We start from the raw sequence: 230,686 nt of genomic DNA, 5'->3' as shown, positions 1-230,686 counted from the left end.
GCGCAGGCTTTCTTCCACCGCGCGGCGGATCAGCTCGACCGCCTTGTCGACGTCGAACGGCTTCGCGAGGTATTCGAACGCGCCGCCCTGGAACGCCGCGACGGCGCTGTCGAGATCGGAGAACGCCGTCATGATGATGACGGGCAGGCCCGGCAGCCGCTCGTGCATCGCCTGCAGCAACTCGAGGCCCGAGCCGCCCGGCATCCGGATGTCGGACACGAGCACCTGCGGCGTCTCGTGGTCGAGCGCGGCCAGCGCATCGCGCACGTTCGCGAAGCTCTTCGTCGCGAAGCTGTCCCGGGCGAGTGCCTTTTCAAGCACCCAGCGGATCGATTGGTCGTCGTCTACTATCCAGATCGGCTTCATAGGTCGGTCAGGTATGGGTGAATCGCAATGCTGCCGCTCAATGGTCGAGCGGCAGCAGAATCTGAAATTCGGTACGTCCGGGCCGGCTTTCGACCTCGATCATCCCGTCGTGCTGCTGCACGAACGTCTGTGCGAGCGTGAGGCCGAGGCCGCTGCCGTCGTCGCGTCCGGATACGAGCGGATAGAAGATCCGGTCGCGGATCTCTTCCGGAATGCCGGGCCCGTTGTCGACCACGTGCAAGTCCAGTGCCAGCTTGTACAGGCGCTTCGCGATCGTGATCTTGCGCGCGATGCGCGTGCGCAGCTCGATCTTCGCGTCGCCCTGCGCGATCCGCTCGCGCAGCGCCTGCGCGGCGTTGCGCACGATGTTGAGCAGCGCCTGGATCAACTGCTCCTTGTCGCCGCGCAGGTCCGGCACGCTCACGTCGTAATCGCGCTCGATCGTGAGCCCGCGCGGGAACTCCGCGAGCATCACCGCGCGCACGCGTTCGCACACTTCATGAATGTTCACGTCGCCGACGATGTGCGGATGCCGGTGCGGCTCCAGCAACCGGTCGACGAGCGTCTGCAGGCGATCGGACTCCTTGATGATCACCTGCGTGTATTCGCGCAACTCGCCGCGCTCGCGCTCGCCCAGTTCGAATTCGAGCAGCTGGGCTGCGCCGCGAATGCCGCCGAGCGGGTTCTTGATCTCGTGCGCGAGGTTGCGGATCAGTTGCTTGTTGACCGCGGTCAGGTCGTGGATGCGCTCTTCCCGATCGGTGCGCGACTGCCGTTCGTTCTCGAACAGCTCGACGAGCACGAAATCGGGCGCGCTCTCGAGGAAGCCGACGATCGCATGCACATGCAGCGGCTCGCGGCCGGGCCGGTCGAGCACCGTATCGAGGTGCGTCGCGTGAAAGCGTTCCTGGCCGATCGCGGTGATCGTCGATGCGAGTTCGTTCGCGTTCGGGAAAATCTCGCCCCACGGCCGCTGTGCGAGCTGCCGCCGCGAGATGTCGAGCATCGCCTCCGCGGACGGGTTCGCGAACGCGACCCGCAGCGTCTTGCGGTCGAGCACGATCACGACCGTCGGCAGCGCTTCGAGCCCCGCCAGCAGACCCGAGCGTGCGAGCCGCTCGTCGTCCGTCAGTCGTTCGGGTTGCCCCGTTTTCGCCTTGATCAGATTCTTCAGAACCATCTGCGTGCTTGTCGCGCCTCACCGGGCCAGAAAATGAAAATCGTCGGAACAAAAAAGGGACGGCCGGACGCCGTCCCCTTTCAGACTCCGCCGTTCCCGCCGCCAGCCGCGCGACGGGAACGAACCGGCATGACGGCGCTGAATCGAAGCGCCATCGCCGATTAGAGCGAGTAGTACATCTCGAACTCGATCGGGTGCGTCGTCATGCGGAACTTCGCCAGCTCCTGCTCCTTCAGCGCGAGGTACGCGTCGAGCATGCTGTCCGTGAACACGCCGCCACGGGTCAGGAACTCGCGATCCTTGTCGAGCGCTTCCAGTGCCTGGTCGAGGCCTGCGCAGACGGTCGGGATCTTTGCATCCTCTTCCGGCGGCAGGTCGTACAGGTTCTTGTCGGCTGCTTCGCCCGGATGGATCTTGTTCTGGATCCCGTCGAGGCCGGCCATCATCAGCGCCGAGAACAACAGGTACGGGTTCGCCATCGGGTCCGGGAAGCGCGTTTCGATACGGCGGCCCTTCGGGTTCGACACGTGCGGAATGCGGATCGATGCCGAACGGTTGCGTGCCGAGTAGGCGAGCTTGACCGGTGCTTCGAAGTGCGGGACCAGACGCTTGTACGAGTTCGTCGTCGGGTTCGTGATCGCGTTCAGCGCACGGGCGTGCTTGATGATGCCGCCGATGTAGAACAGCGCCAGTTCCGACAGGCCGGCGTAGCCGTTGCCCGCGAACAGGTTCTGGCCGTCCTTCCAGATCGACTGGTGAACGTGCATGCCCGAACCGTTGTCGCCGACGACCGGCTTCGGCATGAACGTCGCCGTCTTGCCGTACGAGTGCGCGACGTTATGGATGATGTACTTCGACCATTGCGTCCAGTCGGCGCGCTGCACCAGCGTCGAGAACTTCGTGCCGATTTCGTTCTGGCCCTGGCCCGCCACTTCGTGGTGGTGCACTTCGACCGGGATGCCGAGCTGTTCGAGCAGCAGGCACATTTCCGAACGCATGTCCTGGAACGTGTCGACCGGCGCGACCGGGAAGTAGCCGCCCTTCGTGCCCGGACGGTGGCCGGTGTTGCCGCCTTCGAATTCCTTGCCGGCCGACCACGGTGCTTCTTCCGAGTTGATCTTCACGAAGCAGCCCGACATGTCCGTGTTCCACTGGACCGAGTCGAAAATGAAGAATTCCGGTTCCGGACCGAAGTACGCCGTGTCGCCGATACCCGTGCTCTTCAGGTAGGCTTCCGCGCGCTTCGCGAGCGAACGCGGGTCGCGCTCGTAGCCCTTGCCGTCGGCCGGCTCGACCACGTCGCAGGTCAGCACGAGGGTCGACTCTTCGTAGAACGGGTCGACGAAGGCAGCGGTCGGGTCCGGCATGAGCAGCATGTCCGACGCCTCGATGCCCTTCCAGCCCGCGATCGACGAACCGTCGAATGCATGACCGCTTTCGAACTTGTCTTCGTCAAACGCCGAAACCGGCACCGACACGTGCTGTTCCTTGCCGCGCGTATCCGTGAAGCGGAAATCGACAAACTTGACGTCCTCGTCCTTCACGAGCTGCATGACGTCGGCGACGGTTTTACTCATAACCTCTTCTCCTGATTGAACAATTCCGGCGGACTGGGAAACCGCCTCGTTTATCGAGCTGATCGGGGTCTTGCTTTGGCGCAGCGCGCCCCGATTCGACCGAATTCTATATAGCAGCTTCCGTGCCACCTTCATGCAGGATCGGCGCGAATCGCGTCAGGGCTCGCCACGACAGGGCTGCGCTGCGCGATTCCGGGGCTTTACCCGCCATCGGTCCCGCCCCTAAAGCACCGACGTGGTGCAATCATCGAGCCCTGTCGCTTCGAACGAGTCACTTTGGTGCATTCGCGCCATTCTGCACTCTTTTGGTGAGTGCGTGTACGGCCCATGCACCGTGTCGCAGGCGGACGTCCGTGCCGCGACGTCGCGCTAGAATGATCGTTTGACCGATACGGAGACCCCCTGCCATGAGTACGCTGGACCAGCTTTACGCGAAGGCCGACGAACGCCGCGCACAAGGCGCGCTCAACTATGCCGGCGCGCTGCTGCCGGTCGAAGCATTCGAACTGCTGCAGCTCGACCCGTCGGCGCGCCTCGTCGACGTGCGCACACGCGCCGAGCTCGACTGGATCGGCCGCCCGCTCGTCGGCGACGGCCAGTACCTGCACCTCGAGTGGACGCGTTATCCGGGCGGCGTGCCGAACGCCGAATTCGTCAACGAACTGAAGGCGGCCCTCCCGGCCGATACGCCCATCCTGTTCCTGTGCCGCAGCGCCGCGCGCTCGAAGCTCGCCGCGGTCGCGTCCGCGCAGGCCGGCTTCACGAAGGCGTTCGACCTGCTCGAAGGCTTCGAAGGCGCGAAGGACGCCGAAGGCCACCGCAAGACGGTCGACGGCTGGTGCTTCCGCAAACTGCCGTGGATCGGCGCCTGAGCGCGCGCCGCTCACGCCGGCTGCGACGACCTCATCGTCGAGCCGGGCGATGACATGCCGATGACGGGCCGCGTTGCGCGGCCCGTTGCTTTTGACAAGGCGACGTGGCAGGCCGCTCAGGCGCGCGGCGTATCGGGCTCGACGACGTCGCCGCCGAGCAGGTGCACGCCTTCGCGCAGCTTCACGAACGCGGCCGCGACCGCTTCCGGCTCGCCCTTCACGCCGAGATCGATGTGACGGCGCGCATAGATGCCGCCGCGCTCCGCGTCGCCGACGCTCGGCAGGCTGAACACGCGCACGCCGGGGAAATCGCGCTCGATCTTCTCCATCAGCGGCGTGAGCGTCGATTCCGGCAGCTCGAACACGTACAGCGAGCGCTCGGCATGCGGCGTCGCGTGATGCAGGTGCGCGTACTTCGTATCGAGCACCCATTCGATCATCGGCCACGCCATCACCGGGAAGCCCGGCACGAAATGCAGATCGCCGACCGAGAAGCCGGGAATCCGGTTGTAGCCGTTCGGGATGATCGTCGCGCCCGCCGGGAACACGCCCATGTTGAAGCGATGCTGGTTCTCCGGCGACTCGAAGTCGACCGGCGTGGCCGGATCGGTGTGCGTCTCGCGAATGCGCTCCGAAATCAACGCCTTCGCCTCCGGATGCAGCTCGAGCGGCACGCCGAGCGCGGCGGCCGCGCACTGGCGCGTATGGTCGTCCGGCGTCGCGCCGATGCCGCCCGTCGAGAACACGATGTCGCCCGACGCGATCGCGCGCGCGAGCGTCGCAGTGATGCGCGCCGGATCGTCGCCGACGTATTCGGCCCAGTCGAGCGCGAGGCCGCGCGCGCCGAGCAGCTCGATGACCTTCGCCAGATGCTTGTCCTGCCGGCGGCCCGAAAGGATTTCGTCGCCGATGATGATGATGCCGATGCTCATGCCTGCCCCATGTCGATTGCGGTGGCGCGCGCACTGGCGCGCAGGTCTTCCAGCGCGCGCAGGCAGTAGTGCCCGAACCACAGCGCCGAGAAGACGAGGATGAAAGCGTAAACCCAGATCATGGCGGCCGCGACGAACGGAAACAGCACCATCATCCAGACCGACGAGACCCACACGAAGGTCGGCACGGTGCCGAGCAGCCCGGTCGCGACGCCGATGCCGATCAGCGGCCAACGGTGCCGGCGTACCAGCGCGCGGCGCTCGTCGCGGCTCGCGTGCAGCGCGAGCGCGTCGTAGGTCATCACGCGGTACGTGAGCCAGCCCCAGATCACCGGCGGCAGCAGCGCGAAGAACGGCGGAATCAGCCACAGCGGGATCGTGACGACGAGCAGCACGACGCCGACGATCGCCGCGCCGAGCGAATTGACCACGCTGCCGAAGAAGGTGCCGCCCCGCTTCGCCTCGAGCGCCGCGAACTGGCGATTCGACAGGTGCTTGATCACGACCGGCATCGAGATCGTCGCGATCAGCAGCAGCACGGTCAGCACGATCAGCGGGATCGCGAGCGACACGACCACGAACGGCGCGACGACCGCATGCAGCTGCGACATGCCGATCGCGTCGAATGCGCGATACAGCATGGCCGTCAGCACGAAGCCGTCGAGCGCGCCGCGCGCGAGGTCCAGCAGTGTCTGCCACGAGAACCACAGCACGGCGCCCCACAGCAGCGCCGACACGACGAACGGCATCAGGGTGAGCCACAGCATGCGCGGGTGCAGCGCGCTGGCGAGCGCCCGGACGAAGGAACGCAGCAAGTCGTTCATGCGAGCCTATGGAATCTGGATTGACGGAGAAAAACGGGGAAAGGATAAACCACGCGGCCCGCATGCGCCAAAGCGCATGCGGGCCGCGTGGAAGGGTCGTTCAACGGGAGAACAGCCGGATCGGGATCAGGCCGACGCCGCGCCGCGCTTGGCGGGGAACAGGCGCCGGAAGATCCGCACGAACGCCAGGCCGTGCTGCGACCAGAAGCCGTCGCCATAGGACACGCCCTCGACCTGCTCGCGGATGCCGGTCGGCTCGACCGTGCGGCTCCACGACGCGGTGCCGAACATCATGTCCCACCACGGGAACAGCACGCCGAAGTTGCAGCCGTACTTGGTGCCTTCGTGGCCGTAGCCGACCGCATGGTGGCGGCGGTGGAAGATCGGGCTGACGAGCAGGCGCTCGCCGAGCCAGCCGAACGACAGCCGCGCATTCGTATGCTGGATGCTCTGCACGAAGTTCGTGACCGCGGTGAGCACGACGAACTGCGACGGCGTCACGCCGATCACGAGCGCGATCGCCGCGAAGAAGCACGACTGCAGCACGTCGTCGAGCAGGTGGTTGCGGTCGTCGCACCACAGCGACATCTGGCGCTGGCTGTGATGGACCGCGTGCAGCTCCCACCAGACGCCGAACTTGTGTTGCCAGCGGTGATACCAGTAGCCGGCGAAATCGAGCACGACGAGGTAGATCGCGAACGCGACGATCGGCTGCGAGGTCACGCCCGGCCACAGATAGTCGAGGTTGACGTTCGCGACGCCGTGCAGGCGCAGCCACGCCTGGAAGTTGTCGAACACCGGCTGCAGCGCGAAGAAGAAGAACAGCGTGTAGATGCCGAGCTTCGAGATCGCCGTGTAGATCACGTCGACCCGCACCGCGCGGCGGTTCTTCCAGCGCTCGACCGGCAGCAGCGCCTCGAGCGGGCGCAGCAGCGCGAACATCAGCACCATCTGCAGCGCGCCGATGATCACCCAGTACAGCGCGTCGTAGGTGTCCTCGTCATAGTCCATCAGGTTGAACTTGAAGAGGAGCGGCTGCACGACATCGACGTACAGCCAGGTCTGGATGTCCGACACGAACGCATCGATCAGGTGCAGCATCGTTCGCCTCCGCCCGTCACGCGCCGTTCGCCGCTCTCCACGGCGCGCGGTCGTAGAAGTAGATGCCGTGCGGCGAGCGGCCGACGGCGATCGTCTGCACCAGCTTGCGCGAGGCCAGGTCGATGATCCCGACCTTCTTCGCGAAACGGAACGTCACCCACAGCGTCTTCTTGTCGGCGGACAGCTCCATGTCGTCGGGGCCCGGCAACAGGCCCGTGATGTCGCCGACGTTGGTGAGCGTGTTCTCGTCGATGATGCTGATCGTGTTCGCGACGCGGTTCGTCACCGCGACGTGCGTGCCGTCGGCGAGCGAGCGGAAGTTGTGCGCGCCCTTGCCCGTGTAGATCTGCTTGACGACCTTCTGGTTGCGCCAGTCGACGACCGCGACGTAATCCGCGCCGGTCATCCCGACGAGCAGGAACTTGTCGTCCGGCGTAAGCCACAGGCCGGCCGGCACCTTGCCGACCTTCATCTTCCATTTGACCGTCTGCGTCGGCAGGTCGATCGCCGCGATCTCGCCGGACACCTGCAGCGACACGAGCAGCGTCTTGCTGTCCTTCGTGAACGCGAGGTGGCTCGGCATCACCGCGAGCGGCACGCGCTTCACGAGCTTCAGGTCGCGGCCGTCGTAGCCGTAGATGTCGACTCGGTCGAGCCGCAGGCCGGCCGCCGCGAACCACTTGCGATCGGGCGAGAAACCGAGCTGGTAAGGATCGTCGATCCCTTCGACGGTGCGCTGCAGCTTGCCCGTCTTCGGATCGAGGAACATCAGGCTGTTCGAGACCGAATTTGCGACGATCAGCGACGCATTGTCGGGCGTCGCCATCAAATGGTGCGGTTCCTTGCCGGTCGGCATCGTGGAAACGACTTCGCGGGTCTGCTGGTCGATCAGGGAAAGCGTCGCTTCGGCCGAATTGAGGACGATCACGTTATTCGCGTGGGCGGCGGGCGCCAGGACGGCGGCGGCCAGCGCGAGCGTGCGGCCGAGGGAAAGGAAAGTGCGCATGAAGACTCACGTCGTGGAACAGCAGTCATTGTAGAACGTTCGGCGGGCCCCGCCGGTTGACCCATGCCGGCATTGCGCTGCTTCGACGCACGCCCCGCCTGCCGGACGAGCCGCCGCGGCAGGCGCCGTGCGGCCGACCGGGGCCGGCCGCCGAGGCCAGCCCGGCCAATCGAAGTTGCGCTAGCGCTGCATCGACTCCCAGACCTTGTGCAGACGCTTGACAGAGACCGGCATCGGCGTGCGCAGTTCCTGCGCGAACAGCGAAATCCGCAGTTCCTCGAGCAGCCAGCGGAATTCCGCGAGCCGCGCATCGGCGACGCCGCCGCGCTGCGACACCGCGCGCTGGTACTGCTGGGCGAGCGGCAGCAGGTCGGCCGACTGCTTCGCGTCGCGCGCCGGATCGGCCTTCAGCTTGTCGATCCGCAGCGCGATGCCCTTCAGGTAGCGCGGGAAGTGCGCAAGCTGCGCGTAAGGCGTGTCGATCACGAAACGCTTGCCGACCAGCGCGCCCAGTTGCTGCTGCAGATCCGCATGGGCCTGCGCGAACGGCTTCGCCTGCGCGAGCTTCTTCGCGAGGCCCGCGTATTCGGCCAGGATCTGCCCGACGAGCCGCGCGATTTCCTGCGCGAGCAGGTTCAGGCGGCTGCGGCCCTCGTCGCGGCGCGCGTGGAAGCTCGCGTCGTCGTCGGGCAGCGGGTCCTGCAGGCATGCGCGGTCGAGCGCCGTGTCGATCAGCTGGTCGCGCAGCTCGTCCTGCGTGCCGAGCGACATGTACTGCATCGCCATCTCGCGCAGGCCCGGCAGGTTCTTTTCGAGGAACTTGATCGGCTCCTTCAGCTGCAGCGCGAACAGCCGCCGCAAGCCGGCCCGGTGGATGCGCGCGGCCTCCTCCGGCGAATCGAACACCTCGACGTCGCAATGCGTGCCGCGGTCGACGAGCGCCGGATAGCCATACAGCGTCTGGCCGCGCCGGCGGATTTCCAGCAGCTCGGGCAGCTTGCCGAAATTCCACGTCGTCAGGTTCTCGTACAGCGCGGTCGCGCCGGTTTCCGCCGCGGCGGCCGTCTGCGGCGCCGCGCCCTTGCCCGGCTTGCCGCCCTTCGCCACCGAACCCGGCGCGGCAGCGGGCGCCGGCGTGTCGCTTGCATCGCCCGCGCCGGCATCGGCGCCGCCGGTCGCGATCGTCGACGCCGCCGCGATCTTCTGGAACTGCTGCTGCGCCTGCGCGCCCAGTTCCTGGCGAAGCTGCGCGAGATTGCGTCCCATCGCGAGCTGGCGGCCGTGCTCGTCGATCACCTTGAAGTTCATGAACAGGTGCGCGGGCAACGTCTCGAGCTTGAAGTCGGCCGTTTTCATCGCGACCTGGGTCTCGCCGCGCACGTCGGCGATCAGCGCCTCGACGAGCCCGCCCGCACCGAAGCGCTCGCGGCCCATCCGCTCGACGAAGCCGGCCGCGTACTCGGGCAGCGGCACGCAGTGCCGGCGCAGCTTCTGCGGCAGCGACTTCAGGAGCAACTGCACCTTTTCCTTCAGCATTCCCGGCACGAGCCATTCGCAGCGGCGCGCGTCGACCTGGTTCAGCGCGAAGAGCGGCACCGCGAGCGTCACGCCGTCGCGCGGCGTGCCCGGCTCGAAGTGATACGTGAGCGCCATCTCGACGCCGGCCATCGTCGCGCGCTTCGGAAACAGGTCGGTCGTCACGCCGGCCGCCTCGTGGCGCATCAGATCGTCGCGCGACAGGTACAGCAGCCGCTGCTTGTCGTCCGCCTGGCCGCCCTTCTTCACCTCGTCGCGATACCAGCGCTCGAACGCGGCGCCCGTGTGGATGCCTTCCGGAATCGCCTGGTCGTAGTACGCGTAGATCAGTTCGTCGTCGACCAGCACGTCCTGGCGGCGCGACTTGTGCTCGAGCTGCTCGATGTCGGCGAGCAGCTTGCGGTTGTGCGCGAAGAACGGCAGCTTCGTGTCGAATTCGCCTTCGACCAGCGCGCCGCGGATGAACAGCTCGCGGGCGCGCGCCGGGTCCTGCTTGCCGAACGCGACGCGCCGCCGGTGGTAGATCGGCAGCCCGTACAGCGTCGCGCGCTCGAATGCGCTGACCTGCGCCGGACGCTTCTCCCAGTGCGGCTCCGACAACGATTTCTTCAGCAGGTGCGCGCCGATCTTCTCGACCCACTCGGGCTCGATCTTCGCGAGGCAGCGCGCGTACAGCCGGCTCGTCTCGACGAGCTCGGCCGCCATCACCCAGCGGCCGGCCTTCTTCGCGAGCGCGGAGCCCGGCCACAGGTAGAACTTGATGCCACGCGCGCCGAGGTAATGCGGATCGTCGTCGGCCTTCATCCCGAGGTTGCCGAGCAGGCCCGTCAACAGGGCCAGATGAATCTGCTCGTAAGTGGCCGCGACTTCGTTGAGTCGCCAGCCGTGCTCGCGCACGACCGTCAGCAACTGCGAATGGACGTCGCGCCATTCGCGCAGCCGCAGGTGCGACAGGAAGTTCTGCCGGCACGCGTCGATCAGCTGGCGATTCGATTTCTTGTGCGCGACGGCCTCTTCGAACCACGCCCAGATCTTCAGCCACTGCAGGAATTCGGAGCGCTCGTCGGCGAACCGGCGGTGCGCCTGGTCGGCCTGCTCCTGCGCCTCGATCGGGCGGTCGCGCGGGTCCTGCACGGACAGCGCGCTCGCGATGATCAGCACCTCGCGCAGCGACTGCTGGTCGCGCGCGGCGAGAATCATCCGGCCGACGCGCGGATCGAGCGGCAGCCGCGCCAACTCGCGGCCGAGCGGCGTCAGCGCGTTGTCGTCGTCGACCGCGCCGAGTTCGTTGAGCAACTGGTAGCCGTCCGCGATCGCGCGGCCGGGCGGCGGTTCGAGGAACGGGAACGATTCGATCGCCGTCAGGTGCAGCGACTTCATCCGCAGGATCACCGACGCGAGCGACGAGCGCAGGATTTCCGGGTCGGTGAAGCGCGCGCGCGCCTGGTAGTCGCTTTCCTCGTACAAGCGGATGCAGACGCCATCGGCCACCCGGCCGCAGCGGCCCGCACGCTGGTTCGCGGCGGCCTGCGAGATCGACTCGACCTGCAGCTGCTCGACCTTGTTCCGGTACGAATAGCGCTTCACACGCGCGAGGCCGGTGTCGACCACGTAGCGGATGCCCGGCACCGTCAGCGAGGTTTCGGCCACGTTGGTCGCGAGCACGATCCGGCGCGCGTTCGACGCCTTGAACACCTTGTCCTGGTCGGCTGCCGAGAGCCGCGCGAACAGCGGCAGGATCTCGGTGTGCGGCGGATGATGCTTGCGCAGCGCCTCGGCCGCCTCGCGGATCTCGCGCTCGCCGGGCAGGAACACCAGCACGTCGCCGGGGCCTTCGCGGCACAGCTCGTCGACCGCGTCGACGATCGCGTCCATCAGGTCGCGCTCGGCTTCGCGCGCGGTCTTCACGCGATCGCGGCCGCCGGTGCCTTCGGCGTTCTTCACCGCCGGGCGATCCTCGGCCACCGGGCGGTAGCGCATCTCGACCGGATACAGCCGCCCGCTCACCTCGATCACGGGCGCAGGACGTTCGTCGGTGCCGAAATGGCGCGCGAAACGGTCGGCATCGATCGTCGCGGACGTGACGATCAGTTTCAGGTCCGGCCGCCGCGGCAGGATTTCCTTCAAATAGCCGAGCAGGAAGTCGATGTTCAGGCTGCGCTCGTGCGCCTCGTCGATGATCAGCGTGTCGTACGCCTTCAGCAGCGGATCGGTCTGCGTCTCGGCGAGCAGGATGCCGTCCGTCATCAGCTTGACGGATGCGCCCGGCGCGAGGTTGTCGGTGAAGCGCACCTTGTAGCCGACCACTTCGCCGAACGGCGTGCCGAGTTCCTCGGCGATGCGGCGGCCGGTCGACGATGCGGCCAGGCGCCGCGGCTGCGTATGGCCGATCAGGCCCGTGCCGCCGGCGCCGAGGCCGCGGCCGAGATCGAGACAGATCTTCGGCAACTGCGTGGTCTTGCCCGAGCCGGTTTCGCCGCAGACGATGACGACCTGATGACCGGCGATCGCGCGCGCGATTTCGTCGCGCTTGCCCGACACGGGCAGGCTTTCGGGGTACGTGATCGGCGGGACGGGATTCGGTGCCACGGCGGCACGCGGCGCACGCTCGCGGCGCGGAGCGCGCTCGCCGGTTGCCGGCGGCGCGCCCTTCGCGGCCGGCTGGCGCGCGTCGCCGCGCCGTTCGTCATTGCGCGGCCCGCGCGGTGCGGGTGCCGGCTTGCCCGCCGGCGTGCCCTGCTGCTGGCGCGGCGGCTGGCCCTGCTGCTCGCGCGCATCGGCCGCACCATCCGGGTGCTTCGCCGACGGCGTATTGGCCCGCGTCGGCGCGGGACTTTTAGAAACATTCGACATGGGGGCGCATTATAATCCCGCCCATGAATTCCCAAACCGACCTCCCTCCCGCCCAGACCGGCGCCGCGACGCCGCCGGCCGCCGACGATTCGGCCGCCAGCCACGCGCAGTTCGTCGACTGGATGCGCTCCGTCGCGCCCTATATCCACAAGTTCCGCAACAGCACGTTCGTCGTGGGGTTCGGCGGCGAGGTGGTGCAGCAGGGTCTGCTGAACGCGCTCGTCTCCGACATCGCGCTGTTGCAGGCGATGGGCATCCAGATCGTGCTGGTGCACGGCTCGCGCCCGCAGGTCGAGGAGCAGCTGAGCCTGCACGGTGTCGAATCCGAGTTTTCGCACGGGCTGCGCATCACCGATGCGCGCGCGCTCGAATCCGCGAAGGAAGCGGCCGGCGAAGTGCGTCTCGACATCGAGGCCGCGATCAGCCAGGGTCTGCCGAACTCGCCGATGGCGCACGCGCACATCAGCGTCGTGTCCGGCAACTTCGTGACCGCGCGGCCGGTGGGGATTCTCGACGGGGTCGATTTCGCGCACACGGGCATCGTGCGCAAGATCGACGCCGAATCGATCCGTCATTCGCTCGCGAGCCGCAAGCTCGTGCTGCTGTCGCCGCTCGGTTTCTCGCCGACCGGCGAGGCCTTCAACCTGTCGATGGAAGACGTGGCGTCGGCGGCCGCGATCGCGCTGCGCGCCGACAAGATCATCTTCCTGACCGACGGGCCCGGCATCGTCGACGACGAAGGCGAGCTGGTGCGCGAAATGTCGCTCGACGCGGCGGCCGAGCTGCTCGATTCCGGCAACATCCAGGGCGACGACGCGTTCTTCCTGAAGCACTCGATCCGCGCGTGCCGCGGCGGCGTGACCCGGGCGCACCTGATCCCGCAGTCGCTCGACGGCAGCATGCTGCTCGAACTGTTCCTGCACGACGGCGTCGGCACGATGATCTCGTACGAGAACCTCGAAAGCCTGCGCGAGGCGACGCCGGACGACGTCGGCGGCATCCTGTCGCTGATCGAGCCGCTCGAGTCCGACGGCACGCTGGTGCGGCGCGGCCGCCACCAGATCGAACGCGACATCGACCACTTCTCGGTGATCGAGCACGATGGCGTGCTGTTCGGCTGCGCGGCGCTGTACCCGTACCAGCAGGAGAAGATCGGCGAGATGGCGTGCCTGACGGTCGCGCCGGAAGCGCAGGGCTCGGGCGACGGCGAACGCCTGCTCAAGCGCATCGAGCAGCGCGCCCGCGCGCGCGGCCTCACGCACATCTTCGTGCTCACGACGCGCACCGAGCACTGGTTCCTCAAGCGCGGCTTCGTCAAGGTCAGCGTCGACGACCTGCCGGAAGACCGCCGCAAACTCTATAACTGGCAGCGCAAGTCGCTCGTGCTGATGAAGCAGCTCTGAGCGCAGGCACGACTGCCCTTCCCCCCAGACACCGATTACAGGAGAAGTACACGATGGCTCGAATGATCCAATGCGCGAAGCTCGGCAAGGAAGCCGAAGGCCTCGATTTCCCGCCGCTGCCGGGCGAACTCGGCAAGCGCATTTACGAGAGCGTCTCGAAGGAAGCGTGGCAAGGCTGGCTCAAGCAGCAAACGATGCTGATCAACGAAAACCGCCTGAACATGGCCGACCCGCGCGCGCGCCAGTACCTGATGAAGCAGACGGAGAAGTACTTCTTCGGCGACGGCGCGGACCAGGCGTCCGGCTACGTGCCGCCGACGGAAGGCTGAAGCGACGCTCGACTCGCGACGGCCGGCAGCGCCGATCTCGTCGTGACTTGAAGCAAACGCCGGAGCAAACGGCACCGTGGATCGCACGGTGCCGTTTGCTTTTGGGACGCGTGATCCGTTGCGAGCCGACGCCGCGCGACGCACGCTCAGTCCGGCGCGCGAGGCCGCCGGAGTGCCGAATTACCGCGCGACCGCGCCGGCGAATTGCCGCCTCACCGAATCGCCGCCTCGCCAGCGTGCCGAATCACGCCGGGCCTCCCCGGCTCACCCCGCCGGTTTCAACGTGCCGCGATCGTCCGGCTGCGCCGGCTCGCCGACCGGACGATCGTCGCTCGCGCCTTCAGTGCCCCACTCGGCCGCATCGCTGCGCTCGGCGCTCGACAGTTCGTCGGCGCGATATCCGGTGCGATTGAGCAGCGCCAGCATGCACGCCAGCGACACGAGCGCGTACAGCCCCGACGCGATCGCGACGCCGACGATGCTGCCGGTCGCATTGAGAATCGCCTGCGCGAGCACCGGCGTGCCGCCGCCGACGACCAGCGCGCTTAACTGATATGCGAGCGACAGGCCCGTATAGCGGATGTTGGCGGGGAACACGCGGGCGAGCACGCCGCCGACCGCGCCGTAGAACATCGCCGACGGAACCGTCGAGATGCACATGCCCGCGACGGCGACCCAGTACGAACGCGTCGCGAGCGCATGGAACATCACGGGCATCAGCACGATTTCCGGAATTAGGATCCAGCACATCGCGCGCCGCATGTCGACCTTCGACACGAACCACGCGCCGACCGGCTGCATCAGGAACTGCACGACGAGCGAGATCGACAGGATGCCGAGGAACGTGCCCTGCGCGTAGCCGAGCGTCTTCGTCGCCCACGACAAAGCGAACGTGCTGCGGAAATACGTGACGTTGATCACCGGCAGCGTGCCGGCCGCGAGCAGCACGACGACCCAGTGATCGCGCACGACGTCGCGCAGCGGCAGCTTCACCGTGCGCTTGCGCGCGAGCACGCGCTGCATGTCGACCGACTCCTCGAGCCTCAGCCGGATCACCATGCCGATGATCACGAGCACGGCCGACAGCAGGAACGGAATACGCCAGCCCCACATCAGGAACGACGGGGTCGGCAGCGCGCTCAGCACGAAGAACGCGGCCGTGGCCAGCAGGTTGCCGGTGGGCGAGCCTTGCTGCGCGAACGCCGCATACAGGATGCTGCGATGCTTCGGCGCATTCTCGCTCGCGATCAGCACCGCGCCGCCCCACTCGCCGCCGACCGCGATGCCCTGCAGCACGCGCAGCACGACGAGGCCCGCCGGCGCCCACACGCCGATCGACGCGTAACCGGGCAGCAGGCCGATGCCGGTCGTCGCGAGCCCCATCATCACCAGCGTGATCACGAGCGCGGTCTTGCGGCCGACGCGATCACCGAGATGGCCGAACACGATGCCGCCGAGCGGCCGCGCGGCGAAGCCGGCCCAGAACGTGACGAACGCGAGCAGCGTCGCGACGCCGGGGTCCATCGTGCTCGAAAAGAACACCTTGCCGAACACGAGCGCCGCGGCCGTGCCGTAGATGTAGAAGTCGTACCACTCGATCGTGGTGCCGACGAACGCCGCGAGGGCGGCGCGGCCGGGCCGCGGTTGTGCTGCGGGCGGGGATTGCGGACGGCTCATCGATGTCTCCATATTGTGATGATCGGGGGCGCGACTCGCGCGCGCCTTTCCCGGGTGGCCGGCATCACGCCGCCGGCCGGCGGCGTCGTGTCAGTCGGGCGGCGACTCGCCGGCGGCCGTCTTCAGCACGCCGGCATCGAGCAGTTGCTGCTGAAGCGCGCGATCGACGCCGAGCCGGTCGAGCACCGCGCGCGTGTCGCGGCCGAGCGCGGGCGGCGCCGACCGGTAGGTGGCCGGCGTGCGCGACAGCTTCACCGGCGACGCGGTGCCGTGATACGCGCCGATCTCGACGAACAGGTTGCGATGCAGCGCATGCGGATCGTGCGCGACGTCCGCCACCGTGCGCACCGGCCCGCACGGCACGCCGGCCGCCATCAGGTCGCGCGCGAGCGGCTCGCACGCGTGCGCGGCGAGCCGCGCTTCCAGTTCGGCCTTCAGCTCAGGGCGATGCGCACAGCGGCTGCGGTTGTCGACGAAGCGCGGATCGTCGGCGAGCGCCGGCGCGCCGAGATGCGCGACCAACCGCGCGAACTGCCGGTCGTTGCCGACTGCGAGGAAGATCGGCACGGTCGCCGTGCGGTAGCTGTCGTACGGCGCGATGTTCGGATGCGCGTTGCCGCTGCGTTCCGGCACGCGGCCCGAGCCGAAGAAGTTCGGCAGGTGCGGATGCAGCAGCGACACGCCGCAGTCGTACAGCGCGACGTCGATCGACTGCCCGCGCCCGCTCTTCTCGCGCTCCGCGAGCGCCAGCAGGATGCCGGCGAGCGCGTTGAGCCCCGTGACCATGTCGACGATCGGCAGGCCGATGCGCGTCGCGTCGCCGTCGCGTTCGCCGTTCACGCTCATCAGCCCGGCCATCGCCTGGATCACCGCGTCGTAGCCCGGCAGCCCGCCGAGCGGACCGTCCGCGCCGAAGCCCGTCACCGCGCAGTGGATCAGGCGCGGCAAGCGCGGCTGCAGGTCGCGTGCGTAGTCCATCCCCCAGCGCGCGAGCGTGCCGGGCTTGAAATTCTCGACGAGCACGTCGGCTTCTTCGAGCAGGCGCCACAGGATCGCGCGCCCTTCGTCGTGCGACAGGTCGAGCGCGAGCCCTTCCTTGTTGCGGTTCACGCCCATGAAGTACCACGCCGTGTCGCCGAGGAACGGCGGCCCCCAGCCACGCGTCTCGTCGCCGGCGGGCGGCTCGATCTTGACCACCGTCGCGCCGTGGTCGGCGAGCGCCTGCGTGCAGTACGGGCCGCCGAGCACCCGGCTCAGGTCGACGACCTTCAGGCCGTCCAGTGCGCCACGCGTCGGGTTCATCGTTCGACCTCCGGCAGCAGGTCGAGCGCCATGTCGAGCGCGACCGGCAGGCCGCGCAGCAGCGCGTCGGACGCGGCCGATTCGTCGTCGCGCGGGGCCGGCGCGAGCGGATCGACCGGCAGCAGCTTGTGCCGCACGATCAGGTGCGCGAGCGCGAGGCGCCGGAAATCCGGCGCGAGCCGGGCGCCCTCGCAGGCCATCAGCACGGCCGCGCTCGCGTAGTACAGCGCGGACGCGGCCTGCCGCACGCGCGCGTCGTCGCCTTCCCCGGCCACCCTCGCAAGTGCGTCGCATGCCCGCGCGAGGATGCGCCGCAACGCCGTGCGGCTCGCCTCGGGCAGCGGCGCCGCGCCCAGACGATCGCCGAGGAACGTGCGCAGCGCGTCGAGCGCATGCTCGCGCTGCGCGGCACGCGCGACGTCGAGCGCGACGATGTTGCTCGTGCCTTCCCAGATCGAACCGAGATGCGCGTCGCGCACGAGCCGCGCATCGCTCCATTCCTCGATATAGCCGGTGCCGCCGCGCACTTCCATCGCGTCGCCCGTCACGCGGCGCGCGTCGCGGCAGGCGCGGAACTTGATCAGCGGCGTCAGGATCCGCACGCAGCGCGCGGCCTGCTCGTCGCCCGCGTCGGCCTGCGGTAGCAGCAGCGCGATCTGCATGAACATCGCGCGCGCGGCCTCGGCCGGCAGCAGCATCTTCATCAACTGGCGCTGCATCAGCGGCATCTCGATCAGCTTGCGGCCGAATGCCTCGCGATACGCGGCGACGTGCAGCGCTTCGTTCAGCGCGCGCCGCATCAGCCCCGCCGCGCGCACGCCGTTCGACAGCCGCGACATGTTGATCATGTCGGCCATCTGGTGAAAGCCGCGGCCGATCTCGCCGATCAGGTACGCCTGCGCACCTTCGAGCGCGATCTCGCCGCTGGCCATCGAACGGCTGCCGAGCTTGTCCTTCAGGCGCACGATCCGGTAGCGGTTGCGCGTGCCGTCCGGCAGCGTCTTCGGCAGCAGGAACAGCGCGAGGCCCTTGATGCCGTCCGGCGCGCCGTCGGGCCGTGCGAGCACCATCGCGAGATCGGCGTCCGCGTTCGAGCAGAACCACTTGTCGCCGGTCAGCCGCCAGACGGTCTCGCCGTGCGCGTCGGTTTCGCAGGTCGCGCGCGTCGCGATACGGCCGACGTCGGAGCCGGCCGCCTGCTCGGTCATGAACATCGCGCCCTGGTACAGCGTGTCGAAGTCGCGCGATGCGAGCCGCGGCAGGTAGCGCGCGACGAGCGCGGGATCGCCGAAGCGGCGCAGCGTGCGCGTCAGCGAATCGGTCATGCTGACCGGGCAGCACAGCCCGAATTCCGCCTGCACGAACAGGAACGTCAGCGCGTACTTGACGAGCGGCGGCACGGTTTCGGCGCCATGGCTCAGTGATGCGAGCCCGAGCTCCGCATACGCGACGCGTTCGAGCGCGACGTACGCCGGGTCCTTGTCGATCCGCTGCACGGCCTCGCCGCGCCGGTTGCGATGCTCGAGCACGGGCGGATGCTTGTCCGCGCGCGACGCCCACTCGTCGAGTTCGCCCGACACGCGCGCGCCGAGCGCGTGCAACCGCGGCTCGAGTTCGGCATAGTGCGCGTCGCCGAGATGCAGCTTCAGCAACGCGCCGAGATCGGGATCGAGGGTGAAGAAATTGATGCCCCGGGTATCGGGAATATTGGATGCGCCGGTGTCCGGCGTGCGAGCGGTGTCGTTCATGCGTGCGTCTCCTGGGTTGCCTGTGCAGCGACCGGGCCATGCGCCGCAGCGCCCGGCCGGTCCTGCGTCAAGCCTCCCGCAGAGCGTAGGCGTGCGATCGATAAGCGTCCAATACAGGATTTGTCCGGTACGATAGAGATCGCTTATCGATGCCGACGCCGGGAGGAGACACCGTGGAACTGAGGCAGTTGCGCTACTTCGTGGCGGTCGCCGAGGAGCTGCATTTCGGGCGCGCGGCGAAGCGCCTGTTCATCTCGCAGCCGGCGCTGAGTTTCGACATCCGCAAGTTCGAGGACGCGCTCGGCGTGCAGTTGTTCTCGCGCACCAACAAGACGGTCGCGCTGACCAACGCGGGCGAGGTGCTGCTCGGCGAAGCGCGCCGGCTGCTGTTGCAGGCAGACGAAGCCGAGCGCCTGACGGTGCGCTCCGCGTCGGGGCTCGCCGGCCGGCTGCGCATTGGCTTCGTCCATTCGATGCTGTATCGCGGGCTGCCCGACGCCGTGCGGCGCTTCGAGGCCGACTATCCGGGCGTCGAGGTCGTGCTGAGCGAGATGAACACGCACGCGCAGGTGCAGGCGATCCAGCGCGGCCAGATCGATCTCGGCTATGCGCACTGGGGCCACTTCCCGCCCGACGTCGAATCGGTGCCCGTCTATGCGGAGCCGTTCGTGTGCTGCCTGCCGGTCGCGCATCCGCTCGCGCGGCGCAGGCAGGTCGCGCTCGCCACGCTCGCGACGGAACCGTTCATCCTGTTTCCGCGCGACGCCGCGCCGCACTATCACGACCTGATCATCGCGCAGTGCGTGAACGCGGGATTCAGTCCGCTGATCCGCCACGAGGCGCGGCTGTGGCAGACGATCCTGTCGATGATCGAGTTCGGGATGGGCATCGCGCTGGTGCCGCGCGTGCTGCAGCAGGCGAAAAGCGATCGGCTCGCGTTCCTGCCGCTGAAGGATGCGTCGCTCGAATCGCGCACGCTCGCGCTGAAACGCAGCGGCACCGCCGAACCGGTGGCGCTGCGCTTTGCCGGCTACGTGCGTGCGTCGATCGACGCGCTGCCTGAGCTGGCGGGCTGAGCGCGCGGCTCGCGATCCGGTGCTTGCGGCTATTTGAAAAAATTTGCAGAAAGGGCTTTACGAGCCCCAAAATCTCTGACATAATTTGATTCTTCTTTGGGCGGTTAGCTCAGCGGTAGAGCACTGCCTTCACACGGCAGGGGTCACTGGTTCGATCCCAGTACCGCCCACCAAAGAATTCAAGGGCCTGCGTCTCACGACGCAGGCCCTTTTCGTTTTGGCGTCGCGCGTGCCCTGCGCGACGCGGGCGCCGCGTCATTCGACGCTCGCGTCCGCACGCAGGAACCGGCTTACCGTGCGCGCCCCACCCGCTCCGCCGTCGCGTCGAACGCACGCTTCGCCTTGTCGACGATCTCGTCGACCTCCGCCTCGCGAATCACGAGCGGCGGCGACAGCAGCATCCGGTCGCCGGTCGCGCGCATGATCAGGTTACCGTTGAAGCAGAAGTCGCGGCAGATCGTGCCGACGTCAACGTCCGCGCCGAAGCGCTCGCGCCGCCCCCGGTCGCGCGCCAGTTGAACGCCGGCGACCAGCCCCGCTCCCGCAATCTCCCCGACGATCGGATGGTCGCCCAGCACGTCACGCAGCCGGCGCTGGAAATACGGCCCGATATCGGTCTTCACCCGCTCGACGATCCCCTCGTCGCGCAGCAGCTTCAGGTTCGCGACCGCGACGGCCGCCGCCACCGGGTGACCCGAGTACGTGAGGCCGTGATTGAATTCGCCGTTGTCGATGATCGGGCGCGCGACGCGTTCGTGAATGCCCACGGCGCCCATCGGCACGTAGCCCGACGTCAGGCCCTTGGCCATCGTGATCAGGTCCGGCTCGAAGCCGAAGTGCTGGTGCGCGAACCATTCGCCGGTACGGCCGAAGCCGCCGATCACTTCGTCGGCGACCAGCAGGATGTCGTACTTGCGGCAGATCCGCTCGATTTCCGGCCAGTACGTCGACGGCGGGAAGATCACGCCGCCCGCGCCCTGGAACGGCTCGCCGATGAACGCCGCGACGTTCTCCGCGCCGAGTTCGAGAATCTTCGCTTCGAGCTGCTGCGCGCGGGCGAGGCCGAACGCTTCGGGCGTCTCGCCCGGTTGCGCTTCGCCGAAGAAATACGGCTGGTCGATGTGCACGATGTGCTCGACCTTCGACGGCATCTGCTCGTGCATGTAGCCCATCCCGCCGAGCGTGCCGCCCGCTATCGTCGAGCCGTGATAGCCGTTCTTGCGCGAGATCACGTATTTCTTCTGCAGCTTGCCTTGCACGCGCCAGTATTGATGCACGAGTCGCAGCACGGTGTCGTTGCCTTCCGAGCCGCTGTTGCAATAGAAGAAGTGGTTGAAGCCGGCGGGCGTCACCTCCGCGAGCATCGCGGAAAGCTCGATCACCGGCGGGTGCGTGGTCTTGAAGAACGTGTTGTAGAACGGCAGTTCCTGGATCTGGCGATACGCGGCGTCGGCGAGCTCCTTGCGGCCGTAGCCGACGTTCACGCACCACAGGCCGGCCATCCCGTCGATCACCTTGTTGCCGTCCGAGTCCCACAGGTAGACGCCGTCGGCCTTCACGATCACGCGGCTGCCGGCGCGGTTGAGCGCGCCCATGTCGGAGAACGGGTGGATGTGGTGGGCGGCATCGAGCGCGCGAAAATCGGCGGTCGAGCGCGGCGGAAAAGCTTCGTTTCTATCGGTCATGGTTTCTCCGTCAAACAGCGCCGCACGCTTACACGTGCAGCAGCAGGTGCCTGCGTTCCCACGAGCTGATCACGCGGAAGAACGCTTCGTATTCGGTTTCCTTCAACGCCAGGTAGGCCTTCACGAACTTGTCGCCGAGGATGCCGGCGAGCGGCTCGCACGCGGCCATCAGCGAGATGCCTTCCTCGAGATTGCGCGGCAGCTGGTACGGCAGGTCGTAGCCGTCCGATGCGATCGGCTCGGTCGGCGCGAGCTGTTGCGTCATGCCGAGATAGCCGGCGGCGAGCGTCGCCGCGAACGCGAGGTACGGGTTGCAGTCGACGCCCGGAATCCGGTTCTCGATGCGTCGCGCGACGGGGCTCGACTGCGGAATGCGAAAGCCCACCGTGCGGTTGTCGTAGCCCCACTGCACGTTGATCGGCGCGGCCATGAAACGCGACAGGCGGCGGTACGAATTGATGTACGGCGCGAAGATCGGCATCAGCGCCGGCGTGTACTTCTGCAACCCGGCCAGATAGCTGCGGAACAGCGGCGACACGGCGCCGTTTTCGTCGGCGAACAGATTGCGCCCGGTGCGCATGTCCGCAAGGCTCTGATGAATGTGCATCGCGGAGCCCGGCTCGTTTTCCATCGGCTTGGCCATGAAGGTCGCGTACATGTTGTGACGCAGCGCGGCCTCGCGCACCGTGCGCTTGAACAGGAACACCTGGTCGGCCAGCGGCAGCGCGTCGCCATGCACGAAGTTGATCTCCATCTGCGCGGCGCCGACTTCGTGAATCAGCGTCTCGATATCGAGCCCCTGCATTTCGCAGTACTCGTAGATGTCCTCGAACAGCGGATCGAACTCGTTGACGGCCTCGATCGAATACGACTGGCGGCCCGTTTCCGCCCGCCCCGTACGGCCGACGGGCGGCCGCAGCGGCAGGTCGGGGTCGGCGTTCATGTCGACCAGATAAAACTCGAGCTCGGGTGCGACCACGGGTTTCCAGCCCTTCGCCTCGTACAGGTCGAGCACGCGGCGCAGCACGTAGCGCGGCGAGATCTCGACCGGCGAGCCGTCGAAATGCACGCAATCGTGGATCACCTGCGCGGTCGGATCAACCGCCCACGGGATCAGGCAGATCGTCGACGGATCGGGCACGCACACCATGTCGGGATCGGTCACGCCGGTCAGCGTGCCGTCCTCCGGATAGTCGCCGGTGACGGTCTGCACCATCACGGCCTGCGGCAGGCGCATCGATTCGCCGGATTCGAACTTGTTGCGCGGAATGATCTTGCCGCGCGCGATGCCGGCCATGTCGGGAATGATCGCCTCGACTTCGGTGATGCGGTGCTGTCGCAGGAATTCGCTCAGTTCGGGTTGCATGATCGGCCTCGTTGGTCGATGTCGATGTCGGATGCGGCCGGCGACGGTATCGCGCCGCCGGCCGCATGCATGCGGTGCGTCATGCGCGCGCGGCACGCCGCGCCGAATGCCGCGAAGATGTCGCGCGACAGCGGCTGCTCCGCGTAGCGCCATTCGGGATGCCACTGCACGCCCAGCGCGAATGCACGCGCGCCGCGCACGCTGACGGCCTCGACCAGCCCGTCGGGCGCGCTCGCTTCGACGGCGAGCCCGGCGCCCAGCCGCGCGATGCCCTGGTCGTGCAGGGAATTGACCGTCGCCTCGTGTGCGCCGCGCGCGACCCGCTGCAGCAGGCCGCCTGGCGCGAGCTGCACGACGTGCGCGGGACCGTACTGCCGTTCGAGCGGGTCGGCCGGCCGTTCGCGATGATCGTCGAAACCGGTCGTCGCATGCAGCCGCTGATGCAGCGTGCCGCCGTACGCGACGTTCAGCTCCTGCATGCCGCGGCAGATCGCGAGCACCGGCACGCCCGCGTCGATCGCCGCGCGGATCAGCGGCAACGCGGTCGCATCGCGCGCCGGATCGTGCAGCGTGCCGGGCGCGCTGGCGGCGCCGCCGTAATGATGCGGCTCGACGTTCGAATAGCTGCCGGTCAACAGCAGCCCGTCGATTGCCGCGACGATTGCGTCGGCCGGCTGCCGCGCGCCGAGCGCGGGCAGCACGAACGCCAGCGCGCCGGCGCCGTCGACAACGGCGGCGAGGTACTTCTCACCCGCCGTGTGGTTCGGATGGGCGCCGCGCAGGATGCGGTCGGCGGTGACGGCTACGATCGGTCGTGCGCGCATCGGCGTCTCTCCGGTGATGGCGCGCGACACGCTCGCGCGCGCAACGATGCAGGTTCGCGGGTACGCCGCACACGCGGACAATCGCGCAGCGCCAACGCCGGCGCAGGCGTGATCCTGCCGCGCGAATGCCGCGGCAACCGGCGGTACGGCCCCGGACGGAAGCGGAAAGGGGCGCTAGGGCAACAACGATGCGCTGCCGTCGCACTGCACCGCGCTGCACAGGTGCGCGGTCACGAGATTGAAGCGGCGCGGGCCGCGATGGGAAATGGCGAAGAAGCGAGGCTCGCGTAACGGGGCGGCGCGCGTGCCGCGATCAGCATGCCGGTTCGGCCCGGCCTGAGGCGGCGCGCCCGCCGACGGACTTCGCGTCCGGCGTATCGAAGGGCTGGCGGCTTTCACGATCGTACTCGACTGACTGATGGAGGCAGGACACGTGTCGCAATGCCGCGTGGCGACACGTCAGCAAGATGTCTCGCAGCGAATTCCGGCGCAGTCCGGCCATCGTCGATGGCCTCGCCGCCGGCGCGCGCGTGACGACTTCCTGACATTCAGCTTATATCACTTAAAAATTGCGTCAAATTTTCAGGGGTCGATGACGACATCGGTCAGACGAAAAAAACGGCATCGATCGCGCCGGATCGATGCCGTTTTGTGCATTGCGTCGGCTTGCCTGCTACGTGCCGACGGGGCGGAGCGCACTGCCCCGCCGCGCTGCCGCATGAAGGCATGCCCGCACTCAACGATGCGCGAGCGCGGTTTCGACGAGCGTCTGCAGCAGCGGCACGATCCGCGCTGCACGCGCTTCGTCGTAGGCGTACGGACGCGTCTCTTCCATGTAGGTGATCTGCGACAGTTCGAGCTGGACGGCCTCGACACCGGTCGAGGGCACGCCATAGTGACGCGTGATGTAGCCGCCCTTGAAACGCCCGTTCGCGACGGCCGTATAGCCGCCGTGTGCGAGCACACGCGCGGCCAGCGCTTCCGCGAGACCAGGCGCTGCACTCGCACCGCTCGACGTGCCGAAGTTGAAGTCCGGCAGGCGGCCGTCGAAGAAACGCGGCACGTGCGAGCGGATCGAATGCGCTTCCCATACGAGCACGCGGCCGTGTTCGCCCTTCAGGCGCGCGATCTCGCGTTGCAGCGCGTCGTGATACGGCAGCCAGTAGCGATCGCGGCGACGCATGATCTCGTCGTTGCCGGGCAGCGCGTTGGCCGGATACAGCGGCGCCTTGTCGAACGTATCGACCGGCACGAGCCCCGTCGTGTCCTGCCCCGGATACAGGTTCTCGTTGTCGGGCGGACGGTTCAGGTCGACGACGTAACGCGCATGCGACGGCACGAGGATCGATGCGCCGAGATCGGCCGCGAACCCGTACAGCCGCTCGAGATGCCAGTCGCAATCGTCGACGAAGCGCGCGTCGGGCGTCATCGTCGCGGCGATGTCGTCGGGGATGTGCGTGCCTGCGTGCGGAATCGAGATCAGCAGCGGCAGCGTGCCCTGCTTCAGCGTGAATACAGCCGGTTGTTCAGTCATGTCGCCTCACCGTAAGAGTCGGCCGGCGCACGCATGCCGCGTGCGCCGGTTGCCGCGCGTTCAGCGCAGCAGTTGCGCCAGCGCGGCGCGGTAGTCGGCATACGCGGCGGCTTCGTCGCGATGGCGGCGGCCGCTCACGACGCGCTCGCCGCCCGTGTAGACGTCGAGCACCGGCGTCTCGCCGTGCTCGGCGAACACGATGCCCGACAGCCATGCGGCGCTGTCGTGTTCGGCGATCGCCGGATGATCGGGATCGAGCACGAGCCAGTCGGCGCGGCAACCCGCGCGCAGCGCACCGATGCGCCGCCCGCTCGCCTGCGCGCCGCCCGCGAGCGACGCATCGAACAGGCGATCGGCGACGTGCGCCTGCGTGTCGCTCGCCAGCACGTTGCGCGCGCGGTGCACGAGCCGCTGCCCGTATTCGAGCAGGCGCAGCTCCGAGCGCCAGTCGACCGACGCGTGGCTGTCCGAGCCGACGCCGATCACGCCGCCCTGCGCGAGATAGTCGACGGCCGGAAATACGCCGTCGCCGAGGTTCGCTTCGGTCGTCAGGCACAGGCCCGCGACCGCGCGGCGCTTCGCGAGCGCCGCCGTCTCGGCCGCGTCGACGTGCGTCGCATGCACGAGGCACCAGCGCGCATCGACGTCGAAGCGATCGAGCAGCCATTGCACGGGGCGTGCGCCATAGGCGCGCACGCAGTCGTCGACTTCGGCCGTCTGCTCGGCGATGTGGATATGCACCGGCGCATCGCCGGGCAACCCTTCGAGCAGCACACGCAGCCCGTTCTCGGACACCGCGCGCAGCGAGTGCGGCGCGACGCCATAGCGCAACCCGCCATGTTCCGGCGCCACGCGACGCATCGCGTCGAGCAGTTCGAGCACGCCGTCGGGCGTGTTGATGAAGCGGCGCTGGTCGTCGCGCGGCGGCTTGTCGCCGAAGCCGGCGAACTGGTACGACACGGGCAGCATCGTGATGCCGATGCCGGCCGCGCGCGCGGCGTCGATCACGCGCGTGCCGAGCTCCGCGATCTGCGGATAGCGCGAACCGTCCTGCGCGTGATGCACGTAATGGAATTCGCACACCGACGTGTAACCGCACTTGAGCATCTCGACATACAGCCAGCGCGCGATCGCCGCGAGCGCGTCGGGCGTGATCTTCAGCGCGAAGCGGTACATCAGGTCGCGCCAGCTCCAGAAGCTGTCGGCGGGATTCGCGCGGTATTCGGTGAGCCCCGCCATCGCGCGCTGGAACGCGTGCGAATGCAGGTTCGGCATGCCGGGCAGCACCGGCCCGGCCGCGCGCGCGACGCCTGCCGGCGCATCGGTGTCGGGTGTCACGTCGGTCAGCGTGCCGGCGGCGTCCCAGCGCAGCAGCACGTTGCGGCGCCAGCCATCGGGCAGATAGGCATGGTCCGCGAACAACAGGGTGTCGGTCATTGCGTGTCCTCATCGACCGGATCGAGCGCTTGAGCAATCCCGTCCGGCCCGGTGCCGCAGCCGGCAGGCGCGAGCGCGTCGCGCCAGCGCCGGCCTCGCGGCGATCGACCGGAGTGCGCCCGTTGCGCACCGGCTCCGGTCCCCTGCAAAGCGTCGGCCGGGCTCGGTACGTCACGTACCGAGCCCGGTCCGTCGTCAAACTTATCCGTTCATCCGGCGAAACACGGTCGTGCCGCCGCGTACGACCTGCTCGCACAGCGGCCGGCCGATCCAGTACGCCAGCTCGGCCAGCGAGCCGACCGACCACGCGGCGAAGTCGGCCTGGCGACCGACCTCGAGCGCACCGTGGCGATCCGCGCGGCCCAGCGCCGCGGCCGCATGGCGCGTGACGCCCTGCAGCACCTCGGGCACCGTCATGCGGAACAGCGTACAGCCCATGTTCAGCGTCAGCAGCAGCGATTCGAGCGGCGACGTGCCGGGGTTGTGATCGGTCGCGAGCGCGATCGGCACGCCGTGCTTGCGCAGCAGCTCGATCGGCGGCAGCTGCGTTTCGCGGATGAAGTAGTACGCACCGGGCAGCAGCACCGCGACCGTGCCGGCCGCCTTCATTGCCTCGATGCCCGCTTCGTCGAGAAATTCGAGGTGGTCGGCGGACAGCGCGCGGTAACGCGCGGCGAGCGCCGTCCCGCCCGCATTCGACAGTTGCTCCGCATGCAGCTTCACGGGTAGCCCCCGGCGCGTCGCGGCCTCGAACACGCGCTCGGTCTGCGCGAGCGAGAAGCCGATGCGTTCGCAGAACACGTCGACCGCGTCGACGAGCCCTTCGTCGGCCAGCGTCGGCAGCATGCGGTCGCACACTTCGTCGATGTATTCGTCCGCGCGGCCCGCGTATTCCGGCGGCAGCGCATGCGCGCCGAGGAAGGTCGTATAGACGGTGACCGGGAAGCGCTCGCCGAGCTGGCGCGCGACGCGCAGCATCTTGCGCTCGCTCGCGAGGTCGAGCCCGTAGCCCGACTTGATCTCGATCGCGGTCACGCCTTCGGCGAGCAGCGGCTGCAGGCGCGCGGCGGCCTGCACGAACAGCGTCGTCTCGTCGGCCGCGCGCGTCGCGCGCACCGTCGACACGATCCCGCCGCCCTGCCGCGCGATTTCCTCGTAGCTGACGCCCGCGAGGCGCTGCGCGAACTCGTCGGCGCGCGTGCCGCCGTACACGAGGTGCGTATGGCAATCGACGAGCCCCGGCGTCACCCACGCGCCGTGCAGGTCCTCGCGCTGCCAGTGCGCGTAACCGTGCGGCAGCGCGGACAACGCGCCGAGCCACGCGATCGTGCCGGTTTCGTCGACGGCGATCGCCACGTCGTCGATCGTCTCGTCGGGATGGCCGTGCGGACACAGCTTCAGGTGATGCCAGACAGTCGGTTTCATGCGTTCAGTCTCGTTCGCCGACGGCGAGCGAGACGGCCAGCAGTGCGCCGCCTCCGCTCACGACGACGTCAAACGCACGCCGCGGCCCGTCGAGCCGCAACGTGTCCATGTCTTCCAGTGCGTAGTGCGTGCCGCCGAGATCGACGCTCACCGCACCGGCCGCGCAAAACAGCAGCACGGTATCGGCCGGCGCGACGCGGTGCATGCCCGCGCGCCACACGTCGAGCGCGCCACGCGCGGCCGAACGGCGCGTCATCAGGTTGAAGTCGCGCGTCGCGCCGTCGTGCAGCGTCGCGTCGATCACCGTCTCGCCCGCGAAATCCGCGCGGGCGAGCGGCGCATCGAGCACGTGGCGCGTGCCGCCCTCCTCGGCGAGCGTCATGCCCGCGCCGGACAGCAGCACCAGCGTGCGGTCGATACCGTCGAAACGCGAGAACGGCCCGGCCGTGCCCACGTCGGCGACGCTCACGCGCCACGCGAACGTATCGAGTGCCGCGCCGGGCGGGAACGCGCCGATTTCACGCGTCACGCCGCCGCCGTTCTTCCACGGCGACGCGACGAGATCCGCCGCGCGGATCAGCGCGACGGCCAGCGTCGCATTCCCCGGCGCGTGGTCGAGCGCCGTCATGCTCAGCGGCCGAGCATCGGCAGCTTCAGGCCGGCTTCGCGGGCCGTCTGCTGCGCGAGTTCGTAGCCGGCATCCGCATGGCGCATCACGCCCGTGGCCGGATCGTTCAGCAGCACGCGACCAAGACGCTCGTGCGCGTCAGCCGTGCCGTCGGCGACGATCACAACGCCCGAGTGCTGCGAGAAGCCCATGCCGACGCCGCCGCCATGGTGCAGCGACACCCACGATGCGCCGCCCGCGGTGTTCAGCAGCGCGTTCAGCAGCGGCCAGTCGCTCACGGCGTCCGAGCCGTCCTTCATCGATTCCGTCTCGCGGTTCGGGCTCGCGACCGAACCCGTGTCGAGGTGATCGCGACCGATTACGATCGGCGCCTTCAGCTCGCCGTTCTTCACCATCTCGTTGAATGCCTGGCCGAGGCGATAGCGATCCTTCACGCCGACCCAGCAGATCCGCGCCGGCAGGCCCTGGAACGCGATGCGCTCACGCGCCATGTCGAGCCAGTTGTGCAGGTGCGGATCGTCGGGGATCAGCTCCTTCACCTTCTGGTCGGTCTTGTAGATGTCTTCCGGATCGCCGGACAGCGCGACCCAGCGGAACGGGCCCTTGCCTTCGCAGAACAGCGGGCGGATGTACGCCGGCACGAAGCCCGGGAAGTCGAAGGCGTTCTCGACGCCCATTTCCAGCGCCATCTGGCGGATGTTGTTGCCGTAGTCGAGCGTCGCCGCGCCGCGTTCCTGCAGCGCGAGCATCGCACGCACCTGGACGGCCATCGACTGCTTCGCGACCTTCACGATGCTCTGCGGGTCGACCTTCTGCGCTTCGCGCCATTGCGCGACGGTCCAGCCTTGCGGCAGGTAGCCGTTGATCGGGTCGTGCGCGCTCGTCTGGTCGGTCACGCAGTCCGGCGTGATGCCGCGCGTGACGAGTTCCGCGAACACGTCGGCCGCGTTGCCGAGCAGGCCGATCGACACCGGCTTGCCGGTGCGCTTCGCTTCGTCGATCATGCCGAGCGCTTCGTCGAGCGTCGTCGCCTTCTTGTCGACGTAGCGCGTCTTCAGGCGGAAGTCGATGCGCGTCTCGTCGCATTCGACCGCGATCATCGAGAAGCCGGCCATCGTCGCGGCCAGCGGCTGCGCGCCGCCCATCCCGCCCAGGCCGCCCGTCAGGATCCAGCGGCCCGACGGATCGCCGTTGAAGTGCTGGTTCGCGACCGAGAAGAAGGTTTCGTAGGTGCCCTGCACGATGCCCTGGCTGCCGATGTAGATCCAGCTGCCGGCCGTCATCTGGCCGTACATCATCAGGCCCTTGCGGTCGAGTTCGTGGAAGTGATCCCAGTTCGCCCAGTGCGGCACCAGGTTCGAGTTCGCGAGCAGCACGCGCGGCGCATCCTTGTGCGTGCGGAACACGCCGACCGGCTTGCCCGACTGGATCAGCAGCGTTTCGTTTTCCTCGAGATCCTTCAGCGACGCGAGGATCTGGTCATAGCATTCCCAGTTGCGCGCCGCACGGCCGATACCGCCGTACACGACGAGCGCATGCGGATGCTCGGCAACTTCCGGGTCGAGGTTGTTCTGGATCATCCGGTAGGCCGCCTCGGCCAGCCAGGTCTTGCAGGTCTTTTCGCTGCCGCGCGGCGCGCGGATCGTGCGCGTCGGATCGAGACGGGGATCGATGTGTTTCGGATGGTTCATGACGACTGCTCCCGAAGGAAATTGAGGATCAAATAGGAATCAGAAATGCCCGGTGAAGCGATAACGGCTGCCGGGATGCCACAGATTCGCCACCGAGGCGACGACGCCCTGCGACCAGGTGCGCCGATGTAAAACCAGACACGGCTCGACACCGTCCATCCGCAGCTGCTCGCGCCGCTCCGGCGCCGGGGCCGCCGCTTCGATCCGGTACTCGACGCGCTGCAGCGGCGCCGCGCGCATCAGGTACTGGTTCGGCGTCGTGTTCGTGAAATCCTGCTCGGCGTAATCCGGCGCGACCGCCGGATTCACCCACCGTTCTTCGAGCTGCACCGGCTCGTCGTTCTCGAAGTGCAGCACCTGCGAATGAAACAGCTTCGTGCGCACGGCCACCTGCATCTCGTCGGCGAGGGCCTCGTCGGCGCGGATCGTGTCGAGCCCGAGCACGCTCGCGCGGTACGCATGCCCGCGCGCGCCGACTTCCTCGGAGATACTGCGGATCGCCACCAGCGTCGACTCGTACTTCGGCCGCGCGACATAGGTGCCCGCGCCCTTCATGCGCGTGAGCACCTGCTCGGCCGTCAGCTCGCGCAGCGCGCGGTTGACGGTCATGCGCGCCACCTTGAACTCGCGCGCCAGCTCGTTCTCGGACGGCACCTGGTCGCCCTCCTCCCACTCGCCGGCATGGATGCGGGCCAGGATGAAATCCTTGATCTCCTGGTAGACCGGCGCACTCATCGGCTTACTGTTCCGACGCGAACGAGAACGGCGCGACCTTCGCGAACGCGCGCTCGCCGACCAGCTTCGCGATCACCGCGATGTCCGGTGCGAAGTAGTGGTCGAGTTCGTAGTGCGCGACCTTGCCGCGGATCGTCTCCATCACCGGCGCGAGCTTCGGGCTCGTGTGGTACGGCGCGCGCAGGTCGACGCCTTGCGCGGCGGCCAGCAGTTCGATCGCGAGGATGTGCTTGGTGTTGTCCGCGATGTCGGCGAGCTTGCGCGCGGCGAACGTCGCCATCGACACGTGGTCTTCCTGGTTGGCCGAGGTCGGCAGCGAGTCGACCGATGCCGGGTGCGCGAGCGTCTTGTTTTCCGATGCCAGCGCGGCGGCCGTCACGTGCGCGATCATGAAGCCGGAGTTCACGCCGCCGTCCTTCACGAGGAACGGAGGCAGGCCCGACAGCGTCGCGTCGATCAGCAGCGCGATGCGGCGTTCGGCCAGCGCGCCGATTTCCGCAGCAGCCAGCGCGAGATTGTCGGCCGCGAACGCGACGGGCTCCGCGTGGAAGTTGCCGCCCGACAGCACTTCGCCGGTGTCCGGGAAGATCAGCGGGTTGTCCGACACGGCGTTCGCTTCGACCAGCAGCACGTCGGCCGCATGGCGCATCTGGTCCAGGCACGCGCCCATCACCTGCGGCTGGCAGCGCAGGCTGTACGGGTCCTGCACCTTGTCGCAGTCGCGGTGCGACTGGTTGATCGGCGAGCCTTCGAGCAGTTCGCGGTACGACGCGGCCGCGTCGATCTGGCCTTGATGGCCGCGCAGTTCGTGGATGCGCGCGTCGAACGGCTTCACCGAACCGGCTGCCGCGTCGACCGACAGCGCGCCGGCGACGAGCGCGGTGCGGTACAGGTCCTCGATCGCGAACATGTTGTCGAGCGCCAGCGCGGTCGACGCCTGCGTGCCGTTCAGGAGCGCGAGGCCTTCCTTCGCCTGCAGCGTCAGCGGCGCGAGGCCCGCGACGCGCAGGCCGTCCAGCGCACTCGCGCGCTCGCCGCGGATGAACACTTCGCCGACGCCGAGCAGCACGGCCGACATGTGCGCGAGCGGCGCGAGGTCGCCCGATGCGCCGACCGAACCCTTCACCGGGATCAGCGGCAGCACGTCGGCGTTGAACAGCGTGATCAGCGCATCCATCACTTCACGGCGGATGCCCGAGTGGCCGCGGCCGAGGCTCGACAGCTTCAGCGCCATCAGCAGGCGCACCGACGAACGCGCCATCGGCTCGCCCACGCCGACCGCGTGCGACAGCACGAGGTTCTTCTGCAGCAGTTCGAGCTGGTCGTGCGGGATGTGGGTGCTGGCCAGACGGCCGAAACCCGTGTTGATGCCGTAGGCCGGCTCACCCTTCGCGGCGATGTCGGCGACGGCCTTCGCGCCCGCGTCGATCTTCGCGAAGCTGGCCGGGTCGAGCTTCAGTTGCACGGGTTCGCGGGCGATCCGGCGCAGTTGCGGGAGAGTCAGGTGGCCGGGGGTCAACGTAATCATGTGAGCAATCCTGTCTAGACAAGTTCGGAATGGATTGAAGTGTAGCCATCGGAACTTGTCTAGACAACCCGTTTTTCAATATTCCGGCCTCAGGAGTTTCCCTGATGCCGGCGCGGCCCGGCAGGCCGGTCGGCGCGATCCGGCGCTTAACATGTGTTGCAATTATTTTGTCTTTGGCAACATACGAATCATCACTCGCCACGGAGACCGTCATGCCCTTCCCGTCCCGATTCGCCGCCCGCCTCGGCCGCCCCCTGCTCGTCGCCGCATGCGCGCTCGCGTGCGGCGTATCCGTCGCCGCCGAGCCGCTGTCCGGCACGCTGGAGAAGATCCGGCAATCCAACCTGATTTCGATCGGTCATCGCGAAACGTCGGTGCCGTTCTCCTATGTCGACGCGGGCGGCAAGGTCATCGGCTTCTCGCAGGACCTGTGCGACCGCGTGATCGCCGCGGTGAAGGCGCGCACCGGCAAGCCCGACCTGCAGGTGCGCTTCATTCCGGTCACGTCGCAGAACCGCATTCCGCTCGTGCAGAACGGCACCGTCGATCTCGAATGCGGCGTGACGACCAACCTCGCCGCGCGCCATGCGCAGGTCGCGTTCTCGACCACCTTCTTCGTCGCGACGACGCGCCTGCTCACGCGCACCACGTCGGGCATCCGAGACTTCCCCGATCTCGCCGGCAAGACGGTCGTGACGAACCAGGGCACGACGTCCGAACGCCTGCTGCGCAAGATGAACGAGGAAAAGAAGATGAACATGCAGATCATCAGCGCGAAGGACTACGGCGAAGGACGCCTCACGCTCGAATCGGGCCGCGCGGCCGCATACATGATGGACGACGTGCTGCTCGCGGGCGTGCGCCAGCTCGCCGCGAAGCCGGCCGACTGGCAGCTCGTCGGCACGCCGCAATCGTCGGAAGCCTACGGGTTCATGCTGCGCAAGGACGATCCGCAGTTCAAGGCGCTCGTCGACGGCGTGCTCGTGCAACTGATGAAAAGCGGCGAGATCAACGCGCTGTACGACAAATGGTTCATGAAGCCGGTGCCGCCGAAGGGCCTGTCGTTCGACTTTCCGATGAGCGACGTGATCAAGGCGCGTTACGCGGCGCCGAACGACGCGCCGCTCGAGTAAGCGCCGCGCGTCAACTGCGGCTTATGCGCGCGTCCACGCGACGCACGCCGCGTAGCCGGGCGCCGCGTCGAGCCATGCCGCGTCGAACGCGGCGACGCCGGCAGCGGGCGCGGTGGGCTCGACGATCGTCGTCGCGGGCGTCGCCGCGTCGCGCGGCGGCACGACCGCGAACGCGCGCAACCCGCCGACGATGCCGGTGCCGAGCGCCTTGAGCAGCGCCTCCTTCGCGGACCACACCCGCATGAATTCGCGCTCGCGCGCGCCGGGCGGCAGACCGTCGAGATACGCGACCTCGGTGGGCGCGCACACTTCGCGTGTCAGCGCGCGCCAGTCAGCCGCGCGGTGGCAGCCCTCGATATCGACGCCGACGCGGCCCGCCGGCGCCCACGCGATCAATGCATGATCGCCCGCGTGCGACACGTTGAAGTCGAGCGACGCACGATGCGCGCGGTCCAGCGACGGCCGCCCCGCCGCGTCGACGACGATCTCGACCGCGTGCGGCGCGATGCCGAGCGTCGCGCCGAGCACGTCGCGCAGCGCGGCGCGCGTCGCGGCGCTGCGTACCGCATCCTCGTGCCGCAGGAAGCGCGCGGCGCGTGCGCGCTCGTCGTCGTTCAGCGCCGCGTACGCGGGCGACACGAGCGGCACGCGCCAGTCGAAATCGACGCGCGCGATCCGCACGCCGGCCCGCGCCGCGGCAGGCGGCACGTCGAGTGCGTGCACGCGCCATGCGCGCGGCGTTTCAACGGGAGAAGCGGAATCGGACGGAATGGACATCGGCGCGCGGCAGCCTGTGTTCTGGAACGAAACGTCCGATGTTAATCGATCGCGCCGGCCGGCGGCCGGCGACTGCAGCAGGCTCGTGACACGAACGAGGCTGCGCGTCATGCTCGCATACGCTGGATCACCCGTTCGCGGCGATGCCCGGCACGCCGCTCCCCGTCACCCGCCCGCGCGACGCCGGATGCAGCGCGTGCACGACGCCCGGCGCATCGGCCGGCAACACGCCGTGTTGCAGCCAGTACAGCGCGACGGGCCACAACGTGTCGGTGAAGCGGCTGTGGAAAAACGCGAAATGACCGATCGCGTCGACGCCGATGTCGGCCGGCGCGATCCGCAGATGCGTGACGTTGCTGCCCGTGTAGTAGCCGACCAGCCGCTCGATCGCATCGACCGTGCCGAACGCGTCGTCGTCGATGCCGACCGCGAGCATCGGCGCCGACAGCCCCGCAAAGCGCGCCGGCAACGCGGCGCGGCTCGCGCCGCTGTCGTCCAGCACGCGACCGACGTAGCCCTCCTCGAAACGCGGCTGCGAACGCGCCCACGACAGCGCGATACCGCGCGGCGTGTCCTCCATCCAGCCGAGCCGCTTCGCGGGCACGTAGCCGAACACGGCCGCGAGCGCCGGCATCGCGACATGCCACTTCCACCACATGCGGCGCCGCTCGGCCGGCAGATAGTCGCGCCAGTACGCGTACTGCGCGCCGACGGTCACCGCATGCCGCACGTGCACGTTCGATGCGGCGAGGCCGAGCACGCAGCCGCCGATGCTGTGCGCGACCACATCGAGCGGCTGGCCCGGAAACGCATCGCGCGCGTAGTGCAGCGCGGCCTCGCAATCGAGCCGCCCCCAGTCGAGCCAGTTCGCGCTGAGCTTCGCAAGCCGCGCCGGACGCGACCCGCCGATGCCGCGATAGTCGTAGACGAGCACGTCGCGCCCCTGCGCGAACAGCCAGGCCGCGAAACGAAAGTAGTAGTCGCAGCGCACCGACGTCGCGCAATTGACGACCGTCACGGGCCGCACGGCGCCGCCGCCGCGATGGCGCCAGACATGGCCGCGCAGTTCGTAGCCGTCGGCTGCGTGCAGCGTCACGGGCTCGGGCGGCAACGCGCCCGCCGCGCGACTGCCCTGCGCCGCGTCGCTTTCCTCGTTCGAAATCGTCATCGTGTCTCCTGTCGATCCCCAGTTAGCGCTTTAGCGCTTACTGGGGTCCCATGCATCGCTGTCGGTCCGAGTTGGCGCTTTAGCGCTTACTTGGACCCCATGCATCGCTGTCGGTCGGAGTTAGCGCTTCAGCGCCTACTCGGCCCCGTCCTCCGCGATCACCCAGCCTCCATTGAACTTGACGCGTGCCGCGTTCTCAACCAATCTTGCTGCTCCGTTCGCATGAGTCACGCGCATGTCAACGCCACTCGTCCGTCTCCCGTCGCTCGACCTCGTCCGCGGTTTCGTCGCCGTCGGCCGCCGCATGAGCATCACGCTCGCCGCGCAGGATCTGTGCGTCACGCAGTCGGCGGTCAGCCGCCAGGTCCATGCGCTCGAAGCGCATCTCGGCGTGACGTTGCTGCAGCGCGGCTACCGGAAGATCGCGTTCACGCCGGAAGGCGAACGGCTGTTCCGCGTCGCCGATGCGGCGCTGCTCGGCCTGCAGGACACCGTCGCGTCGCTCGCCGTGGCGCGCGAGCGCCAGCCCGTGACGATCACCGCCAGCATCGGCGTGATCGCGCTGTGGCTGCTGCCGCGGCTCGGGCGGCTGCAGGCGCGGCTGCCCGGGATCGACCTGCGCGTCGCCGCGAACGACAAGGTACTCGATTTGCGCGCCGAAGGCATCGACCTCGGCATCCGCTACTGCCCGCGCGAGCGCGCGCCGGCCGGCGCGCTGCGCCTGTTCGACGAGATCGTCGTGCCGGTCGCGCACCCGGCGCTCGCCGCGCGACCGGTCACGAACGCGGCCGCGCTCGCCGATCACGTGCTGCTCGAATTCGACGGGCCACCGCAACCGCAGCTACAGTGGCACGCGCACCTGCACGCGGCCGGGCTCGGCGACGCGCGCCCGAAAGGCGTGCTGCGCTTCAACCAGTACGACCAGGTGATCCAGGCCGCGATCGCGGGCCAGGGCATCGCGCTCGGCCGGCTCGCGCTCGTCGCGCCGATGCTCGCCGACGGCCGGCTCGCGGTGCTCGGGCCGCACACGCAGACGCTGTCGCAGACGTACGGCTACTGGCTGTTCCAGCACGATCCGGCCCCGCGCCGCGAAGTCGCCGACGTGCGCGACTGGATGCTCGCCGAAGCAGCCGAATGCGATGCGGCGATGCGTGCGCACGATACGACGTCGGCCTGAGCCGGCGCGGCGGATGCGCGTGACCACCGGCAACCGCCATCGCCCCTTCACATTCCCGTGACGCATGCCAACCTGACCGAATGATCGCTTGAGCGACGGCCGCCCTGCTCGTCTAATCGGATCGAGCGCGGCCGTTTCGTCGCACCTTCATCCGGAGACACGCATGACCCCGATCGAGCAGGAAGTCCGGCGCCGCTGGCTGCCCGTGCTGGCAGGCGGCCTGATCATGGGCGCCGCGCTCGGCATCCGCCACGTGCAGGGCCTGTTCCTCGCGCCCGTGTCGCTCGACCACGGCTGGTCGCGCGAAGCGTTCGGGCTCGCGCTGGCGCTGCAGAACCTGATCTGGGGCGTCGCGCAGCCGTTCACCGGAATGGTCGCCGACCGCTTCGGCTCGGTGCGCGTAATCGTCGCCGGCATGCTGCTGTATGCGGCCGGGCTCGTCACGATGGCGCAGGCGGCCACGACCGGCCTGTTCACGGTCGGCGCCGGGCTCGTGATCGGCGTCGCGCTGTCGGGCTCCGCGTTCGCGTCGATCTACGGCGCGCTGAGCCGCCTGTTTCCGCCCGACCGCCGCGGCTGGGCGCTCGGGGTCGCCGGCGCGATCGGTGGGCTCGGCCAGTTCTGCATGGTGCCCGTCGCACAGGAATTGATCGGCGGCATCGGCTGGCGGCACGCGTTCATCGCGCTGGCGCTCGTCGCCGCGCTGCTCGCGCCGCTCGCCGTGCTGCTGCGCGACCGGCCCGCGCAGGCGGCCGGCGCCGCTGCCGGCACCGACCAGTCGATCGGCGAAGCCGCGCGCGAGGCATTCGCGCATCGCGGCTTCTGGCTGCTGAACGCGGGCTTCTTCGCGTGCGGCTTCCAGCTCGCGTTCATCGCGACGCACCTGCCCGCGTACCTGCTCGACCACGGGTTGCCGGCGCGCCACGCGAGCGTCGCGCTCGCGCTGATCGCGCTGACCAACGTGGCCGGCACTTACGCGTGCGGCCATCTCGGCGGGCTGCTGCGGCGCAAGTACGTGCTGTCGGTGCTGTACCTCGTGCGCGCGCTCGCGATGGCCGCGTTCGTCGCCGCGCCGCTGTCGCCCGCGAGCGTCTACGTGTTCGCGGCCGTGATGGGGTTCACGTGGCTCGGCACGGTGCCGCTGACGAACGGCGTGATCTCGCAGGTGTTCGGCGTGCGCTACATCGCGACGCTGTTCGGCTTCGTGTTCTTCGGGCACCAGCTCGGCAGCTTCTTCGGCGTGTGGCTCGGCGCACTCGTGTACGACGCGACGCACTCGTATATGCCGCTGTGGATCGGCTCGATCGCGCTCGGCGTGCTCGCGGCGCTGCTGCATCTGCCGATCGACGACGCGCGCGTCGCGCGCCCGGCATCGGGCCGCGCGGCATGGGCATGATCCGCGCGGCGCTGGCCGCCGGCACGCTCGCGTTCGTCACGTGGTGCGGCGCGGCCTACTTCGATTCGGGCGTCGCGTACGCGCTGCTCGAGCACGTCGCGTTCTGCAATTGATGCGGCAAACCGGCGCGTGCGCTCAGCGGCGCTTCGGCAACGCGGCCAGCGCATCGAGCGCACGGGCGCGCGCGGCCGCATGCTCGACCAGCGGCGCCGGATAGTCGACGCCGAGCCGTACGCCGGCCGCCTCGAGCGCCAGCGGCGACGCTTCCCACGGCGCATGGATCGACGCGTCGTCGAGACCGGCGAGCTCGGGCACCCAGCGCCGCACGTACGCGCCGTCCGGGTCGAACTTCTGCCCCTGCGCGACCGGATTGAAGATGCGGAAATACGGTGCGGCGTCGGCGCCGCAGCCGGCCACCCATTGCCAGCTCGCCGCGTTGTTCGCGGGATCGGCATCGACCAGCGTGTCGCGGAACCACGCTTCGCCCGCGCGCCAGTCGATCAGCAGATGCTTGATCAGGAACGACGCGACGACCATCCGCACGCGGTTGTGCATCCAGCCGGTCGTCCACAGCTCGCGCAGGCCCGCATCGACGAGCGGATAGCCGGTGCGGCCGCGCTGCCACGCACGTAACGCGGCGGGATCGTCGCGCCACGGCATTGCATCGAATTGCGCACGGAAGTTGTCGGTCGCGAGCGCCGGGAAGTGATACAGCAGCGTGTAGCTGAATTCGCGCCAGCCGAGTTCGCTGAGGAACTTGTCGGCGTGCGCCGCGTATGCCGCGCCGCCTGCGCTCGCGGCGCCCTGCACCGCATGCCACACCTGTCGCGGCGACACGTTGCCGAAACGCAGGAACGGCGACAGCCGGCTCGTTGCAGGGCGGTCGGGACGGTCGCGCGCATCCGCATAGCCGGCGAGCGAGGTCGTCAGAAACGTGTCGAGTCGCGCGAGCGCGCCGGCTTCGTCCGGCGCCGGCCACGCATCGCGCAGGCCGCCGGCCCAGTCCGGCGCACGCGGACGCAACGCGAGTGCGTCGAGCGCCAGCGCGCGGTCGCGCACGGCTTGCGGCCACGGATGAAACGCGATCCGCTCGGGTGCCGGCAACGGCGCGGCGACCGTGCGATCGCGGCGCGCCGCGCGCCAGTATGCGGTGAACACCTGGTACGGACCGCCGCTGCCCGTCAGCACCTCCCACGGCTCGTTCAGCAGGCTGCCGTTGCTGCTCTCGACCGTCACGCCGCGCGCCTTGAGCGACGCCTTCAGCGCCGCGTCCGCGTCGCGCTGCGGCTGCGCATAGCGGCGGTTCCAGTACACGGCTGCCGCGCCCGTGTCACCGACGACGCGCTCGATCTCCCGCTGCGCGTCGCCGCGCAACAGCAGCAGGCGCCCGCCATGACGCGTGAGCGCGGCGTCGAGCCCGGCCAGCGACCCGTGCAGCCACCAGCGCGCCGCGCCGCCGAGCGCGGGCCCGGCGCCGGCGCCCGTGTCGTCGACGAACACGCAGACGAGCGGCCGGCCGGATTCGACCGCGCGCATCAGCGCGGGCTGATCGGTCACGCGCAGATCATCGCGGAACCAGACGATCGCGGGAGCAACGGACGGCTTGGCAGACACGGGCAGGCACCTCGATGGCGAAAGCAAAAGGAGACGCGTATTGTCGCGGCTGCGCTGCGCGGTGTCGACGCCGGCCGTCATGGCCGGCACGCCACGAGCGACACCGCGCTCGACCACACGATCCGCTTCAATCCGATAGAAGTCGCGCTACCGACCGGCGGCACGCACGGAAGGTTTCTCGGTCCGGGATACGGCGACCGGCTCGTGCACACCGCACGGCCGACGCAACGCCGAACGCACCGAGTCACGCCACGGCCGCTCGACGGGCCGACCGTGCTCGCCGGTGCGGCCGGCTGATCCGGTCGACGATGCGTCGCGTCAATCGAGCCGGAACGCGGCCTCGAAGCGCTCGGCGAATGCGTCGAACTCGTCTTCCGGCAGATGGTTGATGCCGCCTGCGCGCTTGCGCCCGCCGCCGGTCGCGAAGCCGCGGCAGAACTCGTCGGCGCCGATCGGCCGGCCGTCGGGCACGCGCACGCTGACGACCAGCCCGCCGCCCGCGCGCGGCGACAGCACCGCGAGCGCTGCATGCGGTGCGTTGCGCATCCGCTCGTTCGCGAGCATGCCGGTCGCGCGCCGCGCCCACGGATGATCGGGCATCCGGACCAGCGTCGCGCCCGGCACCTCGCGCAGCGGCGCGAGCGCGCACGCGCGCGCCATGTCGTCGCGGTAACCGTCGCGCAATGCGGCGAACACCGCCGTGTCGTGCACGAAATCGAGCGGATCGACGCACGGCAGCATCGCGTCCGCGAGCGTCGCCGGATCGAAATGCAGATCGCCGACGCACTCGCCGTATGCGTTGTAGTTCAGATAGCGCCCGAGTTCGGCGAGCATGCAGCGCTCGGCTTCGTCGACGCCATGCTCGCGCGCCAGCGCATCGCCGAGCGCCGGCAGTTCGTCGCCATAGGCGGCGACGATCGCCCAGCGCACGTACCGGCCGCCGAGATAGCCGTTCACGATCGCGCTCGTACAGACGTCGGCCGCCATGTCGATATGCGCGTCGAAGTGCGGATGGTCGGGCAGTTCCCCGGCAAAGTGATGGTCGAAGTAACGAACCGTCGCGCCGTCGCGCAGCAACCGCGCGCACGCGTCGCGGTTCTGGTCGTGCGACACGTCGAGCACGGTGACGATGTCGCCCGCACCCGCGTCGATGCGCTCGAGCAGCCGGATGTCGCGCTTCACGCCGGTCACGAGCGTGCCGTGCACGCGTTCGGCGAGCCGCAGTTGCTGAAGCGCGCACAGGCCGTCCGCGTCGCCATTGAACGCGAAGACGTGCCGCGCGTACTGGTTGTCCTGCATGATCCGTTGCTCCATCGTCAAGGCATGAAATCGCCGCCGTTTGCATCGCGTGGCGTGCACGGCGAGTTCGCGTGCCCGGTATTTTGCCGTAACCGCGAGCGCGTTCTTCAACTCAATTGAGCGGAGCCGCCCTCCCCCGCAAACGGCTTGTGGGGTGCCTCCGTGTCGTTCATAACGATCGCGGTGCCGCCGCTCCATGTGCGGCACGCCTTCATGCGCACCAGCGTGTGAAACACACGGGTATCGAGCGCCGCCCCGTCGAGGTCAGTTTTCTCCACCGGCTCCGGAAATCGACCACGCACGAATGAATGCGGCGCCTCGACCACGGATTTCACGCCGCCCCCAAGGACCGCCGACGGACGCAGCATCGCTCCATGTCATACGTCATCAGATGTGAAAACGTTCGCTTCCTCTCCCGAGATTTATTCAGAATGCGGGATATTTCCGGGTAAACCCGTGACGTCATCCTCGGTCCATCGGCGTACCATGTCATACGACGACGTACTACATTGAATCGGCATCCAGACGCCAACGCGGGCCGCCGCCCCGTCCGCCGTCGCCCGACCGGAGACATCCTTGAACCCGCCCTCGTCCGCCCTGCCCGGCCGCGACCCGCTCGCGTCCGCCGTCTCGAAAGTGAAATGGCACGTGCTGCCGCTCGTGCTGATCATGTTCATCGCGAACTACATCGACCGCGTGAACGTCGGCTTCGTCGATCGCCATCTCGAAGCGTCGATCGGCATCGGCGCGGCCGCGTACGGGCTCGGCGCCGGGCTGTTCTTCGTCGGCTACGCGCTGTTCGAAGTGCCGTCGAACCTGCTGATGCAGCGCTACGGCGCGCGCATCTGGCTCGCGCGGATCATGGCGACGTGGGGCATCGTCGCGGCCGCGATGGCGTTCGTGTGGAACGACACGTCGTTCTACGCGCTGCGCTTCCTGCTCGGCGCGGCAGAGGCCGGCTTCTTCCCCGGCGTCGTGCTGTACCTGTCGCAATGGCTGCCGCCGCAGGAACGCGGCAAGGCGATGGCGATCTTCCTCGGCGGCTCCGCGTTCGCGTCGGTGCTGTCCGGGCCCGTCACCGGCGCGCTGCTGTCGATCCGCGGCTTCGGCCTCGAAGGCTGGCAATGGATGTTCCTGATCGAAGGGCTATTCTCGGTCGCGCTGTGCGGCGCGAGCTGGCTGCTGCTGAAATCGCATATCCGCGATGCGACGTGGCTCACCGCCGAAGAACGCACGGCGCTGCAGAACGCGCTCGACGAGGAGCGCGCGACGCGCGACGTCCGCTCGAACGTGCCGGTGCGCGCCACCACGCTGCTGCGCGATCCGCAGATCATGCTGTTCTGCTTCCTGTACTTCTCGATCCAGTTGACGATCTACGCGGCCACGTTCTGGCTGCCGACCATCATCCGCAAGATGGGTGGCCTCACCGATTTCCAGGTCGGCCTGTACAACACGATTCCGTGGATGATCGCGATCGGCGCGATGTACGGCTTCGCGGTGCTGTCGTCGAAGTGGAAGCATCCGCAGCGCTGGCTGGCGTGCGCGCTCGTGCTGGCCGCGTGCGGGCTGTTCGCGTCGACGTCGCATGATCCGGTCTGGTCGTTCGCGTCGATCTGCTTCGCCGCGCTCGGCTTCAAGGCCGCGTCGTCGCTGTTCTGGCCGATTCCGCAGGGCTATCTCGACACACGGGTGGCCGCGGCCGTAATCGCGCTGATCAACTCGGTCGGCAACCTCGGCGGTTTCGTCGCGCCGACGGCCTTCGGCTATCTGAAGCAACATACGGGTTCGATCACGGGCGGGCTGTATGCGCTCGCGATCGCTTCGCTCGTCGCCGCGGTCGTCGCGCTGTTCGCGCGCACGCACCGGCGCAGCGATCCGCCGCGCGGCCAGCCGGCCGACGAAACTTTCTCGCACGCCTCGATGCTCCGCCATGCCGAACACTGACCGCCCGACCGTCGTCGTCTCGAATGCCGTCGACGGCGACCTCGCCACGTTCTCCCTCGCCGGCGACGGCACGCTCGCGCCGCTCGCCCGCTATCCGGCCGCCGACGTCGCGATGCCGATCGCCGTGCAGGCCGACCGCGCGCGGCTCTACGTCGCGACGCGCGGCGAGCAGCCGACGATCGTCGCGTTCCGCGTCGCCGCCGCCACGGGCGCGCTCGCACGCATCGGCACGACCGCGATCGACGCGAGCCATGCGTACCTGTCGCTCGACCGCAGCGGCCGCTGGCTGCTCGGCGCGTCGTACGGCGGGAATTCGCTGAGCCTCTACGACGCCGCCCGCGTGCGCGACGGCGACGGCACGCCGCTGCAAGTCGCGAGCGGCATCGCGAACGCGCACGCGGTGATCGTGTCGCCGGACAACCGTTTCGCGTACGTCAGCTCGCTCGGCTCGGACCGCGTGTTCGGCTTCGCGCTCGTCGAGGACGCCGCTGGCCTGCGCGCGGTCGAGCACGGCGACACGCGCGTGCCGGCCGGCTTCGGCCCGCGTCACCTGTGGTTCGCGGATGACGGCCGCACGCTCGTCGTCGTCAGCGAATTCCAGGGAACGCTCGCGACCTTCGCCCGCGACACCGACACCGGCCGGCTCGGCGATCCGCACGTGAGCGCGCGCCATCCGGCCGTCGCCGAACTCGCGCAAGGCCATGCGCGCCCGCCCGCCCCGACCCAGCCGTCCGTGTGGGCCGCCGATCTGCACCTGACGCCCGACGAGCGCTTCGCGTACGTCAGCGAGCGCACGTCGAGCCGGTTGCTCGGCTACCGCCGCAACGAAGACGGCACGTTCGAGCCCACCCACGCGACGCCCACCGAGACCCAGCCGCGCGGCTTCGCGATCGATCCGTCGGGGCGCTGGCTCGTCGCCTGCGGCGAGCAGTCGGAGCACGTGGCCGTGTATGCGATCGCACCGGACGACGGCACGCTGTCGCTGCACACGCGCGTGCCGGGCGGCCGCGGTGCGAACTGGATCGCGATTGTCTGAAAGCTTGAAGGTTTGAAAAAGCATCCGCGCCTGCGCGAGGACCGGCAAGCCGATGCGGGGGCGACGTTCAGCGCCGCGCGCTCGGCGCCACGCCCGTCCAGCGCTTGAACGCGCGCGTGAAATTCGCGCGGTCGGTATAGCCGACGCGCGCGGCGATCTCGTCGACCGGCAGCCGCGTGCCTTCGAGCAGCCGCAGCGCGTCGCGCAGCCGGATCTCGTCGAGCAGCGCCGAATAGGTCGCGCCGTATTCGGCGAGCTTGCGCTTCAGCGTACGCGCCGATACATGCAACTCGCGCGCGACGTCGTCGACCGACGGATAGCCGCCCTCCCCGCAGATCAGCAGGTTGCGCACGCGCTCGACGATGCTCTCCGCATAGCCGAGCCGCGCGAGTTCGGCCTCGCACTGCTGGACGATCATCTGCGCGGTCTGCGCGTTCGCGGTGCCGATCGGCTCGTCGAGCAACGCGGCGTCGCAGCGGATGCGGTTCGCGCTCGCGTCGAAATGGCAGCGCGGCAGCCGCGCACGATAACGCTCGAACCACGGCGGCTCCGGCCATTCGAAATGGAGCTCGGCACGCGACTGCAGCGTGCGTCCCGGCGTCGGATACAGCAGCGAATTGAACAGGATCGCGGTTTCTACCAGAAAATTTTCCACCGCGAACTGGCGCAGCCGGCCGAGCGGAAACGCTTCGAGCACGTCGATGTCGACGATGCCGTCGAGCTGCGCGAGCCGCACCGAGAAAAAAGGCACGCGCGTCGGCAGGTAGCGGATGCCGAGCGCGATCGCCTCGCCGAGCGTCGCGCAGCTCATCAGCCCGAAGCCGATCAGCCCCGCTTTCGTCAGGCTGCTGCGCAGGCCGATCTCGATCGCGATCGACGGATCGTCGGTCGCGTCGAGCAGGTTGAACACGATCGCCGCCTGCTGCAGCGGCGTGATGCGCGCATCGGGCTGCGCGAGCCGGTCGCGCGCGACGCCCGAGCCGGCGAGAATGCGGCCACCGTCGATGCCGCGCTCCTCGGCCAGCATCAGCATGAACAGCGCATACGCGGACGACACCGTCGCCTTGTTCAACTGGCGCGCGGCATCCGGAACGGACAAGGCCATGCGGCGAACTCCGGAGCGGTTTCGGCGGATTGTAGCGTCGCTGGCCCGCCATAACACCACGGTGGCACTCTAGCGGGCCGACCTCCGCTCAGGCGCCCGCGCGTCGGCCAACGTGGCCCGAAATGACACCACCCTTGGCACCGACGGCCCTCGCCTGCGTTCCGGCACGCGCCTATGCTTGTCACATCGGCATTGCGCCCCACTCTTTCCGCACGGATTCCGGTCGATGAGCCAACCCGCACGAACCGCCTTTCGCCACGACGCCGACAGGGTCGCGTACGTCCGCCGCGAAGTGAACGCCGCGAGCGACGCGATCCGCGCAGGCTTTCCGCTGCTCGACCGCCAGAACCTCGTCGGCGCGACCGTGATGGCCGTGTCGGTGAGCGCGATGCTCGCGATCGCATGGCTGTATGCGCGTGGCGCGATCGCGTGGTACGTCGCGCTGCCGCTCGCCGCGTTCATCACGTCGCTGATCCACGAGCTCGAGCACGACCTGATCCACCTGATGTACTTCAAGAAGACGCCGTGGGCGTATCACCTGATGATGGCGCTGTGCTGGCTCACGCGGCCCGGCACGATCAACCCGTGGACGCGGCGACGCATGCACCTGCATCACCACAAGGTGTCGGGCGGCGAATCGGATCTGGAGGAATTCGGCATCACCAACGGCGAGCGCTGGGGCGTGAAGCGCCTGCTGATGATCGCGGACGGCATGCTCGCCGTCGTGCTGCGGCCGGCCGCGATGCGCCGCAAGGTGAAGCAGTACGTGGCCGCTCAGCCGGTGCAGGACCCGTCCGAACGCCTGCAGTTGCGCATCGAGCAGCTGTCGTCGTACATGCCGATCGGTCACCTGTACTACACGCTGTGGCACGCGTTCATCGTCTATCACGTCGGCCTGTTCGCGCTGCATGCGCTTGATGTCGCGGTGACGGTGCCCGCCGCCGTCGAGCGCGTGATGAGCGTCGTCGATTTCCTGGCGGTGGTGTGGCTCGGGCCGAACTTCGTACGCAGCTTCTGCATCAACTTCGTCAGCTCGAACATACACTATTTCGGCGACATCGATTCGCGCAACGTGATCCAGCAGACGCAGGTGCTGAACCCGTGGTGGATACTGCCGTTCCAGCTGTTCTGCTTCAATTTCGGCAGCACGCACGCGATCCATCACTTCGTGGTGCGCGATCCGTTCTACATCCGGCAACTCACCGTGCGCCGTGCGCATGCGGCGCTGCGCGAAGTCGGCGTGCGCTTCAACGACGTCGGCACCTTCGCCCGTGCGAATCGCTGGGGCGGCTATCGTCCGTCTCGCCGCACGCACCACGCGCAGGCCGACGCGTAACGGCGGCGGCGCGCCGCATCAGCGCCGCATCAAGCGTCGATCGGCGGCATCGGCCCCTGCCCGCGAATCCACGACCAGTTCGCGAGCTCGGCCATTTCCTTGTCGCCGCGACTGTCGCCATACGCGAACAACTGCTGCGGCGGCCGGTTGCCCCACCATCCGCGCAGCCGCACGACCTTCTGCGGCCCCCAGCAGTTCTCGCCGTCGAGGCGCCCGATGAAGACGCCGCGCTCGAACGCGAGCCGCGTCGCGAGCACCGCGTCGAAGCCGGCCGTCTTCGCCCACTTCTCCAGATACAGCGACGGCGATGCGCTGACCAGCACGACTTCATGCCCACGCGCGCGATGCTCGCGGATGCGCTCGAGCATTTCCGGACGCACGAGGCGCGGCAGATAACCGTCAACGAAGGTGCGCGCGTGCGCATCGAGTGCATCTTCGCGGATCGGCCCGAACGCGAACGACGCGAACTTCGCCTTCGCGTCGCCGCGCGACAGCAGCCCGACCTTCATCGCGACGATCCACGGCAGCGCGCGCAGCCCGGCCCACGCGAAACGCGGCGTGCCGACCGCCTGGCGGACGAAATGGCGAAAGCTGTCGGTGGTCGTGATGGTGCCGTCGAAATCGAAGGCGGCGACGATGCGGTCGGTCATGGAGAATCGGCGGGGAAAGCGATGAGATGCCCGGGAAGATAGCAGACTCGCGAGGGCCCGCGCGAAACCGTAGAGTCCGTTCCGACGCCGCTCGGCGGTCGTACACCGTCGCCCGCGAACGCCCAGTTATCTCAAATAGTGGGTTGAATCCAACGTAAACGACAATGATTCTCGTTTACGTTAGACTCCGCCGCTCGATAAAAAACGTCCGCGACAGTACGGACGCGTCACGCCGCCCGGATTCCGACTTGCCGCCCTGGGATGGATCACCGACTACACCCGATTTGCGTCCCATGTCGACACTTTCGTTACCCGTCCGGCGTCTCACGCCGATTGCCTTCGGCATTGCGCTCGCCTGCACCTTCCCGGCCGCCGCACGGGCCCAGCAGGCGACTTCCGCTGCCGCCAACGCCAATGCCGCGTCCGATGCCGCCATGCTGCCGTCGATCAACGTGACCGGTGCGGCCGAGCCGCTGCCCGGCGACCTCGCACCGACCTACGCCGGCGGCCAGGTCGCGCGCGGCGCGGATTTCGGCGTGCTCGGCCGGCAAAAGGCGAGCGACGTACCGTTCAGCATGACCACCTATACGTCGAAACTGATCGAGGACCAGCAGGCGCGCACGCTCGCCGACGTACTCGACAACGACCCGGCCGTGCGCAGTGCCTCCGGCTACGGCAACTTCTCGCAGGTATTCGTCATCCGCGGTTTCGAGCTTGCCGGTGACGACGTGTCGCTCAACGGCCTGTACGGCGTCACGCCGCGGCAACTCGTCCAGACCGATGCGGTCGAGCGCGTCGACGTGTTCAAGGGCGCGAATGCCTTCCTGAACGGGGCGTCGCCGAACGGCTCGGCGGTCGGCGGCGGCGTGAACCTGCAACTGAAGCGTGCGGACGACAAGCCGCTCACACGCGTCACCGTCGACGGCGCCACGTCCGGTTCGCTCGGCACGCATGTCGACATCGGCCGCCGCTTCGGCAGCGAAGGCCAGTTCGGCGTGCGCGTGAACCAGTCGATCAGCGGCGGCGACACGGCCGTCGACGACGAGCGCCGCCGCAGCAACGTGACGGCGGTGTCGCTCGACTGGCGCGGCGACAAGCTGCGCCTGTCCGGCGACTTCCTGTATCAGCGACAGCGGATCGACAACGGCCGCCCGGTCGTGCTCGTCAGCGGCGATCAGTTGCCCGCCGTGCCGTCCGCGACGCACAACTATGCGCAACCGTGGAGCTTCAGCGAACTCGAGGACACGGTCGGCATCGTGCACGCCGAGTACGACTTCCTGCCTGCGTGGACGGCCTACGTATCGGCCGGCGCACGCCATACGAACGAGCATGGCGACTATTACACGCCGACCTACTCGTCGTCCGGCACGACCGGCTCGCGCCTGAGCGTGCCGCACAAGGAAGATGCACAGTCGGCCGAGGCCGGCGTGCGCGGCCGCTTCACGACCGGCCCCGTGTCGCACTTCGTGACGGCCGGCGCGTCGTTCATCCGCATCGATAGCCAGTCCGCGTACACGATGTCGAACGCGTTCCCGACGACGCTCTACGATCCCGCGCCGATCGCGTCCCCGCCGACGGCCTACACGGGCGGCGACATGAACGATCCGGGCACGGTCACGAAGACCTGGCTGCGCAGCCTCGCGGTGTCCGATACGCTCGGCTTCCTCGACGACCGCGTGCTGTTCACGATCGGCGCGCGCCGCCAGTCGATTTCGGTCGACAACTTCAGCTACACGGGCGCGGTCACGGGCGTCTACAGCGACGCGATCACGACGCCCGTGTTCGGTCTCGTCGTGAAGCCGTGGCGCAACGTGTCGATCTTCGCGAACCGCAGCGAAGCGCTCGCCCAGGGCGAGATCGCGCCGAACACCGCGCGCAACGCAGGCCAGGCGCTGTCGCCGTACCGGTCGAAGCAATATGAAGCCGGCATCCGCTACGACACCGACAAGTACGGTGCGTCGCTTGCGCTGTTCCAGATCGAGAAGCCGATGGCGTACACCGATCCGGCGACGAACCTGTTCGGCGCCGACGGCACGCAGCGGCACCGCGGCATCGAGACGGCCGTGTACGGCGAGCCGTGGAAAGGTGTGCGGCTGATCGCCGGCGCGACGTACCTCAACGCGACGCTGCAGAACACGGCGGGCGGCGCGAACGACGGCCACCGGCCGATCGGCGTGCCGTCGTTCCTGCTCAACGCGGGCGCCGAATACGACGTGCCGATGCTGCGCGGGCTCACGCTGACCGCGCGCTGGCTCCATACGGGGCCGCAGTACCTGGACGTCGCGAACACGATGTCGATCCAGGCGTGGGATCGCTTCGACCTCGGCGCGCGCTACGCGACAAACGTGTTCGGCAAGAAGACGACGTTGCGCGCGACCGTGCGCAACGTCGCGAACAAGTCGTACTGGTCGTCGACGATCGGCGGATACCTGACGCAGGGCGACCCGCGCTCGGTGTGGCTGTCGATGACGACGGATTTCTGACCGACGCGGAAGGGAGTGGCGGGCTGCCGCCAGAGTTTGCTATACTCTCGGTCTTCCGGAGAGATGGATGAGTGGTTTAAGTCGCACGCCTGGAAAGCGTGTATAGGTTAATCGCCTATCGGGGGTTCGAATCCCCCTCTCTCCGCCAGATATGGCGGAAAAGCCCTGCAAAATCAATGAGTTGCAGGGCTTTTTGTTTTTTGACCCACAGATTGACTATCAAATGGGTCATCGCGATGGCGCGGCCCGTAGTCGCGCTGCTCGCCACGCCGTACCGGTTTTTCGTGCGCCCGGTTGATCTGCGACTCGAATCGTTGGTTGCCTCAGGACAGAGCCTAGGAACGGACGCACTCCGGTATACTCGATAAAGCATCCACCTCTATATACATGGTCATGGCCCGGGCCGATCTCCTCGTCAACCTTGTCCGCGCAGGCACCCAGGGCGATCAAAAGCTTTTCCGCTCGACGGTCGAAGCCTTGGCTGCTGATGAGCGCGCCAAACGGCACACGCAGCTTGCTGACAAATTGGAAGAGAACTTGCGCGCTGCTGTGACGCCGCAGCGCGGGGCAGAGGTTATTCGCAGCTTTGATGGTGGTCACGGCGGCCTGCTGTACGAAATCGACCCGCGTCGTCCGCTAGAAGCAATGCTTTTGCCCGAGGATGTGGAGCGGGCTGCACGTGAGCTAGTAGAAGAGCAACATCGTCGTGATCTCCTCCGCTCGTACGGACTTGAACCGCGACATCGCGTGCTTCTTTCCGGCCCGCCCGGGAATGGAAAGACTACGCTCGCCGAAGCTATCGCATACGAGCTGATGGTCCCGCTCTTTGTCGTTCGTTATGAGGCCGTGGTGGGGAGCTTTTTAGGGGAAACGAGCGGTCGCCTCAAACGGCTTTTCGACTTCACCAGAACTCACAATTGCGTGCTGTTTTTTGATGAGTTCGATACGCTAGGAAAAGAGCGCGGAGACACGCACGAAACCGGCGAGATCAAGCGCGTAGTCAGCTCCTTGCTGCTGCAAATCGACGCCCTACCTAGCCATGTAGTTGTCGTCACTGCGACGAACCATGCTGAGCTATTAGATCGCGCGGTATGGCGTCGCTTCCAGTTGCGTTTGGAGTTGCCCGTACCGACGCACGCCCAGCGCACCGCATGGTTCGAGAAATTTCAAGAGCGGATCGGTACATCGTTAGGCGTGTCGCCTAAAACGCTAGCCACGCGCCTGAAAGCGAATAGCTTTTCAGAGTTGGAGCAGTTTTGCCAAGACGTACATAGGCGTTACGTACTTTCTTTACCATCTGCTAATATCAAGGACATTGTGGCGACGCGAATCGAGCAATGGGCGCATCGCCTTTCTGGCGAGTAGCCTAAAGCTATTAAAAACAACGCGACCACATGAGTACGGGACCGCTTCCGTTACTTCTCTTTCCAAGACCAGCTCCGATTCGGCGAGAATCAGGATCATCGGTTCCGCCCACTTTGCATGTGCCCGGCGGCCCACGTCAAGGGCAAAGACTGACACCGAAGTTTCAGTCGCTACAGGAGGCATTTGCGGCCCGCCGATTGGAACTGCAAGCTGCCGTGTTGAACGATGACCCGGATTTGGTCGTCGTGTTCGAAACCGTTGGCAGCATCAACGACTTTATTTCAACGGCTCAACGTGTTACCGGTATGGAATGGCTAACCGGTATGCTGGACGTTGAGTTCGCCCCGGACGAGGACTTCTACCATACGGACGACCATGATCGAACGATCAAGGGAAAGCTGTTCTTGGTTGGTACGAACCGTCAGGCGCTCGACGAGCTGGTGCGGCTATGGACTCGCTATCAGGAAGATCGTTCAGCGAACCTTGGGGACGGACTTAGTGCGTGGAAGCAGTTGTTCGCACACCTCCGAGACGTGCGGTTTTGGGGACCAGCGGACCGACTGGACGCGAGCCTCCGGCATATCTGGGAGGAGCGGCTTGCACACGACGCTCAGACCATTCGGTTTGAGGTAGAAGCTTGGTGTTTCCAGTCCGCGACCAAAAATGCGCAGGCCGCGGAGGAGGTTCGCGCCGTCGTTCGGGAAATGAACGGGACGATATTGAGCGCGCGCCTGATTTCAGATATCGCCTATCACGGTTTCTTAGTGGAAATGCCAGCGGCAAGCGTGCAGCTGCTGCTGAACGATGCGCGTTCGCCTCTGCTGATATCGGAGCGCGTGATGTTTTTGCGCCCTCAGGGCCAAAGCTACTCCGTCGGTATTGACGTCGACACGCGCGTCCCCGATACCCGCTTGCCAGCCACTCAAACCTTTGGGACACCTGTAGTCGCCTTGCTCGACGGACTCCCGATGGAAAATCATCCCCGGTTACAGGGGCGGGTGCAGATCGATGACCCGGACGGTTGGGCTGCGGATTACTCAGTGAATGAGCGGTTGCATGGAACGGCAATGGCTTCCCTTATTGTATGGGGCGATCTCGACTCTGGGTCCATTGCGCTGCCAAATCCGATTTACGTGCGGCCAATTTTGCGCCCAGATGGTGCCGCGCATCCGGACGGCGAACTAAGGGAAGAGCGCACTCCAGGCGACCGGCTATTGATTGACGTTGTTCATGAAGCGGTGCGGCGCATGTTTGAAAGCTCGCCGATTGCTGCCGCTTCGGCTCCGACCGTCAAGGTAATTAACCTGTCTGTTGGTGATGGTACGCGCCCCTTTAACGGTGCGCTATCGCCTTGGGCGCGGCTCATAGATTGGCTGGCGTATCGCTACCGGGTGCTTTTCGTCGTCAGTACTGGAAATCGAGCGGACGATCTCGTACTCGACATACCCCGGGGGACGCTCTCGGATACCGCGCCAGCAGCGCGGGAATCGGCCGCCATGAACGCTTTGCTTAGGGCCGATGGTCATCGCAGGCTGATTTCGCCAGCAGAGTCGGTTAACGCGTTAACGGTAGGCGCGAGCTATAGCGACCACGCAAATTTCCCAGGCATTCCCACTCGCTACACGTTATTCCCGCAGCAAGGTGTCGCGCCGTATTCTTCGATTGGTCCGGGGTATCGACGATCTGTAAAACCTGACATCTTGCTGCCCGGCGGCCGCGGATTGTATGGAGAACGCCCGTTGTCTTTGCCAAACGAGACTGAAGTCACGGGTTACTGGCGGACTCCGCGGGCTCCTGGACAACGTACGGCTCTGCCAGGAGAGGCTGGCGAAACTGCTTATACGAGGGGTACCAGTAACGCGGCTGCGTTGGGTACAAGGGGGGCTGCTCTCGCGCATTCGATTATTGAGCAGTTGCGAGCAGCCGACGCAACCGCGTTGCCGTCGCGCTTCGATGCCGTTTTGATCAAGGCTCTTCTTGCGCACGGGGCCCGCTGGCATGATCTCGGGAATCCCATACTTAGCGCCCGACCGGACGTTGACCATTGGCACGCGCAGAGGCGCTTGGTAAGTCGCTACATCGGTTACGGCACGGCAGATATTGTCCGTGCGCTGACATGCACCGAACAGCGCGCGACCCTCCTCGGGGTAGGCCAGCTGCGCAACGAAAAGGCGTTGGAGTTTCGCGTTCCGCTTCCGGAAGCACTAAACGCGCGTGTTGTGATGAGACGGCTGACCGTGACCCTCGCATGGCTGTCTCCGGTGAATCCACGTCATTCCCACTACCGAACTGCCCGGCTATGGGTCGATCTACCCGCCGATCCGCTGAGACTCGAACGAATTGACGTAGAGGCTAGACAAGCCCGGATGGGGACGCTTCAACATGAGATATTTGAAGGCGGGGGCGCGATTCCGATTGTTGCCGATCAGGACTTGGTAGTGCGGGTAAACTGTTTGGCCGACGCCGGGCGATTGACCGAGCCCGTGGACTTTGCGCTCTGCGTCTCGTTGGAGGTGGCGGAAGGTATCGATGTTCCTGTCTATCAACAAATTCGTGAACGAGTTCAACAACGAATTGCTGTAGCTCCTGCAGCGACGTAACGCCCCTCTTTATGCGTCTTTCCTGCCTTCGGAGCAGGCTCTCTTGACTGTAGCCGTTCCAACGCCGAACTTTTCGGCGGTTTCCCGAATGCTCGCGCCGCGCTCCGCTCGCCATGCGTTGATCGCCGCGTAGTCGTGTGAGCGCGTGCGCCCCTTGTACTTTCCTTCGGCTTTCGCGATTGCCACGCCGCGCCGCTGCATCTCGGCGCGGTTCAGATAGTCGGCTTCGCCCTGCGCAGCCATGAATGCGAGGATCGCGTCGCGCGTCGCTTTCTCGATGGGATCTTTTGCCTTCCCGTCGAACACCATGCCGTTGAGCGTGCATTCGACCCGCACACCCAGTTCCATCAGTCGGCGCATGGTCGCGTGCAACTCGTCATAGCGACGGCTGATCCGGTCGAGCCAGCGCACAATGAGCATGCCGCCGTGGCGCAGATCGTGTTCAGCTCTGCGCCACTGCTCCCGCGCATCAGGGGCAACGTGATAGCCGCTCACGCCCTCGTCAATGAAAACGTCATTGTCCTGCACGCCGTGGGCGCGAGCGTCCTCGTACTGGCTCGCAGCGGACTGGCCGTCCGTGGTGGAAATCCGCCCGTAATAGAGTTTGCGCATGATTTGAGTGGATCATTTGAATTGATGGATCAATTCTATCATGGATCAAATTTACGGTTGATCCTGTTGATCCATGCGCAAGCGACCCGCCGCATGGCCCGTTACGGTGTACCCAAATGAGCCAAGGGCTCCGGCTATCGACGGGAGTTAGCGGGTTGCCGTCGCCGAGCAACAGATACATAGTTCTCAATTCCGCCTCGTCCACCTCCGCGGGGAGTACCGGGTACGCGGGTTCATGATTTTTTGGTCATTGCTGCAACCTCGGTCCTGGCAGTCCCCACAGCGCTGCTCGCCGAGTTTGCGGAATGGTTGCGGCCAGTACACGGACATGCCGGTTACGCGGTCAACCTGCCGCCGATGGGACGGGAGCCGAATGAAGCGAGCGAGTATTTAAGGGCGCAGCAGTATGGGGCCGGGGTCGACGTCGGCAGCCCACCGCGCACGTACGTGCGTGACCTGACCGACAAGCTGACGACGGTCGACTGGCTGACCGTGATCGATGCCGATCTCGTGCGCCACGCTGGCAGAGCAGACGGAATGGCGCTCCCCCGGACTGGTATCGAAAGTCTGCGTTCGGCGATGGCGGCCTGCTGATTCAGGCAGGCGTGGAACCTCAAACCGGCGCGTCGGTTGGCGCAGGACACCCGCCGGAGCCGCCAGCGGCATTTGTCCTGCTGAACCGGACTCTGCGCCCCGTCGTCGTTGATACGATCGACAGGCTGCGGGATGGCACGTCAGCAGCACCGCTCCCCTTCTCAGTACGAAGATCGCGAGCGAAGCATGACTCCCGCGCTTCAACGTGGCCGGCGACGAGCTCCCCGACTACTGGGTCGAGCTTCACAAGACGGCAAAGCTGCCGGCGGCGCAATGAAACGAGGATAGGCTCACACGACCACCGACTTTCCCCATACGCCGCTCGCGCGCTCGGCACGCACTCGCGAGGCGGGCTTTCATCAGCAGGTTTTCCGGGGCACCTGACCGCTCGATGCCGAAGTCGCGTGAGCGGTCATTATGCACAGCGAACGCAACCGGTCGAAATTGCCGAGAATACCCTTCGGTACGGTCGATTTTCCCCGTGCCGGAGAAGCGGCTGCCGGCCGCGATGTTTTCCGTCTAGGATTGGTGAGCAGGAACGCGAGACTGTTCGATACCCGACTGAATCGACGGAGAAATAGACAATGGTTTCGAAGACTGGTAAGCAGGCTGGCGTTACCGAACGCCTCAATGAGGAACTTGCTAGCAAGTTCGTGCGTGTGTCCGCTATCGGTGTTGAATATACGGAGTTAGTGGACGAACTCCGGCGCCTATACGATCGAGAATCCAAGAGTCTCGCAAGACGTGCAAGCAAGCGCGACCGTACCGAAGCCGAGGCCGCATCCGATTCCCGCGTGGCGGCAGTGCTTGCCGAACTACGACGGATACTCGAGGAGTCCGTTTTCAAGGTACAGCACCAACGCCGCCAACACCTGCCCGGCGACGCCGACAGCAGCGTGAGCTGACAGCGCCTCGTCCCGTTGGTCTCTCAGGCGCTCGTTACCGACACCTCTCGAAGGGTCCAGAAACTCGCCGAATCCGCGCCGAAGACCGTCCGCTGACTCATCCCAAACCACTTCATCAGTTCATGACGCCGTGTGATGTATTCAGGAGGCACGGGCGACTAACCCCGGCCGGAGTCTGGCGGCACAGATTGCCCGCAGCCACTGCATACGAGCATTACTTTTGCTAACAACTGGGGCCGATATCGAGCGCGTAATATAACCGTGGGTTTCTGGGCTGCCCACGCCTACTACGGCCCACTAGGAGTTAGCGCGTGATGGAAACACCTATCAGCTATGTGCAGGTCACTGCCTGCGCTGAACGTGAAATTCAGCATCACCTCACCGAAGCCGCATCGCGGCCGCGTGGCAGCCACGCGGCCGACATACACCTTGGAGCTGCCATCGGGGCGTTCGACTTGTGGCGTTGCCTAATGGTCGAACTTGGCGTAGGAGAGGTAGACGAGGGCTATTTGGCTGACGCACAACGTCTGGACGCGCTCGTCCGCCTTGCTGCTTTGTCTACGATGACCTCCTTGCCGGACCAGGGTAAAGGCGAGACTGCATAACCAAGGCGCATAAAACTGCATAGAAGAATCGGCCTGTCGCCTGGCGCGCGGGCCGCACTAGGCGGCGCCGGACGCCGCGCGCATGAGTGCATAAAAAGCGTTCGTTTTTGCGAGCAGGTGGGGCGGGTCACAACTGCGCGCGCCGGGTACTCGCCGGCCTCTGCCGTGACTAATCCGGCCCCGAGGCGCGGCCCTTGGCACGCGTCGGCAGACTCACCAGTGCCCGCGCACCTGTGGCGTGTCCTTGCCGGGCCTGCCGCTCAGAGGGCGCCAGGGGCCGCCGCTCCGTCGCAGGGGCGAAAAAAGCTGCCGTGCCGAAGTGCGCGGCGGCCTTTTTGCTGCCGGCCGACCGCTCGTCAGACCTCAAGTCGCGCGTCCGTGATGCCAAGCGCGCGGTGAGTGGGAAGATACCGGGATGATCGATCTCGCCCTACAATCTAGAGCAGATCGACAGTCTGCGATCGGCCAGGAACGGACCTTCGTTTGATCCGGTACCGAGCCATTGAGATGGCGGCTCCTCTTCTCCAAGCGGTCAGTCGATCGGCGAGAGCCAGCGCAAGTCACTCGTTACTGCCAACTTCATGCGCTTTGGTGGGGCCGGGATGCAGAAAGCAATCGTTGCGTGAGTCCAGTAGCGCGCGCTCCCATTCCACATTGGGCTCGCTGTTGTTCATACGCGTGTTCATTATGATCGCCTTTGGAAGCCGTCCGGACGTTTCAACAACCTGTCGCCGTGCCGCGAGTCGGTGCGCGGCCGTGGCCCGCACCGGAATGCCTCTCAGTCCTCGTCGGTCTCCAGCACGTTCTGCGTGAGTGCGATCGACGGAATCGTCGGCGTGAGCACGGCGCGGCGTGCCCGTGCACACATTGTCTTCCAGCCGATGATGAGCAAGACCGCGACGACCGGAATCGATGCGACAGTCCAGGTTCCGTTCGGATAATCAAACGCCATCAGAACAAGAACGCCCAGCAAAAACAGCAGCGTGAGCCACGACGTGAACGGCGCACCGGGCATCCGGAACGTCACGTCTTTCGCCTCGCCGCGCTCGACCGCCGCGCGGAACTTTATCTGGCAGACGACAATAAAGCCCCAGGTACTGATAATGCCGAGTGATGCGACGTTGAGCACGAGTTCGAAGACGCTCGACGGAACCAGGTAGTTCAGCACCACGCCGATTACGTAGATGCCAACCGTCACGATGATCCCCGTGTACGGCACCGACTGCGCGCTCATCCGCGCAAAGAATTTCGGCGCGGAGCCTCCCATCGACAGCGAGTGCAGCACGCGGCCGGTCGAATACAGCCCTGAGTTGAGGCTAGACAGCGCCGCCGACAGTACAACGATGTTCATCACCGAGCCGATTCCCGGCACGCCGAGTGCACCGAAGAAAGCCACGAACGGGCTCTGTCCGGCCTTATACGCGCTCCACGGCATCAGGCAGACCAGCAACGCGACCGACGCGACGTAGAACAGCGCGATGCGCCAAATCACCCGGTTAATCGCGCGCGGCAGAACCGCGTGTGCATCCTTGCACTCGCCTGCGGCGGTACCCACAAGTTCGACGCCGGCGAAGGCGAACACGACGCCTTGCACTAGCACGAGGGCCGGCATTAATCCGTGCGGAAAGAAACCGCCATTGCTGGTAATCAGATGTATGCCGGTCGCGTGCCCCGCGACTTGACCACCGCTACCCAGGATCGCGCTTCCGACGACAAGGAAGATCACGATCGCTGCAACCTTGATCAACGCGAACCAGAACTCCATCTCGGCGAACCATTTCACGCCGATCAGATTCATGCCGGCGACCAGGCACAGTGCGATCAGCGCGAACACCCATTGGGGCACCACGCTAAATGCGCTCCAGTAGTGCATATACAGCGCGACAGCAGTGATGTCGACGATGCCGGTCATGGCCCAGTTCAAGAAATACATCCAGCCGGCCACGAAGGACGCCCTCTCGCCGAGGAATTCGCGCGCATACGACACGAAGCTGCCACTGCTTGGCCGATGCATCACGAGCTCGCCAAGCGCGCGCAGGATCAGAAACGAAAATGCACCGCATACGAGGTAAACAACAGCGAGTGCGGGGCCCGCCATCTGAAGGCGCGCACCGGCGCCAAGAAAAAGGCCCGTGCCAATCGCACCGCCAATGGCAATCATCTGCACCTGCCGGTTGCCCATGGCCTTGTGATAGCCCGCTTCGTGCGACTCAAGCCACTCCCTATGGCTGGTGTTGGGGATTTCCTGCCCGGCAGTTTCGCCTTTCTGCATTCTGGAATTCATCGTGTCGTCTCCTGCATCGGCCTTCAGGCTGATGTCTTTTTTCATGTCCCGGTCGACTGGTGTTCCGCCTAAATGCTCCACACGGCAGCGGCTTCGCCGAGCCGCATCGTGTGTAACGAAGCGTCAGCGCGCGCGCTGATGAAACGAAGCAATGGCCTTCCACATCAGCACGGGATTCGAATACATCGGGAAGTGTCCGCAGTGCGGGATCTCGGCCAGCTTGACACCCTGCTCGCGGATATGGTCAAGGTAGGAGAGCGATGCGTTCTGCTCACCGTACATGAACATCCGTGGAAACGGCAGACCGAGGAACTTCGTCATCAGGTCGCCGTTGTCCGACAGGTCGACCATCGACCGGAAGATTCCACTAACGGCTTCGGCGCGTACCTTGTGCCGCAGACTTGCCGAATAGAGCGCGCTCGCGTACGCCGGTGCGCGTAACGTGCGTTCGATGAAGTCATCAAAAAAGCGCAGCGCACCGTCGCGCGGGTGCTCGATGATCTGCCGGCTGAGAAAGCAGTCCTCCGGTGCGATGTTGCCTTCAATATCGACAAAGCTGATCACGCGCTCAGGATGCCGGTGCGCAAGCATCAGCGCGGTGAGGCCGCCCATCGAATGGCCGACCAGATGAAAGCGTTCGAATCCGGCGCGCTCGAGCACCGTGAGCGCCGCGTCCACCAGGAACGGGATGCTGATCTTCGAGAGGTCGGCGCAATGTGTTTCGCCGCAACCCGGCGCGTCATACGCGACGAACGGATGACCGGCGAATTCCGCATAGCGGACGATATCTGCGTAGTCCTCCTTGGTCGAGCCGAACCCGTGCAGGAACAGGATCGGCGCTTTGTCGCCGTCGCGACGGATGGCTGAAACGTCCAGCGCCGTTCCATCGACGGAGAACACAAACTGTGCGCGGGTAAATTCTGCAGTCATTTTCTAGACTCTTTGGATAAGGATCACGTCGCACTGGCCGCAACGCCTTATGTGCCGTCGAGGCCGGTGTTCGTCGCGATGCGTTAGTTTGTCAGCGTCCGGCAGAAGTCCCGGATGGCCGTACATGCGCGCAACAGCGACTCGTCATCGAGCGCATACGCAATGCGGAAGTAAGGCCCGAGACCGAATGCACTGCCATGCACAGTCGCGACGCCCTTCTCGTCTAGCAGCGCGTTGACCACGGCTTCGTCGCTATCCAGACGGGCACCCGACGACGTGGTCTTGCCGATCAAGGCTTCGCACGACGCGAACACATAGAACGCGCCTTGCGGCACTGCGCAGTGCAGGCCCGGAGCCCGGTTGATCTGTTCGACGACCAGATCGCGCCGGCGCTGGAATGCCTCACGCGAATGCTCAATGAAGTTCTGCGGTCCGGTCAGGGCGGCTAACGCCGCGTATTGCGAAATCGTCGACGCGCCGGACGTTTGCTGGCCCTGCAGCTTCTCCATCGCTTCGACCAGCCAGCCAGGACCGGTGCCAAAGCCGATGCGCCAGCCCGTCATCGCGTACGCCTTCGACACACCGTTCATCGTCAGTACACGCTCGCGCAGCCGGGGCTCGACCTGGGCGATCGTGAAGAATTCCAAGTTGTCGAAAATCAGATGCTCATAGATGTCGTCGGACAGTACCAGCACCTGCGGATGCGCAAGCAACACTTCAGCCAGCGCCCGCAGTTCGGCGCGGCTGTAGACCGCGCCGGTCGGATTCGACGGCGAGTTCAGTATCAGCCAGCGAGTGCGCGGGGTGATCGCGGCCTGCAATACATCGGCCGTGAGCTTGAAGCCGCTGCCAGCGTCGCAGGCAACGATCACAGACTGCGCGCCGCATAGTTGCACGATTTCCGGGTAGCTCACCCAGTACGGCGCCGGTACGATAACTTCGTCACCTTCGTTGAGCGTCGCTGCTAGCGCGTTGAAGATCACCTGCTTGCCGCCGCTGCAGACGATTGTGTCGCGCCAGTCGACGTCGAGACCGTTTTCGCGCTGGAACTTCGCGGCAATCGCTTCGCGCAGCGCGCGCAGCCCAGCTACCTGCGTGTAACGCGTATGGCCCGTGCGGATTGCCGCCACGCCGGCGTCGCAAACATGCTTGGGCGTGTCGAAATCCGGCTCGCCGGCGCTCAACGAGATCACCGCGGCGCCGCTCGCGCGCCGCGCTGCGACGCGATCCATGACCTTGTAGGTCGCCGACGGTCGTGCAGCGGCAAGGAAACGGTTCAGTCCATCAACTCGCGCGGTCATTGCTTCGTCCTCCAGTTCGTGAGCCCGAACAACTCAAGCGTGCTGCGGCCTTCACGTAGCGCATCCATCATCTTCGCTTCCTTGTCGGCACGCGCCTGCCCCTGAGTCAGCGTCTCTCCAACGTATGCAGCGGGGATTACCAGCACGCCGTCATCGTCCGCGACAACCAGATCGCCGGCCGCCACAGGCGTTCCGGCCAAGCTGATCGGCTGCCCGACCGATGGCGAACTCGCCTTGATCGTGCCGCGCATGCAGACGCCGCGAGTGAACACCGGGAAGCGTCGCTCGGTGAGTGCCGCGATGTCACGCACGCCGCCATCAATAACCAGACCGACGACGCCGGCTGCTTCCGCAGCCACCGTCAGCACCTCGCCCCAGTAGCCTGCAACGAAGCCGCCGGTCGAAATCACGAGTACGCTGCCGCGCGGTACCTTCTCCATCGCGATATGGATCGAGAGGTTGTCGCCCGGCGAGCATTCGAGCGGATACGCCGCACCCGCGACCGACGCGCCCGGCCAGACCGTACGAATGACCGGATCGACGGCACTGGTGGCGACACCCGATGCTTCGAACAGCGTGGACGTACCCAGTCTGCGAGCTTGCTCCAGCAGAGACTGATCGTAGGATTGAGCGATGGACATGGTTCAGCCTCTGGTCTGCAGCGTGTGATAACCGAGTGCGGCGCGCGCGTCACCCAGCGACTTGCCCTGGGCAATCTGTTCGCGAATGCGCGACTCGACCTCCTCGATCTGGCGCGCGATCTGCGCGACTTCGCGTGCGCGGCCTCGCGGCACGACGACAACGCCATTCGCATCAGCCACAACGATGTCGCGCGACGCAACGCGCGCGGTGCCGACCCCGACCGTCGTATTCACCGATTCGACCTGCACGCGGTCCTTGCCGGTACGCATGAAGCGGCCCGCCGTGAACAGCGGATAGTTGTCGCCGAGGGCCTTGTTGACGTCGCGACAGACGCCGTCGATGATCGTGCCCGCGATGCCGCGCAGCCCCGCGTACTGGGTCATGATGTCTCCCCACACCGTGCAGTCGGTGCGGCCGTCGTTGTCGAGCACGATGACATCGCCTTCCGCCACATCGTCGATGAAGTCGCCGACCGTGCCGGGCGGATTGCTCGCCGGAACGTATTTGACGGTGAACGCCGGACCCACCACGACCTTCGCATAGTTCGCCAGCGACATGATGCCGAGTGCCTGGCCATGCAGACCAAGCTTGTCCATCGCATCGGAAACGCCCGGGGTATCCAGTCCAGCGAACAGCGCGACCAGTTCCTGATCTTCGGCGCTCGCCTTTTTCGGGTTCGTCATTTGAAAAACTCCCAAAAAATATTGTCGAATTAGCGCACGGCGATGGCTTCAAATTCTTTGTCATGCATGACCTCGGCGACCGAACGGCCAGCGCGCACGGCCGCCACCATGCCATCCTGGCTGCGCGCAATACGCTCACCGAGATCCAGCACTTCCTCGATGCGACCGGCCGGCACGAACACCGTGCCGCAGCGATCGGCGATCACGTAGTCGTCTTCGCTGACTGTGACGCCCGCCATTTGGACGGGCTTGCCCGAATCAATCTGAATCACGCGGTTGCGCGCGCTGATCATCGTCACGCCACGACCGAAGACGGGATAGCCGATCGACTCACTGCCGTCGATGTCGCGGCTCAGGCCGTCGATAACCGATCCGCGCACCTGCTTTGCGGTGGCGGCATTGGCCAGGATGTCACCCCAGCAGGAGACGCCCTCCGCCCCACCGGCGATGACCAGTACGCGGTCGGCCGTGGTCACCGCGTCGATGACTGGCGAAATCAGATGAACAGTCGGCTTCGCATCGGCTTTCGGCCCGAGCTGGATGGTGCTCGCGCGACCGACGATCTTCGGGCAGTTCCACAACGGTCGCAGTCCGTACGTCGCGCCGGGCAGACCGAGAAAGTCGAGCGCGTCGGAAACCGTGTTGGTGTCTAGTGCCGCGAGGCGATCAAGAATGGAAGTGGGGTTCATCGCGCATGGTTCCTTAGGAGAGTGTGGCAATCCTCGCGTGGTCAGCTTGATATGTAAATTTCGTATTTCGTATCTCGCTGATACTATTTCCGGAATAGGCACAATGGGACATCCATCGCTCTCTCCTGAGGGAAAACAACCAACATGAGCAACACGATCGATTTCAGGCTGATCAGGCAATTATGGATGTTCCTCGCCGTCGCGGAGGAGCAGCACTATGGGCGGGCGGCGAAGCGGCTGAACATGTCGCAGCCGCCGCTGACGGAGCAGATCAAGGTTCTTGAGCAGTCGCTCAAACTGCAACTCTTTTACCGATCCCGCCAGGGCACGCAATTGAGTCCCGCAGGCACGGCGATTTTGCCCGCCGTCCGGCAATTCGCGGAGCAGGTCGAACGACTGGAACGCGTAGTCCGCGAAGTGGCCGCCGGTCAGTCCGGCGTGCTGCACGTCGGCGCTATCACTTCTGCCATGCTGGAAACGGTCCCGCCCGTGCTGGAAGCGCTCAAGCGTGAGCATCCGCATCTGACCGTATTCGTGCGCGAAATCGATAGTGTCGACGCCATTCCCGCGCTTGAAGCGGGCGAGATAGATCTGGCATTTGTCCGTGTGGATGGCGAGGTGGGAAACGGAATCGCCACCCTGCCGCTAGCCGAGGACAGGTTGGCTGTAGCGCTTCCGAAGAATCATCCGCTGGCCGCGCTGCCCAGTGTGCGACTGCGATCGCTGACGAACGAACAGCTTGTGATGTCCTCCCGGCAGGTCAGCCCGGTCTACTTCGACCTGCTGACGTCGGTCTGCCGTTCGCATGGGTTGACCCCACGCGTCACTCACGAGGTGCGCTCGGTCACCTCGCAGATCGCGTACGTCGGGTGCGGACAGGGTGTGGCGCTGGTACCGGCGACGATGCGAAAGCTGGCACCGGAGAATGTCGCGGTGAGGCCTCTGAAGGAGAAGGTCATGGTTGTCACCGCGGCTTTGGTATGGAATACCGAGCGTCACCATCCGATGGTCGACGAAGTCGTTTCATGGCTGGCAAAAAGGGCAGCGACGCACTCGAGACACTAAGGGCCTATCTGGGGTTCGAGGCGCGATCTACTGCGTCGGCCGGCGTCGGCTGGACCCCGACATGGCCAACCTGCGTCGTTTGCCAAGGCTATGACGGTGTCAGACGGATGACCGCTTTGCCGCGCAATTCGCCTATGAGGCATGATCGTCGCGAACGGCTGATTCGGGTCGATCACGGCCCTTGATGAAGTGACGGCGAAGCAAGCGATATCGCGCCTCTTTTGGCCATTCCAGCGCTGATTCGGGTAGTTAATAAAGGCGTTAGCCGATATTTTGGGCTGCCAAGTACCCGAGGCAGCCTCTTTTGCTCAAAAAATGAGCACTGGTGCCCATTTTCTCACCCCGCAACGGTCCTATCCGGCGGTTGCCGCACCGCGCAAACATTACAAAAATCTTTCGTTGCAAAAATTCGGCCCATAGCGCCGCCGCGCGGCTGCACCCATGCCCAGCCCTATCCGGCATGAATCGGAGCCCCTGACGGGCCGGAAAATAAGTCAGAGGGTCATTTCCGGTACCGCCGGAGCGTTCGAGACCCGCCAGAACACACTGAAAAGTAAAAATTACCGACTTGAGGGTAATCGACCGGTCCCTTTTATTGATTTTGGTCGGGTTGTGCTACATTTTCCATGCCGAAGAGTCGCTCTAGGGTGTTTTTGGTCATTTTTTAGCGAAAATCCCTAGTTCTGCCTCTCTGCCTCGTGGTTGCCTGCACGTTTTACGGCTCCGCCTGGGCATCGCGTCTTCAACGGCTCTCGCGGTCCCATTCATCGCACCTCGCTTTCCTGAAACGCCCCCATATCGCCTCGCGTTTCAGTCTTTTCCACCTTTGAGATTGGTTCCGAACATCAGTTCGGTGCTTTCGGTCGCCTTAATTATTATGGATACCTAATTATGAATGCGCATCGTCGTGAACCTTTGTTCCCTCTTGGCTTAGTTGTTGCCACACCGGGTGCGCTCGATCTTCTCGATCGAACCGGCACCAACGCAAATGGCCTGCTTCGGCGGCACAGCAGAGGTGATTGGGGTGTCGTCTGCGCGGCCGATGCTCGCTCGAACGATCTCGCGGTGACGCATGGAACGCGTCTGCTGTCTGCGTATGAGCTGGGCGATCGTCGCGAACGGCTGTGGGTCATCACGGAAGCCAATCGGCGGGCGACAACCCTCTTGTTGCCGTTCGAATACTGACCCGATGGAGGCCACCGTGCAGCAACTCCATCCGGCTCTTCAGTCCGGCCGACGTCTCACCCTCGCGAATTCGAATGCTCCAGCATTTTCGTTTCAGGGTTGCTGGGACGGCGGCTGCGCGTGGCATGCGACAGCAATGGCGCTTGCCATGCTTGGGTTCTTGTCCGATCCCTTGCATGTGTCGTCGCGTCGTAGCTCCCCGGAAGCGGAATTCTGGCGTCGTGCACAGCCGCTCTATCTCTCCGGCGTGTCGCTCGAAGAGTTGCAAGCGCTGATTCGAGAACTCGACTGGGGATTACGCCCAGCCTGCTTCGAGGGAACGCACACAGATGTTTTCCGGTTCAGCAAACGAGAAGTGATGCGCGGTCGGCCGGTGATCCTGACATTTCGACAGTCACGCCGCGCGACCCTGCATGCAGTATTGGCCGTCGGTATTGAGGGGCGAAAGATCGGGGCGACCTTCGACGGACATACGTTGCTGGTAGTCGATTCTGCCGAAGCCGAGCCTGTACTCGCAGCCTACAACGCGCGGTTGACACGGACAGCAGCCGACCGCGGCAGGTTGAGTGGAAACGCCCAATACGTCACCGGGTTTGATCAACGGAAAGTCGTGCTCACCGGCGCAATGTCGATTCGAACCATGAAGCCGCCATAACGGCCGATGTCGCTGGCACAGACGTTCGTTTGCTCACGTGGTACTTGCGATTCGGGATCACGTTCCCTTTCTACTCGACTTTGTGCTCAACCGTGAAGGACGCTTACCTTGGGGTGCTTCCAGCAAGGCAAGAGCATCGTCGATTAACCGCTCAACTATTTCTTGTTGTGCCGGCGTTAGGTGCGCGAGTTTTTCATGAACTCTCGTTGCTCTGTCGTGTGAACTGACGCCAGCCGCACTCAATAAGTCGGCGAGTCGGCACTGCAGGCTCTCGGCAATGCCAGCCAAGCGCTCGAGGCTAGGAATCAACGTCCCTCGTTCAATCCGCGAAAGCGAAGACTGCTCTATTTGGAGTAGCTCAGACAACTGCTCCTGCGTCATGTCGAGCGCCTTTCTGCGAGCCGCAATAGCCGCACCGATCGACCGCGCGAGCTGTTCAACGTTGCTCAAGCCTGACTCCCTCCTCGTTTGACGAAGAAGTGTCAGTCGTCACCACATCGTGAGAGAAGAGCGTTATATGGAATAATATTCGTCATGGGGAATATTGTGTAACACAACAGCACGACAAGCATCGATGCAGAGACGCCGTCGCTGAAACAGTCTGACGCGTGCGCCGGATAACAAAGGCGCGACTTTATTGCAAACCAGTCTCAACCACCCAAGGGGTACCAAAGCCATGAAGCTTGCACATATTTCTGTCATCGCAATCGCACTTGTGTCGTCCGCTACATGCGCGCAGACGAACCAAGCGCCACAACTTGATGCTGCACGGAAGATCGCGAGCATGTGCCCTGACTTGACGAATGGGAAATACAACTCAGGGGAGCGGATCATTCGATGCCGCAACAGGGGGCTGACAGAAGAGCAACAAATGACGTTTGTGGGCGGGTTGCCGATCTTGGCCCAAGCATATGCGGCTTCGATGGTCCAAGACATCTACGAAGACAACGTTACCGACCCGATGCGAGGAAAGGCCATCTCCGACTACTACAACGCCTGCCTTCAGCGTGGGACGCCGTGCGCTCGCCCGAAGTGGTAAGTAGCTGCATTTTCTGATGTTCCGATACATCGGCAGCGTGCTTCGGCGGCGCTCCGCTATTCAATTCACAATGGAGCTTGTTATGAGTTCATCTGGAAGCGACACCAATGTCTCGGCGACAACGCCAGCGGCAATCCCTGTCATCAGGCGAAGCAAGTTGGGAACAGCCGCATGGATCATTGTCGCGCTATTTATCGCGCTCTTGGCGACAGGCGTGTACATGCCTCAACATCCAAGCCATCCTGCTCTCAAGTTTCTCTTTCTTTGGTTCGGTGGTGCGTGGCTCGGCTATATCGGCGTCAGGCTGGGCGACGGCGTGCGGAAAATCTTCCGACCGGACATCATCGTGACGAGCGGCGGTATCTCGGACGCGATCTGGGCGAGGATGTGCTGGGCGATTGGCCCGCAATGTGTCGGACTGTTCTTGGGCGCGGTCACAGGCACCAGCATCTTGGCCGGCTGGATTAGCTGAGCCTGCCGGACGAGAACCCAGTGACTCGGATGTTTTGAGGGCGGCGGAGTCATACTGCACTCCGCCGCAGGCACTATCAGCCGATACGGCGAACGTGGTGGCGCTTGGGCGCTTTGGGCGCGACCGGGGTACGCTTCGCACTCGGGTTCGGCAGGTCGGGGGCCATCTGCCGGAATTTTGCGCCAGCCGTTGAACGAACTGCGGTAGTAATGGCAGGTGATTTGCTCGACTGAGACGCTTTCGTATCACTTTCACGGCGGCTTGCTGCGGGCGGATCGAATGCCTCCACCGGAAAAATCCCGCTGCTGCGCAACGCCGAACATGCCTGCTCCATCATCGGCTCCGGGTTCCACCAGCTTGCGCGACGCGAGCGCCAAAACGCGTTTATCTTCCGCACTTCCGGCGTGCCCTTGTAGTGTTCAAGCGCGGCCTTCACACCGCGATCACGGCACAGCGAGATGAACTCGGTTTCCAGCTTCGGCGGGAGCGGCGAACTGCCCGCGTCCAGGTCCGCAAACATGAAGCGCGAGAATCGGTTTGTCAGCTTGACGATATCGTGCAGAGCAAGGCCGTTCAACTTCTTACCGCGCACTTCGACACGAACAACAGGCGGTGCGCAGTGCAGCTCGTCCAGTTGCTTGATGAAGTTGGCCGTCAGCGGTTCATTTTTGCGGCCATATTTTGCGATTGCCGTTACGGCGCGGTGCCGACGTTCGAGATTCTTGTCGTAGACCGCCGTGATGTAGTCGCTTTTTTCGCTGCCGAAATTGCAGGTCTCGACAATGCCTTTCGAATTGACGGTCTTGCCAAAGACGGTGAACTGTTGGGCGCCGCTGTACGAGATGAGCATGCGATCGAGGCGTACATGAAGAATGTCTACAGCGAAATCGATACGGCTGAGCACCGCGCGGCGCAGCATGCCGTTGTACGAGCGACCAACGATGCGTTCCATGACTTCGTGGAAGTGTTCTGCGTCGCCGTGCTCCAGTTTTGAGGGATTCATCTCGACTGAGATGCCGCCCTTCTGGCGCACGGGATCAAGCGCCCCAATCCTCACGATAGGCTCCGATCCACTGGGAAGTGGGATGACGAAGACATAGCGATAACGGAAACGCGGGGCAAAGCAATTCTCACATGAGCCGGATTCGACCTCGGTCTGAATGCGGCGGCGGGCACGTTCGAACATGAGCGTGTGATCGTCGCCGGGATTGGCGGCCCACGGCAACACAAAGCGGAGGTAGTCGACAACAGGCCGCTTCGGTGCGGGTATCTTTGATACTGGTATCTTGGTGCGAAGTTTCACAGAGGTTCCTTTCGGATTCGCTGAGCAAGCGTTCTTATGAGAAGTGCGAGCATCTTGGTCATGCAATGACATCTACTCTCATATTTGATTAGGTTACCTACGTAATATATGCAGAAGGCTGGAGCCGGATGCGCGAGCATGCATGGTTACGATGCGCGGTTCTTTACAGTTTTTTTCGCGGAGCGGGTAAGTTGTGTCTGTTCGCAGCCGACCGCTATATATATAGGGATATGTATATAGATAGTACCGAGATGCACTCTTATTAGTTACCCGTTCCGGCAGATGCTGATCGGTACCTGCGTTTGACGCCGAGGCACACACCGGCGTCCTCGGCAATGAACATAAGTATGCGATCTTTCCGTCAGCGTTGTCCCAGTTGCGCAGGTTGTGGTGGCTTTGCCGTCCACCGCAACCTGCGCAATCCATACAACCGATACAACTAGCCGATCCGCTTCGGGCGATCGCTCGACTCGGCTTCATCGGGATCGTCGTCGCTCTCATCTTCGGCGCCGTTCCAGCCGAGGAACGGGAACCACAGATCATGCCAATCGTCAGGCGGGTCAACATCTGCGTCGATGTCAGTGCTAAGAGGCAAGTTGTCTTGGCGGCGCTTCACGGTCGATTTGTCGACGCCCATCCAGTCTGCAATCGTCTCGAGGTATTCGCCGTTGCGACGCGCAAACCAGATTGCTCGATCTTCGGCCTTCGCGGCGATGAACACGCTCGACGTTGACCACCAGTCGCTACCCTGATAGCCGATCTCGTACATCGTGCGGCCGATGCCGTTGGAATGCTGGCTTTCCAGCGACAGAGCCGTGATCGAGTACGCGATAGTGGCGCCCGGCCCGGGTTCGCACTTGTCGACGATGAAAACCTCGTCACAATGCTGCCGCAACCACGTTGCATCGTTATTCGCCGAGCAGAGCAAAAAAAGCAACACGATCCCGTTCCGTTTCCGGCTACCGGCGTCCAGGCGATTGATCGCGTCGATCATCCCGTCGCGGGGCATGCCGACAATGCTCTGTTCTGCTGCGACGCAGCCGTAATCCTTCAAGTTCTGGAGGGTCACATGCACACCTTCGTTCGACAACGGCTTGAAAACTCGGCAGTTATCGAGACGGATGATCTTCAGCTCATCGATCCGTTGAGATGCGTCACCGCTGTGACGCACGAGAACCTCTGCGATGTCAGCGTCGTGCGAGCCCGAACCGTACAGCGCTGTCAGCGTTTCTGTTGCTGCGATCGGCACATCAGCGATGGACGCGGCCGAAAGCATGTGCGACTGAAAGGTCATACGAGCGTGCAACATCAAGGTCGCATCGCGCACGACGACGCAAACGACGCCACTTTGAACAGAGGACAGCGCAGTACGCAAAACTTCAGCGAGATTCTTGGGTTTGTTTTTCGGCGGCTGCATTATTCACCTCCCTTCGAGGCGAGGAACGCCTTGATCGTCGAGAGAGGAAACACGCGGATGCGGGCAGTGATGTGCAGCGGTACGAGTTGACCCGACTTCACGAGCTTGTACAGCGTCGTTCTGCCCATCTTGAGCATCTGGCAGACTTCGTGTGCGAGGTAATTAGGTTCGACGGCGGGCGCGGTCGGGTCGACCGTGCCGGTATCCGACGGTGGCATGGCGACCGCATGCTGTGCGACCGGCGAATTAGTCGTGACCAGAGAACCGTCCGAAAGGGCAGCGGCCAGAGGCGACGGGACGGGAGATTTTTTGCGTGAGTCCATTTGCGTACTGGTATCAGGTTGACACACGTTCATGTGCGCAACGTCCAGACGCAGAACGGGCTTACCCAATCTGTTCACGCACGCGACGGCAATTCGCCAAAGCGTGCGCTGCGCTGGACGCGCAAACATAAACAGATACAGGCAAACCCCGCTCACGCAGTGTGACGGGCGTTCAGCTGACGGCTCCGAAGGTCGGTCAACGACTCCGACTCGGGTACTACACCGATTTGGTAGATGTTGGCAGTCGATTTGTCAGAACCAACCCGGCTCACGGCTCCGGACCAGAACACTTCGGCAAACTGACTTACCGATCTACGAGGAAACAAATCTAGCACGAGAAATCTGGGTTGTCATCTTCGTAGCTACTCCTTGGCATCATGCGCGTTCATCTGAGGCCGGTACGTGATCAGGTTTTGTCGGCGCCGATGGCGTCGCTACCGCCGGTTTGTCGCCGCAGTACTTATCCCAGTCTTGCATCAACGCTGCACGCTTTACGAACAGATCACCGCGAGCATATGCCGCTTCCGCCTTGTCCTTGATCCCGTGAGCCAGCGCGGCCTCGCAGACTTCGCGCGGATAGTGTGTCGTTTCGCCAGCCCAATCGCGGAACGTTGACCGAAAGCCGTGAACCGTAATGTCGTCGCGCTTCATGCGCTCCAGCAGTTGCAGCATCGCCATGTTGGACAGCGGTTTCTTGTCACGCGCTCCCGGAAAAACATAGTCGCCGCGCTTCAGCGTCTGCTGGGCCTTGACGAGTGCAATCGCTCGTGCCGAGAGCGGTACGCGATGTTCCTTGCGCATCTTCATGCGCTCGGCCGGGACGGTCCAGGTACCTTCATCCAGATCAAATTCCTGCCACGTCGCACCAATCGTCTCGTTTGTTCGCGTGGCGGTCAGGATAAGGAACTCGAGTGCGCGCGCGGCAGTGCCCTCCGAAGCTCGCAGTTCTTTCATGAAGTCAGGAAGGTCCGCGTACGGGAGGGCCGGGTGATGTTCTACCTTTTGGACGCGGGAGCGCTTCGGCAACAACGTGTCTAGGTGGCCCTTCAAGCGAGCAGGATTTTCGCCATCGCGATAGCCGCGAACCGTGGCCCAGTCGAGTACCGACTCGATCCGGCCTCGAACGCGGGACGCCGTTTCGGTTTTCGTCGTCCAGATTGGCTCCAGTACCTTCATGACCAAAGCAGTATCGATAGCGGAGACGGCCAGCGAATCGAAGATCGGATACGCGTATGTGGTGAGCGTGTTCGTCCACTGATCCGCGTGCTTGGCGTTCTTCCACGAGGCCCGGTGCGAGTCGATGTACTTCTCGGCGCAATGCTGGAATGTCACCGCATTTGCTTGTGCGATCCCCTGCGCCGCTCGTTCAGCGTTACGCGAGTCGATGGGATCGATGCCGTCGAGCAACTGGCGGCGGCAGTCGAGGGCGCGTGCTCTGGCGTCAGCAAGACCGATCGTATGTACAGGTCCGAGACCCATTCCGCGTGCTTTGCCGCTCCGCATATAGCGGAAGAGCCACGACTTGACTCCGGCGGTAGTGATCTGCAGATACAAACCACCGCCATCGGCGTACAGCCCAGGCTTGGTTGTCTTGGTGACGGTCAGTGGACTCAGTCTGTTTATGGCTCTCGGCATAGATCAACTATCAATTCGACTATCAAATGATAGCGCGATTGTAGCGCAGTTCGTTTGCGTTCACTTGACGGCGAATTTCCGTGAAACCCAATACAGACAACGATCTCAGCGATATTTCGTGAACTTCGCTGAACGCCGATGGATTCAATACTGACGGACCCTCTCTCCGCCAGGACATCAGCAAAAACGGGCCTCTCGGCCCGTTTTTCATTTTTAGGCTGCAGCTTTTCGGATGGCGCCAGTCGAGAACAGCCACTTTCCTCACTATTTTCTTGCGCCGCGTCGATACGAGATTGCCCTCATCATCCAATCAGGGAGAGTCATCGGCATCTACGACAACTCGCCAGAACAAATATGTCTGTCTGGAGAGGTCGCGGAGAAATTGATCTGTTCTCCGCCGTTGACCCGGTACGCTGACGCCCCTTCTCTTTCGCTATTGCACGAATCGCCTCGCCTCATCCGTGGTGGTCAGTACCCCCTCGACTTCCTTCAATTGCTGTCGAGCAATCAGAGTGTCGACGGCCTCCTCAAGCACGCTCCGAACCTGACCACTTGTGTTGCGGATGCCAAATCCACGCGACACCGCCCGGATAACCTGGTCCCGCGTTGCACCAAAGCTCCTTTCAATCAGTTGAAGAGCAGCAACTTCGATCTCCGCCGGCGGCAGCATATCGGCCCGACGAAGGGCGATGGCATTAACCGCTGAACGATCACGGGGGACAGGCACAGAGCTAGGTGTAGATAAGAACGCCCCCGAACGAGCAATGCGACCTGTCGTCGTCGCTATATCAATGGATCGCCCGACCACCTCTTCAATTCGACCGCCGGTCCGCTTCAAACCCCATGCCTCTCGCATCCGCGTGACAATATGGTCGCGATGCACCGGCCCCTCCACTTGGACAGCTTGCACCACCAATTCCGTCAGCGCCCCCTGGGGCGCTTCATGCAGTTCCCCGATAAGATGGCTCGGCCGTACCAATGTCACTTCTTCATAAGGCGCAAAGCTGGCGGCATCCTCTTCATCAGTCACCGCCTCACGCTCGACGTAAGGCGCCTCGGCATCCAACTGCTCAGTTAGAGCGACGTCCTCCCGTCGTTCGTCGAAATCTGCCTTAAGGGCGTCGATACGACGAATCAGCGCGTCCAATTGCTCAGTCGGGCGCTGAAACCAATCCGTACTCCAAATCCGGTGGATAGTCCAACCATGCTCCTCCAGGATAGCCTGTCGCAGTCGATCGCGATCTCGAGCCGAGCGAGCACTGTGGTAAGCCGCGCCGTCGCATTCGATACCCAGCAAGAATCGGCCTGGCCGCTCGGCATCGAGGACAGCCAGATCAATGAAAAAACCCGCCAGGCCGACTTGGGCTTGTACCTCATAGCCCCTCGCTCTCAGTGCGTTGGCCACCTGTGCCTCGAATACGCTGTCATGGTCGCGCCCGGTGACATTCGCCGTCGGCAGGCGCCCCGTGCGGGCGTATTGTAGGAATATCCGAAATGCGTTGATCCCCGCGCGCTCTGCCGCATAGGCCGGATCAATATCCTCATCGGTCATGGACGCGAACACGTCGCATCTCTGCTTGGCCCGGCTAATCAGAACATTCAGCCGCCGCTCCCCGCCCGCCGTACCCAATGGGCCAAAGCGCATTGGTACCCGGCCGCCGGGTACAGATCGGCCATAACCGACAGAGATAAAGATGACGTCGCGCTCATCGCCCTGGACGTTTTCCAGATTTTTGACGAAGAATGGTTCCGAACGATGCGCCTTGAAAAACTCCTCAACCTCCGGCGACAACCCACGGCGCAAGAGTTCGAGTTCGTCAATGATGGCACGTCGCTGAGCGGCGGAGAAAGCTGCTACACCCAAGGAAAGCTTAGGATGGGTACACGCGTGAGCAATGATCGCTTGCGCCACCGCCTTCGCTTCGATCAGGTTATTACGCTTGTTGCCCGCGTCGAACAAACCTTCGTGTATATGATGAAACCGCAGCCCTCTTCCACCCTCCGCTGTATAGGGACTCGGCACGATATAGAGCTTGTTCTCATAGAATTGACGATTGCTGACAGCAATCAACGATTGGTGACGGCTGCGATAGTGCCAGCGCAACATCCTGGTAGATAGGCCACGAGCCGTAAACAAGCCGAGGATGCTCTCGATATCGGCAACTGCCGTCGCGCCTTCGTCATCCTCGTCTTCGTTGCTTGAGGTCATCTTGGCAAAGAAAGCCGTGGGCGGGAGTTGCTTCGGATCACCGACCACAACGACCTGTCTCGAACGTGCGATGGCACCCAAGGCATCAACAGGCTGAATTTGACTGGCCTCATCCATCACCAGCAAGTCGAATTCCATAGCTCCCGGAACGAGAAATTGCGCAACCGACAGCGGACTCATCATAAACACCGGCTTGAGCGCCCGTAGGGCCGGACCAGCCCTCTCTACGAGCTTGCGCAGCGATATGTGACCTTTCTTTTTCTGGATCTCGCCCCTCAGTATGCCGAGGGGGCCCAGCGCACCGCCATCCCGAGAAGGAACGTTTCGGTAATGCGCCTGCACCACTTCCGTGCTCGCTGCAACAATCCGCTGCCGATCCAGGGCAACAAACTCCTGGACAAGGCGCCCGTGGGTAGCTCCATCAAATCGAGCAAGGTCGGGTTCGAGACGAACCAAGCGCGCATAGGTCGCCTCGAAATAAGCCATCTCGAACGCCCGAGCCAATGCCTCCGGTGCAAGTCGACCATCATCGAGGCGCTCTACCAAGTCGCTGCAGCCTTGGCTCCTAGCCCGCGCGGAGCGATCCCGGTAGTTCACCCATCGGAAAAGCTGTTCGTGCTCCTCGCCCCATCGCCGCAACCGCCAAACAAGGACGTCAAGCCGTGCATCCAGAATCGTGCCGCCAACGGACGCCTCCAGATCCAATTGGAGTTCGTCAGCCACAGCCTTTAAGTGCGTCTGGATAAGCGCCTGAGATGCCGCTAGCGCCTCGGCACGAGACACCAAATGCTCTCGCTCCTCGATCCGTCCGGCTAAGGCTCGGATGTCCGGGTTCTGTCCAATCCAATCTGCTGCAGACTTCAGCGCCACCCAGTCCGACTGTTCCGCGTGCCATTCACCACCAAAGGCTGCACGCCCAAGTGTTAAGCCCTCACGAACGGCTCGGCGATCTCGCTGAGCAGCAACCAGCGCCTCCAAAACGGCACTCGTCTTACCAGCGTTGACGATTCCGGCAGGGACGAGTGTGCTTGCTGCCGCATGCGCTTCCGTATATCGCACCGCGAGCTGAAGCAGCGAACTTAAATCTGCACGCTCCACCGCAGCCACTTCACGAAATACCGCATCCCTAGCTACTCCAAGATCACTCCATACTTCCTTTAGCCCGAATTCGATCTTCTCGCAAACCGACGATAGTTGCTTCGCACGCGCCGCCACTTCCGCTTTTTCCGGACTACGTGCGGCGATCAATCGCGGTTCAGCACCCAGTCCTTTCAGGGACCTCATCCATTCCACCAATGCCAAGAGCGGCGCTGCCTGCGATTTCGCTCCGCGCCAATCATCGCCAAACGCGCTGCGTCCAAAAGCATCTTCCGCTTCGATAATCCTCTTCGCGTCCTGTCCTTTGACCAACGTATCCAGCAACCCCAATACGACAGGCAACGGCTGATTGGGTGTCGCTAGGACGGAACTGACCAATCGATTTGCCGCCCGCCATTCACCGCTAAGAAAACGAAAAATGCTCGTGCCACGCGACGCCAATGTTGCACGCGCTGGTGCCAGACTGAGAGACCAGGCCGTCTCGGTCAGTTGAGCTCCCACGGCGACCTTGGCCGCTTCAAAGTCAGCCACGGCTTGAGCGACCTCTCCCGCACGCTCGATCCCTCCGTCCCACAGATCCGACGCGAACGTTTCTGGGCTCGCAGGTGGTGCGGAGGCCACTCGCTCGCCAATACGCGTCAGCGTCTGGAAGTCTCCAAACGTTGATCCTGGCTCACGCCCAAGTTGGCGAGCAAGCGCTGCGGCCTCGGTCAGCAAACGGGGGAGTTCTTCCGCCATTCCGGCGAGGCGTTGAAACTGTTCCGCACTAAAAGTCTCGGGAAGCTCCGCGAAAGCACTGAGAGTGCCGCCGAGCTCCGCATCCCATGCATCCTCGACAATTCGCCCGGTCAAATCCTCTCGTTGAGCAGCAAACCGTTCACCCAACTCAAGCAAATGCAGGATGGGATCAGCGTTCTGCCAACTGTCATGTCCCATGGCGGACGCGGATAGCCGAGGGGCCGTCGCGATACGCTGAAACAGCTCCATCATTGGCGGGAGGTCGGACAAGCGAAGCGGTGGTTCGAGCTCTAAGAGCTCAGCATCAACGGCGAACTGCTGCTGCGCGGTCAACACCTGCTCCAGCAATTGCCGCACACGCGTAACCAAACGCTCCGCATCCATCGGTGAGATCGCGGCCAATCCCACACCTACCCAAGCATGATCAGCCGGCCGCCCAATCTCGGTCACACGGTTCGCCAAATCCGCCAGCAAGTCCTGACGCGCCGCGAAGCCGTCCTCCCCCCACTGCTCCGGGTTCTCCAACTGAATGTCGTTAGGGCGCTCACCCTGCTCACGTAAGCGAACCAAGTGCCCAATTACCTGGAATGGCGATAGCCCCGATTTTGAATCGATGGCGTGCAGATTCCTGGCATGCGCATTGAGGCTGTCGCGCGCCTCGGTTAGGCGCGCGAAAAGACTTCCGGAATCTGCGACCTTGGGCGCGCCCAATTCCCACGTGCGCCGCAGCTCATCCAATACCATGCGTTTGTTAGCTTTGTTACTGTGCAGTTCCAAGCACGCGTCGCCGACGCCTTTGTCATCGAGACGGCGCTTTACAACGTCCAATGCTGCCATCTTTTCGGCGACAAAGAGTACGCTCTTCCCGTCCTTGACCGCCGCGGCGATGATATTTGCAATCGTCTGGCTTTTACCTGTACCGGGAGGACCTTGAATGACCAGATTCTTGCCCCGTCGCACTTCGTGAATCGCGAGCGCCTGCGAGCTGTCACAATCCAGAATATGGAGCATTTCGGATGGCGGAATCAGCGCATCGATATTAGCGTCCTCATGCGCGAGGTCCTCACCTCCGGTAAAACCGTCCGCCAGCAGTGAACGGACCAGCGGGTGGTCGCCTATCGCGCCCCCTTTGGGCCAGACTGCTTGATCCAAGTCTCGGTACATCAAGAACTTAGCGAAAGAAAAAAATCCCACCGACATCTGGTCGGGGAACACCTCCCACCCATCCTTCGCTTCGACACTCTTCCGAACCAGCTCAATGTATTCGAGCGGATCAAACACGTCACTCGCATCAAAAGGTGGCATACGAAGCGCATGTACTCGATCGAGATAGGCTTCGAGCGACAGATTGGATGCAAAGTCTTCCTGCCTTCCCTTTAGGTTGAAGCGTTCGCCGGCATTACCTCGATCGAGCTGAACTGGGACCAGTAGTAGCGGCGCGTACCGAGTATTCCCAGGGTTATTTGGATCGACCCACTTCAGAGCACCCATTGCCAAGAAGAGCACGTTGACGCCCTGCTCTTCCTCCAACGTGCGTGCATCCAGATAAAGCTCCAGGAGACGTTTCTGGAGCCCTTTGCTGGTCAAGCGGGTTTGCAGGCGCGTATCGGTATGCCGCCGCAAAACACCTCGCTCGTCCATGCTGTCGTCTTCAGGCTGGGCCAAATCCTCGATCTCGTCAGGCTCGATCATTTGGGTCGAAGTCCCATCGCCGGAAGACTCATCAGCTCCGGCAGATTCGGGATTTTTGGTCTCGGCGGCTCGCCCCGCTACAAAAGTGAAAGTCTTCCCCTCTCGGACCAGCAACCGAAATATCTCACTGACTTTCTCGTCGATGATTTCGATGGACCGGCCTCCCCGGGCCCCTCGGGGCATATTGAGCAGGCGATTGCGCGCTGACAAATCGAGCAACTCAACCCGCGCGCGCTCCAGTTTTTCGGCGAGCGGCAAGTTGCTTTGGAAAATGGACTGATCTTCGCCCGCCACAGACGTAGCTTGGCCCTGTACTGGTTCCATGACTTCCCCCGTTCCTCTCTTACCTTCTTATTCGAAGGCCCTCTATTTATTCCAAAATACTAGAAATCCCAGTAACACTATAACTCTCTATAGGCCAACAACCGGCAGCAAACTGAGAAATTGGCAACGGATGCAGATTAAGGCTTGCTTGCGAGGCAGACACGGGCAGACACGACTTGGTCTCCCCTTCACGGATGCCGAATGTAATCCACCAACGCCCGCGTATACTCATCCGGCCGCTTGTCGCACAGACTCACCACGATCGCCACCGCGAACCCCGCCGGCACGCCGAACACGCCTGAGCTGATCGGCTCGATCCCGAACCACGTACGCCCGGCGAACCCGGTTAACTGCGTGAAGAACGGATAAGTCGACACGATGTAGTACACACACACCGCCAACCCCGTCACCATCCCGGCAATCGCGCCACGCGTCGTCGTGCGCTTCCAGAACACCCCCAGCACCAGCACCGGAAAGAAGCTCGACGCCGCCAGCGAAAACGCGGCGCCGACGAGAAACAGGATCTTCCCGGTATTGAGCGACGCGACATACGACGCGAACAGCGCCACCCCCAGCAGCAGCACCTTCGAGATCGTCACGCGCCGCTGGCTCGACGCATCGGGCGCAACCATGCAGTAATAGACGTCGTGCGACAGCGCGTTCGCGATCGTCAGCAGCAACCCGTCCGCGGTCGACAGCGCCGCGGCCAGCGCACCGGCCGCGATCAGCCCCGACACCACGTACGGCAGCCCCGCGATCTCCGGCGCGGCCAGCACGACCATGTCCGGCTGCATCTGGATTTCCGACCAGTGCACGATGCCGTCGCGAATCACCTCGACGACACTGATCAGGTCGGGTTCGAAGTGATGCCATTGCGTGACCCACGCCGGTAATTCGGCGAACGGCCGCCCGACGAGATTCGCGAGGATCTCGTACTTGATCAGCACCGCGAGCACCGGCACGCTCAGGTAGAACAGCGCGATGAAGAACAGCGTCCAGCCGACCGAACGCCGTGCCGACGCGACCGACGTGGTCGTGTTGTAGCGCGTCAGGATGTGCGGCAGGCTCGCGGTGCCGAGCGACAGGCACAGCAGCAGCGCGAGGAAATTCCGCTCGCGCGGCTTGCGTTCGTCTTCGCTCGCGGCCGGAAACGGCTCGTGCATCGGCACGGGCGGCTCGGCCCGCGCGAGCAGGTCGTCGCGCGCCTGCGTCCATGCCACGCGCGCCGCTGCCGGATCGCGCGGGAAATCGGCCAGTTCGCGCTCGCGCTGGCTGATCTCGCGCAGCGGCCCGTTGTGACGCCGCAGGTCGGCAAGCTGGTCGACGAGATGCCGGCGCGCATCCGCATAGGACGCCGGCAGCCGGTCGAGCCGCGTCTGGATAGCCGCGGCCTGCCGGCGATACGCATCGCGCACCTGCTGCTCGTCGTGCGCGTCGCGCACCTGCGCCTCGCGCGCCGCGACGCGCTCCATCAGCTTGCCGTAATTGAACTGCGGCACGGGGCCGAGCCCGTTCTTCATCGCGATCAGCGACACCGGAATCAGGATCGCGCTGATCAGGATGATGTACTGCGCGACCTGCGTCCACGTAACCGCGCGCATCCCGCCGAGAAACGAGCACACGAGAATGCCCGCGAGCCCGCAGAAGATGCCGATCGCGAAATCGACGCCGATGAAGCGCGTCGCGATCAGGCCGATCCCCTGGATCTGCGCGACCAGGTACACGAACGAACACAGGATCGCCGCGCCGGCCGCGAGCGCACGCACGGCCGTGCTCGAGAAGCGCGTGCCGAGAAAGTCGGGAATCGTGTAACGCGCGAGCTTGCGCACATACGGCGCAAGCAGGAACGCGACGAGGCAGAACCCGCCCGTCCAGCCCATCACGTACGCGAGCGCGTCGTAGCCGGTCGCGTAGAGCGAGCCGGCCAGGCCGATGAACGACGCGGCCGACAGCCAGTCGGCCGCCGTCGCCATCCCGTTGAACGCGGACGGCACGCGCCGCCCGGCCACGTAGTACTCGACGAGATCGGACGTGCGCGACAACAAGCCGATCACCGCGTACACGGCGATCGGCACGAACAGGAACACGTAGCCGATCCAGACGCCCGAGCCCGTCGCGCGCTCGATCCGCCACATCAGCAGCACGAAGCCGAGAAACCCGAGCGTGTAGAGCGCGTATGCGCGTATCAGTCGATGCGTCAGCATGAATCAGCGCTCGCCGTTCGCATGGCCGGCGCGCGCCGCATGCTCGTCGTACGCGCGGCGCAGCGTGCGGTCCGCGCGCTGCATCAGCCCGATGTAGACGACGATCAGCACGAGGTACACGAGAATCGCTCCCTGCGCGCCGACATAGAACGGCAGGCTGAAGCCAGCGAAGCGAACGCCGGCGAGCGCGGGCCCGAAGAACGGCACGATGAACGACACCGCGAAGCCGGTCACCATCAGCACCGCGATCAGCGCGACGTTGAAGCGCCAGTAGCGCGCATGCGCACGCGCGAGCGGTTCGGGAACGGGGGGTGGCGCGGCAGGCGCCGAACGGGTCGGAACGGTCATGCCGTTATGTAGCAAAAAGCCCCTGCGCGGGCAATCGGGATTGCCGCGCAGGGGCTCGTGCGCGTGATGCGCAACCGGCAGGCGCTCAGCGCACTTCGGTGAGCTGCTCGAGGATGGCCGGATTCTCGAGCGTGGACGTATCCTGCGTGATCGCCTCGCCCTTCGCGAGCGAGCGCAGCAGGCGCCTCATGATCTTGCCCGAGCGGGTCTTCGGCAGGTTGTCGCCGAAGCGGATGTCCTTCGGCTTCGCGATCGGCCCGATCTGCTTGCCGACCCAGTCGCGCAGCGTCTTCGCGAGCGCCGCCGCTTCGTCGCCTTCCGGGCGCGAGCGCTTCAGCACGACGAACGCCACGACCGCTTCACCGGTCGTGTCGTCCGGACGGCCGACCACCGCCGCCTCGGCCACCAGCTCATGCGACACCAGCGCCGATTCGATCTCCATCGTCCCGAGCCGGTGGCCCGACACGTTCAGCACGTCGTCGATCCGGCCCATGATCGTGAAGTAGCCGGTCTCCTTGTCTCGCACGGTGCCGTCGCCGGCCAGATAGAGCGTGCCACCGAGTTCTTCCGGGTAGTAGCTCTTCTTGAAGCGCTCCGGGTCGCCCCAGATCGTGCGGATCATCGCGGGCCACGGGCGCTTGACGACCAGAATGCCGCCTTGCCCGTTCGGCACGTCCTGACCCGTCTCGTCGACCACCGCGGCCGTGATGCCCGGCAGCGGCAGCGTGCACGAGCCCGGCACGGTCGGCGTGGCGCCCGGCAGCGGCGTGATCATGTGGCCGCCGGTTTCGGTCTGCCACCAGGTATCGACGATCGGGCAGCGCTCGTGGCCGACGTGCTTGTGGTACCACATCCACGCTTCCGGGTTGATCGGCTCGCCGACCGTGCCGATGATGCGCAGGCTCGACAGGTCATAGCTCTTCGGATGCACCTTGTCGTCGGCTTCGGCGGCCTTGATCAGCGAACGGATCGCGGTCGGTGCGGTGTAGAACACGGTGACCTTGTGATCGCCGATCATCTTCCAGAAGCGGCCGGCGTCCGGATACGTCGGCACGCCTTCGAACACGACCTGCGTGCCGCCGCACGCGAGCGGGCCGTAGGTGATGTATGTATGGCCCGTGACCCAGCCGATGTCGGCCGTGCACCAGAAGACGTCGTCGGGTTTCCAGTCGAAGGTCCACTTCATCGTCTGCGCGGCCCACAGCAGGTAGCCGCCCGTGCTGTGCTGCACGCCCTTCGGCTTGCCGGTCGAGCCCGACGTATACAGGATGAACAGCGGATGCTCGGCGCCGACCCAGGTCGGCTCGCAGCGGTCGGATTCGCCGTCCACCAACTCGTGCATCCACAGGTCGCGCTCCGCATGCCAGTCGATCTTGCCGCCGGTGCGGCGATAGACGATCACGCTCTTGACCGCTTCGCAGCCGCCCAGCGCGATCGCCTCGTCGGCGATGCTCTTGAGCGGCAGCGTCTTGCCGCCGCGGGCCTGCTCGTCTGCGGTGATCAGCGCGACCGCGCCGACGTCGACGAGCCGCTCGTTCAGCGATTTCGCGGAGAAGCCGCCGAACACGACCGAGTGGGTCGCGCCGATGCGCGCGCAGGCCTGCATCGCGACGATGCCTTCGATCGACATCGGAATGTAGATGACGACGCGATCGCCCTTGCCGATCCCGCGTTTCTTCAGCGCATTGGCGAAGCGCGACACGCGCGCGAGCAGGTCCGCATAGGTGACGCGGGTGACGGTGCCGTCGTCGGCCTCGAAGATCACCGCGACGCGCTCGCCGTTGCCGGCTTCAACGTGGCGGTCGAGGCAGTTGTACGACGCGTTCAGCTCGCCGTCGTCGAACCATGTGTAGAACGGCGCGTTGCGCTCGTCGAGCACCTTGGTGAACGGCTTGTGCCACGTGAGGCCTTCGCGCGCGAGACGCGCCCAGAAGCCTTCGTAATCCTGCTCGGCCTCGGCGACGAGCGCGCGATAGGCCGGCATGCCGGAAATGGTCGCCGTCTTCTCGAGCGCCGCGGGCGGCGCGAACTGACGGGTTTCGTGAAGAACCGATTCAATCGCAGACATCGACTACCCCTTGGTGAACATGAATCCTCTGCATGGCGGCGCGATCGTGCGCGCCGCGCGTCGTCCTGGCCGGCGCCTGCGCGCCGCTGTCTCCCACCACCTGCACGCGACCGCGAAGGCCTGCGCACGATGCTGCACCGCACCACATCACGCGAACGTGACTCGCGGCCCGGCAGTTTCCACGATAAGCGCTCCAACTTACCCGTCACTTACGCGGCATGGCCGTGTCGTGCGCCGGGCGGCGCGCATCGAGGGCGGCTTTACGCTGTTACAACCGCGACCCTACAATCCTAACTGAACTCGCCTTCCGGACTCCAGCTTGAATCGCTACGCCCTCTTCCTCATCCTGTCGATGCTGTTCGTCGGCAGCAACGTCGGTATTGGTAAATCCATCGTTGTATTCGTCCCGGTCGCCATCCTCGCCACGCTGCGCTTCGTGATCGCGATCGCCGTGCTGTGGCCGCTGTTCAGCCCCGTGAAGATGCGCGCGGTCAAGCGCGGCGAATGGCTGAACCTGTTCCTGCAGGCGTTCTTCGGCACCTTCATGTTCACGCTGCTGATGCTCAACGGCGTACAGCGCACGAGCGCGGTGGCCGCGGGCGTCATCACGAGCACGATCCCGGCGATCGTCGCGCTGTTCGCGTGGCTGATCCTGCGTGAAAAACCGAACGGCCGTGCGCTCGTGTCGATCGCGCTCGCGATCGTCGGCGTCGTGACGATCAACCTAGCCAACGGCAGTGCGGCCGGCCACGGCGCGCAGGGCGATGCGTCCGGCTCGCTGGCGGGCAACCTGCTGATCCTCGGCGCGGTGTGCTGCGAATCGATCTACGTGATCCTGTCGCGCCGGCTCACGCAAACGCTCGCGCCGATCGACATCTGCGCGTACACCCACCTGTTCGGCCTGTTCCTGATGCTGCCGCTCGGCGCAACCGCGCTGTGGCGCTTCGATTACGCGAGCGTGCCGGCCGGCACCTGGGCGCTCGTCGTCTGGTACGGGCTGTCGGCCAGCATCTTCTCGTTCTGGCTGTGGATGAAGGGCATCCGGCACGTGCCGGGCAGCCTCGCCGGCGTGTTCAGCGCGGTGCTGCCGATCGCCGCGGCCGCGTACGGCATCGCGTTCCTCGGCGAGCGCCCGACGCTCGCGCACGGCATCGCGCTCGCCTGTGTCGTCACCGGCATCGTGCTCGCGAGCCTGCGCGTGAAACGCGTGCCGGCGGCCGCTTCCTGATCCGTCCCCGGCAGGGCCGGCGCGTCGCTGCAGCGGCGCCGGCCGACGCGTTACAATAGCGCGCCTTTTCAAGATTACCCCCGATACCTGCGCACCGCGCCCGTACCCCGACATGTCCGCCCCGCATTCGCCCGGCCATCCCGGCCGCCGCCCGCTTCGCCCCCTTCCCGCGCTGATTTTCATGAGCCGCTGGCTCCAGGTTCCGCTTTACCTCGGCCTGATCGTCGCGCAGGGCGTCTACGTGTTCCTGTTCCTGAAGGAAGTCTGGCACCTGCTGTCGCATGCGACCGGCCTCGACGAAATCAGCGTGATGCTCGCGGTGCTCGGCCTGATCGACGTGGTGATGATCTCGAACCTGCTGATCATGGTGATCGTCGGCGGGTATGAAACGTTCGTGTCGCGGCTCGGCATCGAGGGCCATCCCGACGAGCCCGAATGGCTCGACCACGTGAACGCGGGCGTGCTGAAGGTCAAGCTGTCGATGGCGCTGATCAGCATTTCGTCGATCCACCTGCTGAAGACCTTCATCAACCCCGACCAGCACACGACGCACGCGATCATGTGGCAGGTGATCATCCACGTGTCGTTCCTCGTGTCGGCGCTCGTGATGGCGTGGGTCGATCGCCTGACGACGCACACGCACCCGGCCCATTTCCACGAGGCGCACGCGCCCGCGGCGTCCCGACCGGCGGCCTGAACCGTCGGCAAACCCTTCCCTACTGTCCCCACAGAGTCTCAGCCATGACCGTCATCAAACAGGAAGACCTGATCCAGAGCATCGCGGATTCGCTGCAGTACATCAGCTACTACCACCCGCTCGACTACATCCAGGCCCTCGGCCGCGCGTACGAGCTGGAAGAGAGCCCGGCGGCGAAGGACGCGATCGCGCAGATCCTCACGAACAGCCGCATGTGCGCGGAAGGCAAGCGCCCGATCTGCCAGGACACCGGCATCGTGACGATCTTCGTGAAGGTCGGCATGGACGTGCGCTGGGACGGCGCGACGATGGGCCTCACCGACATGATCAACGAAGGCGTGCGCCGCGGTTACACGCACCCGGACAACGTGCTGCGCGCGTCGATCGTCAATCCGCCGGAAGGCGCCCGCAAGAACACGAAGGACAACACGCCGGCCGTGATCCACTACGAGATCGTGCCGGGCGACAAGGTCGACGTGCAGGTCGCGGCGAAGGGCGGCGGCTCGGAGAACAAGTCGAAGTTCGTGATGCTGAACCCGTCCGATTCGATCGTCGACTGGGTGCTGAAGACGGTCCCGACGATGGGCGCCGGCTGGTGCCCGCCGGGCATGCTCGGGATCGGCATCGGCGGCACCGCCGAGAAGGCGATGCTGATGGCGAAGGAATCGCTGATGGAGCCGATCGACATCCAGGAAATCATCGCGCGCGGCCCGAAGGACTGGGTCGAGGAACTGCGCGTGGAACTGCACGAGAAGGTCAACGCGCTCGGCATCGGCGCGCAGGGCCTCGGCGGCCTCGCGACCGTGCTGGACGTGAAGATCATGGCGGCGCCGACGCACGCGGCGTCGAAGCCGGTCGCGTTGATCCCGAACTGCGCGGCCACGCGCCACGCGCACTTCGTGCTCGACGGGTCGGGCCCGGCCAAGCTGGAAGCGCCGTCGCTCGACGCCTGGCCGAAGGTGCAGTGGGAACCGAACACGGAAACCAGCAAGCGCGTCGACCTGAACACGCTGACGCCGGAAGAAGTCGCAAGCTGGACGCCGGGCCAGACGCTGCTGCTGTCGGGCAAGATGCTCACCGGCCGCGACGCCGCGCACAAGCGCATCGCCGACATGCTCGCGAAGGGCGAGAAGCTGCCGGTCGATTTCACGAACCGCGTGATCTACTACGTCGGCCCGGTCGATCCGGTGCGTGACGAAGTGGTCGGCCCGGCCGGCCCGACGACGGCCACGCGCATGGACAAGTTCACCGAGACGATGCTCGCTCAGACGGGTCTGATCTCGATGGTCGGCAAGGCCGAACGCGGCCCGGTCGCGATCGACGCGATCAAGAAGCACAAGGCGGCCTACCTGATGGCGGTCGGCGGCGCGGCCTACCTCGTGTCGAAGGCGATCCGCGGCGCGAAGGTGCTCGCGTTCGAAGACCTCGGCATGGAAGCGATCTACGAGTTCGACGTGCAGGACATGCCGGTGACGGTCGCCGTCGATTCGTCGGGCACGTCGGTGCACCAGACGGGTCCGAAGGAATGGCAGGCGAAGATCGGCAAGATCCCGGTCGCCACCGCTTAAGCGCGATCGAACGAAAGGCCGGACGCGAGTCCGGCCTTTTTACTTCTCATTCTCATTATTGTGCGCGGCCGGTTATTCAAGGCTGATTCTCATTACACGCAAAAGGCAGGCCCGACAAGGCTTCGAGGCTTGGCTTTTCTCGTTCGAGCGATTATCGTTCGGTTTCTGAAGCCCCACTGAACAAGGAACAGCCATGCAAGGCGACAAGAAAGTCATCGAATATCTGAACGCCCAACTGAAGAATGAACTCACGGCGATCAACCAGTACTTCCTGCATGCGCGCATGTACAAGCACTGGGGCCTCGACAAGCTCGGCAAGCACGAATACGACGAGTCGATCGGCGAAATGAAGCACGCCGACTGGCTGATCGAGCGCGTGTTCATGCTCGACGGCCTGCCGAACCTGCAGGACCTGCACAAGCTGCTCGTCGGCGAGGAAACCGAAGAGATCCTGAAGTGCGACCTGAAGCTCGAGCAGATCTCGCAGTCCACCTGCAAGGAAGCGATCGCCTACTGCGAATCGGTACGCGACTACGTGTCGCGCGAGATCTTCGAGAAGATCCTCGACGACACCGAAGAGCACATCGACTGGCTCGAAACGCAGATCGACCTGATCGGCAAGGTCGGCCTGCAGAACTATCAGCAAACGATGATGGGTTCGGCCGAGTAATCGCCCTGCCCGCCAGTCCGCCGCCCGCCTGACGATGACGAACCCGTCCCACGCTACCGCGCTGCGCGCCGCCGCCCCTGTCGGCATCTTCGACTCGGGGCTCGGCGGCCTGTCGGTGCTGCGCGCCGCACGCGCGCACCTGCCCGACGAATCGTTCGTCTACGTCGCCGACTCGCACCACGCGCCATATGGCCCGCGCGACGAGGCCTTCATCACGGAACGCACGCTGGCCATTGGCGAGTGGCTCGCCCGCGAAGGCGCGAAAGCGCTCGTCATCGCGTGCAACACGGCAACGGCACGGGCGATCGCGGCCATCCGCGAACGCCTGTCGATTCCGCTCGTCGGCGTCGAGCCGGGCATCAAGCCGGCCGCCGCGCTGTCCGCGACCGGCGTCGCGGGCGTCCTCGCCACGCAATCGACGTTGAACAGCCCGCGCTTCCAGGCGCTGCTCGACCGCTACGGCGCCGGCCGCCGCTTCATCTGCCAACCCGGCCACGGGCTCGTCGAAGCGATCGAACGCGGCGACACGAACTCGCCCGCGTTGCGCGCGTTGCTCGAGCGTTACATCCAGCCGATGCTCGACGACGGTGCCGATACGCTGGTACTCGGCTGCACGCATTACCCGTTCTTCACAGAAACGATTCGTGACCTTGTTGGCGAGCGCCTGACGATCGTCGACACGAGCGATGCCATCGCCCGCCAGCTCGCGCGGGTGCTCGACGAACGCGGCCTGCGCGCGCCGGCCGGCACGCATGCCGCGCCGCCGCGCTTCTGCTCGACGAGCGACGGTCTGCAACTGCACGCGCTCGCGTCCACGCTGCTCGGCCTCGACGCCCCGGTCGAATCCGTCACCATTTCCTCGCCGAACGCGCGCGCCTGCGCGACCGCCTGACGCTGGCCGGCGCGCCGGCTCCCCGCCCCGGCTTCCCCGCCCCCGCCGTTTCAAGGGTCCGATGACCTTAAAAAAAGCCCGACCCAGGCTTGTCAACACCCGCAAAATTAATGATAATAATTCGCATTAACGTTAGCTATCGCAACTCATCATGATCGTCTGCGTGTGCAAGTCTGTTTCCGATCGCAAGATTCGCGCGTCCCTCGCCGAGGGCGTGAACTCTTTCGATGAACTCCAGTTCGAGCTCGGCGTGGCCACGTGCTGCGGCAAGTGCGAGGAGTCCGTACGCGACCTCATGGCCGAACAAGGCGTCTGCGCGAGCCGGTGCGGTGTCGAGCATCATGCTCATCCGATCCCGGTCACGTTCTACGACCGCAAGGCGGCCTGAGCGGCGCCGAGCGTGCGCATGCGGCCCAGGCCGCATTTTTTGTTTTGACCGTCAGCAAGCCACCGTCCGCGCGAGCCAACGGCTTACCTGTCAAGGAGCCTGTGATGGAATTGCTGATCGGATTCGTAACCACCGTTTGCATCTCGCTGCTGATCTTCCGCAAGTGATGCCGATTCACCTGCCGCGCCCCGGGTGCGACGTCGTTCTTTCAAGCTAACATGCAGGCTTCGCATCTCGCTCCTGCCGGCGCCATGCCGGCTGCACCACGTATGAATCCCCGAGTGATCGTCGTCGCGGTCGGTGTGCTTGCCGCACACGCGATCATGCTGACGGCCGCGTGGCTCCATCGCAACGCGCCGCCGCCGAAATCGGTCGAGGTCCAGACGATCACCGCGCAGCTCATCACGCCTGCGCCGATCGCGCAGCAGGTCGCGGCCGAGTCGATCCCGCAGCCCGCACCGCCGAAGCCCGTGCCGCGCGTGAAGCCGAAGGTCGAGCCGAAGCCGGTGCAGAAGGCGGCAAAGCCGACGCCGCAGCCGGTTGCGCCCTCGCCGGCTCCGTCGCCCACACCCGCGCCTGCCGCCGACCCAACGCCTGCTCCGGCCGCGCCCGCTCCCGCGGCACCAGCCGCCACGCCGGGCCCGGCGCGCGAAACGATGCAGGTCAGCGCGCCGAAGAACGTGCCGACGCTCCAATGCAACTTCGTGAAGCCCGACTATCCGTCGATGTCGCGCCGCCGCGGCGAATCGGGTACCGCCTATGTTCACTTCGTCGTCGGCGTGACCGGCAAGATCGAAAGCATCGATCTGCAGAAGAGCAGCGGCTATCCGCGCCTCGACGATGCCGCACTCGACGCGATGCGCTCGACCACCTGCCGTCCGTACGTCGAGAACGGCCAGGCGATCCGCGCCGCCCGCACACAGCCCTACAGCTTCGGGCTCACCGACTAACCTGCCTCATCCGGAAGATTCAAAGGAAACAAAAAATGCAAAGCTACGGTATCGCGCACGTCTGGGCGCAAGGTGATTTCGTCACGCGCGCCATTGCGATCACGCTGCTCGTGATGTCGGTCCTGTCGTGGATCGTGATCGTCATCAAGGGCTGGAACGTGATTCGCCTGAACCGCCTCACGAAGAACGCCGAACAGGCATTCTGGCATTCCGACAATTTCGACGACGGCATCAAGAAGCTCGGCCTCGCCGCATCGACGCCGAACGACAACCCGTTCCTCGCGCTCGCGCTGTCGGGCAAGGAAGCCGCCGACCACCACCATCAGACGCAACCGCACCTGCATGACCGCATGGACGTGTCGGACTGGGTCACGCGCTGCCTGAAGGACACGATGGACGAAGGCATCTCGCGCATGCAGAGCGGCCTCGCGATCCTCGCCTCGGTCGGCAGCACGGCGCCGTTCGTCGGCCTGTTCGGCACGGTCTGGGGCATCTACCACGCGCTGCTCGCCATCGGCGCCACCGGCCAGACGTCGATCGACCAGGTCGCGGGCCCGGTCGGCGAATCGCTGATCATGACGGCCTTCGGCCTGTTCGTCGCGATTCCCGCGGTGCTCGGCTACAACGCGCTGACCCGCGCGAACAAGGGCGTCGTCAGCAAGCTGCGCCGCTTCGCGCACGGTCTGCACGCGTACTTCGTGACGGGTGCGAGCCTCGCGTCGTCGTCGACGCGCGACGGTCTGCGTCTCGCATCGCGCGCCGCCAGCTGAGACGAGGTGAACCATGGCCATGAACACCGGTTTCAGCGACGATGACGACGATGCCGTGATGAGCGAGATCAACATGACGCCGCTCGTCGACGTCATGCTCGTACTCCTGATCATTTTTCTCGTGACGATCCCGGCGATGCAGCATGCGGTGAAGATCGACCTGCCGCACGCCAGCAGCCAGCCCGTCGACGAAAAGCCGCAGACCGTCGACGTCGCGATCCAGGGCGACGGCACGATCCTGTGGGACGACCACACGGTCACGCGCGAACAGTTGCAGGCGCGCATCGCGGAAGCCGCGAAACGCACGCCGCAGCCGGAGCTGCATCTGCGCGCGGATCGCAAGGTTGCGTACGAGCACGTCGCGGAAGTGATGTCGGATGCGCAGGCAGGCGGGCTGACGAAGCTCGGCTTCGTGACGGAGCCGGGTGCAAAAGCGAAGTAACGCGCATACGTCTCGCAGTCGCAACTGCGCACTTAGCCGGCCGCACCTAGCCGGCCCCTCACAAAGTAAAAGGCCTTCATCGCCAGATGAAGGCCTTTTTTCATGCGCACGCGGGCGCCTTCGGGCGGCGGGCTCTTCGGCGGTATCGGTTACGCCTCGAGCAACGCAAATGCGACTCTGCCGTGGTCTGCACGGACTGCGCGTTCTGCCCTATCTGGCTCGCAATATATGCGGCCACCTGATTTCGCTCAGAACTTCCTTCACGAAATGGGATTTCAATATAGGCCCGCCCGCGCACGCATTCAAGGTTCCGGCGATTGAAACTTGCGATTGCAGACGACGCTTCAATGACAAAACAAATTTGCGTCGTCGTGCACGCCGTGTTCAGGTCGCCGAAACATCGGCCGCGGCTTCCTGCTTCGCGCGCTCGGGGCAACCCGGCTCCTTGTACGCGCCATGGTCGAGCTTCTCGACCAGGTAATCGACGAACGCACGGACCGCGGGCGGCATCCCCTGCCGCGACACGAACACCGCGTACAGCTGCGGCACCGGCAGCGTCCAGCCCGGCATCACGGGCGACAGTTGCCCCGCGCGCAGCGCGTTGCCGTACATCATCTCCGGCAGCGCGGCGATGCCGAGGCCATCGAGCACGGCCTCGCGGATCGTCATCAGGTCGGCCGTCACGAGCCGCGGATCATGCTCGTGCACGTGGCGCGTTCCATCCGGCGCGATCAGGTTGAATACGTGCCGGCCGTCGACGCTCGGCGTATCGAGCGTCTCGAAGCCGGTCAGGTCGTCCGGCGCCAGCGGCGGCGCATTCTGGCTCAGCAGGCTCGGCGCGCCGACCAGCATCTGCTCGGTGCGCCACAGCGGCCGCACGACGATGTTGGCGTTCTGCGGCGGCTCGGAGCGCACGCGCAACGCGACGTCGATCGAATCCTCGAACAGGTCGATCACGCGATTCGTCACGCGGACATGCACCTTCACCTCGGGATAGCGGCGCAGGAATTCGGGCAGGATGCGCGACAGCATCGTCTGCGACAGCGTCACCGGCACGCTGACGCGCACCGAGCCGCGTGGCGACGCGCGCAACTGCTGCACGGCGTTCATCGCGGCCTGCGCTTCGGCGAGCATCGCCTGGCAATGCTGGTAGAACAACTCCCCCGCCTCGGTCAGCGCGAGCTTGCGCGTCGAACGCTGCAGCAGGCGCACGCCGAGCGCCGCCTCGAGCTCGGTCAGGCGTCGCGACAGACGCGATTTCGAGATGCCCAGCACGCGCTCGGCGGCCGAGAAGCCGCCATGTTCGACAACCTGCGAGAAGTACATCAGGTCGTTCAGGTTATGTGCATCGATATTCATCTCATCGTTCCAATTTCAGAACAATCCATTGCGGACGGCCGCAAATCGGACGGGAAAACGCCCAATATAATAGCGCTATGTTTCAAAAATAACGCTATTCCGATGATTTCGAGGGCTTCCCATGACCACCGCTCGCTCGCTTGATCGTACCTACCCCGCGCTTCGCACCACCGAAGGCGGCGGTTTCGTGGTTCACCGTCCGTTCCCGACGCGGCTGCTGATGGACTTCGATCCGTTCCTGCTGCTCGATGAAATGGGCCCCGTCGACTACGCCCCCGGCGAAGCCGTGGGCGCGCCCGATCATCCGCATCGCGGCTTCGAGACCGTGACGTACGCGCTCGACGGGCGCTTCCGCCATCGCGACTCGTCCGGCCATACCGGCACGCTCGGCCCCGGCGACGTGCAGTGGATGACGGCCGGCGCCGGCGTCGTGCACAGCGAGATGCCGGATCCGGCGTTCGCCGAGGCAGGCGGGCGTTCCCACGGCTTCCAGCTGTGGGTCAACCTGCCGCGCCGCGACAAGATGATCGCACCGCGCTACCAGGAGATCCCGGCCGCCCGCATTCCGACCGCGACGTCGCCGGACGGCCGCGCGCGCGTGCGCGTCATCGCCGGCGAAGCATTCGGCGTACAGGCCGCGATCGAGACGCGCACGCCGATTCTCTACCAGCACTTCACGCTGGAGCCGGGTGCAACGGTCACCCAGCCCGTGCCGGCCGGTTATCGCGTGTTTGCCTATCCGATCGACGGAACGGGCCTCTACGGGCCTGACAGGCAGGCGGTCGACGCACGGCACATGATCGTCTACGGAGACGATGGCGACACCGTCACGTTCGCTGCCGGCGACACGTCGCTCGACCTGCTGCTGATCGGCGGCGTGCCGCTCAACGAGCCGATCGTCCGCTACGGCCCGTTCGTGATGAATACCGAGGAAGAGATCCGGCAGGCCGTCGTCGACTACCAGACCGGTCGCATGGGTCGCATCGAAGCGTGAATCGGATCGGGGTCACAGGGGCCGCGAAGCCGATGGTTTTGCGTCACAATAAGTTCTTGAACCATGTGGCCAGCCGCCACCAGAAGGAACCCGCCCCTTGAACTTCGAACACCTGATCCAGATCAACTCCGACGAACCGGGCGTGCCGAGCCTCACCCGCGACCAGCTCTGGGAAGGCCTCGTATTGCGTGCCGAACAGCCGCAACTGTTCGTGATCGGCCTCGACAGCTGCGTCATCCACGAACGGACCGACACGACGCTCGAACGCGAACTCCATTACGGCCACGCGACCGTGCGCGACCACGTGACGTTCACGCCGAACCAGCAGGTCCGCTATGACATCCGCGCGGCCGATGGTGAGATCGGCGGCTCGCTGACGATGACGATCGAGGAGCGCGACGACCGCCAACTGTTCCTGCGTTTCGAGTACCGCACGACGCTGACGGTCACGGACGACAGCGAAGAAGCGCGACAGACGCACGGGATCGTCAAGGAGGCGTACCGCACGTCGGATATCGACACCGTTCGCCTGATCCGCGAGTACGCGCAAGGTCGCAAGGACCCCGATCCGCTGCACTGAGCCCGGCGGCGGCCTGCGGGCCGCCGCTTTGATTCAAACTATCAGACCAGACTTATCGATCGATAAAGAGTTTTTGTAAATGGGAATAGTTATCATTTAGAATTCATTCCATCGTATCGACAGTCACCGATCAAACCGAATGACCGACACCATGCGCCCGACCACGCTGACCCTGCGCCGCACCACCAGCACCGCAGCCAGCAGCCGTCAGAAGACGGCAGCGGTCACCACGCCGGCGAAACCCGCCGGCAACCGCGATGCAGGCACGCGGGTCGTCAACAGCGATACGCTGCTGCAAGGCCATAGCCACATCAGCATCGCGCATAACGGAGAGACTTACCAGTTGCGGGCCACGCGGCTCGGCAAACTGATCCTGACGAAGTAACGACCGAGTATTGTGGGGACCACCTCCCTGAGAGGTGTTGGGCAGTAGCCAGCGTAACGGCTTGCACGCGAGATCTAGACCCCTTCGTGCAAACACACTCAAGCAGCCGTTGCAGCAAGCCAAGCCACTTTTTTGGTTCTCGCACAAGGAAGAAAAAAGCGACATGTCGAAGGACGTGTCGCTTTTTTGTTTGGGCAGCCAATGTGCGAAGCATACCGCCTGTATGTATGTGGCTGCGTCAATGCACGACAGCCGAAGGAAGCGGCATGCGAACCGCTTCAGAACCCCCAGAACATCAACCACCATGCGCTGTCGACGACCGCCAGCCCGACGGCGAACCATGCGAATGCCGCGAGCCGGCGCGGCCACGCCGCATAGCGCCCCGTCACCTTCCACGCGAGCCACGCACTCCATACGTTGGCGCCGACCAAAATCGCGATGCGCACATCGGTTGCCCAGCCGAGCGGCACATGCTCGGCGCGCAGCAGCGACAGCGTCGTGGCCGACAGCCCGAGAAACACGCCCGCCCCCGCGATCGGGATCAACGCCTGGGCGAGGTGATGCAGGCGCACGCGATCGAAGCGGCCGAGCATCAGCGTCGCGCCGGCCAGCAACACCAGCAGCGCCGTGCCGTACACGAGCCCCGTGCCGACGATGTAGCTGACGACCAGCCCGCCATCGAGCCAGGAGAACACGTCGTTGCGGTCCGGGTAGTGCGTGAGCAGGAACCACGGTGCATTGGTCTCGAGCGGCCACGTGATGTCGTGATCGATCAGCCAGCCCGCGAGCCATTGCTTGATCTGCACGAACCACGGGCTGACGGTCCAGTGGAACGCGCCGATCGCCACGCCGAGCAGGCCGTACAGGATCAGTGCGGTGTCCCACGGGTTGGCCCGCTCCGCACCGAGGTTCACGACTTCGTCGGACGGCGAGCGCAGCGACAGCGAAATCGCGTCGCGGTGCCCGCTGCAGCGGCCGCACATATGGCAGTCCGCCGCGCCCTTCATGTTGCGCAACGGCACGAGCGGCGCGCAGTTGATCGGAATCACGCGATGGCCGTGCTCGCCGTTCTTGTACGAACGGCGCCACGCATCCTCGTCGACCTTGTAGCGCATCGGCGCGAGCCGCGCGAGCAGCCCGAACACGCCGTTGACCGGGCACAGGTACTTGCACCACACGCGTTTCTCGCGGCCGTACAACAGGCCGATCACGATCGCGCCGACGGTCGAGCCGCCGAGCACGAACAGCACCGCGAGCGGGTACTGGTACACGCTGACCATCTGCCCGTAGATCGTCGTGATGCCGAACGCGACGAACGGCCAGCCGCCCCACCGGATCCAGCGCGGAATCGGGCCGCCACGGCCGAACTTGCTCGCATATTCCGTGAGCGCGCCCTCCGGGCACAGCACGCCGCACCACACGCGGCCGAGCATCACCATCGACAGCAGCACGAACGGCCACCAGATGCCCCAGAACGCGAATTGCGCGATGAGCGTGAGGTTGTTCCAGAGATGCGCGGAATCGTCAGGCAGCGGCAACACGGCCGGCACGATGATCAGGAACGCGTAGACGGCGACGACGATCCACTGGATACCGCGGATCAGCGCACCGTGGCGCTGCATCCACTGGCCGGCCTGCGCGAGCCAGCCCGGCTTGACGGCGGCGACAACGCTCATGCCGCGCGACCCGCTGCAACGGCCGGACGGCGGCTCGCGCGCTTCATCAACAACCAGACGACCGCCCAGTACACCGCATAGGCCACCAGGTTGGTCAGCGCCGGGTGCGCGCGATAGCCGGTCAGCGTCGCGACGAGCGAACCGAACGTGCCCGAATCATCGAGGATCGCGGACGTATCCCACACCTGCGAGATGCCGAGCGGCAGGATTTCCTTGTCGATCAGCTTGTCGACGCCGGTCTGGAACAGGCCCGCGCCGAGGAACAGCAGCATCACTTCGGTGACGCGGAAGAAATGCCGCCACGAGAAGTACTTGCCGCCGAGCTGCAGCAGATAGAAGGTGAGAAACGCGAGGCCGAGGCCGATCACGACCGCGAGCATCTGGCTACCGTCGACATGACCCGACTGGCCGAACCCGAGGCCGTACAGGAAGATCACCGTCTCGCTGCCTTCGCGCGCGATCGCGAGCGCGACCAGCACCGCGACGCCCCACCAGTTCGAATCGCGCGTGCTTTGCTGCAGCGATTGCTCCATGTCGCGCTTGAGCGTGCGGCCGTGCCGGCGCATCCACAGCACCATCTGCACGATCAGCACGCACGCGATCAGCACCATCGCCGTCTGGAAATAGTCCTGCGCGTCGCCGGACAACACTTCGGTGAACCCGACCAGCGCGGCGCCGAGGCCGACGGCCATCAGCAGGCCGACGCCGACGCCGGCCCAGAGGAAAGGCAGGCCGCGGCGCGCGTCGTCGTCGCCGTTTTTCAGCCATGCATAGAGAATGCCGACGACGAGCAGCGCTTCGACGCTCTCCCGCCAGACGATGAACAAGATCTGACCCATCGATACCTCCTGACGCGCGGCGCAAGGGACTGGTGCGCCCGCGCGCAGATAAAACGCGTTACTTCGCGACGATCACGCCCTGTGCCTGCTGGTGGAAATCGTCGAAAAACTTGTATTCGCCCGGCGACAACGGGGCGACGACCACGAACGAATCGGCGCCCGGCGCGAGCACCTTCTCCTTGCGCAACTGCACGCTCTCGAATTCGGCGGCGCCCTTGCCGGTGTTCCGGATCTCGATCTTGAAACGCTGGCCGGCCGGCACTTCGATGCGGGCCGGATTCAGCTTGCCATCCGTCATCTCGAGCTTGAACGTCGGCAGATCGGCTGCATGCGCCGCGCCGGCAAGCCACAGCGCAGCGGCCGCGGCAACGATTTTCTGGGGAATTTTCATTCTGGGTTCTCTACGCCGACGGCGCGCCGAAGCGCGCCGTTCGTGATGCCACCGATCAGTAACCGCCCTTCTTGCCGATACCGGCGAACGGGAAGTCGTACTCGAGCGTGATGGGCTTGAACCACGGGCCCACGCCCGTTTCCTTGTCGACGTGGCGACCGAACGCCATGTGACCCGACTGCATCGGCGGCTTGACGACCATCGTCAGGTGATACTTGCCCGGGCCGGCGAGCTTCACGTTGTCGCCGTAGTGCGGGCCGTCGCTCGCGACCATGCCCATCAGGTCGCCTTCGGCCTTCCACTTCGTGTCGCCCTGCTTCGTCAGCTTGTACGTGACCTGCAGGTACGGCATCCAGTCACCTTCCGCGAAACCGGTCGGGTTGTTCTTGACCGCATGAATGTCGGCCTCGAGGTGAATGTCGGAATCCGACGCCTTGCGCATCATGCCTTCCGGGTCCATCGTGATCGGCTGCAGATACACCGCGCCGATTTCCATGCCGCCCTGGATCTGCTGCTTGCCGATCGGATACTCGGCAGCCGAGGCCGACATCGCGGCAAGCGCCGCCGCTACCGCAACCGTCGTGCGGATGAACGAAGAACCCAACATGGACACTCCTTGTTATTTGTCTGACTATCTTGACGACATGCGAGCCGCCGCCGGGGCCGCCCGCTGGAAACACTAACGCGACGAAGAACGTTAATGCGAACTATTCTCAATACATGCGGAGTTTAGCACCGAACCTGTTTCGGAACAAACGGAGAGCGCCGTAAACCCCTGATCCGACAAGGCTTACAGGCGCTTTACCAAAAGATTCGGTGACGCTTGGAAAGAGTTACCGGCCGCCGCTGATGTGGTCGCCGACGTTCGCGCCGAACACGCGTTCGCGCAGCACGGCAAGCTGGTCGCGGGTCGCGGCGGCCTTCTCGAATTCGAGGTTCTTCGCGTAGTCGGCCATCTGCTTCTCGAGACGCTTGATTTCCTTCGCGAGCTGTTTTTCCGACATGTCCTCGAATTTCGCGCGCTGTTGCGCCTCCTTCAGCTCCGCACGCGCGTCGTCGGCGTTGTAGACGCCGTCGATGATGTCCTTGATGCGCTTCACGACGCCGCGCGGCGTGATGCCCATCTTTTCGTTGTAGGCGATCTGCTTCGCGCGGCGCCGCTCGGTTTCGCCGATCGCGCGCTTCATCGACTCGGTCATGTTGTCCGCGTAGAGGATCGCCTTGCCGTTCACGTTCCGCGCGGCGCGGCCGATCGTCTGGATCAGCGAGCGCTCGGCGCGCAGGAAGCCTTCCTTGTCCGCGTCGAGGATCGCGACGAGCGACACTTCGGGAATGTCGAGGCCCTCGCGCAGCAGGTTGATCCCGACCAGCACGTCGAACGTGCCGAGCCGCAGGTCGCGGATGATCTCGACGCGCTCGACCGTATCGATGTCGCTGTGCAGGTAACGCACCTTGACGCCATGGTCGGCCAGGAACTCGGTCAGCTGTTCGGCCATGCGCTTCGTCAGCACGGTGATCAGCACGCGCTCGCCGGCCTTCACGCGCGCGTTGATCTCGGTCAGCACGTCGTCGACCTGCGAGCTCGCCGGGCGCACTTCGATTTCCGGATCGACGAGGCCGGTCGGCCGCACGACCTGCTCGGCGATCTGCCCCGTCACGCGCTTCTCGTAGTCGGCCGGCGTGGCCGACACGAACACGACCTGGCGCATCTTGCGCTCGAACTCGGGGAACTTCAGCGGCCGGTTGTCGAGCGCCGACGGCAGGCGGAACCCGTAATTGACGAGGTTTTCCTTGCGCGCGCGGTCACCGTTGTACATGCCGTTCAGCTGGCCGATCAGCACGTGCGATTCGTCGAGCAGCATCAGCGCGTCGGGCGGCAGGTAGTCGACGAGTGTCGGCGGCGGATCGCCGGGCGCCGCGCCCGAGAAATGCCGCGAATAGTTCTCGATGCCCTTGCAGAAGCCGAGCTCCTGCAGCATTTCGAGATCGAAGCGCGTGCGCTGCTCGAGGCGCTGCGCCTCGACGAGCTTGCCGTCGCGATGGAAGAACTCGAGCCGTTCGCGCAGTTCGTCCTTGATCGTCTCGACCGCGCGCATCACGGTATCGCGCGGCGTCACGTAGTGCGACGACGGATACACGGTGAAACGCGGAATCTTCTGCCGCACGCGCCCGGTCAGCGGGTCGAACAGCTGCAGCGTCTCGACTTCGTCGTCGAACAGCTCGACGCGCACCGCCATTTCCGCGTGTTCGGCCGGGAAGATGTCGATCGTGTCACCGCGCACGCGGAACGTGCCGCGCTGGAAGTCCTGCTCGTTGCGCGTGTATTGCATCGCGATCAATCGCGCGATCACGTCGCGCTGGCCGAGCTTGTCGCCGGCGCGCAGCGTCAGGATCATCTGGTGGTATTCGGACGGATTGCCGATACCGTAGATCGCCGAAACCGTCGCGACGATCACCACGTCGCGACGCTCCATCAGGCTCTTCGTCGCCGACAGCCGCATCTGCTCGATGTGCTCGTTGATCGACGAATCCTTCTCGATGAACAGGTCGCGCTGCGGCACGTAGGCCTCAGGCTGGTAGTAGTCGTAGTACGACACGAAATACTCGACCGCGTTGCGCGGGAAGAACTCGCGAAACTCCGCGTAAAGCTGGGCCGCGAGCGTCTTGTTCGGCGCGAACACGATCGCCGGGCGGCCGAGCCGCGCGATCGTGTTGGCCATCGTGAAGGTCTTGCCCGAACCGGTTACGCCGAGCAGCGTCTGGAAGGCAAGGCCGTCGCCGACGCCTTCGACGAGCGTGTCGATCGCGGTCGGCTGGTCGCCCGCGGGCGGATAGGGCTGGTAAAGCTGGAACGGCGACCCTTCGAAAGTGACGAATTTGGATTCGTCGAGCGCGTCGCCGACTTCGGCATGATGTTCGGACATGGAATGCGGCCGGAGCAAGGGCAAAGAAAGCATTCTAGCGCTTCGCGGCCGCGCGAACTGCTGTCGGCTCCTGACGCGGGACGGCCGCCCCGAATCGCGATTCGCCGCCCGAATCGCGACGGAATCACCGCCCCTGCCCCCACGAATTCGCTACAATGTCAGGCTGCTGCGCTTCCCGGCGTCGCGCCGTGGGCGCGGTCCACTGCGCCCGCCCCGCCGGCTGAAAGCCTGACCCTCTTTTCACTACTGCCGAATCATCATGTCGCTCTTCTCCGCTGTCCAGCTTGCTCCCCGCGACCCGATCCTGGGCCTGAACGAAGCCTTCAACGCCGATGCGCGTCCGACCAAGGTCAACCTCGGCGTCGGCGTGTACACGAACGAAGACGGCAAGATTCCGCTGCTGCGCGCGGTGCGCGACGCGGAGAAGGCACGTGTCGAGGCCGGCCTGCCGCGCGGCTACCTGCCGATCGACGGGATCGCCGCCTACGATGCGGCCGTGCAGAAGCTGCTGCTCGGCAACGACTCGCCGCTGATCGCGGCGGGCCGCGTGGTCACGGCCCAGGCACTGGGCGGCACGGGCGCGCTGAAGATCGGCGCCGATTTCCTGCGCACCCTGAATCCGAACGTGAAGGTCGCGATCAGCGATCCCAGCTGGGAAAACCACCGCGCGCTGTTCGAAGCGGCCGGCTTCGAAGTCGTCGCGTACCCGTATTACGATGCGGCCACGAACGGCGTGAACTTCGAAGGCATGCTGTCGGCGCTGAACGGCTACGCGGCCGGCACGGTCGTCGTGCTGCACGCGTGCTGCCACAACCCGACCGGCGTGGACCTCACCGAAGCGCAATGGCAACAGGTCGTCGACGTCGTGAAGGCGCGCAACCTCGTGCCGTTCCTCGACATGGCCTACCAGGGCTTCGGCGAGAACATCGAAGCCGATGCCGCCGCCGTGCGCCTGTTTGCCGCGGCCGACCTGAACGCGTTCGTGTCGTCGTCGTTCTCAAAGTCGTTCTCGCTGTACGGCGAGCGTGTCGGCGCGCTGTCGATCATCACGTCGAGCAAGGAAGAAGCCACGCGCGTGCTGTCGCAACTGAAGCGTGTGATCCGCACGAACTACTCGAACCCGCCGACCCACGGCGGCGCGGTGGTCGCAGCCGTGCTCGCATCGCCGGAACTGCACGCTTCGTGGGTGCAGGAACTCGGCGAAATGCGCGATCGCATCCGCGCGATGCGCAATGGTCTCGTCGAGCGCCTGAAGGCAAGCGGCGTCGACCGCGATTTCAGCTTCATCAACGCGCAGCGCGGGATGTTCTCGTATTCGGGCCTGACCTCGGCACAAGTCGATCGCCTGCGCGATGAGTTCGGCATCTATGCGGTCGGCACGGGCCGGATCTGCGTCGCCGCGCTGAACACGCGCAACCTGGACGCGGTCGCCAATGCGGTCGCAGCGGTCCTGAAGTAAAGCCGTGCCGGGCGGCAGCCGTCACCGGCCCCGCCCTGCCGACATGAAAAACGCGCTCCACGGAGCGCGTTTTTTTGTGCCGTCCAGTCCAGCGCGGCGGGCGGCGACACCGCCCGCACCCGCGTTACTGCATGAACCAGCCGTGGCTGACCACCACCGACTGGCCGGTGAGCGCGGCGCTCGGGAACGCCGACAGGAACAGCACCGTCTGCGCGACGTCCTGCACCGTCGTGAACACGCCGTCGACCGTGTTGCCCAGCATCACCTTCTTGATCACTTCCTCTTCGCTGATGCCGAGCTCTTTCGCCTGCTCCGGAATCTGCTTGTCGACCAGCGGCGTGCGCACGAAGCCCGGACACACGACGTGCGAGCGCACGTTGTGCTTCGCGCCTTCCTTCGCCAGCACACGGGCCAGACCGAGCAGGCCATGCTTGGCCGTCACGTATGCCGACTTCAGCGGCGACGCTTCGTGCGAGTGCACCGAACCCATGTAGATCACGACGCCGCCGCGATCGTCCTTGTACATGTGCTTGAGCGCGGCCTTCGTCGTCAGGAACGCGCCGTCCACGTGGATCGCCTGCATCTTCTTCCAGTCGGAGAACGAATAGTTCTCGATCGGGTTGACGATCTGGATGCCGGCGTTCGACACGAGGATGTCGACCGAGCCGAACGCTTCGGCCACCTTGTCGATGCCGCTGTTCACGGCGTCTTCGTTGGTCACGTCCATCGCGACGCCGATCGCCTTGCCGCCTGCCTTGTTGATCTCGTCGGCGACCGCGTTCGCGCCGTCCTGGTTCAGGTCGGCGATCGCGACGGCCGCGCCGGCCTTGGCCAGCTCCAGCGCGATTTCCTTGCCGATGCCGCTCGCGGCGCCCGTGACGACTGCGGTCTTGCCGCTCAGATCTGCTGCCATGTCCGTCTCCTTCCGTTATCGGATCGATGAAACACGCACCCGCCGCATCCGCGTTCATCGCGAAATCGGATCAGCGTGCCAGCCGTCATTGTGCACGATCGGCCCCGCCGTTCGTGCGCAAAACGTCTAAGCTTAAGGTCGGTTCCGTTCAGCAGGAGAGTCTCATGCACTATCGACGGCTAGGCCGCTCCGGCCTGCAGATCAGCGAGCTTTCACTCGGTTCGTGGGTGACATACGGCAACCAGGTCGACCAGCGGGTCGCGCGCGAATGCCTCGCCGCGGCACGTGATGCAGGCGTCAATTTCTTCGACAACGCCGAGGTCTACGCCGGCGGCAAATCCGAGGAAATCATGGGCCATGCGCTCAAGTCGCTCGACTGGCCACGCGTCAGTTATATCGTGTCCACGAAGTTCTTCTGGGGGCTCGCAGAAGCCCCGAACCAGTATCACACGCTGAACCGGAAGTACCTGCTGAACGCGATCGACGGCTCGCTGCGCCGGCTGCAGCTCGACTATGTCGACCTCGTCTATTGCCATCGCCCCGATCCGCATACGCCGATCGAGGAAACCGTCTGGGCGATGAGCGACATGATCGTGCGCGGCAAGGCGCTGTACTGGGGCACGTCGGAATGGAGCGCCGACGAAATCCGCGCGGCATGCGAGATTGCCGAGCGGCATCATCTCCACAAGCCCGTCGTCGAACAACCGCAGTACAACCTGTTTCACCGCACCCGGGTCGAACAGGAATATGCGCGGCTCTACGACGATTACGGTCTTGGGCTCACGACCTGGAGCCCGTTGGCGTCGGGCCTGCTCACCGGCAAGTACCGCAACGGCGTACCCGCCGGCAGCCGGGCGCAGTTGCAAGGCTACGACTGGATGCGCGAACGCCTGACCGATCCGGCCGCCAACGACGTCGTCGAACGGCTCGGCGAAATTGCGGCCGAATTCGGCTGCAGCACCGGCCAGTTGGCAATCGCGTGGGTGCTCGCGAATCCGCGCGTGAGTTCGGTCATCACGGGTGCATCGCGGGTCGACCAGATCGGCGACAACATGCGCGCGCTCGAGGTTGCCGCGAAGCTGACGCCGGACGTGAAGCAGCGCATCGAGGCGGTGGTCGGCGATGCATACGAGTAAGGCGACTCACGGCCACTCGCGTACAATACGCGGCCGCATCGGCGCCCAGCCTCACGGCCGCGCACGATCGACCGTTTTCATCGATTCACCTTTCGTTTCAGGCAGCCAGCCATGCTCAGTTATCGTCACGGTTTTCATGCAGGCAACCACGCGGACGTGCTCAAGCACGCCGTCGTCGTCCAGCTGCTGCGCTACTTGAACAAGAAAGACAAATCGTACTGGTACATCGATACGCACGCAGGCGCCGGCGTGTACTCGCTGCGCGACGGTTATGCAGCGAAGACGTCGGAATTCGATACCGGCATCGGCCGGCTGTGGAACGAAAAGAACCTGCCGGAGGTGCTGGGCGATTATGTGGACGAAGTCCGCGCGCTGAACGACGACGGCGAACTGCACTTCTACCCGGGCTCCCCGTACATCGCATGGCGGTCGATGCGCGAGCAGGACCGGATGCGCCTGTTCGAAATGCATACGACGGAAATCGATGTGCTGCGCCACAATTTCCGCGATGCCGGGCGACGCGCGATGATCTTCGCCGGCGACGGCTTCGAAGGTATCAAGGCGCTGCTGCCGCCGCCGCCGCGACGTGCACTCGTGCTGATCGATCCGTCCTACGAGGACAAGAAGGATTACGCGCGCACGGTGAGCTGCGTGACGGAATGCCTGAAGCGTTTCTCGACCGGCTGCTATGCCATCTGGTATCCGCAGGTCACGCGGACGGAATCGCAGCGCTTTCCCGAGCAGTTGAAGCGTCTGCAGCCGAACAACTGGCTGCACCTGACGCTGACGGTGTCGAATCCGCCGACCGACGGACTGGGTCTCTACGGCAGCGGGATGTTCATCCTGAATCCGCCGTATACGCTCGCCCAGAGCATGAAAGAGGTACTGCCCTATCTGGTCGAGAAGCTGGGACAGGATAGCGGCGCCCGCTTTCAGATCGAGCACCGCGGCAACTGATCGGGCGACCGGTCGTTACGGCTGCGGTCTCGGCGCGAGCCTGGGCTGGTTGGCCGGCTGCCCGCTCCACGCGGGAACATTGATATATGGCGCGACGAACAGCGGAACCGACGTGTTCGGCGCCTGCCCGGCTGGCGCCCGCATGCCTGCCGGCTCGACGATCGGCTCGGAAGACAACGGCGCCGTCTGCAATACCAACCCGCCCTTGCCGTCCTGGATACCGCGCTGCGTATCGAGAACGAGCGGCTTGGACGTCGTCGCGGCACCGGCCGCGAGGCCATGGACGAGCACGACCGCACCCAGAACGAGACGCGCGCGGGCACTGCGACGCACATCGACACACAAACGCATGATCGTGACCTTCAGGATGAAAAGCAGGTCCATACCATAGCGCTGCACCGACGATTTCGCCAGATCCGGCGCACAAAAAAACAAAGCCCCGTCAATACGGGGCTTGCTTATCGTTCGGTGCCACGCGGCACCTGACGGTGACTCCGATTACAGCGAGTAACCGTTGGTTTCGAGCGAGCGGATGCGGCTCTCGAGCTGGACGATATCCGACGACGTGGCGAGGTAAGCCTCACGGCGTTCACGTTCTGCGGATTCGAACCAGTTGCTCAGCTTTTCGACGATGTAGGCGATCATGACGTTCTCCAAGGAAGAGGGACCCCTGGTGAATCGAGATTCAGGGATTTCCCGTATAGGGTTATCCCGAATTATAGCGACCCCGCACCAAGATGCTAGTGAAATCCTTGCATGGCGCCCATTCCATTTTGGAATGTTGGCATGTGGACCACATCTAACTCATTGATTTATATAGATGTCAGGGCGAAGCCTGTTTTGAGGCGCGAGAGCGCGCACTAATTTGGGTCGCCGACAGAGTCAGCCAAGCGCGCCAAAATCGGGCATTCGGGCCGACCGTCACCATGACAGTGCGCGGCCAGATCGACCAGCGTGTCGCGCATGTCGCTCAATTCGGCGATACGTCTGTCGAGTTCGGCCACGTGCTCGAGAGCAATCGATTTCACTTCGGCGCTGGCGCGTGAGCGATCCTGCCAGAGCATCAGCAGCTTGCGAATGTCTTCGACGAGAAAGCCAAGTCGTCGCGCCTGACGGATGAACCGCAGGATATGGATTTCGTCCGCCCCGTAGATCCGGTAGCCGGCATCGGTCCGTTTGCTGGGCGCAAGAAGACCGACCTGTTCGTAGTACCGGATCATTTTTGCACTGACGCCGGATTCGCGCGACGCGCCGCCGATATTCATTCCCGCCCCCTTCATGAAGCCCTGGTTTCGAACACGAACGTCGATGGATACCCTCATCGACGACAGTTCGATCGTATCAAATCGCGTGGTTTCGTTCTGGGGAAGGCTTGGCAGCAGGAGCGCAGACGGTCTGACCTGGCGTGCGTAACGGCGGGTTATGACGGCGCTTCGCCGCATGCTTTTTGAGCGCCGAAACGCAAAAACCCCCGCCTTGTCGGGCGGGGGTTCTTGGCTTGAGGGAGCCTGACGATTACCTACTTTCACACGGGAATCCGCACTATCATCGGCGTAGAGTCGTTTCACGGTCCTGTTCGGGATGGGAAGGGGTGGGACCGACTCGCTATGGTCATCAGGCAAAGGGGGTTGTTGCGTTGCTTCGCAGCGCAACCAATCTTGGAAGAAGCAGTAATTGAGGTTGTGAGCTGTATCTCACACGTACGCGGTACTTCAACCGCAGTACGTCGAGTGCTTTGCACTCGACGCTCGATATCCGTAAGCGCTGAAGCGCTAACGGCTATCGAGACAGACTTGTTATAGGATCAAGCCTTACGGGCAATTAGTATCAGTTAGCTGAACGCATTACTGCGCTTACACACCTGACCTATCAACGTCCTGGTCTCGAACGACCCTTCAAGGGGATCTAGTCCCCAGGGATATCTCATCTTAAGGCGAGTTTCCCGCTTAGATGCTTTCAGCGGTTATCTCTTCCGAACATAGCTACCCGGCGATGCCACTGGCGTGACAACCGGTACACCAGAGGTTCGTCCACTCCGGTCCTCTCGTACTAGGAGCAGCCCCCTTCAAATATCCAACGCCCACGGCAGATAGGGACCAAACTGTCTCACGACGTTTTAAACCCAGCTCACGTACCTCTTTAAATGGCGAACAGCCATACCCTTGGGACCGGCTACAGCCCCAGGATGAGATGAGCCGACATCGAGGTGCCAAACACCGCCGTCGATATGAACTCTTGGGCGGTATCAGCCTGTTATCCCCAGAGTACCTTTTATCCGTTGAGCGATGGCCCTTCCATACAGAACCACCGGATCACTATGACCTGCTTTCGCACCTGCTCGACTTGTCGGTCTCGCAGTTAAGCACGCTTATGCCATTGCACTATCAGCACGATTTCCGACCGTACCTAGCGTACCTTCGTACTCCTCCGTTACGCTTTGGGAGGAGACCGCCCCAGTCAAACTGCCTACCATGCACTGTCCCCGACCCGGATCACGGGCCAAGGTTAGAACCTCAAACAAACCAGGGTGGTATTTCAAGGACGGCTCCACCGAAACTAGCGTTCCGGTTTCATAGCCTCCCACCTATCCTACACAGATCGGTTCAAAGTCCAATGCAAAGCTACAGTAAAGGTTCATGGGGTCTTTCCGTCTAGCCGCGGGTAGATTGCATCATCACAAACACTTCAACTTCGCTGAGTCTCGGGAGGAGACAGTGTGGCCATCGTTACGCCATTCGTGCAGGTCGGAACTTACCCGACAAGGAATTTCGCTACCTTAGGACCGTTATAGTTACGGCCGCCGTTTACCGGGACTTCAATCAAGAGCTTGCACCCCATCATTTAATCTTCCGGCACCGGGCAGGCGTCACACCCTATACGTCCACTTTCGTGTTTGCAGAGTGCTGTGTTTTTATTAAACAGTCGCAGCCACCAGTTTATTGCAACCCCTTCACCCTCCTGGCGCAGGCCAGTCAAGCTACAAGGGCGTACCTTATCCCGAAGTTACGGTACCAATTTGCCGAGTTCCTTCTCCCGAGTTCTCTCAAGCGCCTTAGAATACTCATCTCGCCCACCTGTGTCGGTTTGCGGTACGGTCATCATTAGACTGAAGCTTAGAGGCTTTTCTTGGAACCACTTCCAATTGCTTCGCTCCCTAGGGAGCTCGCGCCACACCCTTGAATTACGCGCCCGGATTTGCCTAAGCGCCTTCTCCAATGCAGCGACCGGGACTTCCAACACCCGGACAACCTTCCGCGATCCGTCCCCCCATCGCATCTAACAATGGTGCAGGAATATTGACCTGCTTCCCATCAGCTACGCATTTCTGCCTCGCCTTAGGGGCCGACTCACCCTACGCCGATGAACGTTGCGTAGGAAACCTTGGGCTTACGGCGAGGGGGCCTTTCACCCCCTTTATCGCTACTCATGTCAGCATTCGCACTTCCGATACCTCCAGCACCCTTTACAAGGCACCTTCGCAGGCTTACGGAACGCTCTCCTACCATGCGAGCAAAGCTCGCATCCGCAGCTTCGGTATATAGCTTAGCCCCGTTACATCTTCCGCGCAGGACGACTCGATCAGTGAGCTATTACGCTTTCTTTAAAGGGTGGCTGCTTCTAAGCCAACCTCCTGACTGTTTTAGCCTTCCCACTTCGTTTCCCACTTAGCTATATTTGGGGACCTTAGCTGGCGGTCTGGGTTGTTTCCCTCTTGACACCGGACGTTAGCACCCGATGTCTGTCTCCCGTGATTGCACTCTTCGGTATTCGGAGTTTGCTATGGCGGGGTAATCTGCAATAGACCCCCCAACCATGACAGTGCTCTACCCCCGAAGGTGAGACACGAGGCACTACCTAAATAGTTTTCGGAGAGAACCAGCTATTTCCAGGTTTGTTTAGCCTTTCACCCCTATCCACAGCTCATCCCCTAACTTTTCAACGTTAGTGGGTTCGGACCTCCAGTACGTGTTACCGCACCTTCATCCTGGCCATGGATAGATCACCTGGTTTCGGGTCTACGCCCAGCAACTGAACGCCCTATTCGGACTCGCTTTCGCTACGCCTGCCCTATACGGTTAAGCTTGCTACTGAACGTAAGTCGCTGACCCATTATACAAAAGGTACGCCGTCACCCCTTACGAGGCTCCGACTGTTTGTATGCATGCGGTTTCAGGATCTATTTCACTCCCCTCCCGGGGTTCTTTTCGCCTTTCCCTCACGGTACTGGTTCACTATCGGTCGATCACGAGTATTTAGCCTTGGAGGATGGTCCCCCCATCTTCAGACAGGATTTCACGTGTCCCGCCCTACTTGTCGCACACCTAGTTCTTTCATACTGTTTTCGCCTACAGGGCTATCACCTGCTATGGCCGCACTTTCCAGAGCGTTCGGCTAACAATACAAATAAAGAGTGCAAGGCTCATCCCATTTCGCTCGCCACTACTTTGGGAATCTCGGTTGATTTCTTTTCCTGCGGTTACTTAGATGTTTCAGTTCACCGCGTTCGCTTCACATGGCCTATGTATTCAGCCATGGATACTCCAAAAGGAGTGGGTTTCCCCATTCGGACATCTACGGATCAAAGCTCGTTTGCCAGCTCCCCGTAGCTTTTCGCAGGCTACCGCGTCCTTCATCGCCTGTGATCGCCAAGGCATCCACCACATGCACTTGTTCGCTTGACCCTATAACGAGTCTGTCTCTCGACAGCCGCTACAGGTTGAGTTCTCGCGTTGTGCCGTATTCCAATTGATGTCGGTCCGGCGTTAGCGCTTTAGCGCTTACGCAGGCCCCACTCCCGAAGGGAGTAGACCCGAATCATCTTGAGATACATCGATACAATCACAACCCGGATAACTTCCACGTCCATCTCGAGACGCTTCCGCTATCCAAATTACTTACTTCTTCCAGATTGTTAAAGAACGACAGCCGATATCTGTTGATATCCTCTGACTGGCTCAATCGCCAATGACAAAGACTCGAACAATCATCATTCGAATGTTTGTCATTGAGGATTGGTGGAGGCAGACGGGATCGAACCGACGACCCCCTGCTTGCAAAGCAGGTGCTCTCCCAGCTGAGCTATGCCCCCATGTACAGATTTGCCTCAGGTGTGTACCGCCACACAAGACGGTGGTGGGTCTGGTTGGATTCGAACCAACGACCCCCGCCTTATCAAGACGGTGCTCTAACCGACTGAGCTACAGACCCCTGAGTCTGTCTTTAATTTACAGCCGATAAGCGTGAGCGCTCAACTTGTGCGAGAAGCTCTGGAAAGGAGGTGATCCAGCCGCACCTTCCGATACGGCTACCTTGTTACGACTTCACCCCAGTCATGAATCCTACCGTGGTGACCGTCCTCCTTGCGGTTAGACTAGCCACTTCTGGTAAAACCCACTCCCATGGTGTGACGGGCGGTGTGTACAAGACCCGGGAACGTATTCACCGCGGCATGCTGATCCGCGATTACTAGCGATTCCAGCTTCATGCACTCGAGTTGCAGAGTGCAATCCGGACTACGATCGGTTTTCTGGGATTAGCTCCCCCTCGCGGGTTGGCAACCCTCTGTTCCGACCATTGTATGACGTGTGAAGCCCTACCCATAAGGGCCATGAGGACTTGACGTCATCCCCACCTTCCTCCGGTTTGTCACCGGCAGTCTCCTTAGAGTGCTCTTGCGTAGCAACTAAGGACAAGGGTTGCGCTCGTTGCGGGACTTAACCCAACATCTCACGACACGAGCTGACGACAGCCATGCAGCACCTGTGCGCCGGTTCTCTTTCGAGCACTCCCGCCTCTCAGCAGGATTCCGACCATGTCAAGGGTAGGTAAGGTTTTTCGCGTTGCATCGAATTAATCCACATCATCCACCGCTTGTGCGGGTCCCCGTCAATTCCTTTGAGTTTTAATCTTGCGACCGTACTCCCCAGGCGGTCAACTTCACGCGTTAGCTACGTTACTAAGGAAATGAATCCCCAACAACTAGTTGACATCGTTTAGGGCGTGGACTACCAGGGTATCTAATCCTGTTTGCTCCCCACGCTTTCGTGCATGAGCGTCAGTATTGGCCCAGGGGGCTGCCTTCGCCATCGGTATTCCTCCACATCTCTACGCATTTCACTGCTACACGTGGAATTCTACCCCCCTCTGCCATACTCTAGCCTGCCAGTCACCAATGCAGTTCCCAGGTTGAGCCCGGGGATTTCACATCGGTCTTAGCAAACCGCCTGCGCACGCTTTACGCCCAGTAATTCCGATTAACGCTCGCACCCTACGTATTACCGCGGCTGCTGGCACGTAGTTAGCCGGTGCTTATTCTTCCGGTACCGTCATCCCCCGACTGTATTAGAGCCAAGGATTTCTTTCCGGACAAAAGTGCTTTACAACCCGAAGGCCTTCTTCACACACGCGGCATTGCTGGATCAGGCTTTCGCCCATTGTCCAAAATTCCCCACTGCTGCCTCCCGTAGGAGTCTGGGCCGTGTCTCAGTCCCAGTGTGGCTGGTCGTCCTCTCAGACCAGCTACTGATCGTCGCCTTGGTAGGCCTTTACCCCACCAACTAGCTAATCAGCCATCGGCCAACCCTATAGCGCGAGGCCCGAAGGTCCCCCGCTTTCATCCGTAGATCGTATGCGGTATTAATCCGGCTTTCGCCGGGCTATCCCCCACTACAGGACATGTTCCGATGTATTACTCACCCGTTCGCCACTCGCCACCAGGTGCAAGCACCCGTGCTGCCGTTCGACTTGCATGTGTAAGGCATGCCGCCAGCGTTCAATCTGAGCCAGGATCAAACTCTTCAGTTCAAACCTGTTACTGTTTTCGGTTCTTTCGAACCGGTCGCTCACTCAAAGCTGACAGGAATATGAATCACTTCATAAACCTGACTTACTTTAGTGTGAGACTCTTGATACTTTCGCTATCTGATCCGAGGATCAGCTCGCTTTCATCAAGCGCCCACACTTATCGGCTGTTAATTTTTAAAGAGCATTTCTGCGAGGAATCTTGAACCCCTCAGCAGCGCTGCGTTTTCAGCAGCAGAGAAGCGAGATTATGAACCGTGTTTCGCAGCTCGTCAACAACTTTCTGAACGACTTCGTTGCGACCGCGGGGCTCAACTTCCGTGCCGTCAAGGCTCGCTACCGCCGAACCCCAACAGCACTGCTTCCCTTCCTCCCGCGCCGCGTTTCCGTTGGCGCGAAAGAGGCGTGATTCTATGCATCCCCCGGCGATCGCGCAAGGGGTTTGACGCAACTTTTTCACAAACGCCGCAATTCGGCCGTCCGGCCATGCCTGAGGCACGAGACCGCTTATGGTGCAAAGAACGGACTAGAATGTGAGGTTCTTCGCCTCTTTCTATATACGTCTTTAATATGCGCCAGCGAATCGCCAAACGCCTCCCCCCCGATGCCGACAAACTGGTCGGTCTGTCGCTTGCGCTCTTCGCGTCGGGCAGCCGCATCGAGGATCGCTTCTGGGAAGCGAAGCTCGATGCGCTGCTCGCCAAGATTGTCCGCAACGGCAATCAGACCACGCTCGACGCCGCGCTCGACCATCTCCAGCAGAATCATCCCGACGCCTACGGCGCGCTCGCCGATATGGCCGAGACGCACAGCGAGTCGATGGTGATCGAGCACGACGGTCAACCGTACGATGCGCTGCTGGTCGCCGTCCCGGTTCTCGCCTGGACGCGTTACATGATTCCGTCCGGTCCGCTCAAGGGCGACGTGGCCGACGCGCTGCGAACGCATCTGCAGGCGCACGTCCTGGCGAACGGCACGCTCGTCGGGCTCGCCCCGTTCCTCTACAGCATCGACCAGTTGCCGCGGCACCACGTGGAAACCTACCGGCTTGCGCAGCAACTCGCCCATGCGGCAATCGGCCAGCACACCCCGAAGCTGAGCTTCGGCGATCTGCCGGAAACCTCGCCGATCCTGGCCGATCCGCGCTTCCTGCTGGCGGTCGTCGCCGCGCCGGCCGGCGCACCGCTGTTCCGCTGGCAGGAAGAAGAAAACGGCAGCCGCATCGAGCGCGGCCAGTGCCTTGAACAGTGGACGGCACAAGGCGGCCCGAACCTGTCGATCGCGCTGCCCGGATGCGAATTCGAATGCCTGCTTCCGGACGCGTACTACTCGGCCTGTCGCGATGCAGACGAACGCGTGCGTCCGCACACCGTCCGAACGGCCATTCGTTATCTATTCGACACACTTGGTGCGGCGCCGCAAGAGTTGCGGGCGGTGGTCGCCGGCTTCGGCGAGCGTCGTATCGACGAGTATCGCGTGGGCTTCACGCGGCGTGCCAGCAACGACGTGATCTACGGTGTCGTGTGGCCGCTCTACGGCCGTGAAAACGGCGACGTATCGACCGACAGCGCGACGCTCGAAGGCGAAGCGCCGATCGAAGGGCCGCTCGAAGAAATCGTGAGCCTGCTGAAGGAATGCGGCATAACCGACGTCCGCAGGCACGCGGGCCGTTTCGAACCCGAATACTGCGATGATTGCGGCGTGCCGCTCTACGCAGATCCGCTCGGCGAAATCGTCCATGCGGAAATGCCGGAAGACGCGTCGCCCGCCCAGCCGCACTTCCACTGACATGTCCCCGCAGGCCCGTCGGCCTGCCCCGCCAAAAGCCGCTTCCGGTGCCTGCCGAAGCGGCTTTTTTTCTTGTCCGATGCTCTATCGCCGAAAATTTCGAACTTTTCCTAAGCCTTTCAGCCAAGCAGACATCGTGTAAGGTCTTTGTCATTATCGGGACCAGCTTATACCCGATAGCAGTCGATGACTCACCTTACGGAGATTGAATATGCGGTTCTTGGTGCTTAACTCAGACGCCGAACGGCGTGACGGACTGAAGGCCCTGCTGCGGCAGATCGACCGGCACGCCAGCATCAACGATGCGCCCGACAGTTTCCAGGCGCGCCGGCTACTGCGCACCCAGCGTTTCGACCTCGTCGCGATCGACTGGCTCGACGTGGGCCGGCTCAGCGAGCTCCAGGCACTCGGCAACGCGTGCTCGCCGACGCCGATCGCCGTCCTGGTCGACGAAGTCTCGCCCGAAGCCATCCAGCGCTTCTTCAACTACGGCGTCGCGGGCGTGATCCCGCATTCCACGCGGCCGCACCTGATCGTACGTGCGCTCGAGATCGTGCTGCTGGGCGGGCACTACATTCCGCCGATCGCCCTCAGCCTGCTGCCCGCCCCGACGACGGCACGCCAGGATGCCCATTTCCAGACGCTCGCCGGCTCGCTGCCCCGCCGCCCGCCGAGCGGCCTCCTGTCGCCGCGGCAAGCGCAGATCATGCGGTTCGTCCACATGGGCAGCACGAACAAGATGATCGCGCGTACGCTCGGCATCAGCGAAGGCACCGTGAAGATCCACCTCGCGAGCATCTTCCAGCAGCTCGGCGCAGCAAACCGCGCCGCCGCCGTCGCGATCTACAACGGCTGGCTGTCGCCCCATCTCGAGGTGCTGCTGGCGAACCGTAACCGCACCCGCAAACCGGCCATCGGCGAACACGGCCCGGTTCCGCTGCGTACACAACGGCATGACCGTCCGTACCCGTTGCCTACCGCCCATGCCGGCACGCAGGACCTGCCGCTCGCCGCCGAGCCGCGGCCACGGTTCCGGCGCGGACGCTAGGCAAACAGTCTCGATATTGCGACGGTCGGGCATGTGCAGATTCCCACCTTTGATGCTCAACGAGTAATATGGACGCATGGGTTTTCTTTTCACACCGCTTCCGCTCTGGGTTGGCATCGGTGGCTGGATCGCCGCCGTGGCCCTGCTCGCGCTCGCGATCTGGAATCGCCCGTTCGTACGCCTGCAAGACGCCACGCTTCAGCACGTGTGGCTCGCGCTCGTCACCGCGATCACGGTCCTGTGGGCCTCGAACGCATGGCTCGAAGATGGCATCGTCATGCATCTGCTTGGCGCAACGCTGCTCGTCACGCTGTTCGACTGGACACTCGCGCTGGTCGCGATGGGCGCCGTCACGGCGATTGCCGCGGTCATCTTCGACGCGCCCTGGCAAGGCATCGGCCTGACCTATCTGATCTACGGTGCGCTGCCTGTCGGCGTGTCGGCGCTGCTGCAACGCGCCGCGCTCGCCTGGCTGCCGCATAACCTCGCCTCGTTCATCACCGGGCAGGGCTTCCTGTCGCCGGCCATCGCGATCGTCGCGGTCGCCGCCGCGGCGGCAGGTGTCCAGCTCGCACTCGCCGACGGCGTGCCCGTCGTGATTCCGGCCGGCTATCTGCTGAACACCGCGCTGCTGGCGCTCGGCGAAGCATGGTTCACCGGCATGGCAACGGCACTCATCGCCGTCTATCGCCCCGCGTGGGTCACGACCTTCGACGTCCGGCGCTACCGCCTCGGCGGCCCGCGCGCCTGAATTTTCCCCTGATCGGCTCGGCGCACACGCGTACCGGCGGTACTTCCGCGGCGCGCGCCGAATACGCCACCTACTGCCGCACAACTTTTTTACGCTAAGATTGAACTCCTGTTCTTCATCGGGCATCTATACGTGCCCGATGTCTCCTTCGCTCCTCACCAATAACCAGATGGACAGCTCTCCTGCCTCGCTCCGGATTTTCCGGGCGCTCGGCAAGCTGGCAGCCTGTATCGCGGGCCTGTCGCTTGCGCTTCCCGCACCGGTATTCGCCGACCTGCTCGACCAGCGCTCCGAACTGATCAACAAATTCGTCAACGAGATGCATGCCGATCCGCTCGCCGCCGATTGTGCGGCGCACGGCAGCTTCATCGCCAGCACGTCGACGGCGTTCGACCGCGTCGACTTCGCACCGAACGCATTCGACAGCGGCAACGCGACGATCACGCCGTGGAACGACTCGTTCGACCAGGGCAAGCAGCGCGTGAAGGTCGACAACATCGTCACCGTCGACGGGCTCGGCATCCACAGCAACGGCAGCGATCCGACGCCGCTGAAATTCCGTTGCGGCTACGTCGGCCAGCAAATGCTCGCGTTCAGCTGGAACGACCCGGTTCCGCCGCTGAAGCCACGCGTCGAGCGCTCGTCGTCTTCGACGAAGAAGTTCAAGGGCAAGTCGCATCGCGGCAAGGCCAAGGCGAAGGCATCGGGCCGCACCGGCAGCAAGAAGGCCGTCGCGACGAAGAAATCAAGTGGCCAGAAGAAAGCCGTGAAGAAAAAAACCGCGAAGAAGTCCTGATACGACGGAGCGGCAACGACAGCAGCAAAAAAGCCGACGCATCGCAAGATGCGCCGGCTTTTTTCATGCGACGACGGCCGTGCTTAACCGAACGTGTCGATGTGCACCAGGATCGCGGCGAGCATCGCCGCGCCGAGCGCCGCGCTGCGCTCGCCGTTCCAGCCGACGCGCTCGTCGGGCAGGTTGGCGTTGTCCTTGAACGGCATTTCGAGCGTCAACGACAGACAGCCGAACTGGTGGCCGATGTACTTCGACGCGAGCTTCAGCGCATCTTCCTTGTACTTGCTCGCCGCGTAGCCATGCTCGGTCTGGAAGTCGGGGCTTGCGACCTTGAACGCGTCGATGAACGCAGCCTGCTCCTTGCCCTGCTGCTCGGTAAAGCTTGGCAGCATCTCCGAGCCGGCGACGAACACGTACGGCAGATCCTCGTCGCCGTGAATGTCGAAGAACATGTCGCAACCGATCGCGTGGATCGCATCGCGCACGGCCAGCACTTCGGGGCTGCGCTCGGCATCGGGTGCCATCCACTCGCGGTTCAGGTTCGCGCCGGCCGCATTGGTGCGCAGGTTACCGTGCACGCTGCCGTCCGGGTTCATGTTCGGGACGATGTAGAACGTCGCGCGATCGTAGAGCTTGCGCGCAACCGGATCGCCAGCCCAGTCGCCCCATCCGGCCAGCCGCTTGACCAGGCCTTCGACGAACCACTCGGCCATCGATTCGCCCGGATGCTGACGCGCGATGATCCACACTTTCTTCCTCGACGCACCATCGGTTTCCGGCGTGCCGAGCGTCAGCAGCGATATCGGACGGCCTTCGACCGTACGGCCGAGCTCGACGACGCTCGCCTGCGGCAACTGCTGGACCGCACCGAGAAACGCCGCGTGACGCTCTTCCGAGTACGGTTCGAAATACGCGTAGTAGATGCTGTCGAACTCCGGCGTATGGTCGATGGTCATCGTCTTGCCGTCGAACGTCGTCGGCACGCGGAACCAGTCGACCCGGTCGTAGCTCGCCACCGCGTGGTAGTTGCGCCAGCCCGACGGATACGCGCATTCGGCTGCGTTCTCGAACGTCATCACGCATCGCTCGCCGCGCGCACCCGTCAAGCGGTAGTAAAACCATTGCGCGAATTCCGAACGATTGTCGCCGCGCACGCGCAGCCGGATCGCGTCGGGGCTGTCGCACGACACGACGTCGATTGCGCCTGCGTCGAAATTACTGGTGATCGAAAGGGCCATCTATCTCTCCTTTGTCGACCGGAGTTAGCGCTTTAGCGCTTACACCAGTCCCATGCAAAGCTGTCGACCGGAGTTAGCGCTTTAGCGCTTACACCCGTCTCATGCAAAGCTCGCGACCGAAGCGGACGGTGTACCGCCTGTCCGGCCTCATAAGCGCCGGCCGTCTCGTGAACGGCCGGCAGGGTCACTCGCCGACGCGCCGGCGATATACGTACGTCGAATCGTTCGACGCAGCTGCATCGAACGCATAACCTTCGGTCGAGAATGCCTTCAGCGCATTCGGGTCGGTGATCCGGTTCTCGACGACAAAACGCGCCATCAGGCCACGCGCGCGTTTCGCATGGAAGCTGATGATCTTGTAGCGTCCGCCCTTCCAGTCCTCGAATACCGGCGTGATGACCGGTGCGGCCAGCAGCTTCGGCTTGACCGACTTGAAGTATTCGCTCGACGCGCAGTTGACGAGCACGCGCGCCGCGCCACTGCGCGTCTCGAGCTGCTCGTTCAGTGCCCGCGTGATGCGGTCGCCCCAGAACGCATACAGATCCTTGCCGCGCGCGTTCGCGAACCGCGTGCCCATCTCGAGCCGATACGGCTGCAGCAGATCGAGCGGGCGCAGCAGCCCGTACAGGCCCGACAGCACGCGCACGTGCTGCTGCGCATAGTCGAGATCGGTGGACGACAGCGATTTCGCGTCGAACCCTTCGTAGACGTCGCCGTCGAACGCCAGCACGGCCTGCTTCGCGTTGGCCGGCGTGAAGGTCGGCGACCAGTCGGCGTAGCGCTGGAAGTTCAGGCGCGCGAGCGGATCGGAGATATCCATCAGCGTGGCGATGTCCTGCGGCGACAGCTTGCGCAGGCCGTCGATCAGTTCCGACGCGTCGTCGACGAATGCAGGCTTCGTGTAAGACTCGACATGCGCGGGCGTGTCGTAGTCGAGGGATTTGGCGGGAGAGAGAACGATTATCATAGAGGCTCGCTGGCACGCCGTGCCTTGCGGTCAGACGAAAACCACCGATTGTAACGAATGACCCGCTCTCTCGCCCCGCATGCCGCACACCGCGTCGTGCTCGACTCGAACGTCTGGATCGACATTCTCGTATTCGACGACCCCGCTACGCGCCCGATCCGTGCCGCGCTGGAGCACGGCACGCTGGCCGCCGTGATCGACGGCCGCTGCCTGACCGAACTCGAATACGTGCTCGACTATCCGCAGTTCCAGTCGCGCGCGATCGACAAGGCGGCCGCGCTCGCAACGGTCGCCCGGCTCGCGAGCCTCGTCGAACCGCCGCCCATCGACGCCGACGCGCCGCCGCTGCCGAAGTGCAAGGACCGCGACGATCAGAAATTTCTCGAACTCGCCCGCGCCGCGCAGGCCGATTGGCTCGTGTCGAAAGACCGCGCGCTGCTGAAGCTCGCGAAACGCACCGCACGCGACTTCGGTTTCCGAATCGCGCAACCCGCGCCGTTTGCCGAAGCCTGCGCACTCGATGCCGCGCCGCCCGCCACGGCGACGCCGGCCTGACGCCCCAACCCGAATTCGACCGTATCGATGAACGCTCCTTCAGATATGCCAACGACTCCCGTTTTCCCCTCGCGCCTGCCGAACGTCGGCACGACGATCTTCACGATCATGAGCGCGCTTGCCGCCGAAAAAGGGGCGGTGAACCTCGGCCAGGGCTTTCCGGATTTCGATTGCGATCCGCGCATCGTCGATGCGGTCGCCGCCGCGATGCGCAACGGGCACAACCAGTACCCGCCGATGGCCGGCGTCGCGCCGCTGCGCGACGCGATCGCCGACAAGATCGCGCAGGTGTACGGCCGGCGCTACGATCCGGGCACCGAAATCACCGTGACGGCCGGCGCGACCCAGGCGCTGCTGACGGCGATCCTGTGCGCGGTGCATCCGGGCGACGAAGTGATCGTGGTCGAGCCGACCTACGACAGCTACCTGCCGTCGATCGAACTCGCCGGCGGCAAGCCCGTGTTCGTCACGCTGGAGGCGCCCGACTACGCGATCCCGTTCGACCGTCTCGCGGCCGCGATCACGCCGAAAACGCGGATGATCCTGATCAACACGCCGCACAACCCGACGGGCACCGTGTGGCGCGAGGCGGACATGCGCAAGCTCGAGGACATCGTGCGCGGCACCAACGTGCTGATCCTGTCCGACGAGGTCTACGAACACATGGTCTACGACGGCGCACGCCACGAAAGCGTCGCGCGCTACCCGGAACTCGCCGCACGCAGCTTCATCGTGTCGAGCTTCGGCAAGACCTATCACGTGACGGGCTGGAAGGTCGGTTACGTCGCGGCGCCTGCCGCGCTGACCGCGGAATTCCGCAAGGTCCACCAGTTCAACGTGTTCACGGTGAACACGCCGATGCAGATCGGGCTCGCCGACTACCTGCGGGACCCGTCGCCGTACCTGTCGCTCGCAGGCTTCTATCAGCGCAAGCGCGACTTCTTCCGGGCCGGTCTCGAACGCACGCGCTTCAAGCTGCTGCCGTGCACGGGCACGTACTTCCAGTGCGTCGATTACTCGGCGATCAGCGACCTGCCCGAAGCGGAATTCTCGAAGTGGCTCACGTCGGAGATCGGCGTGGCCGCCATTCCCGTTTCGGCGTTCTATCACGCGCCGCACGAATCGGGCGTCGTGCGCTTCTGCTTCGCGAAGCAGGAAAGCACGCTCGCATCCGCGCTCGAACGGCTCGCCCGCCTGTAAGACCCGCACGGGCGGCCGCACGCCGCCCTTCGGGAACCGCGCTTACGAACGCGCGACGTTCGCCGCTTCGACATACGCCTTGCGCTCGGCCGCCACGCGTTGCGCGGCAGGGCGTTCACTCACCATCTTGGCGTGCGCCTTCCAGTCGATGCCTGCATCGAGCAGGAAGTCGCGCCCGTATATGGCCTTCGTCGCCATGCCGATGACCGGCAGATGGACCCACGCGGCGATGTCCGCGAGGCCGAACGACTCGCCGAGCACATACGGCGAAAACCGTGTCATCTGCTTGAATGCATCGATCGCGCGGGGCAGGCGCTTCTCGACGTGCGCCTTCATCCCGTCGCTGACCTTGCCGCCGAAAAACGCTTCCGTGTACACCTCGCGCGCCATCCATTCGAGATACAGCTCGAGCGTCTCGACCAGTTCGCGCACTTTCGCCGCCGCGAACGGGCTCGTGGGGAAAATGCCTTTCTCGGGATAGCGCGCCGCCAGGTATTCGATGATTGCCTGCGACTCGAACAGCGCCCCCTCTTCGGTCTTCAGGAACGGAATCTTGCCGAGCGGCGAATCGGCAAGCTGCGCCGGATCGCTGATCGGCAAACCGCACACCGCTTCCTCGAACGGAATGCCGTGTTCGAGCAGGACGAACTTCACCTTGTTGTAGTAGTTGGACAACGGAATACCGCACAGCTGTAACATCGAAGTCTCCTTCCTTGCTCAGGGGCGGCCGCATCGACGCCGGCCGCATCGGGATTCACCGCGCCGAAAAGCACGTTCGTGCTAGTCTAAAGCAAGTTTTGCGTTCGTCACGACAACATTACATCCGCTGCGGCGTCGGCTCTGGCCGCCCGCACGACATATGCGGCGTCGCTGCCGCGCCACCCGATGGAGACACGCTCGCATGAGTGCTGAACTGCTGGCCTCGCGTCCGCCCGAGAGCGAATCGACGCTCGTCCTCACGCTGTCCAATCCTGGCGCGCGCAACGCGCTGCATCCCGACATGTACGCGGCGGGCATCGAAGCGCTCGCCACCGCCGAGCGCGATCCGGCGATTCGCGCCGTCGTGCTGACGGGCGCCGATCGCTTCTTCTGCGCCGGCGGCAACCTGAACCGGCTGCTCGAGAATCGCTCGAAGGATCCGTCCTTCCAGGCCGACAGCATCGATCAGCTCGCGGCATGGGTCACGGCGATCCGCGCATCGACGAAACCGGTGATCGCGGCCGTCGAAGGCGCCGCGGCCGGCGCGGGCTTCTCGCTCGCGCTCGCGTGTGACCTGATCGTCGCCGCACACGATGCGAAATTCGTGATGTCGTATGCGCGCGTCGGCCTGACGCCCGACGGCGGCGGCTCGTGGTTTCTCGCCCGCGCGCTGCCGCGTGCGATCGCGGCCGAAATCCTGTTCGAAGGCAAACCGGTCGCCGCCGAACGCCTGCATGCGCTCGGCGTCGTCAACCGGCTCGCCGCGCCAGGCACCGTATTGAGCGACGCACTGGCCTGGGCCGAAGCACTCGCCGGCATCTCGCCTAATGCGCTCACGCGCATCAAGTCGCTGCTCGACGACGCGACCGCGCAACCGCTGGACGCGCACCTCGGCACCGAGCGCGATCATTTCGTCGCGTCGCTGCATCATGCGGACGGGCTCGAAGGCATCACCGCTTTTCTCGAGAAGCGTCAGCCGCGCTACAAGCGCTGATCCACCGCGTCGGACTTCGAACCGACGCCACGCCGCCGCGTCCATCCGAGGCGGCCCGCAGACGCCGCACGCAACGCCGGCGACGCTCTCCGGCCCGGCCGCGCATGCCCGTCGGCGCGCGCGTTTGCGTCGCCAGCAGCCCGTGTCGATCCATGCTCTAATGACCGCCTGTCGCGGCGCCGCCGGCGCCGTTTTCGCGCATGCCACACAGGAGTTGACGATGATCGACGTCTATAGCTGGGCGACCCCGAACGGCCACAAGGTACACATCATGCTCGAGGAAACCGGCCTCGCGTATCGTGCGCATCCGGTCGATATCGGCGCGGGCGACCAGTTCGAGCCCGAGTTCCTGAAGATCAGCCCGAACAACAAGATCCCCGCGATCGTCGATCCGGACGGCCCCAGCGGCCAATCGATCTCGCTGTTCGAATCGGGCGCGATCCTGATTTACCTCGCGGAGAAGACCGGCAAGTTCCTGCCGGCCGATCCGGCCGCGCGCTATGCGACGCTCGAGTGGCTGATGTTCCAGATGGGCGGTGTCGGCCCGATGCTCGGGCAGGCGCACCACTTTCGCCTCTATGCGCCGGAGAAAATCGAGTATGCGGTCACCCGCTATACGAACGAAGCGAAGCGCCTGTACAACGTGATGGAAAAGCGCCTCGGCGAATCCGAGTATCTGGCGGGCGACACGTACACGATCGCGGACATCGCGACGTTCCCGTGGACGCGCTCATGGCAGAACCAGGGCATCGTGCTCGACGCGTTGCCGAACGTGAAGCGCTGGCACGAGGCGATCGCCGCGCGACCGGCCGTGCAGCGCGGTGTCGAAGTGCTTGCGTCGATGCGCAAGGCGCTGCAGGACGACAAGGCACGCGAGGTGCTGTTCGGCGCAACGCAATACGCGAAGCACTGACCCGCACGAGGCGGGCGGAGCGGCATCCGTGCATGCCGCTCCGTGCTTCAGAAGTAATGCAGCGTGATGAACTCCGCCGCGCACACCGGCAGCGGCGCGTCGGGGCGCTCGACCTGCACCGATACCGACCACGTCACCTGGATGCCGCCGCGCGCGGCGTCGGCGGTTTCCTTCACCGCGAACAGCGCACGCACGCGCGCCCCGACCGGCACCGGCTTCAGGAACCGCACGCGGTTCAGCCCGTAGTTCACGCCCATCTTCTGCTCGAAGCGCATCGCGTCGGTCATCAACGCCGGAATCAGCGACAGCGTCAGGAATCCGTGCGCGATCGGCCCGCCGAACGGCGACTCGCGCCGCGCGCGTTCGGGGTCAACGTGAATCCATTGATGATCGCCGGTCGCGTCGGCGAAACCGTCGACGCGCGGCTGGTCGATCTCGATCCAGCCGCTCGCGAGCGGCTCCGCGCCGACCCGCGCCTGCAGCGCCTGGGCCGAGGCGATCAGCGGCAAGGTCACGTCGGTCATGGGTTCGCGCCTCCCGGATGGCGCAGCCCGAAAATCACCTTGGTGTGCACGCTGATCACCGTCTCGCCGGCTTCGTTCACGCCGACCCATTCGGTCGACACGATGCCGCGATCGGGCTTGCTCTCCGACACGCGCTTGTCGTGCACCTTCTGATACATCGTGATCGTGTCGCCGGCGCGCACCGGCTTCAGCCAGCGGATCGAATCGATGCCCGGCGAGCCCATGCTGGTCGAATCCGGCCCGAGCTTCTGAACCAGCAGGCTCATGAACACCGAGCACGTATGCCAGCCGCTCGCGACGAGCCCGCCGAAATGCGACGCCTTCCCCGCTGCCTCGTCGACATGGAATGGCTGCGGATCGTAGCGCTTCGCGAACGTCTTGATGTCGTCCGGCTCGAACGTGTAGCGGCCCACTTCGGTGGTACTGCCGACCACCAGATCTTCGTAACTGATGCCCACTGATAAGTCTCCTTGTCTGACGCGCTCGCGCGTCGCCGTCATGCTACGTCGGTCTGCGCGAAATCGGGCAGCGCCGTGATGCGGGCGAGGTGATGATCGGTATCGCCAAGCGTCGTCTCGATGATCGACAGCCGCTTGAACAGGTGCGCGGCGGCCACCTCGTTGGTCACGCCCATGCCGCCGTGCAATTGGACCGCCTGCTGGCCGACGAAGCGCGCGGCCGCCCCGACCCGGGCCTTCGCGGCCGACACGGCCTTGCGCCGTGCATCGGCATCGCCGTTCGCGTAGCGCACTGCCGCGAGATAGGTCAGCGAACGCGCCTGCTCGGCATGGATCAGCATGTCGACCATCCGGTGCTGCAGCGCCTGAAAGCGCGCGATCGGCACGCCGAACTGCTCGCGCGTCTTCGTATATTCGACCGTCGCGCGATTCAGCTCGTCGAGCGCGCCGACCGCTTCCGCGCACAGCAGGAAGGTCGCGTAATCGGCGATCTGCTCGAGTGCCGCCGCGTCGCGCGCACCGCCCGTCAGCAGTCGGGCCGGCGTGTCGTCGAACGTGATCGTCGCGGCACGCTGGCCGTCGATGGTCCGGTAGTCGACCACCTTCGTGTTCGCTGCATCGCGTTCGACGACGAAGAGGCCGATGCCGCCACCGTCGATTCGCGCAGGCACGATCCACACGTGCGCCTGCGCGCCGTGCTGAACCACCGACTTGGCGCCGGTCAGCCGGTACGTGCCGCCCTGCTCGTGCGCGTGCGTGTCGAGTTCGTATAGATCGTAGCGCGCCCGCGGTTCGTGGAATGCGACCGCCACGCGCTTTTGCCCTTGCGCGACCGCCTCCAGCAGCGCGGCATCATCGCCTGCGCCGGAGCCGGCAATCCGCAACGCCTCGACGCCGACCGCCGTGGCCCAGTACGGCTCGATCACGAGCGCGCGGCCCAGCTCCTGCATCACGACCAGCATGTCGACCGGGCCGCCGCCGAAGCCGCCCTGGGCGTCCGGCACGGGCAACGCGGTCAAGCCGAGTTCGGTGAACGCGCTCCACTGCGCGTCCGACACACCGGCATCGCTGCGCACGATCGCCTGGCGCGCTTCGAAGCCGTATTGCTCGCCGAGATACCGGCGCAGCGCGTCGGCGAACTGCTGCTGCTCATCGGTAAAGCTGAAATCCATGGTTGTCTCCGTTCCCTGATCACAGCCCCAGAATCATCTGCGCGATGATGTTCTTCTGGATCTCGTTCGAACCGCCGTAGATCGACGTCTTCCGGTAATTGAAGTAGTACGCGGCGAGCGGCGCCGCATCGTCGTCGCCCGCGATGCTGTGCTCGCGCTCGCCGTCGAGGAACGGCACGTCGAATGGGGCGGCCAGCGGGCCGATCGCTTCGACCATCAGCTCGGTGAGCGCCTGCTGCACCTCGGTGCCCTTGATCTTCAGCATCGACGCCTCGGGGCCGGGCCCCTTGCCGCTCGTCTCGCGGCTGACGACGCGCAGCACCGTCACTTCCAGCGCCATCAACTCGACTTCGAGTGCCGCAACCTTCGCGGCGAACACGGGATCGGCGAGCAACGGCTTGCCGTTCTTGCGCTGATTCGATGCGACGCGCTTCAGGAACGCAAGCTCCCGCTTCGACGCGCCGACGCGCGCGATGCCGGTGCGCTCGTGACCGAGCAGATATTTCGCGTAGGTCCAGCCGCGATTCTCGTCGCCGACGAGATTCTCGACCGGCACCTTCACGTCCTCGAAGAACACCTCGTTGACCTCGTGGTCCTCGTCGAGCATCACGATCGGGCGCACCGTGATGCCGGGCGTCTTCATGTCGATCAGCAGGAACGAGATACCCTCCTGCTTCTTCGCGGCCGGATCGGTGCGCACGAGGCAGAACATCATGTCGGCGTACTGGCCGAGCGTGGTCCAGGTCTTCTGGCCGTTCACGACGTAGTGATCGCCGTGGCGCTCGGCGCGCGTGCGCAGCGACGCGAGGTCGGACCCGGAACCCGGCTCCGAATAACCCTGGCACCACCAGTCCGAGCCGTCGAGAATACGCGGCAGATAGTGGCGCTTCTGCGCTTCGCCGCCGTATTTCATCAGGACCGGCGCAACCATCGACACCCCGAACGGCAGCACGGTCGGCGCACCGATCCGCGCGCACTCCTCGTCCCAGATGTGCCGCTGCGTCGCATTCCAGCCCGGGCCGCCATATTCGACCGGCCACGCGGGTGCGGACCAGCCGCGCTGGCCCAGAATGCGGTGCCAGCTCGCGAAATCCTCGCGGTCGAGTCGTTTGTGATCGAGTACCTTGGCGCGCAGTGCGTGAGGCAGGTTGGCCTCGAGCCAGGCGCGGACGTCAACGCGGAACGCGTCGTCGGCGGGGGAATAATCCAGATCCATGCGCAGTGTCTCCTGTCCGCGACCGTCCGGCCCGGCCAGGACACGCTGCGTACGTCATTGCAGCGGTTCTTTCAGCGCGGCTGGAATCGGCAGCGGCATCACGTCGATGCCTTCTTCGACCAAGGACTGCGCATCCTCTGGCGTCGTGACGCCGCGAATGCTGCGTGCGGGCGCCTCGTTGTAATGGATGCGCCGCGCTTCCTCGGCGAAGCGCTCGCCCACGTTCTCGGTCTTCTCCAGCACCTCGCGCAGCGCGCGCATCACCTGCGCCTGTAGCGCACGCGGATCGGCCGGCTGCGCCTGCGTCGCGCCCGACAGGTTCAGGCGCGGCGCCGACGGCAGACGGTTGACCTCGGTGGTCCCGCACACCGGACATTCGACCAGCTTGCGGGACAACTGCGCTTCGAATTCATCGGCGGAAGCGAACCAGCCTTCGAACCGATGACCGTGCGGGCACTGTAAATCGAGGACCTTCATGCTGAATCAGGGCGTGTGACGAGTGTAGCGCAAAAAGCGGTTTTGTGAACGGTCGTGCTAAATCGCGATCGCGCAGCGCGAATGCACCGCGTCGCGGGATTGTAACGCGGCGCCCCGCCCGCCGCTGACGCCGTACTCAGGGCGTGACGACCGGCCCGAGCGGCCACGTGCCGGACAGCACCTTGTCGAGCCACATCGTGCCGATGATCGTCTTCACGTCGGAGATCTGACCCGTGCGCACCCATTCCTGCAGGTCTGCCAGCGTCGCGGTGAAGGTTTCGAGGAATTCGCCTTCGTCGAGCTTGCGCTCGCCGGCCGTGAGCCCGCGCGCGAGGTACAGGTCGATGAATTCGGTCGAATAGGAAATGATCGGGTGGATGCGGGCCAGGAACACGTATTCGCGCGCCGTGTAACCGGTTTCCTCGCGCAACTCGCGCGCCGCGCACGCGAGCGCGCCTTCGTTCGGGTCGAGCTTGCCGGCCGGGAATTCGGCCATCACCTTGCCGATCGGATAGCGGAACTGGCTTTCCATCAGCACGCGGCCGTCGTCGAACAGCGGGATCACCATTACCGCACCCGGGTGCTGGACGTATTCGCGCGTGGCCTTCTTGCCGTCCGGCAGACGGACGGTGTCGCGCTTGAGCTTGAGGAACGCGCCTTCGAAGATCGCCTCGCTCTCGAGGCAGGTTTCGGTCAGTGCGGCGTCGTGATTGGGTAGTTCGGCCATCGGCGGCTCCTGAATGAGCACGACGGACGGCCGAAGCCGTCAGCGTCGTTTGACGAGATACTGGAACGTGAAGCCGGGAAACGCGAACACGACGAAGAGACTGAACGTGATCGCGTAAAACTGCCAGCCCTGTTCGAAGCGGTTGCCGGCGCGCGACTCGAGCCAGAAGCCGAGCGCGCCGACGACGAAATACAGCACGATCAGCTCGCCGATCCGCACCCACGCGTTCTTCTTCGTCGCGCCGAACGGCACGACGGCGAAGAGGCGTTGGTTCAGGAACGGCAGGTTGGCGCAGACGAGCGCCAACAGCACGATGAACCAGCCGGCTGCCGACATTACAGCGGCAGCGTGTGACGGATTGCCTGCAGGCAGGCAGTCAGCAGCGGGCTCGGGATCAGGCCGAGCACGACGACCGCCAGGCCGTTCAGCACGAGGATCGTGCGCTTGCAGAAATCGCCCGAGATCGGCGTCGAATCCTGCGGGGCATCGAAGTACATCAGCTTCACGATGCGCAGGTAGTAGAACGCACCGAACAGCGACGTGATCACGGCCAGCACGGCCAGCCACGTGAGGCCCGCGTTGACGGTCGCCTCGAGCACGGCCAGCTTCGCGTAGAAGCCGACGGTCGGCGGGATGCCGGCCAGCGAGAACATCATGACCATCATCACGAACGCGAACACCGGGCTGCGCTTGTTGAGGCCCTTGAAGTCGTCGATCGTTTCCGCTTCGAAATCGCGGCGCGCGAGCAGCATCACCACGCCGAACGAGCCGAGCGTCGTGATCAGGTAGACGATCGCGTAGAACATCGCCGAGCTGTACGCGTTCGCCGGGGCCGCCGCGTCGCCCTTCACGATGCCCGCGAGCAGCCCGAGCAGCACGAAGCCCATGTTCGAGATCGCCGAGTACGCGAGCATCCGCTTGATGTTGCGCTGGACGATACCGGTGATGTTACCGACGATCAGCGACAGCGCGGCGAGGATCACGAGCGCAGTCTGCCAGTTCTGGGCGAGCGGCAGCAGGCCCATCACCAGGAAGCGCAGGCCCCATGCGAACGCGGCAACCTTCGGGCCGCCGCCGACGAACAGCGTCATCGCGGTCGGTGCGCCCTGGTAGACGTCCGGCACCCACATGTGGAACGGCACGGCGCCGAGCTTGAACGCGATACCGGCGACGATGAAGATGACGCCGAACATCAGCACCGCCGCGTCGGTGTTGCCGCCGACCGCCTTGTACACCTCACCCAGCTCGAGCGAGCCGGTCGCGCCGTAGAGCATCGAGATGCCGTACAGCACGAAGCCCGACGCGAGCGCGCCCAGCACGTAGTACTTCATCGCGGCTTCGCTCGACTGTGCGGCGTCGCGGCGCAGCGCGATGACCGCGTACAGCGACAGCGACATCAGTTCGAGGCCGAGGTACAGCGTCAGGAAATTGTTGCCCGACACCATGACCAGCTGACCGAGCAGCGAGAACATGCCGAGCAGGAACACGTCGCCGCGGAACATGTCGCGGTCTTCGAGGTACTTGCGCGAATAGACGAGCGAGACCGCGAAACCGAACGACACGACCGCCTTCATCATGCTCGCGAACGAGTCGACGACGATCATCTTCGAGAAGAAGTAGTACGGCTGCGGGTCGAGCGCCTGGACCGCGAACCACACGCCGGCGACCACCGACGAGACGACTGCGATCAGATAGGTCAGGCGGCGACCGGAAGCACCGGCAAAGGTGTCGTTCAGCCATGCGACGACGATGGCGGCCATCACCAGCGCGTCGGGCAACAGGACATTCATAGGAGCGTTCATGATCTTGAGTTCCTCCGCTCGCGATTACTGGGCCAGCGGCAGCTTCGACTGCGCGACGTGGGAGAGGAGGTTTTCGACGGAAACGTGCATCACGTCGGTGAAAGGCTTCGGATACAGGCCCATCAGCAGCGTGAACGCGGCGAGCACGGCCAGCATCAGGAATTCGCGACGGCCGATGTCCTTCAGCTTGGCGACGTGATCGTTCGCCACCGCGCCGAAATACACGCGCTTGTACATCCACAGCGTGTAGGCCGCGCCGAGGATCAGCGTGAATGCCGCGCCGAATGCGATCCAGAAGTTGTACTGGACGGCCGCGAGAATCACCATGAACTCGCCGACGAAACCCGATGTACCCGGCAGGCCGCAGTTGGCCATCGAGAACAGCATCGCGAATGCCGCGAACTTCGGCATCACGTTCACGACGCCGCCGTAGTCGGCGATCTGGCGCGAGTGCACGCGGTCGTACAGCACGCCGATGCAGAGGAACATCGCGCCCGACACGAAGCCGTGCGAGATCATCTGGATGATCGCGCCTTCGACGCCGAGCTGGTTGAAGATGAAGAAGCCGAGCGTGACGAAGCCCATGTGCGCGATCGACGAATACGCGACCAGCTTCTTCATGTCGGCCTGCACCATCGCGACGAGGCCGATGTAGATCACCGCGATCAGCGACAGCGTGATCACGACGGGCGCCAGGAAGTGGCTCGCGTCAGGCGTGATCGGCAGCGAGAAGCGCAGGAAACCGTATGCGCCGAGCTTCAGCATGATCGCCGCCAGCACGACCGAGCCGCCCGTCGGCGCTTCCACGTGCGCGTCCGGCAGCCACGTGTGCACCGGCCACATCGGCACCTTCACCGCGAACGCGAGGAAGAAGGCAATGAACAGCAAGATCTGTGGCGTCATCGCGATCTTCGCGTTCTGCCACGTCGCGAGGTCGAACGAATGCGTTTCCGTGTACAGGTAGATCAGCGCGACCAGCATCAGCAGCGAGCCGGCCAGCGTGTACAGGAAGAACTTGAATGCCGCATACACGCGGTTCGGGCCGCCCCACACGCCGATGATGATGTACATCGGGATCAGGGTCGCCTCGAAGAACACGTAGAACAGCAGGCCGTCGGCCGCCGAGAACACGCCGATCATGATCCCGGACAGGATCAGGAATGCCGCGAGGTACTGCGCGACGTTCTCGGTGATCACTTCCCACGCGGCGATCACGACGATCACGGTGATCAGCGCGGTCAGCACGACGAACCACATCGAGATGCCGTCGACGCCGAGGTGATACGCAATGTCGAAGCGTTCGATCCAGGTCGACTTCTCGACGAACTGCAGTGCGGCCGTGCTCGAGTCGAAGCCCGTGATCAACGGGATCGTGACCGCGAGCCCGAGCAGCGCACCGATCAGCGCGATCCAGCGGGCCGTCCCCGGATTTTTGTCGTTACCTACCGCCAGCACGAGGAGGCCGAAAACGATCGGCAGCCAGATCGCGGTACTGAGAATCGGAAAAGCGTGCATTAGTGTTGTCTCCCCGCCTTATTTGCCGCCGAGCGTTACAAACAGGGTCAGGAGCCCCAGCATGCCGATGATCATGGCGAACGCGTAGTGATAGATGTAACCGGATTGGAGGAAGCGGATCACGCCGGCGAACCAGCCGATGAACCGGGCGCTGCCGTTGACGAGGCCGTCGATCACCACGACGTCACCCTCCTTCCACAGGCCGCGGCCGATCGCCACCGAACCGCGGGCGAACACCACTTCGTTGATCTTGTCCATGTAGTACTTGTTGTCCAGCAGCGTGTAGATCGGGCCGAACGCGCGGCGGATCGACGCCGGCAGCTCCGGACGCTTCAGGTACAGGAACCACGCGACGACCACGCCGGCGAGCGCCAGCCACACCGGCAGGCCCGACACCGAGTGCAGGCCCATGCCCACCCAGCCGTGGAACTCTTCGGCCATCTCGGCGAGTGCCGGATGGTTTTCGCCGATGAAGATCACCTTGTCGAAGGCGACGCCGTGCTGGAAGAAATCGCCGAACAGCATCGGGCTGATCGCGATCGCGCCGATGATCACCGACGGGATCGCCAGCAGGACCAGCGGCACCCACACGACCCACGGGGTCTCGTGCGGTTCGTGCGCGTGGTCGTCATGACCGTGACCATGGCCGTGATCGTCGTGACCGTGCGCGGCCGCCATGCCCATCGGCGATTCCGGATGCTTCGGCTTGCGGAAGCGCTCCTCGCCGTGGAACACCAGGAAGTACATGCGGAACGAGTACAGCGCCGTGACGAACACGCTCGCGACGACCGCGAAGTACGCGAAGCCCGAACCCGGCAGGTGCGACAGCTTCACCGCGTCGATGATCGAGTCCTTCGAGTAGAAGCCCGAGAAGAACGGCGTGCCGATCAGCGCGAGCGAACCGACGAGCGACGTGATCCACGTGATCGGCATGTACTTGCGCAGGCCGCCCATGTTGCGCATGTCCTGGTCGTGGTGCATGCCCATGATGACCGAGCCGGCGCCGAGGAACAGCAGCGCCTTGAAGAACGCGTGCGTCATCAGGTGGAACACGGCGACCGGGTAAGCGGACACGCCGAGCGCGACGGTCATGTAGCCGAGCTGCGACAGCGTCGAGTACGCGACCACGCGCTTGATGTCGTTCTGGACGATGCCGAGGAAGCCCATGAAGAGCGCCGTGATCGCGCCGATCACCGTGATGAACGACAGCGCGGTATCCGACAGTTCGAACAGCGGCGACATGCGCGACACCATGAAGATGCCGGCCGTCACCATCGTCGCCGCGTGAATCAGCGCCGAGATCGGGGTCGGGCCTTCCATCGAGTCCGGCAGCCACACGTGCAGCGGGAACTGGGCCGACTTACCCATCGCGCCGATGAACAGGCAGATACAGGCAACGGTCAGCAGGCCCCAGTCGGTGCCCGGGAAGTGCAGGCTCGCCAGTTCGGCGCGCTTCGCGAACACTTCGCCGTAGTTCATCGAGCCGGCGAACGCGAGCAGCAGGCCGATGCCGAGCAGGAAGCCGAAGTCGCCCACGCGGTTCACGAGGAACGCCTTCATGTTCGCGTAGATCGCGCTCTCACGCGTGAAGTAGAAGCCGATCAGCAGGTACGACACCAGACCCACCGCTTCCCAGCCGAAGAACAGCTGCAGGAAGTTGTTGCTCATCACGAGCATCAGCATCGAGAACGTGAACAGCGAGATGTACGAGAAGAAGCGCTGGTAGCCGTCTTCCTCCGCCATGTAGCCGATCGTGTACACGTGCACCATCAGCGAGACGAAGGTCACGACGACCATCATCATCGCGGTCAGCGAATCGACGAGGAAGCCGACTTCGAGCTTCAGCGAGCCGACGTTCATCCATTCGTAGACGGTCGCGTTGAAGCTTGCGCCGCCCATCACGTCGAAGAAGACTTTCGCCGACAGGAGGAACGCGATCAATACGCCGAGGATCGTGATCCGGTGTGCGCCCTTGCGCCCGACTGCGTTCCCGAACAGCCCCGCAATCAGCGAGCCGGCCAGCGGAGCGAGCGGAATCGCCAGCAGCAGGTTTTCATTGAGTGTCGTTGACATAACAGCGTAGCCTGAAATTAACCTTTGAGCTGATCGAGATCCTCGACATTGATCGTGTCGAGCTTACGGAACAGGGTCACCAGAATCGCGAGGCCGATCGCCGCTTCCGCTGCGGCGACGGTCAGCACGAAGAACACGAAGATCTGGCCGTGCACGTCGCCGAGGTAATGCGAGAACGCGACGAAGTTGGTGTTCACCGCCAGCAGCATCAGTTCGATCGACATCAGGATGATGATGACGTTGCGGCGGTTCAGGAAAATCCCGACGATCGCGATCGCGAACAGGATCGCGCCGAGCACAAGGTAGTGAGCAAGAGTCAGCATGGTTTTCTTTTCCTCCGCTTAGCCGTTGGTGCCCGAACCGGCTTCGCTCTGCGCCGTTTCCGGCTGCGGCTTGTCCGCTTCCATCTTCACGAGGCGCACGCGGTCGTTGCGGCGCACCTTGACCTGATCCGACACGCGCTGGCGCTTGCTGTCCTTGCCCTTGCGCTCGGTCAGCCCGATCGCGGCAATGATCGCGACCAGCAGCACCAGGCCGGCGATTTCGAACGCGAAGATGTAGTCGGTGTAGATCACCTTGCCGATCAGGCGCGTATTCGACCAGTTGGCCATCTCGCCCGTCGCCATCGCATGCACGGTGTGCGTGTCGCCGTAACCGCGCCACAGGATCAGCGCGGTTTCGATCACGATGATCGCGCCGACCACGGTCGCCATCGGCACGAAGCGCTTGAAGTCGCGGCGCAGGTAGTCGATGTTGATGTCCAGCATCATCACGACGAACAGGAACAGCACCATCACCGCGCCCACGTAGACCAGAACCAGCAGGATCGCGAGGAACTCCGCTTCCAGCAGCATCCAGATCGCGGCGGCGTTGAAGAACGCCAGCACAAGGAAAAGCGCAGACGCCACCGGGTTGCGCGAAGTGATCACCTTCAGCCCTGATACCACCAGGAGCAGCGCGAAGATGTAGAACAGTACGGTCGTGAATTCCATGATTACCGGTTCATCGTTAGGCCATAGTCAGGCGCGGCTTGCGGAACGCCCGCACCCGTCGCGGCGGCTCGGCCCGTGCATCGTTCATGCCGGGCCGGCACTGCAAACACAATCAACGATACGGCGCGTCGGCAGCCTTCGCCGCGGCGATGTCCTTCTCGTAGCGATCGCCCACCGCGAGCAGCATTTCCTTCGTGAAATACAGGTCGCCGCGCTTTTCGCCGTGGTACTCGAGAATCTGCGTCTCGACGATCGAATCGACCGGGCAGCTCTCTTCGCAGAAACCGCAGAAGATGCACTTCGTCAGGTCGATGTCGTAGCGCGTCGTGCGGCGCGTGTTGTCCGCGCGCGTTTCCGATTCGATCGTGATCGCCAGCGCGGGGCACACGGCCTCGCACAGCTTGCACGCGATGCAGCGCTCTTCGCCGTTTTCGTAGCGGCGTAGCGCGTGCAGCCCGCGGAAACGCGGCGAAATCGGGGTCTTCTCTTCCGGGAACTGCACGGTGAACTTGCGCTTGAACGTGTAGCGACCGGTCAGCGCGAGCCCCTTCAGCAGCTCGGTCAGGAAGAAAGTCTTAAAGAAGTGTTGGATAGCCGTCATGATTTCGTCCTTACTTCACCCAGATGTTCAGCGGCGACATCATCCAGAAGCCAACCACGATCACCCAGACCACCGTGACGGGTAGGAACACCTTCCAGCCCAGACGCATGATCTGGTCGTAACGGTAGCGCGGGAACGTCGCGCGCACCCAGATGAACACCGACAGCAGCGCGAAGACCTTCAGCACCAGCCAGAAGATGCCCGGGATGAACGACAGGAATTCGAACGGTGCGTCCCAGCCGCCGAGGAACAACGTCGCGGCCAGTGCCGAGATCACGATCATGTTGATGTACTCGGCGAGGAAGAACAGCGCGAACGCCATGCCCGAGTAATCGATCATGTGACCCGCGACGATCTCCGACTCCCCTTCCACCACGTCGAACGGGTGACGGTTCGTTTCGGCGATGCCCGAGATGAAGTAGACGACGAACGCCGGCAGCAGCGGCAGCCAGTTCCACGACAGGAAGTTCACGCCGTGGCCGGCGAAGAAGCCGTGCTGTTGCGAGCCGACGATTTCCGACAGGTTCAGGCTGCCGGCCGTCATCAGCACGAGCACCAGCGCGAAGCCCATCGAGATTTCGTACGACACCATCTGTGCCGCGGCGCGCATCGCGCCGAGGAACGCGTACTTCGAGTTCGACGCCCAGCCGGCGAGAATCACCGCGTACACGCCGATCGACGAGATCGCCATCGCGTACAGCAGGCCCGCGTTCACGTTCGCGAGCACGGCTTCCGCCTGGAACGGAATCACCGCCCACACCGCGAACGCCGGCACGACCGTCATCACCGGCGCGATCAGGTACAGCCAGCGGCTGGCGGCGCTCGGCTGAATGACTTCCTTCAGCAGCAGCTTCAGCACGTCGGCGATCGGCTGCAGCAGGCCGCCGGGGCCGACGCGGTTCGGGCCGAGACGCACGTGCATCCAGCCGATCAGCTTGCGTTCCCACAGAATCAGGTACGCGACGCACAGCAGGATGACGACGGAGACGACGAGGATGCGCACGACTGCCCACACCGTCGGCCACGCGAAGCCGAGAAGCTCGGCCCCGCCCGCGTTGATCGTATCGAACAAGCTCATTTACGCCTTCTCCACCACCAGTTCACCGGACAGGCTGCCGAGCGCTGCGCCGGCAGGCGTCGCCGCCGACACGCGAACGACCGTCTCCGCAAGATTCGCGTCGCGCACGGCCGGCAACTGCACCGCACGCTCGCCCTGGCGCACGCGCACGGCGTCGCCCTCCTTCAAGCCCAGCTTGTCGAACAGCGCGGCCGGCAGGGCTGCGGCATTCGCCGCCTTCGCGGCGGCCGTCAGGTGCAGCGCACCTGCGCGGCGCACGAGTGCGTCGGCGTGATAGATCGGCACATCGGCCAGGCGCTCGAAACCGCCGTTCGCGGTATTCGCCGCGGCACGGGCCGGTGCGACCGACGTCTGGTTCGACAGGCGGCCCGCGACGCCGGCGTCGCCGAGCGCGGCGAGACGCACTTCTTCCGCGGTCTCGTATTCGAAGTTCGGCAGGCCGAGCAGGCTGCCCAGCACGCGCAGCACCTTCCAGGCCGGACGCGTGTCGCCGAGCGGGCGCACGACGCCGTTGAAGCTCTGCACGGTGCCTTCCGCGTTGACGAACGTACCGGCCGTTTCCGTGAACGGCGCGACCGGCAGCAGCACGTCGGCGTAGTCGAGGCCGTGCTTGAACGGCGACATCACGACGACCATTTCAGCCTGGTTCAGCGCGGCAAGCGCCTGTGCCGGATCGGCGGTATCGAATTCCGGTTCGACGTTCAGCAGCACGTAGCCCTTGCGCGGCTGCTCGAACGCTTCGCGTGCGTTCAGGCCGCCTTCGCCCGGCAGTGCGCCGACGACGTGCCCGCCGACCGTGTTCGCCGCTTCCGTCAGGAAGCCGAACGTGGCGCCGGTGTTGTCGGCGATCCACTGCGCGACGGCGTGCAGCTTCGCGAATTGCGGATGACGGACCGCGACGTTGCCGAGCAGCACCGCGCGGCGTTCGCCGTTCGCGAGCGACTGCGCGACAGCCTGGGTGGCCGGCGATGCCGTGACGCCCGCGAGCGCGTCGGGCAGCGCGACGCCGCGCAGTTGCGCGACGGCGGCGGCGATGCCAGCCAGCTCGTCGAGCCATGCGGACGGCGCAGCGACGATGCGTTGCGCGGTCGGGATCAGCGAATCGTCACCGGTCGCGTGCAGGAAGTGCAGCTTCGCACCATTCTTCGCGGCCTGACGCAGGCGCGATGCGAACAGCGGGTGGTCGCGGCGCAGGAACGAACCGACGACGAACGCGGCATCCACGTTCGACAGATCGGCGATCGGCATGCCGAGCCACGGCGCGCCCTGGACCGGCGCCGAGAAATCCTGCTGACGCAGACGGAAGTCGACATTCGGCGTCTTCAGTTCGTTGGCGAGCTGCTTCACGAGGAACAGCTCTTCCGCGGTGCTGTGCGCGCTCGCGAGCATCGCCAGCGCGTTCGCGCCGTGATCCGCGGCGATGCCCTTCAGGCCCTTCGCGACGTATTCGAGCGCGGTCTGCCAGTCGGTTTCGATCCACTGGCCGCCCTGCTTCAGCATCGGCTTCGTCAGGCGCTCTTCGCTGTTGAGGCCTTCATACGAGAAGCGGTCCTTGTCCGAGATCCAGCATTCGTTGATCGCTTCGTTCTCGAACGGCAGCACGCGCATCACGCGGTTGTTCTTCACCTGCACGACGAGGTTCGCGCCGACGGAATCGTGCGGGCTCACCGACTTGCGGCGCGACAGTTCCCACGTACGGGCGCTGTAGCGGAACGGCTTGCTGGTCAGCGCGCCGACCGGGCACAGGTCGATCATGTTGCCCGACATTTCGGAGTCGACCGTCTTGCCGACGAACGTCGTGATTTCCGAATGCTCGCCGCGGCCCAGCATGCCGAACTCCATCACGCCGGCGATTTCCTGGCCGAAGCGGACGCAGCGCGTGCAGTGGATGCAGCGCGACATTTCCTCCATCGAGATCAGCGGGCCCACGTTCTTGTGGAACACCACGCGCTTTTCTTCCGAGTAGCGCGACGACGACTTGCCGTAGCCGACCGCCAGATCCTGCAGCTGGCATTCGCCGCCCTGATCGCAGATCGGGCAATCGAGCGGGTGATTGATGAGGAGGAATTCCATCACCGACTGCTGCGCCTTCACAGCCTTGTCGGACTGCGTGCGGACGATCATGCCGGCCGACACGGGGGTCGCGCAGGCAGGCACGGCCTTCGGCATCTTCTCGACTTCGACGAGACACATCCGGCAGTTGGCCGCGACCGACAGTTTCTTGTGATAGCAGAAGTGAGGAATGTACGTATCCGCCTTGTGCGCAGCCTGGATCACCATGCTGCCTTCGGGCACCTCGACCTTCTTGCCGTCTATTTCAAGTTCAACCATGATGGTGAATGGTCCTTAACCTATTTCCGCCCGTTCGCGCCTTGGCCCGACCGTGCGCTCAAATTCCGCAACCGGGTTCGCTTCAGGCTGCCGCCGCGTGCGCGTGGCCGCCGACCATGCAGTGCTTGTGCTCGACGTGGTACGCGAATTCGTCCCAGTAGTGCTTGAGCATCCCGCGAACCGGCATCGCCGCCGCATCGCCGAGCGCGCAGATCGTGCGGCCCATGATGTTCTCGGCCACCGAGTTCAGCAGGTCCAGATCTTCCTGGCGCCCTTCGCCGTGCTCGATACGGTTCACGACGCGATACAGCCAGCCGGTGCCTTCACGGCACGGCGTGCACTGACCGCACGATTCCTCGTAGTAGAAGTACGACAGGCGCAGCAGCGAACGCACCATGCAGCGCGTCTCGTCCATCACGATCACCGCACCGGAACCGAGCATCGAGCCGGCCTTCGCGATCGAGTCGTAGTCGAGATCCGTCTGCATCATGATGTCGCCCGGGATCACCGGCGCCGACGACCCGCCCGGAATCACGGCCTTGATCTTCTTGCCGCCACGCATCCCGCCGGCGAGCTCCATCAGCGTCGCGAACGGCGTGCCGAGCGGCACTTCGTAGTTGCCCGGGCGCTCGACGTCGCCCGACACCGAGAAAATCTTCGTGCCGCCGTTGTTCGGCTTGCCGATCTCGAGGTAATTCTGCGGCCCGATGGACAGCAGGAACGGCACCGCGGCGAACGTCTCGGTGTTGTTGATCGTGGTCGGCTTGCCGTACACGCCGAAGCTCGCCGGGAACGGCGGCTTGAAGCGCGGCTGGCCCTTCTTGCCTTCGAGCGACTCGAGCAGCGCCGTTTCCTCGCCGCAGATGTACGCGCCGTAACCGTGGTGCGCGTGCAGCTGGAACGAGAATTCCGAGCCCATGATGTTGTCGCCGAGGAACCCGGCCGCGCGCGCTTCATCGAGCGCGGCTTCGAAGCGTCGATACACTTCGAAGATTTCGCCGTGGATGTAGTTGTAGCCGACGGTGATGCCCATCGCGTATGCACCGATGGCCATGCCTTCGATCAGCGCGTGCGGGTTCCAGCGCAGGATGTCGCGATCCTTGAACGTGCCCGGCTCGCCTTCGTCCGAGTTGCAGACGAGGTACTTCTGCCCCGGGAACTGGCGCGGCATGAAGCTCCACTTCAGGCCGGTCGGGAAGCCCGCGCCGCCGCGGCCGCGCAGGCCCGACGCCTTCACGTCGGCGATCACCTGCTCGGGCGGAATCTTTTCTTCGAGAATGCGGCGCAGTTGCTTGTAGCCGCCGCGCGCAACGTAGTCTTCGAGGTGCCAGTTCTCGCCGTTCAGACCAGCGAGGATCAGCGGTTTGATGTGACGGTCGTGGAGGGACGTCATTTCGAGAGCTCCTCAAGCAGCTGGTCGATCTTCTCGCGGCTCATGAAGCTGCACATTCTGTGATTGTTCACCAGCAGCACCGGCGCATCGCCGCACGAGCCCATACATTCGCCTTCCTTCAGCGTGAACTTGCCGTCGGGCGTGGTCTCGCCGAAGCCGATGCCCAGCTTCTGTTTCAGGTAGTCGGCAGTCGCTTCCGCGCCGCCGTGCGGGCCGAGCTGGCACGGCAGGTTCGTGCAGAGCGTGATCTTGTGCTTGCCGACCGGTTTGAGCTCGTACATCGTGTAGAACGTCGCGACTTCCTGCACGGCAACGGCCGGCATGCCGAGATAGTCCGCGACGAACTGCATCAGTTCGGGCGACAGCCAGCCGTGCTCTTCTTGAGCCACGGCCAACGCCGACATCACGGCGGACTGTTTCTGATCGGCGGGATACTTCGTCAACGCTCGATCGATTTCCTTCAGGCCTTCAGCTGAGATCATTTTCAGACACGACTCTTTCAATTCCTACCGAACGAACAACCTGCCGCACACTGGGGTGCATGGACGGCAGACCTGGCGCTCACTCTGTTGACAGCTTGCGAAGCCGCGCCGGTTCGGCGCATACAACATGTGACTTCGCGTGTGACTGACTGCTCGCCGCCCGCGCTCGCGGGCGGCGCAACCATTAGCGATCGATTTCGCCGAACACGATGTCCTGCGTACCGATGATCGTGACGGCGTCGGCGATCATGTGACCGCGCGCCATTTCGTCGAGCGACGCCAGGTGCGCGAAACCCGGCGCGCGAATCTTGAGGCGATACGGCTTGTTGGCGCCATCCGACACGAGATAGATGCCGAACTCACCCTTCGGATGCTCGACCGCCGCGTACGCTTCGCCTTCCGGCACATGGAAACCTTCGGTGAAGAGCTTGAAGTGGTGAATCAAGTCTTCCATGTTGGTCTTCATGCCGACGCGCGACGGCGGGGCAACCTTGTGATTGTCCGTCATCACCGGGCCCGGATTCTTGCGGAGCCACTCAATACACTGTTTCGCGATGCGGATCGACTGGCGCATTTCTTCGACGCGCACCAGATAGCGGTCGTAGCAATCGCCGTTCACGCCGACCGGCACGTCGAAATCCATCCGATCGTACACTTCGTAGGGCTGCTTCTTGCGCAGGTCCCACGCGATGCCCGAGCCGCGCAGCATCGGGCCGGTCAGGCCCATCTGCAGCGCACGCTCCGGGCTCACCACGCCGATCCCGACCAGACGCTGTTTCCAGATCCGGTTGTCGGTCAGCAGCGTTTCGTATTCGTCGACGCACTTCGGGAAGCGCGTGAAGAAATCGTCGATGAAGTCGAGCACCGAGCCGCTGCGCGCTTCGTTCATCTTCGCGAGCGCCTTCTCGTTGCGAATCTTCGACGCCTTGTATTGCGGCATTGCGTCAGGCAGATCGCGATAGACGCCGCCCGGACGATAGTAGGCCGCGTGCATCCGGGCGCCGGACACCGCTTCGTACACGTCCATCAGGTCTTCGCGTTCGCGGAAAGCGTACAGGAACACGGCCATCGCGCCGACGTCGAGCGCGTGCGCGCCGATCCACATCAGGTGGTTCAGCACGCGCGTGATTTCGTCGAACAGCACGCGGATGTACTGCGCGCGCTCCGGCACTTCGATGCCGAGCAGCTTTTCGATCGCGAGTACGTAGCCGTGCTCGTTGACCATCATCGACACGTAGTCGAGACGGTCCATGTACGGCACGGACTGGATGAAGGTCTTGGATTCCGCGAGCTTTTCCGTCGCGCGGTGCAGCAGGCCGATGTGCGGATCGGCACGCTGAATGACTTCGCCGTCGAGCTCGAGCACGAGGCGCAGCACGCCGTGCGCTGCCGGGTGCTGCGGGCCGAAGTTGAGCGTGTAGTTCTTGATTTCTGCCATGACGCCCCCTTAATGTTTCAGACCGCCATAGCGATCCTCGCGGATCACGCGCGGCGTGATTTCGCGCGGCTCGATCGTCACCGGCTGGTACACGACCCGCTTCTCTTCCGGGTCGTAACGCATTTCGACGTAACCCGACACCGGGAAGTCCTTGCGGAACGGGTGACCGATGAAGCCGTAGTCGGTGAGGATGCGGCGCAGGTCGGGGTGGCCTTCGAACACGATGCCGTACAGGTCGAACGCTTCGCGTTCGTACCAGTTCGCCGAGGTCCAGATGTCGACCAGCGACGCCACGATCGGCAGATCGTCGTCCGGCGCGAATGCGCGCAGGCGCAGACGCCAGTTGTTCGTGACCGACAGCAGGTGCGACACGGCCGCGAAGCGCGGGCCGTCGTAGGCGCCGTCGCCGAAGGTCTGGTAGTCGACGCCGCAGAGGTCGATCAGTTGCTCGAAACGGAGCTTCGGATCGTCGCGCAGCGTCTTTGCGACTTCGAGGTAATCGCTCGCCTTCACGACGAGCGTCAGTTCACCGATCGCTTCGGTGAGGCTCACCACGCGCGCGCCGAGCGCGGCTTCGAGGTTTGCCTTCAGGGTCTCGATTTTGCTTGCCATATTGAGGGGACGCTCGGGGCTTTATTGACGGGCGATGGTATTGGTGCGGCGGATCTTCGCCTGAAGCTGGATCACGCCGTAAACCAGCGCCTCGGCCGTGGGCGGACAGCCCGGCACGTAGACGTCGACCGGCACGATCCGGTCGCAGCCGCGGACCACCGAGTACGAATAGTGGTAGTAACCACCGCCGTTGGCGCACGACCCCATCGAGATCACCCAGCGCGGCTCGGCCATCTGGTCGTACACGCGGCGCAGCGCGGGCGCCATCTTGTTGCACAGCGTGCCGGCGACGATCATCACGTCCGACTGACGCGGACTCGGACGGAACACGACGCCGAACCGGTCCAGATCGTAACGGGCCGCGCCCGCATGCATCATCTCGACGGCGCAACACGCGAGCCCGAACGTCATCGGCCACAGCGAGCCGGTACGCGTCCAGTTGATCAGCTTGTCAGCCGTCGTGGTGACAAACCCTTCCTTCAAGACCCCTTCGATACTCATTTGCTTTCCACTCCAGACGAGCGACCGAGCGTGGCCGCTCATGCAAACCGGCGATTAACCCATCACTCCCAGTCGAGGCCGCCTTTCTTCCAGATATAGGCAAAGCCCAGCAGGAATTCGAGCAGAAAAATCATCATTGCGATGAAACCCGGCCAGCCGATGTCCCGGAGCGCGACGCCCCACGGGAACAGGAATGCGGTTTCGAGATCGAAGATGATGAACAGGATGGCGACGAGGTAATACCGGACGTCGAATTTCATCCGGGCGTCTTCAAAGGCTTCGAAGCCGCACTCGTACGGTGCGTTCTTCTCGACGTCCGGCTTGTTGGGACCAAGGAGCTTGCCGATGCTGACCAGCGCTATACCTAAACCAGTGCCCACGAGGAGGAACAACAAGACGGGGTAATAGGCTGCGAGGTTCAAGGCAATCCTCTATCGGTTGGTTCTGAGCGTCCGGAGAATACCACTTCCGGCGGAAGGAATCATTTCGGAGTGCAGGCGATCGCAAGACAACCGCAAGCCCACCCCACAAATGAAAAATGCCAGCCACTGGAAGCGGCTGGCATTGAGTAACTTTGGTGCCGACGGCGAGACTCGAACTCGCACAGCTTTCGCCACTACCCCCTCAAGATAGCGTGTCTACCAATTTCACCACGTCGGCACTGCATGCAACTCGGGTTGTGCTGCTCGTTCCCGCGAATCGCTTCAAGAATTAAATTCTAACCCGAGTTCCGGATTTGTTCAACGCACAACCGCAAAAAAATTAACTTTTTATTTCGGGACATCCTGGCCCGGCGCGCTTGCGGCCGAACCGGCGACAGCAGACGCCGCGACAGCCGGCGCCGATGCCGCGGGGGCCGATGCCGGCGCGGTCACTGCCGTGCCGAGCACGCCTGCCGACGGCGTCGACTTGTACGAACCGAGGTACGTCAGCGCGAGCGTCGCGACGAAGAAGATCGTCGCGAGAATGCCCGTCGTGCGCGACAGGAAGTTCGCCGAACCCGTCGCACCGAACAGACTGCCCGACGCGCCGCTGCCGAATGCGGCGCCCATGTCGGCACCCTTGCCGTGCTGCAGCAGCACGAGCCCAATCACACCGAGTGCAGACAGCACCTGCACCACAATAATCAGCGTCTTGAATAACAGCATCACACCCACCCGATTGGATCGGGCGACCGGACCGACCGGCCGCCGTCATGGTTCAATTCGATCTCGGACCGCTCAACGCGCGGCCCGGCAGATCGCCAGGAAATCTTCCGCCTTCAGCGACGCGCCGCCGATCAGGCCGCCGTCGATGTCCGGTTGCGCGAACAGCTCTTCCGCGTTGTCCGGCTTCACGCTGCCGCCGTACAGCACGGACACGTCCGCCGCACCCTTTGCCGCGAGACGCGTCCGCAGGAACGCATGCACGTCCTGCGCCTGCGCCGACGTCGCGCTCTTGCCCGTGCCGATCGCCCAGACCGGCTCGTACGCGACGACGATACGCGCGGCCTCGTCAGCCATCAGCACGGCCAGCACCGCGTCGAGCTGCGCACCGACAACCTGCTCGGTCGCACCCGACTCGCGCTCGTCGAGCGTCTCGCCGACACACACGACCGGCACGAGGCCGGCCGCGAGCGCGCGCTGCGTCTTCGCAGCGACCGTCTCGTTGCTTTCGCCGTGATACGCGCGACGCTCCGAGTGGCCGACGATCGCATACCGCGCGCCGAACTCCGCCACCATCGCAGCCGCTACCTCACCGGTGAACGCGCCTTGCTCATGTGCGGACACGTCCTGCGCACCGAACGCGACACGGCCACCGCCAAGCTGCGCCTGAACCTGCGCGAGATACGGGAACGGCACGCACACGCCGATCGACGTTTCAGCCGCCACCGTGCCCGCGCCCTGCACCACTTCGTTCAGCAGCGCCTGGTTGCCGGCCAGCCGGCCATGCATCTTCCAGTTGCCGATCACTCGCTTTGTTCGTTGTTTCGACATCGTGTCTGTCTCGTCACTATCTTGTCATTAACGTGCCGGAACCCGGCCGTCAGGTTGGATCTGGCGAAGCAAACCCGCGATTTTACTGCGCGCGGCTTGAACCGGTCAAACCGCGCATGTCAAGCCCGCCGCACGGGCCGTCAGGCGTTCGTTCCCCAATCGAGCACGATCTTGCCGGTATGCTCGCTGCTTTCCATCAGCGCATGCGCCTGTGCGGCGTCCGCGGCGGGCAACACGCGATAGATCACCGGCTTGATGCGGCCGTCGGCGAGCAGCGGCCACACGCGCGCCTTCAGCTGCGCGGCGATACGGGCCTTGAATTCGACCGGGCGCGGACGCAGCGTCGAGCCGGTCACGGTCAGCCGGCGGCGCAGGATCTCGCTCAGGTTGACCTCGGCCTTCGCGCCGCCGAGCAGCGCGATCAGCACGAGACGGCCGCCGTCCGCGAGCGCGGACAGCTCGCGCGGCACGTACGAGCCCGCCACCATGTCGAGGATCACGTCGGCACCGCGATCGTGCGTCAGCGACTTCACGACTTCGACGAAGTCTTCGGTCTTGTAGTTGATCGCGCGCTCGGCGCCGAGCGCCTCGCACGCACGGCATTTGTCGGCGGTGCCGGCCGTCGCGAACACGCGAAAGCCGAGCGCATGCGCGATCTGGATCGCCGTCACGCCGATGCCGCTCGAGCCGCCCTGCACGAGCAGGGTCTCCTGCTCGCCGCCTTCGCACGCGCCGAGCTGCGCACGGTCGAACACGTTGCTCCACACGGTGAAAAACGTTTCGGGCAGCGAGGCGGCCTCGATATCGGTGAGGCCATCCGGCACCGGCAGGCACTGCGGCAGCGGCGCGACCGCATATTCGGCATAGCCGCCGCCCGCGAGCAGCGCGCACACGCGATCGCCCAGTTTCAGCCCGAACGGGTTCAGGGCCGCATCGGACAAATCGCCACCGACGATCTCGCCCGCGACCTCGAGGCCCGGCAGATCCGACGCACCCGGCGGCGGCGCATAGGCACCCTTGCGCTGGAACACGTCGGGCCGGTTCACGCCGGAAGCCGCCACCTTGATCAGCACCTCGCCGCGCTTCGGTTCGGGGCGCGGACGCTCCGCGAGCTTCAGCACGTCGGGGGCGCCGAATTCGGTGATTTCGATGGCTTTCATGGTGAGAGTCGCTCCAGGATCGGAATCGGATGGCACGCCCGTGCGCACGGCGCGGGCGCCTCGCCGGCGCTGCTGCGCCGCACAACGATGCTACAGAAAAAACGGCCGGCACGCTTTCGCACTGCCGGCCGTTGATCCGCCTGTCCGCTTACTGCTGCGGCGGCGTATCCGACTGCGCTGCCGCCGCTGCTTCATTCAGCAGCGCCTTGGCCGACAGACGCACGCGACCCTTCTCGTCCGTCTGGATCACCTTGACCTTCACCTGCTGACCTTCCTTCAGGTAGTCGTTGATGTCCTTCACGCGCTCGTTGACGATTTCCGAGATGTGCAGCAGGCCATCCTTGCCCGGCAGCAGATTCACGATCGCGCCGAAATCGAGCAGCTTGAGCACCGTGCCTTCGTACACCTGACCGACTTCGATCTCGGCCGTGATTTGCTCGATGCGCTTCTTCGCTTCGGCCATGCCTTCGCTGCTCGTGCTGGCGATCGTCACGACGCCGTCATCCGAGATGTCGATGGTCGTGCCCGTTTCTTCCGTCAGCGCGCGGATCACCGAACCGCCCTTGCCGATCACGTCGCGGATCTTTTCCGGGTTGATCTTGACCGTGATCATGCGCGGCGCGAATTCCGACAGTTGCGTGTTCGCACCTGACACCGCCGACGTCATCTTGCCGAGGATGTGCAGGCGGCCTTCCTTCGCCTGCGCGAGCGCGACCTGCATGATTTCCTTCGTGATGCCCTGGATCTTGATGTCCATCTGCAGCGCCGTCACGCCTTGCTCCGTGCCGGCCACCTTGAAGTCCATGTCGCCGAGGTGGTCTTCGTCGCCGAGGATGTCGGTCAGCACCGCGAACTTGTTGCCTTCGAGGATCAGCCCCATCGCGATACCCGCGACGTGCGCCTTCATCGGCACGCCGGCGTCCATCAGCGCGAGGCAGCCGCCGCACACCGAAGCCATCGACGACGAACCGTTCGATTCGGTGATTTCCGACACGACGCGGATCGAGTAGCCGAATTCGTCGGCGCTCGGCAGGCACTTGACCAGCGCGCGCTTGGCCAGCCGGCCGTGGCCGATTTCGCGGCGCTTCGGCGAGCCGACGCGGCCCGTTTCGCCGGTCGCGAACGGGGGCATGTTGTAGTGGAGCATGAAGCGCTCGCGGTATTCGCCTTCGAGCGCGTCGATGATCTGCTCGTCACCCTTCGTGCCGAGCGTCGCGACGACCAGCGCCTGCGTCTCGCCGCGCGTGAACAGCGCCGAGCCGTGGGTACGCGGCAGCACGCCGGTGCGGATTTCGATCGGACGCACGGTGCGCGTGTCACGGCCGTCGATGCGCGGCTCGCCGTTCAGGATCTGCGAACGGACGATCTTCGCTTCGATGTCGAACAGCACGTTGCCGACCGTGGCCTTGTCGGCCGCGACCGTACCGGCCGCCAGCGCGTCTTCCTCGAGCTTCGCCGAGGTTGCCGCGTAGACTTCCTTCAGCTTCGCCGAGCGCGCCTGCTTGTCGCGCAGCTGGTAAGCGGCGAGCAGATCGTTCTGCGCCAGCTCGGTCACGCGTGCGATCAGCGCCTCGTTCTTCGGCGCCGGCTGCCAGTCCCACTCGGGCTTGCCGCCGTCGCGCACCAGTTCGTGGATCGCGTCGATCGCGATCTGCATCTGCTCGTGGCCGAACACCACGGCGCCCAGCATCACTTCTTCCGACAGTTGGTCGGCTTCCGACTCGACCATCAGCACGGCGCGCTCCGTACCCGCGACGACGAGGTCGAGGCTCGATGCCTTGAGCTGGTCACGCGTCGGGTTCAGCACGTATGCGTTGTCGATGTATGCCACGCGTGCGGCACCGACCGGGCCGTTGAACGGCAGGCCCGACACGGCGAGCGCGGCCGATGCGCCGATCAGCGCGGGGATGTCGGCCGGGATTTCCGGGTTCACGGACAGCACGTGGATCACGACCTGGACTTCGTTGTAGAAGCCTTCCGGGAACAGCGGGCGCAGCGGACGGTCGATCAGGCGCGACGTCAGCGTCTCGTGCTCCGACGGACGGCCTTCGCGGCGGAAGAAGCCGCCCGGGATCTTGCCGGCCGAGTAGGTCTTCTCGAGGTAGTCGACGGTCAACGGGAAGAAATCCTGGCCCGGCTTCGCCGACTTCGCGCCGACGACGGTTGCCAGCACGACGGTGTCTTCGACGTCGACGATCACGGCGCCGCTCGCCTGGCGGGCGACTTCACCGGTTTCGAGGCGCACCTTGTGCTGGCCCCACTGGAATTCCTTCACGACCTTGTTGAACATGGACATGGTTGCTCCTTTGTATTCATGCATTTCATTCGCCGCGCCGGCCATCCCGCGCGGCGGCGTCCCGACCGAATCACCCGGAGCAAGGTGTGTTTTTTATGCCATTCCAGCGCGGCGCTCAGGCAGCGACGCGCTGGAATGACACAAATCCTGCCCCGGTATCGGTCGTGGCGGCGGCCCCGCACGAACGTGCCGGACAGCCTGCGATGCGTGTGACGCTACGCACCGCGCAAAAACAAAATGCCTGTATCAGCGGACTGACACAGGCATCTTGCTGGCGGCAATCGCCTCGATTACTTACGCAGACCCAGCTTCTCGATCAGTGCGCGGTAACGGTCGGCATCCTTGCCCTTGAGGTAGTCGAGCAGCTTGCGGCGGCGGCTCACCATGCGCAGCAGGCCGCGGCGGCTGTGGTGATCCTTCGCGTGGGTCTTGAAGTGACCCGTCAGTTCGACGATACGTGCGGTCAGCAGTGCGACCTGGACTTCGGGCGACCCCGTGTCGTTGGTACCGCGGGCGAACTGAGCAACGACTTCCGACTTCTTGATATCTGCAACAGACATGTGATTTCCTTTCTAACTGAACAGGCGGACACGGAAGAATGGCCGTGCCGTGACTTACAACCGGCGCGCATTGTAGCACAACTCGGTGCCGTTCTTACCGCCCTCCGTCACGGGCGCGTCATCGAACACGTCGACGGCATCTCCGTACGCTGCGCCGGCACCGCGAGCACCGTCCGGAAGCCATAGCCCGATCCCTCGTTGTCGAAGCGCACGCCCGGCGTGCCGACCTTGTCCATCTCCATCACGTAAAGGGGCTGGATCAGCTGGTGATCCTGGGCGCGCATCCGCGACGCGTGGAAGCCGTCGTCGAACGAGAGGCCCTCGAGCGCACGCGCGACCGCCGCCGGGTCGGCCGAACCCGCGCGGGTCAGCGCCGCGGCCAGCATCTCGATCATCTGGCTCATCCGCCGCACCGGGTAGTCGTCCTGCGCGGCCGGGAAACGGGTCCGGAACGCGCGGTAGAACGCGTCGGACTTGGCGCCGCCCGCGTTCGGATGCCAGTCGGCCACCGCCACGACGTGGCCGACACCCGCGTCGCCGAGGGCCGCCGGCGCGCCGAGGCTGTTGCCGTAGAACGTATAGAACTTCGCGTCGAGCCCCTGTTCGCGCGCCGCCTTCACGAGCAGCGTGAGGTCGTTGCCCCAGTTGCCGGTCACGACGGCGTCCGCGCCGCTGGCGCGGATCTTCGCGATATACGGCGAGAAATCCTTGATCCGGCCGATCGGGTGGAATTCGTCGCCCGCGATCGTCACGTCCGGGCGCCGCGCCGCGAGCGCCTGCCGCGCGAGGGCGCTGACGTCATGGCCGAAGCTGTAGTCCTGGTTCAACAGATAGACCTTGCGCAGCGCGCGATCGCGCGCCATCACGTCCGCGAGCGCGGCCATCCGCATGCCGGCATGCGCATCGAAGCGGAAATGCCAGAAACTGCAACGCGCGCCGGTCAGCGCCGGATCGTCGGCCGAATAGTTCAGGAACAGCATCCGGTTGTCCGGATCGCGCGCGTTCAGCTTGTCGAGCGCGGCAACGAGCGCGGCCGCGACGGCCGAGCTGTTGCCCTGCGCGACGAAGCCGACATTCCGGTCGGCGGCCGCGCGCAACTGCACGAGCGCCTCCTCCGGGCTGCCCTTGCTGTCGAGCACGACGAGTTCGAGCGGATGCGCGCCGTCGCGCAGTTTCACGCCGCCCGCCGCATTGACCCGCTCGACGCCGAAGCGCAGATTGCGCTCCACCGCCGCGCCCGCGTTCGCGAACGGGCCCGACATCCCTTCGATCAGCGCGATCCGCACCGGCTCGCCGCCGGCAAACGCGGACGACACCAGCATCCACCCCGCGCTCCACGCGAGCGCGCACCGTTTCCACCCCTGCATCGGCCACCTGCCCTTCAATCTGCCCGAGAAGCGCGGATCATAGGCCGCCGCGCCAGCCACCCGCAAGCGCGACAGCCTGCGATCCGCACCGATTTTTTCCGCGCGATGCGCCGTCGCGCGCCGTCCGTGATAAAACGGGACTTGTTTCCGTGTTCTGGAGAATCCGATGCGCATTCGCATTCCCGCGCGCCTGCCCGTGCTGATCGCCGGTGCGGCCGCGCTGCTGGCCGGTTGCGCGCAACCGTGGCAGCAATACCAGGCCGGCCAGGACGAGTCGGCGATCGTCGCGCGCATGGGCCCGCCGCGCGAGATCTACGACCTGCCCGGCGGCGGCAAGCGGCTGATGTGGCCGACCCAGCCGATGGGCGAAATCACGGTCGCGGCCGACGTCGATGCAGCCCACCGAATCGTCAACGTGCGCCAGGTGCTGCAGCCGAGCGAGTTCTATCGCGCGGAGATCGGCAAGTGGACGAAGACCGACGTCCTCGTCAATTTCGGACGCCCGGTCGAAACCTCCTACTTCCCGCTGATGAAACGCGAGGTGTGGACGTACCGGTATCTCGAGGACAACGTCTGGTACATGATGTACAGCTTCTACTTCGATCCGCAGGGCATCCTGCGCACCACGCAGAAAACACCGGACCCGCTGCACGATCCCGATCGCCGCACCCTGTTCTGACCGATTGCGTATTTATACGCAATTGTCGCAATGGCCATTCACGAATTATTGCGTGAATGGCCATTTCATTTTTTCCGCTGCCTTATTTAATTCAACGAATAAGACGGAAAATTTTTCCGATCGATGACATTGCGATGGCAATACGCTGAACACCCCGTCATGCGGGCCGTAGCGGGAAACAGGCACGGCCGGTGCGTGGCATGCGTCGCGCTGGTGCATGCAATGCACTACGCCCAATCAATTTGAAACAATTTGTATCAACCCACCGCAGTGCTAGGGCATACCCCTAATATCAGTCGAAAATCCAACCTTTCAATTTAGAAAGCATGCGATTGCGCCATTTCGTTCGATATTTATTTGCCTTTATCAAAAAGGAGTCCTCATGAATCGCCCCAAGAGCATGCTGGTTGCCAACATTGCCTGGGCCCGCGAGACGCGCGAACACACGCCCGGCTTCTTCGACGCGCTCGCGCGCGGCCAGAATCCGCGCGTACTGTGGATCGGTTGCGCCGACAGCCGCGTGCCAGCCGAAACCATCACGCACTGCGCGCCCGGCGAGCTGTTCGTCCATCGCAACATCGCGAACCTGTTCCACCCCGACGACGACAATTCCGCCAGCGTGCTCGAGTACGCGGTGCGGGTGCTGAAGGTCGACCACGTGATCGTGTGCGGTCACTACGGGTGCGGCGGCGTGCGTGCATCGCTGCTGCCGCCGCCCGCGGACCTGCCGCACGTCGCGCGCCGCATCGCGCCGCTCTGCGCGCTCGCGCGGCGCCATCGCGACACGCTCGACGGGCTCGACGAGCTCGCCGCCGCCGACCGCCTCGCCGAGCTGAACGTGCTCGAACAGGTTCGGCTGCTGCGCGCGTCGCCGATCGTGCGCGGCCGCGAGCGGCCACCGCTCGTGCATGGCTGGATCTTTTCGCTCGCGGACGGCCGCCTGAAGGAGCTCGATTCCGGCTATGCGGCGTCGCCGACCGAAGCCGAGCCCGAGCCCGAGCGCGCTGCCGCCGTCGCGCTCGGTTGACCCGCGCCCTGCCCCTCCACGCCAACGAAACCACCCCAACCATGAAACTGAACGAGCGCCTGTCCACCCTGCCGCGCGACATCGTCGCCGGCATCGTCGTTTTCCTCGTCGCGCTACCGCTCTGTCTCGGCATCGCCAATGCGTCCGGCGTCGAGCCGTTCGCCGGGCTCGTGTCGGGCATCGTCGGCGGCATCGTCGTCGCACTGCTGAGCGGCTCGTCGCTGTCCGTCAGCGGGCCGGCCGCCGGCCTCGTCGTGATCGTCGTCGAAGGGATTGCGCAACTCGGCAGCTTCTCCGCGTTCCTGCTCGCGGTGCTGCTGTCCGGCGTGCTGCAGTTCGGCTTCGGCATGCTGCGCGCCGGCCGCTTCGCCGCTTACGTGCCGTCGCCCGTCATCAAGGGCATGCTCGCCGCGATCGGCCTGCTGCTGATCGTGAAGCAGATTCCGTTCGCATTCGGCCTCGGCGGCCAGGCCGCGCAATCGTTTGCGAATTGGCCGAGCCTGCCGACCGCATGGGCCGCCACGGCGATCGCGCTTGCGTCGCTCGGGCTGCTGATCGCGTGGGACACGCCGGCTCTCAAGCGCTTCGCGTGGGTGCGCTCGGTACCCGCGCCGCTCGCGGTCGTCGTGCTCGGTATCGGCGCGACGCTCGTGCTCGGCGTGGTCGCACCGGCAGCCGCACCGGGCGCCGCGCATCGCGTCACGCTGCCCGAATTCGACTCGTTCGCGGCGCTCGCGGCATCGCTCAAGCATGCAGAGCTCGGCCCGAACTTCGCGCAACTGCTCAATCCGGACGTATGGCGCGTGGCGATCACGCTTGCGGTCGTCGCAAGCCTCGAGACGCTGCTGTGCCTCGAAGCGGTCGAACAGATCGATCCGAAGCGGCGGCCGACGCAACCCGATCGGGAGCTGAAGGCGCAGGGTGTCGGTAACCTGGTCGCGGGCGCCGTCGGCGGCCTGCCGATCACGTCGGTGATCGTGCGCAGTTCGGCCAACGTCAACGCCGGCGCGCAAAGCCGGATGTCCGCGATCGTGCACGGGGTCCTGCTGCTTGCGAGCGTGTTTGCGCTCACCGGCCTGATCAACCTGATCCCGCTCGCGAGCCTGGCCGCGATCCTGATCCACACCGGCCTGAAGCTCGCGAAGCCCGCGCTGTTCCGCTCGGTCATGAAGCAAGGCCCGGCCGCGTTCGCGCCGTTCGCGGCGACGATCGCGGGTGTGCTGGCGGTCGACCTGCTGTTCGGCATCGCGCTCGGCCTCGCATGCAGCGTGCTGGCCGTCGCCGTCGCGAACCTGAAGAGCCCCGTCACGCTCGCGCAGCATGACGATCACTTCCTGCTGTCGTTCCGCAAGGACGTGTCGTTTCTCGGCAAGGTGCAGGTCAAGCACCACCTGCGGCACATTCCGGACCGGGCGGCGGTGATCATCGACGCGACGCGCGCCGACTACATCGATCACGACGTGCTCGAACTGCTCGATGCGTTCGTCGCCGATGCGCCGCGGCGCGGGATCGCGGTCGAGTTCCGCCGGCGCAATCCGGCGCCACGCCCGGCGGCGCGCCGCTGGCTGTTCCGCGCGCCGGCCGCGGAATGAGCGGCCAATGAAAAAACGCCCCGGCGGCGCAGGGCCGCACGGGGCGTCTCGGTGCCGCACACCGCGCGGCGCTTACGCGCGCTGCGGGTTGAGCTTGTCGTCCTTCGAGTGCAGCTTGTTCAGCGCGGAAATGTACGCCTTCGCGGATGCGGCGACGATATCCGGATCGGTGCCCACGCCGTTGACGATCCGCCCGCTCTTCGACAGCCGGACGGTCACTTCGCCCTGCGCCTGCGTGCCGGTCGTGATCGCGTTGACCGAGTACAGCAGCAGCTCGGACCCGCTGCCGACTTCACCCTCGATCGCATTGAACGTCGCGTCGACCGGGCCGTTGCCGCGCGCCTCGCCGGTCACTTCCTTGCCTTCGACCGCGAACACGACCTTCGCCTGCGGCTGCTCGCCCGTTTCCGAACGCTGCGACAGCGACACGAACTTGAAGTGCTCCTGTTCCTGCGCGAGCGCCGATTCCTCGGACACGATCGCGATGATGTCCTCGTCGAAGATCTCGGCCTTGCGGTCGGCCAGATCCTTGAAGCGCATGAACGCGGCATTCAGTTCGGCTTCGCTGTCGAGCGACACGCCCAGCTCCTGCAGACGCTGCTTGAACGCGTTGCGGCCCGACAGCTTGCCGAGCACGATCTTGTTCGCGGTCCAGCCCACGTCTTCCGCACGCATGATCTCGTAGGTGTCGCGCGCCTTCAGCACGCCGTCCTGGTGAATGCCCGATGCGTGCGCGAATGCGTTGGCGCCGACCACCGCCTTGTTCGGCTGCACAACGAAGCCGGTAATCTGCGACACGAGCTTCGACGTCGGCACGATCTGCGTCGTGTCGATGCCGACGTCGAGACCGAAGTAGTCCTTGCGGGTCTTCACGGCCATCACGATTTCCTCGAGCGACGTGTTGCCCGCGCGCTCGCCGAGACCGTTGATCGTGCATTCGATCTGCCGCGCACCGCCGATCTTCACGCCGGCGAGCGAGTTCGCCACCGCCATCCCGAGGTCGTTGTGGCAATGCACGGAGAAGATCGCCTTGTCCGAGTTCGGAATGCGCTCGCGCAGCGTCTTCACGAGGTTGCCGTAGAGTTCCGGCACGCCGTAGCCGACCGTATCAGCGATGTTGATCGTCGTCGCGCCCTCGGCGATCACGGCTTCCAGCACACGGCACAGGAAATCGAGATCCGAACGGCTGCCGTCTTCCGGCGAGAATTCGACGTTGTCGGTGAACTTGCGCGCGAAACGCACCGCGAGACGCGCCTGCTCGAACACCTGGTCCGGCGTCATCCGCAGCTTCTTCTCCATGTGCAGCGGCGACGTCGCGATGAACGTGTGAATCCGCGCGCTGTTGGCCGGCTTGAGTGCGTCCGCCGCGCGCTGGATGTCCTTGTCGTTGGCCCGCGCCAGCGAACAGATCGTGCTGTCCTTCACGAGACCGGCGATCGTGTGGATCGCGTCGAAATCGCCGTTTGAGCTGGCGGCGAAACCGGCCTCGATCACGTCAACCTTCATCCGCTCGAGGTGCTTCGCGATGCGGATTTTCTCTTCCTTCGTCATCGACGCGCCGGGCGATTGCTCGCCGTCACGCAACGTCGTATCGAAAATGATCAGCTTGTCTGTCATGGGGGGCTCCAGGGTCTTTTATACGGAAGTCAAACGTAACGAGATCGCGCCACCGCTGGCGACGCTCAACAACAGACGAGGCTTGAGACGGAGGGCGAGAACGGTCAGCGCGGCAGGCGCGCCGAAGCTGGCGCGCGTAGCGGCGCACCGGCTAGAAGGAGGGAGAAGCGGGGAAATGCAGTCATGCCGCAGACTATAGCGACATTCCGTGGGCCGCGCAATTGGACGACACCCGGGGACGGCACCCGGGAACCGTGAACCGGCGCGGCCCGGCCCGCAAAAAGGGGCAAATGGAAACGGCGGCCCCGAGGCCGCCGTTTCCGGGCAGATCGTGCGTCAGCGTCAGTGATCGCGCTGCGACGAGCGCGCCGGATTCGCGCGCCCGCGGATGGCCATGTAGGCCCAGAACACGTAGCCGGACAGCCCATACAGCACGAACAGGCAGAACAGCATCAACGGCGGATCGGACGACACGAGCACGAACGCGACGACGACGAGCAGGATCGCCGCGAACGGCACGCGGTGCCGCACGTCGAGCGCCTTGCCGCTGTAGAACGGTGCGTTCGACACCATCGTCACGCCCGCATAGATCGTCAGCACGAACGCGACCCACGGCAGCCAGCCGAGCTTCATCGGCACGCGGTTGTCGGTCGCGAGCCACACGAAGCCGGCGATCAGCGCGGCGGCGGCCGGGCTCGGCAGCCCCTGGAAGAAGCGCTTGTCGACCACGCCGATGTTCGTATTGAAGCGCGCGAGGCGCAGCGCGGCGCCCGAGCAATAGACGAACGCGGCGAGCCAGCCCCAGCGGCCGAGATCCTTCAGCACCCACTCGTACATCACGAGCGCGGGCGCGACGCCGAACGACACCATGTCGGAAAGGCTATCGAACTGCTCGCCGAACGCGCTCTGCGTATGGGTCATGCGCGCGACGCGCCCGTCCATCCCGTCGAGCACCATCGCCACGAAAATCGCGATCGCGGCGATCTCGAAGCGTACGTTCATCGCCTGCACGACCGCGAAGAAGCCGCAGAACAGCGCGGCGGTCGTGAATGCGTTCGGCAGCAGATAGATGCCGCGCGTCTTCAGGAACCGCTGGCGCGCGGCGCGGCGGCTCTCGAGCGGCGCCGCATCGGGCGCCATCACCTTGTTGCGGCGGAACGGGCGTGGCGTCTGGCCGGAGCCGTTACGCGGCCGACGCGGTTTGAATGCGGCCATCGTGCGCCCCGCCGCTTACTGTTCGAGCTCGGCGAGGATCGTCGACGACGCGTAGACCTTCTCGCCGATCGACACCTTCGCGCGGCTGCCGAGCGGCAGGTACACGTCGACGCGCGAACCGAAGCGGATGAACCCGTAACGCTGGCCGCGCGACAACGGCTCGCCGGCGCGCACGTAGCAGAGGATCCGGCGGGCGATCAGCCCGGCGATCTGCACGGACGTGACGGTCTTGCCGCTCGCCGTCTGGATCACGACCGCATTGCGCTCGTTCTCGGTCGACGCCTTGTCGATCGCCGCGTTCAGGAACGCGCCCGGGAAATACTCGACCTTGCTGATCGCGCCATCGACCGGCGAACGCTGCGAATGGACATTGAAGACATTCATGAACACGCTGATCTTCAGCGCTTCGCGGTTCGCGTACGGATCCTGCGCGGTCTCGACCGCGACGATGCGGCCGTCCGCCGGGCACAGCACCGCGTTCGGCTGCGCCGGGATCGGGCGCTGCGGATCGCGGAAGAACTGGACGACGAAAACGAGCAGCAGCCAGAACGGCCACGCGAAGCCGAAGCCCCCGACGGCATGGATCAACAGCGCGATGACGGCTGCAATCGCGATGAACGGCCAGCCTTCGCGCGCGATGATCGGATGAGGATAGTTCATGGATTCGTTCTGTGTTCGGTGAATTGCAAAGCACGTAGCATAACAAAAGCCGCCCGGGGCACTGCTGCCTTCGGACGGCTTTTTGATGCCGACCCTCCACTCGAAGGGCCGGAACAGCACGAGGTGCTTAGTTCTTCGTCTGGTCGACGAGCTTGTTCTTCGCGATCCACGGCATCATCGCACGCAGCTTCGCGCCGACCTGCTCGATCTGGTGCTCGGCCGTCAGGCGGCGGCGCGACTGCAGCGTCGGGGCGCCTGCCTTGTTCTCGAGAATGAAGCTCTTCGCGTACTCGCCCGTCTGGATGTCGGTCAGGCACTGCTTCATCGCCTTCTTCGTCTCTTCCGTGACGACGCGCGGGCCGGTCACGTACTCGCCGTACTCGGCGTTGTTCGAGATCGAGTAGTTCATGTTCGCGATGCCGCCTTCGTAGATCAGGTCGACGATCAGCTTCAGCTCGTGCAGGCACTCGAAGTACGCCATTTCCGGCGCGTAGCCGGCTTCGACCAGCGTCTCGAAACCCGCCTTGATCAGCTCGACGGTACCGCCGCACAGCACGGCCTGCTCGCCGAACAGGTCGGTTTCGGTCTCTTCACGGAAGTTCGTCTCGATGATGCCGGCACGGCCGCCGCCGTTCGCCGCCGCGTACGACAGCGCGATGTCGCGTGCCGCGCCCGACTTGTTCTGCGCCACCGCGATCAGGTGCGGCACGCCGCCACCTTGCGAGTACGTGCCGCGCACGGTGTGGCCCGGCGCCTTCGGCGCGATCATGATCACGTCGAGGTCGGCGCGCGGGATCACCTGGCCGTAGTGCACGTTGAAGCCGTGCGCGAATGCGAGCGCCGCGCCCTGCTTGATGTTCGCGTGGACTTCCTTCGCGTACACGTCGGCGATCTGCTCGTCCGGCAGCAGCATCATGACGACGTCCGCGCCCTTCACCGCTTCCGCGACTTCCTTGACCGACAGGCCGGCGTTTTCGGCCTTGCTCCACGACGCGCCGCCCTTGCGCAGGCCGACCGTCACGTTCACGCCGCTGTCCTTCAGGTTCAGCGCGTGTGCATGGCCTTGCGAGCCGTAGCCGATGATCGTGACTTGCTTGCCCTTGATGAGGGAGAGGTCAGCGTCTTTGTCGTAGAAAACGTTCATGATGGTTCCTTCGCTAATTCAAAAAATTCAATAATTCGTTCGGATGGAGTACTGCGGGCCGGGACATGACGGCGCACCCGGCGTGCCTCTTTGGCTATGTCGGCATCACACCTTCAGGATGCGCTCGCCGCGTCCGATGCCGGAGCTGCCGGTGCGCACGGTCTCGAGGATCGCGCCCGCGTCCAGCCCCTGGATGAATGCGTCGAGCTTGTCGCTCGCGCCCGTCAATTCGATCGTGTAGGTCTTCTCGGTCACGTCGATGATGCGGCCGCGGAAAATGTCCGACATCCGCTTCATTTCTTCGCGCTCCTTGCCCACTGCACGTACCTTGATCAGCATCAGCTCGCGTTCGATGTGTGCACCGTCGGTCAGGTCCACCACTTTCACCACCTCGATAAGGCGGTTCAGATGCTTCGTGATCTGTTCGATCACGTCGTCGGAGCCAATGGAAACGATGGTGAGCCGCGACAGCGATTGGTCTTCGGTCGGCGCCACCGTCAAGGTTTCGATGTTGTAGCCGCGTGCGGAAAACAGGCCGACCACACGCGACAGCGCGCCCGGTTCGTTCTCCAGCAGGACGGAAATGATGTGTCTCATGTTCGCTTCTTCCAGAATGTGTCCGTGTCGATTCACTCGCGCCGCGCGCCGCCGCGTGCCGCACCGCCCTTCGTGAAGGCGGCTGCATCGGGCCAGACGCGCGTCGCGCCGTTACAGATCTTCCGATCCGAGCAGCATCTCGGTGATGCCCTTGCCGGCCTGTACCATCGGCCAGACGTTTTCGGTCGGATCGGTCTGGAAGTCGAGAAACACGGTGCGGTCCTTCAGGCGCAGCGCTTCCTTCAGCGCCGGCTCCACATCCGAAGTCTTTTCGATCCGCATGCCGACATGGCCGTACGCTTCGGCGAGCTTCACGAAATCGGGCAGCGCATCCATGTACGAATGCGAATAGCGCTTGCTGTATTCGATCTGCTGCCACTGGCGGACCATGCCGAGGTAGCGGTTGTTCAGCGAAATGATCTTCACGGGCGTGTCGTACTGCAGGCAGGTCGACAGTTCCTGGATGCACATCTGGATCGAGCCTTCGCCCGTGATGCACAGCACGTCGTCGTCCGGATGGGCCATCTTCACGCCCATCGCCGCCGGCAGGCCGAAGCCCATCGTGCCGAGGCCGCCGGAGTTGATCCAGCGACGCGGCTTGTTGAAACGGTAGAACTGCGCGGCCCACATCTGGTGCTGGCCGACGTCCGAGCACACGAACGCATTGCCGTCCGTCAGCTCCCACGCCTTCTCGACCACGTACTGCGGCTTGATGATCTCGCTTTCGCGGTCGAACTTCAGGCAGTCCTTCGCGCGCCAGCCTTCGATGTCCTTCCACCATTGCGCGAGCGCCTCGGTGTCGGGGCCATGCTCGGCCGTCTGCAGTTGCTCGATCAGCTCCTTCAGCACTTCCTTCACGTCGCCGACGATCGGGATGTCGACCTTCACGCGCTTCGAAATCGACGACGGGTCGATGTCGATGTGAATGATCTTGCGCGGGCGCGACGCGAAGTGCGCCGGGTCGCCGATCACGCGGTCGTCGAAGCGGGCGCCGATCGCGATCAGCACGTCGCAGTGCTGCATCGCCATGTTCGCTTCGTAGGTGCCGTGCATGCCGAGCATGCCGAGGAATTTCTTGTCCGACGCGCGATAGCCGCCGAGGCCCATCAGCGTGTTCGTGACCGGGTAGCCGAGCAGGTCCGCGAACTGGTTCAGTTCACGCGACGCGTCGGCAAGGATGATGCCGCCACCCGTGTAGATGTACGGACGCTTCGCGGTCAGCAGCAGCGACACGGCCTTGCGGATCTGGCCCGAATGGCCTTTCGTGACGGGGTTGTACGAACGCAGCGACACGCTCTTGATCGGCTCGTACTGGCACGGCGTCTTCGAGATGTCCTTCGGGATGTCGATTAGCACCGGGCCCGGACGGCCGGTGCGGGCGATATAGAACGCCTTCTTGACGGTTGCCGCGAGGTCGCGCACGTCCTTCACGAGGAAGTTGTGCTTCACGCACGGACGCGTGATGCCGACGGTGTCGCATTCCTGGAACGCATCCTGGCCGATCGCGGCAGTCGGCACCTGGCCGCTGATCACGACCATCGGGATCGAATCCATGTAGGCCGTTGCGATGCCGGTCACCGCGTTGGTGACACCGGGGCCCGACGTCACGAGGCAGACGCCGACATTGCCGGTGGAGCGCGCATACGCATCGGCTGCGTGCACGGCCGCCTGTTCATGGCGCACCAGCACGTGCTGAATCTTGTCCTGCTTGTACAGCTCGTCGTAGATGTAGAGAACCGAGCCGCCGGGGTAGCCCCAGATGAATTCGACGTTTTCGTCGGCCAGTGCCTTCATGAGCACGGTACCGCCGATGGAGTCGCTATCGGGAGGGGAAAGGGGTTCCGACGTGGAGAATTCCGCGCTGGGCATGTTCATTTTGACCTTTCGAATTTTCGGCAAAAAATTGATCGGGTGCTCTCTGCCGGGCTTGTGACTCGGGTTCAAGCGGCGCGTCCAGTTTGAAGGGCGGGCTTCTTGGGCCAGCCTCAAATGAGACCATCACTTCATGTTGCGAATCGCTGACGATAGCGGGTCGTGATGGGGCCGTCAAGCAAAATATCCCGCAGCGCATCATGCACGCCGCCGGGCGCCCCGCCGACGCGGCTCGCGCGCAACGTGCGGCGCCTGACCCGGTGCCAAGCCGCACGAAAATTTGATAGCATCCGCGGGTTTTACGAAATTTTTCGACCTTTTACACCACGCAGCGGGCCGCAGCGCATACCTTCACGGAATGGCATCAGACAAGGAACTCGCCGACTTTCTGGCGGGCGTCGAAAGGCGCGCGTTCAAGCAGGCTGCGTACGCCGTGCGTGACGACGATGCGTCGCTCGACATCGTGCAGGACGCGATGATCAAGCTCGCGGAAAAGTACGGCGACCGGCCGTCGGCCGAGCTGCCGCTGCTTTTTCAGCGGATCCTGCAGAACGCGATCCACGACTGGTTCCGCCGGCAGAAGGTCCGCAATACATGGGTGACGCTCTTCTCGTCGCTGAACAACACCGACGACGACGACTTCGACCCGCTCGAAACACTCGAATCCGCGGACGACAACGCGGGCGTCGAGAGCAGCGAGCACCGCCTCGAACGAGAGCAGGTTCTGGCCCTGATCGACGAAGAAATCCAGAAACTTCCGGCGCGTCAACGGGAAGCGTTCCTGATGCGTTATTGGGAAGATATGGATGTCGCCGAGACTGCCGCCGCAATGGGGTGCTCCGAGGGCAGCGTCAAGACGCACTGCTCACGAGCCACTCATACCCTGGCGCAAGCGCTCAAGGCCAAAGGAATCACGCTATGAGCTCCGCAAACCGAGAACACGAATTCGCGCTGAAGGTGCGCCGCGCGCTGGACGAGCGCGCGGCCGCGCTGCCTGCCGCGACCACCGATCGGCTGGCCGTCGCCCGCCGGGCCGCGCTCGCGCGCAAGAAGCCCGAAGCCGCGACCGCGCCGGTGTTCGTGCCGGCCTTCGCCGGCGCGGCCGGCACCTACGGCCCGACGCCCGTGAACCGCCCGCCGACGTCATTCGGCCGCCGCCTGCTGCGCGCATGGCCGCTCGCGTTGCTGCTCGCGGGGCTCGTCGGCATCGCGTACTGGGAAGACATGCAGCGCACCGCCGAACTCGCCGACATCGACGCGGCGATGCTCAGCGACGACCTGCCGCTCAACGCGTATCTCGACCACGGGTTCAACGCGTATCTTTCGCGCGCTCACTAACAGACAATAACGAGGGGATCGTACGGGTGAGTCAGAAGCGCGGCCTGGCCGTATTTTTCGGATGCGTGATCGCGATCGCCGTTTCCTACGTCGCCACGTATCCCCGATTCCACCCGGCCCCCGCGACGACGCCCGTCGCGACCACCAGTTCCGCCGCGCCGGCGTCGGCCGCGGCCGGGCTGACCACCGAACTTCCCCCGCTGCCGCTTCCCCTGCCGCTGCCGGCCGGCCCGCTGTCGTGGGCGCGCCTCACGCCGGCGCAGCACGCGGCCCTCGCCCCGTTCGCCGACCAGTGGGACGGCTTCAGCGATGCCCGCAAGCGTAAATGGCTGAAGATCGCATCGCGTTTCGCGAAGTTGTCGCCGGATGACCAGAAGCGCCTGCAGGAGCGGATGACCGAATGGGCGAAGATGACGCCCGAGCAGCGCCGCGTCGCACGCGAGAACTACCAGAGCGCGAAGGAGCTGTCCGCGCAGGCGCGCGAGCGCGCGTGGAAGGCCTACCAGCAACTCCCCGAGGAGCAGAAGGAACGGCTTGCCGCCGCCGAACGCCGCCGCAAGCCGAGCGTCGTCAGCGCGCCGCCGACCGTCGCCGACCGTGACGTCCGCCGCCTCGTCAATTCGCACGAACACCCGGCCAGCGGCGCGGCCGCCGCCCCGGCGCCCGCGTCGGCCGGCGTCGCCGCGCAGCCGGTGCCCGCGTCGTCGACGTCCGGCACCGCATCCGCACCGGCCGCCGTGGCGCCGGTGTCGCCCGCCGACGCGCCTTCGCTGTTCAAAGGCTCCTGAACGGCCGTGGCGAACGCCCGCGCGTCCGACACCCAGACCGCCGCGCCATCCGTGCGACGGCGCCTCGCCGCGCTGCTCTACGAAGGCGTGCTGCTGTTCGGTGTCGTGTTCTTCGCCGGGCTCGCGTTCAGCCTCGCGACGCAACAACGCAACGGCCTCGTCCATCACAACCTGCTTGCCGCGTGGATCGCGCTCGTCGTCGGCGCGTATTTCGTGTGGTTCTGGACGCACGGCGGCCAGACGCTGCCGATGAAAACCTGGCGGCTGCGGCTCGAATCGTCGAACGGCCGGCCGCTGAGCGCCAGCCACGCGCTCGTCCGCTACGTGCTCGGCTGGCTGTGGTTCCTGCCGCCGCTCGCGCTGCACCCGCTCCTCGGCCTGTCGGTACCCGTCACGCTCGCGCTCGCCGCCGCGTGGATCGTCGTATGGGCCGGCGCCGCCCGGTTGCACGCCGGCCGCCAGTTCCCGCACGACCGGATCGCGCGCACCCGCGTCGTCGCGATACCGCGCTGACGCGCCGCATTCGCCAGGCGAAAGCCGCTCGCTCGGCGCCCCTCCCCTCCGGACGGCCTTATCGGACAAGCCTCGGCCGTTCAGTACGGCAGATGACGCAACGCCCGCTCGTTCACTGCTAAACACGCTTCAACGGTCGTAATACGAACGTCTCGTGACTGTCATGGCACAGTCACGCCCGCATGGCGGAATGCCGGTAATGTCAACCGGCGCGAGTCATGCATGGGCCAGAAAACGTCCGCGACCTCACTGTTTCGTCACCCCATCGGCGCCCGCGCCGCCACTGCGTTCCTGTCCGGCTCGGGGGCAACCGACGGCATGGTGTCGCACAAGCCGCCCGTCGCGCACACCACGCAGCACGAGGACCCCGAGCCGTCCGCCCATCGCTACCGCACCATCTGGCTGTCCGACATCCACCTCGGCTCGAGCGGCTGCCAGGCGCCCTACCTGCTGGATTTCCTGCGTCACAACGACTCGGAATACCTGTACCTCGTCGGCGACATCATCGACGGCTGGCAGCTGAAAAAGGGCTGGTACTGGCCGCAGGCGCACAACGACGTCGTGCAGAAGATCCTGCGCAAGGCGCGCAAGGGCACGCAGGTCGTCTACATCCCCGGCAACCACGACGAAGGCGCGCGGCAGTTCTGCGATCTCGCGTTCGGCGACATCCAGGTGCGCGGCGAGGCATTCCACACGACGCTCGCAGGCAAACGTTTGTGGATCGTGCACGGCGACCTGTTCGACGGCGTGATCCAGCACGCGAAATGGCTCGCGTACCTCGGCGACACGCTCTACACGCTGATCCTCGTGCTGAACCGCTGGTTCAACCGGATCCGCAGCCGGCTCGGCTTCCAGTACTGGTCGCTGTCGCAGTACCTGAAGCACCAGGTCAAGAACGCGGTCAACTTCATCTCGCAGTTCGAGACCGTGATGACCGACGAGGCGCGCCGCCGCGGCTGCGACGGCGTCGTGTGCGGCCACATCCACAAGGCCGAGATCCGCGACATCGACGGCGTGCTGTACTGCAACGACGGCGACTGGGTCGAAAGCCTGTCCGCGCTCGTCGAAACGATGGAAGGCGAACTGAAGATCGTCTACTGGACGGTGATGCGCACCGCGCCGTCGGAGACCACGTCGCGCAAGGCCAAGGCCGCTGCCTGACACAACCCTACTTACAGGACATGCCGCGATGAAGATCATGATCGTCACCGACGCGTGGGAACCGCAGGTCAACGGCGTCGTGCGCACGCTGAAGAGCACGGCGCGCGAACTCACGGCGCTCGGCCACCGCGTCGAACTGCTGACGCCGCTGGAATTCCGCACGGTGCCCTGCCCGACCTACCCCGAGATCCGCCTGTCGATCCTGCCGTACCGCAAGCTGCGCGCGCGGATCGATGCGTTCGCACCCGATGCGCTGCACATCGCGACCGAAGGCCCGCTCGGGCTCGCCGCGCGGCGCTATGCACGCGCCCGCAAGCTGCCCTACACGACCGCGTACCACACGCGCTTTCCGGAATACGTGCAGGCGCGCTTCGGTATTCCGCTCGCCGCCACCTACCGCTTCCTACACTGGTTCCACGGCCCGTCGCTCGCGGTGATGGCGCCGACGCCGGTCGTCAAGCAGGATCTCGAGAAATTCGGCTTCACGAACGTCGTGCTGTGGACCCGCGGCGTCGATCTCGACATCTTCCGGCCGATGGAGTCGAAGGTGCTCAACACCGCGCGGCCGATCTTCCTGTACGTGGGCCGCGTCGCGATCGAGAAGAACGTCGAGGCGTTCCTGCGCCTCGACCTGCCCGGCTCGAAGTGGGTCGCGGGCGAAGGCCCCGCGCTCGCGGAGCTGAAGTCGCGCTATCCGGAGGCCAACTATCTCGGCGTGCTGTCACAGGCGGAGCTCGCGAAGGTGTATGCTGCGGCCGACGTGTTCGTATTCCCGAGTCGCACCGACACGTTCGGCCTCGTGCTGCTCGAAGCCCTCGCCTGCGGCACGCCGGTGGCCGCGTATCCCGTCACGGGCCCCATCGACGTGCTCAGCGGCGGCGATGCGGGCGCGATGCACGAGGACCTGCAGGAAGCCTGCCTCGAGGCGCTGAAGATCGAACGCACGACTGCACGCGCGTGGGCGGAACGCTTCTCGTGGCGCGCGGCATCCGAGCAGTTCGCGTCGCATCTGAAGCCGCTGCCGAAGACCGCGTACTCGCCAGCCGAAGGTGCCGCCGTTTGAAACGAGACCTGAACGACAAGATCCCGCCCCCCGCCGCGACGCCCTCACGGCACCGCCCGTTCGACGAGGAAGAGCCGCACGCCGACGCGGACGTGCACCCGCACGAGCCGCTCGGCCCCGACGACCGGCTCGCGCCGCTGCCGCCGAACCCGTACAAGCGCCACCGCGGCATCACGCGTGCGTGGTTCGCGCTCAAGCATTCGCTGAACGGCTTTCGCGTCGCGATCCGCGAGGAAAGCGCGTTTCGCCAGGAGCTCACGCTCGCCGCGCTGATGCTGCCGATCGGCGCGTTCGCGCCGGTGCCGGCCGCGTCGCGCGCGCTGCTGATCGGCTCGGTGCTGCTGGTGCTGATCGTCGAGCTGCTCAACTCGAGCGTCGAAGCCGCAATCGACCGCATCTCGCTCGAGCGCCATGAACTCTCGAAGCGCGCGAAGGACCTCGGCAGCGCGGCCGTGACGGTCGCGCTGTTCGCGTGCGTGACGACGTGGGGCTTCGTGCTCGGTCCGGTCGTCGCACGCTGGCTCGGCTTCTAGGCAACCGCCCGGCGTCCTTCCCGCCGCCCGCATGCGGCGCTGCACCATGCGCCGCGCGGGGCCGCGATCATGAAATGCCCCGATGTGGCGGAACCCCGGTTTATAATCGTCCGCTAGACATAGAACAGCAACCCGCGCCGGACGAATCACGCAGCATCGATTGCAGCGCCCGCCAGTCCGGCACACACAGGGCCGGACGACATGGAAGCGAAACCTCCCCGCCGCACCCGCGAACGGATTCTCGAGTTGTCGTTGAAACTCTTCAACGAGATCGGCGAGCCGAACGTCACCACCACGACGATCGCCGAGGAAATGGAAATCAGTCCAGGCAACCTGTACTACCATTTCCGCAACAAGGACGACATCATCAACAGCATCTTCGCGCAGTTCGAGCAGCAGATCGAACGGCGGCTGCGCTTCCCCGAAGATCACCGTCCGACGATCGACGAAACCTGGTCGTACCTGCAGTACATGGCCGATTTCATGTGGACCTACCGGTTCCTGTATCGCGACCTCAACGACCTGCTCGCGCGCAACCGCACGCTCGAGACGCACTTCAAGCAGATCATCAGCCACAAGGTGCGCTTCGCGCACGACATGTGCGAGCTGCTCGTCTCCGATGCCGAAATGGTCGCGACGCCCGCCGAGATCGAAGTCATCGCCACCAACATGGCGGTGATCTCGACCTACTGGCTGTCGTACCAGTACGTGATGCATCCGCGCAAATACAACGACCAGGACGCGATCCGCGAAGAGCTGCACCAGGTGAGCATGCACGTGATCTCGATCATGGCCCCGTACCTGCGCGGCCGTTCACGCCAGCTGTTCGACGACCTCGTCTCCGGCAAGCTGCCCAAGCGCCAGTTCACCGACTACCTGCCGCCGCGCGACGGCTCCCCGCGCCCCGCCGACAGCCCCGTCGTCACCGGGCAGGCGTCCGCCAAGGATTCCAAGCAATGAAGGCAGTCTGCGTTTACTGCGGCTCGTCGTCCGGCGTGCGGCCCGTCTATGCCGACGCCGCGCGCGCGTTCGGCCGCGCGCTCGTCGATGCGGGCCTCACGCTCGTGTACGGCGGCGGCCGCGTCGGCCTGATGGGCGTGATCGCCGACGAAGTGATGGCCGCCGGCGGCCGTGCGGTCGGCGTGATCCCCGAGCTGCTCGTCGACAAGGAAGTCGGCCATACGGGGCTGTCGGAACTGCACGTCGTGCCCGACATGCACCATCGCAAGAAAATGATGGCCGACCTCTCCGACGCGTTCGTCGCGATGCCCGGCGGCGCCGGCACGCTCGAGGAGCTCTTCGAGGTCTACACGTGGGCGCAGCTCGGCTATCACCGCAAGCCCGTCGCGCTCTACAACATCGATTCGTTCTACGATCCGCTGATCGCGCTGCTGCGCCATACGGTCGACGAAGGCTTCATGCGGCCTGCCTATTTCGACGCGCTGTGCGTCGAATCGGAACCCGTCGCGCTGATCGAGCGGCTGCGCCACTACCAGCCGCCCGCCCGCGACAAGTGGGCGCCCGACGCAGCGAAGTGATCCTCACCGGAACCCGCACGCGATGACCGCACCGTCCGACCGCAAGGCAGTCCTCATCACCGGCGCGAGCCGCGGCATCGGCCGCGCGACCGCCGTGCTCGCGGCCGAACGCGGCTGGGACGTCGGCATCAACTACGCGCGCGACGCGGCAGCGGCCGAACTGACCGCGCAGGCCGTGCGCGACGCGGGCGGCCGCGCGTGCATCGTCGCGGGCGATGTCGCGAACGAGGCCGACGTCGTCGCGATGTTCGATACGGTTGCGGCCGAGTTCGGGCGCCTCGACGCGCTCGTGAACAATGCAGGCATCGTCGCGCCGTCGATGCCGCTCGCCGACATGCCGGCCGACCGGCTGCGGCGGATGTTCGATACCAACGTGCTCGGCGCCTATCTGTGCGCGCGCGAAGCCGCGCGCCGGCTGTCCACCGACCGTGGCGGCCGCGGCGGCGCGATCGTCAACGTGTCGTCGATCGCGTCACGGCTCGGCTCGCCGAACGAGTACGTCGACTACGCGGGCTCGAAAGGCGCGGTCGATTCGCTGACGATCGGCCTGGCAAAGGAACTCGGCCCGCACGGCGTGCGCGTCAACGCGGTGCGCCCCGGCCTGATCGAGACCGAAATTCATGCAAGCGGCGGCCAGCCGGGCCGCGCCGCCCGCCTCGGCGCACAAACGCCGCTCGGCCGCGCGGGCGAGGCACAGGAGATCGCCGAGGCGATCGTCTGGCTGCTCGGCGATGCGGCCTCCTACACGACGGGCGCCCTGCTCGACGTCGGCGGCGGCCGCTAAGCTGACACGCGGCGCAACAATACGGCTGACGAAAACGCCCCGTGGTCACGGCGCCACAAATCTCCACAATTCCGTGACAGTTTCAGTAAACATCCGTAACAATTCCGTGCTCTACTAGCGGTCATTCAGACAGGTGTCTTAAACATCCTGTCCGTTAGCCGGATGTAATCCCTTATCGGTCCCGCCCATGTCGCCGGACCGGCTCGACTCGACCCGAGATCTTTTCCATGCCTGGAACCGCAGCGCCCAGCCGGCGACGCACGTCCGTGCCCGCCCCGGCCGCGCACACCCGCTCGACCGCCGATACCGACGTCCTCGCGACGCTCGACGTCGCCGGTACGCCCGTCGCCGCCTCGACCGCCACGATCAGCGCCCCGCGCGACCGCTCGCTGCTGCTCGGCTGGCGCGCCTGGCTGTTCGTCGCCGCACTGGTGTGCGCGTACACGCTGCCCGGTGTGCTCGGCCACGATCCGTGGAAACAGGACGAAACCTACACGTTCGGCATCATCCAGCACATGCTCGAGACCGGCGACTTCGTCGTGCCGACCAATGCCGGCCTGCCGTTCATGGAAAAGCCGCCGCTCTACGCATGGGTCGCGACCAGCCTCGCGTGGCTGCTGCAGCGCGTGATGCCGCTGCACGACGCGGCGCGCCTGGCGAGTGCCCTGTTCGCCGCGCTCGCGTTCGGCTTCATCGCCCGCGCGGCCCGCGTGGCCAGTCGCGCGGACACCTGGTTCGACCTGCGCGTGCTCGGCCCGGTGGTACTCAGCGCCGGCACGCTCGTCGTCATCAAGCACGTGCACGACATGATGACGGACGTCGCGTTGTTTGCCGGCACGGCAATCGGGTTCTGCGGGCTGCTCGAACTCGTGATGCAGCATGTCGCGCGGGCGCAGCAGATGCGGCACGGGCTGCCGGTGCATCCGGCGGGCCGCTGGGCCGCGCCGATCTTCGGCGCGGGCGTCGGCATCGCGCTGATGGCGAAAGGGCTGTTCGTGCCGCTCGTGTTCGCGGCCACGCTCGTGTGCACGCTGGCGCTCTACCCGGCCTGCCGCACCCGCTCGTTCGCCCGCGCGCTGGGCGTCGCCGCCCTCGTGTTCGCGCCGTTCGCGCTGATCTGGCCGACCGCGCTGTTCCTGCGCTCCGAAACGCTGTTCATGACGTGGTTCTGGGACAACAACGTCGGTCGCTTCTTCGGCTTCTCCGTGCCCGAACTGGGCGCGGAAAACGACAAGCCGTTCTTCATCCTGCGCGCGTTCCTCACCGTCGGCTTCCCGGTCGCGCCGCTCGCGATCGTCGCGCTCGCCCGCGGCGCATGGCGCGACTGGCGTGCGCCGCGCATCGCGCTGTCCGTGCTGTTCGCCGGCATCGGGCTCGTGGTGCTGCAGGTGTCCGCGACGTCGCGCCAGCTCTACATCCTGCCGTTCTTCGCGCCGCTCGCGCTGGTCGCTGCGCAGGCGATCGAGCGCCTGCCGCGCCGGCTGCATCTCGCGTGGGATTACCTGAGCCGCATCCTGTTCGGCACGGTGGTCGTGCTCGCGTGGGCGATCTGGGCGGTGATGGCCGATCCGGCCGCGTCGCGCGCGGATCTCGCGCTGCTCGGCCGCTGGCTGCCGCTCGACTGGACGATGCCGATCCAGCCCGCGCTCGTGACCGGCGCGCTCGCGCTGACGGTCGGCTGGCTGACGCTGCTGCCGAAGCTGCGCACGACGGGGCTGTGGCGCGGCGCGCTGTCGTGGGGCGCCGGCGCGCTCGTCGCGTGGGGGCTCATCTATACGCTGCTGCTGCCGTGGCTCGACGTCGCGAAGAGCTACCGCTCGGTGTTCGACGACCTGAACGCGCATCTCGCGCTCGAATGGAACGACGGCGACTGCATGGCGAGCCTGCACGGGCTCGGCGAATCGGAAGCGCCGATGCTGTACTACTTCTCCGGCATCGAGCACACGCCGATCGACGACGCGAAGACGACGCGCTGCACGTGGATGATCGTGCAGGGCGTGCGGGCCGTCGATCCCGCGCCGGGCAGCGAATGGAAGCTGTTCTGGACGGGCGCCCGCCCGGGCGACAACGAGGAACTGCTGCGCGTCTACGTGCGCACGCCCGAACCGCATCTGCAGTGACACGGGGCGGCGCGATGCGCCGTCCTGCCCGCCTTCACTTTGCTCTTCGGCACCGGTCGCGCTCATCCGCTGGACCACTGCGCAACCTGTGCTGCAATACCGACGCCGGCAGAACCCGCAAGCGTCCCAGCGTTAGCCACCCCGTTCCCTCATCTCGCCAACGTACGGATCGTCAGAACGACGAGCCGGGCTCTCGCAGAAACGCCGTTTCCTCGTCGGTCGACGCGCGACCGAGAATCGCGTTCCGGTGCGGAAAGCGGCCGAAGCGCTCGACGATCGCCGCATGCAGCAACGCGAAGCGGTGATAGCTCTCGCATCCGGCCTCGTCGCGGATGCCCGCGCACAGGCGCACGGCCTCGCGCTGGCTCTCGACCGACTCGTCGTGCTCGAACGGCAGATACGCGAACGCACGGTGATGGCCGCTCGGCAACTGGGTGTCCCAGCCGGCCGCGACGACGCGGCGGGCCAGCGCGAGCGCTTTCGGATCGGCCGCGAACGCGCGCGGCGTGCCGCGATGGATGTTACGCGAGAACTGGTCGAGCACGACGATCAACGCCAGCGCGCCCGACGGCGAATCGGCCCAGTGATCGCAGGCGCCGTCGCACGCGGCGTCGAGCAGCGCGCCGTAACGCGTGCGCAGCACGTCGTCGAACGCGGCGCCGCCGTTGAACCAGACCTTGCGGTTCTGCCCGAATTCGGCCGAGCCCGGCTCGCCGAACCAGAAATCGAGAATCTCCCGTGCCTGCGGATCGAGCGCCGCCGCGCCTGCTTTCCCGGTATCGACCGTCATGCAAACTCCAGTACGAGGCGCCGTGTGCGCGCACTCTTCTTTTCCAGTTTCGCGACCCGCAACCCGCCGATTTCGGACGTGTTGCGCACATGCGTGCCGCCGCACGGCTGCAGGTCGACGTTTTCGATGCGCAGCAGCCGCACGCGGCCGAGACCCATCGGCGGCTTCACGCTCATCGTGCGCACGAGTTCGGGACGCTCGGCCATTTCGTCGTCGGTGATCCATTCGGTCGTGACCGGATGCGCGCCGACGACGAAGCCCGTGAGGCGTCGCTCGACGTCGTCGCGGTCGATCGCGTCGGAAGTCGCGAAATCGAGCCGCACGTAGTCGGCCGTCACGCTGCAGCCGTCGACCGCGTACGGCAGCACCGCGCACATCAGGTGCGCGGCCGTGTGCAGACGCATGTGCCGGTAGCGGCGCAGCCAGTCGATCTCAGCAACCACGCGCGTGCCGGGGGCGAGCGTCGCGACGCTCGCCTCCTGGCCCGACGCGGGCACGTGGACGGCGTCGTCGGGCGTCGCGCCGTCGAACTTCGCCTTGCGCGTGTCGGCGATCGCGATCGTGCTGCCGTCGGGCAGCGTCAGCGTGCCGGTGTCGCCGGCCTGGCCGCCGCCGAGCGGATAGAACACGGTGCGGTCGAGCCGGATGCCGTCGTCGCCGACGGCCTGGACGATCGCCTCGCATTGCGTGAGGTACGCGTCTTCGCGAAACAGCGCTTGTGTCGTCATCGGGCGAGCCTCGTATCGATGGAGAAACGGCCAGTGTCGCGCCGGGCCGCTCGTGCGCCCAGACGCAGATCGTCCCGCGCGCGGACAGCGGCGTACCGGTCGATCAACCGGGCCGGTTGCGCATCCAGTCGGCCGTGTCGTAGAACGAATGCATGAGCCGCTCGCGCAGCGGCTCCGGCAACCCGACGTCCTCCATCGCCCACGCCATGCAGCGCAGCCACTGGTCGCGTTCGACCGACGCGATCGGGAACGGCAGGTGCCGCGCGCGCAGCCGCGGATGGCCGAACCGGCTGATGTAGTGGTCGGGGCCGCCGAGCCAGCCGCACAGGAACCAGAACAGCTTGTCGCGCGAACCGTCGAGCGACGGCGGATGCAGCGCGCGAATCTGCGCGAACTCGGGTTCGAGGTCCATCAGGTCGTAGAAACGGTCCACCATTTCGCGCACGCGGGCTTCGCCGCCCACAAGTTCGAACGCCGTCGGCTGCGCCGGCGCATCGTCATTCACATCGGTCATTACGGATAGTCGGAAAACGGGATCTTCGGGGCCGCGGGCGACGCTCAGGCGTCGCGCAGCGACTGCAGCGCGGGGCGCCGCAACACATTATGCAGGCTCAGCCAGCCGGCCGCACCGGCGCAGACGACACCGGCCGCGATGCCCGCCGGCACGAGCCACGGATCGACGGCGAGCTGAAAGTCGAACACGCGCGACGCGAGCACCCAGCCGACCGCGATCGCGCCCGCCGATGCCAGCACGCCGGCCAGCGCGCCGACCACGACGAATTCCGCGCGCTGCACTGCGTTGACCTGCGCGCGCGACGCGCCGAGCGCACGCAGCAGCGCGGCCTCGCGCACCCGCTCGTCGCGCGAGCCGGCGAGCGCCGTGTACAGAACGAGCACGCCGGCCGCGAGCGTGAACGCGAACAGGAACTGCACCGCGCCGACCACCTGCAGCATCATCCGCTGCAACTGCGCGAGGATCGGCGCGACGTCGATCGCGGTCAGGTTCGGGTAGCGCGCGATCAGCGGATCGAGCAGCGCGGCGTTCGAGGCCGGCAGATGGAAACTGGTCAGGTAGACGGCGGGGAAATCCTTCAGCACCGGCGGCGGCATCAGCACGAAGAAGTTGACGCGGAACGAGCCCCAATCTAGCTTGCGCACGCTGGTGATCGGCTCGTCGACCGTCAGCCCCGTCACGTCGAAGCGCAGCGTATCGCCCGGTTTCACGTTCAGCGTCTTCGCGAGGCCGGCTTCGATCGAGATCTGCGGCGTGGCCGCGTTGCCGAACCAGTCGCCTTCGACGATCCGGTTGTCGGACGGCAATTCGGTCGTATACGACAGGTTGAACTCGCGATCGACGAGCCGGCGCGCCTCTTCGGACGGGTACGCGTCCGGATTCACCGGCTTGCCGTTGATCGCGACCAGGCGGCCGCGCACCATCGGCGCGGGCACCGCGTCGCGCACGCCGTGCGCGGCCAGATAGGCGGCCACATCGGCGCGCTGGTCGGGCTGGATGTCGATCAGGAACTGGTTCGGCGCATCGGGCGGCGTCGACTGCCGCCAGCCCGCCACGAGGTCGTTGCGCGTGATCGCGATCAACAGCAGGCACATCAGGCCGAGCGCGAGCGCGGTGATCTGCAGCGCGCTGGCCGTGCCGCGCCGATGCAGCGACGCCAGCGCGTAACGCCAGCCGACGCCCGCGGCCACGCGCGCATTGCGCACCGCGCGCGCGGCGGCGAACAGCACGAGCCGGGCGATCAGCGCGAACCCGACCAGCGCGCCGGCGAAGCCGCCCGCGACGATCAGGCCGAGCTTCAGGTTACCGGCGGCCACGATCAGCAGCCCCGCGAACAGCACGACGCCGATCGCATACGCGGCCCACGCGGTGCGCGACGCGTCGCCCCACTCGCGCCGCAGCACGCGTACCGGCGGCACGCGCGTGAGCGGGACGAGCGGCGGCAGCGCGAAACCGAGCAGCAGCACGAGCGCGGCGCCCATGCCGATCAGCGCCGGCCACAACGTCGGCGGCGGCAGCACGACGTCGATCAGGCTGCCGAGCGCGGCCAGCAGCGCCCAATGGCCGCCGTAGCCCAGCACCGCGCCCGCGGCGCCCGACACGATGCCGACGCCGACGAATTCGAGCGCGAACAGCGCGCCGAGCGTGCGGCGGCTCACGCCGAGGCAGCGCATCGTCGCGCAGCCGTCGAGATGACGCCGCATGTAGCGCTGCGCGGCCATCGCGATCGCGACGGCCGCGAGCAGCGCGGTCAGCAACGCGACGAGCGTCAGGAAATGACGCGCGCGATCCAGCGTCTGCCGCACCTGCGGCTGCCCTTCCTGCAACGACTCGAGCCCGACGCCGCGCAGCTTCCCGCCGTCGACGCGCTGGTGCGCATACGTTTCGAAGCGCGCAATGGCCGGTGCGTCGCCCGCGACCAGCAACCGGTACGTGACGCGGCTGCCGTAGCCCGTGAGCCCCGTCGCGGCGAGCTCGTCCGCGCGCATCATCAGCCGCGGCGAAAAATTCACGAATGAAAAGCCGCGATCGAGTTCGCGGGTGATCGCCGCGGCGACCGTGAACGTGCGCAGCCCGACGCGCACCGTATCGCCCGCCTTCAGATGCAGCGCGTCGAGCAGCGCCGGATCGGCCCATACGGTGCCGGGCGCGGGAATCGCGGCCGCCTTCTGCGCGACGGTCGCACCGGCCGGCAGAATCTCGACCGCGCCGCGCAACGGATAGCCGGGGGACACGGCCTTCACGGCGGCGAGGCGCGACGGCGCGGCGTCGGCCGCCTGCCCGCCCGCGGCGGCCGCGATCATGCTCGGGAAGATGGCGGTCGTCGCGGTACGCAGGCCGAGCGCGCGCGCCTGGCGGTCGAACGACGGATCGACGGGGCGATCGGCGCGCACGACGAAATCGGCGCCGAGCATCTGGCGCGCATCGCGCTCGAGCCCCTGGCGCAGCCGATCGGCGAGAAAGCCGACGCTCGTCAGCGCCGCGACCGCGAGCACCAGCGCGAGGACCAGCAGCGTCAGTTCGCCCGCGCGCCAGTCGCGCGCGGTCATCCGGGCGGCCTGGTGGATCAGGTCGCGCAGGCCGAAGCGGCCGGCATGCGCGCGCCCGTCATGGCCGGGTTGGCCGGCCGGCGGCTGCGCCGCGTGTTGCGGCCCCTTCAATCGCGTTTCCCTCCGATCGAATTGAGCCGCGACACCATGTGGTTCGCCATTCCGCGAAAACCACCCGACACGCCGCGCCACAGCCGCGGCAGCGCCCACGCCGACGCCGCGATGAACGCGGCGAGCAGCACGAGGAACGCGAGCGGAACGAAGAACGCGAGGACGAGCCCGCCGACCACGAGACCGTCCTCGGTCGACGACGCGACCCAGTTCGAAATCGGTTCGGGAGACAGGTTGATCAGCGCGCGCGTGCCGGCCTTCGCCACGTGCGCGGCGCCGGCGAGCGAGCCGCCGGCGAGCCCCGCGACCGCCAGCATGGTCGGGTCGGCATGGCCGAGCGCGCCGGCCGCGAGCACGGCGCCGGCCGGAATGCGGATGAAGGTATGCACGGCATCCCACAGCGAGTCGAACGCGGGGATCTTGTCGGCAAGGAATTCGGTCACGGTGAGCACGGCCGCGGCGCCGATGACCCACGGCGACATCAGCACGGCCAGCGTGTCGGGCAGATGGAGCCAGCCGAAGCGCGCCAGCACGCCGGCGATCAGCACCGTCAGGTACAGGCGCAGGCCGCTCGCCCACGCGAGCCCCGCGCCGAGCGAAATGGCTTCGATCATGGCCCTCTCCTTGCACTTTCCGTGCGTTTTGCCGATTGACCGGATCGGGTCGGACAGACTGGCCGCGCGGCGCGTGGCGACCGGCACCGCGTGCCGCGAGAAGCACGACGGGATTCAGGCCCGAATGCGTTCCATTATAGACAGGCTGGGCGGGCGGCCGGCGCAATTCCGCAGTGCGGGATGGCGCCCGGGCGCATGCGCGCCCGGCATCCCGTCGTCAGGCGGCCGACGACAGCTTCAGGCCGACCAGCCCCGCGACGATCAGCGCCGCGCTCGCGACGCGCGCGACGGTCAGCGCCTCGCCCATCATCACGATGCCGAACACGAACGCGCCGACCGCGCCGATGCCCGTCCACACCGCGTATGCGGTGCCAAGCGGCAACTGGCGCATCGCGACCGCGAGCAGCCCGAAGCTGGCCAGCGCCGTCACGATCGTAAACACCGACGGACCGAGCTTCGTGAAGCCGTCCGATGATTTCAAGCCGGCCGCCCAGGCCACTTCCAGCAAACCGGCGATCAACAACCATACCCACGCCATCTCGACGTACTCCAGATCGGATGGGGCCGTCCCCGTTGAAGCGAATGGCCCGGGGTCGTCCCCGGGCGGCGCCGAGTATAACAAGAGGCTTACGGACCTGCCGGCTGCCGGCCACGTCGGCGGCCGATGCGGGGCGCGATCGGCCGGCCGCGCTCAGTTCGCCACGCGCTTCGGCGCACCGCCGCCGACGCAGCGATCGTCGCGGTACAGCGCCCACTCCTCGCACACGCGGCCATCCTTGAACACGCACATCCCGACCTGCCCGCTCGACAGGTTGCGGATCACGTGGCGACCGCCGAGCTTCTCGCAGTTGACCGACGCGGGATTGGCCAGCGCCACCTGCGCGGGCGGCTGCTGCCCGGGCGGCAACGGCTGGGCGAACGCGCCGGGCGCGACCAGCGCCAGCGCACAGATGACGACCAGACGGACGGACATTGCACGCTCCTCGTTTTCGTTCGCAGAACGGTCAGGATAGCGGGGATTGCGCAGCCGGTGTGCAAGGCCGGCGCTCATCGCGAGGCTGTCGCGCCGGCGCAACCCCGCCGATGCGCGGCATCACGGCCGCATGCGCCGCCGCGCACCGCCCGTCACACGGCGCCGACGAGCCGGTAGCCGACGCCCGTCTCGGTGACGATGTGCTCGGGCTGCGCGGGATCGGCCTCGAGCTTCTGGCGCAGGTGCGCCATGTAGATGCGCAGATAGTGATGGCTCTCGACGTGCGACGGCCCCCACACGTCGCGCAGCAGCTGGCGGTGCGTGAGCACGCGCCCCGCGTGACGCACGAGCGTCGCGAGCAGCCGGTATTCGAGCGGCGTCAGGTGGACGATCGCGTCGTCGCGCCACACCTGGCGCAGCGCGAGATCGACGGTCACGGTGCCGAAGCTCACCTTCGGCGACTCGTTCGCGCCGCCCTGGTTGCGCCGGCGCAGTTGCGCGCGCATCCGCGCACGCAGTTCGGACACGCCGAACGGCTTGGTCAGGTAGTCGTCGGCGCCCGCGTCGAGCGCCGCGACCTTCTCCTCTTCCTGCGTGCGGGCGGACAGCACGATCACCGGCACCTCGGACCAGCCGCGCAGCTCGCGGATCACGTCGAGGCCGTCGGTATCGGGCAGGCCGAGATCGACGATCACGAGATCGGGCTTGCGCGTCGCCGCGTCGATCAGCCCCTGCTTGCCCGTCTCGGCCTCGAACACCGCGATGTCCTCCTCTTCGAGCGCGGCGCGCACGAAGCGGCGGATCTGCTTTTCGTCCTCGATCAGGACGACGGTCAGGCTGGGTTCACTCATGGTCTGGCAATGACTCGGATGGGGGCGATGCGCCCGGCAGGTCGGATTCGTCGTCGGGCACGGCGGGGGCGGCCGGCGGCGTGTCGACCGGCAGCGTGAACCAGAAGCGCGCGCCCGTCACGTGGCCGTCGGGCGCGGTGCGGTTGAGCGCGCCGATTTTACCGCCGTGCGCCTCGACGATCGCGCGGCAGATCGCGAGGCCGAGCCCGATGCCAGGCGTCGCCGATTCCTTCTCGCCGCGCGTGAACTTGTCGAAGATCCGCGTTTCCATCCCGGCCGGCAGGCCCGGGCCGTGATCGTCGACGTGCACGCGCACGAATGGTTGCCCGTCCTCGGTCACGCGCTCGGCGCCGATGTCGAGCGACGTATCGGGCGGCGTGTACTTCGCCGCGTTCTCGAACAGGTTGGTGAACAGCCGCTCCATCAGCACCGCGTCCATCTGCAGCAGCGGCAGGTCGGCCGGCAGCGCGACGCGCGCGGGATGGCGCGCAAGCACGCGCCGGCAGGCGGCGAGCGCAGCGCCAACGGTTTCCTCGAGCAGCGACCACTGGCGCTTCAGTTGCAGGCTGCCGGCCTGCAGCCGCGCCATGTCGAGCAGGTTCGTGACGATGCCCGTCATCCGCAGCGCCTCGTCGTGAATCGCGTCGACGAGTTCGCCCTCGCGCTGCGCGAGCCGCCCGGCCGCCGCGGCGTCGCCCGCCTGCGCGGCCGCGCGCCCGTTCGCGAGCATCGACGAGAAGCCGACGATCGTCGTGAGCGGCGTGCGCAGGTCGTGCGAGATCGCCGACAGCAGCGAGTTGCGCAGCCGCTCGGACTCCATGTTGACGAGCGCGTCGCGCGCGATCTCGACGTAGTGCACGCGCTCCAGCGCGAGCGCGATCTGCGCGGCGAACGCATCGAGCATCCGCTGCTGCTCGGGCACCTCGAGTTCGCGCGGCTCGCGCGACGCGACGGCCAGCACGCCGCGCGTGCGCATCGGCGCCTTCAGCGGCAGGTACAGCGCGGCCGTCGCCGGCAAGGTATCGGTGCCGCGCCCGGCCGGCTTCTGCTGGTCGTACACCCACTGGCCGACGTCGCTGTCGAGCTCGGCACCGGTCAGCGTGACGGCCGCGTCGGGCTCCTCGATCTTCTGCCGCACCTGGTCCGCGCTGTCGGGCAAAAGGAATGCGACGCGCGCGCGGAACACCTCGCCCACGTGGCGGCTGCCGATCTCGACGATCTGCTCGGTCGTCAGCGCCGCGCCGAGCTCGCGCGCCATCGCGTAGATCGCGCCGGTGCGGCGCTCGCGGCGCTGCGCGACGCTCGCCTGGCGCGTCAGCGTCGACGTCAGGTGGCTGATCACGAGCGACGTCAGCAGCATCCCGAAGAAGGTCAGCAGGTATTGCGTGTCGCTGACCGAGAACGACATGCGCGGCGGCACGAAGAAGAAATCGAACGCGGCCACCGACAGGAACGACTGCAGCACGCCCGGGCCGCGCCCGAGCCGCACGGCCGAGAACACCACGCCGAGCAGGTACAGCATCACGAGGTTCGTGAGGTCGAGCCGCCCGGACACGACGCTCGCGACGACGGTGATCGCCGCGCAGATCGCGGCCGCATACGCGTAATGGCGCGGCGGTGAGCGGTGCGTGCCGAACTGCGCGAACGCATCGCGCCAGTCGCGCGCCCGTGCGTCGAGCGGCGCGGCGCGCGTCTCGTCGCTCGCGGACGCGCGAATCAGCATCAGGTCGACGTCGCCCGCGCGCTCCGCCAGCTGCTCGCCGAACGGCCGCGCGAAGCGGCGCACGAGCCCGACCTTCGGCGAGCCGCCCGCGACGAGCTTCGACACGTTGCGCACCTTCGCATAGCCGATCAGCGCGGCGACCGCATCCGCACCGGCGAGCGTGGCCGTCTCCGCGCCGAGTTCGGCCGCGAGCTTCAGCGCGTCGAGCGTGCGCTGCCGCCGCGCGTCGGGCAGCCGCTGCAGGCGCGGCGTCTCGACGTACACGGCGATCCAGTCGGCCTTCAGGCTCGCCGCGAGCCGCGCCGCCGCGCGCACGAGCGTCGGCGCTTCGGGGCCGGGCCCGACGCACACCAGCAGCCGCTCGCGCGCCTGCCAGATGCGCTGGATCGAACGGTCGGCGCGGTACTCGCGCATCTGCGCGTCGACGCGATCGGCCGTGCGCCGCAGCGCGAGTTCGCGCAGCGCGATCAGGTTGCCCTTGCGGAAGAAGTTGCGCACCGCGCGCTCGGCCTGCTGCGCGAGATAGACCTTGCCGTCGCGCATCCGCTCGAGCAGTTCCTCGGCCGGCAGGTCGACGAGCGTGACTTCGTCGGCCGCGTCGAACACGCGGTCGGGCACGGTCTCCCACACGCGGATGCCGGTGATTGCGCCGACCACGTCGTTCAGGCTTTCGAGGTGCTGGACGTTGACGGTCGTATACACGTCGATGCCCGCGTCGAGCAGCTCGTAGACGTCCTGCCAGCGCTTCAGGTGCCGGGCGCCCTGCACGTTCGAATGCGCGAGCTCGTCGACGAGGATCAGTTGCGGCGCACGCGCGAGCGCGCCGTCGAGATCGAATTCGGCGAGCGTGCGGCCACGATAGTCGATGCGGGCGGGCGGCAGCACGTCGAGCCCGTCGAGCAGCGCGGCGGTTTCGGCACGGCCGTGGGTCTCGACGATGCCGACGACGACGTCGACGCCTTCCTGTACGCGCTGGCGCGCGGCCTGCAGCATCGCGTAGGTCTTGCCGACGCCGGCGGACGCGCCGAAGAAGATCTTGAGCTGGCCGCGCCGCTGCTTTTCTTCATCGCGCTGCAGCTTGTCGAGGAGTTGGTCGGGATCGGGACGGTTCATGCGTCAGGAGGGCGACACGCCGGATGGCGCGCGAGATACAGCCATTGTGGTTCCAAATCGCCGCAAAAGGCAAAGACGGCGCGAGCGCCGTCGAAACGAAGTCGGGCCCGACGCGCAGCCAGCCGCGCCGGGGAGCCCGCCCGCACGCACGCTCAGTGCGCGGCCTGCTCCGCGTCGAGCGCGAGATTCAGCTTCAGCACGTTCACGCGCGGCTCGCCGAGCACGCCGAACTGGCGGCCCGTCGTGTTCGCGGCGACGAGTTGCGCGACCGCGTCCGGCGTCAGGTTGCGCGCCTTCGCGACGCGCTCGACCTGATACGCGGCGGCGGCCGGCGTGATCTCCGGATCGAGGCCGCTGGCGGACGCCGTCACGAGGTCGACCGGCACCGGCTTCGACAGGTCGGTGCCCGCGTCGCGCAGCGCGGCGATGCGCGCCTTCACCTGGTCGGCGAGCGACGGGTTCAACGGGCCGAGGTTCGAGCCGCCGGAGCCGGCCGCGTTGTACGGCATCGGCGCGGTGGCCGACAGCCGGCCCCAGAAGTATTTCGGCGCATCGAACGGCTGGCCGATCAGCGCGGAGCCGACGACCTTGCCGTCCTGCTCGATCAGGCTGCCGTTGGCCTGCGACGGGAACACGGCCTGACCGAACACGGTCATCACGGCCGGATAAGCGAGGCCGGTCACGGCGGTCAGCACGACAAAGAGCACGACGAGCGGGCGAATCAACGTTTTCATGATGGTTCCTTCAAGTGCGGCCGGCTCAGGCCCAGCCGAGCGCGGCGAGCGTCATGTCGATCAGCTTGATGAACGGGAACGGCAGCAGCACGCCGCCGAGGCCGTACACCAGCAGGTTGCGGCGCAGCAGCGACGCGGCGCCGAGCGGCCGGTAGGTCACGCCCTTCAGCGCGAGCGGAATCAGCGCGACGATGATCAGCGCGTTGAAGATCACCGCCGACAGGATCGCGGACGCCGGCGACGTCAGATGCATGATGTCGAGCACGCGCAGTTGCGGATAGGTCGTCACGAACGCGGCCGGGATGATCGCGAAGTATTTCGCGATGTCGTTCGCGATCGAGAACGTGGTGAGCGACCCGCGCGTCATCAGCATCTGCTTGCCGATCTCGACGATCTCGATCAGCTTGGTCGGGTTCGAGTCGAGGTCGACCATGTTGCCGGCTTCCTTCGCCGCCTGCGTGCCGGTGTTCATCGCCACCGCGACGTCGGCCTGCGCGAGCGCCGGCGCGTCATTGGTGCCGTCGCCGGTCATCGCGACGAGGCGCCCGGCCGCCTGATGCTCGCGGATCGTCGCGAGCTTGGTTTCCGGCGTCGCTTCCGCGAGGAAATCGTCGACGCCCGCTTCCGCCGCGATCGCCGCGGCCGTCAGCCGGTTGTCGCCCGTCACCATCACGGTCTTGATGCCCATCTTGCGCAGTTCCGCGAAGCGCTCCTTGATGCCGCCCTTCACGATGTCCTTCAGCTCGATCACGCCGAGCACGCGCGCTGCCCCGTCCTGCAGGTCGGCCACGACGAGCGGCGTGCTGCCGCGGCGCGCGACGTCGTCCACCGCGCGGCGCACTTCTTCGGGGAAGCGGCTGCCGTGGGTTTCGACGTAGCGACGGATCGCGTCGGCCGCGCCCTTGCGGATCTCGCGGCCGGGCAGGTCGACGCCGCTCATCCGCGTCTGCGCGGAAAAACCGAGGAACGTCGCGTGCAGTTGCGCCATGTCGCGCTGGCGAATGTTGAAACGCTCCTTCGCGAGCACGACGATGCTGCGCCCTTCCGGCGTTTCGTCCGCGAGCGACGACAGTTGCGCGGCATCGGCCAGCGCTTCCTCGGTCACGCCCGGCGCCGGCACGAACGTCGACGCCTGGCGGTTGCCGAGCGTGATCGTGCCGGTCTTGTCGAGCAGCAGCACGTCGACGTCGCCGGCCGCTTCCACCGCGCGGCCCGACGTCGCGATCACGTTCGCCTGCATCATCCGGCTCATCCCGGCCACGCCGATCGCGGACAGCAACCCGCCGATCGTCGTCGGGATCAGGCACACGAGCAGCGCGACGAGCGCGGTGATCGTCACCACGTGGCCGGCCTTCATCGCGTCGACCGAGAACATCGAGAACGGCAGCAGCGTCGCGGTCGCGAGCAGCATCACGATCGTCAGCGCGACGAGCAGGATCGTCAGCGCGACTTCGTTCGGCGTCTTCTTGCGCTTCGCGCCTTCGACCATCGCGATCATCCGGTCGAGAAACGCCTCGCCGGGGTTCGCGGTGACCTTCACGACGATCCAGTCGGACAGCACGCGCGTGCCGCCCGTCACCGACGAGAAGTCGCCGCCCGATTCGCGGATCACCGGTGCGGATTCGCCGGTGATTGCCGACTCGTCGACCGACGCGACGCCGTCGACGACCTCGCCGTCGGCCGGGATCACGTCGCCGGTCTCGACCAGCACGACGTCGCCCTTGCGCAGGTCGGACGCGGTCGTGATGCGGATCGGCGACTTCGGATGCGGCTCGTTCAGCTTCTTCGCCATCACGTCCTTCTTCGCGCTGCGCAGCGACGCGGCCTGCGCCTTCGAGCGCCCTTCGGCGAGCGCTTCGGCGAAGTTCGCGAACAGCACGGTGAACCACAGCCACAGCGTGACCGCGAGGATGAAGCCCGCGGGCGCCTCGGCCTGGCCGGCAAGCGCCGCGATCCACAGGATCGTGGTGAGGATGCTGCCGACGTACACGCAGAACATCACCGGGTTGCGGAACTGCGTGCGCGGCGTGAGTTTCTTGAACGAATCCACGATCGCCGGGCGCAGCAGCGCCGGATCGAACATGGACCGTGTTGCGGAATGTTGAGTCATTGCGATCTCTTCAAGCTCTTCAGTCTTTTCAGTGTGTCGCGATGCGGGCGCGCGTCACGCGCCCAGCCACATCATCAGGTGCTCGACGCCCGGGCCGAGCGCGAGCGCCGGCACGTAGGTCAGCGCGCCCACCAGCAGCACGGTGCCGAGCAGCAGTACGACGAACAGCGGGCCGTGGGTCGGCAGCGTGCCGCTCGTCACCGCGATGCGCTTCTTCGCGGCGAGGGAACCGGCGATCGCCAGCACCGGCACGATCGTGCCGAAGCGGCCGAACCACATCGCGATCGCGGTCATCCAGTTGTAGAACGGCGTGCCGACCGTCAGGCCCGCGAACGCACTGCCGTTGTTGTTCGCGGCCGAGCTGAACGCGTAGAGAATTTCCGAGAAGCCGTGCGGGCCCGGGTTCGAGATGCCGGCCTTGCCCGCGTCCGCCAACACCGCGATCGACGTGCCGACCAGCACGAGCAGCGGCGTGAGCAGCACGACGATCGACACCATTTTCATCTCGTACGACTCGATCTTCTTGCCGACGTATTCCGGCGTGCGGCCGATCATCAGGCCGGCGACGAACACCGCGAGCAGCGCGAACACGAGCATCCCGTAGAGGCCGGAGCCGACGCCGCCGAAGACCACCTCGCCGAGCTGCATCAGCAGCATCGGCACGAGGCCGCCGACCGGCGTCAGCGAATCGTGCATCGCGTCCACCGCGCCGCACGACGCGGCCGTGGTCGCGACCGTGAAGATGCCGGTCTGCGCGATCCCGAAGCGGGTTTCCTTGCCTTCCATGTTGCCGCCCGGCTGCAGCGCGCCGGCCGACTGGTCGACGTGCAGCGCGGCGAGCGTCGGGTTGCCGCCCTGCTCGGCGCTCACCTCGACGCCGGTCGCGACCGCGAACGCGACCGTCATCGCCGCGAGCACCGCGATGCCCTGCCGGCGGTCGCCGATCATGCGACCGAACACCAGGCACAGCGCAGCCGGGATGATCAGGATCGCGAAGATCTGCAGAAAGTTCGCGAACGGCGTCGGGTTCTCGAACGGGTGCGCGGAGTTCGCGTTGAAGAAGCCGCCGCCGTTGGTGCCGAGCATCTTGATCGCTTCCTGGGAGGCGACCGGGCCCATCGCGAGCGTCTGCTTCGTCAGCGGGGTCGGCACCGTGACCGGGTTGCCCTTGTCGTCCTTCACCGGGCTGCCCTGCGCGTCGAGCTTCGGCGCCGCGTAGGTGCTTGCCTGCAGCACGGGCACGTCCTGGTACGCCTTCATGTTCTGCAGCACGCCCTGGCTCATCAGCAGCGCGGCGACGAGCGCCGCCATCGGCACGAGCACGTACAGCGTCACGCGCGTGAGATCGACCCAGAAGTTGCCGATCGTCTGAGCGGTGTGGCGCGCGAAGCCGCGAATCAGCGCGATCACGACGACGATGCCGGTCGCCGCCGACAGGAAGTTCTGCACCGTCAGGCCGAGCATCTGCGACAGATAGCTGACGGTCTGCTCGGGCGTGTAGTCCTGCCAGTTCGTGTTGGCGACGAAACTGACGGCCGTGTTGAACGCGCCGTCGGGCGTCATCGCGCCGAACTGCTGCGGGTTGCCGGGCAGGAAGCCCTGCAGGCGCAGCAGCGCATAAAGGAACAGCACGCCGAGCGCGTTGAATGCAATCGTCGCGACCGTGTACTGCTTCCAGTTCATTTCGGTGCCCGCATCGACGCCGGCGATGCGGTACAGCGCGCGTTCGAGCGGCCCGAACACGCGCACGACGCGCGCGCTGCCGTCCATCACCGCGCTCAGGTAGCGCGCAACCGGTACGGCCGCCGCCAGCAGTACGACGATGAACAGCACCATCTGCAACAGGTTGTTCGCGTTCATTCGATGTCCTCCGCGCGCAGCAGCGCGAAGACGAGATACGCGAACAGCAGGGCCGTCGAGGCGCCCGCCAGCCAAAGCATCCAGGTCATGCCCGCCCCCCGCGACCGTATTGCACGAGCTTGTCGCAACCGGCAAGCAAACCGAGGATCAGCGCGGTGAAGAGCACCAGTGCGCCGATGAAAACCCCATCCATTTTTTGTTCTCCGTCGTCGAAATCGGACGACTAGAACCTTATGGGAATGCGCGTAAAGGGCGGGTCAAAGGTATCGGAGCGGGTGTAAAAAACGCGTAAACGCGTACAGCGGGAACAGTGGACGGGACGTCGGACAGGCCGGGAGACAGGAGGCAGGACGGGCGGCCCGCCGGCGCCGCCCGGGATGTGCCGGCGTGACGCCGGCACGAAAGGATGCGTCAGGGAACGAGGATCGTCGAGCCGGTGGTCTTGCGCGCTTCCAGATCGGCATGCGCGCGGCCGACTTCGGCAAGCGGATAGCGCTGGTTGATGCTGGTCTTCACCTTGCCCGACAGGATCACGTCGAACAGCTCGGCGGCCGCGGCTTCGAGATCGGCGCGCTTCGCGATGTACGAGAACAGCGTCGGTCGCGTGAAGAACAGCGAGCCGCGCGACGAGAATTCCTTCGAGTCGATCGGCGGCAGCGGCCCCGACGCATTGCCGAAGCTGACGAAGTAGCCGAGCGGCGCGAGGCTGTCGAGCGAACCGATGTAGGTGTCCTTGCCGATCGAATCGTAGACGACCGGCACGCCCGCGCCGTTCGTGATTGCCTTCACGCGCTGCGTGAAGTTCTCGCGCGTGTAGACGATCGGATGATCGCAGCCGTGCGCCTTCGCGAGCTCGGCCTTCTCGTCGGAGCCGACCGTACCGATCACGGTCGCGCCGAGCGCCTTCGCCCACTGGCACACGAGCAAGCCCACGCCGCCGGCCGCCGCGTGGATCAGGATCGTGTCGCCGGCCTTCACCGGATAGGTGCGGCGCAGCAGGTAATGCGCGGTCAGGCCCTGCAGCATCACCGATGCCGCGTCGTCGTAGCTGATGCCGTCCGGCAGTTTCACGACGCGCTCGGCCGGCATCACGCGCTCCTGCGCATACGCGCCGGGCGGCTGGCCGACATAGGCGACGCGGTCGCCGACCTTGAACGCGGTCACGCCGTCGCCGACGGCCGTCACCTCGCCCGCCGCCTCCATCCCGAGGCCGGCCGGCAGCTGTTGCGGATACAGGCCCGTGCGGAAATACACGTCGATGTAGTTGAGCCCGACCGCGTGTTGCCGGATGCGGACTTCGCCCGCCTTCGGCGCGCCGACCTCGACATCGACCCACTTCATCACGTCCGGGCCGCCCGGCTGGTCGTATCGGATTGCTTTCGGCATCGTTTTGCTCCTCTTCTGTCTGTCAGTCAGGGAAATCCGGGGCGCCGATGCGCGCGCCGCACCGATTCGTGCGGGTGCCGGCAGGCGCGCGTGGCGACGCACGATTCTCGCGCGTCGCCACCGTTCGTGCATGGCCCTGCCGCCGGCAGGGACAATCAGCCGATGCCCGCGCCTAGCAAACGTCCTGCATGTTGCGCGCCAGATCGTCGAGCAGCATCCGCGCGGTCGCGACGTTGGTCGCGACCGGCACGTCGTGCACGTCGCATGCACGCACCAGTGCGGTGATGTCGGGGTCGTGCGGCTGCGCGGTCATCGGGTCGCGCAGGAACACGACGATGTCGACGCGGCCGTCGGCGAGCTCCGCGCCGATCTGCAGGTCGCCGCCGAGCGGCCCCGACAGCTTGCGCTCGACCTCGAGCCCGTGCGCGGCGGCGATACGGCCGCCCGTCGTGCCGGTCGCGACCAGCCGGCATTGCGCGAGCGTCTCGCGATACTGGCCCGCGAGCGCGACGATCTCGTCCTTCTTCGCGTCGTGCGCAATCAGTGCGATGCGGGGTTTGCTCATCTCCAGTTCCTTCGTCGTTCGGTTGTTGTCGTCGTGAAGCGAAAAGCGCGGGTCAGAACGTACCCGGATACGCGCCGCCGTCGAGCAGCCAGTTCTGCCCCGTGATGTAGCCGGCGTGCACGCTGCACAGGAACGCACAGGCCGCGCCGAACTCGGCGCGCGTGCCGAGGCGCCCGGCCGGGATGTCCCTGGTGCGCCGCGCGCGCATCTCGTCGACCGTCACGCCCTGCGCCTGCGCCGACGCGGCGAGCGTCGTCGCGATCCGGTCGGTGTCGAACAGCCCCGGCAGCAGGTTGTTGATCGTCACGCCCTGCCCCGCGACCTTGCGCGACAGCCCCGCGACGAAGCCGGTCAGCCCCGAGCGCGCGCCGTTCGACAGCGCGAGCACGTCGATCGGCGCCTTCACGGCCGAACTCGTGATGTTGACGATCCGGCCGAAGCCGCGGCCGATCATCCCGTCGAGGGTCGCGCGGATCAGCTCGATCGGCGTCAGCATGTTCGACTCGAGCGCGCGAATCCAGTCGTCGTGCGAGAAGTCGCGGAAGTCGCCGGGCGGCGGGCCGCCGGCATTCGTCACGAGAATGTCCGGCTGCGGGCACGCGGCGAGCGCGGCCGCGCGGCCGTCCGGCGTCGTGATGTCGCACGCGACCGCCGTGACCGACACGTTCGCGCCGGCGCGGATCTCTTCCGCGGTTTCCTCCAAAGTGTCGCGCGTGCGCGCGACGATCACGAGGTTCACGCCCTCGGCGGCCAGCGCTTCCGCGCAACCACGCCCGAGGCCCTTGCTGGCCGCGCACACGAGCGCGGTCTTTCCTTCGATGCCGAGATCCATCGTCGTTTCCCTGGTGGCACGCATGCCGGCGCGGCCCCGCGTTGCCGCCGGCGGCGGGCAAACGGGCGTGCGCGGCACGCGGATTGTCGTGAGACGTCGATAATATCCGGATCGCGCGGCGCGCCTTGGTAAAATTGCGGGCATGAGCGACGACCGGCCCATGCCCGCCGCCGCCCCCGATCCCCTTTTGCCGCCAAGGCACCCCGTCATGAAACAGGACAGCCGTTTCCCGAACCTCTTCATCACCGATCACCCGCTGATCCAGCACAAGCTCACGCACATGCGCGACAAGGACACGTCCACGCGCACGTTCCGCGAACTGCTGCGCGAGATCACGCTGCTGATGGGCTATGAGATCACCCGCAACCTGCCGATCACGACCAAGCGGGTCGAAACCCCGCTGGTGGCGGTCGACGCGCCGGTGATCGCCGGCAAGAAGCTCGCGATCGTGCCCGTGCTGCGCGCGGGCATCGGGATGTCGGACGGCCTGCTCGACCTGGTGCCGTCCGCGCGCGTCGGCCACATCGGCGTGTACCGCGCCGAGGACCACCGTCCGGTCGAATACCTGGTGCGCCTGCCGGACCTGGAAGACCGCATCTTCATCCTGTGCGACCCGATGGTCGCGACCGGCTATTCGGCCGTGCATGCGGTCGACGTGCTCAAGCGCCGCAACGTGCCGGCCGCGAACATCATGTTCGTCGCGCTGGTCGCCGCGCCCGAGGGCGTGCAGGTGTTCCAGGACGCGCACCCCGACGTGAAGCTGTTCGTCGCGTCGCTCGACTCGCATCTGAACGAACACGCGTACATCGTGCCGGGCCTGGGCGACGCGGGCGACCGCCTGTTCGGCACCAAGAACTGAGCGCACCGAGCGTCGGGCGCCGCCATGCCGCGCGCCCCGGCGCGCCGCCCCGGCCGTTCGGCCATGCGCGGCGGCCCCGAAGCGGCGGTCGCCGCGTGATAAAATCACGCTCCACTCGACACGCGCGGCCCCGCGGCTTCATGCCCGCCGAAACGGCCGCCGATTCAACGACACACTGAAACAATCGCCCGCGCTGCGCGCCCGGGCACGGAGAAAGGTATGGCTGGTCATTCGAAATGGGCCAACATCAAGCATAAGAAGGCTGCGGCCGACGCGAAGCGCGGCAAGATCTGGACCCGCCTGATCAAGGAAATCCAGGTGGCGGCGCGCCTCGGCGGCGGCGACGTCAACTCGAACCCGCGCCTGCGTCTCGCGGTCGACAAGGCAGCCGACGCGAACATGCCGAAGGACAACGTCAAGCGCGCGATCGATCGCGGCGTCGGCGGCGCGGACGGCGCGAACTACGAAGAAATCCGTTACGAAGGCTACGGCATCAGCGGCGCGGCGATCATCGTCGACACGCTGACCGACAACCGCACCCGCACGGTCGCGGAAGTGCGCCACGCATTCTCGAAGTTCGGCGGCAACATGGGCACCGACGGCTCCGTCGCGTTCATGTTCGATCACGTCGGCCAGTTCCTGTTCGCGCCCGGCACGTCGGAAGATGCGCTGATGGAAGCCGCGCTCGAAGCCGGCGCGAACGACGTGAACACGAACGACGACGGCTCGATCGAAGTGCTGTGCGACTGGCAGGCGTTTTCCGCGGTGAAGGACGCGCTCGAAGCCGCCGGCTTCAAGGCCGAACTCGCCGAAGTGACGATGAAGCCGCAGAACGAAGTCGAATTCACCGGCGACGACGCGGCGAAGATGCAGAAGCTCCTGGACGCGCTTGAGAATCTCGACGACGTGCAGGACGTGTATACGAACGCCGTCATCGTCGAGGAATGAGATGCCGGCCGCCGCGCGCAGCGTTGCGACGGCGGCCCGACCGATTTCGCGGCCGGCGCGCCTGAGCGTGCCGGCCGCCCTGTTTTCTAGTCTGCGGGGAATCCCATGAAACTACTCGTCGTCGGTTCCGGCGGCCGCGAACATGCGCTGGCGTGGAAGCTCGCGCAATCGCCGCGCGTCCAGATGGTCTACGTCGCGCCCGGCAATGGCGGCACGGCGCAGGACGAGCGTCTGAAGAACGTCGACATCACGGCGCTCGACGAACTCGCCGATTTCGCGGAACGCGAAGGCGTTGCGTTCACGCTCGTCGGGCCGGAAGCGCCGCTCGCGGCCGGCATCGTCAACCTGTTCCGCGCACGCGGCCTGAAGGTATTCGGCCCGACCCGCGAAGCCGCGCAGCTCGAAAGCTCGAAGGATTTCGCGAAGGCGTTCATGAAGCGCCACAACATTCCGACCGCCGACTACGAAACCTTCTCCGATGCGGCCGCCGCCCATGCGTATCTCGACGCGAAAGGCGCGCCGATCGTCGTGAAGGCCGACGGCCTCGCGGCCGGCAAGGGCGTCGTCGTCGCGATGACGCTCGAAGAAGCGCATGCGGCCGTCGACATGATGCTGTCGGGCAACAAGCTCGGCGATGCCGGCGCGCGCGTCGTGATCGAGGAATTCCTCGATGGCGAGGAAGCCAGCTTCATCGTGATGGTCGACGGCAAGCACGCGCTGGCGCTGGCCTCCAGCCAGGACCACAAGCGTCTGCTCGACGAGGATCGCGGCCCGAACACCGGCGGCATGGGCGCGTATTCGCCCGCGCCGATCGTCACGCCGCAGATGCATGCACGCGTGATGCGCGAGATCATCATGCCGACCGTGCGCGGGATGGAGAAGGACGGCATCCGCTTCACGGGTTTCCTGTACGCGGGCCTGATGATCGACAAGGACGGCAATCCGCGCACGCTCGAGTTCAACTGCCGGATGGGCGACCCGGAAACGCAGCCGATCATGGCGCGCCTGAAGAGCGATTTCTCGAAGGTCGTCGAGCAGGCGATCGCGGGCACGCTCGACACGGTCGAGCTCGACTGGGATCGCCGCACCGCGCTGGGCGTCGTGCTCGCCGCGCACGGCTACCCGGACGCGCCGCGCAAGGGCGACCGCATCAACGGAATCCCGGCCGAGACCGAACAGGCGGTGACGTTCCATGCGGGCACGACGCTCGCCGACGGCGACAAGCTCGTGACGTCGGGCGGCCGCGTGCTGTGCGTGGTCGGCCTCGCCGATTCGGTACGCGAAGCGCAGCAGCATGCGTACGACACGATCAACCAGATCAATTTCGAAGGCATGCAGTACCGCCGCGACATCGGCTTTCGCGCGCTCAACCGCAAGAGCACGTGACGTCGTGATCGCCGCCCCGCGCCCGCGCGGCGGCGGCCCCTCTGCCGGGGTTCGATAGAATGCCCGGCAGATGCTTTTTTTACGGCCCTCGCGTCAGGCGGGGGCAGCCAGTCCAGACATGACCGATTCGACCTACGACGTGGCGCGTGTGCGCACGTACCTCCAGGGCCTGCAGACCCGGATCGCCGACGCGCTCGGCGCGCTCGACGGCACGCCGCTCGCGACCGACACGTGGCAGCGCGGGCCGGCCGAACGCCTGCGCGGCGGCGGCTGCACGCGGATTCTCGAAGGCGGCCGCGTGTTCGAACGCGCGGGAATCGGCTTTTCCGACGTCGCGGGCGACGCGCTGCCGCCGTCGGCAAGCGCGGCGCGCCCGCAGCTCGCGGGCCGCGGCTTCGAGGCGCTCGGCGTGTCGCTGGTGCTGCACCCGCGCAATCCGTACTGCCCGACCGTGCACATGAACGTCCGGATGCTGATCGCGACGAAACCGGGCGAGGAACCCGTGTTCTGGTTCGGCGGCGGCATGGATCTGACACCGGTTTACGGTTTCGAGGACGACGCGCGGCATTTCCACCAGACCTGCAAGGACGCGCTCGACCCGTTCGGCGCCGAGCTCTACCCGCGCTTCAAGCAATGGTGCGACGAATATTTCTTCCTGAAGCACCGCAACGAGACGCGCGGCATCGGCGGGATCTTCTTCGACGACTTCTCGGAGCCCGGTTTCGAACGCTCGTTTGACATGATGCAAAGCGTCGGCGATGCGTTCCTGCAGGCCTACCTGCCGATCGTCGAGCGCCGCGCCGAGCTGCCGTACGGCGAGCGCGAGCGCGACTTCCAGGCCTACCGCCGCGGCCGCTACGTCGAATTCAACCTCGTGTTCGACCGCGGCACGCTGTTCGGCCTGCAAAGCGGCGGCCGGACCGAGTCGATCCTGATGTCGATGCCGCCGGTCGCGAACTGGCGCTACAACTGGCAACCCGAGCCGGGTTCGCCGGAAGCGCGCTTGTATAGCGACTTCCTCGTGCCGCGCGACTGGGTCTGAGCCCGCGCGCCCCGCTGCCCCAACGAAAGGACGTGTTTCTCTGAACACCACCGCCCGCCCCGCCCTGCTGCCGCGCCGTATCGGCTTGCTGGGCGGTACCTTCGACCCGATCCACGACGGCCATCTCGCGCTCGCGCGCCGGTTCGCCGAACTGCTCGACCTGACCGAACTCGTGCTGCTGCCCGCCGGGCAGCCGTACCAGAAGCGCGACGTGTCGGCCGCCGAGCATCGGCTCGCGATGACGCGCGCAGCCGCCGGCACGCTGTCCGTGCCGGGCGTGACCGTGACCGTCGCCACCGACGAGATCGAGCACACCGGCCCGACCTACACGGTCGAGACGCTCGCGCGCTGGCGCGAGCGGATCGGCCCGGATGCGTCGCTGTCGCTGCTGATCGGCGCCGACCAGCTCGTGCGCCTCGATACGTGGCGCGACTGGCGCACGCTGTTCGACTACGCGCACATCGGCGTGTCGACGCGCCCGGGCTTCGAGCTCGGCGCGGCGCCGCCGGACGTCGCGCGGGAAATCGCCGCGCGGCAGGCCGGCGCCGACGTGCTCAAGGCCACGCCGGCAGGCCGCCTGCTGATCGATACGACCCTTTCGTTCGACATCGCCGCGACCGACATCCGCGCGCACCTGCGCGAATGCATCGCACGCCATGCGCAAATGCCCGACGCATCGGCCGAACATGTGCCGGCCGCCGTATGGGCCTATATTCTTCAACATCGCCTCTACCATTCCTGAATCCATGGATATTCGCAAACTGCAGCGCGTGATCGTCGACGCCCTCGAAGACGTCAAGGCGCAAGACATCAAGGTGTTCAACACCAGCCACCTGACCGAACTGTTCGACCGCGTGGTCGTCGCCTCGGGCACCTCCAACCGCCAGACCAAGGCGCTCGCGTCGAACGTGCGCGACAAGGTCAAGGAAGCCGGCGGCGACGTCGTCAGCTCCGAAGGCGAGGACACCGGCGAATGGGTGCTGGTCGACTGCGGCGACGCGGTCGTGCACATCCTGCAACCGGCCCTGCGCCAGTACTACAACCTCGAGGAAATCTGGGGCGACAAGCCCGTGCGGATGAAGCTGGGCGGCGGCAAGGGCAACGGCTTCGCCACGGCGAGCGAAGACGACGAGGAAGAGGAAGAAGCGCCCGCACGCCCGGCGCGCAAGACGGCCGCCCGCCGCCGCTAAGCCGTCACGCGTCTGTCGATGAAGCTTTTCATCCTCGCGGTCGGTCACAAGATGCCCGGCTGGATCGCATCCGGCTTCGACGAATACACGAAGCGGATGCCGCCCGAACTGCGCATCGAGTTGCGCGAAATCAAGCCTGAACTGCGTTCGGGCGGCCGCAGCGCCGAAAGCGTGATGGCCGCCGAGCGGCAGAAGATCGAGGCCGCGCTGCCGAAGGGCGCGCGCCTCGTCGCGCTCGACGAGCGCGGCCGCGACTGGACCACGATGCAGCTCGCGCAGGCGCTGCCCGGCTGGCAACAGGACGGCCGCGACGTCGCGTTCGTGATCGGCGGCGCCGACGGGCTCGATCCGGACCTGAAAGCACGCGCCGACGTGCTGCTGCGCATCTCGAGCATGACGCTGCCGCACGGCATGGTGCGCGTGCTGCTCGCCGAACAGCTTTACCGGGCGTGGAGCATCACGCAGAATCACCCCTACCACCGCGCATGACGTGTCGTCCTCGAGACGCGCGCCGGGCGCGCTCAACGAGATAACGACACCATGCCGTCCAGCACGTCCCCCGCGCTTTTCCCGATCCTTTACCTCGCTTCGCAAAGCCCCCGCCGCCAGGAGCTGCTGCAGCAGATCGGCGTACGCTTCGAGCTGCTGCTGCCGCGCCCCGACGAGGACGCCGAGGCGCTCGAAGCCGAACTGCCCGGCGAAGCCGCCGACGCGTACGTGCGGCGCGTGACCGTCGCGAAGGCCGAGGCCGCGCGTGCACGTCTCGTCGCGAGTGGCAAACCGGCCGCGCCGGTGCTCGTTGCGGACACCACGGTGACGATCGACGGCGCGATCCTCGGCAAGCCGGCCGACGCCGACGATGCGCTCGCGATGCTCACCCGCCTCGCGGGCCGCGAACACGAAGTCCTGACCGCCATCGCCGTGATCGGTGCCGACGGCGAACTGCTGCCGCCCGCGCTGTCGCGCTCGTCGGTACGCTTTTCGAACGCACCGCGCGACGCATACGTGCGCTACGTCGAAACCGGCGAGCCGTTCGGCAAGGCCGGCGCGTACGCGATCCAGGGCCGCGCGGCCGAATTCATCGAGCGAATCGACGGGTCCCATTCAGGTATCATGGGTCTGCCCCTTTTTGAGACTGCCGCGCTGCTGCGTACCGCACGCGTCGCCTTCTGAACCGCACCATGAACGAAGAAATCCTGATCAACCTCACGCCGCAGGAAACGCGCGTCGCACTCGTCCAGCAAGGCGCGGTGCAGGAGCTTCACGTCGAGCGCACGCTGTCGCGCGGGCGGGTCGGCAACATCTATCTCGGCAAGGTCGTGCGTGTGCTGCCCGGCATGCAGTCGGCGTTCATCGACATCGGCCTCGAACGCGCGGCGTTCCTGCACGTCGCCGACATCTGGCATCCGCGCCTCGCGGGCGAGCCGCAGTCGGGCGCGCCGCACCAGCCGATCGAGAAGATCGTGTTCGAGGGCCAGACGCTGATGGTCCAGGTGATCAAGGACCCGATCGGCACGAAGGGCGCGCGGCTGTCGACGCAGGTCAGTATCGCGGGGCGCACGCTCGTCTACCTGCCGCAGGAGCCGCATATCGGCATCTCGCAGAAGATCGAGAGCGAAGCCGAGCGCGAGGCCGTGCGCGCGCGGTTGACCGCCGTGATCCCGCCGGACGAGAAAGGCGGCTACATCGTGCGCACGATCGCCGAGGATGCGACCTCCGACGAACTGGCCGGCGACGTCACGTACCTACGCAAGACCTGGGCGACGATCGTCGCACAGGCGCAGCGCCTGCCGGCGACGAGCCTGCTGTATCAGGATCTCGATCTCGCGCAGCGCGTGCTGCGCGATTTCGCGAACGACGACACGACGCGCATCCAGGTCGATTCGCGCGAGACGTACCAGCGCCTGTCGGAATTCGCGGGCGAATTCACGCCGGCCGTGAGCCCGAAGCTGCATCACTACACGGGCGAGCGGCCGCTGTTCGACCTGTACAACATCGAGACGGAGATCCAGCGCGCGCTGTCGCGCCGCGTCGACCTGAAGTCGGGCGGTTACCTGATGATCGACCAGACCGAGGCGATGACGACGATCGACGTGAACACGGGCGGCTATGTCGGCGCGCGCAACTTCGACGACACGATCTTCAAGACCAACCTCGAGGCCGCGCATACGATCGCGCGGCAGCTGCGGCTGCGCAACCTCGGCGGGATCATCATCATCGACTTCATCGACATGGAGAACGCCGAGCATCGCGACGCGGTGCTGTCCGAGCTGAAGAAGGCGCTGTCGCGCGACCGCACGCGCGTGACGGTCAACGGTTTCTCGCAGCTCGGGCTCGTCGAGATGACCCGCAAGCGCACGCGCGAATCGCTCGCGCACGTGCTGTGCGAACCGTGCCCGACCTGCCAGGGCAAGGGCCAGGTGAAGACGTCGCGCACCGTGTGCTACGACATCCTGCGCGAAATCCTGCGCGAGTCGCGGCAGTTCAACCCGCGTGAGTTTCGCGTGATCGCCGCGCAGCAGGTGATCGACCTGTTCCTCGACGAGGAGTCGCAGCATCTGGCGATGCTGATCGACTTCATCGGCAAGCCGGTGTCGCTGCAGGTGGAGTCGAATCTGAGCCAGGAGCAGTACGATATCGTGCTGATGTAACCTTCCGCCCATCCGCCGCCGGCATCGCCGCGCGGCGCCCCGATGCGGCGTCCGGGCCGTTCGCGCATGCCGCGCCAGCGCCGGCCACCGCCCTTTCATTGACCCTTTTCGCATTCACCACACACCATGAGCCAAGGCCACAACCGCCGCCAGCGCAAGAAACTCCACATCGGCGAATTCCAGGAACTCTCGTTCAACGCCACCGCGCATTACCGCAATGAAATGACCGACCTCGAGCGTGGCCAGTTGATCGATGCGTTCATCGACTTCGTCGAAGCGAACGGGCTGCTGACCGTCGCGTCCGCGGACGAAGGCATCGGCGCGTACGTGATCTCCGGCGCGCCGCGCGGCACGACGACCGACGCCGACCGCGAACTCGTGCGCGGATGGCTGGCCGCCCGTCCGGAACTGAAGGACGTCCAGGTCAGCGAATTTGCCGACGCGTGGTATCCGGACGCCTGATTTTCCGGTTTCACGCTGTTTCGGACAGCAGCCGCGCCTGCGCCGCGTCCGCCGAATGGCCATGATTGCAGCAGGCGTTGCGGCGCGGTTGCCGCGGTCCGCGGTCCGCGGGCCTCGGCTCGTTGAGCCCGGGGCCCCGCGGCAGCGGCGCCAGCGCCCGCATCGTCGTCGATCGGCCACCGCAGCCGGGCCTCCAACCCGCGTCCGATCCCTTCCTTTTCCCGACGGTCGGCCTGCAACAGGCCATCGAAGTCGGTCCTGAAAGCAAGACACGTTAAACTCTCACCTCGCGTGGTGCGCCGCCCGCACCCGCCATCCATCGCCAGCCGCGTGCCCTCGGGCCGCCCCCCGACCCATGGAGTGAGTGTCAATGAGCGGCGGACTCCCGTTTCCCGCATCCCGCAAGTCGTTGCCGTCGTCGACGGTCTTCCTGATTCTCGCCGTCGCCGCGCTGCTGTCCGGCTGCGGGCTGCTGCCGGTCCAGAACCCGCCCGCGCCGATCAGCGAGGCGCTCGTCGAGCCTGTCGAGGAGACCGCCGGCGAGCCGCTGACGATGCCGCCGGTGCCCGCGCCGACGCAACCGGAGGAACCGGAAGCGCCGAAGAAGCCGCACCGCGAGGTGACGCGGCCGAAGCCCGTGCAGCGCCCCGAATCGCCGACCCCGCCGCCGCCTCCGCCCCCGCCGATCGTCGCGACGCGCTCGCTCGACCGCACCCAGATCCACGCGCTGCTCGACAGCGAGGTCGCGCGCCGCAACGGCAAGGTCGTCGGCCGCGCGGTCGACATGGTGGTCGACGCGAGCGGCAAGCCGCGCGAGATGATCGTCAACCTGCAAGGCTTCATGGGCATCGGCGACCGCAAGGTCATCTTCCCGTGGAACGTGTTCCGCTTCACGCCGGGCGGCAAACAGGAGCCGATCGTGCTCGACGTGCCGTCGGGCGACCTGCCGCCGGCCGCGCGGCCGAAGGCCGTGCCGCTGTCGGGCTCGGCCGCGGCGTCGCCGGCGACGCGACTGCCGATGCTCGACAGCGACGTCGAGCGCCCGAACGGCACGAAGATCGGCCGCATCGTCGACGTGCTGATCGACCGCGGCGCCCAGCCGCAGGCCGTCGTGCTCGACCTCGGCGGGCTCGTCAATACCGACCGCCGCTCGATCGCCGCGAGCTGGGGCGCGCTGCGCTTCGTCACGCGCGACAAGGCGCTGCACCCGCAGCTCGACCTGAACGACGCCCAGATCAAGGCCTCGCCGCCGTACGCGGCCGACAAGCCGATCGTCGCGGTCTTCCCGCCCGTTGCCCCGGCCGCACCGGCCTCGTCTGCGAGTGCTACCCGATGACGATCAAGCATTCCGTCAGCGTGCGCAGTCTCCGGGCCCTCGACTGGCTCAACTTTTTCGTTGCAAACGTTCAAACCGGGTTCGGTCCGTTCATCGCGTCCTACCTCGCGTCGCACAAGTGGACGCAGGGCGAGATCGGCATGGTGCTGTCGATCGGCACGATCAGCGCGATGGTCAGCCAGGTGCCGGGCGGCGCGGCCGTCGATGCGCTGAAGAACAAGAAAGGCGCGGCCGCGTGGGCGATCGCGGCCATCATCCTGTCCGCGGTCCTGCTCGCGTCCAGCCCGACGATCGTGCCGGTGATCGCCGCCGAGGTGTTCCACGGCTTTGCAAGCTGCATGCTGGTGCCGGCGATGGCCGCGATCTCGTTCTCGCTCGTCGGTCGCGCCGACCTCGGCGACCGGCTCGGCCGCAACGCGCGCTGGGCGTCGATCGGCAGTGCGGTCGCGGCGGGCCTGATGGGGCTCACCGGCGAATACTTCTCCGCGCGCGCGGTGTTCTGGCTGACCGCCGTGCTGGCGCTGCCCGCGCTGTTCGCGCTCGCGATGATCCAGCCGACGCACCAGGTGATTCCGCAGTCGTCGAAGCCTGACGAGCTCGACGAAGCCGGCGAGCGCGAAACGCTGCTCGAACTGCTGCGCGACCGCCGGATGCTGATCTTCGCGGCGTGCGTCGTGCTGTTCCACCTGTCGAACGCCGCGATGCTGAACCTCGCGGCCGGCGAAGTCACGGCCGGGATGGGCGAGAACGTGCAGCTCGTGATCGCCGCGTGCATCATCGTGCCGCAGGCGATCGTCGCGATGCTGTCGCCGTGGGTCGGCCGCTCCGCGCAGCGCTGGGGGCGCCGGCCGATCCTGCTGCTCGGCTTCTCCGCGCTGCCGGTGCGCGCACTGCTGTTCGCCGGCGTCAGCAGCCCGTACCTGCTCGTGCCGGTGCAGATGCTCGACGGCATCAGCGCGGCCGTGTTCGGCGTGATGCTGCCGCTGATCGCGGCCGACGTCGCGGGCGGCAAGGGCCGCTACAACCTGTGTATCGGGCTGTTCGGGCTCGCGGCCGGGATCGGCGCGACGCTCAGCACGGCCGTGGCCGGCTACGTCGCCGACCACTTCGGCAACGCGGTCAGTTTCTTCGGGCTCGCGGCCGCCGGCGCGCTCGCGGTGCTGCTGGTCTGGCTCGTGATGCCCGAAACGCGCGTCGAGAACGGCGATGCGACGGCCGACGAACCGGCGGCCGCGTCGCCCGAACAGGCGCATTGACGGCAGCGCGCCGCCCGCTACCCGCTTCTTGGCCGATGCACGATGGATACGATCAGGACACTCAACGAAGCCCGCCAGCAGATCCAGCAGTCGATCTTCGATCTGTTCAAGGGGTTGTCATTCAGCGAACGGCTCGCGCAAGGCGGCCTGATGGCGCTGCAGGCCGTCTGCGGCGCGTGCCTCGCGTATGCGATCGGCCGCGCGATGCATAGCGAGCAGGCCGTGTGGGCGGCGATCACCGCGATCGCCGTCACGCAGCACAACTACTCGGACACGATGTCGCTGTCGCGCGACCAATTCATCGGCGCGATGGTCGGCGGCGTGCTCGGCTTCGCCGGCGCGGCGCTGGGCGGCGATCGCCTCGTCGCGTATGCGATCACGGTCGCGGTCGTGATCGTCTGCTGCTGGTGCCTGAACATCGGCAGCGCCGCGCGGCTCGGCGGCGTGACCGCGACGATCGTGCTGCTGTTTCCGGGCAACGGCCCGCTGTGGGACGTTCCGCTGATCCGGTTCGGCGAAGTGACGCTCGGCACGGTGTGCGCGCTCGGCGTGTGCTGGGTGATGTCGAGAATCGAGCGGCGCTGGTTCCGCCGCGCGGCGGCAAAGTGACGCGGCGCCGGGCAACGCGCCCGGCAGCCGGATGAACGATCGGAAAGCGGCGTCACGGTGATGGACCGGGTGACGGCCCCGGTTACGGACCGACCCGCAGCACGATGCCCGAGCCGATCTGCACGAGCAGGTAGTCGCCGCCGACGCCGACCCAGTGATAGCCGCGCGGCGGCGGACTCAGGCGGTAGCCGCGCCAGTCGTCGACCACGTACTGGCGGTCGCGGAATTCGTCCGGCAGCCGGTCGCCCTTGTGCCAGTCGCGGCGCGGCCCGTCGGCCCAGCGCGGCGGTACGTCGTCGTCGCGATGCTTCGCCTGCCCGGGCGGCACGTGTTTCGGGCCATGACCGCGCTGCATGCCGTGGCCGCCGCGGTCATCGCGATTGTCGTGGTTGCCGTGATCCTGCGCCATCGCCGCGGTGGCGGCGCAGCCGACCGCGATCCATGCGGCCAGCATCATGCCGTGCATCCTCTTCATTGTCCTTCCCTCCGTGGTATCACGTCGAACAAGAAACGACCGGGACTGCCCGATGAAGACTAGCACACGGCATCGCGGCCGCATGAGCGCGCGTCACGCCGCCTGCTGCTGGTACTGGATCCGGTGCAGGTGCGCGTAGAGGCCGCCGTGGCGCAGCAGTTCGTCGTGGCTGCCCTCCTCGACGATCTTGCCGGCCTCGAGCACGAGGATGCGGTCTGCGCGCTCGATCGTCGACAGCCGGTGGGCGATCACCAGCGTCGTCCGGCCTTCCATCAGCCGCTCGAGCGCGGCCTGCACGTGGCGCTCCGACTCCGAATCGAGCGCCGACGTCGCTTCGTCGAGGATCAGGATCGGCGCGTCCTTGTAGATCGCGCGCGCAATCGCGAGCCGCTGGCGCTGGCCGCCGGACAACCGCATCCCGTTGCCGCCGACCAGCGTATCGAGCCCGTCGGGCATCGCGGCGACCGCATCGGCGAGGTTCGCGGCCTCGAGCGCGGCCTGCACGCGTGCGCGGTCGGGCGTCTGCCCGTAGGCGACGTTGGCGGCGATCGTGTCGTTGAACAGCACGACGTCCTGGCTGACCATCGCCATCTGGCTGCGCAGCGCGTGGAGATCGTAGTCGGACACCGGCACGCCGTCGACCAGGATCGTGCCGTCCGTCGGGTCGAAGAAGCGCGGGAGCAGGTTCACGAGCGTCGTCTTGCCGCTCCCGGACGGGCCGGCCAGCGCGATCATTTCGCCCGGCGCGACCTTGAACGAGATACGGTCGAGCGTCGGCCGTTCGGCCGCGCCGTAGTCGAACGACACGGCGCGGAACTCGATCTCGCCGCGCGCCTGCGACAGCGGCCGCCCGCCGCCCTGCGGCTCGGCCGGCTCGTCGATCAGCCCGAAGATCAGCTCGGCGGCCGTCATCCCGCGCTGCAGCGGCTGGTTGACGTCGATCAGGTGCTTGAGCGGCGAGATCACCAGCAGCATCGACGTGACGAACGCGACGAAACCGCCGACTGTCGTCTGGTCGTTCGACGACTGCACGACCGCGATCGTGATCACGACCGCGAGCGCGATCGACGCGAGGAACTGCGTGAGCGGCTGCGCGAGGCCGCCCGAGATCGTCATGCGCATCGCGTAGCCGCGCAGGCGCTTGCTCATCGTCGTGAAGCGGTCCATCTCGTACGCTTCGCCGTTGTGCACCTTGACGACCTTGTAGCCGCCGACCGTCTCCTCGACGATGTACGACAGCTCGTTGGTCAGCGTCTGGTGCTCGCGGTTCAGGCGGCGCAGCCGGCGGTTGATCTTGCTGACGAGCCAGCCGATGCCCGGCAGGATCACCGCGACGATCAGCGTGAGCCGCCAGTTCAGGTAGAACAGGTAGCCGAGCAGGAAGATCACCGTCAGCGAATCGCGCACGAGCGTGACCATCACGCCCGTCAGCACCGACAGGATCTGGTTGACCTCGAACACGATCGCGTTGATCACCGTGCTCGCGGTTTCGCGCTGGAAAAACGACGCGCCGGTATGGATCATCCGCTGGAACATCTCGAGCCGCAGCTGCAGCAGGATGCGGTTCGATACGTAGTTGAGCAGGTAATTCGATGTGTACTGCGACACGCCGCGCACCAGCGCGAGCCCGATCACCGCGATCGGCACGTACCATTTCGCGCTGTCGCTGCCGTGCGAGCCGAAGCCGTGGTCGAGCAGCGGCTTGAGCAGGGCCGGGATACCGGCCTCGGTGGCCGCGACGACGCCCATCGTCACCACGGCGAGCACCACGATGCCGATGAGCGGCCGGATGTACGGCCACAGGCGCTTGAGGACCGTCATCGGCGAGGTGCCGGTGCCGTCCATCGGTTTGCGAAGAGTGTTCTGGGTTTCCAAGGCAATCCTTCTTGAGCCGCGATGCGGCGCCCGGCACGTGGCCGCCCGGGTGTGCGCCCTGTCGGGCGGGTGCCGAAAAGGGCTCAACATTATAGCTGTACCGCCCTCGCCGGCACGGCCGTTGTCGAGACGGCCGCCGGCCGGGCCGCAGGTATACTGCCGCTCACCGTTTTCTCCGCCTTTCCGACGATTTCATGGCTGAACCCACCCTCGGCGTCGCCCTCATCGCCCTCAACGCATCCGCGCGACTCGCGCAGTGTCTCGATGCGCTGTCGTTCGCCGACGATGTCGTCGTCGTCGACGGCGGCAGCACCGACGATACCGTCGCGATCGCCCAGGCGCACGGCGCACGCGTGATCGTCGAGCGCGACTGGCCGGGCTTCGGCCCGCAGAAGAACCGCGCGCTCGACGCGCTCGGCACCGACTGGATCCTGTCGCTCGATACCGACGAAATCGTCACGCCGGAACTCGCGCGCTCGATCCGCGACGCGATCCGCGCGCCGGCCGCGCAGGTCTATGCGCTCGACCGGCTGTCGAGCTTCTGCGGCCAGTGGATCCATCACAGCGGCTGGTATCCGGACTGGGTGCCGCGGCTGTTCCGGCGCGGCACCGCGCGGTTCTCGGACGACCTCGTGCACGAGCGCCTCGTGTTCGATACGGCCGCGCAGCGCTTGGCCGGCAAGCTGATGCACTACTCGTACGAGGATTTCGAAACGGTCGTGCGCAAGCTCGACGCCTATTCGACGGCCGGCGCACGCCAGCGCCGCGCGGCCGGTCAGCGCGGCGGCTTCGGCAAGGCGCTCGGCCGCGGCGCGTGGGCGTTCGTGCGCACTTACGTGCTGCGGCGCGGGTTCCTCGACGGTCGCGCGGGCTTCATGATCGCGGTGTTCAACGCGGAAACCGTGTACTACCGGTTCCTGAAGCTCGGTCACGCACCGGTACGCTAGAGCCTGTTCACCAATAACGGGCTTGCGAACGCGCCCCAGGCAAGCGCCCGGCGCACGGCCGGCCCGGCGTTACAATGCCGGGTTGCGCGCACCGCCCATGCCCGCCCGAGCGGCTGCGCCGCGCGCCGCCCGCCACGACGACCACCGAATTCCGACCACCATGTTCTCCATCATCATTCCGACCTGGAACAACCTGCCGTACCTCAAGCTCGTCGTCGACAGCCTGCGCCGGCACTCCGCGTACGACCACCAGATCATCGTGCACGTAAACGACGGCTCGGACGGCACGCTCGACTGGGTGCGCAACGAAGGGATCGAGCACACCGCGTCGCCGGCCAACATCGGCATCTGCCATGCGGTCAACCTGGCCGCCGCGCGGGCCACGCGCGACTACGTCGTCTACATGAACGACGACATGTTCTGCTGCCCGGGCTGGGACACGGCGCTCGTGCGTCGCATCGAACAGATGCCGACCGACCTGTTCATGCTGTCGGGCACGATGATCGAGCCGGTCGACACGCGCAATCCGTGCGTGGTCGTCAGCAATTTCGGCCGCGACGCCGAGCAATTCGACGCGGCCGGCCTGGTCGCCGCGACCCCGAAGCTGGCACGCCCGGACTGGCTCGGCTCGACCTGGCCGCCGACGCTCGTGCACCGCGACTGGTGGAACCGCATCGGCGGCTACAGCAGCGAGCTGTCGCCGGGCATGAGCAGCGACAACGACTTCTCGATGAAATTCTGGGACGCCGGCTGCCGGATCTTCATCGGCGTCGGCGACAGCCTCGTGTACCACTTCCAGCAGAAGAGCACCGGCAAGATCGTCAAGAACGACGGCCGCCGCCAGTTCCTGAACAAATGGGGCATGACCCAGGCGACGTTCGATCGCTACTACCTGCATCGCGGCGAGCCCGTCGGCACGCAGATCGCGCTCGATACGCCGGCTGTGGAAGGCCGCCTCAAACGCGCGCTGTTGCGCTCGCGGATCAAGCGCGCATTCAGCTGATCCGGCCCCGAAAACCGCACGGAAAGCCGTCCTGCTTCGCGTATACTGCGCCGTTCGTCCCGGCTCTCTCGCCGGGATGCGCGACGCGGCACGGTGCACGATGTCCGCGAGCCGCATTCGTCCATACGACAGGTTCCGATGCTTTCGTTTTCCGCTCCCGCCACGCGGCGCCTGACCGCCGCCCGCGCCTTCGCCGTCGCCGCGCTCTGCATGGTGCCCGTCTCGACGGCGCTGACCAACGTGTTCTGCGGGCTGTTCGCCGTGGCGCTCGTGATTTCCCCCGAATTCTGGCGCGACCTGCGCTCGTTCGTCACCGACCCGGCTTCGCTCGCGGCACTGCTGATTCTGGCCGCGCTGGCCGTGAGCGTCACCTATACGGTCGCGCCGCATGACAAGGCGTGGAACTGGGTCGCGAAGTACGACAAGCTGTTGCTGCTGCCGTTCGCCGTGCTTGCGTTCCGTCATTCGAACTGGGCGCCGATCGTGCGGCGCTGCTGGTTCGGCACGCTGTGCGTGATTCTGCTGCTGTCGACCACCAACTACCTCGGGCTGACCGGGATCGGGCCGGCGTATGCGTCCGCGTTGCCGGTGTCGCGCGCATGGGTGTTCAAGAACCACATCGCGGCCGGCATGTTCGGCGCGCTGCTGTTCTATCAGGCCGCCGATCTCGCGCTGACGGCCCGCACGGCGCTGCCGCGCATTGCCTATGCGTTTGTTGCGGCATTGGCGCTCGTCAACGTATTCGTGATGCTGCAGGGACGCACGGGGCAGATCGTCGCACTGCTGCTGATTCTCGTCATCGCGGTGCGTTTCGTGCTGCTGCAGCGCCGACAGTCGGCGCTGCGCGCGGCGCTCGCCGCCGGTGTGCTCGTGCTGTCCGGCGTCGCGCTCGTCGTCGCCGCGTGTACCGTTCACAACGGCCGGCTCGCGGAGATCACAACGGAAGTGCAGCAATACCGGCAGAGCGATGCGGTCACGTCGACCGGGCTGCGCCTCGAGTGGTACAAGAAGGGGATCGAGCTGTTTCGTCAGCGCCCCGTGCTCGGTTATGGCGCGGGGGGGCTCGAGCTCGAGTTCCAGAAGCTCTCGGCCGGCAAGACGGCCGCCGAAGGCCAGCTCACGGCGAATCCGCACAACGAATATCTGCTGATGGCCGTGCAGCTCGGCACGGTTGGCCTGCTGCTGTTCGTCAACCTGATCGTGCAGATCGCGCGCGGCAGCCGCGCGCTCGATCCGCGCTCGCGACACCTGTTGCTCGCGTGGCTCGCGATCTTCACGATCGGCAGTCTCGCGAATTCGCTGCTGCTGGATTTCGCCGAAGGGCACCTGATCGTGCTGCTGGCCGGCATCCTGCTCGGTTGCGGCGAACGCAGCGAAGCGCTGCCGCGCGAAACGTCGGCGATCCGGCGCAGCGTGTAACGCACGCCGGCCTACGTTCCGCGGCCCGCGCAGCCGGTTCGGCGGCGGCGGACATCCGCCGTCGATGCCGGAGAGCCGCGCGGCGCTCCGCGAAACAGACTCCTGCTGACGAAGAAAGGCACGCGTCAGTCGGCCCCGGCACGGCGCAGCCGCGACGTGTCGACGATGACGTCGGCCGGCCCCGGCGGATTCAACCCCAACATCTCGGCTGCCGCGGCCTTCACGCGCTGCGCATCCAGATGGACGAGGCAGTCGCTGCGACTGTCGACGTGACGCTCGCAGCCTTCGTGGCGGCACGGCACGCAATCTCCGTCCCCCTGCAGCAGCCACACGTTTGCGTGCCGCCCCGAGCCGCGCAGCGCCCACGGATTCTCGGTCGCAGGCCAGTGCTGCGGCCACGGCCCCCAGCGCACGGGGTCGGACGGCCCGAACAGTGCAATCGTGTCGGTGCCCGTCGCGGCCGCGACGTGCGTCGCGCCGGTGTCGGGCCCGATGAAGAGCCGCGCGCGCCGCACGAGCTCCGCGCTCTCGCCGAACGTCAGGCGGCCGACCAGGTTCAGCACGTCGCCGCCCGCCTCGGTCGCGACCTGCTCCGCATACTCGCGCTCGCGGTCGGCCGGGCCGCCCGACAGCGCGATCGCGAAGCCCTGCTCGCGCAGCCAGCCGATCATTTCGACCCAGCCGTCGAGCCGCCATTGCTTGTAACGGAACATCGGATACGGATGCAGCACGACCAGCGGCTTGCCGGCGCGGATCGCCGGCGACTCGGCGAGCCACGCGTCGAAACGCGCGCGCCGCGCCGGATCATCGCCGATGCCGGGCGCGACGACCTCGGACACCGGCTCGATGCCGATCACCGGCGCGAGTGCCAGCGTACTGACGACCGTATGGGCAGATTCGTGGTGATTGATCGCGATCCCGTTCAGCATCATCCGCGTCAGCCACGTGACGCGATTCGGGTCGACGAGGCCGACCCGCTTGCGGCCGGCGAACCAGCTATAGAAACGCGGCCGGTCGGAACTCAGCGCCGCGCATGCGAGATCGTAGCGGCGCCACATCGACAGCGCATCGTGCAGCCGCTCGCCCAATCCCGCACGCTGCGCGACCACGATCACGCGCCGCACGTCCGGATTGTGCTCGAGCACGCCCTCGGTGCCGCGAAACACCAGCATGTCGATCTGCGCGTCCGGCCAGCGGGCCTTCAGCGACCGTACGAGCGGGGTCGTCAACAGTACGTCGCCGATACGGCGCGGCGCGGCAACGAGGATGGTTCTGGGCGGACGGGCGGAAGAAAACAGGGCCACGGCGATCGTCTGGCTGGCTGAACAAGGCTGGCAATGTACAGGATTTTGCAGCAGCCGGCGCGGCGTCGCGCGCCGGCGATGGAAGAGGCCACGATGCGGCCCGATCGTGACGTGTCGCGCGGTACGCGAGCGGGACGTTCGTGCCGCGCTACGAAGCGATCGTCGCGATCGCGGGCGCCGTGGTGGCGGCCGGCTGCACGCGCGCCGCGGCGGCCGGCGCTTCGTCGCGTTGGCCGGCCTGCGACAGCAGGTGGCGCACCGCACGCTCGACCGCATCGACACCGATCGCATCGACGGTCCGACCCGCGCGCAGGATCACGTGCGGCACGCCTATCGGATGCCAGCGCAGGTATTTCTCGGGGCGGTCCTCGAACAGGGCGGCCACCGGTACGCCGAGCGCCGACGCAAGATGGACAGGCGCGCTGTCCGCCGAGACGATTGCATCGAGCAGGCTCGCGGCCGCCACGAGATCGGCGACCGACGACGGCGCGACATGCCGTGCATTCACGTCGCGCCATCCGTCGTCCTCGATGGCCTGACCGATGGCCGGATCGCGAAACACGATCACATCCGCGACGGGTGCAAGCCGCTCGCCGAGGTCGCGCCAGCGGTCGGCGGGCCAGCGGCGCTCGACCGCCTTGTTCGACACGAACAGCCCGACGCGCGGCTTCGTACGCGCGCCGAGCAGGCGATGCCACGCTTCCTGTCGCGCACGATCGGGATGGACCGACAGCTCAAGACCATCGAGATCGGTGCAGCCGAGTTCGGGCATCAAGCGGAAACCCGACAACGCCTCATGGCACATCGGCCGCTGCGCGACATGCTCGGGCTTGCGATCGTCGAATTCGGTCTCGGCATCGTGCCAGCGGCAATCCTTCGCGCGAAGCTGGCGCGCGAACTGCATGCTGCTGCGATGCATGCCGCCGTTCGGCACGATCACGAGGTCGAACCGCAAGCGGCGCAGGCGACGCACGAGTCGCAGCCGGTCGAAGAATGCGCGCATCCGCCCGGGGCGGTCGTTGCGCTCGCACTGGCGGCTGTACACGTAGGTGTGGATCGTGTGCACGTCCGGATTTCCGGCCAGCGCGGCCGCGTTGTAGCGGTTCGCGACCACATGTAGCTCCGCGCCCGGCCAGCGCGCCTTCAGCGCGCGGAGAAACGCCGTCGTGCACAGCATGTCGCCCAGAAAATCAATCCGGATCACGAGGATCCGCTGCGTCGGGTTCCCATTGGCCATGGTCATGTGGTGACAATCCGTTTTTATCGTCGCGGCGGGCCGTTCCACGGCATCCTGATCCGCGGGCCTGCCCTGCCGCAGGTCGCCGCACGCCGCATCGATCCGCCCCTGTTTACGCGCGCACTGCCGGCGCCGCTCGCCGTGCGAACCCGCGGCAGGCGCCGCGTTCGGACGGTTAGCGCGGGATTGTATAGCGTCCGGATGGCAAGCCCAAGCGCCCGATTACCCTTGCACGACGTAAAAACGGCCCGCCGCACCGCACGATGGCGATGCGACGGGCCGCCTATGCGCGACAGCGTCGAAACAGCGCGCGGTCAGTACGTGATTTCGACGACGCTGCCGTCGAACGCCGCACGCAGCTCCGCCAGCAGCACGTCGCTCGGCTTCACGCGCCACGCGTCGCCCAGACGCATTTCGCCTTGCGCGCGCGCGTTGCTGTAGTGGATCTGGACCGCAAGCCCGTTCGGCAGCGGCGGCGGCGGGCGCCGACCGCCATCGCGGCCGCCGCCGCGCGGCGCGGGCGCGTCGACCACGTTCGCGGCGGCCGGATCGTCCTTCGACACGTGCGGCTCGAGCACGCGGCGCAGCGCGAGCGCGTCGGCGTTGCCGTTCATCGTCAACCGCACGGCCTGCGCGTAGCGGCTGCGCGCGCGTTCGAGATCCATCACGGTATCGGCCGTGAAGCGAATACCGCCGGTGAATGCGTCGTTGCGCGCCTGCCCCTGCACGATCAGCAGCTCGTCTTCCTTGAACAGCGCCTTGTTTGCCTCGAACTGTTCGTTGAAGATCGTGATCTCGCACTGGCCCGTGCCGTCGTCGAGCAGCGCGATCAGCATCTTCCCGCGCTGCGTCATCTGCGTGCGCAGCGACGCGATGATGCCGGCGACGAGCTTGTCGCGCCCTTCTTTCAGATCACCGACCTTCTGCCGCACGAAGCGCCGCACTTCGTCGCGATACGCATCGAACAGGTGGCCGGACAGGTAGAAGCCGAGCGCGGCCTTTTCTTCCTGCAGGCGGCGCTTGTCGTCCCACGCGGGCTCGTCGACGAGCGCATGCGCATGCGGCGACTCGGCGCCCATGTCGAACAGGCCGGCCTGCATCGCATTCGCTTCGGCCTGGTCGGCCGCTTCCATCGCGAGCGGCACCGACGCGATCAGCTGCGCACGGTTCGGGTTCAGCGAATCGAACGCGCCGGCGCGGATCAGCGCCTCGACCGTGCGGCGGTTGACGACGCGCCGGTCGATCCGTTCGCAGAAGTCGAACAGGTCGGTGAACGCCTTTTCCTCGCGCGCACGCAGGATTTCCTCGATCGCGTTCTGGCCGCTGCCCTTCACCGCGCCAAGGCCGTAGCGGATCGTGCGCGAGCGCTTGCCGTCGGCTTCCGCGACCGGCTCGAACCGGTAATGCGACTGGTTGATGTCCGGCGGCAGCACGGTGAGGTTGTTCACGACGCAGTCGTCGAACAGGATCTTCACCTTGTCGGTGTCGTCCATCGCGAGCGTCATGTTGGCCGCCATGAATTCGGCCGGATGGTGCGCCTTCAGCCACGCGGTGTAATACGCGAGCAGCGCATACGCGGCCGCGTGCGACTTGTTGAAGCCGTAGCCCGCGAACTTCTCCATCAAGTCGAAGATCTCGTCGGACTTCTCGCGCGTGAGGCCGTTCTTCGCCGCACCCTCCGCGAAGATCTCGCGGTGCTTGGCCATCTCCTCGGGCTTCTTCTTGCCCATCGCGCGACGCAGCAAATCGGCGCCGCCGAGCGAGTAGCCGCCGATGATCTGCGCCATCTGCATCACCTGCTCCTGATAGACCATGATGCCGTAGGTCTCTTTCAGGACGGGTTCGACGCGCGGATCCGGATAGTCGACCTTCTCGCGCCCGTGCTTGCGCGCGCAGAAGCTCGGAATCAGGTCCATCGGGCCCGGACGGTACAACGACACGAGCGCGATGATGTCCTCGAAGCGGTCGGGCTGCGCATCCTTCAGCATGCCCTGCATCCCGCGGCTTTCCAGCTGGAACACCGCGACCGTGTTCGCCTTCTTCAGAATCTGGAACGAGGCCGGATCGTCGAGCGGCACCTGCGCGAGCGACCAGTCGGCCTTCGACGGATCGAGGCGGCGGATGTAGCGCTCGGCCCAGTCGAGGATCGTCAGCGTCGTGAGGCCCAGAAAGTCGAACTTCACGAGGCCGACGGCTTCGACGTCGTCCTTGTCGTACTGGCTGACCACGCCGCCCTCGTCGCCCTGCGTGTACAGCGGGCAGAAATCGGTCAGCTTGCCGGGCGCGATCAGCACGCCGCCGGCGTGCATCCCGACGTTACGCGTGAGACCCTCGACGCGCTGCGCGAGGTCGAGCAGCTGGTGAACTTCGTCCTCGTGGTCGTAGCGCTCCTGCAGCTGCGGCTCTTCCTTCATCGCGTCGGCAATCGTCACATGCTTGCCGGGCTTGAACGGAATCAGCTTCGCGATGCCGTCGGTGAACATGTAGCCGAGGTCGAGCACGCGGCCGATGTCGCGCACGGCCGCCTTCGCGGCCATCGTGCCGAACGTGGCGATCTGCGAGACGGCGTCCGCGCCGTACTTCTCCTTCACGTACTGGATCACGCGATCGCGGCCGTGCTGGCAGAAATCGATGTCGAAGTCGGGCATCGATACGCGTTCCGGGTTCAGGAAGCGCTCGAACAGCAGGTTGTAGCGCAGCGGATCGAGATCGGTAATGCCGAGCGCGTACGCGACCAGCGAGCCGGCGCCCGAGCCGCGGCCCGGGCCGACCGGCACGCCATTGTTCTTCGCCCAGTTGATGAAGTCCGCGACGATCAGGAAGTAGCCGGGGAAGCCCATCTTCGTGATGGTCCCGCACTCGAATTCGAGGCGCTTGTAGTACGTGTCGCGCTGCGCGTCGCGCTCGGCCTCGACCGGATACAACTGCGCGAGACGGGCCTCGAGCCCTTCCTTCGACAACTGGACCAGGTAGTCGTCGAGCGACATGCCGTCCGGCGTCGGGAACAGCGGCAGTTTCGGCTTGCCGAGCTCGAGCTTCAGGTTGCAGCGCTTCGCGATCTCGACCGTGTTCGCGATCGCCGACGGCAGGTCGGCGAACAGCGCGGCCATCTCGTCCTGCGTGCGGAAATACTGGTCGGTCGTGAAACGCTTCTGGCGCCGCGGGTTCGCGAGGATGTCGCCTTCCGAGATGCACACGCGCGCCTCGTGCGCGGTGAAATCGTCGTCGGTCATGAACTGCGTCGGGTGCGTCGCGACGACCGGCAGCTTCAGCGACGCGGCGAGCGACGCCGCCTGCTGGATGTACGCCTCGGCGCCCGGCTGCCCGTAACGCTGCAGCTCGATGTAGAAGCCGCCCGGAAACACCCGCGCCCAGCGCTCGGCGTGACGGCGCGCGGCTTCTTCGTTGCCCGCGGCCAGCGCAAGGCCGATATCGCCCTGTTGCGCGCCCGACAGCGCGAGCAGCCCCTGCGCGAGCTCGCCGTCGAGCCAGCTCGCGTCGAGTTCCGCGCGGCCGCGGTACTGGTTCGTGAGCCACGCCTTCGACAGCAGCTCGCAGAGATTCAGGTAACCGACCTTGTCCTTGACCAGCAGCAGCAACCGCGACGGCTTGTCGCGGTCGTCCGGATTGGCAATCCAGACGTCGCAGCCGGCGATCGGCTTGATGCCCTTGCCGCGGGCTTCCTGGTAGAAACGAACGAGGCCGAACGCGTTGCCGAGATCGGTGAGCGCGAGCGCGCCCTGACCGTCCGCGGCAGCCGCCTTGACGATGTCGTCAATGCGCACGATGCCGTCGGCAATCGAGAATTCGGAGTGGACGCGAAGATGGACGAAGCGAGGATCTGACATGGGCGCTATTGTAGCCGCCCCGCCGCGCAGGCTGCCCAAAAAATGCCCGCTTTGGCCGTTCGGCCGATGCACGCGGCGACGCGTCGCGCGGTTGGCCGATCGGCCAGGTACCGATGCCCGCGCCGTTTGCGGGATAATACGGTTTTTCGAATCAACGCCCCGGCTTCGCACCCTTTTTTGCGGGCCGCCGTGCGGCCGTTTTCCCGTCGGACCATCATGACCATCGTCAACCTCGCCGCCTACCACTTCGTATCGCTCGACGCGAACGAGCAATGGCGCCCGCTCGTCACCGCCCGCTGCAACGAACTCGGCCTGCGCGGCACGATCCTGCTCGCGCCGGAAGGCATCAACCTGTTCATCGCCGGCACGCGCGAAGCCACCGACGCGTTCATCGCGTACATCCGCCACGATCCGCTGTTCGAGGGCAAGTTCGCGACGCTGCAGTTCAAGGAAAGCCTGTCCGACTCGCAGCCGTTCCGCCGCATGCTCGTGCGCCTGAAGCGCGAGATCATCACGATGAAGAAGCCCGCGATCAAGCCGGAGCTCGGCCGCGCGCCGTTCGTCGATGCGCGCACGCTGAAGGCGTGGCTCGACCGCGGCCACGACGATGCGGGCCGCCCGGTCGTGATGCTCGACACGCGCAACGCGTTCGAAGTCGACGTCGGCACGTTCGACAACGCGCTCGACTACCGGATCGACAAGTTCAGCGAATTCCCGGAAGTGATCGACGCAAACCGCGCCGACCTCGAAGGCAAGACGGTCGTGTCGTTCTGCACCGGCGGCATCCGCTGCGAGAAGGCCGCGATCCACATGAAGGAAATCGGCATCGACAACGTGTACCAGCTCGAAGGCGGCATTCTGAAGTACTTCGAGGAAGTCGGCGGCGCGCACTATCACGGCGACTGCTTCGTGTTCGACTACCGCACCGCGCTGAACCCGCAGCTCCAGCCCACCGAGAACGTCACGTGCTTCGCGTGCCGTGCGGTCGTCACGCCGGAAGCGCAACAATCGCCGAGCTACGTGCCCGGCAAGTCGTGCCCCGCCTGCGCACAGGCCGCCAGCGCCGCGTAACGGCGCATCGCACCGCGCACCGCCGATGAACCCCGGCTATCGCGGCCGCTTCGCGCCTTCGCCCACCGGGCCGCTGCACTTCGGCTCGCTGGTCGGCGCGCTCGCGAGCTGGCTCGACGCACGCGCGCACGGCGGCACATGGCTCGTGCGCATCGAGGATCTCGACGGCCCGCGCACGGTGCCCGGCGCGGCCGACGACATCCTCGCGACGCTCGCGCATTTCGGCATGACGCCCGACGAGCCGCCCGTCTGGCAGAGCACGCGCGACGCGGCGTACACGGCCGCGCTCGAGCGGCTCGTCGCGGCGGGGCTCGTCTATCCGTGCGGCTGCACGCGCAAGGAGATCGCCGATTCACTGCGCGCCGCCCATGAACGCCACACGACGCTCGCGTATCCGGGAACCTGTCGCACCGGCCTGCACGGCAAGCCCGCACGCGCATGGCGGCTGCGCGTGCCGGACGGCTGCGACGCGGTCATCACGTTCGACGATCGCTGGCAGCACACGCAATCGCAGAACCTCGCGACCGAAGTGGGCGATTTCGTGCTGAAACGCGCGGACGGCCAGTGGGCGTATCAGCTCGCGGTCGTCGTCGACGATGCCGATGCCGGCATCACGCATGTCGTACGCGGCGCCGACCTGCTCGACTCGACCGCGCGCCAGATCTACCTGCAGCGCTGCCTCGGCGTGCCGACGCCCGAGTACCTGCACGTGCCGGTCGTCGTCGATGCGAACGGCGAAAAGCTCAGCAAGCAGACGGGCGCGACGGCGCTCGAACGCAACGATCCGCTGCCCGCGCTGCAGGCTGCGGCCGCGCATCTCGGCCTGGCCAACGATGGCGATCTACCGGGCGGGACGCTCGACGCGTTCTACGCGGCCGCGACCGATGCGTGGGCGCGTCGCTTCGGGCCGCGCGCCGGTTGAGTCGCTTGCAGGACACCGGCCCGTGCCGACTACGCTCCGGCCTCCGCGAGCGTCGAATCCGCTCGCATGAAAGCATGACGGAAGCCTGAGCGCCACGCCGGCTGACGACTCGGCGTCGGTCCCTCCCCTGCGCGTCAAGCGATACTCGCTGCTGCACACCGCCCCGATCACGTCGCCCAATGAAAAACGGGCACATGCTCATCGCATGCACCCGCTTGTCCGGGCAGCGCTCACACGCCGCCCCGCCGCTCCGTCCGGCTTACGCCGACGGCTTGCGCGGCATCCCGAAGCCACCGAGCAGCGCGGCAACCTGGCGCTTCGGCCCTTTCTTCTCGGGCTGCTGCGCGGGCTGCGCATCGTCCGGCTGCTTCGCCGACGCCGACGGCTCGTACGGCTTCAGGAAGAAATCGTCGACCGGCGCTTCGTGGCGGCGATGATGGCCGCCGCGCTCGGTGCTGCCCGAGCGGCGGCCCGATGCACCGCGATGCTCGTCGCGATCGCGCCGACCGCCGCGTTCGCCACCCCGTTCGCCGCCGCGCTCACTGTTGTTGCGCTCGCCGCCACGTTCGTCGTGACGCTGGCGTGCCGGCTTGTCGATCGTAAGCGTCTGCACGTCGAGCGGACGCTTGATCAGCTTCTCGATATCGGCGAGTTGCTTGCGCTCGTTCGGGCTGCACAGCGACAGCGCGTCGCCCGTCGCGCCCGCGCGGCCGGTACGGCCGATCCGGTGCACGTAGTCTTCCGCGCTGAACGGCAGGTCGAAGTTGATCACGGCCGGCAGTTCGGCGATGTCGAGGCCGCGCGCGGCCACGTCGGTCGCGACCAGCGCCTCGATCTCGCCGCGCTTGAACGCGTCGAGTGCCTGCATCCGCTCGATCTGCGTCTTGTCGCCATGAATCGCCGACGCGACCACGCCGTCGCGTTCGAGATTGCGCGCGAGGCGGCTCGCGCCGATCTTGCTGTTGCAGAACACGATTACCTGCTTGAGGCCGCGATCGCGCAGCAATTGCACGACGGCCGCCTGCTTGTCGCCTTCGGCGACGTCGTAGACGATCTGCGTGACGTTCGCGTTCGTCGAGTTGCTGCGCGCGACCTCGATCGTCTGCGGGTTGCGCAGATAGGTCGACGCGAGCTTCTTGATTTCGCCCGAGAAGGTGGCGGAGAACAGCAGCGTCTGACGCTCCTTCGGCAACAGGTTCAGGATGCGCTGCAGATCGGGCAGGAAGCCCATGTCGAGCATCCGGTCGGCTTCGTCGAGCACGAGGATCTGCACCTGGCCGAGGTTCGCCGTCTTCTGCTGCACGTGGTCGAGCAGGCGGCCCGGGGTCGCGATCAGGATCTCGACGCCGCGGCGCAGTTCGGCCGATTGCGGGTTCATGTCGACGCCGCCGAACACCACCGCGCTGCGCAGCGGCGTGTGCTTCGCATACGCGTGCACGTTCGCGGCGACCTGGTCGGCGAGTTCGCGGGTCGGCGTGAGGATCAGCGCCCGCACGGGGTGGCGCGCCGGAGACGCGCTCGTGTTGGCCTGCGGCAGCAGACGCTGGATGATCGGCAGCGAGAAGCTCGCGGTCTTGCCGGTGCCCGTTTGCGCGGCGCCCATGACGTCGCGGCCGGCGAGCACGACCGGAATGGCCTGCGCCTGGATCGGCGTCGGCGTCGTATAGCCCTGCTCCACAATGGCTTTCAGGATATCGGGGGCAAGGCCGAATTGATCGAAGGTTGCGTCGACGGGCTTGGCGACAGAATCGGACATGGTGGCGTTTCGCTCAAAAGGCGCGGCGGGGACATCGTGCGTCAGGCCGGCCGGGCCTGCGCTCATCACAATTCGGAAATAGACGGAGCCGCGGCGCGCCGCGCGGCGCCGCTCTGGTGCTTGGGACCGGTTCAATGCGAACGCTGGACGCCAGACCGTGCGGACTCCGTTCGGCGCGAATGCCGGCGGAAAGGGCCGTATTGTAGCACCGTGCGGGAATCTGTCCGTGACAACGCCGCGAACGGCCACGACGGCGGTTCGCGCGGCGGCCCTGCTCCCGCCCGTGCGGGCCAGCGGTTGGTCGATCGGGGTATCCGTATCGGCCGATGAACTCGATTAAGGGTTCGATCCGGGAGCCTCGCATCAGCACGCCCCGCCGCCAACCCGCGTGTCGAGCCTTCAGCCCGACAGCGGTCAACACGGATGAATACGCTCCGCGATCGCGCCCGCCGCTCAGCCCTTCTTCTTTTTCTTCTCGACCTGCACGCAGTCGCCCAGCAGCGGCGGCGACTTCGGGTCGGCGATCTCGTCGCGCAGCGTCGCTTCCTTGCCCTTCGTCCACCACGTATAGCGGCCGGCCTGGTAGCGCGCGCCCGATGCCGACACCGTATCGACGAACAGCATCTGCTTGCCGTCGACCGGCACGAGCGCGAAGCTCTGGCCGTTGCCTGCGAGCCAGTACGACACGCGCACGGGCTGCTTCTGGTTCGCGCACTGGTAGACGGTTTGCTGGCGCGCGTCGGCGTCGATCTCCTCGACGGTCAGTTGCGCGGCATGCGCGACGGAAACGGCGGTGCCGGCGAGCGCAAGCGCGGCGAGGGTTTGGCGAATCATGCAGGTCCTCTCACGAGACGGGTGGAAGCGCGCCCTCGCGGGGCGCGCGGTTGTTGTTTATAGGGAGGCTCGGCGGCTTGCCAGAATCAGGGATCGATCACATCCGCGCACGCATCGGTCGGCGCCGCGGCGACATGGCCGACGAGCGGCACGATCTTGAGTCCGGCCGACGCCACCCGGCACGGCGCGGCCGCGAGGCCGCAGCCCGCGAGACTCGCGACGAGCGCCAGCGCGACGCCCAGCTTTCCGATACGCAACCATCTCGACGCCATCGTCCTCTCCTCGTTCCGTCAGCGCGCCGACACGGGCCGGACGGCCGCGGCCGCACGCTTCGCGCGTTCGCGGGCTTCGTCGACGGTCGCGCCGGTCGCCAGCGCGACGCCCATGCGTCGCTTCGCAAAACTTTCCGGCTTGCCGAACAGGCGCAAGTCCGCGCCCGGCACCGCGAGCGCGTCGCGCACGCCGTCGAACGCGATCCCGCGCTCGTCGAGGCCGCCGTAGATCACCGCCGACGCAGCCGGCGTGCCGAGCGCCGGATCGACCGGCAGCCCGAGAATCGCCCGCGCGTGCAGCTCGAATTCCGACTGACGCTGCGAGGCGAGCGTGACGAGGCCCGTATCGTGCGGCCGCGGGCTCACCTCGGAGAACCATACGTCGTCGCCGCGCACGAACAGCTCGACGCCGAACAGGCCGCGCCCGCCGAGCGCCTCGGTCACCTTGTGCGCGATCTCGCGCGACTTCTCTAGCGCCGCCGCGCTCATCGGCTGCGGCTGCCACGATTCGACATAGTCGCCCGCCACCTGCACGTGGCCGACCGGTTCGCAGAAATAGGTACGCGTATCGAGCGTCGCCGGGTCGATCGCGCGCACGGTCAGTTGCGTGATCTCGTAGTCGAAATCGACGAAGCCCTCAACGATCACGCGGCCGTGGTTCACGCGCCCGCCCGCCATCGCGTAGTCCCACGCGGGTTTCACGTCGGCGTCGGTCTTCACGACCGACTGCCCCTTGCCCGACGACGACATCACGGGCTTCACGACGCACGGCATGCCGATCTTCGCGACGGCCGCGCTGAATGCCTCGAACGAATCGGCGAACGCATACGGGGAAGTCGGCAGGCCGAGCTCCTCGGCCGCGAGCCGGCGAATCCCTTCGCGATTCATCGTGAGCTGCGTCGCGCGCGCGGTCGGGATCACCTCGGCGAGGCCAGCCGCCTCGATCGCCGCGAGCGCGTCGGTGGCGATCGCCTCGATCTCGGGGACGATCAGGTGCGGACGCTCGGCCTCGACGACTGCCCGCAGCGCGGCCGGGTCCGTCATGTCGATCACGTGCGCGCGATGCGCGACCTGATGGCCGGGCGCGTCCGGATAGCGATCGACCGCAATGACTTCGACGCCGAGACGCTGCAACGCGATGATGACTTCCTTGCCGAGCTCGCCCGCGCCGAGCAGCATGACGCGCGTGGCCGAGGGTGAAAGCGGCGTACCGAGCCGCTGACCGATCTGCATGTGATTTCCCGCTGGTTCTGTTGGAGGACGAAAACGGCTTCGATGTTAACACGGGCATCCAGGCCGGTTTGGGCCGTTTGGCCGCCCCCGGCGCCATGTCGCGCGAGGCCCGTGGGCGGGCTGCGAACGTTTTCGCGCGCGAAGTGTCGGCTCGCCTGCCGCGGGGCGGGTGCGTTACTCTTACGCCTTGATCAGAATCCGAAGAGGAACGAGGCTCATGTCCCACCTGTCCGCGGCCGCACGCGCACGCACCGGCCTGCTTCGCCCGTTGCGCGCGCCGCTTTGCGCGTTGACGCTTGCCACGCTTCTCGCCGCCTGCACGATGCCGACCCATCCCGATTCCGCCGCCCCCGCGCCCGACCCGTACAACCCGGCCGCCGTCCAGTTGCTCGACGACACGAGCTGGGAACTCACCAACTGGGTGAACGCCGACGGCACGCAACGCGCGATCCCGCACGGCGACAACGGCGAGCCGATCAAGCTCGCACTGTCGACCGAGTCGGGCATCCGGCGCGCGAGCGGGTTCTCGGGCTGCAATCGCTACATGGGCACCTATGCGGTCAAGAACGGCCTGCTGAGCTTCGGCCCGCTCGCCGGCACGCGGATGGCCTGCCCGAACACGCTCGGCGGCCAGCTCGAGTCCGCGTATCTCGACGCGCTCGCCCACGTCGACAAGACCGGCGTGCAGATGCGCGCGCCCCAGCAATTGCAGATCGTGACCCAGGCCGGCGCAACGCTGACGTTCACGCACCGGAGCCCCTGATGCACGGCGCGCGCGGAGGCCGACCGACCGCCTTCGCGTGGCGCGCGACATGCACGTGCCACCCACGTGCGTCGCGCGGCGTGAATCGGAATCACGCCGCGTTAGAGTCTTGTTCGCCGGCCGGTTAAACTCGGCGGGTCGCGCCCCGCGCGCCCCTCCCCACTCCTGTTTCAAAGCATGCACACGGTTGTCTTCGGCTGGTTCGGCATCTCCGCCGTCTGGTTCCTCCTTCTCTTCTGGCGTCTCGTGCAGGCGATGCTGCCCGGCGGCGGCGGGCTTGCCGGCCGCGGCTCGATCCGCCTGTGGCTCGGCTTCGCCGCGGTATTCGTCGCAAGCGTCACGCTGACGAGCCCGCTGTCGGGCCCCGACACGAACGCGCTCGGCCATGCGTTCTCCGCCGGCTTCGCCCACGTGCTCGGCCCGATCGGCACGCCGGTCGCGATGGTCGTGCTGTTCTTCGCCGGCTTGCCGTGGCTGACCGGCATCGGCTGGCGGCAGTTCGCCGCGTGGGTCGACACGTCGTTCGGCGTCAAGCTGTCGCGCGACGGCGACGACGACGACGCGCGCGGGATCGCCGACCTGCCGCGCAGTGCGTTGCATCGCGACGACGACGTCGTGCAGCCGACCACCGCGCACACCGTCAACTCGATGGCGCCGCGCCAGAACGGCCGGTATTCGCGCCCGACAGTGTGGAAACCCGATCCGCAGGCACGGCCGAAGCCGCGCAGCAAGACCCCGCCGCGCCCCCTTGCGGAACCCGTCGCGCCGTCGGGCTGGCTGAAGCCGAGCGCGCCGCAGCGCACGCCCGCGGCACCCGCGCCGATCCCGGCCAGCGCGATGCCGCCGCCGACCACCGGCAGCACCGCCAGCCTCGCGCGCGCGGCAGCGAACACGCAAGTGCCGCGCCCCGCGCCGGCGCCGCTTCCGGTCGGATTCGAACCCGTCCGACCGCGCCCGACCGCCGCACGCCCGGCCACCGCAGCGCTGACGCAGACGGCGCCGCGCGCCACGGTCACGCCGCGACCGGCTGCTACGCAGCCGCCGCGCCCGCCGGCGCGCCCGGTCACAGGAACAACGCCAGCCGGCCTGTCGACGGACGCGGCACGACGCCGCCCGGCGCCGCCCGCGCCGGCGCGCGCGCCGCTCTATGCGTGGAACGAGAAGCCGGCCGCGCCGATTACGCCCGCACCGAGCGTTCACGACACGCTGCGTTCGATCGAGGCCAGCACCGCGCAATGGGCGTCGCTGGGCGGCACGCCGTCCGGCGATGCAGCGCAGACGGCGGCAGCAGCCGCTGCCGTGGCCGGTGTCGCCGCCGCAGCCGGCAGCGTGGCCGCACCGGCATCGGCGACCGTGTCGAATGCGTTCGGCTCCGCGACGCACGGCATCGCAGCCCAGGACGCCAATGCTCCGGCCGAACACGATGCCGCGCCCGCATACGACGACAACGCGCCGATCGTGCTCGACGCCTTCATGCCGGCGCAGTCCGGCATCGCGCAGGCTCCGGTTGGCGATTTGTCCCCTCCTGCATTCGGTGACGCTGAACCGAACGCACGGCCGAATACCGGCAGCAACGATGCGGCGTTCTCGCATCGCGCCGACGACGCAATCCGTCACGTCGACGCTACGCCCGACGCGCCGGCATTCGGGGTCGCAGCACCGTCGATCGACGCACCCATCGACTTCGCGCCTTGGGAAGATGTCGTCAGCGCGCCGGTTCCGGCGCTCGACGTGTCGACCGGAAACCCGATCGCCGAGCCGCCGGCAGTCACCGCGGGACCGCAATCCGCGCATTCAGCCTTCACACAAGGAGGAGATGCAGCGGTTCGCGACCTCGACACCTGCAAGCCGACCGGGTCTATCGATATCGACGGCCAGGCCGACGCGCAACCGGCGTCTGCAATCGATCGCGCCGCTTCGGCCCGCGTGCCTCAAGGGGCTGCCGACCCGCACGCCGCCGCGAAGCCTGCCGACGGCATCGTTCCGTTCGCTGCCCTGCCCGCTTCGTCGCTCGCGGGAACGTCCGTGAGCGCACGTTCGGAAACCGCGTCGATCGCGGCAACGTCCGCACCGGCGGTATCGAATCACGTGCCGGACGCCGTCAAGCCGGTCGAGGCGGCGGAACCCGCGGCACCGCTGTCGGCGGTCGCTCAACGCGCGACGCCCGCTACATATTGGACCGCGCCGACGATACCGCCCGCAGCGACACAAACGACCGTTGCCGCTGAACCGCCGAAATCGCCGGCGGTTCAGCCGTTTGCCGCAACCTCGGCGGCTTCGGCCGTCAATGCATCGCCGCTGACCGGCACGGCTCATGGCTCGACTGCACACGCATCCGCGCCCGCCTCCGCATCGAACATCGCGCCCGTCGCTACCGCAGGTTCGCCGGTCGGCGTAACCGGCACGGCGTCCGCTTCGCCGTCGCAACCGGCCGCCTCGGCATCGCCCGTTGCCGCCCCCGCGTCGGCATCGCCCGCCGGGGTCACGGACACGACTGACGGTTCGCTTTCCCGCACCTCGACGCCTGCATCACCCGATGCGCCCACCGTGATGCCGTCGACGACTGGCGCATCGGCTTCGACGTTCGGTTCGACTGCGCAGGTGCCCGCAACGCCGGTGCCCGCTACCGCGACGCCCGCGACTTTCACGTCCACATCGATCGCCGCGTCGTCTTCCCCGTCGGCATCGGCATTTCCTGTCGACACAGCAGCCATGTCGACCGGTACGACGACCTTCGCTCCATTCAGCGCATCGGGCGCGGTCGCTCCGCAGCCGCCAATCAGCCTGCCCGTATCGCCAACCGCGTCCGCCGCGACGTCGACGTCCTTCACGTCCTTCAGCGCGCTCGCGCCGACGACCACGGCCGCCGCCACGCCAGCGCACCCGATCGCCAGCGCGCCTGTCGCCGCGGCCGGGCCGCTGACGTCCATCGGTGCGGCCACCGCGACGCAGGCTCCGTCGATCGCGTCCGTCCCTGCCGCCGCCCCGGCCGCGACTCAGACGTTCACGACATCGCCCGCCCCTGCCGTCTCACCGTCGGGCTGGTCCATGTCGCATGACGTGACGGCAGCACCGACCACGGCACCGCTGGCGGCAACCGTCCCCGGCGCGAACCTGCCGACCACGCCGGCCACCGTCGTTTCTGCGCCGCCATCGCCGGCAGCCCCGCCGATCGGCGCACCGGCCTCCCATCCAATCGAGGCAACCGGCCCCGCCCAAGCCGATACCCCAGCCCGCCCGCCGCGCCCGAACGCGTTCGAATTCCACGCACCCGCGTCGTTCAACGTCGAATTGCCGACGCTCGACCTGCTCGAGCCCGCGTCCGACGACGTCGAAATGATCACCGACGAACACCTCGCGCAAACCGCGCAGGTGATCGAGCAGCGGCTGCAGGAATTCAAGGTGCCGGTGACGGTGGTCGGCGCGTCGGCCGGCCCCGTGATCACGCGCTTCGAGATCGAACCCGCGCTCGGCGTGCGCGGCAGCCAGATCGTCGGCCTGATGAAGGACTTGTCGCGCGGCCTCGGCCTCACGTCGATCCGCGTCGTCGAGACGATCCCCGGCAAGACCTGCATGGGCCTCGAACTGCCGAACGCGAAGCGCCAGATGATCCGCCTGTCGGAAATTCTTGCCGCACGCGAATACCAGCATTCGCCGTCGCAACTGACGATCGCGATGGGCAAGGACATCACCGGCCACCCGGTCGTCACCGATCTCGCGAAGGCGCCGCACATGCTCGTGGCCGGCACGACGGGTTCGGGCAAGTCGGTCGCGATCAACGCGATGATCCTGTCGCTGCTGTACAAGGCTACGCCGGAAGACGTGCGGCTCATCATGATCGACCCGAAGATGCTGGAGTTGTCGGTCTACGAAGGCATCCCGCATCTGCTCGCGCCGGTCGTCACCGACATGAAGCTCGCGGCGAACGCGCTGAACTGGTGCGTCGGCGAAATGGAGAAGCGCTACCGGCTGATGTCGGCCGTCGGCGTGCGCAACCTCGCGGGCTTCAACCAGAAGATCCGCGACGCGCAAGCGAAGGAAAAGAAGATCGGCAACCCGTTCTCGCTAACGCCCGAGGATCCGGAGCCGCTGTCGACGCTGCCGCTGATCGTCGTCGTGATCGACGAGCTGGCCGACCTGATGATGGTCGCCGGCAAGAAGATCGAGGAACTGATCGCCCGCCTCGCGCAGAAGGCGCGCGCGGCCGGCATCCACCTGATCCTCGCGACGCAGCGCCCGTCCGTCGACGTGATCACCGGCCTCATCAAGGCGAACATCCCGACGCGCGTCGCGTTCCAGGTGTCGTCGAAGATCGATTCGCGCACGATCCTCGACCAGATGGGCGCGGAGTCGCTGCTCGGGATGGGCGACATGCTGTTCCTGCCGCCGGGCACCGGTTATCCGCAGCGCGTGCACGGCGCGTTCGTCGCCGACGAGGAAGTGCACCGGATCGTCGAGTACCTGAAGCAGTTCGGCGAGCCGCAATACGAGGAAGGCATCCTCGACGGCCCGGCTGCCGACGGCGCGACGCAGGACCTGTTCGGCGACGCGCCGGACGCGGAAGCCGATCCGCTGTACGACGAAGCCGTCGCATTCGTCGTGCGCACGCGGCGCGCGTCGATCTCGTCGGTGCAGCGGCAGTTGCGCATCGGCTACAACCGCGCGGCGCGGCTCGTCGAGCAGATGGAGGCGGCCGGCCTCGTGTCGGCGATGGGCATCAACGGCAGCCGCGAGGTGCTCGTGCCGGCCGCGGCCGACTGAGGCAGGCGGCCCGCCGGCCGCCGTTCATCGACATGGGCGCGTCGTGAAACCGACTGCCTGAAATACGAAGGGCGCTGCATCGGCAGCGCCCTTCTTGCATCAGCCGGGAATCCCCGCGATTTACTGCGCGACCGGCACCAGCTTGAAGTCGACCGGCTTGCCGACCGCGATCTTCTGCGGATTCGCGCCGAGCTGCCCCGTTTCGACATCGCGACTGAACACGTAGAACGTGTCGCTGTCCTGGTTGCCGACGATCAGCCACTTGCCGGTCGGATCGATCAGGAACTCGCGCGGCGTCTTGCCGAGGCTCGACTGGCGGCCGACGTGCTTCAGCCGGCCGTCGGCCTTGTTCACCGCGTAGATCACGAGGTCGTTCGCGTCGCCGCGGTTGCTCGCGTACAGGAAGCGGCCGTCCGGCGACAGGTGGATCGCGCCGCCGCCGACCTTGCCCTTGAAGCCCGGCGCCGTCATCGGCAGCGTCTCGATCGGCGTCAGCTTGCCGTCGTGATAGGCGAACACCTCGACCGACGCGTTGAGTTCGCTCGTCACGTACGCGAACCGGCCGTCGGCGCTGAACACCATGTGACGCGGGCCCGAGCCCGCCTTCACCGGCGTGTAGCGCGTGTCGGTCGGGCTGATCAGCCCGCGGCTGCCGTCCACCGTGTAGCGGTAGCCGTAGATCTTGTCCGCGCCGAGATCCTGCACGAACAGATAGCGGCCGTCCGGCGAAAACACCGTCGAATGCACGTGCGCGCCGTCCTGGCGGCCCTTCACCGGCCCGGTGCCTTCGTGGTGGACCGTCAGCACGGCCTGACCGACCGCGCCGTCGTCGCGCAGCGGAAGCACCGCGAAGCTGCCGCCCGGGTCGGCCGCGACCGAGTAGTTGGCGGTGACGAGGTACTTGCCGTCCGGCGACAGCGCGAGATAGCACGGATCGTTCCCTTCCGACGATACGCGGTCGATGAAGCTCAGCGCGCCCGTCTTCGCGTCGAAGCGGAACGCGCTCACGCCGCCGCGCTGCGTCGCCGGCCCGTCGTCGCCGGGCAGCTCGTTGACCGCGTAGACGGTGCGACCGTCGCGGCTCGGCAACAGGTACGACGGATTCACGGTCTTCGCCGACGACACCGGCGCGACGCTGCCGCTCTTGGTATCGAAGCGGTAAACGTAGATCCCGTCGCTGCCGCCACCCGTATAGGTGCCGACGAGCAGGTTGTAGACGCCGTCGGCCGGGGCGGACGATTGCTGCGCGAATGCGTGGGTCGCGGACAGGGAAAGCACGATCGCGAAACCTTTCATCCAGTGAGCGAACCTAAGCGGGAACCCTCGTGTCGAAGCGCGTGCGTCACGCTCGCGTAAACGGTTGGGCATTGAATCCTCCTTGCATCGAGTCGCTTCAAGTGTTGAGATAGGACGAAACGCCGGCCGTTCACGCGCTCCGCCGCCCGGCCGAGTATACGGGGCGCGGCGCCCGCGCGTGAAGTCGAGGGCGCCGACGTCCGCATTGTGAAACTCGAATACCCAAGGATCGCCTGCCCATGCCCGCCCTGATCGAAGACTACGCCCTCGTCGGCGACGGCCACACGGCCGCGCTGATCGCAAAAGACGGCTCCGTCGACTGGCTGTGCTGGCCCCGCTTCGATTCGGGCGCCTGCTTCGCGGCGCTGCTCGGCACGCCCGAGCACGGCCGCTGGCTGCTTGCTCCGGCCGCCGACGCCGCGATCACGCACACGACCCGCCGCTATCGCGGCGACACGCTGATTCTCGAGACCGATTACGAAAGCGCCGACGGCGCCGTCACCGTGATCGACTTCATGCCGCCCGGCAACGGCTGGTCCGAACTGGTGCGGATCGTCGTCGGCCGCCACGGCAAGATGAAGATGCGCATGGAACTCGTGTTGCGCTTCGACTACGGTTTCTCGATTCCGTGGGTCACGCAACTGACCCGCGAGGACGGCATGAAGGCCATCGCCGGCCCCGATACCGTCGTACTGCGCACGCCGGTGCCGCTCACCGGCAAGAACCTCCATACGCTCGCGGAATTCACGGTCGGCGCCGACGAGCGCGTGCCGTTCTCGCTCGGCTACGCGGCGTCGCACATGCGGCTGCCGCCCGCGCGCGATCCGCTGTCGATGCTCGCGCGCACCGAGAACTACTGGCTCGAATGGTCGGGCCGCTGTCAGGTGCAGGGCCGCTACGCGGCCGCCGTGCGCCGCTCGCTGATCACGCTGAAGGCGCTCGCGTACGAGCCGACCGGCGGCATCGTCGCCGCGCCGACCACGTCGCTGCCGGAGAAGATCGGCGGCAACCGCAACTGGGACTACCGCTACTGCTGGCTGCGCGACGCGACGATCACGCTGCTCGCGCTGATGCGCGGCGGCTACTACGACGAGGCGCGTGCGTGGCGCACGTGGCTCGGCCGCGTGATGGCCGGCTCGCCCGAGCAGATCCAGATCATGTACGGGATCGCCGGCGAGCGCCGGCTGCCGGAGATGGAGCTCGACTGGCTGCCCGGCTACCAGGACTCGCTGCCGGTACGCGTCGGCAACGGCGCCGCGAACCAGCTCCAGCTCGACGTGTTCGGCGAGGTGATGGCCGCGCTGCACCTCGCGCGCGTGGGCGGCCTGCAGGCCGACGACACGGTCTGGTCCGTGCAGTGCGCGCTGCTCGATCACCTCGAGAAGATCTGGCAGGAACCCGACGAAGGCATCTGGGAAACGCGTGGGGGCCGTCGCCATTTCACGTTCTCGAAGGTGATGGCGTGGGTCGCGTTCGACCGCGCGATCAAGTCGGCGGAGATGTTCCGGCTGCCCGGCTCGCTCGACCGCTGGCGCGCGCTGCGCGAGCAGATCCATGCGGACGTCTGCGCCAACGCATGGCACGAAGGCAAGCAGGCGTTCGCGCAGAGCTACGGCAGCGACGAGCTCGACGCGAGCGTGCTGCTGCTGCCGCAGCTCGGCTTCCTGCCGCCGGAAGACCCGCGCATCGTCGGCACGGTCGAGGCGATCGAACGGGAATTGCTGCACGACGGGCTCGTGATGCGCTACCGCACGACCGAATACGACGACGGCCTGCCGCCGGGCGAAGGCACGTTTCTCGCGTGCAGCTTCTGGCTGGTCGACAGCTACGCGCTGCTCGGCCGGATCGACGACGCGCATCGACTCTTCAGCCGCCTGCTCGCGCTGTCGAACGACCTCGGGCTGCTCGCGGAGGAATACGACCCGGTCGCCGGGCGGCTCGTCGGCAACTTCCCGCAGGCGTTCTCGCACGTGGCGCTCGTGCACACCGCGATGAACCTGATGCACCACGAAGACGCGATGGCGCGCGCGGCCGGCCAGCCCGCGCCGGCCGTGGCTACGGGCCGCTGAACGGCGCGCGCAAGCCTTGTTCAGAGATCGTCAAATCGCAACACTTTGATGAAAACCCGGGGAAATGTTGCATTGCACCACCGATCGTTGTCCGATATGATCGGCGAGATTGTCCGGCTGCAATGCAACATGGCCGGTCGCTGACCCACACGGCACGCCGCGACGCCTCACGCCGCCCTTGCGCACCGTCCCCCACGCGGGAGTAGCCTGCATGCTTTACCAACTGCACGAATTCCAGCGGGCCATGCTGAGCCCGCTCACGGCCTGGGCCCAGGCCGCCTCGAAGTCGTTCGCGAATCCGTCCAGCCCGTTCTCGCTGATGCCCGGTGCCCCGCGGATGGCGGCTGCCTATGAGCTGATGTATCGGCTCGGCAAGGATTACGAGAAGCCGGAATTCAACATTCATCAGATCGTCAAGGACGGCCACAACATTCCGATCGTCGAGCAAACGATCATCGAGAAGCCGTTCTGCCGGCTGCTGCGCTTCAAGCGCTATTCGGACGACGCCGACGCCGTCACGCAACTGAAGGACGAGCCCGTCGTGCTGGTCTGCGCGCCGCTGTCGGGCCACCACTCGACGCTGCTGCGCGACACCGTGCGCACGCTGCTGCAGGATCACAAGGTCTACATCACCGACTGGATCGACGCGCGGATGGTGCCGGTCGAGACGGGCCCGTTCCACCTGCACGACTACATCGCGTACATCCAGGAATTCATCCGTCATATCGGCGCGCGCAACCTGCACGTGATCTCGGTATGCCAGCCGACGGTGCCGGTGCTCGCGGCGATCTCGCTGATGGCGAGCCGCGGCGAGGACACGCCGCTCACGATGACGATGATGGGCGGCCCGATCGACGCGCGCCGCAGCCCGACGTCGGTGAACTCGCTCGCCACGCAGCACTCGACCGCGTGGTTCGAGAACAACGTGATCCACACGGTGCCCGCGAACTATCCGGGCGAAGGCCGCCAGGTGTATCCGGGCTTCCTGCAGCACACCGGCTTCGTCGCGATGAACCCGGAGCGGCACGCGCAATCGCACTGGGATTTTTACCAGAGCCTGCTGCGCGGCGACGAGGACGACGCCGAAGCGCACCGCCGCTTCTACGACGAGTACAACGCGGTGCTGGACATGGCCGCCGAGTATTACCTCGAGACGATCCGTGTCGTGTTCCAGGAATTCCGGCTCGCGGAAGGCACGTGGGACGTCGAAGGTGAGCGCGTGCGGCCGCAGGACATCAAGCACACCGCGCTGATGACGATCGAGGGCGAACTCGACGACATCTCGGGCAGCGGCCAGACGCACGTCGCGCACGAGCTGTGCACGGGCATTCCGCAAGACGATCGCCGCAGCCTGACCGCCGAGAAATGCGGCCACTACGGGATCTTCTCGGGCCGCCGCTGGCGCACGATCATCTATCCGCAACTGCGCGACTTCATTCGCGAGCATGCGCTGGAGCCCAAGCCCGGCGCGACGAAGTTGCCCGTCGATGCCCAGGATGCGACCACGATCGGCGTCGTGCCGGCCGCCAAGCCGGAGCCGGAAACCGCGGTGCGCGCCACCGCCGCGAAACGCACACGCGCGAAGGCGCCGGCCGTGACGGTCGCGCCCGCCAGGACGCCCGCCGCGAAGGCCGCGCCCGCCGCGAAACGCGCGGCCGGCAGCCCGCGCGCAAAAGCCGCGCGGGTCCGCAAGGCCGCCTGACGCGCCGCGTTCCGACGCAAAAACGCCGCCGTTGCTTGACGCAACGGCGGCGTTTTTTATTCGGCAGCGGCCGCGAGCAGGCAGCTCATCGGCTCGTCCGTTGGTCGCGTCAGCGCCGCAACAGATACGCGAGCAGCACCTCGGTGTTCATCCGGACCATCTCCGCGCGCTCGTCGGTGTCGGTGAAGTCGCGGCCGAGCGTCGCGGCGAGCGTGAAGCGGTTCGAGACGATGTAGTAGCCGAGCCCCGACAACGTCACGTAGAAGCGCAGCGGATCGACGTCGCCGCGGAACAGCCCGGCCTTCTGGCCGCGCATCAGCACGTTGCCGAGCTTCGCGACGATCGGCGACATCATCTCGCGGATTCGCGTCGACTTGTGCAGATAGCGCGCTTCGTGCAGGTTCTCGTTGTTGATGAGCCGGAGCAGCTCCGGATGGTCGCGGTAGTAGTCCCAAACGAAATGCGCGAGCCGCGTGACGGCTTCGACCGGCGCGACGCCGTCGAGATCCAGCACGCGCTCGGCCTCGGTCAGCGCGGAGAACGCGTGTTCGAGCACCGCCGTGAAGAGCTGCTCCTTGCTGCCGAAGTAGTAATAGAGCATGCGCTCGTTCGTTTCGGCCCGGCGCGCGATCTGATCGACGCGCGCGCCGAACAGCCCTCCATTCGCGAACTCTTCGGCTGCCGCCATCAGGATGCGGCGGCGCGTACCTTCAGGATCTCTTTTGATTTTTGGCTGATTCATGGTGGCGTTTTGCTATGTGAGCCGCTTGATTCGGACCGGCACCCCCACCGCCTCGGCGCCGGCCGCCCTGGAACGGGCGCGCCGCGAACGGCCGCCCTCCTGCTGAGCCCCTGCAAAAAAGCGGTTCGATTATGCGCATAGACGGCGTCCGGCGCAATGCGGGAAATCGGCGATAATCGAGCTTTGGCAAACCTCTCCGGCCGCGCCCGACGCGGCCGACCGAGAGCCATTCGGCGCCGCTGCGCCCGCTGTCAGCCTGTTGTCACCGTGACCGACTCCAAAACACTCGCGGATCGCATCGAAGATCTGCTTCCCCAGACGCAATGCACGAAGTGCGGCTATAACGGCTGCCGTCCGTACGCCGAGGCGATCGCCGCCGGCGACGCGAACTACAACCAGTGCCCGCCCGGCGGCGCCGAAGGCATCGCGCGCCTCGCGAACCTGCTCGGCAAGCCGGTGATTCCGCTGAACCCCGTGAACGGCAGCGAGCATCCGCGCGCGGTTGCGTTCATCGACGAAAACCTGTGCATCGGCTGCACGCTGTGCATGCAGGCGTGTCCGGTCGACGCGATCGTCGGCGCGCCGAAGCAGATGCACACGATCGTCGCGTCGCTGTGCACGGGCTGCGACCTGTGCATCCCGCCGTGCCCGGTCGACTGCATCGCGATGCTGCCGGTGACCGGCGATCGCACGGGTTGGGACGCGTGGTCGCAGGAACAGGCCGACGCCGCGCGCGAACGCCACGACCTGCGGCTCGCGCGCGAGCGCCGCGAGCGCGAGGCCGCCGAAGCGCGTGCCGCCGCCCGCCGCGCGGCCAGTGCCGCCAAGCCGGTTGCGGAGCCCTCTGCAGCGCAGCCCGGTTCGCAGCCTGGCACGCCGGCCGCCGCGCCGGCTGCCGACGATGCCGAAGCGAAGAAACGCGCGATCATCGCCGCCGCACTCGAACGCGCGCGCAAGAAGAAGGAAGAACTGTCCGGGCAAGGCGCCGGGCCGAAGAACACCGAAGGCGTGAGCGCGGCCGTCCAGGCGCAGATCGATGCGGCCGAGGCCCGCCGCAAGCGGCTCGCCGAACAGCAGGCGCAGCGCGATGCCGAAGCCGCATCGGGCAGCAACGACCACGACAACGACGCAGGCAACGACGATCCGGACGGCCCGTCCGCGCCGCCCGACCAGAACGCTCCATGAACGCCAGCAAACGACGCGCGATCTACGAAACGCTGCAGAGCCTCAATCCGCATCCGACCACCGAGCTCGAATATACGACGCCGTTCGAGCTGCTGATCGCCGTGATGCTGTCCGCGCAGGCGACCGACGTGTCGGTCAACAAGGCGATGCGGAAAATGTTTCCGGTCGCGAACACCCCGCGACAAATCGTCGCGCTTGGCGAGGAAGGCGTCACCGAGTACATCAAGACGATCGGCCTCTATCGCACCAAGGCGAAGAACGTGGTCGCGACGTGCCGAATCCTGCTCGAGCGCTACGACGGCGAGGTGCCGGCCGATCGGGAAGCGCTCGAAGGCTTGCCGGGCGTCGGCCGCAAGACCGCGAACGTCGTGCTGAACACCGCGTTCGGCCAGCCGACGATCGCGGTCGACACGCATATCTTCCGCGTCGCGAATCGCACCGGGCTCGCGCCGGGCAAGGACGTGCGGGCCGTCGAGGCCGCGCTCGAGAAGTTCACCCCGAAGGAATTCCTGCAGGACGCGCATCACTGGCTGATCCTGCACGGGCGTTACGTGTGCAAGGCCCGCCGGCCCGAATGCTGGCACTGCGCGATCGAGCCGCTGTGCGAGTTCCGGCCGAAGACGCCGCCGCCGAACGAATAAGCATCAGGCAGCGCGGGCGAGCTCCGCAGGCGCCGTCGCGACGCCCGCTCCCTTCCCCGCTTACGCGTTGGATGTCGCCGTCGCGTCGTCGGCGGCCGCGCCGCCCGCGCGCACGAGCGCCAGCACGGCCGCCAGAATCGCGACGCCGCCCGCCCACTGCAGCGGCGACAACGCTTCCCCGAACAGCAGCGCCGCGAGCGCGACCGTCACGACCGGTTCGAGCGTCGACAGCATCGACGTGCGCGCGGCCCCGAGCCGCTCGAGCCCGGCGAAGAACGCGAGCATGGCCGCAACCGTCGACACCAGCGCGATCGCGAGCATCGACGCCCAGCCGCCGGCCGTCGCGGGCCAGCGCGGCGGCGCGCCGAACGCCGCCGTTCGCACGACGGCGATCGCGACGAGCGTCGCGGTGGCCGACAGGCAGATGATCGCGGTGGTCGCGAGGGGATCGACGCCGCGCGTCGCCTTCGTGCCGCCGACGATATACAGCGAGTAGATCACCGCGGCGGCCAGCGCCAGCGCGATCCCGAGCGGCTCGCCGTGCCCGCCGCCGACCATCAGCGCCGAACCCGCGACGCACAGCACCAGCGCGACGGCCTTCGCCCGTGTCAGGCGCTCGCCGAGCCACCACGCGGCCAGCAGCGTGACGAACGCCGGGTACAGGTACAGCAGCAGCGCGACGAGGCTCGCCTGCGCGTGCTGCAGCGCGCTGAAATAGCAGAACGACTGCCCGACGTAGCCGAGCGCGCCCATCGCCACCAGCGGCGCGAGCGCCCGGCCGCGCGGCCAGGCGACGCGGCGGTGCCGTGCGATCGCCGCGAGCACCGCGCCGCCGATCGCGAAGCGCACGATCAGCAGCCCGAGCACGTCGACGCCGGCCGCATACGCATAGCGGCCGAAAATCGCCATCGCGCCGAACGCGGCGGCGGACAACGCGACGTAGAACGCGCCCTGCAGGGCGTCGGACGATGAGCGAACGGTGGCAGTCATGATGAAACGGGCGAACGGGGCGCCGTGACGGGAATCGTCGGAGTGTAGCGGCGCAGCGGCGCCGAGCCTACCCCGCGCTTACCCGTTGCGCGGCGGGCGGCCGCGCGATCCGCGCCGACCGCTCCCGGGGCCGGCGCCAGCGCCGTCCGTCGCGCCGGCGTACAATGCCCGACGCGGCATGACGCCGTCCGAATCACGACGTTTCCCCCACCATGTTCAATCCAAGCCGCGACGACGTGCGTCGCTTTTTCACCGAGACCTGGCGCAAGCAGCGCGCGGGCGAAATCCTCACGCCGCTGGAAGCGATCGCGGCCGACTGGATCGTCGAGCATCCCGAGTACCACGACGACCTGGCCGACGCCGACGGCGCGGAGGCGCGCAACTACACGCCCGAGGAAGGCCGCACCAACCCGTTCCTGCACCTGTCGATGCACCTCGCGATCAGCGAGCA

Annotated in this window: 201 protein-coding genes, 5 tRNA genes, 3 rRNA genes and 1 pseudogene (2 of these 210 running past the window's edge); 86 read left to right on the top strand and 124 right to left on the bottom strand. The window is 65.9% G+C overall.

All coding sequences use genetic code 11. From position 1 onward, the window contains the following. From ntrC to glnA, 3 genes are all read right to left on the bottom strand, one after another. Positions 1-366: the start of a nitrogen regulation protein NR(I) gene (gene ntrC / locus BLS50_RS14120; RefSeq protein WP_074802465.1), read on the bottom strand. Its footprint begins 1,146 nt before the window's first position; 366 of the gene's 1,512 nt are visible here — the first part of the coding sequence; its start codon is at positions 364-366; its stop codon lies off the left edge, out of view. A 37-nt stretch (positions 367-403) separates the two neighbouring features. After that, entirely contained in the window at positions 404-1,546 is a 1,143-nt protein-coding gene (glnL, locus tag BLS50_RS14115; protein ID WP_006478366.1) for a nitrogen regulation protein NR(II), read from the bottom strand. 161 nt (positions 1,547-1,707) lie between these two features. Beyond that, positions 1,708-3,123 carry a type I glutamate--ammonia ligase gene (gene glnA / locus BLS50_RS14110; protein WP_011549441.1) on the bottom strand — a complete coding sequence of 472 codons (1,416 nt, stop codon included), beginning with the start codon at positions 3,121-3,123 and terminating at the stop codon, positions 1,708-1,710. Between the two features lie 407 nt (positions 3,124-3,530). On the opposite strand from glnA, the gene BLS50_RS14105 reads away from it, so the two are divergent. Further along, on the top strand, positions 3,531-3,995 hold the full coding sequence (locus BLS50_RS14105; RefSeq protein ID WP_006478364.1) for a rhodanese-like domain-containing protein: 465 nt from the start codon (positions 3,531-3,533) through the stop codon (positions 3,993-3,995). A 116-nt stretch (positions 3,996-4,111) separates the two neighbouring features. Here the strand turns inward: BLS50_RS14105 and BLS50_RS14100 are convergent, their stop codons facing one another. From BLS50_RS14100 to hrpA, 5 genes are all read right to left on the bottom strand, one after another. After that, positions 4,112-4,927: a competence/damage-inducible protein A gene (locus tag BLS50_RS14100; RefSeq protein WP_074802464.1), complete on the bottom strand. Its 816-nt coding sequence runs from the start codon at positions 4,925-4,927 to the stop codon at positions 4,112-4,114. Beyond that, positions 4,924-5,751 (bottom strand): EI24 domain-containing protein, encoded by an 828-nt coding sequence (locus BLS50_RS14095; protein WP_006478362.1) that lies wholly within the window; start codon positions 5,749-5,751, stop codon positions 4,924-4,926. The genes BLS50_RS14100 and BLS50_RS14095 overlap by 4 nt, the downstream gene beginning before the upstream one ends. A 126-nt stretch (positions 5,752-5,877) precedes the next feature. Next, entirely contained in the window at positions 5,878-6,852 is a 975-nt protein-coding gene (locus tag BLS50_RS14090) for a sterol desaturase family protein (protein WP_023477463.1), read from the bottom strand. Positions 6,853-6,868: 16 nt separating this feature from the next. Continuing rightward, positions 6,869-7,858: a YVTN family beta-propeller repeat protein gene (locus BLS50_RS14085; RefSeq protein WP_006478360.1), complete on the bottom strand. Its 990-nt coding sequence runs from the start codon at positions 7,856-7,858 to the stop codon at positions 6,869-6,871. Positions 7,859-8,038: 180 nt separating this feature from the next. Continuing rightward, complete coding sequence (hrpA, locus tag BLS50_RS14080) at positions 8,039-12,247, bottom strand: ATP-dependent RNA helicase HrpA (protein ID WP_074802463.1); 4,209 nt, start codon at positions 12,245-12,247, stop codon at positions 8,039-8,041. Between the two features lie 23 nt (positions 12,248-12,270). Between hrpA and argA the strand changes: the two genes are divergently transcribed. Further along, entirely contained in the window at positions 12,271-13,650 is a 1,380-nt protein-coding gene (argA, locus tag BLS50_RS14075; protein WP_006497806.1) for an amino-acid N-acetyltransferase, read from the top strand. A 53-nt stretch (positions 13,651-13,703) separates the two neighbouring features. Further along, positions 13,704-13,979: an oxidative damage protection protein gene (locus BLS50_RS14070; RefSeq protein WP_006478357.1), complete on the top strand. Its 276-nt coding sequence runs from the start codon at positions 13,704-13,706 to the stop codon at positions 13,977-13,979. Between the two features lie 264 nt (positions 13,980-14,243). Here BLS50_RS14070 and BLS50_RS14065 read toward each other — a convergent pair whose 3' ends face one another. The 3 genes from BLS50_RS14065 to BLS50_RS14055 form a co-directional block, all read right to left on the bottom strand. Beyond that, complete coding sequence (locus BLS50_RS14065; protein WP_074802462.1) at positions 14,244-15,656, bottom strand: MFS transporter; 1,413 nt, start codon at positions 15,654-15,656, stop codon at positions 14,244-14,246. Positions 15,657-15,746: 90 nt separating this feature from the next. Next, positions 15,747-16,958, bottom strand: a complete 1,212-nt coding sequence (locus BLS50_RS14060) for a CaiB/BaiF CoA transferase family protein (protein WP_074802461.1) — start codon at positions 16,956-16,958, stop codon at positions 15,747-15,749. Further along, positions 16,955-18,706 carry an acyl-CoA dehydrogenase family protein gene (locus BLS50_RS14055; RefSeq protein ID WP_074802460.1) on the bottom strand — a complete coding sequence of 584 codons (1,752 nt, stop codon included), beginning with the start codon at positions 18,704-18,706 and terminating at the stop codon, positions 16,955-16,957. Before BLS50_RS14055 ends, BLS50_RS14060 begins: the two co-directional genes overlap by 4 nt. A 173-nt stretch (positions 18,707-18,879) precedes the next feature. Here BLS50_RS14055 and BLS50_RS14050 point away from each other — a divergent pair, with 173 nt between their 5' ends. Beyond that, positions 18,880-19,782, top strand: a complete 903-nt coding sequence (locus BLS50_RS14050) for a LysR family transcriptional regulator (protein WP_074802459.1) — start codon at positions 18,880-18,882, stop codon at positions 19,780-19,782. A gap of 98 nt (positions 19,783-19,880) precedes the next feature. Further along, positions 19,881-19,955 (top strand) — tRNA-Val (locus BLS50_RS14045). Between the two features lie 117 nt (positions 19,956-20,072). Here the strand turns inward: BLS50_RS14045 and BLS50_RS14040 are convergent. The 10 genes from BLS50_RS14040 to hutH form a co-directional block, all read right to left on the bottom strand. Then, positions 20,073-21,467: an aspartate aminotransferase family protein gene (locus BLS50_RS14040; RefSeq protein WP_074802458.1), complete on the bottom strand. Its 1,395-nt coding sequence runs from the start codon at positions 21,465-21,467 to the stop codon at positions 20,073-20,075. 28 nt (positions 21,468-21,495) lie between these two features. Next, positions 21,496-22,833 carry a glutamine synthetase family protein gene (locus tag BLS50_RS14035; RefSeq protein ID WP_011549431.1) on the bottom strand — a complete coding sequence of 446 codons (1,338 nt, stop codon included), beginning with the start codon at positions 22,831-22,833 and terminating at the stop codon, positions 21,496-21,498. Further along, positions 22,818-23,657, bottom strand: coding sequence for a gamma-glutamyl-gamma-aminobutyrate hydrolase family protein (locus tag BLS50_RS14030; protein WP_074802457.1), 840 nt, complete (start codon positions 23,655-23,657; stop codon positions 22,818-22,820). Before BLS50_RS14030 ends, BLS50_RS14035 begins: the two co-directional genes overlap by 16 nt. A gap of 736 nt (positions 23,658-24,393) precedes the next feature. After that, a complete protein-coding gene (gene hutG / locus BLS50_RS14020; RefSeq protein ID WP_027811112.1) occupies positions 24,394-25,191 on the bottom strand; it encodes an N-formylglutamate deformylase in 798 nt (265 codons plus the stop codon). Positions 25,192-25,251: 60 nt separating this feature from the next. After that, positions 25,252-26,628, bottom strand: a complete 1,377-nt coding sequence (locus BLS50_RS14015; protein ID WP_074802455.1) for a formimidoylglutamate deiminase — start codon at positions 26,626-26,628, stop codon at positions 25,252-25,254. 201 nt (positions 26,629-26,829) lie between these two features. Continuing rightward, positions 26,830-28,053, bottom strand: a complete 1,224-nt coding sequence (hutI, locus tag BLS50_RS14010; RefSeq protein ID WP_074802454.1) for an imidazolonepropionase — start codon at positions 28,051-28,053, stop codon at positions 26,830-26,832. 4 nt (positions 28,054-28,057) lie between these two features. After that, positions 28,058-28,681 carry a HutD/Ves family protein gene (locus BLS50_RS14005; RefSeq protein WP_074802453.1) on the bottom strand — a complete coding sequence of 208 codons (624 nt, stop codon included), beginning with the start codon at positions 28,679-28,681 and terminating at the stop codon, positions 28,058-28,060. Between the two features lie 2 nt (positions 28,682-28,683). After that, positions 28,684-30,372 carry a urocanate hydratase gene (gene hutU / locus BLS50_RS14000; protein ID WP_011549425.1) on the bottom strand — a complete coding sequence of 563 codons (1,689 nt, stop codon included), beginning with the start codon at positions 30,370-30,372 and terminating at the stop codon, positions 28,684-28,686. A gap of 39 nt (positions 30,373-30,411) precedes the next feature. Further along, a complete protein-coding gene (hutC, locus tag BLS50_RS13995; protein ID WP_006478342.1) occupies positions 30,412-31,107 on the bottom strand; it encodes a histidine utilization repressor in 696 nt (231 codons plus the stop codon). A 4-nt stretch (positions 31,108-31,111) separates the two neighbouring features. Continuing rightward, a complete protein-coding gene (gene hutH / locus BLS50_RS13990; RefSeq protein ID WP_006478341.1) occupies positions 31,112-32,635 on the bottom strand; it encodes a histidine ammonia-lyase in 1,524 nt (507 codons plus the stop codon). Between the two features lie 212 nt (positions 32,636-32,847). Here hutH and BLS50_RS13985 point away from each other — a divergent pair, with 212 nt between their 5' ends. Beyond that, positions 32,848-33,768: a glutamate/aspartate ABC transporter substrate-binding protein gene (locus tag BLS50_RS13985; protein ID WP_074802452.1), complete on the top strand. Its 921-nt coding sequence runs from the start codon at positions 32,848-32,850 to the stop codon at positions 33,766-33,768. A 21-nt stretch (positions 33,769-33,789) separates the two neighbouring features. Here BLS50_RS13985 and BLS50_RS13980 read toward each other — a convergent pair whose 3' ends face one another. Together BLS50_RS13980 and BLS50_RS13975 are read right to left on the bottom strand one after the other, a co-directional pair. Next, positions 33,790-34,545 (bottom strand): 4'-phosphopantetheinyl transferase family protein, encoded by a 756-nt coding sequence (locus tag BLS50_RS13980; RefSeq protein WP_074802813.1) that lies wholly within the window; start codon positions 34,543-34,545, stop codon positions 33,790-33,792. A gap of 127 nt (positions 34,546-34,672) precedes the next feature. Further along, on the bottom strand, positions 34,673-35,713 hold the full coding sequence (locus BLS50_RS13975; protein ID WP_074802451.1) for an alpha/beta hydrolase family protein: 1,041 nt from the start codon (positions 35,711-35,713) through the stop codon (positions 34,673-34,675). A gap of 235 nt (positions 35,714-35,948) precedes the next feature. Here BLS50_RS13975 and BLS50_RS13970 point away from each other — a divergent pair, with 235 nt between their 5' ends. The 3 genes from BLS50_RS13970 (at position 35,949) to BLS50_RS36330 (ending at position 38,399) form a co-directional block, all read left to right on the top strand. Further along, positions 35,949-36,890, top strand: a complete 942-nt coding sequence (locus tag BLS50_RS13970; RefSeq protein WP_074802450.1) for a LysR substrate-binding domain-containing protein — start codon at positions 35,949-35,951, stop codon at positions 36,888-36,890. A gap of 163 nt (positions 36,891-37,053) precedes the next feature. Further along, positions 37,054-38,286 (top strand): MFS transporter, encoded by a 1,233-nt coding sequence (locus BLS50_RS13965; RefSeq protein WP_074802449.1) that lies wholly within the window; start codon positions 37,054-37,056, stop codon positions 38,284-38,286. Next, positions 38,277-38,399: a hypothetical protein gene (locus BLS50_RS36330; protein ID WP_256334005.1), complete on the top strand. Its 123-nt coding sequence runs from the start codon at positions 38,277-38,279 to the stop codon at positions 38,397-38,399. Before BLS50_RS13965 ends, BLS50_RS36330 begins: the two co-directional genes overlap by 10 nt. Before the next feature lie 22 nt (positions 38,400-38,421). Here BLS50_RS36330 and BLS50_RS13960 read toward each other — a convergent pair whose 3' ends face one another. From BLS50_RS13960 to BLS50_RS13950, 3 genes are all read right to left on the bottom strand, one after another. Next, positions 38,422-39,900 (bottom strand): cryptochrome/photolyase family protein, encoded by a 1,479-nt coding sequence (locus BLS50_RS13960; protein ID WP_176934200.1) that lies wholly within the window; start codon positions 39,898-39,900, stop codon positions 38,422-38,424. A 318-nt stretch (positions 39,901-40,218) separates the two neighbouring features. Next, positions 40,219-41,199: an acetyltransferase gene (locus tag BLS50_RS13955; protein WP_074802812.1), complete on the bottom strand. Its 981-nt coding sequence runs from the start codon at positions 41,197-41,199 to the stop codon at positions 40,219-40,221. Positions 41,200-41,306: 107 nt separating this feature from the next. Next, entirely contained in the window at positions 41,307-41,567 is a 261-nt protein-coding gene (locus BLS50_RS13950; RefSeq protein WP_256334004.1) for a hypothetical protein, read from the bottom strand. A gap of 208 nt (positions 41,568-41,775) precedes the next feature. Between BLS50_RS13950 and BLS50_RS13940 the strand changes: the two genes are divergently transcribed. After that, a complete protein-coding gene (locus tag BLS50_RS13940; RefSeq protein ID WP_074802447.1) occupies positions 41,776-43,143 on the top strand; it encodes an MFS transporter in 1,368 nt (455 codons plus the stop codon). Continuing rightward, complete coding sequence (locus BLS50_RS13935; RefSeq protein WP_074802446.1) at positions 43,130-44,179, top strand: lactonase family protein; 1,050 nt, start codon at positions 43,130-43,132, stop codon at positions 44,177-44,179. The genes BLS50_RS13940 and BLS50_RS13935 overlap by 14 nt, the downstream gene beginning before the upstream one ends. 67 nt (positions 44,180-44,246) lie before the next feature. Here BLS50_RS13935 and BLS50_RS13930 read toward each other — a convergent pair whose 3' ends face one another. After that, positions 44,247-45,284 (bottom strand): AraC family transcriptional regulator, encoded by a 1,038-nt coding sequence (locus BLS50_RS13930; RefSeq protein WP_027813687.1) that lies wholly within the window; start codon positions 45,282-45,284, stop codon positions 44,247-44,249. 226 nt (positions 45,285-45,510) lie between these two features. On the opposite strand from BLS50_RS13930, the gene BLS50_RS13925 reads away from it, so the two are divergent. Next, the gene (locus BLS50_RS13925; RefSeq protein ID WP_074802445.1) at positions 45,511-46,620 is read left to right on the top strand and encodes a fatty acid desaturase; all 1,110 of its coding nucleotides are present in this window, start codon (positions 45,511-45,513) and stop codon (positions 46,618-46,620) included. Positions 46,621-46,649: 29 nt separating this feature from the next. Here the strand turns inward: BLS50_RS13925 and BLS50_RS13920 are convergent, their stop codons facing one another. Then, the gene (locus BLS50_RS13920; protein ID WP_074802444.1) at positions 46,650-47,270 is read right to left on the bottom strand and encodes an HAD family hydrolase; all 621 of its coding nucleotides are present in this window, start codon (positions 47,268-47,270) and stop codon (positions 46,650-46,652) included. A gap of 293 nt (positions 47,271-47,563) precedes the next feature. Between BLS50_RS13920 and BLS50_RS13915 the strand changes: the two genes are divergently transcribed. The 4 genes from BLS50_RS13915 to BLS50_RS13900 all read left to right on the top strand — a co-directional run bounded on the left by BLS50_RS13915 (position 47,564) and on the right by BLS50_RS13900 (position 53,718). Next, complete coding sequence (locus BLS50_RS13915; protein ID WP_074802443.1) at positions 47,564-49,753, top strand: TonB-dependent receptor; 2,190 nt, start codon at positions 47,564-47,566, stop codon at positions 49,751-49,753. Positions 49,754-49,810: 57 nt separating this feature from the next. Further along, a tRNA-Ser gene (locus tag BLS50_RS13910) sits at positions 49,811-49,901 on the top strand. A gap of 245 nt (positions 49,902-50,146) precedes the next feature. Further along, positions 50,147-51,118: an AAA family ATPase gene (locus BLS50_RS13905; protein ID WP_043313261.1), complete on the top strand. Its 972-nt coding sequence runs from the start codon at positions 50,147-50,149 to the stop codon at positions 51,116-51,118. Positions 51,119-51,315: 197 nt separating this feature from the next. Continuing rightward, positions 51,316-53,718 carry a S8 family peptidase gene (locus BLS50_RS13900; RefSeq protein ID WP_256334003.1) on the top strand — a complete coding sequence of 801 codons (2,403 nt, stop codon included), beginning with the start codon at positions 51,316-51,318 and terminating at the stop codon, positions 53,716-53,718. Between the two features lie 9 nt (positions 53,719-53,727). Here the strand turns inward: BLS50_RS13900 and BLS50_RS13895 are convergent, their stop codons facing one another. Beyond that, the gene (locus tag BLS50_RS13895) at positions 53,728-54,330 is read right to left on the bottom strand and encodes a recombinase family protein (protein ID WP_074802441.1); all 603 of its coding nucleotides are present in this window, start codon (positions 54,328-54,330) and stop codon (positions 53,728-53,730) included. A gap of 243 nt (positions 54,331-54,573) precedes the next feature. On the opposite strand from BLS50_RS13895, the pseudogene BLS50_RS36530 reads away from it, so the two are divergent. From BLS50_RS36530 to BLS50_RS13880, 3 genes and pseudogenes are all read left to right on the top strand, one after another. After that, positions 54,574-55,505: pseudogene (locus BLS50_RS36530) on the top strand (type VI immunity family protein). Positions 55,506-55,508: 3 nt separating this feature from the next. Then, positions 55,509-55,829 (top strand): hypothetical protein, encoded by a 321-nt coding sequence (locus tag BLS50_RS13885; protein WP_074802440.1) that lies wholly within the window; start codon positions 55,509-55,511, stop codon positions 55,827-55,829. A gap of 314 nt (positions 55,830-56,143) precedes the next feature. Beyond that, a complete protein-coding gene (locus tag BLS50_RS13880) occupies positions 56,144-56,434 on the top strand; it encodes a hypothetical protein (protein WP_074802439.1) in 291 nt (96 codons plus the stop codon). A 778-nt stretch (positions 56,435-57,212) separates the two neighbouring features. Here the strand turns inward: BLS50_RS13880 and ansP are convergent. The 6 genes from ansP to BLS50_RS13850 form a co-directional block, all read right to left on the bottom strand. Continuing rightward, entirely contained in the window at positions 57,213-58,718 is a 1,506-nt protein-coding gene (gene ansP, locus BLS50_RS13875; RefSeq protein WP_218133157.1) for an L-asparagine permease, read from the bottom strand. 123 nt (positions 58,719-58,841) lie between these two features. Next, positions 58,842-59,648: an alpha/beta fold hydrolase gene (locus tag BLS50_RS13870; RefSeq protein ID WP_074802438.1), complete on the bottom strand. Its 807-nt coding sequence runs from the start codon at positions 59,646-59,648 to the stop codon at positions 58,842-58,844. Between the two features lie 83 nt (positions 59,649-59,731). Further along, positions 59,732-60,949: a pyridoxal phosphate-dependent aminotransferase gene (locus tag BLS50_RS13865; protein ID WP_074802437.1), complete on the bottom strand. Its 1,218-nt coding sequence runs from the start codon at positions 60,947-60,949 to the stop codon at positions 59,732-59,734. Then, positions 60,946-61,590: an RraA family protein gene (locus BLS50_RS13860; protein WP_074802436.1), complete on the bottom strand. Its 645-nt coding sequence runs from the start codon at positions 61,588-61,590 to the stop codon at positions 60,946-60,948. The genes BLS50_RS13865 and BLS50_RS13860 overlap by 4 nt, the downstream gene beginning before the upstream one ends. Positions 61,591-61,593: 3 nt before the next feature. Then, positions 61,594-62,274 carry an RraA family protein gene (locus BLS50_RS13855; RefSeq protein WP_074802435.1) on the bottom strand — a complete coding sequence of 227 codons (681 nt, stop codon included), beginning with the start codon at positions 62,272-62,274 and terminating at the stop codon, positions 61,594-61,596. Between the two features lie 29 nt (positions 62,275-62,303). Then, positions 62,304-62,963, bottom strand: a complete 660-nt coding sequence (locus BLS50_RS13850; protein ID WP_074802434.1) for an RraA family protein — start codon at positions 62,961-62,963, stop codon at positions 62,304-62,306. Positions 62,964-63,107: 144 nt separating this feature from the next. Here BLS50_RS13850 and BLS50_RS13845 point away from each other — a divergent pair, with 144 nt between their 5' ends. From BLS50_RS13845 to BLS50_RS13835, 3 genes are all read left to right on the top strand, one after another. Next, positions 63,108-64,028 carry a LysR substrate-binding domain-containing protein gene (locus tag BLS50_RS13845; RefSeq protein ID WP_074802433.1) on the top strand — a complete coding sequence of 307 codons (921 nt, stop codon included), beginning with the start codon at positions 63,108-63,110 and terminating at the stop codon, positions 64,026-64,028. An 891-nt stretch (positions 64,029-64,919) separates the two neighbouring features. Next, positions 64,920-65,213 (top strand): hypothetical protein, encoded by a 294-nt coding sequence (locus BLS50_RS13840; protein ID WP_074802432.1) that lies wholly within the window; start codon positions 64,920-64,922, stop codon positions 65,211-65,213. A 4-nt stretch (positions 65,214-65,217) separates the two neighbouring features. Next, a complete protein-coding gene (locus tag BLS50_RS13835) occupies positions 65,218-65,868 on the top strand; it encodes a hypothetical protein (RefSeq protein WP_074802431.1) in 651 nt (216 codons plus the stop codon). A 57-nt stretch (positions 65,869-65,925) separates the two neighbouring features. On the opposite strand, the gene BLS50_RS13830 is transcribed toward BLS50_RS13835, so the two are convergent. Continuing rightward, a complete protein-coding gene (locus BLS50_RS13830; RefSeq protein ID WP_074802430.1) occupies positions 65,926-66,318 on the bottom strand; it encodes a helix-turn-helix domain-containing protein in 393 nt (130 codons plus the stop codon). A 671-nt stretch (positions 66,319-66,989) separates the two neighbouring features. On the opposite strand from BLS50_RS13830, the gene BLS50_RS13820 reads away from it, so the two are divergent. Next, the gene (locus BLS50_RS13820; RefSeq protein ID WP_143028339.1) at positions 66,990-67,379 is read left to right on the top strand and encodes a hypothetical protein; all 390 of its coding nucleotides are present in this window, start codon (positions 66,990-66,992) and stop codon (positions 67,377-67,379) included. 76 nt (positions 67,380-67,455) lie between these two features. On the opposite strand, the gene BLS50_RS35335 is transcribed toward BLS50_RS13820, so the two are convergent. From BLS50_RS35335 to acs, 8 genes are all read right to left on the bottom strand, one after another. Continuing rightward, positions 67,456-68,682: a hypothetical protein gene (locus BLS50_RS35335; protein ID WP_143028338.1), complete on the bottom strand. Its 1,227-nt coding sequence runs from the start codon at positions 68,680-68,682 to the stop codon at positions 67,456-67,458. Positions 68,683-69,121: 439 nt separating this feature from the next. Then, positions 69,122-70,099: a hypothetical protein gene (locus BLS50_RS13810; RefSeq protein ID WP_074802427.1), complete on the bottom strand. Its 978-nt coding sequence runs from the start codon at positions 70,097-70,099 to the stop codon at positions 69,122-69,124. Continuing rightward, complete coding sequence (locus tag BLS50_RS36315; RefSeq protein WP_256334000.1) at positions 70,099-70,422, bottom strand: helix-turn-helix transcriptional regulator; 324 nt, start codon at positions 70,420-70,422, stop codon at positions 70,099-70,101. The genes BLS50_RS13810 and BLS50_RS36315 overlap by 1 nt, the downstream gene beginning before the upstream one ends. A 375-nt stretch (positions 70,423-70,797) precedes the next feature. After that, complete coding sequence (locus BLS50_RS13800; RefSeq protein WP_074802426.1) at positions 70,798-72,057, bottom strand: tyrosine-type recombinase/integrase; 1,260 nt, start codon at positions 72,055-72,057, stop codon at positions 70,798-70,800. 433 nt (positions 72,058-72,490) lie between these two features. Beyond that, the gene (locus BLS50_RS13795; protein WP_074802425.1) at positions 72,491-78,118 is read right to left on the bottom strand and encodes a DUF3320 domain-containing protein; all 5,628 of its coding nucleotides are present in this window, start codon (positions 78,116-78,118) and stop codon (positions 72,491-72,493) included. A gap of 188 nt (positions 78,119-78,306) precedes the next feature. After that, positions 78,307-80,322: a sodium:solute symporter family protein gene (locus BLS50_RS13790; protein ID WP_027813692.1), complete on the bottom strand. Its 2,016-nt coding sequence runs from the start codon at positions 80,320-80,322 to the stop codon at positions 78,307-78,309. A 3-nt stretch (positions 80,323-80,325) separates the two neighbouring features. Further along, positions 80,326-80,670 (bottom strand): DUF4212 domain-containing protein, encoded by a 345-nt coding sequence (locus BLS50_RS13785; RefSeq protein ID WP_074802424.1) that lies wholly within the window; start codon positions 80,668-80,670, stop codon positions 80,326-80,328. Positions 80,671-80,755: 85 nt separating this feature from the next. After that, entirely contained in the window at positions 80,756-82,738 is a 1,983-nt protein-coding gene (acs, locus tag BLS50_RS13780) for an acetate--CoA ligase (RefSeq protein WP_069232912.1), read from the bottom strand. Between the two features lie 319 nt (positions 82,739-83,057). Here acs and BLS50_RS13770 point away from each other — a divergent pair, with 319 nt between their 5' ends. The 9 genes from BLS50_RS13770 (at position 83,058) to BLS50_RS13730 (ending at position 90,343) form a co-directional block, all read left to right on the top strand. Next, entirely contained in the window at positions 83,058-83,966 is a 909-nt protein-coding gene (locus BLS50_RS13770) for a DMT family transporter (protein WP_074802423.1), read from the top strand. Between the two features lie 112 nt (positions 83,967-84,078). Beyond that, the gene (locus tag BLS50_RS13765) at positions 84,079-84,663 is read left to right on the top strand and encodes a TIGR00645 family protein (protein ID WP_074802422.1); all 585 of its coding nucleotides are present in this window, start codon (positions 84,079-84,081) and stop codon (positions 84,661-84,663) included. Positions 84,664-84,707: 44 nt separating this feature from the next. After that, the gene (locus BLS50_RS13760; RefSeq protein ID WP_006478316.1) at positions 84,708-86,231 is read left to right on the top strand and encodes a fumarate hydratase; all 1,524 of its coding nucleotides are present in this window, start codon (positions 84,708-84,710) and stop codon (positions 86,229-86,231) included. Between the two features lie 193 nt (positions 86,232-86,424). Further along, positions 86,425-86,901 carry a bacterioferritin gene (bfr, locus tag BLS50_RS13755; protein ID WP_006478315.1) on the top strand — a complete coding sequence of 159 codons (477 nt, stop codon included), beginning with the start codon at positions 86,425-86,427 and terminating at the stop codon, positions 86,899-86,901. A gap of 34 nt (positions 86,902-86,935) precedes the next feature. Continuing rightward, entirely contained in the window at positions 86,936-87,793 is an 858-nt protein-coding gene (gene murI / locus BLS50_RS13750; RefSeq protein ID WP_074802421.1) for a glutamate racemase, read from the top strand. A gap of 151 nt (positions 87,794-87,944) precedes the next feature. After that, complete coding sequence (locus BLS50_RS13745; RefSeq protein ID WP_006482749.1) at positions 87,945-88,181, top strand: (2Fe-2S)-binding protein; 237 nt, start codon at positions 87,945-87,947, stop codon at positions 88,179-88,181. A 218-nt stretch (positions 88,182-88,399) separates the two neighbouring features. After that, complete coding sequence (locus BLS50_RS13740; protein WP_006478312.1) at positions 88,400-89,131, top strand: energy transducer TonB; 732 nt, start codon at positions 88,400-88,402, stop codon at positions 89,129-89,131. A gap of 35 nt (positions 89,132-89,166) precedes the next feature. Further along, positions 89,167-89,901: a MotA/TolQ/ExbB proton channel family protein gene (locus tag BLS50_RS13735; protein WP_006483875.1), complete on the top strand. Its 735-nt coding sequence runs from the start codon at positions 89,167-89,169 to the stop codon at positions 89,899-89,901. A gap of 13 nt (positions 89,902-89,914) precedes the next feature. Next, the gene (locus BLS50_RS13730) at positions 89,915-90,343 is read left to right on the top strand and encodes an ExbD/TolR family protein (RefSeq protein WP_006478310.1); all 429 of its coding nucleotides are present in this window, start codon (positions 89,915-89,917) and stop codon (positions 90,341-90,343) included. A 384-nt stretch (positions 90,344-90,727) separates the two neighbouring features. On the opposite strand, the gene BLS50_RS13725 is transcribed toward BLS50_RS13730, so the two are convergent. Next, a complete protein-coding gene (locus BLS50_RS13725; protein WP_006478309.1) occupies positions 90,728-91,702 on the bottom strand; it encodes a LysR family transcriptional regulator in 975 nt (324 codons plus the stop codon). A gap of 121 nt (positions 91,703-91,823) precedes the next feature. Here BLS50_RS13725 and BLS50_RS13720 point away from each other — a divergent pair, with 121 nt between their 5' ends. The 3 genes from BLS50_RS13720 (at position 91,824) to hemP (ending at position 93,661) form a co-directional block, all read left to right on the top strand. After that, positions 91,824-92,696, top strand: a complete 873-nt coding sequence (locus BLS50_RS13720; protein ID WP_053526001.1) for a pirin family protein — start codon at positions 91,824-91,826, stop codon at positions 92,694-92,696. Positions 92,697-92,793: 97 nt separating this feature from the next. Then, a complete protein-coding gene (locus tag BLS50_RS13715) occupies positions 92,794-93,276 on the top strand; it encodes an SRPBCC family protein (RefSeq protein WP_006478307.1) in 483 nt (160 codons plus the stop codon). Between the two features lie 139 nt (positions 93,277-93,415). Beyond that, on the top strand, positions 93,416-93,661 hold the full coding sequence (gene hemP, locus BLS50_RS13710; protein WP_011549397.1) for a hemin uptake protein HemP: 246 nt from the start codon (positions 93,416-93,418) through the stop codon (positions 93,659-93,661). A 278-nt stretch (positions 93,662-93,939) separates the two neighbouring features. On the opposite strand, the gene BLS50_RS13705 is transcribed toward hemP, so the two are convergent. The 5 genes from BLS50_RS13705 to uvrB all read right to left on the bottom strand — a co-directional run bounded on the left by BLS50_RS13705 (position 93,940) and on the right by uvrB (position 99,491). Then, positions 93,940-95,337 (bottom strand): 4Fe-4S binding protein, encoded by a 1,398-nt coding sequence (locus BLS50_RS13705; RefSeq protein ID WP_053525977.1) that lies wholly within the window; start codon positions 95,335-95,337, stop codon positions 93,940-93,942. After that, the gene (locus tag BLS50_RS13700) at positions 95,334-96,176 is read right to left on the bottom strand and encodes an FTR1 family iron permease (RefSeq protein ID WP_027784952.1); all 843 of its coding nucleotides are present in this window, start codon (positions 96,174-96,176) and stop codon (positions 95,334-95,336) included. The genes BLS50_RS13705 and BLS50_RS13700 overlap by 4 nt, the downstream gene beginning before the upstream one ends. A gap of 58 nt (positions 96,177-96,234) precedes the next feature. Continuing rightward, the gene (locus tag BLS50_RS13695) at positions 96,235-96,567 is read right to left on the bottom strand and encodes a cupredoxin domain-containing protein (protein WP_006478303.1); all 333 of its coding nucleotides are present in this window, start codon (positions 96,565-96,567) and stop codon (positions 96,235-96,237) included. 55 nt (positions 96,568-96,622) lie between these two features. Further along, on the bottom strand, positions 96,623-97,174 hold the full coding sequence (locus BLS50_RS13690) for an iron transporter (RefSeq protein WP_006483880.1): 552 nt from the start codon (positions 97,172-97,174) through the stop codon (positions 96,623-96,625). A 226-nt stretch (positions 97,175-97,400) separates the two neighbouring features. Beyond that, a complete protein-coding gene (gene uvrB, locus BLS50_RS13685) occupies positions 97,401-99,491 on the bottom strand; it encodes an excinuclease ABC subunit UvrB (protein WP_027807217.1) in 2,091 nt (696 codons plus the stop codon). A gap of 259 nt (positions 99,492-99,750) precedes the next feature. Between uvrB and BLS50_RS13675 the strand changes: the two genes are divergently transcribed. Further along, positions 99,751-100,950, top strand: a complete 1,200-nt coding sequence (locus tag BLS50_RS13675; RefSeq protein ID WP_006478300.1) for an amino acid aminotransferase — start codon at positions 99,751-99,753, stop codon at positions 100,948-100,950. Between the two features lie 124 nt (positions 100,951-101,074). Here the strand turns inward: BLS50_RS13675 and BLS50_RS13670 are convergent, their stop codons facing one another. Continuing rightward, positions 101,075-101,863: a 3-hydroxybutyrate dehydrogenase gene (locus tag BLS50_RS13670; protein ID WP_006478299.1), complete on the bottom strand. Its 789-nt coding sequence runs from the start codon at positions 101,861-101,863 to the stop codon at positions 101,075-101,077. Positions 101,864-102,027: 164 nt separating this feature from the next. Between BLS50_RS13670 and BLS50_RS13665 the strand changes: the two genes are divergently transcribed. After that, a complete protein-coding gene (locus BLS50_RS13665; RefSeq protein ID WP_074802420.1) occupies positions 102,028-102,999 on the top strand; it encodes a potassium channel beta subunit family protein in 972 nt (323 codons plus the stop codon). A 111-nt stretch (positions 103,000-103,110) separates the two neighbouring features. Beyond that, entirely contained in the window at positions 103,111-103,956 is an 846-nt protein-coding gene (locus BLS50_RS13660; RefSeq protein WP_074802419.1) for a 23S rRNA (adenine(2030)-N(6))-methyltransferase RlmJ, read from the top strand. Between the two features lie 15 nt (positions 103,957-103,971). Here the strand turns inward: BLS50_RS13660 and BLS50_RS13655 are convergent, their stop codons facing one another. The 8 genes from BLS50_RS13655 to BLS50_RS13615 form a co-directional block, all read right to left on the bottom strand. Then, positions 103,972-104,340, bottom strand: a complete 369-nt coding sequence (locus tag BLS50_RS13655; protein WP_074802418.1) for a hypothetical protein — start codon at positions 104,338-104,340, stop codon at positions 103,972-103,974. A 114-nt stretch (positions 104,341-104,454) separates the two neighbouring features. Further along, positions 104,455-104,601 carry a DUF3563 family protein gene (locus BLS50_RS13650; protein ID WP_006478295.1) on the bottom strand — a complete coding sequence of 49 codons (147 nt, stop codon included), beginning with the start codon at positions 104,599-104,601 and terminating at the stop codon, positions 104,455-104,457. A gap of 215 nt (positions 104,602-104,816) precedes the next feature. Continuing rightward, positions 104,817-105,221 carry a Cu(I)-responsive transcriptional regulator gene (gene cueR, locus BLS50_RS13645; RefSeq protein WP_074802809.1) on the bottom strand — a complete coding sequence of 135 codons (405 nt, stop codon included), beginning with the start codon at positions 105,219-105,221 and terminating at the stop codon, positions 104,817-104,819. A gap of 241 nt (positions 105,222-105,462) precedes the next feature. Beyond that, a 5S ribosomal RNA gene (gene rrf, locus BLS50_RS13640) occupies positions 105,463-105,575 on the bottom strand. Between the two features lie 181 nt (positions 105,576-105,756). Beyond that, positions 105,757-108,638 (bottom strand): 23S ribosomal RNA (locus BLS50_RS13635). Between the two features lie 331 nt (positions 108,639-108,969). Then, positions 108,970-109,045 (bottom strand) — tRNA-Ala (locus tag BLS50_RS13625). 42 nt (positions 109,046-109,087) lie between these two features. After that, positions 109,088-109,164: transfer RNA gene (locus BLS50_RS13620), tRNA-Ile, on the bottom strand. 63 nt (positions 109,165-109,227) lie between these two features. Then, positions 109,228-110,760, bottom strand: a 16S ribosomal RNA gene (locus tag BLS50_RS13615). Together the 16S, 23S and 5S rRNA genes with 2 tRNA genes alongside form the textbook arrangement of a ribosomal RNA operon. A gap of 199 nt (positions 110,761-110,959) precedes the next feature. On the opposite strand from BLS50_RS13615, the gene BLS50_RS35925 reads away from it, so the two are divergent. From BLS50_RS35925 to BLS50_RS13595, 5 genes are all read left to right on the top strand, one after another. Beyond that, positions 110,960-111,166 carry a hypothetical protein gene (locus tag BLS50_RS35925; protein WP_176934158.1) on the top strand — a complete coding sequence of 69 codons (207 nt, stop codon included), beginning with the start codon at positions 110,960-110,962 and terminating at the stop codon, positions 111,164-111,166. A gap of 161 nt (positions 111,167-111,327) precedes the next feature. Further along, entirely contained in the window at positions 111,328-112,545 is a 1,218-nt protein-coding gene (locus BLS50_RS13610; RefSeq protein ID WP_074802417.1) for a DUF2863 family protein, read from the top strand. A 211-nt stretch (positions 112,546-112,756) separates the two neighbouring features. Then, on the top strand, positions 112,757-113,593 hold the full coding sequence (locus BLS50_RS13605) for a response regulator transcription factor (protein WP_012328890.1): 837 nt from the start codon (positions 112,757-112,759) through the stop codon (positions 113,591-113,593). A 76-nt stretch (positions 113,594-113,669) separates the two neighbouring features. Continuing rightward, positions 113,670-114,344 (top strand): energy-coupling factor ABC transporter permease, encoded by a 675-nt coding sequence (locus BLS50_RS13600; RefSeq protein WP_011545801.1) that lies wholly within the window; start codon positions 113,670-113,672, stop codon positions 114,342-114,344. Between the two features lie 139 nt (positions 114,345-114,483). Then, the gene (locus BLS50_RS13595; protein WP_011545802.1) at positions 114,484-115,140 is read left to right on the top strand and encodes a BspC domain-containing protein; all 657 of its coding nucleotides are present in this window, start codon (positions 114,484-114,486) and stop codon (positions 115,138-115,140) included. 83 nt (positions 115,141-115,223) lie between these two features. Here BLS50_RS13595 and BLS50_RS13590 read toward each other — a convergent pair whose 3' ends face one another. Next, on the bottom strand, positions 115,224-116,378 hold the full coding sequence (locus BLS50_RS13590; RefSeq protein WP_074802416.1) for a M14 family metallopeptidase: 1,155 nt from the start codon (positions 116,376-116,378) through the stop codon (positions 115,224-115,226). 184 nt (positions 116,379-116,562) lie between these two features. After that, entirely contained in the window at positions 116,563-117,345 is a 783-nt protein-coding gene (gene yaaA, locus BLS50_RS13585; RefSeq protein WP_074802415.1) for a peroxide stress protein YaaA, read from the bottom strand. A gap of 57 nt (positions 117,346-117,402) precedes the next feature. Here yaaA and BLS50_RS13580 point away from each other — a divergent pair, with 57 nt between their 5' ends. Continuing rightward, positions 117,403-117,900, top strand: coding sequence for a putative toxin-antitoxin system toxin component, PIN family (locus BLS50_RS13580; protein ID WP_054928005.1), 498 nt, complete (start codon positions 117,403-117,405; stop codon positions 117,898-117,900). Between the two features lie 27 nt (positions 117,901-117,927). Further along, positions 117,928-119,100 (top strand): pyridoxal phosphate-dependent aminotransferase, encoded by a 1,173-nt coding sequence (locus BLS50_RS13575; RefSeq protein WP_074802414.1) that lies wholly within the window; start codon positions 117,928-117,930, stop codon positions 119,098-119,100. Between the two features lie 42 nt (positions 119,101-119,142). Here the strand turns inward: BLS50_RS13575 and BLS50_RS13570 are convergent, their stop codons facing one another. Then, positions 119,143-119,799: a glutathione S-transferase family protein gene (locus tag BLS50_RS13570; protein ID WP_074802413.1), complete on the bottom strand. Its 657-nt coding sequence runs from the start codon at positions 119,797-119,799 to the stop codon at positions 119,143-119,145. Positions 119,800-120,001: 202 nt separating this feature from the next. On the opposite strand from BLS50_RS13570, the gene BLS50_RS13565 reads away from it, so the two are divergent. Both BLS50_RS13565 and BLS50_RS13560 read left to right on the top strand, forming a co-directional pair. After that, the gene (locus BLS50_RS13565; RefSeq protein WP_074802412.1) at positions 120,002-120,793 is read left to right on the top strand and encodes an oxepin-CoA hydrolase, alternative type; all 792 of its coding nucleotides are present in this window, start codon (positions 120,002-120,004) and stop codon (positions 120,791-120,793) included. Positions 120,794-121,013: 220 nt separating this feature from the next. Further along, the gene (locus tag BLS50_RS13560; RefSeq protein ID WP_074802808.1) at positions 121,014-121,706 is read left to right on the top strand and encodes a glutathione binding-like protein; all 693 of its coding nucleotides are present in this window, start codon (positions 121,014-121,016) and stop codon (positions 121,704-121,706) included. A gap of 47 nt (positions 121,707-121,753) precedes the next feature. Here the strand turns inward: BLS50_RS13560 and BLS50_RS13555 are convergent, their stop codons facing one another. The 28 genes from BLS50_RS13555 to BLS50_RS13415 form a co-directional block, all read right to left on the bottom strand. After that, positions 121,754-122,230: a MaoC family dehydratase gene (locus tag BLS50_RS13555; protein WP_006496999.1), complete on the bottom strand. Its 477-nt coding sequence runs from the start codon at positions 122,228-122,230 to the stop codon at positions 121,754-121,756. Further along, the gene (locus tag BLS50_RS13550; protein ID WP_012328898.1) at positions 122,227-122,688 is read right to left on the bottom strand and encodes a MaoC family dehydratase; all 462 of its coding nucleotides are present in this window, start codon (positions 122,686-122,688) and stop codon (positions 122,227-122,229) included. The genes BLS50_RS13555 and BLS50_RS13550 overlap by 4 nt, the downstream gene beginning before the upstream one ends. A gap of 38 nt (positions 122,689-122,726) precedes the next feature. Continuing rightward, positions 122,727-123,860: an acyl-CoA dehydrogenase family protein gene (locus BLS50_RS13545; protein ID WP_074802411.1), complete on the bottom strand. Its 1,134-nt coding sequence runs from the start codon at positions 123,858-123,860 to the stop codon at positions 122,727-122,729. A gap of 19 nt (positions 123,861-123,879) precedes the next feature. Then, the gene (locus tag BLS50_RS13540) at positions 123,880-125,076 is read right to left on the bottom strand and encodes an acyl-CoA dehydrogenase family protein (protein WP_074802410.1); all 1,197 of its coding nucleotides are present in this window, start codon (positions 125,074-125,076) and stop codon (positions 123,880-123,882) included. Between the two features lie 54 nt (positions 125,077-125,130). Further along, positions 125,131-125,553, bottom strand: a complete 423-nt coding sequence (locus BLS50_RS13535) for a DUF1178 family protein (protein ID WP_006478278.1) — start codon at positions 125,551-125,553, stop codon at positions 125,131-125,133. Positions 125,554-125,689: 136 nt separating this feature from the next. Beyond that, the gene (locus tag BLS50_RS13530; protein WP_012328901.1) at positions 125,690-126,280 is read right to left on the bottom strand and encodes an NUDIX domain-containing protein; all 591 of its coding nucleotides are present in this window, start codon (positions 126,278-126,280) and stop codon (positions 125,690-125,692) included. A 39-nt stretch (positions 126,281-126,319) separates the two neighbouring features. Next, positions 126,320-126,616 carry a DUF2818 family protein gene (locus tag BLS50_RS13525; RefSeq protein ID WP_006478276.1) on the bottom strand — a complete coding sequence of 99 codons (297 nt, stop codon included), beginning with the start codon at positions 126,614-126,616 and terminating at the stop codon, positions 126,320-126,322. After that, positions 126,616-128,070, bottom strand: a complete 1,455-nt coding sequence (gene nuoN, locus BLS50_RS13520; protein WP_023476907.1) for an NADH-quinone oxidoreductase subunit NuoN — start codon at positions 128,068-128,070, stop codon at positions 126,616-126,618. The genes BLS50_RS13525 and nuoN overlap by 1 nt, the downstream gene beginning before the upstream one ends. Positions 128,071-128,106: 36 nt before the next feature. Continuing rightward, positions 128,107-129,597: an NADH-quinone oxidoreductase subunit M gene (locus tag BLS50_RS13515; RefSeq protein WP_006478274.1), complete on the bottom strand. Its 1,491-nt coding sequence runs from the start codon at positions 129,595-129,597 to the stop codon at positions 128,107-128,109. 18 nt (positions 129,598-129,615) lie between these two features. Further along, a complete protein-coding gene (gene nuoL, locus BLS50_RS13510) occupies positions 129,616-131,670 on the bottom strand; it encodes an NADH-quinone oxidoreductase subunit L (protein ID WP_006478273.1) in 2,055 nt (684 codons plus the stop codon). Between the two features lie 17 nt (positions 131,671-131,687). Next, positions 131,688-131,993 (bottom strand): NADH-quinone oxidoreductase subunit NuoK, encoded by a 306-nt coding sequence (gene nuoK, locus BLS50_RS13505; RefSeq protein WP_006478272.1) that lies wholly within the window; start codon positions 131,991-131,993, stop codon positions 131,688-131,690. A gap of 18 nt (positions 131,994-132,011) precedes the next feature. Further along, a complete protein-coding gene (locus BLS50_RS13500) occupies positions 132,012-132,662 on the bottom strand; it encodes an NADH-quinone oxidoreductase subunit J (protein ID WP_011545812.1) in 651 nt (216 codons plus the stop codon). A 112-nt stretch (positions 132,663-132,774) separates the two neighbouring features. Next, entirely contained in the window at positions 132,775-133,263 is a 489-nt protein-coding gene (gene nuoI / locus BLS50_RS13495) for an NADH-quinone oxidoreductase subunit NuoI (RefSeq protein WP_006478270.1), read from the bottom strand. A 10-nt stretch (positions 133,264-133,273) separates the two neighbouring features. Beyond that, the gene (nuoH, locus tag BLS50_RS13490) at positions 133,274-134,341 is read right to left on the bottom strand and encodes an NADH-quinone oxidoreductase subunit NuoH (RefSeq protein WP_006478269.1); all 1,068 of its coding nucleotides are present in this window, start codon (positions 134,339-134,341) and stop codon (positions 133,274-133,276) included. Next, complete coding sequence (gene nuoG, locus BLS50_RS13485) at positions 134,342-136,672, bottom strand: NADH-quinone oxidoreductase subunit NuoG (protein WP_074802409.1); 2,331 nt, start codon at positions 136,670-136,672, stop codon at positions 134,342-134,344. A gap of 82 nt (positions 136,673-136,754) precedes the next feature. Continuing rightward, complete coding sequence (gene nuoF / locus BLS50_RS13480; RefSeq protein ID WP_006478267.1) at positions 136,755-138,065, bottom strand: NADH-quinone oxidoreductase subunit NuoF; 1,311 nt, start codon at positions 138,063-138,065, stop codon at positions 136,755-136,757. After that, on the bottom strand, positions 138,062-138,547 hold the full coding sequence (nuoE, locus tag BLS50_RS13475; protein WP_006478266.1) for an NADH-quinone oxidoreductase subunit NuoE: 486 nt from the start codon (positions 138,545-138,547) through the stop codon (positions 138,062-138,064). Before nuoE ends, nuoF begins: the two co-directional genes overlap by 4 nt. 184 nt (positions 138,548-138,731) lie before the next feature. After that, complete coding sequence (locus BLS50_RS13470) at positions 138,732-139,985, bottom strand: NADH-quinone oxidoreductase subunit D (RefSeq protein ID WP_006478265.1); 1,254 nt, start codon at positions 139,983-139,985, stop codon at positions 138,732-138,734. A 9-nt stretch (positions 139,986-139,994) separates the two neighbouring features. Further along, a complete protein-coding gene (locus BLS50_RS13465) occupies positions 139,995-140,597 on the bottom strand; it encodes an NADH-quinone oxidoreductase subunit C (protein ID WP_006478264.1) in 603 nt (200 codons plus the stop codon). Positions 140,598-140,618: 21 nt separating this feature from the next. Next, a complete protein-coding gene (locus BLS50_RS13460) occupies positions 140,619-141,098 on the bottom strand; it encodes a NuoB/complex I 20 kDa subunit family protein (RefSeq protein ID WP_006398799.1) in 480 nt (159 codons plus the stop codon). 62 nt (positions 141,099-141,160) lie between these two features. Beyond that, a complete protein-coding gene (locus tag BLS50_RS13455; RefSeq protein ID WP_006398798.1) occupies positions 141,161-141,520 on the bottom strand; it encodes an NADH-quinone oxidoreductase subunit A in 360 nt (119 codons plus the stop codon). 153 nt (positions 141,521-141,673) lie between these two features. Beyond that, positions 141,674-141,758 (bottom strand) — tRNA-Leu (locus tag BLS50_RS13450). 110 nt (positions 141,759-141,868) lie between these two features. Further along, a complete protein-coding gene (gene secG, locus BLS50_RS13445; RefSeq protein WP_011545815.1) occupies positions 141,869-142,246 on the bottom strand; it encodes a preprotein translocase subunit SecG in 378 nt (125 codons plus the stop codon). 72 nt (positions 142,247-142,318) lie between these two features. Further along, the gene (tpiA, locus tag BLS50_RS13440) at positions 142,319-143,074 is read right to left on the bottom strand and encodes a triose-phosphate isomerase (RefSeq protein WP_074802408.1); all 756 of its coding nucleotides are present in this window, start codon (positions 143,072-143,074) and stop codon (positions 142,319-142,321) included. A 140-nt stretch (positions 143,075-143,214) separates the two neighbouring features. Further along, complete coding sequence (locus BLS50_RS13435; RefSeq protein WP_074802407.1) at positions 143,215-144,234, bottom strand: NAD(P)H-quinone oxidoreductase; 1,020 nt, start codon at positions 144,232-144,234, stop codon at positions 143,215-143,217. A gap of 148 nt (positions 144,235-144,382) precedes the next feature. Further along, positions 144,383-146,530, bottom strand: a complete 2,148-nt coding sequence (gene pnp / locus BLS50_RS13430) for a polyribonucleotide nucleotidyltransferase (RefSeq protein WP_011545817.1) — start codon at positions 146,528-146,530, stop codon at positions 144,383-144,385. 290 nt (positions 146,531-146,820) lie between these two features. After that, on the bottom strand, positions 146,821-147,090 hold the full coding sequence (gene rpsO / locus BLS50_RS13420; RefSeq protein ID WP_006398792.1) for a 30S ribosomal protein S15: 270 nt from the start codon (positions 147,088-147,090) through the stop codon (positions 146,821-146,823). Positions 147,091-147,197: 107 nt separating this feature from the next. Next, on the bottom strand, positions 147,198-148,457 hold the full coding sequence (locus BLS50_RS13415) for a branched-chain amino acid ABC transporter substrate-binding protein (RefSeq protein ID WP_074802405.1): 1,260 nt from the start codon (positions 148,455-148,457) through the stop codon (positions 147,198-147,200). Positions 148,458-148,623: 166 nt separating this feature from the next. Between BLS50_RS13415 and BLS50_RS13410 the strand changes: the two genes are divergently transcribed. The 3 genes from BLS50_RS13410 to BLS50_RS13400 all read left to right on the top strand — a co-directional run bounded on the left by BLS50_RS13410 (position 148,624) and on the right by BLS50_RS13400 (position 151,755). Next, on the top strand, positions 148,624-149,136 hold the full coding sequence (locus BLS50_RS13410) for a hypothetical protein (protein ID WP_006478258.1): 513 nt from the start codon (positions 148,624-148,626) through the stop codon (positions 149,134-149,136). Positions 149,137-149,518: 382 nt separating this feature from the next. After that, positions 149,519-150,163 (top strand): carbonic anhydrase, encoded by a 645-nt coding sequence (locus BLS50_RS13405; protein ID WP_006478257.1) that lies wholly within the window; start codon positions 149,519-149,521, stop codon positions 150,161-150,163. A gap of 41 nt (positions 150,164-150,204) precedes the next feature. Continuing rightward, entirely contained in the window at positions 150,205-151,755 is a 1,551-nt protein-coding gene (locus BLS50_RS13400) for a SulP family inorganic anion transporter (protein ID WP_012328910.1), read from the top strand. A gap of 72 nt (positions 151,756-151,827) precedes the next feature. Here the strand turns inward: BLS50_RS13400 and BLS50_RS13395 are convergent, their stop codons facing one another. The 6 genes from BLS50_RS13395 to BLS50_RS13365 form a co-directional block, all read right to left on the bottom strand. Continuing rightward, entirely contained in the window at positions 151,828-153,372 is a 1,545-nt protein-coding gene (locus BLS50_RS13395; RefSeq protein WP_011545821.1) for a 2-isopropylmalate synthase, read from the bottom strand. Positions 153,373-153,714: 342 nt separating this feature from the next. Continuing rightward, complete coding sequence (pssA, locus tag BLS50_RS13385; RefSeq protein ID WP_006478254.1) at positions 153,715-154,587, bottom strand: CDP-diacylglycerol--serine O-phosphatidyltransferase; 873 nt, start codon at positions 154,585-154,587, stop codon at positions 153,715-153,717. A gap of 15 nt (positions 154,588-154,602) precedes the next feature. Further along, positions 154,603-155,247, bottom strand: a complete 645-nt coding sequence (locus BLS50_RS13380) for a phosphatidylserine decarboxylase (protein ID WP_006491035.1) — start codon at positions 155,245-155,247, stop codon at positions 154,603-154,605. 127 nt (positions 155,248-155,374) lie between these two features. Next, positions 155,375-156,391, bottom strand: coding sequence for a ketol-acid reductoisomerase (gene ilvC, locus BLS50_RS13375; RefSeq protein WP_006478252.1), 1,017 nt, complete (start codon positions 156,389-156,391; stop codon positions 155,375-155,377). A gap of 105 nt (positions 156,392-156,496) precedes the next feature. Further along, positions 156,497-156,988: an acetolactate synthase small subunit gene (gene ilvN, locus BLS50_RS13370; protein WP_006398781.1), complete on the bottom strand. Its 492-nt coding sequence runs from the start codon at positions 156,986-156,988 to the stop codon at positions 156,497-156,499. Between the two features lie 111 nt (positions 156,989-157,099). Then, positions 157,100-158,863 carry an acetolactate synthase 3 catalytic subunit gene (locus tag BLS50_RS13365; RefSeq protein ID WP_006478251.1) on the bottom strand — a complete coding sequence of 588 codons (1,764 nt, stop codon included), beginning with the start codon at positions 158,861-158,863 and terminating at the stop codon, positions 157,100-157,102. 355 nt (positions 158,864-159,218) lie between these two features. Between BLS50_RS13365 and BLS50_RS13360 the strand changes: the two genes are divergently transcribed. From BLS50_RS13360 to BLS50_RS13310, 11 genes are all read left to right on the top strand, one after another. Beyond that, complete coding sequence (locus tag BLS50_RS13360) at positions 159,219-159,782, top strand: RNA polymerase sigma factor (RefSeq protein WP_006478250.1); 564 nt, start codon at positions 159,219-159,221, stop codon at positions 159,780-159,782. Further along, entirely contained in the window at positions 159,779-160,198 is a 420-nt protein-coding gene (locus BLS50_RS13355) for a DUF3619 family protein (RefSeq protein ID WP_074802404.1), read from the top strand. The genes BLS50_RS13360 and BLS50_RS13355 overlap by 4 nt, the downstream gene beginning before the upstream one ends. 26 nt (positions 160,199-160,224) lie before the next feature. Further along, positions 160,225-160,986 (top strand): DUF3106 domain-containing protein, encoded by a 762-nt coding sequence (locus tag BLS50_RS13350; protein ID WP_074802403.1) that lies wholly within the window; start codon positions 160,225-160,227, stop codon positions 160,984-160,986. A 6-nt stretch (positions 160,987-160,992) separates the two neighbouring features. Then, positions 160,993-161,499 (top strand): RDD family protein, encoded by a 507-nt coding sequence (locus BLS50_RS13345; protein WP_074802402.1) that lies wholly within the window; start codon positions 160,993-160,995, stop codon positions 161,497-161,499. 222 nt (positions 161,500-161,721) lie between these two features. Beyond that, complete coding sequence (locus BLS50_RS13340; RefSeq protein WP_074802401.1) at positions 161,722-162,660, top strand: UDP-2,3-diacylglucosamine diphosphatase; 939 nt, start codon at positions 161,722-161,724, stop codon at positions 162,658-162,660. 28 nt (positions 162,661-162,688) lie between these two features. After that, entirely contained in the window at positions 162,689-163,723 is a 1,035-nt protein-coding gene (locus tag BLS50_RS13335) for a glycosyltransferase family 4 protein (RefSeq protein ID WP_011694334.1), read from the top strand. Further along, a complete protein-coding gene (locus BLS50_RS13330; protein WP_011694335.1) occupies positions 163,720-164,256 on the top strand; it encodes a diacylglycerol kinase in 537 nt (178 codons plus the stop codon). Before BLS50_RS13335 ends, BLS50_RS13330 begins: the two co-directional genes overlap by 4 nt. A 201-nt stretch (positions 164,257-164,457) precedes the next feature. Further along, a complete protein-coding gene (locus BLS50_RS13325) occupies positions 164,458-165,216 on the top strand; it encodes a TetR/AcrR family transcriptional regulator (RefSeq protein WP_006478243.1) in 759 nt (252 codons plus the stop codon). Beyond that, positions 165,213-165,794 (top strand): LOG family protein, encoded by a 582-nt coding sequence (locus BLS50_RS13320; RefSeq protein WP_006478242.1) that lies wholly within the window; start codon positions 165,213-165,215, stop codon positions 165,792-165,794. Before BLS50_RS13325 ends, BLS50_RS13320 begins: the two co-directional genes overlap by 4 nt. A gap of 22 nt (positions 165,795-165,816) precedes the next feature. Next, on the top strand, positions 165,817-166,578 hold the full coding sequence (locus BLS50_RS13315; RefSeq protein WP_074802400.1) for an SDR family oxidoreductase: 762 nt from the start codon (positions 165,817-165,819) through the stop codon (positions 166,576-166,578). Positions 166,579-166,805: 227 nt separating this feature from the next. Beyond that, positions 166,806-168,698, top strand: coding sequence for an ArnT family glycosyltransferase (locus BLS50_RS13310; RefSeq protein ID WP_074802399.1), 1,893 nt, complete (start codon positions 166,806-166,808; stop codon positions 168,696-168,698). A gap of 172 nt (positions 168,699-168,870) precedes the next feature. On the opposite strand, the gene BLS50_RS13305 is transcribed toward BLS50_RS13310, so the two are convergent. The 16 genes from BLS50_RS13305 to BLS50_RS13230 all read right to left on the bottom strand — a co-directional run bounded on the left by BLS50_RS13305 (position 168,871) and on the right by BLS50_RS13230 (position 186,151). Next, positions 168,871-169,488, bottom strand: a complete 618-nt coding sequence (locus BLS50_RS13305; protein WP_027811430.1) for a DUF924 family protein — start codon at positions 169,486-169,488, stop codon at positions 168,871-168,873. After that, on the bottom strand, positions 169,485-170,216 hold the full coding sequence (locus BLS50_RS13300) for an alanyl-tRNA editing protein (protein WP_074802398.1): 732 nt from the start codon (positions 170,214-170,216) through the stop codon (positions 169,485-169,487). The genes BLS50_RS13305 and BLS50_RS13300 overlap by 4 nt, the downstream gene beginning before the upstream one ends. A gap of 103 nt (positions 170,217-170,319) precedes the next feature. After that, positions 170,320-170,730: a group II truncated hemoglobin gene (locus BLS50_RS13295; protein ID WP_006478237.1), complete on the bottom strand. Its 411-nt coding sequence runs from the start codon at positions 170,728-170,730 to the stop codon at positions 170,320-170,322. Between the two features lie 44 nt (positions 170,731-170,774). After that, complete coding sequence (locus BLS50_RS13290) at positions 170,775-173,390, bottom strand: ABC transporter permease (protein WP_074802397.1); 2,616 nt, start codon at positions 173,388-173,390, stop codon at positions 170,775-170,777. Further along, positions 173,387-174,004, bottom strand: a complete 618-nt coding sequence (locus tag BLS50_RS13285; RefSeq protein WP_006483514.1) for a DUF4126 domain-containing protein — start codon at positions 174,002-174,004, stop codon at positions 173,387-173,389. The genes BLS50_RS13290 and BLS50_RS13285 overlap by 4 nt, the downstream gene beginning before the upstream one ends. A 217-nt stretch (positions 174,005-174,221) precedes the next feature. Continuing rightward, the gene (gene sugE / locus BLS50_RS13280; protein WP_006497024.1) at positions 174,222-174,542 is read right to left on the bottom strand and encodes a quaternary ammonium compound efflux SMR transporter SugE; all 321 of its coding nucleotides are present in this window, start codon (positions 174,540-174,542) and stop codon (positions 174,222-174,224) included. Between the two features lie 153 nt (positions 174,543-174,695). Further along, positions 174,696-174,977 (bottom strand): DUF333 domain-containing protein, encoded by a 282-nt coding sequence (locus tag BLS50_RS13275; protein ID WP_011545832.1) that lies wholly within the window; start codon positions 174,975-174,977, stop codon positions 174,696-174,698. A gap of 152 nt (positions 174,978-175,129) precedes the next feature. Then, entirely contained in the window at positions 175,130-175,828 is a 699-nt protein-coding gene (gene kdpE, locus BLS50_RS13270; RefSeq protein WP_011545833.1) for a two-component system response regulator KdpE, read from the bottom strand. Then, complete coding sequence (locus BLS50_RS13265; protein WP_074802396.1) at positions 175,821-178,664, bottom strand: sensor histidine kinase; 2,844 nt, start codon at positions 178,662-178,664, stop codon at positions 175,821-175,823. The genes kdpE and BLS50_RS13265 overlap by 8 nt, the downstream gene beginning before the upstream one ends. Positions 178,665-178,816: 152 nt before the next feature. After that, a complete protein-coding gene (kdpC, locus tag BLS50_RS13260) occupies positions 178,817-179,398 on the bottom strand; it encodes a potassium-transporting ATPase subunit KdpC (RefSeq protein ID WP_074802395.1) in 582 nt (193 codons plus the stop codon). Positions 179,399-179,423: 25 nt separating this feature from the next. Then, complete coding sequence (kdpB, locus tag BLS50_RS13255) at positions 179,424-181,508, bottom strand: potassium-transporting ATPase subunit KdpB (RefSeq protein WP_054928023.1); 2,085 nt, start codon at positions 181,506-181,508, stop codon at positions 179,424-179,426. Between the two features lie 54 nt (positions 181,509-181,562). Continuing rightward, on the bottom strand, positions 181,563-183,368 hold the full coding sequence (gene kdpA, locus BLS50_RS13250; RefSeq protein ID WP_074802394.1) for a potassium-transporting ATPase subunit KdpA: 1,806 nt from the start codon (positions 183,366-183,368) through the stop codon (positions 181,563-181,565). Continuing rightward, positions 183,365-183,457, bottom strand: a complete 93-nt coding sequence (gene kdpF, locus BLS50_RS13245) for a K(+)-transporting ATPase subunit F (protein WP_006752209.1) — start codon at positions 183,455-183,457, stop codon at positions 183,365-183,367. Before kdpF ends, kdpA begins: the two co-directional genes overlap by 4 nt. 322 nt (positions 183,458-183,779) lie before the next feature. Further along, complete coding sequence (locus BLS50_RS13240) at positions 183,780-184,754, bottom strand: quinone oxidoreductase family protein (RefSeq protein WP_074802393.1); 975 nt, start codon at positions 184,752-184,754, stop codon at positions 183,780-183,782. Between the two features lie 172 nt (positions 184,755-184,926). Further along, positions 184,927-185,319, bottom strand: coding sequence for a methylglyoxal synthase (locus BLS50_RS13235; RefSeq protein WP_006478230.1), 393 nt, complete (start codon positions 185,317-185,319; stop codon positions 184,927-184,929). 52 nt (positions 185,320-185,371) lie between these two features. Further along, positions 185,372-186,151, bottom strand: a complete 780-nt coding sequence (locus BLS50_RS13230; RefSeq protein ID WP_012328926.1) for an SDR family oxidoreductase — start codon at positions 186,149-186,151, stop codon at positions 185,372-185,374. Between the two features lie 208 nt (positions 186,152-186,359). Here BLS50_RS13230 and upp point away from each other — a divergent pair, with 208 nt between their 5' ends. From upp to BLS50_RS13165, 13 genes are all read left to right on the top strand, one after another. After that, on the top strand, positions 186,360-187,010 hold the full coding sequence (gene upp, locus BLS50_RS13225; RefSeq protein ID WP_006478229.1) for a uracil phosphoribosyltransferase: 651 nt from the start codon (positions 186,360-186,362) through the stop codon (positions 187,008-187,010). Between the two features lie 219 nt (positions 187,011-187,229). Continuing rightward, the gene (locus BLS50_RS13220; RefSeq protein ID WP_006478227.1) at positions 187,230-187,958 is read left to right on the top strand and encodes a YebC/PmpR family DNA-binding transcriptional regulator; all 729 of its coding nucleotides are present in this window, start codon (positions 187,230-187,232) and stop codon (positions 187,956-187,958) included. A 105-nt stretch (positions 187,959-188,063) separates the two neighbouring features. Then, the gene (purD, locus tag BLS50_RS13215; protein WP_069232939.1) at positions 188,064-189,344 is read left to right on the top strand and encodes a phosphoribosylamine--glycine ligase; all 1,281 of its coding nucleotides are present in this window, start codon (positions 188,064-188,066) and stop codon (positions 189,342-189,344) included. A 118-nt stretch (positions 189,345-189,462) separates the two neighbouring features. Next, complete coding sequence (gene hemF / locus BLS50_RS13210) at positions 189,463-190,386, top strand: oxygen-dependent coproporphyrinogen oxidase (RefSeq protein ID WP_074802392.1); 924 nt, start codon at positions 189,463-189,465, stop codon at positions 190,384-190,386. Further along, entirely contained in the window at positions 190,352-191,128 is a 777-nt protein-coding gene (locus BLS50_RS13205; RefSeq protein ID WP_412668062.1) for a nicotinate-nucleotide adenylyltransferase, read from the top strand. Before hemF ends, BLS50_RS13205 begins: the two co-directional genes overlap by 35 nt. 4 nt (positions 191,129-191,132) lie before the next feature. After that, positions 191,133-191,576 (top strand): ribosome silencing factor, encoded by a 444-nt coding sequence (gene rsfS / locus BLS50_RS13200; RefSeq protein ID WP_006484266.1) that lies wholly within the window; start codon positions 191,133-191,135, stop codon positions 191,574-191,576. An 18-nt stretch (positions 191,577-191,594) separates the two neighbouring features. Beyond that, on the top strand, positions 191,595-192,065 hold the full coding sequence (rlmH, locus tag BLS50_RS13195) for a 23S rRNA (pseudouridine(1915)-N(3))-methyltransferase RlmH (protein WP_006478222.1): 471 nt from the start codon (positions 191,595-191,597) through the stop codon (positions 192,063-192,065). A gap of 51 nt (positions 192,066-192,116) precedes the next feature. Beyond that, the gene (locus tag BLS50_RS13190) at positions 192,117-192,749 is read left to right on the top strand and encodes a Maf family protein (protein ID WP_074802390.1); all 633 of its coding nucleotides are present in this window, start codon (positions 192,117-192,119) and stop codon (positions 192,747-192,749) included. Positions 192,750-192,757: 8 nt separating this feature from the next. Further along, positions 192,758-194,227 carry a ribonuclease G gene (gene rng, locus BLS50_RS13185; RefSeq protein ID WP_011545847.1) on the top strand — a complete coding sequence of 490 codons (1,470 nt, stop codon included), beginning with the start codon at positions 192,758-192,760 and terminating at the stop codon, positions 194,225-194,227. A gap of 126 nt (positions 194,228-194,353) precedes the next feature. Further along, on the top strand, positions 194,354-194,689 hold the full coding sequence (locus BLS50_RS13180) for a YggL 50S ribosome-binding family protein (protein ID WP_006478219.1): 336 nt from the start codon (positions 194,354-194,356) through the stop codon (positions 194,687-194,689). Positions 194,690-195,059: 370 nt separating this feature from the next. Further along, entirely contained in the window at positions 195,060-196,025 is a 966-nt protein-coding gene (locus BLS50_RS13175; protein WP_023477155.1) for a PRC-barrel domain-containing protein, read from the top strand. Then, entirely contained in the window at positions 196,022-197,281 is a 1,260-nt protein-coding gene (locus tag BLS50_RS13170; RefSeq protein ID WP_011545849.1) for an MFS transporter, read from the top strand. Before BLS50_RS13175 ends, BLS50_RS13170 begins: the two co-directional genes overlap by 4 nt. A 42-nt stretch (positions 197,282-197,323) precedes the next feature. Next, the gene (locus tag BLS50_RS13165; RefSeq protein ID WP_006478216.1) at positions 197,324-197,890 is read left to right on the top strand and encodes an FUSC family protein; all 567 of its coding nucleotides are present in this window, start codon (positions 197,324-197,326) and stop codon (positions 197,888-197,890) included. Positions 197,891-197,972: 82 nt separating this feature from the next. Here BLS50_RS13165 and BLS50_RS13160 read toward each other — a convergent pair whose 3' ends face one another. Both BLS50_RS13160 and msbA read right to left on the bottom strand, forming a co-directional pair. Beyond that, on the bottom strand, positions 197,973-198,365 hold the full coding sequence (locus tag BLS50_RS13160; RefSeq protein ID WP_074802389.1) for an RcnB family protein: 393 nt from the start codon (positions 198,363-198,365) through the stop codon (positions 197,973-197,975). A gap of 93 nt (positions 198,366-198,458) precedes the next feature. Then, positions 198,459-200,210, bottom strand: a complete 1,752-nt coding sequence (msbA, locus tag BLS50_RS13155) for a lipid A export permease/ATP-binding protein MsbA (RefSeq protein ID WP_011694340.1) — start codon at positions 200,208-200,210, stop codon at positions 198,459-198,461. A 224-nt stretch (positions 200,211-200,434) separates the two neighbouring features. Here msbA and BLS50_RS13150 point away from each other — a divergent pair, with 224 nt between their 5' ends. The 3 genes from BLS50_RS13150 to BLS50_RS13140 all read left to right on the top strand — a co-directional run bounded on the left by BLS50_RS13150 (position 200,435) and on the right by BLS50_RS13140 (position 203,609). Continuing rightward, positions 200,435-201,187, top strand: coding sequence for a glycosyltransferase family 2 protein (locus BLS50_RS13150; RefSeq protein WP_027806449.1), 753 nt, complete (start codon positions 200,435-200,437; stop codon positions 201,185-201,187). Positions 201,188-201,347: 160 nt separating this feature from the next. Continuing rightward, positions 201,348-202,190, top strand: a complete 843-nt coding sequence (locus BLS50_RS13145; RefSeq protein ID WP_011545853.1) for a glycosyltransferase family 2 protein — start codon at positions 201,348-201,350, stop codon at positions 202,188-202,190. Positions 202,191-202,328: 138 nt separating this feature from the next. Then, positions 202,329-203,609 carry an O-antigen ligase family protein gene (locus BLS50_RS13140; protein ID WP_074802388.1) on the top strand — a complete coding sequence of 427 codons (1,281 nt, stop codon included), beginning with the start codon at positions 202,329-202,331 and terminating at the stop codon, positions 203,607-203,609. A gap of 125 nt (positions 203,610-203,734) precedes the next feature. On the opposite strand, the gene BLS50_RS13135 is transcribed toward BLS50_RS13140, so the two are convergent. From BLS50_RS13135 to dnaE, 3 genes are all read right to left on the bottom strand, one after another. After that, positions 203,735-204,913, bottom strand: coding sequence for a glycosyltransferase family 9 protein (locus tag BLS50_RS13135; RefSeq protein ID WP_074802387.1), 1,179 nt, complete (start codon positions 204,911-204,913; stop codon positions 203,735-203,737). A gap of 148 nt (positions 204,914-205,061) precedes the next feature. After that, complete coding sequence (locus tag BLS50_RS13130; protein ID WP_053523787.1) at positions 205,062-206,150, bottom strand: glycosyltransferase family 9 protein; 1,089 nt, start codon at positions 206,148-206,150, stop codon at positions 205,062-205,064. Positions 206,151-206,464: 314 nt separating this feature from the next. Continuing rightward, on the bottom strand, positions 206,465-209,998 hold the full coding sequence (gene dnaE / locus BLS50_RS13125) for a DNA polymerase III subunit alpha (protein ID WP_074802386.1): 3,534 nt from the start codon (positions 209,996-209,998) through the stop codon (positions 206,465-206,467). A gap of 216 nt (positions 209,999-210,214) precedes the next feature. Here dnaE and BLS50_RS13120 point away from each other — a divergent pair, with 216 nt between their 5' ends. Both BLS50_RS13120 and gluQRS read left to right on the top strand, forming a co-directional pair. Then, complete coding sequence (locus BLS50_RS13120; protein ID WP_012328939.1) at positions 210,215-211,069, top strand: sulfurtransferase; 855 nt, start codon at positions 210,215-210,217, stop codon at positions 211,067-211,069. Between the two features lie 25 nt (positions 211,070-211,094). Beyond that, entirely contained in the window at positions 211,095-211,991 is an 897-nt protein-coding gene (gene gluQRS, locus BLS50_RS13115; protein ID WP_074802385.1) for a tRNA glutamyl-Q(34) synthetase GluQRS, read from the top strand. A gap of 259 nt (positions 211,992-212,250) precedes the next feature. Here the strand turns inward: gluQRS and BLS50_RS13110 are convergent, their stop codons facing one another. The 4 genes from BLS50_RS13110 to purT form a co-directional block, all read right to left on the bottom strand. Further along, on the bottom strand, positions 212,251-213,747 hold the full coding sequence (locus tag BLS50_RS13110; RefSeq protein WP_023477164.1) for a DEAD/DEAH box helicase: 1,497 nt from the start codon (positions 213,745-213,747) through the stop codon (positions 212,251-212,253). A 453-nt stretch (positions 213,748-214,200) separates the two neighbouring features. Next, the gene (locus BLS50_RS13100) at positions 214,201-214,581 is read right to left on the bottom strand and encodes an MliC family protein (protein ID WP_012328941.1); all 381 of its coding nucleotides are present in this window, start codon (positions 214,579-214,581) and stop codon (positions 214,201-214,203) included. 86 nt (positions 214,582-214,667) lie between these two features. Then, complete coding sequence (locus tag BLS50_RS13095) at positions 214,668-214,853, bottom strand: DUF6726 family protein (protein WP_006489604.1); 186 nt, start codon at positions 214,851-214,853, stop codon at positions 214,668-214,670. An 18-nt stretch (positions 214,854-214,871) separates the two neighbouring features. Continuing rightward, positions 214,872-216,086 (bottom strand): formate-dependent phosphoribosylglycinamide formyltransferase, encoded by a 1,215-nt coding sequence (purT, locus tag BLS50_RS13090; protein WP_074802384.1) that lies wholly within the window; start codon positions 216,084-216,086, stop codon positions 214,872-214,874. 217 nt (positions 216,087-216,303) lie between these two features. Here purT and BLS50_RS13085 point away from each other — a divergent pair, with 217 nt between their 5' ends. Next, the gene (locus BLS50_RS13085) at positions 216,304-216,849 is read left to right on the top strand and encodes an META domain-containing protein (RefSeq protein ID WP_074802383.1); all 546 of its coding nucleotides are present in this window, start codon (positions 216,304-216,306) and stop codon (positions 216,847-216,849) included. 177 nt (positions 216,850-217,026) lie between these two features. Further along, positions 217,027-221,610, top strand: coding sequence for an FtsK/SpoIIIE family DNA translocase (locus tag BLS50_RS36310; protein WP_074802382.1), 4,584 nt, complete (start codon positions 217,027-217,029; stop codon positions 221,608-221,610). 120 nt (positions 221,611-221,730) lie between these two features. Here the strand turns inward: BLS50_RS36310 and BLS50_RS13075 are convergent, their stop codons facing one another. Next, entirely contained in the window at positions 221,731-222,978 is a 1,248-nt protein-coding gene (locus BLS50_RS13075) for a lactonase family protein (RefSeq protein ID WP_080486867.1), read from the bottom strand. 167 nt (positions 222,979-223,145) lie between these two features. Here BLS50_RS13075 and BLS50_RS13065 point away from each other — a divergent pair, with 167 nt between their 5' ends. After that, entirely contained in the window at positions 223,146-224,975 is a 1,830-nt protein-coding gene (locus BLS50_RS13065) for a glycoside hydrolase family 15 protein (RefSeq protein WP_006478200.1), read from the top strand. Positions 224,976-225,186: 211 nt separating this feature from the next. Next, positions 225,187-226,677, top strand: a complete 1,491-nt coding sequence (locus BLS50_RS13055; RefSeq protein ID WP_074802379.1) for a polyhydroxyalkanoate depolymerase — start codon at positions 225,187-225,189, stop codon at positions 226,675-226,677. 109 nt (positions 226,678-226,786) lie between these two features. Here BLS50_RS13055 and BLS50_RS13050 read toward each other — a convergent pair whose 3' ends face one another. Continuing rightward, positions 226,787-227,419 (bottom strand): TetR family transcriptional regulator, encoded by a 633-nt coding sequence (locus BLS50_RS13050; RefSeq protein WP_006478198.1) that lies wholly within the window; start codon positions 227,417-227,419, stop codon positions 226,787-226,789. Positions 227,420-227,575: 156 nt separating this feature from the next. Here BLS50_RS13050 and rsxB point away from each other — a divergent pair, with 156 nt between their 5' ends. Both rsxB and nth read left to right on the top strand, forming a co-directional pair. Next, positions 227,576-228,604, top strand: a complete 1,029-nt coding sequence (rsxB, locus tag BLS50_RS13045) for an electron transport complex subunit RsxB (protein ID WP_074802378.1) — start codon at positions 227,576-227,578, stop codon at positions 228,602-228,604. After that, positions 228,601-229,245, top strand: coding sequence for an endonuclease III (nth, locus tag BLS50_RS13040; protein WP_074802377.1), 645 nt, complete (start codon positions 228,601-228,603; stop codon positions 229,243-229,245). The genes rsxB and nth overlap by 4 nt, the downstream gene beginning before the upstream one ends. Before the next feature lie 60 nt (positions 229,246-229,305). On the opposite strand, the gene BLS50_RS13035 is transcribed toward nth, so the two are convergent. Then, positions 229,306-230,235 (bottom strand): DMT family transporter, encoded by a 930-nt coding sequence (locus BLS50_RS13035; RefSeq protein ID WP_053525447.1) that lies wholly within the window; start codon positions 230,233-230,235, stop codon positions 229,306-229,308. A 212-nt stretch (positions 230,236-230,447) separates the two neighbouring features. Between BLS50_RS13035 and BLS50_RS13030 the strand changes: the two genes are divergently transcribed. Further along, positions 230,448-230,686: the 5' portion of a DUF1841 family protein gene (locus BLS50_RS13030; protein WP_074802376.1), read on the top strand. It continues 196 nt past the right edge of the window; only the first 239 of its 435 coding nucleotides appear in the window; the start codon lies at positions 230,448-230,450; its stop codon lies off the right edge, out of view.

Origin of the sequence: Burkholderia orbicola (genome assembly GCF_900100915.1) — a bacterium.
GTDB classification, from domain to species: Bacteria; Pseudomonadota; Gammaproteobacteria; order Burkholderiales; family Burkholderiaceae; genus Burkholderia; species Burkholderia orbicola.
The sequence above is the reverse complement of the archived record's forward strand: the minus strand, read 5'-3'. Positions and strand labels throughout refer to the sequence as shown.

Coding starts and splice junctions, on each gene's coding strand:
- glnL (WP_006478366.1), bottom strand. CDS start 1,546: ATGGTTCTGAAGAATCTGATCAAGGCGAAAACGGGGCAACCCGAACGA.
- glnA (WP_011549441.1), bottom strand. CDS start 3,123: ATGAGTAAAACCGTCGCCGACGTCATGCAGCTCGTGAAGGACGAGGAC.
- BLS50_RS14105 (WP_006478364.1), top strand. CDS start 3,531: ATGAGTACGCTGGACCAGCTTTACGCGAAGGCCGACGAACGCCGCGCA.
- BLS50_RS14100 (WP_074802464.1), bottom strand. CDS start 4,927: ATGAGCATCGGCATCATCATCATCGGCGACGAAATCCTTTCGGGCCGC.
- BLS50_RS14095 (WP_006478362.1), bottom strand. CDS start 5,751: ATGAACGACTTGCTGCGTTCCTTCGTCCGGGCGCTCGCCAGCGCGCTG.
- BLS50_RS14090 (WP_023477463.1), bottom strand. CDS start 6,852: ATGCTGCACCTGATCGATGCGTTCGTGTCGGACATCCAGACCTGGCTG.
- BLS50_RS14085 (WP_006478360.1), bottom strand. CDS start 7,858: ATGCGCACTTTCCTTTCCCTCGGCCGCACGCTCGCGCTGGCCGCCGCC.
- hrpA (WP_074802463.1), bottom strand. CDS start 12,247: ATGTCGAATGTTTCTAAAAGTCCCGCGCCGACGCGGGCCAATACGCCG.
- argA (WP_006497806.1), top strand. CDS start 12,271: ATGAATTCCCAAACCGACCTCCCTCCCGCCCAGACCGGCGCCGCGACG.
- BLS50_RS14070 (WP_006478357.1), top strand. CDS start 13,704: ATGGCTCGAATGATCCAATGCGCGAAGCTCGGCAAGGAAGCCGAAGGC.
- BLS50_RS14065 (WP_074802462.1), bottom strand. CDS start 15,656: ATGAGCCGTCCGCAATCCCCGCCCGCAGCACAACCGCGGCCCGGCCGC.
- BLS50_RS14060 (WP_074802461.1), bottom strand. CDS start 16,958: ATGAACCCGACGCGTGGCGCACTGGACGGCCTGAAGGTCGTCGACCTG.
- BLS50_RS14055 (WP_074802460.1), bottom strand. CDS start 18,706: ATGAACGACACCGCTCGCACGCCGGACACCGGCGCATCCAATATTCCC.
- BLS50_RS14040 (WP_074802458.1), bottom strand. CDS start 21,467: ATGACCGATAGAAACGAAGCTTTTCCGCCGCGCTCGACCGCCGATTTT.
- BLS50_RS14035 (WP_011549431.1), bottom strand. CDS start 22,833: ATGCAACCCGAACTGAGCGAATTCCTGCGACAGCACCGCATCACCGAA.
- BLS50_RS14030 (WP_074802457.1), bottom strand. CDS start 23,657: ATGCGCGCACGACCGATCGTAGCCGTCACCGCCGACCGCATCCTGCGC.
- hutG (WP_027811112.1), bottom strand. CDS start 25,191: ATGACTGAACAACCGGCTGTATTCACGCTGAAGCAGGGCACGCTGCCG.
- BLS50_RS14015 (WP_074802455.1), bottom strand. CDS start 26,628: ATGACCGACACCCTGTTGTTCGCGGACCATGCCTATCTGCCCGATGGC.
- hutI (WP_074802454.1), bottom strand. CDS start 28,053: ATGAAACCGACTGTCTGGCATCACCTGAAGCTGTGTCCGCACGGCCAT.
- BLS50_RS14005 (WP_074802453.1), bottom strand. CDS start 28,681: ATGACGGCGCTCGACCACGCGCCGGGGAATGCGACGCTGGCCGTCGCG.
- hutU (WP_011549425.1), bottom strand. CDS start 30,372: ATGAACCATCCGAAACACATCGATCCCCGTCTCGATCCGACGCGCACG.
- hutC (WP_006478342.1), bottom strand. CDS start 31,107: ATGAGTGCGCCGGTCTACCAGGAGATCAAGGATTTCATCCTGGCCCGC.
- hutH (WP_006478341.1), bottom strand. CDS start 32,635: ATGATTACGTTGACCCCCGGCCACCTGACTCTCCCGCAACTGCGCCGG.
- BLS50_RS13985 (WP_074802452.1), top strand. CDS start 32,848: ATGCCCTTCCCGTCCCGATTCGCCGCCCGCCTCGGCCGCCCCCTGCTC.
- BLS50_RS13980 (WP_074802813.1), bottom strand. CDS start 34,545: ATGTCCATTCCGTCCGATTCCGCTTCTCCCGTTGAAACGCCGCGCGCA.
- BLS50_RS13975 (WP_074802451.1), bottom strand. CDS start 35,713: ATGACGATTTCGAACGAGGAAAGCGACGCGGCGCAGGGCAGTCGCGCG.
- BLS50_RS13970 (WP_074802450.1), top strand. CDS start 35,949: ATGTCAACGCCACTCGTCCGTCTCCCGTCGCTCGACCTCGTCCGCGGT.
- BLS50_RS13965 (WP_074802449.1), top strand. CDS start 37,054: ATGACCCCGATCGAGCAGGAAGTCCGGCGCCGCTGGCTGCCCGTGCTG.
- BLS50_RS36330 (WP_256334005.1), top strand. CDS start 38,277: ATGGGCATGATCCGCGCGGCGCTGGCCGCCGGCACGCTCGCGTTCGTC.
- BLS50_RS13955 (WP_074802812.1), bottom strand. CDS start 41,199: ATGCAGGACAACCAGTACGCGCGGCACGTCTTCGCGTTCAATGGCGAC.
- BLS50_RS13950 (WP_256334004.1), bottom strand. CDS start 41,567: ATGCTGCGTCCGTCGGCGGTCCTTGGGGGCGGCGTGAAATCCGTGGTC.
- BLS50_RS13935 (WP_074802446.1), top strand. CDS start 43,130: ATGCCGAACACTGACCGCCCGACCGTCGTCGTCTCGAATGCCGTCGAC.
- BLS50_RS13930 (WP_027813687.1), bottom strand. CDS start 45,284: ATGGCCTTGTCCGTTCCGGATGCCGCGCGCCAGTTGAACAAGGCGACG.
- BLS50_RS13925 (WP_074802445.1), top strand. CDS start 45,511: ATGAGCCAACCCGCACGAACCGCCTTTCGCCACGACGCCGACAGGGTC.
- BLS50_RS13920 (WP_074802444.1), bottom strand. CDS start 47,270: ATGACCGACCGCATCGTCGCCGCCTTCGATTTCGACGGCACCATCACG.
- BLS50_RS13915 (WP_074802443.1), top strand. CDS start 47,564: ATGTCGACACTTTCGTTACCCGTCCGGCGTCTCACGCCGATTGCCTTC.
- BLS50_RS13905 (WP_043313261.1), top strand. CDS start 50,147: ATGGCCCGGGCCGATCTCCTCGTCAACCTTGTCCGCGCAGGCACCCAG.
- BLS50_RS13895 (WP_074802441.1), bottom strand. CDS start 54,330: ATGCGCAAACTCTATTACGGGCGGATTTCCACCACGGACGGCCAGTCC.
- BLS50_RS13885 (WP_074802440.1), top strand. CDS start 55,509: ATGGTTTCGAAGACTGGTAAGCAGGCTGGCGTTACCGAACGCCTCAAT.
- BLS50_RS13880 (WP_074802439.1), top strand. CDS start 56,144: ATGGAAACACCTATCAGCTATGTGCAGGTCACTGCCTGCGCTGAACGT.
- ansP (WP_218133157.1), bottom strand. CDS start 58,718: ATGAATTCCAGAATGCAGAAAGGCGAAACTGCCGGGCAGGAAATCCCC.
- BLS50_RS13870 (WP_074802438.1), bottom strand. CDS start 59,648: ATGACTGCAGAATTTACCCGCGCACAGTTTGTGTTCTCCGTCGATGGA.
- BLS50_RS13865 (WP_074802437.1), bottom strand. CDS start 60,949: ATGACCGCGCGAGTTGATGGACTGAACCGTTTCCTTGCCGCTGCACGA.
- BLS50_RS13860 (WP_074802436.1), bottom strand. CDS start 61,590: ATGTCCATCGCTCAATCCTACGATCAGTCTCTGCTGGAGCAAGCTCGC.
- BLS50_RS13855 (WP_074802435.1), bottom strand. CDS start 62,274: ATGACGAACCCGAAAAAGGCGAGCGCCGAAGATCAGGAACTGGTCGCG.
- BLS50_RS13850 (WP_074802434.1), bottom strand. CDS start 62,963: ATGAACCCCACTTCCATTCTTGATCGCCTCGCGGCACTAGACACCAAC.
- BLS50_RS13845 (WP_074802433.1), top strand. CDS start 63,108: ATGAGCAACACGATCGATTTCAGGCTGATCAGGCAATTATGGATGTTC.
- BLS50_RS13840 (WP_074802432.1), top strand. CDS start 64,920: ATGAATGCGCATCGTCGTGAACCTTTGTTCCCTCTTGGCTTAGTTGTT.
- BLS50_RS13835 (WP_074802431.1), top strand. CDS start 65,218: ATGGAGGCCACCGTGCAGCAACTCCATCCGGCTCTTCAGTCCGGCCGA.
- BLS50_RS13820 (WP_143028339.1), top strand. CDS start 66,990: ATGAGTTCATCTGGAAGCGACACCAATGTCTCGGCGACAACGCCAGCG.
- BLS50_RS13810 (WP_074802427.1), bottom strand. CDS start 70,099: ATGCAGCCGCCGAAAAACAAACCCAAGAATCTCGCTGAAGTTTTGCGT.
- BLS50_RS36315 (WP_256334000.1), bottom strand. CDS start 70,422: ATGGACTCACGCAAAAAATCTCCCGTCCCGTCGCCTCTGGCCGCTGCC.
- BLS50_RS13800 (WP_074802426.1), bottom strand. CDS start 72,057: ATGCCGAGAGCCATAAACAGACTGAGTCCACTGACCGTCACCAAGACA.
- BLS50_RS13795 (WP_074802425.1), bottom strand. CDS start 78,118: ATGGAACCAGTACAGGGCCAAGCTACGTCTGTGGCGGGCGAAGATCAG.
- BLS50_RS13790 (WP_027813692.1), bottom strand. CDS start 80,322: ATGCTGACGCATCGACTGATACGCGCATACGCGCTCTACACGCTCGGG.
- BLS50_RS13785 (WP_074802424.1), bottom strand. CDS start 80,670: ATGACCGTTCCGACCCGTTCGGCGCCTGCCGCGCCACCCCCCGTTCCC.
- acs (WP_069232912.1), bottom strand. CDS start 82,738: ATGTCTGCGATTGAATCGGTTCTTCACGAAACCCGTCAGTTCGCGCCG.
- BLS50_RS13765 (WP_074802422.1), top strand. CDS start 84,079: ATGTCCGCCCCGCATTCGCCCGGCCATCCCGGCCGCCGCCCGCTTCGC.
- BLS50_RS13760 (WP_006478316.1), top strand. CDS start 84,708: ATGACCGTCATCAAACAGGAAGACCTGATCCAGAGCATCGCGGATTCG.
- bfr (WP_006478315.1), top strand. CDS start 86,425: ATGCAAGGCGACAAGAAAGTCATCGAATATCTGAACGCCCAACTGAAG.
- murI (WP_074802421.1), top strand. CDS start 86,936: ATGACGAACCCGTCCCACGCTACCGCGCTGCGCGCCGCCGCCCCTGTC.
- BLS50_RS13745 (WP_006482749.1), top strand. CDS start 87,945: ATGATCGTCTGCGTGTGCAAGTCTGTTTCCGATCGCAAGATTCGCGCG.
- BLS50_RS13740 (WP_006478312.1), top strand. CDS start 88,400: ATGCAGGCTTCGCATCTCGCTCCTGCCGGCGCCATGCCGGCTGCACCA.
- BLS50_RS13735 (WP_006483875.1), top strand. CDS start 89,167: ATGCAAAGCTACGGTATCGCGCACGTCTGGGCGCAAGGTGATTTCGTC.
- BLS50_RS13730 (WP_006478310.1), top strand. CDS start 89,915: ATGGCCATGAACACCGGTTTCAGCGACGATGACGACGATGCCGTGATG.
- BLS50_RS13725 (WP_006478309.1), bottom strand. CDS start 91,702: ATGAATATCGATGCACATAACCTGAACGACCTGATGTACTTCTCGCAG.
- BLS50_RS13720 (WP_053526001.1), top strand. CDS start 91,824: ATGACCACCGCTCGCTCGCTTGATCGTACCTACCCCGCGCTTCGCACC.
- hemP (WP_011549397.1), top strand. CDS start 93,416: ATGACCGACACCATGCGCCCGACCACGCTGACCCTGCGCCGCACCACC.
- BLS50_RS13705 (WP_053525977.1), bottom strand. CDS start 95,337: ATGAGCGTTGTCGCCGCCGTCAAGCCGGGCTGGCTCGCGCAGGCCGGC.
- BLS50_RS13700 (WP_027784952.1), bottom strand. CDS start 96,176: ATGGGTCAGATCTTGTTCATCGTCTGGCGGGAGAGCGTCGAAGCGCTG.
- BLS50_RS13695 (WP_006478303.1), bottom strand. CDS start 96,567: ATGAAAATTCCCCAGAAAATCGTTGCCGCGGCCGCTGCGCTGTGGCTT.
- BLS50_RS13690 (WP_006483880.1), bottom strand. CDS start 97,174: ATGTTGGGTTCTTCGTTCATCCGCACGACGGTTGCGGTAGCGGCGGCG.
- uvrB (WP_027807217.1), bottom strand. CDS start 99,491: ATGTCCGAACATCATGCCGAAGTCGGCGACGCGCTCGACGAATCCAAA.
- BLS50_RS13675 (WP_006478300.1), top strand. CDS start 99,751: ATGTCGCTCTTCTCCGCTGTCCAGCTTGCTCCCCGCGACCCGATCCTG.
- BLS50_RS13670 (WP_006478299.1), bottom strand. CDS start 101,863: ATGGCAGCAGATCTGAGCGGCAAGACCGCAGTCGTCACGGGCGCCGCG.
- BLS50_RS13665 (WP_074802420.1), top strand. CDS start 102,028: ATGCACTATCGACGGCTAGGCCGCTCCGGCCTGCAGATCAGCGAGCTT.
- BLS50_RS13660 (WP_074802419.1), top strand. CDS start 103,111: ATGCTCAGTTATCGTCACGGTTTTCATGCAGGCAACCACGCGGACGTG.
- BLS50_RS13655 (WP_074802418.1), bottom strand. CDS start 104,340: ATGGACCTGCTTTTCATCCTGAAGGTCACGATCATGCGTTTGTGTGTC.
- BLS50_RS13650 (WP_006478295.1), bottom strand. CDS start 104,601: ATGATCGCCTACATCGTCGAAAAGCTGAGCAACTGGTTCGAATCCGCA.
- cueR (WP_074802809.1), bottom strand. CDS start 105,221: ATGAATATCGGCGGCGCGTCGCGCGAATCCGGCGTCAGTGCAAAAATG.
- BLS50_RS13610 (WP_074802417.1), top strand. CDS start 111,328: ATGCGCCAGCGAATCGCCAAACGCCTCCCCCCCGATGCCGACAAACTG.
- BLS50_RS13605 (WP_012328890.1), top strand. CDS start 112,757: ATGCGGTTCTTGGTGCTTAACTCAGACGCCGAACGGCGTGACGGACTG.
- BLS50_RS13600 (WP_011545801.1), top strand. CDS start 113,670: ATGGGTTTTCTTTTCACACCGCTTCCGCTCTGGGTTGGCATCGGTGGC.
- BLS50_RS13595 (WP_011545802.1), top strand. CDS start 114,484: ATGTCTCCTTCGCTCCTCACCAATAACCAGATGGACAGCTCTCCTGCC.
- BLS50_RS13590 (WP_074802416.1), bottom strand. CDS start 116,378: ATGGCCCTTTCGATCACCAGTAATTTCGACGCAGGCGCAATCGACGTC.
- yaaA (WP_074802415.1), bottom strand. CDS start 117,345: ATGATAATCGTTCTCTCTCCCGCCAAATCCCTCGACTACGACACGCCC.
- BLS50_RS13580 (WP_054928005.1), top strand. CDS start 117,403: ATGACCCGCTCTCTCGCCCCGCATGCCGCACACCGCGTCGTGCTCGAC.
- BLS50_RS13575 (WP_074802414.1), top strand. CDS start 117,928: ATGAACGCTCCTTCAGATATGCCAACGACTCCCGTTTTCCCCTCGCGC.
- BLS50_RS13570 (WP_074802413.1), bottom strand. CDS start 119,799: ATGTTACAGCTGTGCGGTATTCCGTTGTCCAACTACTACAACAAGGTG.
- BLS50_RS13565 (WP_074802412.1), top strand. CDS start 120,002: ATGAGTGCTGAACTGCTGGCCTCGCGTCCGCCCGAGAGCGAATCGACG.
- BLS50_RS13560 (WP_074802808.1), top strand. CDS start 121,014: ATGATCGACGTCTATAGCTGGGCGACCCCGAACGGCCACAAGGTACAC.
- BLS50_RS13555 (WP_006496999.1), bottom strand. CDS start 122,230: ATGACCGACGTGACCTTGCCGCTGATCGCCTCGGCCCAGGCGCTGCAG.
- BLS50_RS13545 (WP_074802411.1), bottom strand. CDS start 123,860: ATGGATTTCAGCTTTACCGATGAGCAGCAGCAGTTCGCCGACGCGCTG.
- BLS50_RS13540 (WP_074802410.1), bottom strand. CDS start 125,076: ATGGATCTGGATTATTCCCCCGCCGACGACGCGTTCCGCGTTGACGTC.
- BLS50_RS13535 (WP_006478278.1), bottom strand. CDS start 125,553: ATGAAGGTCCTCGATTTACAGTGCCCGCACGGTCATCGGTTCGAAGGC.
- BLS50_RS13530 (WP_012328901.1), bottom strand. CDS start 126,280: ATGGCCGAACTACCCAATCACGACGCCGCACTGACCGAAACCTGCCTC.
- BLS50_RS13525 (WP_006478276.1), bottom strand. CDS start 126,616: ATGTCGGCAGCCGGCTGGTTCATCGTGCTGTTGGCGCTCGTCTGCGCC.
- nuoN (WP_023476907.1), bottom strand. CDS start 128,070: ATGAATGTCCTGTTGCCCGACGCGCTGGTGATGGCCGCCATCGTCGTC.
- BLS50_RS13515 (WP_006478274.1), bottom strand. CDS start 129,597: ATGCACGCTTTTCCGATTCTCAGTACCGCGATCTGGCTGCCGATCGTT.
- nuoL (WP_006478273.1), bottom strand. CDS start 131,670: ATGTCAACGACACTCAATGAAAACCTGCTGCTGGCGATTCCGCTCGCT.
- nuoK (WP_006478272.1), bottom strand. CDS start 131,993: ATGCTGACTCTTGCTCACTACCTTGTGCTCGGCGCGATCCTGTTCGCG.
- BLS50_RS13500 (WP_011545812.1), bottom strand. CDS start 132,662: ATGGAATTCACGACCGTACTGTTCTACATCTTCGCGCTGCTCCTGGTG.
- nuoI (WP_006478270.1), bottom strand. CDS start 133,263: ATGACGGCTATCCAACACTTCTTTAAGACTTTCTTCCTGACCGAGCTG.
- nuoH (WP_006478269.1), bottom strand. CDS start 134,341: ATGAGCTTGTTCGATACGATCAACGCGGGCGGGGCCGAGCTTCTCGGC.
- nuoG (WP_074802409.1), bottom strand. CDS start 136,672: ATGGTTGAACTTGAAATAGACGGCAAGAAGGTCGAGGTGCCCGAAGGC.
- nuoF (WP_006478267.1), bottom strand. CDS start 138,065: ATGACGTCCCTCCACGACCGTCACATCAAACCGCTGATCCTCGCTGGT.
- nuoE (WP_006478266.1), bottom strand. CDS start 138,547: ATGATCTCAGCTGAAGGCCTGAAGGAAATCGATCGAGCGTTGACGAAG.
- BLS50_RS13470 (WP_006478265.1), bottom strand. CDS start 139,985: ATGGCAGAAATCAAGAACTACACGCTCAACTTCGGCCCGCAGCACCCG.
- BLS50_RS13465 (WP_006478264.1), bottom strand. CDS start 140,597: ATGGCAAGCAAAATCGAGACCCTGAAGGCAAACCTCGAAGCCGCGCTC.
- BLS50_RS13460 (WP_006398799.1), bottom strand. CDS start 141,098: ATGAGTATCGAAGGGGTCTTGAAGGAAGGGTTTGTCACCACGACGGCT.
- secG (WP_011545815.1), bottom strand. CDS start 142,246: ATGCTGTTATTCAAGACGCTGATTATTGTGGTGCAGGTGCTGTCTGCA.
- tpiA (WP_074802408.1), bottom strand. CDS start 143,074: ATGTCGAAACAACGAACAAAGCGAGTGATCGGCAACTGGAAGATGCAT.
- BLS50_RS13435 (WP_074802407.1), bottom strand. CDS start 144,234: ATGAAAGCCATCGAAATCACCGAATTCGGCGCCCCCGACGTGCTGAAG.
- pnp (WP_011545817.1), bottom strand. CDS start 146,530: ATGTCCATGTTCAACAAGGTCGTGAAGGAATTCCAGTGGGGCCAGCAC.
- rpsO (WP_006398792.1), bottom strand. CDS start 147,090: ATGTCTGTTGCAGATATCAAGAAGTCGGAAGTCGTTGCTCAGTTCGCC.
- BLS50_RS13415 (WP_074802405.1), bottom strand. CDS start 148,457: ATGCAGGGGTGGAAACGGTGCGCGCTCGCGTGGAGCGCGGGGTGGATG.
- BLS50_RS13410 (WP_006478258.1), top strand. CDS start 148,624: ATGCGCATTCGCATTCCCGCGCGCCTGCCCGTGCTGATCGCCGGTGCG.
- BLS50_RS13405 (WP_006478257.1), top strand. CDS start 149,519: ATGAATCGCCCCAAGAGCATGCTGGTTGCCAACATTGCCTGGGCCCGC.
- BLS50_RS13400 (WP_012328910.1), top strand. CDS start 150,205: ATGAAACTGAACGAGCGCCTGTCCACCCTGCCGCGCGACATCGTCGCC.
- BLS50_RS13395 (WP_011545821.1), bottom strand. CDS start 153,372: ATGACAGACAAGCTGATCATTTTCGATACGACGTTGCGTGACGGCGAG.
- pssA (WP_006478254.1), bottom strand. CDS start 154,587: ATGGCCGCATTCAAACCGCGTCGGCCGCGTAACGGCTCCGGCCAGACG.
- BLS50_RS13380 (WP_006491035.1), bottom strand. CDS start 155,247: ATGAACTATCCTCATCCGATCATCGCGCGCGAAGGCTGGCCGTTCATC.
- ilvC (WP_006478252.1), bottom strand. CDS start 156,391: ATGAACGTTTTCTACGACAAAGACGCTGACCTCTCCCTCATCAAGGGC.
- ilvN (WP_006398781.1), bottom strand. CDS start 156,988: ATGAGACACATCATTTCCGTCCTGCTGGAGAACGAACCGGGCGCGCTG.
- BLS50_RS13365 (WP_006478251.1), bottom strand. CDS start 158,863: ATGAACATGCCCAGCGCGGAATTCTCCACGTCGGAACCCCTTTCCCCT.
- BLS50_RS13360 (WP_006478250.1), top strand. CDS start 159,219: ATGGCATCAGACAAGGAACTCGCCGACTTTCTGGCGGGCGTCGAAAGG.
- BLS50_RS13355 (WP_074802404.1), top strand. CDS start 159,779: ATGAGCTCCGCAAACCGAGAACACGAATTCGCGCTGAAGGTGCGCCGC.
- BLS50_RS13340 (WP_074802401.1), top strand. CDS start 161,722: ATGGGCCAGAAAACGTCCGCGACCTCACTGTTTCGTCACCCCATCGGC.
- BLS50_RS13335 (WP_011694334.1), top strand. CDS start 162,689: ATGAAGATCATGATCGTCACCGACGCGTGGGAACCGCAGGTCAACGGC.
- BLS50_RS13325 (WP_006478243.1), top strand. CDS start 164,458: ATGGAAGCGAAACCTCCCCGCCGCACCCGCGAACGGATTCTCGAGTTG.
- BLS50_RS13320 (WP_006478242.1), top strand. CDS start 165,213: ATGAAGGCAGTCTGCGTTTACTGCGGCTCGTCGTCCGGCGTGCGGCCC.
- BLS50_RS13315 (WP_074802400.1), top strand. CDS start 165,817: ATGACCGCACCGTCCGACCGCAAGGCAGTCCTCATCACCGGCGCGAGC.
- BLS50_RS13310 (WP_074802399.1), top strand. CDS start 166,806: ATGCCTGGAACCGCAGCGCCCAGCCGGCGACGCACGTCCGTGCCCGCC.
- BLS50_RS13305 (WP_027811430.1), bottom strand. CDS start 169,488: ATGACGGTCGATACCGGGAAAGCAGGCGCGGCGGCGCTCGATCCGCAG.
- BLS50_RS13300 (WP_074802398.1), bottom strand. CDS start 170,216: ATGACGACACAAGCGCTGTTTCGCGAAGACGCGTACCTCACGCAATGC.
- BLS50_RS13295 (WP_006478237.1), bottom strand. CDS start 170,730: ATGACCGATGTGAATGACGATGCGCCGGCGCAGCCGACGGCGTTCGAA.
- BLS50_RS13285 (WP_006483514.1), bottom strand. CDS start 174,004: ATGATCGAAGCCATTTCGCTCGGCGCGGGGCTCGCGTGGGCGAGCGGC.
- sugE (WP_006497024.1), bottom strand. CDS start 174,542: ATGGCGTGGGTATGGTTGTTGATCGCCGGTTTGCTGGAAGTGGCCTGG.
- BLS50_RS13275 (WP_011545832.1), bottom strand. CDS start 174,977: ATGTCCGTCCGTCTGGTCGTCATCTGTGCGCTGGCGCTGGTCGCGCCC.
- kdpE (WP_011545833.1), bottom strand. CDS start 175,828: ATGAGTGAACCCAGCCTGACCGTCGTCCTGATCGAGGACGAAAAGCAG.
- BLS50_RS13265 (WP_074802396.1), bottom strand. CDS start 178,664: ATGAACCGTCCCGATCCCGACCAACTCCTCGACAAGCTGCAGCGCGAT.
- kdpC (WP_074802395.1), bottom strand. CDS start 179,398: ATGAAAACGTTGATTCGCCCGCTCGTCGTGCTCTTTGTCGTGCTGACC.
- kdpB (WP_054928023.1), bottom strand. CDS start 181,508: ATGACTCAACATTCCGCAACACGGTCCATGTTCGATCCGGCGCTGCTG.
- kdpA (WP_074802394.1), bottom strand. CDS start 183,368: ATGAACGCGAACAACCTGTTGCAGATGGTGCTGTTCATCGTCGTACTG.
- kdpF (WP_006752209.1), bottom strand. CDS start 183,457: ATGACCTGGATGCTTTGGCTGGCGGGCGCCTCGACGGCCCTGCTGTTC.
- BLS50_RS13240 (WP_074802393.1), bottom strand. CDS start 184,754: ATGCCGAAAGCAATCCGATACGACCAGCCGGGCGGCCCGGACGTGATG.
- BLS50_RS13235 (WP_006478230.1), bottom strand. CDS start 185,319: ATGAGCAAACCCCGCATCGCACTGATTGCGCACGACGCGAAGAAGGAC.
- BLS50_RS13230 (WP_012328926.1), bottom strand. CDS start 186,151: ATGGATCTCGGCATCGAAGGAAAGACCGCGCTCGTGTGCGCGGCCAGC.
- upp (WP_006478229.1), top strand. CDS start 186,360: ATGAAACAGGACAGCCGTTTCCCGAACCTCTTCATCACCGATCACCCG.
- BLS50_RS13220 (WP_006478227.1), top strand. CDS start 187,230: ATGGCTGGTCATTCGAAATGGGCCAACATCAAGCATAAGAAGGCTGCG.
- purD (WP_069232939.1), top strand. CDS start 188,064: ATGAAACTACTCGTCGTCGGTTCCGGCGGCCGCGAACATGCGCTGGCG.
- hemF (WP_074802392.1), top strand. CDS start 189,463: ATGACCGATTCGACCTACGACGTGGCGCGTGTGCGCACGTACCTCCAG.
- rsfS (WP_006484266.1), top strand. CDS start 191,133: ATGGATATTCGCAAACTGCAGCGCGTGATCGTCGACGCCCTCGAAGAC.
- rlmH (WP_006478222.1), top strand. CDS start 191,595: ATGAAGCTTTTCATCCTCGCGGTCGGTCACAAGATGCCCGGCTGGATC.
- BLS50_RS13190 (WP_074802390.1), top strand. CDS start 192,117: ATGCCGTCCAGCACGTCCCCCGCGCTTTTCCCGATCCTTTACCTCGCT.
- rng (WP_011545847.1), top strand. CDS start 192,758: ATGAACGAAGAAATCCTGATCAACCTCACGCCGCAGGAAACGCGCGTC.
- BLS50_RS13180 (WP_006478219.1), top strand. CDS start 194,354: ATGAGCCAAGGCCACAACCGCCGCCAGCGCAAGAAACTCCACATCGGC.
- BLS50_RS13175 (WP_023477155.1), top strand. CDS start 195,060: ATGAGCGGCGGACTCCCGTTTCCCGCATCCCGCAAGTCGTTGCCGTCG.
- BLS50_RS13170 (WP_011545849.1), top strand. CDS start 196,022: ATGACGATCAAGCATTCCGTCAGCGTGCGCAGTCTCCGGGCCCTCGAC.
- BLS50_RS13165 (WP_006478216.1), top strand. CDS start 197,324: ATGGATACGATCAGGACACTCAACGAAGCCCGCCAGCAGATCCAGCAG.
- BLS50_RS13160 (WP_074802389.1), bottom strand. CDS start 198,365: ATGAAGAGGATGCACGGCATGATGCTGGCCGCATGGATCGCGGTCGGC.
- msbA (WP_011694340.1), bottom strand. CDS start 200,210: ATGGACGGCACCGGCACCTCGCCGATGACGGTCCTCAAGCGCCTGTGG.
- BLS50_RS13150 (WP_027806449.1), top strand. CDS start 200,435: ATGGCTGAACCCACCCTCGGCGTCGCCCTCATCGCCCTCAACGCATCC.
- BLS50_RS13145 (WP_011545853.1), top strand. CDS start 201,348: ATGTTCTCCATCATCATTCCGACCTGGAACAACCTGCCGTACCTCAAG.
- BLS50_RS13140 (WP_074802388.1), top strand. CDS start 202,329: ATGCTTTCGTTTTCCGCTCCCGCCACGCGGCGCCTGACCGCCGCCCGC.
- BLS50_RS13130 (WP_053523787.1), bottom strand. CDS start 206,150: ATGGCCAATGGGAACCCGACGCAGCGGATCCTCGTGATCCGGATTGAT.
- dnaE (WP_074802386.1), bottom strand. CDS start 209,998: ATGTCAGATCCTCGCTTCGTCCATCTTCGCGTCCACTCCGAATTCTCG.
- BLS50_RS13120 (WP_012328939.1), top strand. CDS start 210,215: ATGACCATCGTCAACCTCGCCGCCTACCACTTCGTATCGCTCGACGCG.
- gluQRS (WP_074802385.1), top strand. CDS start 211,095: ATGAACCCCGGCTATCGCGGCCGCTTCGCGCCTTCGCCCACCGGGCCG.
- BLS50_RS13110 (WP_023477164.1), bottom strand. CDS start 213,747: ATGTCCGATTCTGTCGCCAAGCCCGTCGACGCAACCTTCGATCAATTC.
- BLS50_RS13100 (WP_012328941.1), bottom strand. CDS start 214,581: ATGATTCGCCAAACCCTCGCCGCGCTTGCGCTCGCCGGCACCGCCGTT.
- BLS50_RS13095 (WP_006489604.1), bottom strand. CDS start 214,853: ATGGCGTCGAGATGGTTGCGTATCGGAAAGCTGGGCGTCGCGCTGGCG.
- purT (WP_074802384.1), bottom strand. CDS start 216,086: ATGCAGATCGGTCAGCGGCTCGGTACGCCGCTTTCACCCTCGGCCACG.
- BLS50_RS13085 (WP_074802383.1), top strand. CDS start 216,304: ATGTCCCACCTGTCCGCGGCCGCACGCGCACGCACCGGCCTGCTTCGC.
- BLS50_RS36310 (WP_074802382.1), top strand. CDS start 217,027: ATGCACACGGTTGTCTTCGGCTGGTTCGGCATCTCCGCCGTCTGGTTC.
- BLS50_RS13075 (WP_080486867.1), bottom strand. CDS start 222,978: ATGCCCAACCGTTTACGCGAGCGTGACGCACGCGCTTCGACACGAGGG.
- BLS50_RS13065 (WP_006478200.1), top strand. CDS start 223,146: ATGCCCGCCCTGATCGAAGACTACGCCCTCGTCGGCGACGGCCACACG.
- BLS50_RS13055 (WP_074802379.1), top strand. CDS start 225,187: ATGCTTTACCAACTGCACGAATTCCAGCGGGCCATGCTGAGCCCGCTC.
- BLS50_RS13050 (WP_006478198.1), bottom strand. CDS start 227,419: ATGAATCAGCCAAAAATCAAAAGAGATCCTGAAGGTACGCGCCGCCGC.
- rsxB (WP_074802378.1), top strand. CDS start 227,576: ATGCGGGAAATCGGCGATAATCGAGCTTTGGCAAACCTCTCCGGCCGC.
- nth (WP_074802377.1), top strand. CDS start 228,601: ATGAACGCCAGCAAACGACGCGCGATCTACGAAACGCTGCAGAGCCTC.
- BLS50_RS13035 (WP_053525447.1), bottom strand. CDS start 230,235: ATGACTGCCACCGTTCGCTCATCGTCCGACGCCCTGCAGGGCGCGTTC.